Genomic DNA, 230,686 nt, shown 5'->3' on the forward strand with positions numbered 1-230,686 from the left:
GCCGTCGGCGAGCAGGGCGGCGGCGTCGTCGGTCGCGACTCCGTCCGGCACCTCGATCACGTGCCGGGCGTCGACGGCCACCCGCTCGGCATAGCCGCCGGCGCCGCCGGTGCCGGTCACCACCCGCCGGCCGACCAGGTGCCGTTCGGCGCTGGATCCGGCGGCGACCACCGTGCCGGCCACGCCGTTGCCCGGGATCATCGGGGGTTTCGGGAACGGCCCGAAGCCGGTGGCCCGGAACATCGTCTCGATCCAGGTGATCCCGGCGAAGTCCACCGCCACCAGCACCTGGCCCGGCTCGGCCACCGGATCGGGGGTGTCCTCGATCCGCAGCGTGTCCGGTGCTCCGAAATCTCTCAACCACACTGCACGCACGAGACTCTCCTTCATTGGATAGAGCTGACTCTGACGAAAACTAGCAGCTATGATCAACTGATGACACCTCGAGGACGACGAGCGGAATACGCGCAGCTCACCCGGCAGGCGATCCTGGACGCCGCCCGCGACCTGTTCGTGCGCAACGGATACTTCGAGACCCGCGTCGAGGAGATCGCCGCCGCCGCCCGGGTCGCGCCCGCCACCGTCTACGCCGTCGGGGGTGGCAAGAACGGGCTGCTCCGGACCCTGATCGAGGACGGCGCCACCGCCGCCGACGTCACGGCGATCGTCAGCCGGATCCAGGCCGTCACCGATCCGGGCGAGCTGGTCCGGTTCATCGTCCACGCCACCCGGATCACCTTCGAGCAGTGGTCCGGGCTGATGCGGCAGGTCGCCGCCGCAGCCCCCCGCGAGGCCGGCGTGCGGGAGAGCCAGGTCATCGCCCACGACAGCATGCGCGGCGGCTTCGCGCTGGTGGCCGCACGACTGGCCGCGATGGGCGCGCTGGGCGACGGGGTGGACGAGAAGCGGGCGACCGACATCCTGTGGCTGTACCTTTGCAACGCGGCGTACTTCATCCGCACCGACGATCTCGGCTGGCCCCTCGACGACTCGGAGAGCTGGCTCACCGGCACGCTGACCGCGGCCCTTCTCGCCCCTGGCGCCACCCGATGACCACGTTCGCTGAGCACGTCCAGACGGTCCGGGCGGAGAGTTTCGCCGGGCGGGCGGCCGAGATGCGGCTGTTCCGGACCGTGCTGACCCGCGATCCGGCCCTTCCGGCGGTCCTTCACGTGCATGGCCCCGGCGGCATCGGCAAGACCGCCCTTCTGCACCGGTACGCCTCCGTCGCCCGCGCCGCCGGGCGGCCGGTGACACTCCTCGATAATCCGGAGGACGTTCCCGCCGCCGTCGCCGCCGCGTCGGACGCCACCGGTCCGGTTTTGCTGGTCGATGCGGTCGACGCGACCGACCGAGGGGACAGCGTGTGGCTCCGGCTGCGGGACACCCACCTTCCCCGGCTCCCGGCCGGCGCCGTCGTGGTCGTGGCGGGCCGTCGTCCGCCGGATGCCGACTGGCTCTCCGATCCCGGCTGGTCCCGGATCTTCCACGCCGTCGCCCTCGCCCCCCTGGCCCCGGCCGAGGTCGAGTCCCTGCTGGACATGCACGGGCTGACCGGCGAGCGGCGTACGGCGGTGGCGGATCTCGGCTGTGGCAACCCGTTCGCCCTCAACCTGGCCGCCCGGATGCCGGCCGGCCGTGATCTGACCCGGGCCGTCCTGGCCCGCGTCGTCGGTGACATCCCCTCGGCCGCGCACCGCCGCGCCCTCGACGTCTGCGCCCACGCCTACGACACCACGGAGGAACTGCTGCGCGCGGCGATCCCGGACGCCGACGCGACGGCGCTGTTCGACTGGCTCTGCGACCGGCCGTTCATCCACAGCGGCGACGACGGCCTGTACCCCGCCGAGGTGGTCCGGCGGGCGCTCGGCGACGAGCTGCGCTGGCGCGACCCCGACACGTACCGGGCCACCCACGCGGCGGTGAAGGCCCACCTGCTGCACCGTGCCCGGACCGCGTCCGACGACCGTCTTCTCGCCGCGATCCGGGACGTGACCTTCACCCAGCGTCTGCTGATGTCCCGGTCCTTCGTCTTCGACCGCGGTCACGACCTGCGCGAACACCCTTATCGCGCGTCGGACCGGGAGGCGGTGCTGGCCATCGCCCGCGCGACGGAGGGTTCCGGGTCCGCCGCCGTCGCCGCCTTCTGGCTGGACCACCGGCCCGACGCGGTCACGGTCTACCGGGCGGCCGGGGACGAGTCGCCCACGGCCTTCCTCATCAGGCCGCGGCTGACCACACCGACCGCGGCGGAACTGTCCGCGGACCCGGCCGTCGCGGCGGCCTGGCGCCATGTCCAGCACACCACGCCGCTGCGGCCCGGCGAGCACTTCGCCGTGATGCGGTTCGCCGTCGACGCCCGGCAGCCCTGGCGCCCCTCGGCGTCGATGGACCTCATGCAGATCCGGTGCGCGGCCGAGATGATCCGGGCACGCAACCTCGCCTGGCACTTCATCGTGGCGCCCACGTCCGGTTTCTGGGCCGAGGCGTTCACCGCGCACGGCTCGGGCACCGAGATCGCCGCGCTGACCATCGGCGGCCGGGACCTGACCGTGTACGCGGCCGACTGGCGGGTCCGGACATCCGACGACTGGCACTCCTGGACCGACGACCGGATGCTGTCGCGCCGTACGGTCGACGACGCCGGCCGGGAACAGCTCGTGGCACGCCCGACGCGGCTGGAGTTCGACACCGCACTCCGCGACGTGCTGCGGCACTGGCGCCGGCCCGACCTGCTCGCCGACAGCCCGCTGCTCCGGGGCCGGCCGGTGGCGGTGATCAAGGAGAACGTCGAGGGAGCGCTGGGTGTCCTCGCCGGCGACCCGCGTCACCACAAGTTCTCCCGCGCGGTCCGGGCGACGTACCTCATCGGCGTACCCACGCAGGAGGCCGCCGCCGAACGTCTGGGCCTGCCGTTCAGCACCTATCGCCGGCATCTGGGCCGTGGCCTCTCCGCGCTCGCCGACATCCTCTGGAAGCAGGAGATGTACGGCGTCGACCCCGCCGGGGCGTCGTGACCCGGACGATCGTCACCGCCGTCACCGACCCGGCCGGCAGTCCGTCCCGGGGTGCGATCAGGAACCGGCGCCAGCCCAGGAATTCGCCGCTGCCCGTGTCGACGGCGATCTCCACCCGGTCGCCCCGGGCGTCCAGGGTGACCGCTGTGCCGTTGCGGCCGTCGCGCAGCACGACCGGCTGTGGGTCCATGCTCAGCCCCGGCAGGGTGGCGAGGGCCCGGTAGATGTCGGCGCGGCTGCGGGCGGCGATCCCGCTCTCCAGGGCGGCGGCCGCGTACAGCAGCGACTCCTGCTCGAGGCCGGCCGCGTCGAGCTCGGCGCCGTCGGCGACCACGTCCGCGTGCAGCCGGGCGACGAGCGCCGCGGGTTCCTCCGGCAGCCCGGCGAGGAAGACCGGCGTGGGGTCCTGCCACAGGCCGGGCCGGGTGCAGGGGTCCTGACCCGGCGTCGGGAAGTAGTCGCCGCAGACACCCTGCCAGTCGTTGATCACCACACCGGTGTCCGCGCCCCGGTCCGGTGCCCATCCCTCGTCCGGGGCGAGTTCGCGGGTGCGCCGGTGCCACGGTTCCTCCGGGTCCGCGGGGATCCGCTCCCGCACCAGGAAGTCGTGGCGGTCCACACCGGTTCCGCCGTCCTCGCTGGGGAAGACGTCGAGCTCGAACTGCCGGATCGTGACGAGCCGTGCCTCGCCGTGGTCCGGCGCGGACCGTTCCGCGGCCTCGGCGGCGGCGCGCAGGGCGGCGGCCGCGTCCGGCGGCGTCGCACCGCGACCGGCCACCTTGGTGGCGGTCATCAAGCTGAGGATCAGCGCGCCGGCTGCCGCTGCCGCCACGATCCGCCCTCGCCGCCGGGATGGCGGGGGTGGGGGCGGGGTCGTGGTGTCGAGGTCGATGGCGCCGTCAGGATGCGTGGACATGATGGCGAAGACGACCACGCGGCGGTGCTCATTCGGAATGCCATCGGATGCTCAGGTCAGACCTGGTACCGGGCGGCCATGGTGTGCACGGCCTCGTCCACGGCCCGGTCGATCGCGGCCCGGTCCGGCGCCCAGTGCGGGAGCAGCAGGCCGGGCCAGAAGACGAAATTGGAGATCATGCCGAGGAACTGGGTGGCGGCCAGTTCGGTGTCCTCGACCTTCGCGGCACCGGCGGCGTGCACGGCGGCCAGGTACCGGCTGACGGTCTCGAAGTAGGGCATCTTGCCCCGGCTGAACTGGGCCTCGCCCAGTTCGGGGAAGCGGGGCAGCTCGGCGATGACGATGCGGAACAGCGCGGTCATGCCGGGGCGGGTGAGCAGCTCGACGTAGCGGTGACCGATCGCGGTCAGTCCGGCGGTCAGGTCGCCGGGCGGCGGTTCCGGGCTGTCGTCCTCCTCGACCTGCCAGGACTCGGTGACGATCGCGTCGAAGAGGGCCGCCTTCGTCGGGAACTGCTTGAAGAGCGTGGCCTTGGACACCCCGGCCCCCTCCGCGATCTTCGCCAGGGAGGTGCCGTCGTAGCCGGAGGCGAGAAAGAGGCTGGTCGCGGCTTCGAGGATGACGGCGCGTTTCTGCTGCGCCACCCGCTGGTGGTACGCCGAGGGTTCGGTGCTCATGGCCCCAGTATGCCGGAAGGCGAGGTGAGTCACTTGACTCGCCACCGTGTGCGGCGGTAGCTTCAAATGGCGAGGTGAGCCGGTTAGCTCACCATTCGGATTTCATCGGAAGGCCGCCATGACACGCTTCACCTCACACACCGTCCTGATCACCGGTGGCACCGGCGGCCTCGGCGAGAGTCACGTCCGCGCCTACCACGCCGAAGGCGCGAACGTCGTGATCGGCAGTTCCGCCCGCGGACTGAGCCGGGCCACCGCACTCGCCGCGGAACTCGGCGACCGGGCCCTCGCGGTCCGCCTCGACGTCACCGCCGAGCAGGACTGGACCGCAGCGGTCAGCGCCGCCGAGCAGACGTTCGGAAAGCTGACGATCCTGGTCAACAACGCCGGTGTGCAGAACGCGGCCACACCCGTCGAGGCGACCGACCCGGCGGTCTGGGAACGGACGTTCGCGGTCAACGTGACCGGCCAGTTCCTCGGCATCCGGGCCGTCACCCCGGCACTGCGCCGGGCCGGCGGCGGCTCCATCGTCACCATCGGCTCGACGATGGCGTACGGCGGCACCGCCCTCTACGCGTCCTACGTCGCGAGCAAATGGGCGCTCCGCGGCCTGACCCGCAGCGCCGCCCTCGAACTGGGCCGCGACGGCATCCGGGTCAACGCCATCCACCCCGGCGTCATCTCGACCAAGCTGATCCACGAACCGGCCGAGCCCGGCGGACAGCCGATCGCGGACTTCTACGACCCGGCGCCGTTCGCGATCCCCCGCCTGGGACAACCGGCCGACGTGACCGCGGCCCTGCTCTACCTCACCTCCGCCGAGGCGTCCTTCGCCACCGGCACCGAACTCGTCCTGGACGGCGGCCTGCTGCTCGGCCCCGCCCTGCCGGCCGCCTGACCCGAGGCACCCATGCCGACGGACCAGGCCATCCGCGCGGCGCTGGCGCTGACCCCCGCGTCACCCACCCGCGCCCGCATCATCGACATCACCACCACCGGACGCCGCACCGGCCGCCCGCGACGGATCGAGATCTTCTTCTACCGCGTACACGGCCGTTACTACCTCAACAGCGGGCTCCTGTCCCCGCCGAGCTGGTACGCCAACCTGCGGGCCCACCCCGAGTTCGTCTTCCACCTCAAGAACGGTGTGCGGGCCGACCTGCGCGCCCACGCCCGCCCGGTCACCGACCCGCAGGAACGGCTGACGGTCTTCACCGCGGTGGTCGACGACCTCAACCAGCCGAGCAACCCGGGCACCATCGCCCAGCCCACGAACCTCGCCGACTGGCTCCGCACGAGCCGCCTCGTCGAAGTGACCTTCCCCGGCGGGCCGGCATGAGCCGCCCGGCCCGCCCCACGGCATCAGCGTGAAAGGAACCACCATGCAACGCTTCCTCGGAAAGACCATCCTGATCACCGGCGGCGCCGGCGGCATGGGCGCCTCGCATCTGCGCGGCTACCTCGCCGAGGGTGCGAACGTCGTGATCGGCGACATCCGTGACGACCGCGGCCGCGCGCTCGTCGCCGAGGCCGGCGACCGGGCCCACTACGTCCACCTGGACGTCACCTCCGCCGCCGACTGGCAGAACGCCGTCACCGAGACCGAGAACCGGTTCGGGCCGATCTCGGTGCTGGTCAACAACGCCGGCATCCTCAGCCGGTCCGCGCCGATCGAGCAGAGCGATCCGGAGAACTTCCGCCACGTCGTGGACGTCAACCTCACCGGACCGTACCTGGGTATCCGGGCGGCCGTCCCGTCCCTGCGCCGGGCCGGCGGCGGCGTGATCATCAATATCGCCTCGACCTCGGCGAACGTCGGCACGGCACTCATCGCCGCCTACGTCTCCAGCAAGTGGGCGCTCCGCGGGCTGACCCGCTCGGCCGCCATGGAACTCGGCCGCGACGACATCCGGGTCAACTCCATCCACCCCGGCGTCGTGAACACCCCGCTGATCACCGAACCCCTGCACCCCGGCGCGCAGCCGGTCAGCGACTACTACTCGCCCGACGCCTTCGCCATCAAGCGGCTCGCCGAACCGCAGGACATCACCCGTCTGCTCCTGTTCCTCAGCTCCGACGAGGCGTCCTTCGTCACCGGCTCGGAGTTCGTCGCGGACGGCGGCATGCTGCTCGGCCCGGCCCTGGCCGCCGGACAGACCCAGAACCAGAGCTGACCCTCCGCTGCGAAAGGCCCCGGGCCGTCGTCCGGGGCCTTTCCCGTCCCGTCAGGAAGAGAAATGCCGTTTCACCTGCACCCCCGGATCAGCACCCTCATCGCCGCGGGCGCCGGACCGTCCGGATCACCGGGATTCGCCGGCCTCCGGCGCGGAGACCCCGCCGGACTGCGTGCCGTCCTCGACCACGGCCTGGCCCAGATGAGCGCACTGCCGCCCACCCCCGGCGTCACCGCCCGGACCTACCGGATCACCGCCGAGGACGGGACCCCGCTCCGGCTGCGCTGGTACACCCGCGACGGAGCCACACCCGGTTCCGCGGTCGTCCACCTGCACGGCGGCGGCATGATCGCCGGCAGCGCCGATCTGTACGAGCCACTCGTGCGCACGTATGTCGCGTGGACCGGGGTCCCGTTCCTCGCGGTCGACTACCGCCTCGCCCCGGGCGCGGCCGTCGGCGTCCCGGCCGGCGACGCCTTCGCCGGGCTGCGCTGGGCGCGGGCGAACGCCGGTGACCTCGGCATCGACCCGGCCCGGATCGCGGTGATGGGTGACAGCGCCGGCGGAGGCGTCGCCGCGGCCACCGCGATCCTCGCCCGCAACGCCGGCATACCGATCGCCCGGCAGATCCTGATCTATCCGATGCTCGACGACCGCAACCTGATCCCGAACCGGCACCTCACCGCCGAGCCGACGATCTTCTCGTACGACTTCAACTTCACCGCCTGGCGCGCGGTCCTCGGCGACATCCACGGCACCGACGCCGTACCCGCGATCGCCGCCCCGGCCCGCAACACCGACTTCGCCGATCTCGCACCCGCCTACATCGAAGTCGGTGAACTGGACATCTTCCGCGACGAGGACGTCGACTACGCCCGCCGGTTGTGGGCCGCCGGCGTCTCCACCGAACTGCACGTCCACCCCGGGCTGCCGCACGCCTTCGACGTTCTGCTCATCGGCGACGAGGCCGGCGAACGCCACAAGACCGAACGCGTCCGGGTGCTGCACGACCTCTGAGCAGGGTCACGGTGTGTCGCGGCCGGCGAGCAGGGCGGCGTCCAGCGCGGCCAGGTGACCGGCGACCGGTCCCAGGCTCAGCAGGCCGCTGGCCGCCCCGGCCCACTCGGCGGCCGCCGGGGCCAGGGCCCGCCGGGCGCGCGACATCGCCGGCCGGTCACCGGCGGTGATCGCGGCCCGGCCGAGCAGCGCCCACATCGCCTCGGCCAGCAGATCCGCGGGCGGGCCGGGCACCTCGGCGAGCACGGCCCCACCCGGGTCGAGCAGGGGACGGACCCACGGCTCGAACGGACCCCACTGCGATCCGGCCGGCGGCAGGTCCCGCCGCATCCGGAGGCCGAGCAGGGCCAGCGGCAGGAGACCGTCGTGCATGCCGGGCATTCCCGCGGTCGCCAGGCGGGCCGCCGCCGCACGGTAGAGCTCCTCCGCCCGCTCCACCGGCACCTGCTCGGCGACGTCGGCCCGCAGCGCCCGGTACCACTGGGTGAAGACGCGGGCGAGGGGACGGTCGTGCCGGTCGGCGAGGGTGTCGGCGGCGTGCGCGTGCTGGTCGGCGGCGTCGAAGTCGACGACCGCGCAGCTCGCCTGCAACCGGATCAGATGCCCGAGCAGTTCCAGGCCGGCCATGCCGTGCCGGGTGGCCAGACCGACCAGCTCGGCGCCGATCGCGTCACGCCCGGCCGACCCGCCGGTGCGATGGCAGCTCTGCATGAAGACGGCGTTGAGGGCGAACCCGAGCAGCGCCGGGTCGTCCAGTTCCCGGGCGATGGCCTCGGCCTGCCGGGCACAGTCACGGGGCCGGGCGTCGTGAGAGCCCCGGGACTCGACGCCGATGGTGGCGAGCAGCCGGGCCCGGGCCGGCAGGTGACCGGTGCCGGGCAGGGCGGCGAGAGCCCGCTCCGCGGCGGCGACGATACCCGCGGCCTGGGCGGGATCGTCGGAACGGGTCCAGATCGCGGGCACGTCGTAGGCGCCGATCACCCGGGCGGTCAGCTCCGGGTCGCCGAGCTCCTCGGCCGCGGCGACCGCCGCCGCCCGCTGCTCCCGGGCCACCTCGAGGCCGTCCGGGCCGGTGACGGCGAGGTTGCGCAGCAGCCCGACCGCCGACTCCAGCCGCACCCGGGAACCCCCGGCCTCCAGCGCCGCCGACGCCCGGCTCCACACCGCCGCCGCCGGATCCTCCAGCCGCGCTTCCTGGCGCAGGATGTCGGTCTCCAGCCGGCGCAGCGCCGGTCCCGGTTCCACCCCGAGCTGACCGTCGAGCAACTCCCGCGCCCGTCGCAGCACGGCCAGCGCGTCACCCTGCCGCCCCGAGCGGTACAGGGCCAGCGCCAGTAGCCGCCACCCCGACTCCCGCCACGGATGCGCGGTGACATGCTCGTCCAGGTCCGGCACCGCCTCGGCGGCCCGGCCCACCCCGAGACACGCCTCCGCGCGACGTTCGACCGCCTGCGACCTGAGCTCGGCGAGACGGGACCGGTCCGCGACCGGCCAGGCCGTTTCCAGGAAGTCGGCGTACGCGGGACCGCGCCACCAGGAGAGCGCCTCGTCGAGCACCGCCAGCGCGGTGACGTCCGGTGCCGTGGCGGCCCGTCCCACGGCGTGCTCGAACCGCCAGGCGTCCACCGAGTCGGGGGCGGCTCTCAGCGCGTACCCCGAAGCCTGGGTGACCAGCAACGTGGCCGGCGCCCTGGCGGGTCTTCCGGGTTCGAGCGCGCGGCGCAGCGCCGCGACGAAGGTGCGGACCGCGGCCACCGCCCCGTCCGGCGGCGACACCCACAGGTCGTCGACGAGAACGGTCACCGGCACGATCCGGCCGCGGGCCACGATCAGGCGGCCCAGCACCGCGCGGTGCATCGGCCCCTTCACGTCGAGCGGCCCGTGCGCGTCCTCGGCGGTGACCGGCCCGAGAACGCCGAACCGAATCTCCCCACCCACGCCGTCACGCTACCCGCGGTGCTAGTTGCCCGCGCCGAGGGAACCCATCATCGCGGTGGGGTAGCGGTCACCCCGGGCCGCGCCCGCGGGAACGGCCTTCTCGATCTCGGCCAGGTCGTCGGCGGTCAGCGTCAGGTCCAGGGCCGGCAGCGCCTCGGACAGCCGCTCGCGGGTGCGGGCACCCACCAGCGGGACGACGTCGGCGCCCTGGGCGGCCACCCACGCGATGGCCAGCTGGGCCACCGTGGCGCCCTTGGCGTCGGCGACCCGGCGCAGGGCCTCGACCAGGGACAGGTTGTGGTCGACGTTCTCGGCCGAGAACCGCGGGGTCATCCCGCGGAAGTCGCCCTCCCGGCCGCTCCCGGCCGCGTTCCAGTGGCCGGAGATCAAACCACGGCTGAGGACACCGTACGCGGTCAGCCCGATCCCCAGTTCGCGCAGCGTGGGCAGGATGTCCTGCTCGACTGCGCGGGAGATCAGCGAGTACTCGATCTGCAGGTCGGACACCGGGTGCACGGCGTTGGCCCGGCGGATGGTCGCCGCGTCGACCTCGGAGAGCCCGACGTGCCGGACGAAACCGGCGTCGATCATCTCCTTGATCGCGCCGACCGTGTCCTCGATCGGGACCGACGGGTCGAGGCGCGCGGGACGGTAGATGTCGATGTAGTCGGTGCCGAGCCGGTTCAGCGAGTACGCCAGGAAGTTCCTGACCGCCGCGGGACGCCCGTCGTTGCCGCCCCACGAGTCGTCGGGGCCGCGCAGCGCGCCGAACTTCACGCTCAGCACGTAGCTGTCCCGGGGCCGGCCGCGCAGCGCCTCGGCGAGCAGCAGTTCGTTGTGGCCCATGCCGTAGAAGTCGCCGGTGTCGATCAGTGTGACGCCGGCGTCCAGCGCCGCGTGCACCGTGGCGATGCTCTCCTCGCGTTCGGAGGCGCCGTAGACGCCGTGCGACATGCCCATCGCGCCCAGGCCGAGCGCTGAGACGACAGGACCGGTGGTGCCCAGGTTTCGTTTCCGCATGGATCCCACCCTGTGCCGGTCGCCGGGGATGCGGGAGAGGAGCGCTTATCGTAGGAGTGCCGCTCCCTGGAAAGCCGTCCGGCCGGAAGGCACAGTGGGATGCATGCAGAGTGACGAGCTGGCCGACTTTCTGCGCCGCCGCCGGGAGGCGATCAGGCCGGCCGAGGTGGGCCTGGCCGAAGGGCCCCGCCGGCGTACGGCCGGGCTGCGCCGTGAAGAGGTGGCGATGCTCGCCGGCATGTCGTCCGACTATGTGGTACGCCTCGAGCAGGGCCGCAGCAGCCAGCCGTCCACGCAGATGCTGGCGGCGCTGAGCCGTGCGCTGCGGCTCTCCGACGACGAACGTGACCACCTGTTCCACCTGGCCGGTCACCAGCCGGTGCCCGCCGACGGCACTGCCCGGCTGGCCCGCGCCGGCCTGCTGCGCATGCTCGACCTGCTCGTCGGCACGCCCGCGCTGGTGGTGTCCGACCTGGGGGAGACCCTGGCGCAGAACCGGGCGGCGCTGCTGCTGGTGGGGGAGCAGACGGCGTACACGGGTGACCGGCGCTTCCACGTGTACCGCTGGTTCACCGACCCGCGGGTGCCCGAGAATCACCCGCCCGAGGAGCGCGCGCACCTGGCCCGCGCGATCGTGTCGGACCTGCGGGCGGTCGCCGGGCGGCGGCACGACGACCCCACTCTGGTACGCCTGATCGCGGCGCTGACCGCCGAGAGCGAGGGGTTTCGCACGTTGTGGGCCGAGCACGAGGTCGGCGTCCGCCGGGCCGACCGTAAGACGTTCGTCCACCCGCGGGTGGGGCCGGTGCAGATGAACTGCGAAACCCTGGTCACGCCGGATCAGCGGCAGCTGCTGCTGGTGCTCACCCCGGCCGACGCCGCCGCCCGCGAACGCCTCGACCTGCTGAACGTGATCGGCCTCCAGGCGTTCCCGGCCGGCGTGTAGGGCATCGAAGATCTCCCCTACATGTTGCGGAAAACAAAGTCTGCAATCGCGGAAGTAAACCCTGCAGATGCGGAAAACTGATGGCCTCTCCGGCATGGATGGGGCTCTTTCCGGCATCGCTCAACGGCAGCTCACAGGGGTTTTGAGCAGGAGGTTGGCGGAGGAGCCCGCGATCGTTCTCAACGGTCCTCGGACGGTGGGCAAGAGCACCCTGCTTCACGAGCTGGCAGACCGGTCGCAGCAGCCGGTCATCGACTGTGACGATCCGGCGACGAGAGCGGCGGTCCGGGCCGATCCCGGGCGCTTCGCCAGTGGCCCGGGCCCGGTTCTGATCGATGAATACCAGCATGTCCCCGAGCTTCTGGACGTCATCAAGGCAGGGCTCAATCGCGACCTCAGCCCGGGACGGTTCGTCCTGGCCGGTTCGACGCGATATGAGACGGTTCCGCAGGCGGGCCAGGACGGCACCACGGTCGTGCCGCTCGACGCCCTCTGGACGAACCGCTCCTGATCTCAGGAGTCGCGCTGGCGGCGGCGCATGACGAGCCAGGTGATCCAGCCGGCGCCGATGATGAAACCGAAACTGATGATGCGGTAGAGCACGACGGCGGCGATCGCGGTCGCCATGCTGGTGCCGCCGGCCACCAGGCCCAGGATCAGGGCGTTGTCGATGATGCCGAGGCCGCCGGGGACCAGGGTGACGGTGCCGGCCGCCATGCCGGCGCAGAAGGCGAGCAACACCTGCGTGGCGCTGACCGGCTGGTCGGTGACGGCGTGCAGGCACATCCACAGGCACGCGGCGTCCAGGCCCCAGTTCAGCACCGCGAAGACGGCGGCCATGGCGCCGCGCCCGGCGGTCAGGCGGGCCGAGCCGAGCTGGCCGACGAAGGCGCGGACGTGGTCGAGGCCCTGCCCGGCGGGCCGGCCGCGCAGCCGGTTGACCCGGGCCAGCACCGCCCCGGCGGGGGCGTCGACGATCTCGGGGCGACGGGTGACCTGCCGGATGCCGATCACTATCAGCGCGATGACGGCGACCAGGCCGGCGATGCTGAACCACTGTGGGTCGCCGTCGGAGGCCACCGCCCCGGCCGCGGTGACGACGGCGAGGGCGGTGGTGGACAGGATGCCGGACAGCGCGATGCACCAGGAGGCGACCGCCGGTGTGGCCCCGAACCGGCGCAGCTGCTGGTAGTTGAACTTGGCGGAGAACGCGGGACCGCCGGGCAGCGTCTCGTTGAGGGAGTGCGCGGCGTACGCGAGAGCGAGGTTGCGGTGCACCGGAACCCGCAGGCCGGCGGAGAGCAGCAGGGACTGCTGCATGCGGGCGTAGGCGCCCATGGCGATCAGTTCGGCGGCGAGCGCCGCGGCGAGCCAGCCGGCGTGCGGGGCGCGGAGCTGCGACATCGCGGAGACCAGCGACGGCCAGCCGAGCACGAGCTCGACGGCGAACAGGACGACGATCGCGGTGACCATGGTGTGCCGCAGCCACGGACGGGTCCGGCGCGGTGCGGCGGTGTCCGGGCCGTCGTCGTCGAGGTTCCGTTCGATGATCACGGTTGGTACTGCCCGGCCGGGGACGAAGTCACGCATGGGAGCGGTGCTCAGCCGATGTCGCGGGTCCGAGGCCCGGGAGACCGCGGACGCGCTCGGCATCCCGGAGGGCACGGTCAAGTCCCGGGCCCACTACGCGCTGCGGACGCTGCGCCGCCACGCCGAGCCGCCCCGGCGTCCACACAGCTCACCCACTCTTTGCCCACAGGGGTCTTCCTAGCCTGAGCCCGGTCGGCCGCCGCCGCGACGCGACGGCGGCCGCGTACAGAGGGAAGGAACCCACAGTGCCCACACCCGTCATCTTCATCCACGGCCTATGGCTGCATGCCAGCTCCTGGCAGCCCTGGGCCGACCTGTTCACCGAACGCGGCTACCAGACGATCGCACCCGGCTGGCCCGGTGACGCCGAGACCGTCGCGCAGACCCGGTCCCACCCGGAGGCGCTGGCCGGGCACGGCATCGACGACGTCGTCGAGCACTACGCCCAGATCATCGGCGGGCTCGCCGAGAAGCCGATCCTGATCGGCCACTCGTTCGGCGGCATGATCGCCCAGAAACTGCTCGGACTGGACCTCGGCGTCGCCGCGGTGGGCATCGACGCCGCGCAGATCAAGGGCGTACTGCCGCTGCCGCTGTCCGCCCTGCGCTCGGGCCTGCCGGTGCTGGGCAACCCGGCGAACAAGAACCGCAGCGTGTCGCTGACCGCCGAACAGTTCCGGTACGCCTTCGGCAACGCGATCAGCGAGCAGGAGTCCCAGGAGCTGTACGACCGGTGGTCGATCCCGGCCCCCGGCAAGCCGCTCTTCGAGGCAGCGGCCGCCAACTTCAACCCGCACTCGCCGGCCAAGGTCGACACCGCGAACGAGTCGCGGGGTCCGCTGCTGCTGATCGCCGGCGGCAAGGACCACACCGTCCCGGAGACGGTCGTGCGGGCCACCCTCAAGCAGTACCGGCACTCGCACGCGGTCACCGACATCGTCGATTTCCCGGACCGGGCCCACTCGCTGACCATCGACGCCGGCTGGCGTGAGGTCGCCGAGCGGACCCTCGCCTGGCTGAAGGAGCAGGGCCTGTGAATCTCACCGCCAGGGGGCTGGCCGCGCTGCTCGTCGCCGCCGTCGCCCTCGCGATCGGTTCGAGCGGCAGCGCCGCGCAGAGCCGGGACGTCGCCGCCGACCGGGTGCCGGCCGGTTTCACCGAGCAGAAGGTCCGGGTCGGCGACGTCGGCATCAACTACGTGCGCGGCGGCCGGGGCCCGGTGCTGGTGCTGCTGCACGGCTACCCGGAGACCTGGTACGAGTGGCACGACATCCTGCCGGCGCTGTCCCGCCACTACACCGTCATCGCCCCCGACCTGCGCGGCGCCGGCAAGAGTGACGCCCCGGCCGGCGGTTACGACAAGAAGACGATGGCCGCCGATATCCACGGCCTGCTCACCCGGCTCGGCCTCAACCGGGACGTCCGGTTGGTCGGCCACGACATCGGCACGATGGTCGCCTACGCGTACGCCGCGGCGCACCCGACCGAGGTGAAGAAGCTGGTGCTCAGCGAGGCACCGATCCCGGACGAGAGCCTCTACTCGTTCCCGGCCCTGACCGCCGACGGCCCCGGCCCGTGGCAGTTCGGGTTCTTCCTGCTCACCAACGGCCTGCCCGAGCAGACCGTGAACGGGCGCGAGGAGCAGTGGGTGCAGGGCTTCACCGACCACCTCGAGGTGGTCGAGGACGGCGTGGACGCCACCGACGTGCGGGTCTTCGCCGGTTACCTCAAGGACGACGCGCACCTGCGGGCCAGTTTCGAGTGGTTCCGGGCCTTCCCCCGGGACATCGCCGACAACAAGATCAACCAGAAGCGCAAGCTGCGGATGCCGGTCCTGGCGATCGGTGCCGACCACAGCCTCAAGGACGTGGTCGGCAAGCAGGCGGCGGAGTACGCCACCGACGTCACCCCGGCGCTGATCACCGGATCCGGTCACTGGATCTACGAGGAGCACCCGGAGGAGATGACCGAGCGCCTCCTCGACTTTCTGCGCTGAGACCGGACCGATCAGAAGGAGTCGTCGTGGATCCGCTTCTCTCCGGTAAGACCGCCCTGGTCACCGGCGCCAGCCGCGGTATCGGGCTGGCCATCGTCCGGGCCCTGGCCGGCGAGGGGGTGACGGTGGCGGCGGTGTCCCGTTCGGCCTCCGCCGAGCTCACCGCCCTCGCCGGGTCCGGGTCCGTCCACCCGGTCACCGCCGATCTCGGCACCGCCGAGGGTGCGGTCACCGCCGTCGAGCAGGGCGCCGCTCTGCTCGGCGGCCGGCTGGACATCCTGGTCAACAACGTCGGCGGGGTGCGTCCCCGGGTCGGCGGGTTCCTGTCGGTCACCGACGAGGACTGGCTCGGCGCGTTGACCATCAACTTCCTTTCCGCGGTACGGGTGACGCGCGCGGCCCTGCCGTTGCTGTTGCAGCAGGGTGGCGCGATCGTCACGATCGGCTCGGTGAACGCGGCGCTGCCCGACCCTCTGGTGATCGACTACAGCGCCGCGAAGGCGGCCCTGGCCAACTTCTCCAAGGCGCTGTCGAAGGAGGTCGGGCCGCGCGGGGTACGGGTCAACACGATCAGCCCCGGGCCGGTCGAGACGGACCTGTGGCTGGGATCCGGTGGCATGGCCGAGACGGTCGGCGGCGCCCGGGACGCCTCGCCGGAGGAGATCGTCAAGGGTGCGGTCAGCGGCACCGTCTCCGGTCGTTTCACCCGGCCGGACGAGGTCGCCGACCTGGTCCTGCTGCTGGCCGGTGGCCGCGCCATGAACGTCACCGGCACCGACGTCGTCATCGACGGCGGCCTGATCACCACTCTGTGAGGGCGCGGATTAAGTCGCCGGTGGACACCCGCGTGTCCGTGACGTAGTCACCGTACGGATGCCCCTCGCGATCGCACGCCGCAGAGTCGACGGTGATCGTGAGGGGTGGATCCATGAAGACAGAACGACCGGTGTGGTTCAGCGTGCTGGGACCGGTGCAGGCGTGGCGGGACGGCCGGGAGATCGACCTGGGCGCGCCCCAGCAGCGGGCCCTGCTGGCGCTGCTGCTGGTGAACGCGGGACGGCCGGTGAGCCTGGCGGACATCGTCGACGCGATGTGGGGCGAGTGCCCACCGGACAGCGCCGTCAACTCCGTGCACCGCAACATCGGCACGCTGCGCCGGATCCTGGAACCCGGTCTGGCGGTCCGTGATGTCGGCCGGTGGCTGGTGCGCTCGGCCGGCGGATACCGGATGGACGTGGACGCCGGCACGCTCGACCTGCTGCGGTTCCGCGTGCTCGCCGACCGGGCCCGGCAGGAGGAGCCCTGGGCTGCGGCCCGCCTGTTGGCCGAGGCTCTGCTGCTGTGGCGCGGCGGGATGGACGCGGAGTGGTCCCGGCACGCGGTCAGCGTGGCCCTGGACCGGGAATACCTCGCCACCGCCCGGTGTGCCGCCGACGCCGCGCTCGCCGGGGACGCCGCCGACGAGGTGCTGCCGGCACTGGAGCAGGCCGCCCGGCGCGGACTGCTCGACGAGGCGTTGCAGGCCCGGCTGGTGCTGCTGCTGGCCGCCGCCGGCCGGCAGGCGGACGCGCTGGAGGCGTTCGGCCGGGTCCGGGAAAGGCTCTCCGAGGATCTGGGCATCAGCCCGGGGCCGGAGCTGGTCGCGGCCCGCGACGCGGTGCTGCGCCGGCAGGGTGCCCCGGAACGGTCGCCGGCCGCCGGTTCCGTTCTGCGGCCGGCCCATCCGCAGTGCTGCTGTTCCTGCCGCGGTGCCGGGCACACCCGGTGGGCGACGGCCCGGCCCGTCTCCTCCGGGACGCCGGCCTGGTCCGTCCCCGCCTGGCCGGCGCCCGCGGCCCGGTGAGTACCGGACCGCCGCCGCTGATCGGGTGCTGACGACGGCCCGGCGTCACGCCTGCCGGGCCGTCACACGGCGCGCCGGGCCGGGCCGTCACACAGCGGGCAGGGCCGGGCTGTCACACGGCGCGCAGGGCCGGGCGCCGCGCGGGCACCTGGTGCCGGTCGCCGAGCCGGGCCACCACCGCGTCGCGGTACTCGGGGGTGTGCGCGGCGATGGCCTTACGCCGGGCGAACCAGCGCACGATGCTCAGGTAGCGGTAGTGCTGATAGCCGGCCGGCTCGATCAGGTGCGCGTCGACGAGCACCTCCAGCATGCGTTCCGCCTCGGTCGCCGGCAGGTCCAGCAGCCGGGCCGCCCCGTCGACGGTGGCCTCGTCGCCGTCCGGGAGAGCGACCAGGCCGAACGCCACCGCGCTGAGCGGGTCGACGGCGCGCAACGCCGCCAGGTCCCGCTCGAACGGCGCCTCCACCCGGATGCAGTCCTCGTGCACTGCCACCGGCTGGCGCATCTCCACCCGCAGCCGCTCACCGATCGCCGCGATCGGCCAGTCCGGCCGGTCCGCCAGCCGTTCGGCGCCGAGCCGGACCGCCAGCGGCAGGTGCGAGCAGGCCTCCGCGAACCGCAGCGCCGCCGCGGTCTCCGCGTCCACCCGGTCCCGGCCGGTCACCTGGCGGAACAGCTCCAGCGACTCCTCCGGGCCGAACACCGGCATCCGGAACCAGCGGGTCACCGGCAGGTCCGGGATGCGACGGCTGCCGGTCAGGATGACGGCGCTGCCCCGGTCGGCGGGCAGCAACGGCCGGACCTGCTCGGCACTCTGCACGTGGTCGAGCAGCACCAGCACCCGGCGCCCGCACGAGACGCTGCGCCACAGGGCGGCCCGCTCGGCGACCTGGCGGGGGATCGCCGCGTCCGCGACCCCGAACGCGCGCAGGAACCGGGCCAGCACCGTGCCGACCTCCACCGGGTTGCCGGCTGTGCCGCGCAGGTCGGCGTACACCTGCCCGTCCGGGAACGCCGGCCGGATCTGGCGGGCCACGTGGACGGCCAGGGTGCTGCTGCCCATCCCGCCGAGGCCGGTCAGGCCTGCCACCGGCGTGCTGGTCCCGTCGGCGAGCAGCAGCGCGGTCAGCCGGTCGACGAGGTCCGCCCGGCCGACGAAGTCCCGGATCCCGATCGGGAGTTGCTCGGGCGCCGTCGCGACGGGCGGCACCGGGGCCGGGGCGGCGGGCGGGGCGGGCACCGGCGGGGTGGCCGGCTCGCCGTCCAGGATCCGCTTGTAGACCTGGCGCAGCCCGGAACCCGGATCGAGCCCCAGCTCGTCGGCGAGCAGCGTGGCGATCCGCTGGTACTGCTCGATCGCGGCCGCCTGCCGGCCGGTCCGGTACAACCCGAGCATCAGCAGTCCGCGCAGACCCTCGTCGAGCGGGTGCTGATCGACCAGCTCACTCAGTTCGGTCACCGCCGCGCCGACCAGCGGCGAGTCGACGTCGAGCCGCAGCCGGTCCTCCCGGGCGGCCTGGCGCTCCCGCTCCAGCCGGGTCCGCTGGGCGTCGGCGTACGCGCCCGGGATGTCGGCCAGCGCCGGTCCCTGCCACAGTGCGTCCGCCTCGCGCAGCGACCGTGCCGCGGTGGTGTGCTCGCCGGCCGCGGTCGCCGCGCGGGCCCGTGCCAGCGCGGCGCCGAAGTCCGCCAGGTCGAGCGTTGCGGACTCCAGGCGCAGCAGGTAGCCGCCGCCCCCGGTGACGATGACGCCGTCGCCGAGGGCCTGCCGTAACCGGGAGATGTAGGTCCGGACGGTGACCGCACTGGTCCGCGGCGGGTCGTCGCCCCAGACCGCGTCGATCAGGGCGTCCCGGGTGGCGTGCCGGCCCTCCCGCAGCACCAGGGTGGTCAGCACCGCGCGCTGCTGCGGGGTGCCCAGGTCGAGTTCGGCACCGCCCCGCCAGGCACGCACCGGCCCGAGTACCGAGATCCGAAGTTCGTGCCCGGTCATCACGTCAACCCTCTTTCGCTGCTCACCGAACCGTCGAGCGCGTGATCTGCGCGTCTACGTTTCACCAACTCTTCGTCCACCGCGCCACCGGCCCAATGGTGAGGCCGGTGCACCACCGGCGTCACCACTGTCGAGAAGGGCCGTTCCTCGTGAGCGCAACAGCCTCCCCCGAAATTCCGTCCACGGCGGCCGTCGCCGCCCTGCGGGACGCCGTCACCGGCCCCGTCCTCGTCGCCGGGGACGCGGACCACCCGGCGGAACTCGCCACCTACAACCTCACGGTCGTGCACACCCCGGCGGTCGTGGTCGGTGCCGCCACCGTGGCCGACGTCCAGGCGGCCGTCCGGTTCGCCACCACCCACGGTCTGCCGGTCGCCGTGCTCGGCGCCGGGCACGGCAGCTCGGTCTCCTCGGCCGGCGCGGTGCTGATCACCACCCGGCGTCTGGCCGGTCTCACCGTCGACGAGGAGACCCGGACCGCCCGTGTCGAAGCCGGCGTGCGCTGGGCCGAGTTCATCGAACAGGCCCAGAAGGCCGGCCTGGCCGCCCTGAACGGCTCGTCGCCGACGGTGACCGTGGTCGGCTACACGCTCGGCGGCGGCCTCGGGCCGTTCGGCCGCAAGCACGGGTACGCCGCCGACCACGTGACCGCGCTGGACGTGGTGACCGCCGACGGGGAGCTGCGGCACGTGACCGCGGACAGCGAACCGGACCTGTTCTGGGCGCTGCGCGGCGGCAAGGGCAACTTCGGTGTCGTCGTCGCGATCGAGTTCACGCTCTTCCCGATGCAGGCGTTCTACGGCGGCGGCATCTTCTTCCCCGGCGAACTGGCCGGCGACGTGCTGCACCTGTTCCGCGAGTGGACCAGGGACGTCCCCGAGGAGATGTCCGCCTCGGTGGGCCTGCTGCACCTCCCGGCGGCGCCGTTCGTGCCCGAGCCGCTGCGGGACCGGCTCGTGGCGCACCTGCGCATCGCCTACCTGGGCAGCCCGTCCGAGGGGGCGTTGATGGTCGCGCCGTTCCGGGAGCTGGGCACGCCGATCCTCGACACGGTCGGGCCGATGCCCTACGCGGCGGTCGCCTCGGTGCACAACGACCCGGTCGATCCCCTTCCGCTGTACGAGCACGGGGCGCTGCTGCGGGAGCTTCCGGCGGAGGCGGTCGACACGATCCTGCGGTTCGCCGGCCCGGGGGCGCCGTCGCCGCTGGTCCTGGCCGAGATCCGGCACATGGGCGGCGCGCTCAGCCGCCCGCCGGCGGTCCCGAACGCGGTCGGCAACCGGGACGAGACGCTCTACAACGTCTTCCTGGTCGCGGCGGGCGGGCCGCCGGACGCCGCCGCGCTGCACGCGTACGAGCAGGAGCTGATCGACGCGCTGGCGCCGTGGTCGACCGGCCGCCGCTACCTGAACTTCATGTTCGGTGGCGAGACCGATCCGCAGACGGTCGCCCTGGCGTACGCGCCGGAGTCCTTCGAGCGCCTCACGAAGATCAAGCAGCGGTTCGACCCGGCCAACGTGTTCCGGATCAACCACAACATCCCGCCCGCGGCCTGACCGTGGGCGGCGGGTCCCGCACGATGCCGCGGGACCCGCCGGGCGCAGGGCACGAGCCGGCATCAGAATCAGTCCTTCGCGTCGGCGATCGTCCGGAGCGCCGCCACGAACGCGGCCCGCCCGGACGGATCCAGCGGCTGCAGCAGATCGCACTCCGCCCGCCGGATCTCGTGATCAAGACCGGTCACGACGTCGAGACCGCGCGCCGTCAGCACCGGTTTGCGGGCCCGCCGGTCACCCGGCCGGGTCTCCCGGCGCAGCAGGCCGGACTTCTCCAGCGCGTCGATGCGGTGGGTCAGCACGGCGGGGTGCACGTCGATGCGGCGGCCCAGATCGGCGAGGGTGCGGTGGTCGTCGCCGGCCATCGCCCGCAGGATCTCGTAACCGTGCCGGCCGCCGGGCAGCGACCCGAACAGCTCCCGGACATCGGCGAGGTACCGCTGCAGCACCATGCGCAGCGCCACCCCGAGGTCCTCGACGGGTCCGGGGTGCGGCGACGTCCGGGACGGGTACGGCACGCTGGCGCCTTTCTGCACGGGGACGGTGCGCTCATCCTCCTCGCCCGGGTGTGGACGAACTGTTGGCGATCCGTTGACGGCCGCCGCTGCCGGATCCGCGGACGTCACCAGCCCAGAGTGGCCGCGGCATGTGGACGATTCGTCAACGCGGTGTTCCGCCGGGGTTGCCCGTCGCCGTGACGTGGCGTTCTATCGGGGATGAACGCCGGCGTCCTGCCGGTCGAGGGCCGCCTGGAGACCGGCCCGGGACACCACGCCCAGCTTCGGGAAGATCCGGTGCAGGTGGGTGCTCACGGTGCGGTGCGAGACGTACAACCGCTGACCGATCTCCCGGTTCGTCAGCCCGACCGCGGCCAACTGGGCGATCTGCAGTTCCTGCGGGGTCAGCCGGTCCAGCGCGGCAGGCGACCGGACTCCACTGGACTCGCCGGCGGCCCGCAGCTCCTGGCGGGCCCGCTCACCCCACGGGACCGTCCCCAGCGCGTCGAAGGTGTCCCGGGCGGTCCGCAACATCAGCCGGGACTCGGCCCGCCGCCGGGTGCGGCGCAGGCGTTCCCCGTACACCAACTGGGCCCGGGCCCGCACGAAAGGCCAGCCACCGAGATCGGTGGCGAGCAGCGCCCGCAGACGGTCCTCGACCTCGTCGTCGGCGGCCAGCAGCGCCCGGGCGTAACCGAGACCGACCCGCAGCGCGGCGGTCGGCACCCGCTCGGACACGGCCTCCATCCGGTCCATCGCGTCGCGGACCCGGTCCTGTTCGGCGCCGCGGAAGGCGGCCTCGGCGAGATCACCGACGGCGTCCCAGCAGCGCAGCATGTTGCCGGCCGGATCGGCGTCCGCGAAGATCCGCAGCAGATGCCCGACGGCGTCGGTGTACCGGCCGGTGGCCAGCGCGGCGAGCCCCCGGGCATGCTGCACGGTGGCCAGCGCGGCCGCCGCTCGCAACGGCGTGGCCAGCAGTTCGGCCTGCGCCGCGCTCTCCTCGAACTCGTCGAACCGGCCCCGCAACGCGGCGATCTGCGCGTGCTCGGCCCAGCCGAGCGCCTCCACCGGCGGCACCGAGATCTCCCGGGCCAGCCGGATCGTCTCCTCGGCGGCCGGCACCGCGACACCGAGGTCGGCCAGGTTCGCCGCGGACCGGCCCTGCACCGCGAGCGCCCTGGTCAGCAGCCCGAGCCGGCCCTGATCCCGCAGCCGGGTCAGCGCGGGGGCGATGAACGACAGGCACAGCCGGTGCTCGCCGACGGCGTTCGCGGCGGTGGCCAGCGTCCACGCCGCCGTTGCGTCGCCTGCTCCGGAGGTGGTCCGGGTGGCCGGCGTGGCCGCTGCTGCGTCGCCTTCTGCGGACATGGCCCGGGTGGTCAGTGCGGCCGCCACTTCGGCCGCGCACTCCACCGGGTCGAGGTACGCCAGCACCAGCAGCAGCCGGGGATCGCCGGCGTCGACCGGGACCCGGCGGGCGGTCTCCACCGCCGAGCGCCGCAGCCCGGGGCCCGGTTCCGACCACGCGCACACCAGACCGACGGCGTGCAGCAGGTCGAGGGTCAGGTCGGGTTCACCCTGGCCGAGGGCCTGGCGGGCGTACGAGACCAGCCCCCAGGCGCCGTCGACGCTCCCGGCCAGGTGGTTGTCGAAGCGGCCGCGTACCCACGCGGTCCGGGCCTGCTGGACGGTGCTGATCTCGGCCGGGCCGATCAGGTCGAGCAGCCGGTCCACCTCGGTACGCCGACCGATCTCGGTGGCCAGGACGGCGGCCGACAGCAGTCGCTCGACGCGCCGGGCCGGGTCGGTGCTGAGCCGGGCCGCCATCTCCAGGGTGTGCACGGCGCCCGCGACGGCGCCCCGCTGCCGGGCACGTGCGGCGGCGGCCTGCAGGTCGAGGGCGATCCGCTCGTCGGGGCCGGCGCTGCCGCGGGCACGGTGCCACAGCCGTCGTTCCGGCTGGTCGGCGAGGACCGTGGCGAGGGCGTTGTGGACGGCCAGGCGTTGTACGCCGCTGATCCGGTGGTGGATCGCGGACCGGATCAGCGGGTGCCGGAACCGGATCCGGGTCCCGTCGACGGTCACCAGGCGGGCCTGAATCGCGGGCTGCAGGGCGTCCGGGTCGACCGGGTGGTTCCCCAGGCGGTCGGTCGGACGGTCCGCCGGGCGGCGTTCCAGCAGGCCGGCCGCGGCCAGCGTCTCGGCCAGCACGTCGCCGTCGTTGAGGGCGGCGACCCTCAGCACGCTCACCGCCGTCGGCGGCAGATCGTCGAGCCGGGCCGAGAAGGCCTGCTCCAGCCGGGCCGTCAGGGGCAGCCAGGGGCCGGCCGGGTCGAGCGCGCCGGCCACCGCGGGTAGTTCGACCAGGGCGAGCGGGTTGCCCTGCGCGGCCGCCAGGATCGCGGCGCGGGCCGGCGCCGGCAGACCGGGCGCCCGGGCGTGCAGCAGGGCCTGCGCGGCCCACGGTTCGAGGGCCGTCAGGCGCAACTCGGGGACGTCCGGGGCGACCGGGACGTCGCCCGCGTCACGGGCCGCCAGGAGCACCGCGATCGGCTCGGCGGCCACCCGGCGGGCCAGGAACGTGAGCGCCGCCGCGCTGGCCGGGTCGAGCCAGTGCGCGTCGTCGACCACGACCAGTACCGGCTGCCGGGCGGCGGCCTCGGCGAGCAGGCCCAGTGAGGCCAGGGCGATCAGGAACAGGTCCGGCGGGGCGGCCGCGGCCAGACCGAAAGCGGTCAGGATCGCGGTGCGTAACGGTCCGGCCAGCTCCTCGACGAGGTCCAGGACCGGGGACAGCAGCTGGTGCAGGCCGGCGAAGTCGAGGTGGCTCTCCGCCTCGACGCCGGTGGTGCTCAGCACCCGGACACCGGACTTCCCGGCCACCTCGGTCGCCCGGGACAGCAGGGCCGACTTCCCGATCCCGGCGTCGCCGCGCAGGATCAGGGCGGCGCCCCGCTCGGGCAGGTCGGCGAGGAGACCGGTGACCCGGCGCAGTTCGTCCGCGCGTCCGAGCAGGCCGGCCTCGTCCGCCATCGGGCCGGTCACCTCGGTCTCTGAGTAGTAGCCGAGATGATGATATGACAGCGGACTATTCGATGGCCGACCGTCGATCTCCGGTCGGCGTTGCGATCACCGCACCGCATGCCCGCAGTTCGAGGTGGGCACGGTTGACCCAGGCCGTCGCGCCCGCCTCGGCGAACGTCGTCGCGGCGGCGGTCAGCTCGGCACGTGCCCGTTCCGGGCGGCCGGTGCGGCGCAGGTGGACGCCGTACATCAGGCGGGCCCGGGCGATCTGCAGGGGGTACCGGTCGGCGCCGGCCGTCCCCACCACGAGCAGATGGCCCGCGTCGCCGTCCGGGCCGAGCAACGCCTGACTGCGACGGATCACGAGGGTGGTCAGCAGCGAACCGGCCGGCCCGACCCGCCGCTGGACCGCCGCGAGCGCGGACCGCGCGTGCTCCTCGGCCTCCGCGTCGCCGTGAGCGGCCTCGGCCAGGTCGGCGATCGCCAGCACGGCCACGTCCGGATGGACCGCCGTGGCGCGCAGCAGCGCGAACGCCTGTGCCGTCCGGCCCCGGGCCAGTGCCGCCACCCCGGCGGCCCAGTCCTGCAGGGAACCGACGTCCGCCCGTATCGGTTCACCGCCGGCGGCCGGCGTCCCCGGGACGTCGTCCTGCCAGGCCCGGACGGATGCGGTCACCGCCGACGCGAAGGCGATCGCCAGCGGCAACCCGGCGTCGTGCGCGTCGCGCAGCACCGCACCGGATTCCGCGGCGGCCTCCGCCAGCCGCCCCTCGGCCAGCAGCGCGAACCCCAGCCGGCTGCGAACCGCGGAGTGGTCGGTCATCGCACCGGCCACCCGGTAACGGTCCGCGGCGACCTGCCACAGGAGGGCCGCCGACGACCACTCCTGCAGGGCTTCAGCGGCGACGGCCAGGCCGGTGGCGAGTGCGGCCGGCAGCGCCGCCGTGTCCCGGGCGAACGCGCGGACCACCGGCCCGGTCGTCTGCGCGTACCGGGCCGGGGCCAGCACCGAGCGGGCGATGACCGATCGCAGGTCGGCGTCGGGTACCGCAAGCCCGGCGAGTTCCCGGTCGATGCGTTCGCGGGGTTCCGCCGGCATGCTGATCATGTGGCCGAGCACGGCGGCGCAGGAGATCAGGTCGATCGCCGGGTCGAGGTGGCCGGCCCGGGCGGCGCGCAGGGCCTGGTCGAGCAGGCCGTCCGGGGTGCAGGTGCGGGTGCCGGTGCTGACGTCGAGGGCCATCGCGGTCATCGCGACCGCGCTGTGTACCCGGACGTCACCGGTGCCGGCGGTGGCCTGCGCCGACAGCCGGCGGGTGGCGTCCGGCAGCCCGGCCAGGCGGGCGGCCTCCGCGGCCTGGGCCAGCCGCCGTCCCCGGTCGTCGGCGGCCGGGGACAGTTGCGCGGCCCGCTGCAACGACCGCATGGCCGCGCCGGGGACGCCCCGCGCGAGTTCCCGGCCGGCCGCCTCCTCCAGGTCGTGGGCGACCGGCTCGTCCGCGCCGATCGTCGCCGCGGCCCGGTGCCAGGCCGCCCGGGACGGGTCGTCGGTGGTCAGGACGTGGGCGAGCGCCTGATGGACCTGGATCCGGCGGTGCAGGCCGGCCGTGCGGCGTACCACGGACCGGATCAGCGGGTGGCGGAACCGGACCCGGGTGCCGCTGGTGGTGATCAGCCCACTGCCGATGCTCTCCTCGACGGCGTCGGCGCCGAGGTCCAGCCGCCGGGCCGCGGCCAGCAGTTCGGGCAGGGCGGGCTCGTCGTTCGTGGCGGCGAGCAGCAGCACGTCCTGGGCCTGTGGCGAGAGCGCGGCCACCTGCCCGGCATAACCCCTCTCCAGACGGGTACGCGGTGAGGTCCGCACCGCCGGGGCGGCGGGGGAGCGCCGTCCCCGGTCCGCCGCGTCGCGGGACAGTTCGACCAGTGCCAGCGGGTTGCCCTCGGCCTCGTCGACGACCCGTTCGACGAGGTGGTCGTCCAGGCCCGGCCGGCGTTGGCGTACCAGGGTGCGGGCGTCGGCGTCGGTCAGCCGGTCCAGCCGGATCTCGTCGAGTCCGAGGGCCGGCAGGGCTTCCGGTTCGCCGGGCCGGCGGGTCACCAGCATCACGATCGGGACGCCGGTCACCCGGTTGGCGAGGTAGCCGATCAGGTTGATCGTCGGGTGGTCCATCCAGTGTGCGTCGTCGAGCACCACCAGCAGCGGCTGCCGGGCCGCCAGGTCGGCGAGCAGGGTGAACACGGCGGTGGACAGCAGCAGCCGGTCGGGTGCGGTCCGCGGGCCGAGGCCGAACACGCTCAGCAGGGTGTCCCGGTACGGCGCGGGCAGGTCGTCGGCCCGGTCGACCACCGGGTGCAGGAGTTCGTGGAGTCCGGCGAATCCGACCTGGGTCTCACTCTCCACCCCGGTGCAGGTGAGCACGGCCCAGCCGGCCGCGGTGGCGATACCGGCGGCGGCCTCGACCAGGGTGGTCTTGCCGGCGCCCGCCTCGCCGGTGAGCAGGATCGCGGCACCGCCCTCGTCCACCGTGCCGATCGACGATGCGATCCGGGACAGCGGCTGTCCCCGGCCGACGATGCCGGGTGGTACGGACGACAGGTGACTCACCTAGGAAAAGTAGGTCCGGTCCGGGCCGCCGCGCATACGTCACGTGACGGACTCCCGTACCCGCAAATGTGGCTGAAAGGGGTTTATAGCCGCTATTCACTTTCGGTTGACACTGCTCTTTTCCGCCCGGATCGGCTGAGGTTAGGGTCTCGCCATGCATGGGCGGGCACGGGAACAGGCACGGCTGCTGGCACTGCTCGAGGACATCGACGCCCGCGGCAGTGCGCTCGTCATCCGGGGCGCCGCGGGCATCGGCAAATCGACACTCGTCGACCACGCGCGGTCCGCCGCGATCGACCGCGGCTTCCGGGTGCTGACCTGCGCCGGCGCCCAGCGCGACAGCAACGCCGGGATGGCCGGCCTGCAACAGCTGCTGCACGTGGTGGTCGACCGCGCCGACCAGTTGCCGGAGCGGCAGCAGGCCGCCCTGCGCAGCCTGTTCGGGCTGGGCCCGAGCATCTCGCCCGACCAGCTGGTCCTGTCGGTGGCGGTCCTCGGGCTGCTGGAGAACCTCGCCCAGCAGCAACCCCTGCTGCTGATCGTCGAGGACCTGCAGTGGATGGACCAGCCGACCGCGAACATGATCGGTTTCGTCGGCCGCCGGCTGCGGGAGACGGCGATCATCATGCTGATCACCTGCCGCGCCGACGGCCCGGACCCGGCCGCCGACCTCGGCCTGCCCGAACTGCCCCTGGGCCGTCTCACCGACGACGAGGGCGCCGGCCTGCTCGCCGAACTGAGCCCGTCGATGCGCCGCGAGATGCGCGACCGGGTGCTGGCCGAGGCGGAGGGCAACCCGCTGGCGCTCGTCGAACTCTCCCGCGGCCTGCTCGACCGCGGCCTGCACGACGCGTCCCGCCTGCCGCTCCGGCTCCCGCTCGGCGCCCGCCTGGAGAACGCCTTCGCCGACCAGGTGGCCCGGCTGAGCGTGCCGGCGCAGGACTATCTGCTGCTCGCCGCCGGCCACACCGGCATCACCCCCGCCGAACTCGACCGGGCGGCCCGCCGGCTCGGCGTCGACGCGCCCGAGGACTGCCTGCGCGAGGCCGAGGATGCCGGGCTGGTGCGCTCGACCGGGGGCGTACCGGGGTTCCGGCACCCGCTGATCCAGTCGGCGATCTACGGCGCGGCGACGTTCCCCCGGCGGATCGCCGCCCACCGTGCGCTCGCCGAGGTGTACGCCGCCGAACCGGAACGCGCCGCCTGGCACCGCTCGGCCGCCACCGTCGGCCGGGACGAACTGGTCGCCCGCGACCTCGAGACGGCCGCCGGGCTGGCCGGCGGACGCGGCGACCTGGGTGGCGCGATGCGGTACCTGGAACGGGCCGCGGACCTGTCCCCGGCACCGGACGAGATGGCCCGCCGGCTGGCCCGGGCCGCCGAGGCCGCCCGGCGCAGCGGCCTGTCCACCGCCGTCATCCGGCTGGTCACGGCGGCCACCGCCGTCACCAGCGACCCGGTGGTCCTCGCCGACCTGGCGCTCACCGAGTCCCGCCTCGGCCTGACCACCGACGCCGCCGGCCCGGACACCGACCAGCTGATCACCCTCGCCCGCCGTGCCGTCGCCGCGGACCGTGAGGTCGCCGCCAACCTGTACACCTTCGTCGCCCTGCGCTGCGCGCTCTACACGCCCGGGGCGGCCGTCGGTGACCTGGTCCTCGACGAGATGCAGCGGCTGCTGCCGGACGAGGACCCCCGGCTGCTGATGGCCGAGGCGACCCTCGCGCCGGTGCGGTACGTGGACCGGATCAGCGGCGCGGTCCGGGCCGCGACCCGCGACTCCGCGTCGCTGACCCCGCTCTGGGCCGGTGGCCTGGCCACCGCGGCCGAGTCGCTGCACGACTGGGTGCTCGCCGGCCACTGCTGGGCGGTGGCCGTCGCCGGGTACCGCCGGTCCGGGGAGGTGAGCGACCTGGTCAACACCCAGCTGCGGCAGTCACGCAACATGCTGATCCGCGGTGACCTGTCGGACGCCGCGCTGATCGGCGGCGAGGCCCACCGGCTCGGCACCGACCTGGGCCTGCCGGCGCTGGTCGCGCACGGTGCCCTGATGACCGCGCACGTGGCGGCCTGGCGGGGTGACGACGCCGTCGTCGCCGCGTCGCTGGCCGCCGTCGCCGAACTCGTGGCGGTGCCGCGTGCCGAGCTGATCATGTTGACCACCTGGGCCCGCGGCATCTGGGCCCTGGGCGCCGGGCGCTACGACGAGGCGTACGACGAGCTGTCCGCGGTCGTCGGGCACCCCGACTTCGGTCCCCTGGTGGTGGCCGACCTGGCCGAGGCGGCCTACCGGCGCGGCACCCTGGACCAGGCGGCGGAGGTGGTGGCCGCGGTCGGGGAACGGGTCCGGCCGCTCGGGTCGCCGTTGCTGCGCATGCTGATCGATCGCGGTCAAGGGGTGCTGGCGGCCGACGACGAACAGGCCGAGCGGTACTTCCGCCGGGCACGCGACGAGCCGGGCGCCGCCGACTATCCGCTGCAGGTCGCCCGGACCCGGCTCGCCTATGGCGGATGGTTGCGCCGGCGGCGGCGTACCGCGGCGGCCCGTGACGAACTGGCGGCCGCCCAGGCCGTCTTCGACCAGGCCGGCGCCCACCCGTGGGCGGCCCGCGCGAAGGCGGAGCTGCGCGCGGCGGGTGTCGCCGTGCAGGGGCCGGCCGAACCACGCGACGTCGTGCTGACCGCGCAGGAACTGCAGATCGCCCGGTTCGCCGCCGAGGGCCGGACCAACAAGGAGATCGCCGACCTGCTGTTCCTGTCGCACCGGACGGTCGGTGCCCACCTGTACCGGATCTTCCCGAAACTCGGCATCACCAGCCGGGCGGCCCTGCGCGACGCCATCGCCGATCTCACCTGAGACGGCCGTCAGGCCATCAGCGACGCCATCGCCGATCTCACGTGAGACGGCCGTCAGGCCATCGAGCGACGCCATCGCCGATCTGGCCCGAGACGGGCGACGGGCCATTGAGTACGGTCAAGCCGTGATCGGCCGTGAACGGGAACTCGCAGAACTGCTCCGCCTGCTGTCCACGGCCCGCGACGGGACCGCGACCACCGTCGTGCTGCGCGGCGAGGCCGGGATCGGCAAGTCCACGCTGATCACGGCCCTGCGACGGGAGGCCGCCCGGACCGGGTTCCAGACGCTGACCGGCACCGGGGTGCAGAGCGAGACCTCGATCGGGATGGCCGGCCTGCACCAGCTGCTGCACGCCGCCGTCGACCGGGTCGGCGGGCTCCCGCCGCAACAGCGGGACGCGCTGCGCAGCGCGTTCGGGATCGGCCCCGACGTCACACCGGACCGGCTGCTGCTCTCGGTCGCGGTGCTGAGCCTGCTGGAGGACATCGCCGCCGCCGCGCCACTGCTGCTGGTCCTGGAGGACGTCCACTGGATGGACGAACCCACCCTGGGCATGCTCAGCTTCGCCGCCCGGCGCCTCGGCCCGGCCCCGATCCTGCTGGTGGCCAGCTGCCGCAGCGACCTGCCGAACCCGTTCGAGCCGCTGCGGATGCCGGAACTGACCCTCGGCCGGCTGCCGGACGACGTCGCGACGCGGCTGCTCGCCGAGGTGAACCCGGCGCTCGGGCCCGAGCTGCGCGCCCGTGTCCTCGACGAGGCGGAGGGCAACCCCCTCGCCGTGGTCGAGCTGGGCCGGGGCCTCGCCGAACGGGGGCCGTCCGAACCGGCCGGCCTGGTGTCGCGGCTGCCGCTGCCGGAACGGCTCGAGACGTCCTTCGCCGCCCAGGTCGCCCGGCTGCCCGAGCCGACCCGCGACCTGCTCCTGCTGGCGGCCGCGAACACCGAGCCGGCACTCGGTGAGCTGGCGGCCGCGGCCGGTCGGCGGGGCCTGGGACTCGACGCCCTGGCCCCGGCCGAGCAGGCCGGCCTGATCAGCGCGGTCGGTGACGAGATCCGGTTCCGGCACCCGCTGATCCGTTCCGCGGTCTACGCGGCGGCCGGCCCGGCCCTGCGGACCGCCGCCCACCGGACCCTCGCCGACAGCCTCGCCGACCAGCCGCGCGCCGCCTGGCACCGGTCGGCCGCCACCACCGGCGTCGACGAGCGGATCGCCGCGGACCTGGACCGCGCGGCGACCACCCTGATGGCCCGGGGCGACGTCGGCTCGGCGATGCGGTCCTGGCGCCGGGCCGCCGAGCTGTCCGGGGACGGCGAACACCGGGCATCCCGGCTGGCACGCGCCGCCGAGGCCGCCCGGCAGGCCGGCTTCAACGCCACCGCCCAGGACCTGGCGGCGTCGGCGGCCCAGAGCTCCGCGGACCCGGTCGTGCTGGCCCGGACCGGCCTGACCCAGAACGTCCTCGCCCTCACCACCGGGGTGATCATCCGGGACCCGTTGGACCTCGGCTCGATCGCGCGGGCGGCGGCCGCCGCGGGCCCGTCGCCGGCCGAGACCGGCGTGCCGCTCGCCCTGCTGATGAACACCGCGATCCTCTGCTCGGCCCACGCCGCGAGCGATGGCGTACGCCGTCGGGTGCTGGCCGACCTGGACGCGGTCGCGCCGGACGCCGACCTGCCGCACACCGCCGCGATCCGGGCGCTGCTCGACCCGGCCCGGCACGGCCAGGCCGCCCTGGCCCGGCTGCGGGACACGCCGCCACCGGCGCATCCGCTGGAGGCGCTCAGCCTCGGACTCGGCGCCGAACCGGCCCACGACTGGGTCACCGCCGCCGGGTTCCACCGGTCCGCGGTCGACCGGGCCCGTGCCGACGGCCAGGTCGGTGACCTCGCCACCGCCGCGGTCACCCTGGGCCGCGCCCTCGCCGCCCAGGGCCGGCTGAGCGAGGCGCTGGCCGTCGCCGAGGAGGGCCGCCGGCTCGCCGAGGACCTCGACGAGCGGCTGCTCATCGCGCTCGCCGACGCGGTCGTCGCGCACCTGCACGCCTGGCGCGGCGACTCCGCGGGACTCGCCGCAGCCCTCGACCGCAGCCGGTCCCTCGGCTCGTCGGCCCGGATCGACATCACCCTGTGGCAGCGCTGGAGCGCGGGCCTGGCCGACCTGGGCGCGGGCCGGCACTTCAACGCGTACGTCCATCTCGGCGCGGTCAGCGACGTGGCGGGCCTGGGTCTCTTCGCGATCGCGGACCTGGCCGAGGCGGCGTGCCGCGGTGGGTACGCCGAGCAGTTCGGCGAGCGGCTGGCCGCCGCCCGCCGGTTCGCCGGGTCGTTCGACAGCCCGCTGGTCCGGATGCTCCTGCTGCGCGCCGAGGCGCTGCTGACCGAGGACGAGGGGCTGTTCACCGCGGCCCTCGAGGTGCCGGGCGCGGGCGACTATCCGCTGCAGGTCGCCCGGACCCGTCTGGTGTACGGCGAGTGGCTGCGCCGGCAGCGCCGGATCGGCGCGGCGCGGACCGCCCTGAACGGGGCGTCCGCGGCGTTCCGTGCGGCGGGCGCGCAGCCCTGGGCCGACCGGGCGGAGAGCGAGCTGGCCGCCGCCGGTGTCGCGGCGACGGCACCGGCGGAGCTGCCGACGGCGGTGCTGACCACACAGGAACTGCAGATCGCCCGGCTCGCGGCGCGCGGCCTGACGAACAAGGAGATCGCCGACCAGCTGTTCCTGTCGCACCGGACGGTCGGCACCCACCTGTACCGGATCTATCCCAAGCTCGGCATCACCGGCCGGACCGCCCTGCGCGAGGCCATCGCCGACCAGGCGTAGGCCCCGGCCGGGACGGTTCAGTGGCCGGGGCCTCTCACTGGTCAGTGCCTTTCATCGGCCAGGGCCTTCAGCGGGCGAGGCCTTTCAGCGGGCGGGACTGATGCCGTAGATCAGGCGCAGGATCGCGTCGGTGAGGGTGTCGAGGAGTTCGTCCTCGTCGTGGGCGTCCGGGTCGGCATAAGCGTCGGCGAACATCGCGCTGCGCAGGTGGACGACCATCTTGGCGAGCAGGTCGGGCGGCCCGCCGACGGTCAGGCCGGCCCGTGCGTCGACCTCGATGCGCTTGCTGAACTGAGAGCAGCCCTTGTCGAGGAGCTGGTCGCGGACCTGGGTCACGTCGGGGCCGGGGTCCGGGGCGACGAACGCCTCGCGCAGCCAGCGGCCGTCGATCTTCCACCGGGCCAGTCCGGAGGCGAGGGCCCGGCGCAGTGCGCCGCGGTCGGCCCCCTCCGACTCGAGCCACTCGGCCATCTCCAGGTCGGCCTCGGCTATCCGCTGGCTGACCAGCGCGGCCAGCAGCGCCTGTTTGGACTCGAAGTAGAAGTAGAACCCGGACCGGGTGATCCCGGCGGCGCCGGCCAGCTCGTCGATGGTGACCTGGCTGATCGGTCTGTCGCGGAAGACGGTGCGGGCGGCGTCGACCAGGGCCTGTTCCCGCTGGTCGCCCTTCGTGGGGGCCCGACGGCTCTTGATGGCTGACACGCCGTCGACTCTACAGACCATCAAATGGAATTGACGTCACGCCTCTGATTTTTGACTCCGTGTTGAAAATGCTTGGCGGCGCGTCTACGTTGAGGGTCATGCCCCTGAAAACCCGTGCCGCGTTACCCATCGCCTGTTACGCGGTGCTGCTCGTCTCCGCGCTGCAGACGCTGGTCGTCCCGGTCGTCGCCGACATCCGGGCCGACCTGGACGTCTCCACCAGCGCGGCGAGCTGGGTGGTCACCGCCAACCTGCTCGCCGCCGCCGTGCTCACCCCGATGCTCGGGCGCCTCGGCGATCTGCACGGCCGCCGCCCCGTGATGCTCGGCGTGCTGACCGTGGTGCTGCTCGGCTCGGTGCTCGCCGCCACCACCTCCAGCCTGCCGCTGCTCCTGCTCGCCCGGGTCGCCCAGGCCGCCAGTTTCGGACTGTTCCCGCTGGCCATCGGCGTGCTCCGCGACGAACTCCCGCCGCACCGTCTGACCGGCGCGATGGCCCTGGTCAGCGGCATGCTCTCGGTCGGCGCCGGCTTCGGCCTGGCGGTCACCGGCCTGCTGATGCGCGACGGCGGCGACTACCACCGCCTGTTCTGGCTGGCCACCGCGCTGACCGTGATCGGACTGGCCGGTGTCTGGATGCTGCCGCGCCGGGCCGGCGCCGCCACCGGTGGCCTGGACTGGGCCGGCGCCGGACTGCTCGGTCTCGGCCTCGTCCTGCTGCTCCTGCCACTGGCCCAGGGCAACGGCTGGGGCTGGGGCTCGGCCCGGGTGCTCGGCCTGCTGGCCGCCGCGGTCGTCGTGCTGACCGCGTTCGTGCTGTTCGAGCGCCGGACCGCGCACCCGCTGGTCAGCACCCGGATGCTCACCCACCGGCCGATCGTGGTGGCGAACGCCGCCGGACTGTTCCTCGGCTTCTCGATGTTCGCCGTCTTCCTCGCCGTCTCCACCCTGGTGCAGACCCCGCCCGAGGTGGCCGGTTACGGCTTCGGCGCCTCGGTGCTCACCGCCAGCCTGGTCTACCTGCTGCCCGGCACCGCCAGTGGCGTGGTCACCGCCCCGCTCGGCGGCCGGCTGGTGGTCCGCTTCGGCGCCAAGGTCACCCTGGTGGTCGCCGCGGTGATGGCCGGCGCCGGCTTCACCATGCTCGCCGTGCTGCACGACGCCACCTGGGAGGTCATCGTCGGCGCGCTGGTGGTCAACACCGCGGTCACCATCGGGTACGCCGCCCTGCCCGCCCTGATCATCGCGCACGTCGAACCCGCCGAGACCGGCATCGCCAACAGCGTCAACTCGATCGCCCGTTCGGTCGGGATGTCCCTGGGCACCGCGTTCGTGGTCACGATGATGACCCGCAACCCGATCCCGGGACCGCTGCCGCTGCCGCACGAGGCGCAGTTCGTGACCGTGTTCGTGGCCGGTGCCGTCCTGGCCGCGGTCGCCGCGGTCACCGTCGGGTGGGCACTGCCCCGGGCCCGGCGGGTCGACCTCACCCTGGCCGAGGTGGAGGCCGACGAGGTGCTCGGCGCGGCCGGTCTGGACCTGCCCGCCCCGCACCTCACCGCGCCGCGCAACAGCTGACGGCGGAGACGGCGGCCGGCCGGGTGGTGCGACCACCCGGCCGGCGGCCGGGGGCTGTCAGCCGCGACGCCACTTCTGGTTCAGGGTTCCGGCGCACTCCCACAGCACCAGCACGGCGCCGTCGTCGCCGTTCCAGGCGTCGATGTCGATGCACTTGTTGGCCTGCGGGTTCACCAGGTCACCGGCGGCGCTGAGCACCCACTGCTGGGCCGGGTTGCCGCTGCACGTGGCGATCTGGATGGCGGCGCCGTTCGCCGTCGAGCCCCACGCCACGTCCAGGCACATGTTGTTGCCGGTCCGCAGGGTGCCGCCGGTCGCCTCCCAGCGCTGCGCGCCGGTGCCGTTGCAGTTCCACATCTGCACCCGCACGCCGTCGGAGAAGTTGCTGTTCGGCACGTCGACGCACTTGTTGTTCCAGTTGCTGACGATCGCGGTGCCGGCGTTGCCGGTGGTGGTCAGCGACAGTCCGTAAACCGAGAGGATCTCGTTGACCGGCTGGAACCACATCGTGCCGCCCGAGGTGCAGTCGCCGGTGCCGCCCGAGGTGACGCCCTGCGCCTGGTTGCCGGAGATCCACGATCCGCCGGAGTCGCCGGGCTGGGCACACGCGTTGCTGCGGCTCAGGCCGGAGACCGAGCCCTGCGCGTAGTTGATCGTCTCGTTCTTGCCGAGCAGGGTGCCGCAGCGCCAGCCGGTGGTGCGCCCGGACCGGCAGATCGAGCTGCCGATCGCCGCCTCGGTCGAGCCCGCGACGGTCACGTTGCCGCCGCTGTAGTTGTTCACCCACGGCTGGGACGTCCAGTTGCCGTTGGTCCGCACCCAGGCGTAGTCGTTGCCGGGGAAGCTGGAGCCGGCGAACGTCCCCTGCGCCACGTTGTTGTAGCCGAGGGTCGGGCTGCCCGCGCCGCCGCAGTGGCCGGCGGTGACGAACCCGCCCGCGACCGAGAACCCGACGGAGCACAGGGTGTTGCCGTTGATCACGTACTGGTCGCCGCCGCGGGTGTCGTACATCGGCACCGGCTGGGCCGCGGCGGTGCGGACCGTGACGGCCGCGGCGCCACTGGCGGCGGCGAACCGGCGGGCCGCGGCCTCGGTGCCGGGTTTCGTGGTGACGACGACGCTGTTCGTGGCGGGGTCGACGGACCAACCGCGGACGGCGTCCGGTGCCGCGTCGCCGTTGCGGTCGAGTCTCGCCAGGTCAGCGTCGAGGGCGTCGCCGCCACGCTGGACGATCGCGGGGACGGCGCCTTCGGCGCGTACCCTCGCTGCCTGGTTCTTGTCGGTGATCGCGACGGTGAGGCGCGTCGCGCCGGCCGGGATCCACGCGCCGGCGAACCGGTCGCCCAGCGCCGCGCGCAGCCGCTGTTCGACGACGGGCGCTGCGGCTTCGACGGCGAGCCGCTGGGCGATCTGCCGGTCGTCGAGCCCGAGGTCGCGGCGCAGGGCGGCCACCATCCCGGGGTCCAGGCCGAGCCCGGCGGGCGCCGCGGCCGGTGCGGGGGCCGGTTGTGGACCGGCGTGACCGGCGACGGGGGTCAGGGCGACGGTGGTGAGTGCCGCCGCGCCGACGGCGAGGGCTCGGACGAGTGCACCTGGCATCGAGAGGTCCTTTCACGCACGCGCGGTCACGTCCGGCCGGGGCCCGGGCGTGCGGAACCGCGCGGTGCTGGGGATGGGCGAAAGAGAGCGCTCTCGAAGGGAATTCTCGTCCGTCGATGCCTAATCGTCAACAAACTTCACTGAATGCGGTGGAGGCGGTCCCGCAGGTACGGGGCGAGCGCCCGGGCGAGCTGCCGGCAGGACACCCGGTCACCCTGCCGGACGGCGACGCTCAGGGCCGCGAGCAGGTTCGGGCACTCGGCGTCGAACCAGGCGAGCGCCTCGGCCACGGCGATCGGTGGCGGAAGCGGGCCGCCCCGGGGGACCAGCACCGCGGACGCCACCAGCGCCGAGTCCCGGTAGTGGTCGACCGCGCGCCGGACGACCAGCTCCCGGACGGCCGGGGCGTCGTGGCGGTCGGCGAGCTCGGTCGCGTACGCGCGCAGCAGGTCGTGGAACCGGAACCGGCCCGGCCGGTGCTCGCGGATCAGGTGCGCGGCGACGAGCTGGTGCAGCGAGCGCCGGACGATGTCCGGAGCGGTGGCGGACAAGCCGGCCGCGGCGGCCACCGTGACGTCCGGTCCGGGGTGCAGGGCGAGGTGGCGGAACAGCGTGGCCGTGGCGTCCGGCAGATGCCGGTAGGACCAGGAGAGGACGGTACGCGGATCGCGGCTGACACCGGCCGCCGCGAACGCGTCGAGGCGGCCCGCGCCGGTCAGCTCCCGGGCGATGGCGGCCAGCGGGAACGAGGGGTTGGCGGCGATCCGGGCGGCGACCACGGCCAGGGCCAGCGGCAGACCGTCGCAGGCGGCGACGATCGCCCGCGTCGCGCCGGGATCGGCGGCGGCCCGCGTCCCGCCGATCCGCCGGGTCAGCTGGTCGTGGGCATCCACGGCGGCCAGCGGAGCCAGGCCGACCGGGTACGCGTGATGCGTGGTCACCAGGTCGGTGAGCAGGACCCGGCTGGTGATCAGCACCGCGCAGCCGGCACCCCCGGGGATCAGGTCCCGGACCTGGGCGGCGTCGCGGGCGTTGTCCAGGACGATCAGCACTCGTTGCCCGGTCAGCAGGCTGCGCAGCAGTGCGGCCCGGTCGGGGATGCCGGACGGCAACGCGCCGGCCGGGGTGCCGAGAGCGGTGAGCATGCTGCGGAGCGCGTCCGCGGCCGGCACCGGTTCGGCGGCCGGATCGAATCCGCGCAGGTCGAGATGGAGCTGCCCGTCCGGGAAGTCGTCCCGGTGCTCGTGGGCCCAGTGGACCGCGAGCGCCGTCTTGCCCACACCGCCCATTCCGGTGATCACCGCGACCGGCACCGTGCCGGCCGACGCCCGGACCAGGGCGGTCAGTTCGTCCTGTTCCCGCTGCCGTCCGGTGAAGACGGCCGGCCGGGACGGCAGCTGCGCCGGCCGCGTCCGGTGCCCGCCGGTCCCGGCCCGCAGCACCTCCCGGCGCTGGCTCAGGATCGCCTGTTCCAACGTGGTCAGGACCGGAGCCGGGTCGAGGCCGAGCTCGTCGCCGATCAGGTGGCGGTGCCGGCGCAGCACGTCGAGCGCGTCGGGTTCCCGCCCGGCGGCCCACAGCGCGAGCGCGGCCAGGCGGCAGCCCTCGGTGCGCAGCGGCTCGTCGTGGACCAGCTGCCGCGCCTCCAGCAGCGCCTCGGTGTGCTCGCCGATCCGCAGCGCGGCCCGGATCGCGTGTTCGCGGGCGAGCAGGTGCAACTCGTCGAGCCGGGTCGCCTCCGGGGCGGCCCAGGGTTCGTCGCGGGCCTCGCCGAAGACCGGCCCACGCCACCAGCGCAGGATGCCGGTCAGCTCCGGGCGGGCCTGCTCGGCCGGCAGTGCGCGGGCCCGGGTCAGCGACTGTTCGAAGCGCCAGGCGTCCACCGCCTCCTCCGGCAGGCGTACCGCGTAACCGGTGGCCCGGCGCACCAGGACGGACGCCGGTCCGCGCCGGGGCCGGCGGGGTTCCAGCACCCGCCGCAGGTTGGACACGTAGGTCTGCAGCGACACGACCGGCCGGGCCGGCGGGCGGCCCCGCCACAGGTCCTCGACCAGCCGGTCGGTCGACACCGCCGTGCCCCGGGCGGCGAGCAGGATCCCCAGGAAGGCCCGCTGCTGGCGCCGCCCGAGGTCCACCGGCCGGCCGCCGACCTCGGCCTCGATCGGCCCCAGCATGCGGACGCCGACCGCCGGGTGCGGTGGTCCGGGCCAAGTTTCCGTCAAGTGCCCGCTCACATCATGGGGTCTCCCGTCCGGGGAGAGCTGATGTCGATGCCGCTGCCGCGGGCAGGGTGGGCGCCTGTCGTGGCCGGTGCCGGCACCGGCCGGCCCGGCATCCGGTCCCGCGGTCGCGGGACGAGAGGCGATAGGCGAATTCATGAGTTCAGTGCTCCTGCCGGTGGTCGCCGTCCAGGCGATGTGGAAGCGCCACCGCACGGTGGCGATCCCGGTGGCTGACGGCCCGGCGTCGGGCGTCGTCCCGGGCCGGGACGACCTGCGCCCGCTCCGGGTGGTCGTGCTGGGTGACTCGGTGGCCGCCGGGTACGGCGTGGCCACCCACGACGAGGGTTTCGGCGGCTCGCTGGCCCGTGACCTCGCCGAGCGCACCGGCCGGCCGGTGGCCTGGAGCGCGGTCGGCCGGTACGGCGCCACGTCGCGCCGCATCCGGCACCGGATCCTGCCGCTGATCGTCGAACGGGCCGACGTCGCGGTGCTCCTCGCCGGCCCCAACGACGTGCTCGGCGACCGGCCGCCCCAGGAGTGGGCCGAGCACCTGGGCGTCATCGTCGACGACCTGGCCCGCCGTGCCGAGCAGGTGATGGTGGCCGGGATCCCGCCCTTCGATCACCTGCCGTGCATGCCCCGGATCCTCGGCCGGCACCTGGCGCGGCGGGCGGTCGTCCTGGACCGGGCCGCGCGGCAGGTCTGTGCCGAACGCCCGTCGGTGACCTGGGTGGACGGCGAACTGCTGCTGCCGTTCGTCCCCGAGTACTTCGCGGCCGACGGGTTCCACCCCTCGGCGCCCGGTTACCGCCGATGGGCGGCCGCGGTGGCGGGAGCGATCCCGGCGACCGCGGGCCTGCACCGGAGCGACCGGTCAGGGTGAGAAACCCGCCGGGAATGTCCGTCTTCATCACGGCGGAAGCTTAGGGAGGCGACCCCGGCGAGCGGCATACGTCGCGTGACGTATCTACCGGTCCGGGGGCACCAGATCCCGCAACTGGGCACGGGACGTGACACCCAGTTTCGGATACGCCTTGTACAGGTGGGTCGACACCGTGCGGGCGGACAGGAACAGGGAGGCGCCGATCTCCCGGTTCGTCATCCCGGTGGCGGCCAGCCGGACGACCTCGCGTTCCTGGCCGGTCAGGCTCGACCAGGCCGACGGCACCACCCCGGGCGCGGTGACCCCCGCCGCCCGCAGCTCGGTGGCGGCGAAATCAGCCCACGGGAGTGCTCCCATGCGTACGAAAGCGGCGGAGGCCGATGACAACGCGGCGCGAGCGTCCCGCGACCGTTGGCGGCGGCGCAGCCAGGCGCCGTACTCCAGCTGGGCGCAGGCGAGTTCGAACGGCCACTCGGCGGCGGCCGGATCGGTGGTCGCGGCCAGGTGCAGCGGCTCGGCGTCGTCCCCGGCGAGCTGCGCCCGCGCCCGGGCCAGCTGCAGGCGCAGCCGGGGACCGGCACCGGCCAGCCGTTCTCCGGCGAGCGCGACGACCGGCCGCAGCTGGTCGCCGACCCCGGCCCGTACCCCGGTGACGACGTAGAAACCCAGCTCCCGGTACGACATGTGCGGGTGAAACGGCTCGCCGTCCGGGCCGAAGAGCGGGCGCAGCGCCTCCCACGCCCGCTGCGCGTCCCGCTCGGCGAACGCGAGATAGGCGCTGGTGACCAGGTCGGTCACCGTCGGCACCCGGAACTCGGTGGTCTCGGCGGTGAGCTGCGCCTTCTTCTCCATCGTACGAGCGAGAGCGATCTGCCCGCGGACGGCGGCGACCCGCGCACCCACCCCGTGACCGTGCTCGCCGGCGAACGCGTGCCGCACGGTGCCGGCCAGATCGACCATCACCCGGCCGGTCTGCTCGGCCGCGTCGAAGTCCCCGACGTCGAGCTGCACCTGGGCCAGCGCCATCAGCACGTTGGTCATGTTGGCCGGCCCGCCCTGGCGCATCAACGCGATCGCCCGGCCCAGCCGGGTCAGGGCGGTCCGGGAGTCGTCGAGCAGCCAGGCCGCGGCGCCCAGCATCATCTCGACACTGGCCACCCAGGTCGGTGCCCCGTCCGGCGTCGGCGCGGTGCGGACCAGGTCGAGGACGTCGAGCGGCCGGCTCAGCGGGTCGGCGCCCACCCGGATCCAGGCCCGGGCGGCGGCGACGGCCTCGGTGTGCCGCTCGGTGATCGCGTCGTAGCGTTCCATCCACTGCCGGACGACGGACTCGTCGGCACCGCGGCGGTAGGCCAGCACCGCCAGCGTGGTGAGCGAGTTCCAGCCCCAGCCGGGGTCCTCGTCGAGCAGCACCCGCAGCGCGTCGAGCACCGCCCGCCAGGCGTCGCGCTGCCGGTTGGTCTGCGAGATCGCGTACGCGACCAGATGCGCGGCCACCGCACGGGTCGTCGCGGTCCGGGCGGTGTGGCTCAGCGGCCCGGCCAACTGGATGATCCACTCGAAGGCGCCGCCACCGGCCGCCATCCAGCTCGCCCGCAGGACCCGCCGCTCCCGGTCGTCACGGTCCGGGCTGAGCTCGGCCGACCGGATCAGCAGCCGGACGGCCTCGGCGTACGCCCCCCGCCGCTCCGCCCGGTCGGCGACCTCCGCCAGCGCGGCCGCGACCGTCTCGTCCGTGACGACGGTGGCCTCGGCCAGATGCCACACCCGGCGGTCCGGGTCGTCCCGGTAGGCGTCGGCGAGCTGCCGGTGCGCGCGGACCCGGTCCTGGGCGGTGCCCAGCTGGTAGGCGGCGGACCGGGCCAGCGGGTGCTGGAACCGCACCGTCCGGCCGGCGATCACGACCAGGCCGGCCGCTTCGGCCGGAGCGAGCCGTTCCAGCAGAACCTCCGGCGCGAGCACCCGCCCGACCGTCCGCAGATCGCCGTCCCCGGCCGCTGCCAGCAGCAGGGCCTGCCGGGTGCCGTCCGGCAGCACCCGGAGACGGTCGGCGAAGGCCAGCTCGACGCTGGTCGGCTCGGCGTCGGCGGCCGCTGCCCGGCCCAGCTCCAGCAGGGCCAGCGGGTTGCCGGCGGCCCGGTCCAGGAGCCGGGGCAGGGCGGTGCCCGGCAGCCGCACCCCGGCCTGCTCCAGCAGACGGGCCGCGTCCTGCTCGTCCAGTGGGGCGAGCGCGACGGTGGGCAGGCCGGCCAGAGCGGGCGGGACCTCGCCGTCCCGGCAGGCGGCGAGGAACGACACCCCCGTGCCGGACAGCCGCCGGGCCAGGAACCCCAGGACGGACAGCGAGGTGTCGTCGGCCCACTGGGCGTCGTCAAGGACGATCACCAGCGGACCGGCCTCGGCCTCGGCCTCCAGCCACGACAGCACGTCGAGCCGCAGGCGCAACGGATGCGGCGGATCGTCCACGATGTCGGCCAGCAGGCGTTCGTCGGTGACGAGACCGGCGAGCACCGCGTACGGAAGACGACTGTCGCTCACCACGCCGGTGGTGTGCAGGGCCCGGCCGCGCGCCGCCCGGACCGCGTCGAGGACAGCGGTCTTGCCGGCGCCGGGGAGGCCGGTCAGCACGGCTGCGGCGCCCGTACCGTCGAGCAGGTCCGACAGGCTGCGCAGCGTCTGCCGGCGGCCGATGAGCATCCGGGCATCCTACGGCGGCCCCCTCGGCATCCGGTAAACGTGCCGCGACCCTGCCCTTGCTCCGGCGGGCCTCCCCTCAACGATCCCACCGGGCAGCTCCGTTGCGGGTGGCGGCGGGTCAGCGGGTGATCTGCAGGAGGCGGGCCGCGGTCGCCGCCACCCGGCTGCGTTCCCCGTCGTCCGGCAGGTCGTCCGGCGGGACGACGGCGGCGAGCAGTTCCGCCTCCGCGGCCACCGCGCCGGCGCACCGCCGCAGCGCGGCCGCCAGGACGGGGGAGGTCAGCATCGCCTCCGCCGCGGGCAGCAGACCGTCCGCGTAGTCCGGGTTGCCGTACCCCCAGTAGTCCCGGGCCCAGGGGAGGAGACCGCCCGCGAAGCTGTCGAGGATGTAGCGGTCCGCCGTCATCGTGCTCAGGGAACCGGTCTCCCGCACCAGGTCGTGTTCCGTGGTGAGCAGGTACGTCCGCAGCATCGGGGCCGCCTCCCAGAGCACCGACCGGGCCGCCCGGACCTCGTCGGGCGCCAGCCCCGAGTCGGGGAGCACCAGCGTGTCGACCAGCTCGCCCGGCTCCAGCCACGAGGGGTCCCGGGTCATCCCGGCCATGTCCCGCCGGACCAGCGGGCCGGCGAAGCGGCGCAGCATGCCGATCAGGGCGGGCGTGCCGGTGAGCCGGTGCAGGACCCGGATCGTCAGCGGGTCCTGCAGGAGATCGTCGCCGCGCGCCAGCATGTCCTCCATGACCGCGATCCCGCGGCGTACCACCGGAACGTCACCGCGTTCGGAGGCCGCCTCCATCACCGGGTGCATGTAGGCGCCGGAGAGGTACGAGTAGGCGCTGATACCGCCGTCGTCGCCGCTGTCGTAGTCCAGCCATTCGTTCTGCGTCTGCAGCAGGTGCTCCCGGCACTCCGGGAGCACCGCCCACAGGTAATCACGGATGCCGAAGTAGGTGGGAACGATCATGGGCACACCCTGCCATCCGGGAGCCCGAGACTCGACCGGATGACGGTGCTCCGGTGGTGTCCCACCGGAGCACCGTCGGTCATCGACCGGTCTTGGGCAGATCGAACTGGTCGGCGGCGCGACAGTCCTTGTGATTGCCGATAGCGGCCGGACCCAGCTCCTTGATGACGTCGCGGGCCTGTTCCCGGCCGAGGTTCCACGCGTACCAGGGGTCGGGTTCCAACAGATCCTCGGCGATCCAGCTGAGCGTGCACCGGCGTACCGGATCGGGCAGCTCCGCCAGAGCCGGGGTCGCGTCGGCGGAGAGCGCCCGCAGATACCAGGCGTCGATCTTGCCGGAGCCCTCGTAACGGGCCGCGTTACGGCTGGCCACGTAGCCCTCCGGGTCGAGGACGGCGAGACCGAGCAGCATCAGCACGGCGAGCCCGACGGTGGTGCTCGGGATCCACTTGCCGCGCCACGTGATCCCGGCGAGCGCGATCAGCACGAAGACCACACCGAGCAGCATCTCGGAGGCCATCACGAAGATCCGCTCACCGGTGAAGCTGTAGACCCGCTGGTACTCCCACATCCGGGACAGGGCGGAAGCCACGATCACGACACTCAGACCACAGAGCAGACCGAGGAGTACGCGCAGAAGGACCCGTTCACCCTGCTGGTCCCGCTTCGCCCAGCGAGCCAGTCCCGCGATCAGCGCCAGCGACAACAGCGTGACCGCGACCAGCTGCCAGAACCCGCTCCGGGCGTACTGCGAGTAGCTGAGCCCGGCGGTCTCCAGCACGTGCCGGCTCCCGCCGAACAGCACGGTGAACTGGACCGCGACGAAACCGCCGAAGAGCAGTACCAGCGCGGCGCCGGCCGGCGCCCACTCGAGCAGACCGAACCGGCCCTTACCCTCGGTGTCCAGACTCGACGTCGTGGGCGGGGCGCTCAGCGTGTAGATGCCGGAGACGGCGAGCAGGGCACCCGCCACCGCCAGGATGATCCACTGGAAGATCGAGCCGATGTCGAAGTCCGGGACGGCGTCGTCGAGCAGCGCGGAGAACGCGACGTCGGCGGAGGAGAGCAGCGCGCCGAAGACGAACAGCACCACGACGGTGAGCGCGACCGAGAAGAGGATCCGCCCGGTGATCCCCGGGTTGCGGCCCTCCCGGAAGTGCCGGCGGACCCACGGGATGCCGGCGAACGCCGCCCACGGCGCGGCGAACAGGCTGAACAGGATCGACCGGACCTGCCGGCCGCCGACGATCGCCAGCGCGGTGCAGCCGATCGCGCCGAGCACGCTGAACGTGACCAGCCACCACGCGTTGCGGAACGCCGGGACGAGCAGCAGGGCGAGCGCGGCCGCGGCCCAGCCGGACCGGATCAGCCGCTCGGTGCGCGGCAGGTCCTTCGCGGTGCGGACCGCGAACCCGACGCCGAGGGTGAGCACCAGCCAGCCGAGGAACCAGCCGATACCGACCCGGTCCAGCGGCAGGAAGATCAGGAAGCCGAGGGCACCGGCGAGCACCCCGGCCGGGACGGCCCAGCCCTGGGCGTCCTTCGGGCCGGGCCAGTTCTTCTTGCGGAACGTCTGCCAGGTGGACGGCGGCTGCTCGTACATGCCGAACGGGCGGACCGGGCGTTGGGCGGCCGGCGGGTGCGGCCGTTGGTGCGGTGCCGGTTGCGGGCGCGACACCGGAGCCGCCGCTTTCGGCGCAGGCGCGGACTCCGGCTCGGGGGCCGGCGTCGGTGCCGTTGCCGGAGTCGCTGTCACCGCCGGGGCGGTGACAGTCGGCCTGGCTGCGGGCTTCGCAGGCTGCTCCGCGGGTTCCTTGACGGCCGGCGTCGCGGCCGGCTTCTCGGGCGGCTGTGCGGGCAGCTTCGCGGCCGGCTTCTCGGGCGGCTGTGCGGGCTGCTTCGCGGGTGGCTGTGCGGGCTGCTTCGCGGGTGGGGAAGCAACCGCCGACTGGACCGGAACCATCGGCACGAACAGGGCATAGCCCCGCGTCCCGGAGGGGATCTGGACCGGGATCGCCCACGCCGTCTCGCCCTCCGCCCCCGGCCAGACCATCGACGGGATCGCGTCGGTAGGGGGCATGACCAGCAGCTGGGGCGCCGGTGCCGGGGTGGCGGGAACGTCGTGGTCCGCATCCGGGGGAGTGGTCTCCGCCGGATCGGGCTGCGCTGGTGGCAGGTCCGCCACTGCACCCTCCTAGGTAGCTCGGTTCGCACACTGTAGGCCGTGCGTACGGCAATTTCTACGCTGGGACGGGTCCGTATCGCCGCGACGTTCGGACGGAATGGCACGGATGCGGGAGGTCCGGCGCCGCGGCCGTGGGGTGGGACACCACCGGAGGCGGCTGGGCGACGGCGATACGGTGTGCCGGTGAGGCCGGCGGAGGTGGTCGCCAAGTCGACGACGATCCTGCCGGCGTCGGCCGACGCCGCACGCCCGGTCACACTGCGCCGGCTGCTGGCGACCCTCGGGCCGTTCGCGCTGCGCCTGGTCGCGGGCGGCGACGACCTGCTGGACCGGCCGGTCGGGGAACCCCTGGTGTACGGGCCGGGCGAACCCCTGCAGGACGCCGGTGACGCCGTCGTGCTGCTCACCGGCAGCAACCTCGGCGAGTCCGGGCTCCGCTCGTGCCTGCACCGGCTGGCCGACGAGGGCGGCCGGGTGATCGTCCTCAAGTCCTGGGGGCAGGATCTCGGCACCGCCGCCGAGGTGGCCCGCGATCGTGGGCTGACCCTGCTGTGCACCCCGGACGAGATGGCCTGGCGGCACCTCGACGCACTGCTCACCGCCGCCCGGCTGGCCGGCGCCACGGTCGGCGAGACGGCCGCCGGCGCGACCCGCGGTGACCTGTTCAGCCTGGCCAACGCGATCGCCGCCTCCCTCGGCGGACCGGTGACGATCGAGGAGACGTCCGGGCGGATCATGGCGTACTCGAACCTGCCGGGTCAGGAGATCGACGAGATCCGCCGGCTGGCCATCCTCGGCCGGCAGACCCCGGACCGGCCCGGCAACGCGGTGGAGTACCAGGCGATCCTGCACGCGCCGGGGCCGGTGCTGTTCGAGAGTTCGCATCCCGCGTACGCGTCGCGGATGGCGATTGCGGTCCGCGCCGGGCACCAGGTGCTCGGCGTCATCTTCGTGCTGTGCGACCGGCCGCAGCTGGTCGACGACGCCGACCGGGTGCTGCTGGACGCGGCCCGCACCACGGCGCTGCACCTGCTGAGTCTGCGCGGCTCACCGGATCCGGGGCGGGCCCGGCGCGGGGAGGCGCTGCGCGGGCTGCTCGCCGGGACCCTCGACGCCGGTGCGGCGTCGGCGGCGATGGCCCTGCCGGTCGACGGGGCGGTGGTACTCGCCGTCGTCCGGCCCGCGCCCGGGACGCAGTTGCGGGCCGTCGCGGCGGCCCGGGTCGCCGACCTGGTGGCGCTGCACGGCGAGTACTGGCATGCCGGGGCGGTCTCCGTACTCGACGGCGGTGACCTGCTGCTTCTGCTGCCGACGTCCGGTCGCCCCGAGGGCCGGCCGGCCCACGAGCGGCTGGCGGCGCGGCTGCGCAAGCTCGGCGCCGACCTGTCCACCGCCGCCCGCCGCGCGGCCGACGTCGAACTGCTGATCGGATTCGGTCCGGTGGTGCGGGGACTGGACGGGGCACGGCGGTCCCGGGAACTCGCCGACCGGGTGCTGGCGGTGTCCGGAACCGGGGTGGCGACGATCGAGGACACCCGGACCGCGGTCGTGCTGGCGTTGCGCGGCGCCGGCCCGGCCGACGACGAGGACCTGCGGCTGTGGCCGGTGCGGGCGGTGCTGGAGCACGACGCGGCGCACGGCACCGACTACGCGACGACCCTGCTGACGTACCTCGGGGCGTTCGGGAACATCGTGGCCACCGCGCAGGCCCTCATGATCCACGAAAACACCGCCCGCTACCGGGTACGCCGCCTGACCGACGTGTTCGGTGTGGACTTCGGCGCCGGCGACGAGACGCTGGTGATGTGGCTGCAACTGCGGGACGCCGTGACGGCCCTGTCGCCGGCGACAAGCCCGGCCCCGGAGATCGGGATCTGACGACAACCGGCGGGACCGGTCCGGCGCCTAGCCTGGTCGCATGCTCACCCATGCGGAATACGCCTGGACCGGCGGCGACGCCGGCCTGGCACGTCTCGTCGAGGACCATCCCTGGGTGACGATGGCCAGCGCGACCTCCGCCGGTCTCGTCGTCTCCCACCTGCCCGTGCTCGTCGAAGCCGCCGGCCCGGGCGTCACCGTGCTGGGCCATCTGCCGGTCACCGACGCCGAACGGCACGAACTCGGCACCGCCGAGACGGTGCTGATCGTGCAGGGGCCGCACGGGTACATCAGCGCGAGCTGGTACGCCGGCGGCCCGTACGTGTCGACGTGGAACTTCGTGGTGGCGCACCTGCACGGCCGTCCCGTGCGTCTCGGGCCGGACGACACCTTCGAGGTGCTGCGCCGCACCCAGGACCACTTCGAGTCGGCCCGCCCGGAGCCGTACCTGCTGGAGCGGGTCCCCGCGTACGCCCGGCGGCTGGCCCCGCACGTGGTGGGTTTCCGCCTGGTCCCGGACCGGGTCGAGGCGAAGGTGAAGTTGAGCCAGGACAAGCCGGCCGTCGACGTCGACGGCGTGCTGCGCGGCCTGGAGGATCCCGCGGACGTGCACGCCGACCCGGCGCTGGCGGCCGCGATGCGTCTGGTGAGGGAGAACCGATGAGTGGCACCGAGTCCGTGATCCTGCGCGGCGGACGGTACGGCCTGGGCGGCCCGGTCCGCGACATCCTGGTCGAGGGCGGCGTGGTGGCGGCCGTCGCACCGGCCGGTGAGCTGTCCGGCGCCGCGGTGCTGTCGCTCGACGACGCGACCGTGCTGCCCGGCCTGGTCGACACCCACGTCCACGTCGAACAGTGGGTGATCCACGAACGCAGCGTCGACCTGGCCGCGGCCACCGGTCCCGGGCACGCCGCCCGGCTGCTGCGCGAGCACGCCGCCGGGAACGGACTCCTCTTCGGGCGGGATCTCGTACCGGCGCTGTGGGACGAGCCGCCGCACAAGAGCCACCTGGACGCGGCGCTCGGCGACGTCCCGGTCGTGGTCCGCAGCATCGACCTGCACACCACCTGGTTCAGCAGCGCGGCGCTGGCCCTGATCGGCGAGGCCGGCCATCCCACCGGGGTGCTGCGCGAGACCGAGTCGATCGAGGCCAATGCCCGGGTCGGTGAGCTGCTGCCGGCCGCCGAGGTGGACGGGTGGGTGGCCGCCGCCCTCGCCCGGCTACCCGCCCGGGGACTGACCGGTCTGGTCGACCTGGAGTACGGCGACAACCTGGCCGCCTGGCGCCGGCGGGCGCTGTCCCCGGTCCGGGTGCACGCCGGGATCTGGACGCCGTGGCTGGACGCGGCCATCGCCGAGGGGCGCCGCACCGGTGACGTCCTGGAAGACACCGGCGGGCGGGTGCACGTCGGCCCGTACAAGATCGTCAGTGACGGTTCGCTGAACACCCGGACCGCCTGGTGCGCCGACCCCTACCCGGACCACTCGCACGGACTGTGCCTGGTCGGCGGGGACGAGCTGCGTGCGCTGATGCGCAAGGCGTCGGCGGCCGGACTGTCGCCGGCCGTGCACGCCATCGGCGACCGGGCCAACACCGAGGTGCTCGACGCGTTCGAGGAGATCGGCTGCGGTGGGCGGATCGAACACGCGCAGCTGGTCGGCGTCGAGGACATGCCGCGGTTCGCCCGGATCGGGGTGATCGCCTCGGTACAGCCGCAGCACGCGGTCACCGACCGGGACGTCGCCGACCGGCACTGGGCCGGGCGCACCGGCCGGGCTTTCGCCTACCGGTCGCTGCACGACGCGGGGGCCCGCCTCGAACTCGGCTCGGACGCGCCGGTCAGCCCCCTCGAACCGTGGCACGCCATCGCCGACGCGGTGTACCGCCGCGACGACGAGCGCGCGCCGTGGCACCCGGAGCAGGCCCTGCCGGTCGACGTCGCGATCACCGCGGCCTGTGGTGGCCGGTCCGTGCCCGCCGTCGGCGCGGTGGCCGACCTGACCGTGGTCGCCGGCGATCCGCTGGTGGCCACGGAGACCGGGCTGCGGCGTACCCCCGTCATCGCGACCCTGGTAGCCGGTGCCTTCACCCACCGGAGTTCATGATCGCTGACCGTGCCCAGGACAGGCGGCGCCGGGCCAGCGTGGCGAGCAGCGCGGCGTGCTCGTCCAGGCGGGAGTCGTCGAAGACGGCACGATCCGAGTGCATCGGACCGGACGTGCCGTCTTCCGGCTGGACACCGAGGAAGATCAGGGTGCCGGGGACCTCGTCCAGCACGTACGCGAAATCCTCCGAAGCCATGCCCGGGAAGGGCAACCGGACCACCCGGTCGCCGTAACGCTCGTCGAGCAGCGCGAGAACCCGCGCGGTCTCGGCCGGGTCGTTGACGGTGACCGGGTACGACTCGACGAACTCGGTGGCGACCGTGCAGCCGTGCGCCGCCCCGATCGCGGTCACCAGCTTCGGCAGTTCGGTACGGATCAGTGCCAGGGTCTGCCGGGACAGGGCCCGGACGTTCGCCTCCAGACTCACCGTGGTGGCCAGTACGTTGCTCGCCGGCGAGTCGGAGGAGAGCCGGGTCACCGAGATCACCGCGGGGTCCGAGACCGGGATCCGGCGTGCGGTGAACGACTGGATCGCCAGGATGATCTCGGCGGCCACCGGCACCGGGTCGACGGAGTCCTGGGGGAGCGCCGCGTGTCCGCCGGTGCCGGTCACCCGGACCCGCAGCGCGTTGGCGCTCGACATGATCGGCCCCGGCCGGGTGACCACGTGGCCGGCCGGCGTCACGCAGTCCACGTGCACGGCGTAGGCGGCGACCGGGCGTTCGCCGGCCGCGTCGAGCACGCCTTCCTCGATCATCAGCTTGCCGCCGGCGAAGCCCTCCTCGCCCGGCTGGAACATGAACACCACCGTGCCGGGCAGGCCGGCCAGGATCCGGGCCGCCCCGACCAGGCCGGCCATGTGCAGGTCGTGGCCGCAGGCGTGCATCGCGCCGTTGACCGACGCGTACGGCAGGCCGGTCGCCTCGGTGACCGGCAGGCCGTCCATGTCGGAGCGCAGCAGCACGACCGGTCCGGGCCGCCCGCCGCGCAGCACCGCGGTCACCGAGGACAGGCCGCGGCCGGTCGTGATCTCCAGGCCGAGACCGTCGAGGGCGTCCAGGATCGCCCGTTGGGTGCGGGGCAGGTCCAGCCCGACCTCGGGATGGCCGTGCAGCGCGCGGCGCAGGCCGGCGAGGCCGGTCATGCGACCCGGGCCCGGGTGCGCTCGCCCAGCCGGGCCAGCGGTCCGGCGGCCTTGACCGACACCTTGATGGTGGGGGTCTCGGTGTATGTCACCGGCGTCTCCAGGATGTCGACCACGGTGACCTGCAGCGGGTCGGCACCGGCCTGGATCGCCTTCGCGACGGCGGCCTCGGATGCCTGCGCGATCGCCGCCTCGCGGTCGTCGAGCCGGCTGATCTGGTCGGCGCGGCCGCCGGCGAGCGAGATGGCGGCGCCCACCGCGTTGGCGACGTCGCCGTGGGCGGGCCGCACCACCGGGCCGGCGCCGGGCAGGTCGTCGGGGACCAGGAACCCGCCGCCGCCGACCACGACCAGGGGTATGTCGGCGCGGCCCAGCGAGAGCCGTTCGACCGCGTCCGCCAGCCGAACCCGGGCCTGGGCCAGGGCGGTCCGCAGCGCCGTCCGGAGGTGCGGCGGCAAGTCGCCGAGGGTGCGGCCGTCGATCGATGCCCCGGCGAGGGCGGCCGCGTCGGTGAGGGTCGGTGTGTCACCGCCGAACAGCAGGGCCTCGGTGGCGATGCGGTACCCGACCGAGCCCGGTCCGGCGGTGCCGGTCGCCGGGTCCACGGTGGTGCCGCCGCCGATTCCCAGGCTCAGTACGTCCGGCATCCGGAAGTTCGTCCGCACCCCGCCGATCTCCCGGGGCAGGGTGGACTCGCGGGGGAAGCCGTTGACGACGACACCCAGGTCCGAGGTGGTGCCGCCGACGTCGATGATGATCGCGTTGTCGGCGCCGGAGAGCGCCGCCGCACCCCGGATCGAGTTGGCCGGCCCGGAGCCGATGGTGAGCACCGGGTACTGGGCGGCGTAGTCGAGCGACATCAGCGTGCCGTCGTTCTGCGCGAAGAAGGTGACCGCGTCCAGGCCCTCCTCGGCGACCACGGTGACCAGCGCCTCGGTCACCGACCGGGCCACGCTGTAGAGCGCCGCGTTGAGGATCGTCGCGTTCTCCCGTTCGAGCAGCCCGGTCGGCCCGATGTCCTGGCTGAGGAACACCCGGGCGTCCGGGCCGAGGTGCTCGCGGATCAGGTCGGCGACCGCGAGTTCCTGCTCCGGCGACGACGGGCTGAAGATGCCGGTGACGGCGACCGCGTCGAACGCGCCGAGGCCGTCCAGGAACCGCCGGATGCCGTCGCGGTCCAGCGGCGCGATCGGGGTGCCGTCGACCATGTGGCCGCCGCCGACCATGGCGGAGCCCGCGAGCACCAGCTCGGCCAGCCCGCGGGGCCAGCCGAGCAGCGGCGGGTACTCGGTCGCGGCCGGCGCGCCCAGCCTGATCGCCGCGACCCGGTCGAGCTGCCGGCGGGCGACGATCGCGTTCGTCGCGTGCGTGGTGCCGAGCATGACCCGGGAGACCCGGGACCGGTCCTCGCCCAGGGCGGCGAGAACCGCCACGATGCCGGCTCGGATGCCGCCGGTCACGTCGTCGGTGGTCGCCTGCTTGGTGGCGGCGAGCACCCGGCCCGTGCCGTCGATGACGACGGCGTCGGTGTTCGTGCCGCCGACGTCGACGCCGAGGGAGAGATCGCGCATGGCGCTCATCGAGTGGGTCCTCCGAACGGGATGTAGGGCAGGTCGTAGCCGAAGGCCCGGGGGCCGGCGAGTTCCAGGCCGCGCGGCGTGCGCCAGATCGGGTCGCAGGCCCAGGCGAGGACCGAGACGCGCTGGCCGTACCGGAGCATCTCGGTGGTGATCGCGTGGCCGGTCTCGGCGTCGATGATCGTCACGTTGTCGGGGACGCTGACGAGCACCTCGCCGTCCTCGAGCACTACCAGGTTCTCGTTCTGCAGTTCCAGGCGCTGCAGCCGGCCGGCGTCGGTGCCGGTCCCGGCGACGGTCACCGAGCCGCGGGCGAAACCGCCCTCGGTCCGCCGGTCCAGGTCGACGACCTTGCCGGTGAGCAGGATGGATCCGCCGAGTTCGGCGGCGACCGCGGCGACCGGGTCGGACGAGGAGAGCAGCGCGTGACCGACCCGGACGGCGGCGCTCACCGTGCCCTCGACGACCGCGCCCCGCGCGGTGTCCGCGGTCAGCGGGTAGTGGACGCCGAGGCAGATGGAGCCGCTCGCGACGGTGAGGGCGCGGGCGTGTCGTTCCAGCCAGTGCAGGTCGACTGTCTTGATCACCGACACGTTGCCGACCACGTCGCTGAGGACGGAGAAGTCGCAGGGGACACCGGCGACGTTCATCGACACCATCGCGGCGTTGGGGAAGGCCCGTCCCATCGCGTCGGCGTCGAGGAGTTTCAGGCCGAGGCGGGCGGCCCAGCCGACCGGGGCGACGCCGTTGCTCCCGCCGATCTCGGCGGCCATCAGTGTGGTGATGGGCCGGCCGGCGACCGCCTCGGCCTCCCGGACCAGCAGGTCGATCTGGTGGCGGGAGGAGAGCATCTCGATGCCGACGGTCGGGGCGCCGATGCCCGACATCAGGATGACCAGATCGTCCGGGCCCAGGTCGTCGACGGTCACCAGCGGGACCGGCCCGTGGGCCAGCAGTGCTTCCTCGGCAAGGACCTGGGAGGTGTAGACCGCGCCACCGCCCCCGGTGCCGAAGATCGCGGTGCCGGCGGCGAGGGCCGCCACGTCCGGGGCCGAGACAGCGGAGAGCCGATCTGTGTGAGCCATGGCCTTACGCTACGACCGGTCGCACCCCTCACATATGGTTCGATGATCCAGAGAATCGCGTCATACTGTGCCGATGGCACAAACGACGATCGTCAATCTCGCCGAGCAGGGTGAGCGTCTCCGCATCGGTCACCGCGCCGGTCCGGTCGACGACCGTGTGGTCGCCCGGGTCACCGTGGTGCCCCTCGACCTGATGAACACGGTGGCGGGCGGCACCCTGGTGATCGTCCCCGGTGCCGAGCCGCCGGCGCCGTACCGGCTGGACGTGGCGTTGCGGCAGGCCGGCGCGCGGGAGGTGGCCGGCATCGTCTTCACCACCGAGGTCACCCTGCCCGCGACGGCACTGCTGCTCGCCGACCGCGGCGGGGTCCCGGTCTTCGCGGCGCCCGGCGCGGACCCGGCCGGGCTGGCGCTCTCCGTCGACCGGCTGCTCTCCGGCGGCGCCTCCGAGGCGATCATGCGGGCCACCCACGCGATCGAGAAGGCGGTGGAGGCGGCGGCCGGCCCCGACAGCACACCGGAGGTGATCCTGGCGGCGGCCAACCGGGCGCTCGGCACCGAACTCGTCCTGGTCGAGGACCCCTCGGTGGCCTGGTCGGCGGCGGATGCGGTCTGCGTGGGTGAGGTGCCGATCGGGCGGCTCGCCGGGTCCGAGTCCGATCCGGCGGTGCCGGTGGCCCGGCCGGTGATCGCCTCGCTGCTGTCGCGGGCCGCCCAGCGCCGGAACAGCGACCGGTTCGCGCCCACCCGGTCCCGGGCCGACCTGATCGTCGAGCTGGTCCTCGCCGAGTCCGCCCGGGTCGAGGGGTTCGCCGGCCGGGCGGCGCGGCTCGGCCTGCCCCTGCAGCTCTCGCACGCCGCGGGCTGGCTGATCCCCACCAACCTGGTCGTCCCGGACACCCGGGCGCCGCGCAGCGTGCAGCCCGCCATCGAGCTTTTCGCGCTGCAGCTGGTCGAGGATCGGGAGGAGATGTGGCACGTCGCCTTCGTCCAGGACGACCTGATCCTGGTCGGCACCGAGGAGCACGGCGCCGGCGACCACCAGCGCCGGCTGCGCGAGGTGGCGGAGCGCATCCAGGAGTACGCGCGCACCCTGGCCGGGCCGGAGTGGGCGTACACCCTGGGTCTGGGCACGCCGCAGCTCGGGGCGAACGGCCTGCGGTCCTCCGCGGCGGAGGCACGACTCGCCGCCGAGTCGGCGATCGCGGCCGGGCGGCGCGGCGGGGTGGAGCTCACCGACGTGACCGGCCTGCGCCGGGTGCTGCTGGACGTCTACGCCTCACCGGTGAGCCGCGGCCTGCTGGCCGACATCCTGCTCCCGCTCGACGCGCTCGGTCCGGAGCGCGCGCACACGTCGATCCTGACCCTGCGGGCCTATCTCGCGCACCGCAACTCGCTGGCGCACGCGGGCCGGGAGCTCAACCTGCACCCGAACGCCGTCGGGTACCGCCTCAAACGGGTCCGTGAGGTCCTCCAGCTCGACCTGGACGACCCCGACACGCGGTTCGCCCTGGAACTCGCGTGCCGGGTACGGCTGTTAGGCGCCGGCCGGCGCCAGTAGAGCCCGGTCCGCGACCCGGGCCAGGACCCGGACGAAGTCCGGCCACAGCTCGCGGGGCACGTCGTGGCCCATCTCCTCGTAGATGTGCACCTCGGAGCCGGGCAGCAGCTCACCGGCGGCCACCGCGGCCCGCCAGTGCAGCAACTGATCGTGCCGGCCGTGGATGATCGCGGCCGGCACGGTGACCGCGCCCAGCCGGTCGCGGCGCTCCAACGGGCCGCGCAGCATCGCGTTCCACTGCCGGATCAGCCCGTCCGGCCGGTAGATCCGGTCGTAGTACCGGGCGGCCAGCACCGCCGACTCGTCCGCGTCGAACGGAAATCCGGGCGACTGGAGTCGCCGCTGACCGCCGACGAACATCGTGATGTAGGCGTCCCGGTCGAGCAGTTCGGGCGCCGTGGTCACCGGCTGCCCGTCGCCGTGCTCGCCGACCAGGAACTCCGGCGCGCTCGACGGCGACGTCGCGATCAGCCCGAGACTCGCGACCCGCTCCGGGTGTTCGAGCGCGACCTGCTGCACGATGTAGCCGCCCAGCGACATGCCGGTCAGATGCGCCCGGGCGACCCCGAGGTGGTCCAGCAGCGCGACGACGTCACCCGCCATGTCGTCGATGTCGTACGTGGCCGCGAGGTCACCGGGCCCGCCGGTCTGCTGGGACAGCCCGACGTCGCGGTTGTCCGGGCGTACCACGAGGAATCCGGCGTCGACGAGCAGCGCGACGAAGTCGTCGTGCCAGCCGATCAGCTGGGCGCCGCCGCCGTGCACCAGCACGAGCGGCCGGCCGGATGCCGGGCCGTCGGTCTCGTAGTGCACCGCGATGCCGTCGGGCGTGGTGAAGCGGGGCATCAGTGATCCTTCCCGGCCAGGTCGAGTGGTTGTCCCATGACGGGAACCGCGTGCAGCAGTTCCCGGGTGTACGGGTCGGACGGAGCGGCCAGCACGGTGTCCGCCGGGCCCTGCTCGACGACGCGGCCGGCCCGCATGACGGCGACGTCGTCGCTCACGTACCGGACGACCGCCAGGTTGTGCGAGATGAACAGCATGGTCAGGTCGAGGGCGGACCGCAGTTCGCGCAGCAGGTTGAGGACCACCCCCTGGACGCTCACGTCGAGCGCCGAGGTGATCTCGTCGGCGATGAGCACCGCCGGTTCCGCGGCCAGCGCCCGGGCGATGGTGATCCGCTGCCGCTGACCGCCGGAGAACCGGGCCGGGCGTTCGCCGGCCCGGCCCGGATCGATGTGCACCAGGCCGAGGAGTTCCCGGACCCGGGCCTCCTTCTCGGCGCGGCTGAACCGGCGGCCGGTGGCGAGGAGACCCTCGGCGACCGAGGTGCCGACCGGCATCCGCGGGTCGAGCGCGGCGAGCGGATCCTGGAACACCAGCTGGACGCGGCGCCGGGCGAGCCGGGCCGCCCGGGACCGGCTGGTCAGGTCGACGCCGTCGAGCCGGACGGCGCCCAGCCCGGCGTGTTCCAGGCCGACCGCGACGCGGGCCATCGTCGACTTGCCGGAACCGGATTCGCCGACGAGCCCCAGCGTGGTGCCGGAGCGCACGGTCAGCGAGGCGTCGTCGACGGCGGTGTGCGCCGCCCGCCCGCGCCCGAACCGGACCGTCACGTGGTCGAACTCGAGGGTGCTCACACCGGGACCTCCTCGTCGGCTGCCACCCCGATGACCGGCAGGGGCCGGTCCCGGTCGGTTGTCATGTCCGGCACGCAGGCGATCAGACCCCGGGTGTACGGGTGCCGCGCCTCGTCCAGCCGGTCCGCGTCGAGGCGCTCCACCACGACGCCGTCGCGCATCACCACGACCCGGTCGCAGAAGCCGCTGACCAGGGCGATGTCGTGGGAGATCAGCAGGATGGCGGCGCCGGTCCGGAGCCGGGCGTCGTGCAGCGCGTGCAGCACCTGGCGCTGCACGGTCACGTCCAGGGCGGTGGTCGGCTCGTCGGCGACGATCAGGCGCGGCGACCCCATCAGCCCCATCGCGATCATGGCCCGTTGCCGCATGCCGCCGGAGAACTCGTGCGGCAGCTGCCGGATGCGCCGCAGCGGCTCCGGGATGCGGACCAGAGCCAGCGCCTCCAGCGCCCGCCGGGTGGCGGCGCCGCGGCCCAACCCGCCGTGCACCTCGCTGACCTCGGTGAGCTGACGTCCGACGGTGAGCGACGGATTGAGCGAGGAGAGCGGATCCTGGAAGATCATCGCCTGTTCCAGGCCCAGCCGACGGCGTTGCGCCGCCGAGAACCGGCCGCGCATGTCGATGCCGTCGAAGCTGAGCTGCCCGGCCGCGACCTGTGCCTCCGGGCCGAGCAGCCCGGCGATCGCCATCGCGGTCACCGACTTGCCCGACCCGGACTCGCCGACGACACCCACCACCTCGCCGGGCCGGATCGTCAGGTCGACGCCGTGCACCCGCTCGACCAGGGAGCCGTCGCCGGCGGGGAAGGAGACCCGCAGATCCGTCACGGTGACCAGGGCGTCCCCGTCCGGTGCGGCGGCGTCCCCGGCGCGGATCACCGCGCGGGACGGGACGGTCCGCGGACGGTCCTCGCTGAGCAGTTCGCCGAGCAGCGCGAACAGCACACCGGTCAGTACGATCGCGATGCCCGGACCGATCGCCGCCATCGGTTCCAGGTAGATGCTCCGGGCGCCCTCGTTGAGCAGCCGCCCCCAGTCGTACTCCGGTGCCTGCACGCCGAGGCCGAGGAAGGACAGCGCGGCGAACGAGAGCAGGGTGACCGAGGCGTGCGCGGCGGTGTTCACCACCAGCGGCGGCAGGATGTTCGGCAGCACGTGCAGCATGGCGGTCCGCACCGGCGAACTGCCGAGCAGCCGGGCCGCGCGGACGTAGTCGGTGTTCGCCACCGAGGACGCGAGCGTCGCGACGAGCCGGGCGAAGACCGGGATGCCCGCGAACCCGATGGCGAGCATCGCACCGGTGGCCGTCGTCCCCCAGATCACCGAGAAGAAGAGCGCGAGCAGCAGCCACGGGAACGACAGCAGGATGTCGATGAACGCCGTGACCAGCCGGCGGAGCGGCCGGGGCAGCACCGCCGCGGTCACACCGAGCGTCACCCCGCCCGCCACCGAGATGCCGACCGCGCCCAGGGTGAGCAGCACCGACAGCCGGGTCGCCACGATCACCCGGGCGAACAGGTCACGGCCGAGGTTGTCGGTGCCGAACAGGTGGGCGAGGCTCGCCGGCAGCTGCCGGTCGGGGATGTTCCGGGTGGACGCGGCATCACCGAACACGGCCGGCCCGAGGACCGTGGCGGCCACCACGACGGTCAGGCCCAGCAGCACGGCGAGGCCCTGCGGGGTACGGAGAAGACGTCGAGTCATGATCAGGCCTCCGCGATCGTCGAGCGGGGATCGAGGATCACCAGGGCGAGATCGATGAGCAGGTTCGTGCCGAGGACGAGCAGCGCGTACACGATGACCACGCCCTGGATGAGCGGATAGTCGCGCGCCGTGATCGACGAGACGATCGTCGACCCGATGCCGGGGACCGTGAACACCGTCTCGATCAGCACCGTCCCGGCGACCAGCCCGACCAGCACCACCCCGCCCGCGGTCAGTGTGGCCGCGACGATGTTCGGCAGCGCGTGCCGCAGATGGATCAGCCGGCCGGGGAGCCGCTTGCTGCGGGCGGTCGTCAGGTACGGCGCGTCGAGGACCCGCAGCATCTCGATGTGCACGATGCGGGCCAGATAGGCCAGCGGGCCGATCGCCAGGGCCAGGACCGGGAGCACCGCCTGGCTCGGCGTGCCCCAGCCGGCCGGCGGGAAGGCGCCCAGGCCGATGCTGAGCGTCGCGATGAACAGCACCGCGAGCAGGAAGTTCGGGATGGCGATCAGGACACCCAGCAGTCCGGAGACCGCGAGGTCGAGACCCCGGTGCCGGGCGCCCCGCGCGGAGACCGCCGTCGCGACCCCCAGCGGGAACGCCCCGACCACGGCCACCAGCAGGGCGGCGACCGCGATGGTCAGGGTCGTCGGCAGACGCTCGGCGAGCATCTCGGCGACCGGCCGCTGCGAGGTGATCGACATGCCGAGATCACCGTGCAGCAGCCCGCCGGCGTACGCGGTGAACCGGTCCACCAGCGGCTGGTCCAGACCCAGTTGCGCGCGCAGCGCCGCCACGGTGGCGACCGGGGCCGTCGGGCCGAGCGCGGCCCGCACCGGGTCACCCGGCACGAGCTGCACCATGAGGAAGGCCGCCACGAACACGATGACGAACGAGACCGCCGCGCGGGCCAGCCTGTGCAACACGAAGATGGACCGTCCGGCGGCCTTCTCGAGGAGGGGAGCGGAGGTGAGCACGCTCGGCGGCGTCGTCACGTCAGCCCAGCATCCGGATGCTGGTCGGCTGGATCGAGCCGACGACCTCGGCGGTCGCCCCGGCGAAGAAGATCGGCGACTCGGTCTGCCCCAGCGGGTACGCGTCGACCCGGTCGATCAGCTCCTTCTCGGCGCTCTGCCACAGGTCGCAGGCCGCCGCCGAGTCGGTGGCGGTGAACGCCTGCTGGGCCAGCGTGTTGTAGGCCTCGTTGCGCACGGCCATGAAGTTGTAGCCGCCGTCCTCGCTGGTCTTGCCGAGGAAGAAGAGGCTGAGCACGACCGGCGTTCCGGGGGCCAGCTGGATGAAACCGGTGTCCCAGTCGTACGACTGGTAGAGGTCCGCGGACCAACCGGCCGGGTCCTCGGCGACCAGTTCGGTGGCGACGCCGATCTCCTTCCACTCGGCCTGGATCTCCTCGGCGCCGGCCGCGTGGCTGGGGGTCCCCGCGTCGTACAGGAACCGGATGGTCAGCGGCTTGCCGTCCTTCGCCCGCATGCCGTCCGGGCCGGCGAGGTAGCCGGCCTCGTCGAGCAGCGCGGCCGCCTTCGCCCGGTCGGTGGCCGGCAGCGTCCACTTCGGGCCGCCCGCGACGCACAGCAGCGGGGTCTGCACCACCAGCGACGTCATCGCGAGGTAGTTGCCGTCGGTCACGACCTCACCGACCGCCTGCCGGTCGAGCGCCAGCGTGAGCGCCTGACGGACCCGCACGTCGGCGGTGGGCCGGTCGGCCCGCTCGTTGAAGAGCATCTCGCCGATCGGGTTCGGCACCCCCGCCGAGGTGAGGCCGGAGGCGGTCAGGCGGGTCCGGTCGGCGCCGGCGATCCCGGCCGCGTTCAGGCCACCGGAGAGGAGCAGGTTCGCGGCGGTGGACTCGTCGGTCACCACCTTGCCGATCACCTTGTCGGGCAGGCCCTCGGTGCTGCTGGTGACGCCGGGCGGGCCCCACGTGTGGTCGGTGCGTTTGGTGTACTCGTACTCGGTGCCGGCCTTCACCGAGGTCAGCTTGAACAGCGCGGTGCCGTCGGTGCTGTCCTTGAGCGAGTCGGGATCGTCGAGTCCGGCCTGGCAGACCATCTCGACCGAGCCGGTGGACGCGAGCAGGAACGGGTTGTTCGTCTTACTGGTGATCGTCAGCTTGTTGCCGTCGGCGGTGGCCGACATGTCCGCGGTGATGTTGGAACCGTGCCAGAACGTGCCGTTCTTCGCGTCGGCCTGGTAGGTGATGTTCGCGGCCGCCGTCGTGGCACTGAACGGGCTGCCGTCCGAGCAGGTAACCCCGTCCTTCAGGGTGTAGGTGATCGTGGTCGGCGTCTCGGTCCAGCTCGCGGCGAGCCACGGCTGGAACTCGCCGGCGGGGGTGGTGTGGACCAGCGACTCGTACGCGTACGGGACGAGCGCACGTTGCACGAGCGACACGCCGGTCAGGGGGGAGAGGCTGCCCGGGTCGTCGTTGAGCGCCACGGAGAACGTGCCGCCCGAGACGAAGCCGGCGGACTCGGGTGGTGCGGTCGCCCCGCCGCAGGCGGCGACGGTCACCGCCGTTATCGCTGCCGAGGCGGCCACTGCGGACGCCCGGGTGTGCTTCATGGCCATATCTGTCGTCCTTCGTTCGATGCGATGAGGAGCGGGCAGAGGGGAGCCGTTTCGCTGAGGACGTGGGTCGGCGCCGATGCCTCGGAGCCATGATTCGAGGCTATGAAGCACGGATGCGCCCGACAATGTTTCGACAATGCAAAGAAATAGCCGGTCCTGTGCTGGGAGCACAGAACGCGGCTGGGCGGTTGGGACGGTGCGGGTGGGTCAGGCGGGTGGCCAGTTGCGGACGGCGGCGTCGGCGAGCTGCTGCAACTCCTCGCGGGTCGCGCCGGCTGAGGCCTGCACGGCGAGACCATCCGCGGTGGCCATCAGGTAACGGGCGAGCAGGTCGGTGTCGGTGCCCTCGGGCAGGTCGCCGGCGTCCGGCCGACCATGAACGGGCCGGCCGGGGGAGCAGGCTACCGTGCTGGTCGGGTCGCCGTGACCCGGAACCGTGCTGGTCGGGTCGCCGCGATCCGGAACCGTGCTGAGGAGCAAGATGTGCGCCGCCGAATCGTCACCCCTGCCGACACCAGCACCGGTGCGACGGTTCGCCGCACTCCGGGTCGCTGACAGCCGGACGTACCTCGTCGGCGCCGGCCTGGCGATGATGGCGGACAACATCGAACACGTCATCACGTACTGGGTGCTGTGGGAGAAATTCCACTCCCCGGCCCTCGCCGGCTTCCAGGTGATCAGCCACTGGCTGCCGTTCCTGCTCTTCTCGCTGCTCTCCGGCGCCCTGGCCGACCGCTACGACTGCCGTCGCGTCATCCAGGCCGGACAGGCACTGTTCATGCTGGTCTCGGCCGCCTGGGGAGTGCTGTTCCTGACCGGGGAACTGGAGATCTGGCACGCCTGTGTGCTGCTGGTCCTGCACGGCTGCGCCGGGGTGCTGTGGGGGCCCGCCGAGCAGATGATGCTGCACGACTTCGTCGGCCGGGAGGCGCTGCCCAGCGCGGTCCGGCTCAACGCCACGTTCAAGAGCCTCGGCGTGCTCTGCGGCCCGGCGGTCGGCTCGCTCCTGCTGCTGGGCCTCGGCCCGACCGGCGGGATCTTCGCGAACATCGCCATCTACCTGCCCTTGACGATCTTCCTGTTCCGTACGCGCTACACGGGTCACGTCCGCGACGCGGGCACCCGGCAGTCCCGCCCCGGATTCCGGGACACGTTCCGGGTGCTGCGCGACGTCCGCGACGACAGCCTCCTGGTCGGCATGATCGTCCTGGCGGGCCTGGGCGCGTTCTTCGTCGGCGCATCGTTGCAGTCGACGATGCCGGTGTTCGCCAACGACCTCGGCGCGGGGAACGCCGGCACGGCGTACGGCGTCCTGCTCTTCGCCGCGGGAGTCGGCGGCGTGGTGGGCGGCGTGGTCCTGGAGGCCACCGGCTGGATCCGCCCGAGCGTGCCGGTCGCGGTCGTCGCCACCGTGGTGTACGGCGCGACCACCCTCGTCTTCGCGGTGACCGGAAGCTATCCGCTGGCCCTCGGCATGCTGGTGCTCAGCGGCATCGCGAACCTGGTGGCCACGTCGACCGCCCAGACCGTGGTCCAGATGCGCGCCCCGGCCGCCGAACGGGGCCGGATCCTCGGCCTCTACGGCATGTCGTCGAGCGGCCTGCGCCTGGGCAGCGGCTTCACGGTCGGCGCGGCGGGCACGGTCGTCGGCGTCCACACGTCCCTGGCCGCGAGCGCCGGAACGATGTGCGTCGCCGCGCTGGCCGTCGGCGCCTACAGTGCGCGGGGCCGCACCCGCCCGGCCCGAACCTAGGAAGCCGACATGGAATACGTGGATCTCTCGCCGCCCCGGCCATGATCGTTCACTACATGGAGGTCCACGGGTACCGGCCGCCCGAGCAGTTCCGGGACGGCCTGCACGCCACCGCCGAGCCGGCCTGGGACGATCGTGCCGATCGGCTCCGCGGACTGCTGCTCGACACCGCCGAAGATCTGGAGTTCCGATGCAAGGCGATCACCGAGCTGCCGCACTGGCGTCATCCGGCGGCCTTCGAGGCGCTGCTGCAGGTCGCCCAGGACGATGAGCTGGTCGACATCGCCGGTGATCAGATAGGCATGGCGCTGGCCGCTTACGAGGGCGCCCCCTTCGCGACGGACCTCGCGAATCGCGACCTCCCGAGTTTCGTGAGGCTCGGCATGGGGGCGGCTCAGTAGCCCAGCCGTCGTTGAGGGTTGTGCTTCGCCTTCTGGACAGCCGTGGTCGACGGCTCAGCCCGTCGAGCCGTCGACCACGGCTGTTTCCGGTCCTCCCGTCGACCACTGTCGACGGCTGCGGTGACCGAGCCGTCGGCCAGGGTTGTCCGAAGGCCGAAACACAGCCCTCGGCGACGGCTCAGCCCGTCGAGCCGTCGACCACGGCTTACCCCGGCACGCGGATCTACCACTGGCGACGGCTGGTGGGGCGCCGGCCGTCGTTCACGGTCGTTTTCGGCTCGCGGACGAACCACTGGCGACGGCTGGGGTGACCGGGCCGTCGGCCACGGCTGTCCAGAAGGCGAAACACAACCCTCTACGACGGCTGGGGGTACTTTCGCCACCCCCACAAACGCAGCCTGGAACCGTGGCTGAGCAGCGGCTTTGCTGGTCCCATGCGAGCCACTTTTCTCTACGGCGCCGGCGATGTCCGCGTCGAGACCGTTCCCGACCCCGTCCTCAAACGTCCGACCGACGCCCTCGTACGGGTGACGGCCGCCTGCATCTGCGGGTCGGATCTGTGGCCTTACGCGGGAATGCCCGCCGGTAGCCCGCCCGCCCGGATGGGCCACGAGTTCGTCGGGGTAGTCGAGGACGTCGGCGCCGAGGTGACCACCGTCCGCAAGGGTGACCTGGTCATCGCCCCGTGGAGCATCTCCGACGGCACGTGTGAGTACTGCCTCGAAGGTCAGCAGAACGCCTGTGCGCACTTCAGCATGTGGGACCTGGAACCCGACGAGGGCGGCCAGTCCGAGGCGGTGCGCGTCCCGTTCGCCGACGGCACCCTGGTCAAGGTCCCCGCGGGCGTCGACGAGGCGCTGCTCCCGTCCCTGCTGACCCTCTCCGACGTGTTCGGAACCGGTCATCACGCCGCGGTGTCCGGCGGCGTCACCCGGGGCGGCACCGTCACCGTCGTCGGCGACGGGGCGGTCGGCCTGCTCGCGGTATTGTCCGCCAAGAGGCTGGGCGCCGAGCGGATCATCCTGATGGGACGGCACCCGGCCCGGACCGGACTGGGCCGCGACTTCGGCGCCACCGACGTCGTCGCCGAGCGCGGCGAGGCGGGCATCGAGGCGGTGCGAGCGATCACCGGCGGTCACGGCACGCCGGTCGTCATCGAGGCGGTCGGTACCCGCCACGCCTACGACCAGGCCGTCGGCGTGGTCCGGGCGGGCGGCACGATCAGTAGGGTCGGCGTCCCGCAGTACGAGGAGGCGCCGATCGGACTCGGCAGTCTCTTCCTGCGCAACGTGCGCCTCGCCGGCGGCGCCTCGCCCGCCCGCGCCTACATCGCCGAGCTGCTGCCCGGCGTCCTCGACGGCAGCCTCGACCCGGGCCGCGTCTTCGACGTCACGACCGGCCTCGGCGGCGTCCCGGACGGTTATCGCGACATGGCCGCCCGCAAGGCCCTGAAAGTGCTGATCAAACCCTAAATCAAGATCAAACGCATGATGTCCCAGCCGGGTGGGTGGTGCTGACCGTCGCTCCCGCGGAGGCCGGGCGCGAGGATCTGGCCGCCGGCGCGTCCAGGGCGATCCTCGCGCCCTTCATTCTGCGTGCGTGGTCACCCGATGAGCGGCGTGAAGGGGGCAGAATCGGTACCCGTCTTCGCGCCCGCTCCGCTCGTACCCTGGGAATGTGACCGTGAACGACAACCGTGCGGACGTCCGCGACTTCCTGGCCAGCCGCCGTGCCCGGATCACCCCCGAGCAGGCGGGTCTCCCGTCCGGGCCACGGCGCCGCGTGCCCGGTCTGCGCCGTGAGGAGGTCGCGGTGCTGGCCGGGGTGAGCCCCGAGTGGTACCGCCGCCTGGAGAAGGGCCACATCGCCGGAGTCTCCGACGAGGTGCTCGACGCCGTCGCCCGGGCGTTGCGTCTCGGCGAGGAGGAACGCACCTACCTGTTCGACCTGTCCCGGGCCGCCCGCCCGGTCCAGCGCGACCGCCGCTGCCGGGGGGTGGAGCCGCTCCCGCCGCAGGTGCAGTGGATGCTCGACGCGATGACGATGAGCGCCGCCTTCGTCAGCAACGGCCGCTGGGACGTGCTGGCGACCAACGCCCTCGGCCGAGCCCTGTACGCCCCGATGCTCACCAGCGGTGAGGCCCGCGGAAACCTGGCGAGGTACCACTTCCTGGATCCCCGGGCGGCCCGCTTCTACGACGACTGGACGGGCGCCGCGGACACGATCGCCGCCCTGCTGCGCGCCGAGGCCGGCCGTTTCCCCTGCGACGAGGCCCTGCGTTCCTTGATCGCCGAACTGTCCGCGGCCACTCCCGAGTTCGCCGACCGCTGGGCGTCCCACGACATCCTCCTGCGCAGCAGGGGCACCAAACGCTTCCGCCACCCGGCCGTCGGCATGGTGGAGCTGGCCTACCACTCGATGGCGCTGCCCACCGCCGCCGACGCCTCTCACCTGCTGACCACGTACACGGCAGAGCCCGGTTCCGCCACCGAGGAACAGTTACGCCTGCTGGCCAGCTGGTCCCTCCCCGCATCGCCGCAGCCCGCCGACCATCCCTGAGTGCATCCCGCCACCGGCGTAGGGGATCACTGCCAGCGGATGGTCGTCAGCTGGTCCTGCGCGGCTTTGCGGAGGATCTCCTCGCCCATCGTGGCGGGAGCGCTGAGCCGACCTGATGTGGCGACGGCATCGCCGGGTTGACCTCGTGCACATCGTGCAGGAACGCTGTCAGGCCCTCACCCGGCAGCACGAGATGGCGGGCGAAGGCCGTGGCCCGGCTCCCCGGTGCTCGGCGGAGGCGGGGCGTTCGCCGGGAGCGAACGGTGGAAGATCGTGGATGGCGGCGCGGTTGAGTCGGGCGTACTCAACTTTCCGGAGGTAACCGTGTCCAGCAAGAGACTTCCCGTGCTGTTCCTCGACGACGTGGTCCTCCTCCCGGGCATGGTCGTCCCGATCGAGTTGGACGAGGCGGCGCGGGCTGCCGTCGACGCCGCCCGCACCGCGGCCGGCTCCGAGCTGCTGATCGCCCCGCGGCTGGAGGACCGGTACGCGTCCTACGGCGTGGTGGCGACCGTCGAACGTGTCGGCAAGTCCCGGGGCGGGTCGCCGGCCGCCGTGTTGCGCACCGGCGTGCGGGCCCGCATCGGCAGCGGCGTGACCGGGCCGGGCGCCGCCCTCTGGGTCGAGGCGGAACCGGTCGTCGCCGGTCCGGCCGGTGAGCATGTCAAGGAGCTCGCCGCCGAGTACAAGCAGCTGGTCGTGTCGGTGCTGCAGAGCCGCGAGGCGTGGCAGGTCATCGACTCGGTCAGCGCCATCGAGGACCCGGGTGACCTGGCCGACACCGCCGGCTGGGCGCCGTACCTGTCCAACGACCGCAAACGTGAGCTGCTGGAGAACCCGGACGTCGAGGCCCGGCTGCGGCTGCTGATCGAGTGGACCCGGGACTTCCTGGCCGAGTCCGAGGTCAGCGACAAGATCGATCACGATGTCCGCGAGTCGGTGGAGAAGCGTAACCGCGAGTACCTGCTGCGTGAGCAGTTGAAGGCGATCCGCAAGGAGCTCGGTGAGGGCGAGGCGGACGGCACCGACGACTACCGGAGCCGGGTCGAGACGGCCGAACTGCCCGACGCGGTCCGGGAGGCCGCCCTGCGCGAGGTCGACAAGCTGGAGCGCGGCGGCGACCAGAACCCGGAGGCGGGCTGGATCCGCACCTGGCTGGACACCGTGCTCGACCTGCCGTGGACGGTGCGCACCACCGACAACACCGACCTGGACGCGGCCCGGGCCGTCCTCGACGCCGACCACCACGGCCTGGACGAGGTCAAGGACCGGATCGTCGAATATCTGGGGGTACGCGCCCGCCGGGAGTCCCGCGGGCAGACCGTCGTCGGCGGGCGCGGTTCCGGTGCGGTGATCCTGCTGGCCGGTCCGCCCGGGGTCGGCAAGACCTCGCTGGGGGAGTCGGTCGCGCGTACCCTCGGCCGGAAGTTCGTCCGGGTCGCTCTCGGTGGTGTCCGTGACGAGGCGGAGATCCGCGGACACCGGCGCACCTATGTGGGTGCCCTGCCCGGCCGGATCGTGCGGGCGATCCGCGAGTCCGGTTCGATGAACCCGGTGGTGCTGCTCGACGAGGTCGACAAGGTCGGCAGCGACTACCGCGGTGACCCGGCGGCAGCGCTGCTGGAGGTGCTGGACCCGGCGCAGAACCACACGTTCCGCGACCACTACCTGGACCTGGACCTCGACCTGTCGGACGTGCTGTTCATCGCCACCGCCAACGTCCTCGACTCGATTCCGCAGGCGCTGTTCGACCGGATGGAACTCATCACGATCGACGGCTACACCGAGAACGACAAGGTCGCCATCGCCCGGGACTTCCTGGTGCCGCGGCAGCGGGAGCGGGCCGCTCTCGCCGACGACGAGGTGACGATCACCGAGGAGGCGCTGCGGGAGATCGCCGCGCTGTACACCCGGGAAGCGGGGGTACGTTCGTTCGAGCGTCTCCTGGCGAAGGCGTTCCGGAAGGCCGCCCTGGGCACCCTTCCCGCCACCGTCGACGCCGCCGACCTGAAGGACCTGATCGGGCGGCCGCGGTTCACCCCGGAGTCGTCCGAACGGACCGCGGTGCCCGGTGTGTCGACCGGTCTGGCGGTGACCGGGATGGGCGGTGACGTGCTCTACATCGAGGCGTCGCTGCTGCCCGGCGACAAGGGCGGCCTGTCGGTGACCGGTCAGCTCGGCGACGTGATGAAGGAGTCGGCGCAGATCGCCCTCTCCTACGTGCGGGCACACGCGGCCGAGCTGGGGATCTCCCCGGAGCAGCTGGACCACCCGATCCACCTGCACGTCCCGGCGGGCGCGGTGCCCAAGGACGGACCGTCGGCGGGCGTGACCATGACGACCGCGCTGGTGTCGCTGCTGCTGGGCCGCAACGTCCGGGCCGACGTGGGGATGACCGGCGAGGTGTCGCTGACCGGCCGGGTCCTGCCGATCGGCGGGGTGAAGCAGAAACTGCTCGCCGCGCAGCGGGCCGGCCTGACCGAGGTGTTCCTGCCGCAGCGCAACGCCCCGGACCTGGACGAGGTGCCGGCCGACGTGCTCGAGGCGCTGACCGTGCACACCGTCGCCGACGTCCGCGACATCCTCGCCGCGGCGCTGGAGCCGGTGACGGCCGAGCCGGTCACGGCCGAGGTGACGACGGCTGCCTGACGTCAGGGACCTGGGCACAGCCGGACGGTCTCCGGCGTGTCCAGGTACCGGCGCCACTCGACGGCCCCGGACGACGCCGCATCGGTCATCGTGCAGGCGGACTCCGGGGCCTCGGCGCGCAGCCGGACGAGCCGCGACATGTCCCAGCTCTGCACCCCCAGGTCGTCGGCGGGGCCCGGGACCGGCGTCGTGACCGACACACGGCGGCTGTCGCGGGTGACGGTGATGGTCGAGGCCTCGCCCTCGTACGCCAGGGGCAGCGGTGTGCCCAGCGGACGCGGATCGCGGGGATCCTCGACGTTCCACAGGACCAGGGTCTGCCGGCTCACGCCCGCCAGCGTCCGGCCGTCCGGGGTGAAGGCGACCGGGTCCGCCGTCTTCGGTAACGACTTCGCCAGGCGTACCGGCGCTGAGAGGTCGGAAAGGTCGTAGAGGCGGGTGTCGGAGCTGTCGGCGACTGCGAGAATCGCACTGTCCGGCGACAGGGCGAGGGACTGCACCAGCGTCTCCCGGGTGCCGTCGATCCGGGACAGCTGCCGGGGCCGGCCCGGATCGGTGAGGTCGTAGACGGTGACGGTCGAGGTGAGGACCCCGTTGCCGTCGTCCTCGTCGACGCCGTCGATGACCAGCAGCCGCCCGTCCGCCGAGAACGCGGCCGGCGGCACCACCCCGGTCATGGCGGGACCGAGCGGGGCCGGCCGCGACGGGTCGGTGACGTCCCAGAGCTGGGCCCGTTCCGCCCCGGCGGTGATCAGCAGATGGGAACCGGGGTCGAAGGCGGCCCAGGTCACGGCGGAGAGCCGGTCCGCGGGGACGGGCAGCTGCCGGGACCGCCCGTCCGGTCCGGTCTGCCACAGGACGGCCTGGCCGTCGAGGTCGGTCGTGACGATCAGCCGCCCGTCCGGTGAGGGCAGTGCGCGTACGCGATAAGAAGTCACCGTCCCCGGAGCGCCCAGGACGTCGCGGAGCATCTTGCCCTCCGCGCTGGCCCACCACGGGTCCGCGGGCGTGCCCCGCGGCCGCAGCGTGACCGTCCCGGCGGCGTCCGGCGCGGTCCGGCCGTGCGCATCCCAGACGATGCCGGTGGTGTCGGCGGAACCGGTCACCAGGATCCCACCGTCGCCGGCGAAGACCACCGTCCGGACGTCGTCCTGATGGGCCTCACCCGGGGTGTCGACGGCGATGGGATCGTCGCGGTCGTGCACGTCCCACAGGCGCAGGCTGCGCCCGCCGGCCTCGGCGAGGAGCCGCCCGTCGGGGGAGAGGGCGACGCCCGCGACCGGATCCGGCCGGCTGCCGAACGCCGTGTCCATGCGTCGGACCCGCTTACGGTCGGTGATGTCGAACAGGGTGATGCTCCCGGCGCCCGTGCGGTCCTGCCCGCCGGCGGCGACCGTATGCCCGTCGCCGCTGACCGCCACCGAAGCCACCGGCCCGAGTTGCGCGGCGGCGATGCGGCGTGGCGTGCCGGCGTCGTCCACCGCCCACAGGGTCACCGAGCCCGCGATGGTGGTCCCGTCCCCCTGGGACGACCCCATGACCAGGTGACGCCCGTCGCCGGTCGCGGCCAGAGCCATCGGATCGCCGTCCGCCGAGACGGCCGGTGCCCCCGACGGCCGGGCCTGCGCCACGGACGGTGTCCCCCAGAGGTGCAGGCTCGGCTTCGCCGGGTAGGGCTCGACCAGGGTGCCGGCCAGCATCGGCCGGCCGGGGAGGAAGGTCAGGGCCGTCAGCCGCCCGGTCAGCGCCGGAAGCACGCGGTGCCCGACCGCGAAGGGCTGCGCGACGTCCCAGAGCGCCACCCGGCTCACCGCCCGCGACTGGGCCGGATCGGTCACCCCGCCGACCGCCAGCACCGTTCCGCCGGACTCGAACGCGAGAGCGGACACCACGCCGATGCCGAGGTCGGCCGGACCGTGCCGCAGCCGGGGCCGGGCCGGGTCGGCGAGATCCCAGACGCTCACCGCGCCGTCGTCGTCGCCGAGGGCCAGCAGACGCTGCGCGGACGCGAACGCCGTCGCGGTGACCGGCTTACGATGCGCGCTCAGCGTGCTCACGTACGGCGTGCTTGCCAGGGTCCGGTACACCCCACGATCCGATTCGTCACCGGGGTCGATGCGGTGCGCGGCCAGGCTCAGCCCGAGCGCCGTCCGCGGGTCGGTCGGCAGCGAGACGTCGGCGAGCGCCTGGAGTTGCCGGGCGGTCGCGACCGCCGCCTGCCGTTCGGCCTCCCGTGCCTGGTTGCGGGCGATCACCGCGCCACCGACAGCCGTCACCGCCAGAAGGATCAACACCACGACTGCGGCGATGAGGGTACGCGTCGCGCCCCGTCGCCGCCGCAGATGTTCACCGACCAGGGTGTCCTTGTCGACGCCGAGGATCGGGGCGGCCAGGTCGGCCACGATGTCCCCGAGCAACGGCCGGCCCGTCGTCCCGGCGTACGGCCGGAGATCGATCCAGTGGGGTTCCTCGGCGAACGCGGCGGCCAGCGACGGCGAGAGCGCGTCGGTGCCGCCGTCCCAGCGGAGTGTCCCGCCGGTGACCGCGATCAGGATCCGGTCCGTCGACCGGTTCGCCAGCCACCAGTCCACCTCGTGGCCGACCCACCGGGACCGCGCGGACTCCGGGGAGGCCAGCAGGATGAACCACTCCGACCGGGCCAGTGACCGTTCCAGGGACTCCCGGAGCCCCGCCGACGCCGGGAGGCTGGCGAGGTCGTGGAAGACGCGCAGTCGCCGGGACCGCCACCAGCTCCCGGCGAACCGTTCGAGTTCGGCGTGCAGGGCGGCGGCCAGGGCGCCGTCCCGGCTGCGGGCGTACGAGAGGAAGGCGTCGTACCGCGGCGCCGGTCGGAGCGTCGGCTCACCCATGCGCCATGGTATCGACAACCGTAGACGTGTGCGGAAGCGTCAGGCGGCCAGGCTGTGCGGATTCGCGGCCGTCAGGCGGCCAGGCTGTGCAGATTCGCGGCCGTCGGGCTGCCGGGCTCGGCGGTGAAGAGCAGGATCTGATGGTCGTGGTCGGGGATGTCCAGGACGTCGTAGTTGAGGGTGAGCGTGCCCGCCGACGGATGAAGCACGGTCTTGACCCCGGTGCGGCCACCCGGGTGTGCGGGACGCGCCCACAGTCTCCGGAACGCCTCGCTGCCCTCGTGCAGTTCGGCCACGAGCCGCCGGGTCCGGTCGTCACGCGGGAACCGGTCGGCGGTGCGGCGCAGCGCGGCGACGGCCTGCTGGGCGAACGCGCTCTCGTCCCGGCTGGACAGGTAGCGGACCGTGGGGTCGGGGTGCAGGAAGTAGCGGCGCAGCAGGTTGTGCTCCTGGGGAAAGGACCCGAAGAAGCCCGCCAGCACGACCCGGGCCAGCGGATTCCAGGCCAGCACATCCGAGCGGCTGTCGCGGACCAGCGCCGCGGTCAGCGGCATCCGGGCGATGAGCTCACGGACGTGCCCGGGGACGTCGGCCGCCGGACTGCCGGGCAGCCGCTCCCACCCGTCGGCCAGGGCGAACAGATGCTCCCGCTCGGTGTCGTCGAGGCGCAGGGCCCGGGCCACCGACCGCAGCACGTGCCGCGACGGCGCCGACCCGCGCGCCTGCTCCAGACGGGTGTAGTGGTCGGTCGACACGTGCGCCAGGCCGGCCACCTCCTCGCGCCGCAGTCCGGGGGTGCGCCGCCGCCCGGACGCGGGAAGGCCGGCTTCGGCGGGGGTCAAAGCCTCGCGGCGTTGCCGCAGGAAACGGCCCATGGCTTGGCGGTTCACGCGCCAAGGTTAGCCACCGCTTAGCCGGTCCGGCCGCCGCCAGGCAGGGACAACTCGTCCCTGCCTGGCCGCCCGCCCGAGCCGGATGGTGGAGGCGTGACCAACTCATTGCCTGCCGGTTCATTGCCTGCCGGTTCATTGCTTGCCGGGAAGAAGATTCTTATCGTCGGCGCCAGCCGCGGTATCGGCGCGGCGGCGGCCCGGCTGTTCGCCCGCGAAGGTGCGGCTGTCGCCCTCACGGCCCGCGACGCCGGGGCGCTTGCCGTCGTCGCCGACGAGATCGGCGCGGCCGGTGGCACCGCCTGCACGTTCGCCGCTGACCTGGCCGACCCGCGCTCGGTGCAGGACGCCGTCGCCGGTGCCGCCGAGCGTCTCGGTGGCATGGACGGCGCTTTCAACAACGGCGGGATCTTCGAACGCACCACCGACCTCGCCGACCGTACCGAGGACGAATTCGACGAGATCATGCGCGTCAACCTCAAGGGGGTCTGGGTCGCGATGGCAGCCCAGGCGCGGGTCATGCGCGCTGCCGGTGGCGGGGCGATCGTCGGAACCAGCAGCATCGCGAGCCTGCGCCAGTACCACCTGACCCCGGTGTACAGCGCCGCCAAGCGCGCCCTGAACAGCCTCACCGAGAGCGCGGCCGTCAGCTTCGGCCCCGACGGGATCCGCGTCAACGCCATCGCCGTGGGATTCACCGCCACCGACATGACAGCCGGCTGGGAGGGGCAGCAGCCCGGAATCACCGCCGCGGTCACCGGGCAGATCCCGCTGCGCCGGGCCGCCCGCCCGGAGGAGATCGCCGAGGCGGCCGCGTGGCTGCTCAGCGACCGTGCCTCCTTCATCACCGGCGCCGTCCTGCCCGTCACCGGCGGCGCGAACGTCTGAGCCCTTCACTTCGAGGAGAACACCACCATGTCCCAGCAGCAGCGTGAAGCCGTCGACAGGATGCTTCGCAGTCTTCCGCCCACCCCCGACGACCTGCCGATGGCGGAGCGGCGTGCCGGGTACGACACTTTCATGGCCCGTGACGTGCCGGACGATGTGAAAATCGAGCCTACGGTCCTCGGCGGGCGGCCCGCCCTGTCGATCGTTCCCGGCGACGTGACGGACGAGCAGGCGACGATCCTGTACCTGCACGGCGGCGCTTTCGTCATGGGGTCCCCGGACGGGTACGCCGGTTTCACAGCGCAGTTGACGCGCCGTGCCGGAGCAGCGATGGTCTCGCTGGACTACCGGCTCGCACCCGAACACCCCTACCCCGCAGCCGTCGACGACTGCCTCGCCGCGTACCGGGAACTGCTCGAGCAGGGAGTTCCGGCCGAGCGGATCGTCATCGCGGGTGACTCGGCGGGCGGCAACCTCGCCCTGGTCACGCTTCTCGGCGCCCGCGAGGCGGGCCTGCCGATGCCCGCGGCGGCGGCCGTCTTCTCCCCGCTGACCGACTTCACCGGCAGCGGCGCATCGGTACAGACGAAGGACGGCGCCGACCCGGTCTTCGGCTCCGGCTTCCTGGAACCGGTCCGGGCCGCCTACCTCGGCGATCAGGATCCGCGGTCACCGTTGGTCAGCCCGCACTTCGCACAACTGCAGGCCCTGCCGCCGCTGCTGATCCAGGTCGGCTCGAACGAGGTGATGCTCGACGACGCGGTCGGCTTCGCGGGCCGGGCGGGCGCGGCCGAGGTCGACGTGACCCTGGAGATCGTCGGCCAGGTCCCACACGTCTTCCCGATGCACTACGAGGCCATGGAGGAAGCCGACGCGGCCCTGACCCGGGCGGCACAGTTCCTGAGCCGGCACCTCACCCGGAGCTGAACCCGCCGCGGTCGAGGAGGCGGTCTCGGTCACCAGATCCACCGGCTGTCCTCCCCACCTTGATGCGGGGAAGGCAGCCGATATCGGTCAGGCGATCGCCTTCACGTCGCCCAGCTCGCCGTAGTGATCGCGGCCTTCGCGCAACGTCATGTCGGGCGTGCTATGCAGCTCCACGTCGGCGATGTTGACGATCTCCGAGTTCGCCCGAACGGCGTTCTCGCCCATCTTCGCCGCAGTCCGGAAGGTCGCGTCGGCGTACCCGGACAGTAGCCAGAACGCGGTGCCGGTCCGGACCACCAGATCGGGCAGCTTGTCGCCGGTGACGGCGCCGACGCCGATGAGCGGCTGCGCTGTGCGGTGATGACGGCGTCGCACCGCGGTGGGCGGGCCGGCGACCGTACAGTGCCCGTTGTGGTTTGACCAGTCGTGAGAACGCCAGAGAACCTTGAGTGAGGTAGGCGTGCCCGTGCGGTGCGAGGCGCTCGGTGGTGGCGAGCGTCAGAGTTGGGAGCTGGTTCCGTTCCGTTCGGTGGGGCCGTTGCGGTTCGGGGCGAGCCGACTCGACGTGGAGGACGCCTTACGTGGTCTTGCTCTGGCGGCCAGTTCGTCCGAGGATTTCCACGCGTTTGTTCCGGCAGGCAGGCGTTTGACGTTGGCCGGCTATTTCCTGTCCTGTTACTACGACGAGGGCGGTGGATTGGCCTGCGTTGCTGTGGATGCTCGTGAGGGTCCGCAGGTCAGCCTGGCCGGTATCGCCTTGGTCGGCCGGGTTCCGTCCGAGGTCGAGGAGGAGTTCGCTGATCATCTCGAGGCGGCCGGGCAGGTGGTCGTGTTCTCGCAGAGGTCGGATCCCTCCTCCGCGGACCTGGGTTTGGTGATCCGTGCTCAGCGGGTCGGCGACGTGGTGCTGAGCCGCCCGGTCTTCGTCTGCCGGGAGTGGGCAGACCGCTGCGGGGACATCGGCGCGAGCCGCATCCCGGCGGCGGAGTGGCGGACGTGGTGAGGTTGCCCATGAGTCTGGTCACTGCCGTTCCAGGAACTGCAGAAGCACGACGGTTCGGCAAAATCGGATGAGAATGGTAAGGGCGTAGATGTTGTGAGCTTCGACTTGGCTGTCTGGTACCAGCCGGATCCGCTGGAAAGTGACGCGGCCTACTCTGTTTACGATCGGTTGACGGACGGAGATGAGGGGGTCGTCGTCCGCGGTCCCGCCATTTCAGCTTTTCTGGAGGCGCTTCTGCTCCTCTATCCTGAGAATGGCAATGGCGCCTCGCCCCCTTGGGCTTCTGGTGTCTATTCCAACGCCGAATGCGTCCTGCTGTCGATATCCTGGTCCCGCAGCGATGAGGTTGCGAGGGTTGTCGAGCGCGTGGCAGGTGAAAACGGCCTGTCGGTGTTCGACCCTCAATCTCGAGTCATGAAGAACCCGGCGTAGTCACACGGCGACGTGAGCGCGAGGCTGGAGCTGCCGGGAGCCGGTCCTGGCCCGCATCCGGCACGAGTTCGCCAGCGCCGGCCTGGATGTGCAGATCGACGGGCTGCCTGTCGTCGACGTGCTGATCGCCCCGCGTGGCGGCGTGCCGGGCAACGCGCTGTCGCACGCCCTGAACAGCTTGGCCGGGCCGCACACCGCGCACCGGGAGCCGACCACGGCCCGCTACCGGTGCGCGCTGGTGCCGCACGGGCGCTCCGGGCGTACCCCAGAAGCAGCGGAACCATCCACGGCCCGGCACCTGACGTTGTCTCCCCGTGAGGCGGAGGTGATGGACTTGATCAGTCGGGGCTGACCAACGCCGACGTCGTCGAACGGCATCTGGCAGCAGCGCGACGGGGCCCGGAGCCGCTGACGCGGCTCAGTCCGGGGCGGCTACCCGACACCCTTTCAATTGACAGATATCTATGAATGGGGGTTCACTGGGAACGCTCCCATATGATCCTTTCGCCCCCACCGAAGGATGGATCCGTGCGATCACGACGCATCGTCCTCAGCATGGCGGCCCTGGTGGCCGCACCCGTCGCCGTTCTCGGCGTCACGGCCGCACCGTCCGCGGCCGCCATCACCCTGACCGTCGCCTCCGACGGGACGGCCACTTATCGCACCGTCCAGGCCGCCGTCAACGCGGTCCCGTCCGGCAACTCCAGCCGGGCCACGATCACCATCAAGGCGGGCACCTACCGGGAGAGCGTGGTCATCCCGGCCGACAAACCGTGGATCACGCTGGAGGGTCTCGGCTCCACCGCCGCGGCCACCGTGATCGTCAACAACAAGCCCGCGTCGACGGCCGGCACCACCGGGTCGGCCACCGTCTACGTGCAGTCGAAGGAGTTCTACGCCAAGAACCTGACGTTCAGCAACGACTACGACGAGGCCGCCAACGGGTCGTCACAGGCCCTCGCGCTGGCCCTCTACGGCGACCGGGCCCGGCTCGGCAACGTCCGGGTGATCGCCGACCAGGACACCCTGCTGATCTACAACAAGGCGCGGGCGTACATCTGGAGTTCTTACATCGAAGGAACCGTGGACTTCATCTACGGCAACGGCGCGGCGGTCTTCTACGCCTGCACGATCCACGAGAAGCGCAGCACCGGCGGCTACATCACCGCGGCGAACACCGAGGCGAGCTCCCCCTACGGCTTCCTGATCTACAAGTCGACGATCACCGGAGTCCCCGCCGACCTCACCTACCTGGGCCGGCCGTGGGGTGCGTCCGCGCAGGTCACCTACCGCGAGTCGAACCTGAGCTCGACGATCAGGGTGGCCCAGCCCTGGACCGACATGTCCGGCAACTCGTGGAAGAACGCCCGCTTCTACGAGTACAAGAACACCGGCGCCGGCGCCACCACCAACAGCAACCGGCGCCAGTTGACCGATGCGGAGGCGGCGAACTACACCCCGCAGAAGTACCTGGCCGGCTCGGACGGCTGGAACCCGGCCGGCTGACCGTGCTTTCTCCTGCGCCGCCGGGCCCGGCCCGGCGGCGTACGGGTGCTCGTTTCGTCCTGGAGGCCCCGGCTTCCTCGGGGCCGCCCTGCCGCAGCGAACAATCTATGAAGTTTATTAACTAAAACCTTGACGGCGCCGTGAGGCATCTAGTTGAGTCGATGTACCGCTCGTCCCCCTCACACCGATACGTCCCTCGGCGTACGGAAGGTGCCTCATGCCCGTGAAAAGAATGCTGGCCGTGGTGAGCGTGGCGCTCGCCGCCCTCGCCGCCGTCGTCCTGCCCACCACCGCCTCCAGCGCTGCCGAGGCGTGCGTGACCGCCTACAGCAGCGCGACCGTCTACACCGCGAACAACCGGGCCTCCTACAACGGGCACAACTGGACCGCCAAGTGGTGGACCCAGGGCGAGGCGCCCAGCACCGGCGGCTCCGGCGTGTGGGCCGACAACGGCGCCTGCGGCGGCGGCAGCACCCCGACCACGCCCACGCCCACCTGCAACCACCCGAACTGGGTGGCCGGCCAGTACTACGCGGCCGGCGCGATCGTCCGCTACACCAACGGGCTCTACTACCAGGCCAGCCACGAGAACCCGGGCTACGATCCGGTCATCAGCACCTGGTACTGGTCGCCCTACACCTGCACCGGAGGTGGCACCACGACCCCGCCGCCCAGTGGCACCGGTTTCCCGGTCAGTGAAGCCCAGTTCAACCAGATGTTCCCGAACCGGATCGCCTTCTACTCCTACGCGGGGCTGCTCGACGCGATCACCAAATTCCCGGCGTTCACCACCACCGGCAGCGACACGATCCGCAAGCAGGAGGCCGCGGCCTTCCTCGCCAACGTCAACCACGAGTCCGGCGGCCTGGTCTACGTCGAGGAACTCAACCAGGCGAACTGGCCGCTGTACTGCGACCGCAACCAGTCCTACGGCTGCCCGGCCGGGCAGAGCGCGTACCACGGTCGCGGGCCGATCCAGCTGAGCTGGAACTTCAACTACAAGGCGGCCGGTGACGCGCTCGGCATCGACCTGCTCAACAACCCGGACCGGGTCAAGAACGAAACGTCGGTCGCCTACCAGACCGCGGTCTGGTACTGGATGACCCAGCGTGGACCGGGCACCATGACCCCGCACGAGGCCATGGTCAACAGCCGCGGCTTCGGCGAGACGATCCGCAGCATCAACGGCTCGCTCGAGTGCAACGGCGGCAACCCGGCCCAGGTGCAGAGCCGGATCGACGCGTACAACCGGTTCGCCGGCATCCTGGGCGTCAGCCCCGGAGCCAACCTGTCCTGCTGAGTCAGCGTTTGCGCAGGCGGGCACCGCCCGCCATCATCTGCCGGTCGTAGACCCGGCGGGCCAGGCGCTTCGTCCAGAACGCCTTGCGCGCCGGGCCGTCCGGCAGGATCAGCGGCTTGCGGCTGTCGATGCCGGCCAGCACCCGCACGGCCATCTCGTCGGCGCTCAGCGGCGCCCGCGCGATGATCGCCCCGGCGATGCGTTCCATCGCGACGTCGCCGCCGCCCAGCGACGCGGCGAGGTCGCTGCGGAAGAACGACGGGCAGACCACGCTGACGTCGATGTGCCACGGCCCGAGCTCGTGGCGCAGGCTCTCGGCGAGGGCGACGACCGCCGCCTTGCTCACGTTGTAGGAGCTCATCGCCGCCGGATGGGCCAGCCCGGCCAGCGAGGCGATGGTGACGATGTGCCCGCTCTCCTGCTTCTTCAGCAGCGGGGTGAAGGTGCGGCAGCCGGTGACCGCGCCGAGCACGTTGATGTCCAGCACCCGCCGCCAGTGCGCCTCGTTCAGCTTCTCGATACGCCCCGCGGCGGCCACCCCGGCATTGTTGACCAGCAGGTCCAGCCCGCCGAACTCCTCGGTGACCCGCTTGCGCGCCGCGTCCCAGTCGTCGCCGGACGTCACGTCCAGCCGCTGGTAGACCGCGCCGTCCGGCACCTCGTGCTCCTCGGCCAGGTCGGTGACCAGCACCCGGTCGCCGCGGGCGGTGAGCAGCCGGGTCAGGGCGGCGCCCAGGCCGGACGCGCCACCAGTGATCAGAACCCGGCTCATGTGCACACCTCTCGCGACGAAAGCGAGGATGCTACATGTCCCGCCGGTCCCGGTGAGCGTTCCGATCACGCTCTTTCCGGGGTACGCGCCGCAGCGCCCGATGTCGTGAGCAAGCCGCCCCGGTATCCTGGGCGAGTATTCGGTGCTGTCTCAGGAGGTGTGTATGACTGCCGAGATGGTCGCGCCGGCCTGGATGCATCAGCAGGTCACCGCCGAGCAGTACGACGCCTGGACCGACGAGCAGAGTGCGGGCATCGAGATCGTTGACGGGATGGTCCTTGTGAGTCCGAGCGCGTCCAAGCGGCACAACCGCCTGGCCCGGCTGCTGGCGAACGCCCTGGACGCCGCCGCGGGACCGGACTGGAACGCGGACACCGACTTCGACGTCCGGCTGTACGACGTGCCGTTGAACAATCGCCGCCCCGACGTGACGGTGTACCGGGCGGACAGCATCGACGTCACCCCGACGCGGCCTGAGCACGTGCTGCTGGTGGTGGAGGTGGTCTCGCCCGGGTCGGAGACGACCGACCGGGTCGTCAAGACCGATCAGTATGCGAAGGCCGGCATCCCGTTCTACTGGCGCGTCGAGCAGGCCGTCACCGGTGCGCCGCTCGTCTACACCTCCGTTCTCGACCCGGCGGCCGGACGCTACCGTGACGGCGAATTCTTCGCCGGCGTCGTGAAGACCGCGATGCCGTTCCCGGTCGAGGTCGATCTCAGCGCGATCTGACGGCGTCGCTCACGCGTCTTCGCGGGTACGGGCCGCGGCGGTGTCCCGTCCGGTGCCGGCCTTGAAGCGGAACGTCTTGTGAGTGCCGTCACAGAACGGCTTGACGGCGGACTTTCCGCATCGGCACAGGGCCACCGTGTCGCGTCCCGGGTCGATCGTCGCGCCGTCCGGCGTACACAGAAGGAAGTCGCCGCGGACGATCAGCGGGCCGTCCTCGTACGGTGTGATGGTCGAAGTCATGGTCTTGAGGTTTCCGTTTCGCAGCTTTACAAACGGGCATCCGCCCGGCATGAAACTGCCGCCACCTCGAGGTTCCCTGTCCAGTGCCCTGATCGAGACCCTCGGCGGCGGCGCGTCGTACCTCGCCCACCTCGTGCCGGACGGGCGCCTCGTGCCGGATGACGACGAGGATCTGCAGCTGTCGCTGTTCGTCTGCTACGAACTGGCCTATCGGGGCTGGGACGGCGTCGACGACGGCTGGGAGTGGGATCCCGGCCTGCTGGAACTGCGTGCCGACCTGGAGCGGCGCTACGCGGACCGGCTGCACGACCTGGTCGGCGAGGTGCGCCCGGCCGACCCGGCGACGGTCCCTCAGGAACTGACGGCGATCGTGGCCGCCGACGACGGTCCGGCGCTCTCCGGATATCTGCGCGGCCGGGCGACCCGCGAGCAGTTCCGCGAGTTCGTCATGCACCGCTCGGTCTATCACCTGCGCGAGGCGGACCCGCACAGCTGGGCGATCCCCCGGCTGGGTGGGCGCGTCAAGGCCGCGCTGCTGGAGATCCAGATCGACGAGTACGGCGGAGCCGTCACCGACCGCATGCACCAGGAACTGTTCAAGCGGACGATGGCCTGGTTCGACCTGGACCTGACATACGGCGCCCACGTCGACCGGGTTCCGGCGGCCACCCTGGCCGTCAACAACCTGATGTCCTACTTCGGGCTGCACCGGTCCCGGCGCGGGGCGATCCTGGGGCACCTCGCCGCGTACGAGATGACGTCCTCGCTGCCGAACCGCGCCTACGCCAACGGCCTGCGCCGGCTCGGCGGCGACACGTCGGCGACCGCGTTCTACGACGAGCACGTCGAGGCGGACGCGGTCCACGAACAGATCGCCGCCCACGACCTGTGCGGTGCGTTCGCGGCCGACGAGCCGGAACTCGCCGGCCAGGTGCTGTGGGGTGCCCGGTGCGCCCTCGCCGTCGACAACGCGTGGGCGCGGACGGTGCTGGACGCCTGGGCCCGGGGCGGATCCTCGCTGCGGGCATAGATCGTGTACCTGACCTGCGATTTTCGAGTCGAACGGCCGCCCCGGCGATTAGCGTCGAAGCCATGAACGACACGACGAACCATCTCGTGTTCACCGGGGAACACATGGGCTGGCGCCGGGGCGACGGCGACGAGTGGATCGGCTTCTACCCGCGGAACGGGACAGAGGTGATCCACGCGTACCGGTCGGGGGACGTGACCGCGCTCTCCGTCGGTGTGGGTGACGGCCGGGAACCGGAGGTGCTGGTCGGCGTGCCCTGGGAGGTCGACATGCAGGTCGAGCTCGCCGACCACGTCGAGGAGGCGATCACCAGGCTGACCGGTGACGGTCATCCCAGCAGCGAACCGCTGGAACTGCTGCTCGATCAGATCGCCGAATGGCGCGGCTCGTCGGCCGCCCCGGAGCCGGCCGCGCGGATCGGCAGTTCCTGATGCCGGTAACCCGGAGGCGGGTCTCTAGGCTGGGGTGATGAAGGTTCTGTCCATCCAGTCGGTCGTCGCCCACGGCCACGTCGGCAACTCGGCGGCCGTGTTCCCGTTGCAGCGCATCGGTGTCGAGGTCGTCCCGATCCCCACGGTGAACTTCTCCAACCACACGGGCTACGGCGCCTGGCGCGGGCCGCTGATCGCGCCGCCCGACGTGGCGGAGATCCTCCTCGGTGTCGAGGAGCGCGGCGTGTTTCCGCAGGTCGACGCGGTGCTGTCCGGCTATCAGGGCGGTGCGGGCATCGCCGACGTCATCGTCGACGCGGTCCGCCGGGTCAAGGCCGCCAACCCCAGCGCGGTGTACGCCTGCGACCCGGTCATGGGCAACGCCAAATCCGGCTGTTTCGTGGCGCCGGAGATCCCGGTGCTCCTGCGTGACAAGGTGGTGCCGGTCGCCGACATCATCACCCCCAACCAGTTCGAGCTGGGTTTCCTGACCGGCACCGAACCGGCGAGCATCGAGTCCACCCTCGTCTCGGCCGACCTGGCCCGCGACATGGGCCCGTCGACGGTGCTGGTCACCAGCGTCGAACGCCCGGACCGCGAGGAGGGCGTGATCGAGATGCTGGTGGTGGACGGCACCGGCGCCTGGCTGGTGAGCACCCCGCACCTGCCGTTCAAGGCGAACGGCTCCGGCGACGTGACGGCCGCCCTGTTCACCGCCCACTACGTGGAGACCGGCAGCGCGGCGGTGGCCCTCGAACGCACCGCCTCCAGCGTCTTCGACCTGATCGAGTTGACGTTCCGCTCCGGCGAACGCGAACTCCAGCTGGTCGCGGCCCAGGAGTTCTACGCCGCGCCGCGCATGCAGTTCAGCGCCAAACAGGTCCGCTGACCCTCGCCGCACGTCCGGGCGCCGCCACGCCCGGACGGCCGCGGGCGCGCCGAGTCACAGAACGATGGTTCTGAGGCCGCGGTCTGAACCCGAGCGGGCATCAGCCGCCGAATTCGGTGCTGGAGATGACGCGGTCGAAGCGGGGCTCGGCCAGGTCGGCTCGGCGGATCATGAAGCGGGCGTTGGTGAACTCGTCGTCCTCGCCGGGCAGGCCGAACTGGGCCAGCGGGATCCAGTCCCGCATGACCTGGTCGTGCAGCCTGCTGAACTCCTCCCAGTTCTCGTGCCGCCGCACCTCGCCCCGCTCGGCCAGGACGTCGACGACCGTCGTCTCGGGACTGTTGTGGGCGACGTCGCCGTGCCCGCCGATGCGCAGGCGGTCGGGGCCGGGCTGACCGGCTGCGGGCCAGAATTCCAACGCCAGGCGGGTCAGCGGGTGCGAGTCGTCGCCGTCGGTGCGGAAATCGTTGTCGCCGCAGGTCAGGCGTACCGTGACGAAGAGATCGACCCGGTCGTGGCTCTGCTCGCCGCGGTGTTCGCTGCCGCCGGACGGGACGTGCAGGACACGGAAGTAGTCCTGTTCGGTGAAGCCCTCACCGCCGTCGAAGTAGTACTCGTCGTAGTTCATGAAGAAGAGCAGGCGCCCGTCGGCGGGCAGCAGATTTCCGGCGTCGGTGTCGCGCGGCAATGCGGCGCAGTCGATCGCGGCCAGCAGCGGCAGATCCTCGCCGGTGGGGCCCTTCGGCCACGGCTGGTCGTCGGGCATGATCGGGTGGCCGCCGATCTGACCGGCGACCGGGCCGGTGCCCGCGGTGGTGAGTTCGAGGCAGATCCGGGTCGTGGCCAGCCAAGTGTCGATCTCGGCCGGGGTGGCGCCCTGCTCGGCGGCGGCCGCCCGGAATGCTGCGATCTGATTCATGGCGGCCATTGAATCAGATCAGGGCATATCGTCCGTGGGCCTCTGCGCCGGTGCCGCGCTGACGACCACGTCCGGGCTGGTCAGCGCGAGCATCTTCGACGGTACGAGGTGAGCCCGCGCCAGGTCAGGCCGAGGTGGGGCGGGGCGCGGCGGCGGCGGAGTCCCGGGTGAACGGGTGCCAGGCCTCCCAGCCGCGGCACAGGATGTAGGCGACCGCGGTGGAGACGACCAGCCAGCCGTCGATGGCGGCGGTCTCGGTCGCGCCGAAGGCGGTGTCGCTGACCACGATGGCCAGCACGGTGATCGCGGTCTTGTGGAACAGGATCAGCTCCCAGACGCCGGGGACGCGCCGCGGCCAGAGGGCGATGAGGGCCCACAGCCCGACGAAGACGACGAATCCGAACGTGCGCCAGCTCTCCACGATGATCGTGTCGTCGCCGGCGCCGGCCATCAGCGAGATGCCGTTCACGACGGCGACCACGGTGAACACCGCGTCTAGGCCCATCAGTCCGCGCCCGATCCGGTCCTTGATCCCAGTCACGACTACTCCTCTTCACTTGAGTTATGAGCCGTAACTTTAACTACGAATCGGTGTTTGAGCAATGCGATACTGTTCGGACATGGTGAAGACCCCTGACGGCGAAGGGCCACGGCGCGAACGTCTGCGGGCCCGCACTCTCGAGGAGATCAAGGAGTGCGGCTTCGCCCTCGTCGACGACGGCGGCGTGAGCGCGGTGACCATCGCGGCACTCGGCAAGGCGATGGGAATGACACCACCGTCGCTGTACCGGTACCACGCGTCACGGGACGCGGTGGTCGACGCGCTGGTCGCCGCGGCGTACACCGATCTGGGTCTGGTCGTGGAGAAGGCCGCCGTCGGTGGCAGCCCGGAGAAAAGACTGGACCGGCTCGTGCGGGAATACCGGCGCTGGGCGCTCGAACACCCGCGCCGCTACGCGATGCTCTTCGGCGACCGGGCCCCGGGCACACCCGATCCGGCCGACGGAGTGGTCGCCTTCAACCGGGGAATGCAGGCACTGCTCGCGGTTCTGAGCGAGATGACGGACTCCGTCGGGGGCAACGATCCGCTCGACAGCGAACTACAGCGCTGGAGCGAGGCCATCGACGTGCCGGCGGGAGTGACACCGCGGGCGCTGAGGCTCGGCGTGCAATTGTGGTACCGGATGCACGGGCTGGTCTCGCTGGAGATCGCCGGTGCCTTCGCGAACATGGGTCTCGACGCGGAACACCTGCTGACGTCCGAGATCCGTGAGACCGTGGCGGCCGCGGACGCCGATTAATCGTTTCAACGGTCGCGCGCGCCAGACTGGATGCCTGGTGCCGGGGAATGACGATTCAGCTCTCGGTGTCGGGCGAACCGCGACGGGCGCTGATCCAGGCCTCCACCTCCTCGTTGAGCCACACCTTGCCCTGCGCGAGGTCCGCGATCGGCGCCGGGAAATCCTGCCTGCTCGTCAATTGATAAACCCGTTGCCGGCTGATTCCACCGAGCCGGATCCGAATCTCATGGGCGCCCAGCAGGCTAAATCCGTTTTGCTTCATACGCCCGACTGTAGGAGCGGGCCACCGGGATGCCACGTGTCATCGTCTGCGGCCCTGACGAGTGAACGGCCGCCACTTCCAGTGCCCGCCCGGCGGCCCCGCCGCGCAGGACATCGAGAATCTTTTGCCTTCTGGCGGTGCCGATCCGCCGTCCGGCCATTGTCGACACATGGTTGCCGTATGGATCACCAGACATATGACTAGTCTCGATGCCGAGAAGTTCCTAATTCACTGCGGAGAGCGATGTACGGGGCATTTGCGTCATCCTCTGGATGGCTAGGCTGATGCCTCGTTGACAGATGTAACCCCCCGATCGTGGTCCGCACCGACGACGAACGCCGGCGACGAGGCGGTTCAACAGAAACAGCCCGAGCCGTTGGCGTCGGTGGGGTCGGAGCCGGAGCCGTCAGGGCCGGTGGGGTCGGAGCCGGAGCCGGAGCCGTCGGGGTCGGGGTCGGTGGGGTCGAAGCCGAGCCGTCGGGGTCGGGGTCGGGTCGGGGTCGGTGGGGTCGGAGCCGAAGGCGGCGCGGCGGTCGCCCTCGAAGAAGCCGCCCTACGGCACGGCAGCCGGCAACGCGGGATGGCGAACCTGGCCGACGAGGTGCACGAGGCGTTGCGCCGGCCGCCGGCTGACCGCCACCAACGCCACTCGCGCCCGCGCTCTCGTCCGCGCCCGGCTCTCGTCCGTGCCCGGCTCTCGTCCGTGCCCGGCTCTTGCCCGCGCTCTCGCTCTTGCCCGGCTCTCGTCCGCGCCCGTGCCCGCCTCGACGTCTGGATCTCCCGTATCAGCCCAAATTGATCACGACTTTGGCCTGGGGATTTGTGCCGGCTGCCAATCGCGCTCGCCAAGCGGGACCTCTGGTCGCTTCGTGCGCTGGTGTAGCTCGGTAGTCCGCGGCCTTCTCGGACCCGCCGTCATGATCACCGTGAGTTGAGTGGCATGACGGCCAACCCGGCCGTCGCTCACGGTCCGCCCGCGAGTCGAAAGGGACCCTGGGCGACGGCCGGGTGCACTCGGGCCGTCGTTGGTGGCTGAGTTTCGCCTTCCGGGTAGCCGTGGTCAACGGCTCAGGCGACGCGGCCGTCGCTCACGGTCCGCCCGGGAGCTGAAAACGACCGCGGGCGACGGCTGGGTGCCCCTGAGCCGTCGCTCACGGCTGAAGCCGGTGCCAGGCGCTGTGCACCCGAAGTTCGCCACGCTCGTGATGAGGTGTGGTGATTACGGCCGTGCTCAGCGCCCGAAGTCATCACACCTGTCGTGGGGCGTGGTGATTACGGCCGTGCTGGGCGCCCCAAGTCACCACACGGGCGCTGACCACGAAACGTGTCCAGCCGTTGAGACGGCGACGGCCGAGCAGCACTCGGGGCTGCGAGCCCGGGGCACGGCCGGATTCCGGGCACGGCCGGATTCCGGGCACGGCCGGATTCCGGGCACGGCCGGATTCCGGGCACGGCAGGATCCGGGCACGGCCGGATTCCGGGCACGGCAGGATCCGGGCACGGCCGGCCGGCCCGCCTCGATGCTTGACGAAACTCTGGGGAGACCCCGCTGCCGCCGACGTCGTTCGCGCCCCCCCGCGCAGCATGGGGAGCGGGCCGGCTCCGGTGTTCGGCCGGATCCGGTGTTCGCCGTGTGTCTGCGGGACTGGCCTGGTCAGCGGATGCGGGTTCGGGTGGGGGTCGGTGACGCGTTTCCGGTGGGGAACTCCGACGCGGTGGTGCGGCCGTTGCTCACCTCGATGGTGACGACGCCGTTCTTGACCGTGCGGCCGTCCGGTTCGGTGCCCGCCGCGGTTCCGGCCGGGCAGGACGAGTCGACCGTGCGGCCGATGCTCACGCTGAAGCCTTCGCGTTCCAGGGTTCGGGTGGCGCTGTTCAGGGGGTCGCATTCGACGTTCGGGATCGAGCGCCTTTCCCCGTACGCGATCTTGCGATTCTCCGGTCTTTTGAAGTTGACTTTCTCCTTGCCTTTCATCATGTCGGCGAGGGTGTGGTAGACGGCCGGGTTCACCTGGTCGTGCTGGAGGCGGTCCTTGTGGTTCTGGTAGTCCGGGTTCACCAGATATCCGGCTACGACCATCGAGGTGGTGCCGGCGACCAGGGACGCCGTCTTGTCGCGGTCGGTGGTGCCGGTCTTGCCGAAGACCGGGTGGCCGACCACGCCGCGGGTGTCGCGGGCTGTGGCGCCGGCGCAGCTGCCCAGCTGGGCGGAGTCGCCGACCGGGCAGCGGGCCGCGTCGACGGCGGCGCGGGCCACGTCGGCCGAGGTCGCCCGGGTGCAGTGGGAGCGGCCGACGTCCAGGTCGTCGCCGGAGAGCGTGACGATCCGTTCGATCGGGGTGGGTGTGCAGTATTTTCCGTCGGCGGCCAGGGTGGCGTAGGCGTTCGCCATGTCCAGCGGGGTGGTGCCGGAGACGCCCAGGGTGAAGGCGCCCCACTGGTGGGCGTTTCCGGGGGAGGCTAGTTTCGCGTCATCGGTGGCTCGGAACTGGATGCCGAAACGTTTCGCCACGTCGACGGCGTTCTCCGCGCCGACGCGTTCCTCGAGGGGGACGAAATAGGTGTTGATAGAGCTTCCGAAACCGGTCCACATGTTGTAGACGCCTTCGCCGCCACCGCCGGAGTTGGTCGGGCACCAGAAATGGGTGCCCGAGCAGGCCGCGTCGTTGCCCCGGTCGATGATGTATTTCGACTTGTAGACCTTCTCCGCTTTTATCGTGTACGCGAGCGGCAGTTTCTGCTCGAGCGCCGCGATCAGGGTGAAGATCTTCATGACCGAGCCGGCCTGGTAGCCGGTGATGTCGCCGCCGCCGGAGAGCAGCGGGTTCGTGGTGTTCGGGTACGACCCGCGGATCTTCTTGCGCGCTTTCGCCGGATCGGAGGAGATCCGGTTCTGCGGGTCGTCCGGGTCGTCGAGTTTGAATTTGCGGTTCGCGGCGAGCACCCGCACCTTGCCGGTGCCGGGCTGGACGGCGGCGAGCAGCAGCGCGTTCTGGTTCTTCTCGGAGATCCGGTCGGCGATCCGCTCCCGTGCCTTGCCCTGGGCTTTCACGTCGAGTGTGGTGGTGATCCGGTAGCCGCCGCTCTTGAGCTGCCGTTCCCGGTCGTACGGTGTCGCGCCGAACTCCTCCCGGCCCATCCACCACCGGTAGAAGTAGTCGCAGAAGAAACCCCAGTTGTTCTTGGAGACCGACACGCAGCCGTTGCTGACCGGCCGCACCTTGCGGGGGATCGGCTCCTTGATCGCGGCGTCGGCCTGCGCCTGGGTGATCACGCCCATCTCCAGCATGCCGGGGATGACGTAGGCGTTGCGGCGCTGCCGGATCTGCTCGTAGCCGTCGGGGGTGGTCGGGTCGTACCCGGTGGGGGCCCGGACGATGCCGGCGAGCATGGCCGCCTCCCCGAGGGTGAGGTCCTTCGGCAGCTTGTTGAAGTAGACCTTGCTGGCCGCGTAGATCCCGTAGGTCTGCTTGCCGAACGGGACGATGTTCAGATAGTGCTCGAGGATCTGGTCCTTGCCGATCTGTTTCTCCACCTCGAGGGCGTACTTCATCTCGGTGAACTTGCGCCGCGGGGTGTCCTGGGTGGCGGCGACCACCTCGTTCGGGCTGGTCGCGGAGTACGACAGCGACATCCGCACCCACTGCATGGTGATCGTCGACGCGCCCTGCTTCTGGCCGCCCTGGTTGTTGTTGACCAGGGCCCGCGCCACACCCTTGAGGTCGACGCCGGCGTGATGGTAGAACTCGCGGTCCTCGGCGGCGACCATCGCGGCCGGCATGAACGCGGACATGCTCTTCAGCGGGATGTCGCTGCGGAACTCGTCGTAGAACTGGGTGAGCGGGGTCTTGCCGTCGGCGGCGTAGACCCGGGTGATCTGGGGTGCCTGGAACGATCTGAGCTGGCTGGGCAGCGCGGCGAAGGTCTTCTCGCCGGCGCGCAGGGCGAGGCCGGACACGGCCGCGAAGGGGAAGACCGCGCTCGCCAGCACGACGCCGGTGACCAGGCCGCAGATCATCAGGACGAACCCGTTGACGAAGATGTTGTGATCTCGTCGGCGTATCCAGGAACTCACCGCACCCCACTCTCCGAGGCGAAACGACCCGCATCTATCCAACCGCACCGTGTCAAGGGGGAGCGCGGGTGTGACGTGGGCCGCTGTCTCAGGATTCTGTTAGGTCACCCGGATAACTTCGCCGCCATGACGATTACCGACGTGCCGTCCGAGAAGCGCCCGGCCCGGCGCAGTGTCGTCCTGTCCGGGTTCCTCTGGCTGCTGCTGGCGCCGGGGGCGTTCTGGCTGGTGGGCCGGGTCTTCGGGCTCGAACGTGGCCTGCTGATCGCGTTGTTCGCGGCCACCCCGTTCGTGGCGGCCTGGACCTTGGTGCCGTTGCTGGCCGCGCTGGTCGCCCGGCGGTGGGCGGCGGCGATCGTGGCCGGTGTGGTGGCGTTCGGGATGGCCGCCTGTGTGCTGCCGCGGGCGCTGCCCGACCTCGACCGGGGACCGTCCGAGGGGGTCGCGCTGCGCGTGCTGACCATCAACATGCTCTACGGCCAGGCAGATCCGGACGAGATCCTTGCTCTGGTACGCGACAACGACGTCGCCGTCCTCGCCGTGCAGGAGTTCGCCCCGCGGGGGGAATCGGCCCTGAAGGCGGCCGGCATCGACGCGTTGCTGCCGTACCAGCAGCTCACCGCGGAACCCGAGGCGAGCGGGTCCGGCCTCTACTCGCGGTACCCGATGCTGACACAGGACTCGCGCCGCAACGGCGGGGGTTTCCAGCAGGCGTACGCGACGATCCAGGCGCCGGGTGCGGTGGCGGTGCACGTCGAGTCGGTGCACCCGCTGGCGCCCGCCGGCCCGCACATGTACCCGGGGTGGAGTGCCGACATCAGCGCTCAGCCGTCCGCGGACGAGAGTGCCGAGCCGCGGATCCTGCTCGGCGACTTCAACGCGACGCTCGACCACGCGGTGCTGCGGGACCTGATCGACACCGGGTACCGGGACGCGGCCGACGCGGTGGGGGAGGGACTGGTCACCAGCTGGCCGTCCCGCGGCGGGTTCGACGGGCTGGTGACCATCGACCACGTGCTGGTGGACGAGCGGATCGGCGTCGACGAGGTGCAGGTCCACGACGTGACGGACTCCGATCACCGGGCGGTCCTGGCCTCGCTGACGCTCCCGGTGAGCTAGACACCTTCCACGGTCAAGGTCGGGTGTGGTGACTTTGGGCGCGTTGGCCGCCCGAATTCACCACACGGTTTGGGGTGTGGTGACTTTGGGCGCGTTGGCCGCCCGAAGTCACCACGCAGGCAGAGCCTCTGGCGCGGGACGGGGCCGGACGGCGCGGGACCGGTGCCGCACCGTACCGAGGGAGGCCTAACATGGCGGTGGGCACCGGTGGCGGCGGGTTTCGGGGGGTGCCGGGTCAGCGGGTGTCGGTTCAGCGGGTGAGGTGCGGGCAGTGGACAGCGGTACGGTGTTGCGATTCGATGCGGTGCGGGGCTACGGGTTCATCGCGCCGGACAGTGGCGGCGAGGACATCTTCGTGCACGCCAACGACATCGGCGAGTTGAAGAACCGGCTGCGGTCGGGCACCCGGGTGGAGTACGAGACCGAGGTCGGCGAGCGGGGCCTGAAGACGTCGGTCCTGCGGATCGTCACGCCGTCGGTGGCCCGGTCGCCGGGTGCCGGGGACGACGACGATGACATGTGCGACGTGCTGCTGGCGCAGGACTTCACCGCCAAGGTCACCGAGAAACTGCTGCACGACGCGCCGACGTTGACCGGCGCGCAGATCGTGCAGGTCCGCCGGGCGATGATCGAGCTGGCGACCCGGCACGGCTGGGTCGAGTCCTGACCCGGTCCACGGACGGGGGCACGGACGGGTGAACGGGCGAGGAGCCTGAGGCGCCGCGGGCTGCGGGACGGGTGCTCACGGCGTACCCCATCGTGTTCTTGATCGTGGTTTGCCGCGTCGGTGTCCAGGGCGCGGTCTGGTGGACGGCCGGGTGCGTCGGCATCCTCGGGGTGCGTCATCTCCGGGAACCCGACCGTCGGAAGGTCCGTCATGCGGCTGCAGGTCGACGAGAACAGGTGCATCTCCGCCGGTCAGTGCGTTCTGGCGGCGCCCGATGTGTTCGATCAGCGGGAGAGTGACGGCGTGGTCGAACTGTTGGAGGCGCATCCGCCGCGGCAGTCGTGGGAGTCGTCGCGTACGGCTGCGGCGCTCTGCCCGGCCTCCGCCATCGCGGTGCGCGAGAGCTGACACCGCTCGCCCATATCGTCGGCGTATCGATTTATCGATACAGCGGCGCAACATCAGGGTGCCTTGACTGGGGCGTGCTCGGCTCTTCTTCCGTCCGGAAAGGAACCACCGTGACCACCCCCACTTCGACCCAGCACCATCCGGGCGTCGCGATGACCGACGAACAGCGTGCCGATTTCGAGCGGGACGGGTTCCTCGTCGTGCCCGGCGTGCTCTCCCCGGACGAGGTCGCGCACTACGAGGCCGCCGTCGACCGGGTGTATGCCGAGTGGCAGGCCACCGGCGGGCTCGCCGCCGACCGGTCGCTGCACCAGCTCAACGCGGTGGAGAGCTGCCCCGACCTGGCGCCGCTGCTCGATCACCCGAAGGTGTTCGGCCTGGTCTGGTCGATGCTCGGCTGGAACGTGCACGTGTATCACTCACACCTGGACGTGCATCCGCCGCTGACCGAGAAGAAGCCGTTCCGGTTCGAGTGGCACCAGGACGGTGGCCGGCAGAACCGGGAGATCGAGACCGACCCGCGGCCGCGACTCTCCGTGAAGGTCGCCTACTGGCTCTCCGACGTGTCGCGGACCGGCCGCGGCAACTTCCAGGTCGTGCCGGGCAGTCACCGGACCAACTGGATCGCCGGACCGCCGCGCCGCGACATGGAATGGCCCAACCCGGAGGGCACGATCGAGGTCACCGCCGACCCGGGCGATGCGGTCTTCTTCGACCGGCGGATCTGGCACGCCCGGTCGAACAACTACTCCGCCATCACCCGCAAGGGCGTGTTCTTCGCCTACACCTACCGATGGGTGCGCAGCCGTGAGACCCTCGCGGCTGATCCGGCCACGCTCACCCCGGTGCAGCGCCAGCTCGTCGGCCTCGCGGACGGGGACGGCGACCACGCCTGGGGTCACACACCGAGCGAGGTACCGCTGCACCAGCTGCTCAAGGAGCACGGTCAGCTCGACCCGGCGAAACCGCCGCTCCGGCCGTAACGCGTCAGACGCCGTGGCCCGTGGTGTACGCCGTAGCGCGCGGTAAACATATCGTCGGTGTATCGAAAATCTCATACGTGCTCGCAACACCGGAATGCCTTCACTGGAGGAGTGCGCCCAGCACAGGCCGGTCACGTATCGTCCGCGTATCAAAAACCGCATACGTGCTGGCAACAACAGGTTCCCTTGACTGTGCGCATGGGTTACAGCGAACCAACACGAACCGCGGCCTCGGGTGCCCGGTCGCTGACGTCATCGTCCTCCCCGTCCGCGTCGACGACGGGAATCACGATCTACGGATGCGCCCAGGACGAGGCCGCGCTGTTCCGGGAGCTGGCGCCTCGCTTCGGCGTTCTGCCGACCATCACGGAGGCGGCGGTAACCGAGGACAATGTCGAACTAGCACTCGGCAACCGGTGCGTCAGCGTCGGCCACAAGACCAGGATCAGCAACGGGACGCTTCTCGCGCTCAGCCGCGTCGGGGTGGAGTACATCTCGACCCGCAGCATCGGTTACAACCACATCGACGTCGCATATGCGCAGAGCGTCGGCATCGCCGTCGGCAACTGCCCCTATTCGCCGGACAGCGTCGCCGACTTCACCCTGATGCTGATGCTCATGGTGCTGCGCTCCGCGAAGTCCATGGTCCAGCGCACCGACGCCCACGATTACCGGCTCGGCGAGACCCGCGGCCGGGAACTGCGCGACCTGACCGTCGGGGTGATCGGCACCGGCCGGATCGGCTCGGCGGTCATCGACCGTCTGGTCGGATTCGGCTGCCGCATCCTCGCCTACGATAACCGCCACGCCACCTCGGCACATTACGTTCCCCTCGACGAACTGGTGCGCGACAGTGACATCGTCTCGCTGCACGCCCCGCTCACCACGGACACCCACCACATCCTCAATCGTGAACGCATCGAGCAGATGAAGAACGGCGCGTACGTCATCAACACGGGGCGCGGTCCACTGATCGACACCGAGGCCCTAGTCTCTGCGTTGGAAAGCGGCAGATTGAGTGGCGCGGCGCTGGATGTCCTCGAGGGAGAGGAAGGGATCTTCTACCAGGATCGCCGGAACGAGCCCATCGAGAACAAGGCGCTGGTTCGGTTGCAGGAGATGCCGAACGTGCTCATCAGTCCGCACATGGCCTATTTTACCGACCATGCGCTCAGCGACACCGTGGAGAACGGTCTCGTGAACTGCATGAAGTTTGAGAGGGGAAAGCAGCATGGCTAGGTTGAAGCTCGGCATCATCTTCGGGGGCGTCGGCGAGGAGCACCCCGTCTCGGTGAAGTCGGCGCGCGAGGTCGCCAAGAGCCTCAACGTCGAGAAGTACGAGCCGTTCTGGATCGGTGTCACCCGGGACGGTTCCTGGCTGCTCTGCGACGGCCCGGCCGATGACTGGGAGACCGCCAACGTCCGCCCGGCCGTGCTTTCCCCGGACCGCAAGGTCCACGGCCTGCTCGTCCTGGACGACGGCAAGTACGAAGAGGTCCGCCTCGACGTCGTGCTGCCCGTCCTGCACGGCAAGCTGGGCGAGGACGGCGCCATGCAGGGCCTCTTCGAGCTCTCCGGCATCCCCTACGTCGGCTGTGACGTGCAGAGCTCGGCTGTCTGCATGGACAAGTCCCTGACGTACGCGGTGGTCAGCAGCGCCGGCATCGCCGCGCCGCAGTTCTGGGTCCTCACCCCGGGCAAGGAGTTCGACGCCGACCAGCTGACCTACCCGGTCTTCGTGAAGCCGGCCCGCTCCGGCTCGTCGTTCGGCGTCACCAAGGTCACCAGCAAGGACGAGTTCCAGGACGCGGTGGACACCGCCCGGGAGTTCGACACCAAGGTGCTGGTCGAGGCGGCCGTCATCGGCAGCGAGATCGGCTGTGCCGTCCTGGGCGCCGGCGACGACCTGTTCACCGGTGAGGTCGACCGGGTCGCGCTCTCCAGCGGCTTCTTCCGGATCCACCAGGAGGACGCCCCGGAGCAGGGTTCCGAGAACTCCTCCTTCATCGTGCCCGCCGACATCTCGGCGGAGTCGCGGGAGCTCGTCCAGAAGACCGCGAAGGAGATCTACCACGCGCTCGGCTGCCGCGGCCTGGCCCGGGTCGACATGTTCCTCAAGGAGGACGGCACCGTCGTCCTCAACGAGGTCAACACGCTGCCCGGCCTGACCTCGTACAGCCGCTACCCGCGCATGATGGCCGCCGCCGGCCTGCCGCTCGGCGTGGTGATCGACCGGATCGTCTCCCTGGCCCTGCCGGAGGCGAAGTAACGATGCACGACGACTTCGCGTTCGTCGACGAACTCGTGCCGGGGATCCGCTGGGACGCCAAGTACGCGACCTGGGACAGCTTCGTCGGCAAGCCCGTCGACGGTTATGTGGTGAACCGGATCGTCGGCACGCGGGCGTTGTGCGCCGCCCTGGCGCTCGCGCAGGAGAAGGCCGGGGCCCTGGGCTTCGGCCTGCTCCTCTGGGACGGTTACCGTCCGCAGCGCGCGGTGGATCACTTCATGCGCTGGGCGGAGGAGCCGGAGGACGGCCGCAAGAAGGCGCGCCACTACCCGAACATCGAGCGTGCCGACATGTTCGCGCAGGGGTACGTGGCGACCAAGTCCGGGCACAGCCGGGGCAGCACCGTCGACCTGACGATCTACGACCTGGCCAGCGGCGAGATCGTCGCGATGGGCGGCGACCACGACGTGATGGACCCGATCTCCCACCACGGGGCGGAGGGCGTCACGGCGGACGAGGCGAAGAACCGCGAGCACCTCTGCACCATCATGGAGGAGTCGGGGTTCAAGCGGTACGACTACGAGTGGTGGCACTACACGCTGCGCGACGAGCCGTACCCGGACGAGTACTTCGATTTCCCCATCGCGAATCCGAGCTAGTTCTTGGAGTCGCGCCCGGTGTCGATGCGGTATCCGACACCGGGGACCGTGGCGATGATCCAGGGTTCGCCGAGCCGTTTACGCAGCGCCGACACCGTGATCCGGACGGCGTTGGTGAACGGGTCGGCGTTCCGGTCCCAGGCCCGCCCGAGGAGCTCCTCGGCGCTGATCACCCCGCCCTCGCCGGCGACCAGCACCTCGAGCACGGCGAACTGTTTGCGGGTCAGTGCCACGTAGCGTCCGTCGCGGTAGACCTCGCGGCGGAACGAGTCCACGCGCAGCCCGGCGATCTCGCGGACCGGCGGCCGGCTGTGGGCGCGGCGACGATTGAGCGCCCTCAGCCGGAGCACGAGTTCGCGCAGGTCGAACGGCTTGGTGAGATAGTCGTCGGCGCCCACCTCGAACCCGGTCGCCTTGTCGTCGATCCGGTCGGCGGCGGTGAGCATCAGGATCGGCATCCCGCTGCCGGAGGCGATGATCCGCTCGGCGATCTCGTCGCCGGTCGGGCCCGGAATGTCCCGGTCCAGCACCGCGATGTCGTAGGGGTTCACGCTGAGTAATTCCAGTGCGGTATCCCCGTCGGCGGCGATGTCGGCGGCGATCGCTTGACGGCGCAGACCGTCGCGGATGGCTTCCGCCATGTAGAGCTCATCCTCCACGACCAGCACACGCATGATTTCCATGGTACGAGGCACGGCAAATCCCGGGCGTATCCTGATGTGACGCAAGGGTCAGGTGACTCTGCGTTATGTTTCCGATACGTATGCGTTTTTGGATAGGCCGACGATACGGGTCGGTCCGTAGCATTCGGGGCGTGCGCGTGCTGATCGTCGAGGACGAGCTCTACATGGCGGAAGCCATCCGTGACGGGCTGCGGCTGGAGGCGATCGCCGCCGACATCGCGGGCGACGGGGACACCGCACTCGAGCTGCTGAGTATCAACACGTATGACATCGCGGTCCTCGACCGGGACATCCCCGGCCCGCCCGGCGACGAGGTGGCCGAGCGGATCGTCTCCTCCGGCAGCGGGATGCCGATCCTGATGCTCACCGCCGCGGACCGGATCGCCGACAAGGCGACCGGCTTCGAGCTGGGTGCCGACGACTACCTCACCAAGCCGTTCGACCTGCGCGAACTGGTGCTCCGGCTGCGCGCCCTGGACCGCCGGCGGGCGCACAGCCGGCCGCCGGTCCGCGAGATCGCCGGGCTGCGGCTGGATCCGTTCCGCCGCGAGGTCTACCGTGACGGCCGGTACGTGGCGCTCACCCGCAAGCAGTTCGCCGTGCTCGAGGTCCTCGTCGGCGCCGAGGGCGGGGTGGTGAGCGCGGAGGAACTCCTGGAACGAGCGTGGGATGAGAATGCCGATCCGTTCACCAACGCCGTCCGGATCACGGTGTCGGCGCTGCGTAAGCGGCTCGGCGAGCCCTGGCTCATCGGCACCGTCGCCGGCGTCGGATACCACATCAGTCCGCAACCCGACCGTGGATAGGCCGGCCGGCCGCAGCGTCCGCCTCAAGCTCGCCCTCAGCTACGCGGGCTTCCTGATGGTCGCGGGGGTGCTGTTGCTCGGCGTGGTGTGGGTGTTCCTGCTGCGGTACGTGCCGGATCCGCCGGCGCCGTCGAGCCTGCCGGACATGAAGCAGGTTCCCGGTCTGGGCGTTCCCGACCTGAAGAGCCCGAGCCGCGGCGCCCTGCTGGAGGCGTTCGCACCGCGGGCCGCCGAGGTGCTGGTGTTCCTGCTGGCGTTCGGCCTCCTGGGTGGGTGGCTGCTGGCCGGCCGGATGCTCGCCCCGCTGCGGCGGATCACCGAGGCGACCCGGCTGGTCGCGCACGGATCGCTCTCCCACCGGATCCGGCTGCCCGGTCGCAGCGACGAGTTCCACGAGCTCGCCGACGCCTTCGACGTCATGTTCGACCGGCTCGAGGCGCACGTCTCCGAGCAGCGCCGGTTCGCCGCCAACGCGTCGCACGAGTTGCGGACCCCGCTGGCGATCACGCAGGCCCTGCTCGACGTGGCGCGTCGTGATCCGGAGCGGGTCACCGGCGAGGTGATCGACCGTCTGCACGTCGTCAACGCCCGGGCGATCGCCCTCACCGAGGCGTTGCTGCTGTTCAGCCGGGCCGAGCAGCGCGCCTTCGCCCCGGAGCCGGTCGACCTCTCGCTGATCGCCGAGGAGGCGGCCGAGACGCTCCTGCCCTTCGCGGAGAAGCGCGGCGTCACCGTCGAGGTCACCGGCGACGTGGCCGAAACCCTGGGCTCGCCGGTCCTGTTGTTGCAGATGACCACGAATCTGGTCCAGAACGCGGTCGTCCACAACCTGCCGGCCGGTGGGTCGGTCGAGGTCGTCACCGGCGTCCGGCCCGGCGGCGTGACCCTGACCGTGGAGAACACCGGCGCGGAGCTCACCCCGCAGGCCGTGTCCACCCTCACCGAGCCGTTCCAGCGCGGCACCGAGCGCATCCGTGGCGACCATGCCGGGGTCGGCCTCGGTCTGGCCATCGTCCAGGCCATCGTGCACGCGCACGACGGGACCTTGACCCTCACCCCGCGTACCGGTGGGGGATTGCGGGTCGTGGTGCGGCTGCCGGTCGCCCCGCCTGCCGATCAGTGACGTCCAAGCGTCCGGAACGGACGCTTGGACCGTCTCGTGGACACCCGCGCTGTTCCGCATGATGGCGATGCCGCCGACGCCGAGCGGCGCCGAGTGGGAGGACGCGACGATGACCAATCCTTTCGACGACGAGAACGGGTCCTTCCTCGTACTCGTCAACGACGAGGGTCAGCATTCGCTGTGGCCGGCGTTCGCCGAGACGCCGGCCGGCTGGACCCGGGTGCACGGTGCGGCGACCCGTCCGGAGTGCCTGGCGTACGTCGAGGAGAACTGGACCGACCTGCGACCGAAGAGCCTGATCGCGGAGCTGGCCGGCTGACCCGTCCCGCTGCTTCTCCAAGCCCCTTCCGGGAATCCGGAAGGGGCTATTCATATCGTTGGACATCAATGCATATCGGTAGCCTGAGTCGATGAGTAGTCGAATCGTGCGTTTCGGGGTCGTCGCGGCCATGGTGCTGTCGGTGACCTCGCCGGTGTCGGCCGCCGGAAAACGGCCCGACTGTGACTGGACCCAGTGGGGGCAGAACGCCGCGCACACCGGGCAGTCGTGTGCCCCCGGCCAGCGCGATCTGCAGCTGCTCGCGCGCCTGGTGGTCGACCCCTTCGCGGAACAGGAGGCCGGCGAGTCCCAGTTCGGGGGCTACATCCCGGTGCACCTGCCCACACCGCTGGCCGACGGCGACGGCAACGTCTTCGTGCTCCGCAAAGGCGGTGCCTACGTCAGCTGCGACTCGCCCGGCTCGGGCACGCCGGCGCCCTGCGGGCAGGACCCCGGCAACCTGGAACGCCAGACCTGGTCGGTGCAGGCGCTGCGCTGGAAGCAGGGCGAGCTGGTGCCCACCTGGTCGTACACCTCGGACTGGAAGCCCAGCCGGATCGTCGGCAAGGAGAGCCTGTTCCAGTCCGCGATGAGCGAGGACCACCTCTACGTGCCCGGCGCCGGCGGGACCGTCCTGCAACTCGCCAAGGACAGCGGCCGGCTGGTCCAGCGGATCAACCCGTTCGGCCGGACCGTCGACCCCGCGGCGTTCACCGCCGGTGGGCTCACCCTCGACGACCGCGGCACCCTGTACTACAACGTCCTGCGGAGCGAGCCGGCCGGCGGCCTGGACGACGTGCACAGCTGGCTGGTGCGGGTCACCCCGGACCGGACCGTCGGCACTGTCGACTACCGCACGCTCATCCCCGGCGCGCCCCGGGCCACCGATCTCTGCTACGAGGAGTTCGACGGCGACGACCTGCCGTTCCCGCCGGCGCCGCAACCCGACGGCACGCCGACCCTGCCCCGCCAGTCGCCCTGCCTCTCCCAGCGGGCCGCGATCAGCGTCTCCCCGGCTGTCGGCCCGGACGGCACCATCTACACGATCACCCGGGCGCACAACCGCTCCGGCGGACGGAACTACGGGTACGTGGTCGCGCTCCGGAACGACCTCACCCTGAAGTGGGCCACCTCGCTGCGGGGCATCCTCAACGACGGCTGCGGCGTGCTCGTCCCGTACGGCACCGAACCGTTCGACTGCCGGCCCGGCTCGGCGCTCGGCGTCGACCCGTACACGAATCTGCAGCCGGCCGGTGGGGTGGACGACGGCAGTACGGCCTCCCCGGTGGTCCTGCCGGACGGCGGCGTCGTCTACGGCACCCGGAACTTCTACAACGGCTCCCGCGGCCACCTGCTCAAGTTCGACCGGGCCGGCCGCCCGGTGGCCGACTTCGACTACGGCTGGGACATCACCCCGGCGGTGTACCGCCACGACGGCACGTACTCGATGTACGTCAAGGACCTCAACTACGGCGAGGGCCCGCACAACATCACCCGGCTCGACGCGAACCTCGACAAGGAGTGGTCGCACACCAGCACCGAGACCCGCAACTGCGAGCGGCTCCCGGACGACACGGTGAGCTGCGTCGATGAGGGACGGCACCCGAACGGCTTCGAATGGTGCATCAGCGCGCCGGCCGTCGACAGGGACGGCACCGTCTACGGGCTCTCCTCGGACGGCCACTTCTACGTCGTCGACAAGCGGGGCCGCCAGCTGGAGAAGGTGTTCCTGTCCAAGACGATCGCCTCGGCGTACACCCCGGTGACGCTGGACCCCCGCGGCCGGATCTACGCCCAGAACAACGGTGAGCTCTACGTCCTCGGCAAGCAATGACCGTCGATCGTCGTACCGTCCTGATCGGCGTCGCCGGGCTCGCCGGGTGCAGCACCGTCGAGCCGGCCGGGACGTCCGAACCCGTCGCCGTGCGGCGGCAACCGGGCGTCGTCACCGCGCCGCACCCCGAGACCGAGTACGTGGCGTTCGACGTGACCGCCCCGGACCGGGCCGGCCTCGCCGCGGCGCTGGAGGCGCTGAGCTCACCGGCCACCGGCACGACGGTGACCGTCGCCGCGGGTGCGTCCCTGTTCGACGGCCGGTACGGGATCGAACGCCCCCGCCGGCTGACCCCGATGCCGTCGTTCCGCGGCGACGCCCCCGACCCCCGCTGGTGTCACGGCGACCTGCTGGTGCAGATCGGCGCGGACACCCGGGACCGGATCAGCGCCGCGCTGGCCGTACCCCGTCCCGGTCTGAAGCCGCGCTGGCGGCTGGCCGGAACCCACCGGGAGCGCAACCCGTTCGGCTTCACCGAGGGCGCCGGGAACCCGGACACCACCGACCCCGCGGTGATGGACCGGTGCGTCTGGGTCCAGCCCGGCGACGACGAACCGGCCTGGTGCGTGGGCGGCACCTACCAGGTGGTCCGGCTGATCCGGCTGGACCGGGCGGCCTGGGACGCGCAGCCGGCCCGGAGCCAGGAACGGGTGATCGGACGGCACAAGGACTCCGGCGTCCCCCTGGGCCGGGACGCGGTGGACGACGTGGTGGAGTTCGCGGCCGACCCGGACGGCGCGATCATCCCGCTCGACGCGCACATCCGCCGCGCCTACCCGCACACCGGCAGGGAACGCCCGATCCTGCGCCGGGGCCACGCGTACCGGCTGGCCGGGACGGACGCCGGCCAGATCTTCGTGTGTTTCCAGCGGGACGTGGAACTCGGCTTCACCACCGTGCAGCGCCGGCTGGCCGGCGAGGCGCTGGAACGGTTCCTCCGGCCGTTCGGCGGCGGCTACTACTTCGTGCTGCCCGCCGGCGGTGACTTCCCGGGCCAGACCATGCTGGCCGGCTGACCGTGCACCGGACGCAGGTGAAGGGGAACGATGGACTCCGCAACACAGACCGCTCCGACGACGCCCGATCTGATCGCCCGGCAGGCGGCCCGGACACCCGGCGCGGTGGCGGTGACCGACGGCGGCCGGACGCTGACCTACCGGCGACTGGACGAGCGCGCCGGACGCCTGGCCGGGCACCTGGCGGCTCGGGGCGTCCGGCGCGGCGACCGTGTCGCGGTGCTGATGGACCGCTCGGCCGACCTGGTGGTGGCACTGCTCGGGATCTGGAAGGCGGGGGCGGCGTACGTGCCGGTGGACGCCGCCCAGCCGGCCCGGCGGGTGGGGTTCATGACCGCCGATGCGGGCGCACGCTGGCTGGTCTGCTCGGCCGCCGGACGGGACCGGACGCCGGACGGGATCACCCCGGTGGTGATCGGCGAGGAGGGCGACGGCGTCGCGCCGGCGACCACGGCCGGTCCGGGCGACACGGCGTACGTCATGTACACCTCCGGCTCGACCGGGACCCCGAAGGGCGTGGCGGTCCCGCACCGCAGCGTGGCGGAGCTGGTCGGGAACCCCGGCTGGGCGGTGGAACCCGGTGACGCGGTGCTCCTGCACGCCCCGTACGCCTTCGACGCCTCACTCTGGGAGCTCTGGGTGCCGCTGGTCTCCGGCGCCCGGGTGGTGATCGCCGCCCCGGGGCCGGTGGACGCCCAGCGGCTGCGCGAGTCCGGCGTGACCCGGGCGCACCTGACCGCGGGCAGCTTCCGCGCGGTGGCCGAGGAGTCGCCGGAGTCGTTCGCCGGGCTCCGGGAGGTGCTGACCGGTGGCGACGTGGTGCCGGTCCACGCCGTGGCGAAGGTCCGTGCGGCCTGTCCCGCGGTGCGCATCCGGCACCTGTACGGGCCGACCGAGACCACCCTGTGCGCCACCTGGCACCTGATCGCACCGGGCGACGACCTGGGGCCGGTGCTGCCGATCGGCCGTCCGTTGCCGGGGCGCCGGGCGTACGTGCTCGACGCGGCGCTGCGGCCGGTGGCGCCGGGCGTGATCGGCGACCTGTACCTGTCCGGCGCCGGCCTGGCGGACGGCTACCTGGGCCGGCCGGACCTGACAGCGGAACGGTTCGTGGCCGATCCGTCCGCGCCCGGGCAGCGGATGTACCGCACCGGCGACCTCGCCCAGTGGTCCGCCGCCGGGGAGTTGCTGTTCGCCGGGCGGGCCGACGACCAGGTGAAGATCCGTGGCTTCCGGATCGAGCCGGGTGAGGTCGAGGCGGCGCTGATCGCGCAGCCGGAGGTGACCGAGGCCGTGGTGGTGGCGCGCGAGGGCAGCCTGATCGGGTACGTGGTGACCGGCGCGGATCCGGCCCTGATCCGGGAGCGTCTGGGCGTGGTGCTGCCGGAGTACATGGTCCCGGCCGTGCTGGTCGCCCTGGACGCGCTGCCGTTGACCGGCAACGGCAAGGTGGACCGGGCGGCGCTGCCGGCCCCCGCCGCGGCGGACGACGGTGGCCGGGCGCCCGAGAACGCGGCCGAGCGCCTGTGGTGCGACCTGTTCGCCGACGTCCTCGGCCTGGACCGGGTCGGCGCCGACGCGAACTTCTTCGCCCTGGGCGGCGACTCGATCACCGCGATGCGGCTGGCCGCCCGGGCCGCCCGGGCCGGCCTGTCGATGACCTATGCCGAGATCTTCACGGCGAGCACCCCGGCGCTGCTGGCGGCGGCAGCCCGCGCCGTGCCGGACGGTGACGACGACCGTCCGCTGATCACCCTGACCGCGGCGGACGAGGCCGAACTGGCGATCGTCGCGCCGGACGCCGAGCACGTCTGGCCGCTGGCGCCGCTGCAGGCCGGACTGCTCTTCCAGACCACCCTGCACGACGAGGGCCTCGACATCTACCAGGGGCAGTGGATCCTGGAGCTGAACGGGCCGCTCGACCCGGCCCGGCTGCGGGCCTCCTGGGACGCGGTCGTCGCCCGGCATCCCGAACTGCGGATGGGGTTCCACCGGCTGGCGTCGGGGACCGCGGTGCAGGCCGCCGCCCGGCACGCCGCCGTGCCCTGGCGGGAGGTGACGGCGGCCGGCGCCGCCGACGTCGACACCGCGGTCCGGGACCTGGCCCGGCAGGAGCAGGAACGGCGCTTCGACCTGGCGTCGCCGCCGCTGTTGCGGCTGGTGCTGATCCGGTACGGCGACGGACGGCACCGCATGCTGGTCGTCCACCACCACATCCTGAGCGACGGCTGGTCGGTGTCGATCGTCCTCAACGAGGTGGCCGCGGCGTACGACAACGGCGGATCGCTCCCGGAGCCGGCCGGCACGGTCGCCTCGTACCGGGACTATCTGGCCTGGCTGGCCCGGCGGGACCGGGAGGCGGCGCGGGCGGCCTGGCGGGCCGAACTGGCCGGTCTGGACGAGCCGGCGACGATCACCCGGTCGGAGACCGGGACCGGGTACGGCTTCCGCGTCGCGTACCTGGACGAGGAACTCTCCGCCCGGCTGGCGGCGACGGCCCGCGCCTACGGCCTGACGCTGAACACGGTGGCGCAGGGCGCGTGGGCGACGGTGCTGGCCCGGCTGGTCCGGCGTACCGACGTGGTCTTCGGCACCACGGTGGCCAGCCGCCCGGCGGAGCTGCCGGGTGTGGAGTCGATGCCCGGCCTGATGATGAACACGGTGCCGGTCCGGGTCACGCTGGACGCCGGTCGCCCGTTCGCCGAACTGCTCGCCGGCCTGCAGCGGCGGCAGGTCGCCCTGATGCCGCATCAGCACCTCGGGCTGCCGGAGATCCAGAAGGCGGCCGGGGCGGGCGCGACGTTCGCGACGCTGCTGGTGTTCGAGAACTACTCGCGGGACTTCGATGGCCGGTTCACCTACCTGGGCACGGTCGAGGGCACCCACTACCCGCTGACGCTCGGCATCATCCCGGGCGGCCGGATCCGGATGCAGCTCGCCTACTGGCAGGGGCGGATCGACGAGACGGTCGCCGAGTCGGTGCTGGAGTCGTTCGTCCGGGTGCTGACCACGGTGGCCGGGGACCCGTCCCGGCCGGTCGGCCGGATCGGCACGGGGGCACCCCTGACGGCCGAGCCGCCGGTGGCCGGCCCGGCGGAGACGTTGCCCGCGCTGGTGGAACGGGTGGTGCGGGCCCGCCCGGACGCGGTGGCCGTGGCGGACGGCGACGGTGAGTGGACCTATGCGCAGCTGTGGGCGCGGTCGGTGGGCCTGGCCGGCCGGCTGACCGCCCGGGGCGTCCGGCCGGGCGACCGGGTCGGCCTGCTGGTCGGGCGGTCGTCCTGGTGGGTGGCCGGGATGCTCGGGGCCGCGCTGGCCGGCGCCGCCTTCGTGCCGGTGGATCCGGCGTACCCGGCCGAGCGGATCGGTCTGATCCTGGCCGACGCGGACCCCGCGCTGGTGCTGTGCGCGGCGGCGACCCGGGCCGTGGCGCCGGCCGGGTTCGCGGACCGGCTGCTGGCCGTCGACGAAACCGGCCCGGCGGAGCAGGATCGGTTGCCGGCCGTCGAGGGGACCGGCCCGGCGGGGGAGGGCCGGTTGCCGGCCGTCGACGGGACCGGCCCGGCGGGGGAGACCCGGCTGCCACGGGTGCTCCCGGACGACGCGGCCTACGTGATCTACACGTCCGGGTCGACCGGCACGCCGAAGGGCGTCGTCGTCGCGCACGCCGGTCTGGGGAACCTGGCCGCCGCGCAGATCGACCGGTTCGCCGTCACGCCGGACGCCCGGGTCCTGCAGTTCGCGGCGCTGGGCTTCGACGCGATGGTGTCCGAGGTGCTGATGGCGCTGCTGTCCGGGGCGCGGCTGGTGCTGGCGCCGGAGGAGGACCTGCCGCCACGGGTGTCGCTGGCCGAGGCGCTGGACCGGTGGGCGATCACCCACGTGACGGTGCCGCCGTCGGTGCTGGCCACCGCCGGCACCCTGCCGGCGTCGCTGCGGACCGTGGTGGTGGCCGGCGAGGCGTGTCCGCCCGGTCTGGCCGAGCGGTGGGCGCGGCGGTTCCGGCTGATCAACGCGTACGGGCCGACCGAGGCGACGGTGTGTGCGGCGATGAGCGCGCCGCTCACCCCGGGCCGGACGGTGGTGCCGATCGGGACGCCGATCACCCGGGGCCGGTGCCACGTGCTGGACGCGTTCCTGCGGCCGGTGCCGCCGGGGATCACCGGTGAGCTGTACGTGTCCGGGATCGGGCTGGCCCGCGGCTACCTCGGGCGGGCGGCGCTGACCGCGGTCCGGTTCGTGGCCGACCCGGACGTCCCGGGCGGGCGGATGTACCGGACCGGCGATCTGGCGTACCGGACCGGCGAGGGTGAGCTGGTGTTCGCCGGGCGGGCCGACGACCAGGTGAAGGTCCGCGGGTTCCGGGTGGAGCCCGGTGAGGTGGAGGCGGCGCTGGCGGCTCATCCGGGTGTCGCGCAGGCCGTGGTGACGGTACGGGCCGATCGGCTGCTGGCGTACGTCACTCCGGCCGGCGTCGACGCGGACGGCGTACACCAGGAAATGATCTTGAAGTTGCCCGGGCATCTGGTGCCGGCCGCGGTGATCGCGCTGGACGCGCTGCCCGTGACGCCGAACGGGAAGATCGACCGGGGCGCGCTGCCGGATCCCGGATTCGTCGCCGGGGCGACCGGCCGGGAACCGCGCACCGCCGGTGAGCGGGTGCTGTGCGACCTGTTCGCCGAGGTCCTGGGCCTGGAGCGGGCCGGCGCCGACGACGACTTCTTCGCGGTGGGCGGCGACTCGATCACCTCGATGCTCCTGGTGTCGCGGGCCCGGGGCGCCGGCCTGACCTTCGCCACCCGAGACGTCTTCGCGGAGCGGACGCCGGAACGGCTGGCCCGGGTGGCGTCGCGCGCGCAGCGGCCGGACCCGGACGGCGCCGCGCCGGAAGACGGCGTCGGCGAGGTGCCCCGGACCCCGGTGATGCGGCTGCTCGGCGACGGGGTGCTGTCGGCCGGCTTCACCCAGTGGGTGGTGGTGGAGGTGCCCGCCGGGATGGATGAGCAGACCCTGACCCGGGGGCTGACCGCACTGGTGGAGACCCACGCGATGCTGCGGGCCCGGGTGGAGTCCGGGCGGCTGACCGTCGGCGCGAGCGGATCGGTCCCGCTTCGCCGCGTCGCGGCGGACGGGGACGTGGACGAGGTGGCCCACCGGTGCGCGGCGGAGGAGTCCGCACGGCTGGATCCGTCCACCGGACCGGTGCTGCGGGCGGTGCTGGTGGACCCCGGCCCGGACCGGCCCGGACGGCTGGCCCTGGTGGCCCACCACCTGGTGGTGGACGGGGTCTCCTGGCGGATCCTCGCGGCCGACCTGCGGGCCGCCTGGGCGGGGACGGCCCTGGACCCGGTGCCGGTGTCGTTCCGCCGCTGGGCGGAGCTGTCCCGTCAGCAGGCGCTCTCCCCGGCACGGGCCGGCGAGCTCGAGGCCTGGCGCGTGCTGGTCGGGCCGGGGGACGACCGTGCGATCGGCGACCTCACGGCCCCGCCGGGCGGCGTGCGCACCCGCTCCTGGGAACTCTCCGGCGACGCGGCCCGGGCGCTGGTCACCCGGGTCCCGGCGGCGTACTTCTGCGGGGTGCACGAGGTGCTGCTGGCCGGGCTGGCCGGTGCGGTGACCGGCGGGCGGGGCGGTGCCGTGCTGATCGACGTGGAGCGGCACGGCCGGGAACCGGTCGACGGTCTGGACCTGTCCCGCACGGTCGGCTGGTTCACCAGTGTGCACCCGGTACGCCTGGACCCGACCGGTGTCACGACACCCGGGCAGCTGCTCAAACGGGTCAAGGAACAGTCCCGCGCGGTGCCCGGCGACGGCCTCGGCTACGGGCTGCTGCGCCACCTCAACCCGGAGACCGGGCCGGTGCTGGCCGCGCTGCCGTCGCCGCGGATCGGCTTCAACTACATGGGCCGGATCGCGCCGGGCGGGTCGGTGGGCGGCGCGATGGGACCGGACCTGGGCCTGCCGCACGTGCTGGACGCCGACGCGGTGGTCGAGGACGGGCCCGGCGGGCCCCGGCTGCGACTGACGCTGAGCTGGGCGGACGGGCGACTGACCAGCGCCGATGCCGAGCGGGTGGGCGGCGGTTGGTTGGACACGTTGTCCGCTCTGGCCGGTCAGGCAGATGATCCGACCGCGGGGGGACATACCGCGTCCGATTTCGATCTCCTCGACCTGGACCAGGACGAGATCGAGGGCTTCGAGGCGATCGCCGCTCGACTCAGTGGAGGCCATCAGTGACCACTTCGACGACGTCACCGGCGTCGGCGCTCGCCGAGGTCTGGCCGCTGTCCCCGATGCAGGAGGGGATGCTCTACCAGGCCTCGGCCGACGACCAGGCGCCGGACCTCTACCTCATCCAGCAGACGCAGCTCATCGACGGGCCGCTGGACGTCGCGCTGTTCCGGCGGTCCTGGCAGGCGCTCCTCGACCGGCACACGGCGCTGCGGGCGTGCTTCCACCGGCGCCGGTCCGGCGAGACCGTCCAGCTCATCCCGCGGTCGGTGGAGCTCTCCTGGACCGTGTGCGACGTCGCCGGCCCGGACGAGGTGACGGCGCTCGCCGCGAGGGACCGTTCCCGGCGGTTCGACCTGGCCCGGCCCCCGCTGCTGCGGCTGACGCTGGCCCGGCTCGGCCCGGAGCGGCACTACCTGGTGACCACCAGCCACCACCTGCTGATGGACGGCTGGTCGCGGGCCATCCTGGAGGCCGAGCTCCTGGCGATCTACCGGGCCGGCGGCAGTGTCGCGGGGCTGGCGCCGGCCGGCTCGTACCGTGACTACCTGGCCTGGCTGGGCCGGCAGGACCGGGACGCGGCCCGGGTGGCCTGGCGGGCCGAGCTGGCCGGCGTCGAGGGCGTGACCCTCGGCCCCACCGAGCGCCCGGGACTGCCGTCGTCGCTGGTGACCCGGCACGCGCCGGAGTTCACCGCGGCGCTCACCGGGTTCGCCCGGCGGCACGGGCTGACGCTGAACACCCTGGTGCAGGGCGCCTGGGCGCTGGTGCTGGCCCGGCTGACCCGGCGGACCGACGTGCTCTTCGGCGCGACGGTCTCCGGCCGCCCGGCCGAGCTACCCGGCGTGGAGCGGCTCACCGGCCTGCTGATCAACACGGTGCCGGTCCGGGTCCGCCTGGACGGCGCCACCACCGTCCTGGCGATGCTGACCGATCTCCAGGAGCGGCAGTCCGCCCTGCTGCCCCACCAGCACCTCGGACTGCCGGAGATCCGCAGACTCGGCGACGCCGGCTTCGACACGATCGTGGTGTTCGAGAACTACGTCGACCAGCCCGCCACCCCGGGCGACCTGCGCCTGAGCCTGCGGGAGGTGCGGCAGGCGTCGCCGTACGCGCTCACCCTGGGCGTGATGCCGGGCGAGAGCCTGCAGACCGAGGTCCAGTACCACCCGGAATCCCTCGACGCGCGGATCGCCGAGACGGCCCTGCACGGCCTGACCCGGGCCCTGGAGCTGATCATCGCCGCGCCGGGCACCCCGGTGGGCCGCCTGGACGTGGCCGGGGCCGCACCGTTCGAGCCCGGCGCCCCGGCCGTCGGCGCGCCCTCGGCGATCGGCCTGGTCCGCCACTGGGCCGCCGCGACGCCGGCCGCGCCGGCGATCACGGCCGGGGACCGGACCTGGACGTACGCCGACCTCGACGACTGGTCCGGCCGGCTGGCCCGGGCACTGACCGACCGGGGCGTCCGCCGCGGCGACCGGGTCGCGGTGATGCTGGAGCGGTCCCCCGAGGTGATCGCCGCCTGGCTCGGCGTGTGGCGGGCCGGTGCGGTGTTCGTGCCGGTCGACCCGGGATACCCGGCGGACCGGATGGCGTTCATGCTGACCGACGCGGGTGCCGTCGCGGTGCTGACCCGGCCCGGTGTCGCCGCAGGCTCAGGGCTCCCCCTGATCGACGTGGCCGAGGCCGCCGCCGGTCCCGGCCAGGACGCGCCGGTCGAGGTCGGTGCGGACGACCTGGCGTACGTGATGTACACCTCCGGGTCGACGGGGACCCCGAAGGGCGCCGCCATACCGCACGGGGGCGTGGCCGCGCTGGCCGGCGACCCGGTCTGGGAGGTGGGCCCCGGGGACACGGTGCTGATGCACGCCCCGCACACCTTCGACGCGTCGCTGTACGACATCTGGGTGCCGCTCGTGTCCGGCGCCCGTGTGCTGATCGCCGAGCCGGGGGTGGTCGACGCGGCCCGTCTCGCCGCGCACGTGTCCGCCGGCCTCACCGCCGTCAACTTCACCGCCGGGCAGTTCCGGGCGCTGGCCCAGGAGGCGCCGGAGTCCTTCGCCGGTCTGCGCGACGTGTCGGCCGGCGGTGACGTGGTGCCGCCCGCCGCGGTCGAGCGGGTCCGCCGGGCCTGTCCGGACCTGCGGGTCTGGCACACGTACGGGCCGACCGAGACCACCCTGTGCGCGACGTGGAAGACGTTCGGGCCCGGCGACCGGGTGGACGCGGTGCTGCCGATCGGCCGTCCGCTGCCCGGCCGCCGCCTGTACGTGCTGGACGTCTTCCTGCGCCCGCTGCCTCCGGGCGTCCCCGGTGACCTCTACATCGCCGGGGCCGGGCTGGCCCGCGGCTACCTGGGCAACCCCGGCCTGACCAGCGAGCGGTTCGTCGCCGATCCGTTCGTGCCGGGCGCCCGGATGTACCGGACCGGCGACGTGGCGTACCGGACCGGCGAGGGCGAGCTGGTGTTCGCCGGGCGCGCCGACGACCAGGTCAAGATCCGTGGCTACCGGGTGGAGCCGGGCGAGATCGCGCGGGTGCTCGCCGATCAGCCCGGCGTCGGCGAGGCGGTGGTGCTGGCCCGCGACGGCCGCCTGATCGGGTACGTGGTGGCGGCCGACCCGGCCTCCGCGGACCGGCTGCGCGAGCAGGTCGCCGCGGTGCTGCCGGACTACATGGTGCCGGCCGCGGTGGTGGTGCTGGACGCCCTGCCGGTGACCGCGAACGGCAAGGTGGACCGGGCCGCCCTGCCCAGCCCCGACTTCGGCGGGCGGACGTCCGGCCGGGCGCCGCGGACCGACCGGGAACGGGTGCTCTGCGACCTGTTCGCCGAGGTGCTCGGCCTGGACCGGGTCGGCGCCGACGACAGCTTCTTCACGCTCGGAGGCGACTCGATCACCTCGATGCGCCTCGCCGCGCGGGCCCGCCGGGACGGGATCGACATCGGCGCCCGTGAGGTGTTCCAGCATCCGACACCGGCCGGGCTCGCCGCGATCGCCGCGGCCCCGGAACCGCCGGCCGCACCGCACCGCACCGCCGCCTTCGCGCTCGTCGCCCTGGACGCCGGCGAGATCGCCGAACTCGGCGACGACCTGTGACCTTCTTTGATGGGGAGAAATCCGTGACCCAGTCGCGCATCGAGGACATCTGGCCACTGTCGCCGCTGCAGGAGGGCCTGCTCTTCCACACCGTCTACGACGACGAGGGCCCGGACGTCTACGTGGGCCACTGGATCCTGGAGTTCTCCGGGCCGATGGACCCGGACCGGATGCGCGCCGCCTGGTCGGCGCTGCTGACCCGGCACGCCGCGCTGCGCGCCTGCTTCCGCCGGCGGCGGACCGGCGAGGCGGTGCAGGTCGTCGCCGCCGACGTGGAGCTGCCGTGGCGCGAGGCCGACCTGAGTCACAGCGACGACCCGGCCGCGGCGGTCCGGGAACTGGCCGAGGAGGACCGGCTGGCCCGGTTCGACGTGACCCGGGCGCCGTTGCTGCGGTTGACCCTGATCCGCCTCGCCGAGGACGACCACCGCCTGGTGCTGACCTGCCACCACGCGATCCTGGACGGCTGGTCGCTGCCGCTGGTGCTGGACGAGGTGTCCGCGCTGTACGCGGGCGACACCGTGCTGCCCGAGGTGACGCCCTACCGGGAGTACCTCGCCTGGCTGGGCCGGCAGGACCGGGACCGGGCGCTGGCCGCCTGGACGGCCGAGCTGTCCGGCGCCGGCGAGCCGACGCTGGTCGCGCCGGCCGATCCGGGGCGCGCCCCCGGTGTGCCGGAGAGCGTCACCGCCGAGCTGCCGCCGGACCTCACCCGGGCCCTGGACGAGCGGGCCCGTGCCCGCGGGCTGACGCTGAACACGGTGCTGCAGGGCGCCTGGGCGCTGGTGCTGTCCCGGCTGGCCGGGCGGACCGACGTGGTGTTCGGCGCGACCGTGTCGGCCCGCCCGGCCGATCTGCCCGGCGTGGAGGGCATGGTCGGCCTCTTCCTCACCACCGTGCCGGTCCGGGTCCGCCTGGACGGCGCCACCCCGGTCCACGAGCTGCTGACCGGGCTGCAGAGCCGGCAGTCGGCGCTGATCCCGGAGCAGTTCGCCGGCCTGGCCGCGATCCAGAAGGCGGCCGGCCCGGGCGCGGTCTTCGACACCCTGCTGGTCTACGAGAACACGCCCCGGGTCGCCGCCGGGTCCGGCATCCGGGTGCACCAGGGCCGGGAGGCCGCCCACTATCCGCTCACCCTGGTCGCGGTGCCCGGCGAGTCGATGCTGCTCAAGCTCGATCACCTGCCCGGGCTCGTCGACGCGGACCGGGCGCGCGCGATCCTCGGACAGCTCACCCTGGTCCTGCGGCAGATGGCGGACTCCGCGGAGATCACCGTCGGCAAGATCAAGATCTGGGAGGACCTTTCCGGGGGTACGCCTGCCGTCGCGGCGCCGTCCGTCCCGGCTCTGGAGCTCTTCGCCCGTCAGGTGGCCGCCCACCCGGACGCCGAGGCGGTGGCCGGGGCCGGCGGCGTCCGGACCTACGCCCGGCTCGACGCGGACGCGAACCGGCTGGCCGGCCACCTGAGCCGGCACGGGGTCCGGTGCGGTGACCGGGTGGCGGTGCTGATGGACCGCTCACCCGACCTGATCACCACCCTGCTCGCCGTCTGGCGGGCCGGCGCGGCGTTCGTCCCGGTGGACCCGGCCTACCCGGCCGAGCGGGTGGCGCTGATGCTGGCCGACGCCGCGCCGGTCGCCACGGTGTGCACGAGCGCGTACCGGGACGCCGCGCCCGGCGCCATCGTGCTGGACGATCCGGCGACCCGGGAGGCGGTGGCCGGCGGCGACCCGCTGACCGTCCCGGCCGGCGCCGGCGATCTCGCCTACGTGATGTACACGTCCGGCTCGACGGGCGTGCCCAAGGGCGTCGCGGTGACACACGGCGACGTCGCGGCGCTGGCCGGCGAGCCCGGCTGGGGGATCGGACCGGGCGACACCGTGCTGATGCACGCCTCGTACGCCTTCGACATCGCGCTCTTCGAGATCTGGGTGCCGCTGCTCTCCGGTGCCCGGGTGTGGATCGCCGGCCCGGGCGTGGTGGACGGCGAGGCCCTGGCCGGGTACGTGGCCGCGGGCGTGACCGCCGCGCACCTGACCGCCGGCGCCTTCCGGGTGCTGGCCGAGGAGTCACCGGAATCGGTCGCCGGCCTGCGCGAGGTGCTGACCGGCGGCGATGCGGTGCCGCTCGCCGCGGTACGGCGGGTCCGCCGGGCCGCCCCGGAGGTCCGGATCCGGCACCTGTACGGGCCGACCGAGGCCACTCTCTGCGCCACCTGGCACCTGATCGAGCCCGGGGCGGCGGCCGGTGACGTGCTGCCGATCGGCACACCGCTGGCCGGGCGGCGGGCGTACGTGCTCGATGCGTTCCTGCAGCCGGTGCCGCCCGGGACCACCGGGGAGCTGTACCTGGCCGGGGCCGGGATCGCCCGCGGCTATCTGGGCCGGCCCGATCTGACAGCTGAGCGGTTCGTGGCCGACCCGTCCGCGTCCGGGCAGCGGATGTACCGGACCGGCGACCTCGCGTACCGGACCGCCGAGGGCGCGCTGGTGTTCGCCGGGCGGGCCGACGGCCAGGTGAAGATCCGTGGCTACCGGGTGGAGCCGGGTGAGGTCGAGGCGGCGCTGACCGCGCAGCCGGAGGTGGACGAGGCCGTGGTGGTGGCCCGTGACGGCCGCCTGATCGGGTACGTGGTGACCGGCGCCGACCCCACCCTGATCCGGGACCGGCTGGCGGCGACGCTGCCCGAGTTCATGGTCCCGGCGGTGATCCGGCCACTGGAGTCCCTGCCGCTCACCGTCAACGGCAAGGTGGACCGGGCCGCCCTGCCCGATCCGGACTTCACCCCGGCAGGACCGGGCCGTGCCCCGGCCACCCCGGCCGAGCAGCTCCTCTGCACGGTGTTCGCCGAGGTGCTGGGCCTGGAGCGGGTCGGCGTCGAGGACGGCTTCTTCGCGCTCGGCGGCGACTCGATCACGTCGATGCAGGTGGCCGCCCGGGCCCGCCGGGCCGGCCTCCCGCTGACGCCCCGGCAGGTGTTCGAGCACCGTACGCCGGAACGCCTGGCCGCCCTGGCACCGGACACGCTCACCACGGACCGGCCGGCCCGCGACGGCCGGGGGGAGGTCCCGTGGACGCCGGTGATGCTGGCCCTCGGCGACGCCGCGGCACGTCCCGGCTTCGCCCAGGCGCGGGTCGTCGTCACCCCGGCCGGCTTCGACACCGGCCTGCTGACCGGCGCCCTGCGAGCGGTGCTCGACACCCACGACGTACTGCGCGCCCGGGTGGCCTCCACCGGCACGCTGACCGTGCCCGGCCCGGGCACGGTGGACGCCGCCGGCCTGATCACCCGGGTGCCGGCCGGGACCGGGGACCTCGACGACGCCGCCCACCAGCAGGCCGCGGCGGCGACCGGCACGCTCGACCCGGCGGCCGGGACGATGCTGCGCGCGGTGTGGATCGACGCCGGCGACGGCGTGCCCGGCCGGCTGGCCCTGGTGGCGCACCATCTGGTGGTCGACGCGGTCTCCTGGAGCATCCTGCTGCCGGACCTGCGGGCGGCGTACGACGCGCTGGCCTCCGGCCGGGCCCCGGAGCTGGAGCCGGTGGCGACCTCGTTCCGCGGGTGGGCCCGGCAGCTCGTCGACCAGGCGCACGACAGCAGCACCGTGGCCGAGATCGATCACTGGATCGCGGTGCTGGACGGTGCCGCCGCCGAACCGCTCGGCGAGCATGCCGGACAGGCACACACCTGGTCCGCGACCCTGTCCGGGCCGGCGGCCCGCGACCTGCTCGCCCGGGCGCCGGCCGCCTTCCACTGCGGCATCCCGGAGGTGCTGCTGGCCGGCCTGGCCGCGGCGGTGACCCACTGGCGCGGCGACGACACGGCCGTGCTGGTCGACGTCGAGGGCCACGGGCGGCACGCCGCCGGTGGCGAGGATCTGCTGCGTACCGTCGGATGGTTCACCAGCGTCCACCCGGTCCGCCTGGACGTCGCCGGCATCGACCCGGCTGCCGACCCCGGCGAGCTGCTCAGGACGGTGAAGGAGCAGGTCCGGGCCACGCCCGGCGACGGGCTCGGCTACGGGCTGCTGCGCCATCTCAACCCGGAGACCGGCGCCCGGCTGGCCGCGCTGCCGGTCCCGCGGATCGGGTTCAACTACCTCGGCCGGTCCGCCGTCCCGGACGACGTCACCGAGTGGCAGGTCCGTGAGGGCGCGCCCGGTGCCGGGCCGGACCCGGACCCGGCCCACCCCCTGGAGGCCGGGGCCGACGTCCAGGACACCCCGGACGGCCCCCGGCTGCGTCTCACGCTGAACGGCCGGGACCTCGCCCCGGTCACCGTGGAACTGCTCGGACAGGCCTGGCTGGAGATGCTGACCGGCCTGGCCGGGCACGCCGCCACGCCGGGCGCGGGCGGGCACACCCCGTCCGACTTCCCGCTGGCCACGGTGAGCCGGCGCGACGTGGCCGAGCTGACCGCCGCCGCTCCCGGACTGACCGACATCTGGCCGTTGTCCCCGCTGCAGGCCGGCATGCTCTTCGAACGCTCCCTCGACGAGGACGGCGCCGACGTCTACCAGAGCCAGCGGATCCTCGACCTGGACGGGCCGCTCGACGCGGACCGGCTGCGCGCCGCGTGGACCGTGCTGCTCGCCCGGCACGAGTCGCTGCGGGCCGCGTTCCACCGGCGGGAGACCGGCGAGACCGTCCAGGTGATCGTGGCCGGGGTGGAGGTCCCCTGGCGGATGGTGGACGCCGCGGCGGCCGGCGAGGCGGAGGTGGAACGCCTCCTCGCCGAGGACCGGGCGACCCGGTTCGACGTCACCACCGCGCCGCTGATCCGGCTGCTCCTGATCCGTCTCGCCGACGACCGGCACCGGCTCGTGGTCACCTCGCACCACGTCGTCCTGGACGGCTGGTCGACGCCGGTCCTGCTGGGCGAGATGTCGGCCGCGTACGCGGGTGACCCGCTCCGGTCCGCGGCCCCCTCCTACCGCGACTACCTGGCCTGGCTGAGCCGTCAGGACCGGGAGGCGACCCGGGCGGCCTGGCGCGCCGAACTGGCCGGCGCCGACGAGCCGACCCTGGTGGACGCGGGCGCCGCCGCCACACCGGGCCTGCCGCAGGAGTACGCCGCCCGGCTCACCGAGGAGGAGACCGGCGACCTCACCGGATTCGCCCGGGCACACGGGCTGACGCTGAGCACCGTCGTGCAGGGCGCCTGGGCGCTGGTGCTGGCCCGGCTGGCCGCCCGGACCGACGTGGTGTTCGGCACGGTGGTGTCCGGCCGCCCGGCCGAGGTGCCGGACGTCGAGCGGACCGTCGGCATGTTCATCAACACCGTCCCGGTCCGGGTCCGCCTGGACGGCGGCCGGACGGTGCTGGACCTGCTCACCGACCTGCAGAGCCGTCAGTCCGCGCTGATCGGGCACCAGCACCTGGGCCTGCCGGAGATCCAGCGGGCGGCCGGCCCGGGCGCGACCTTCGACACCATCGTGATGGTCGAGAACTACCCGATGGAGGCGACCGGGCTCGGCGCCGAGGGCGGCGTCGTGATCAGCGGGGTCAGTACCCGGACCGGCACCGGCTACCCGCTGACGATGAGCGTCAGCCCCGGCCGGCGGCTGGGGATCCGGGTCTCCTACCGGCCGGACCGGATCGCCGCGGAGACGGCCGCCGAGGTCGCCCGGCAGGTGCTGCGGGTGCTGACCCGCGTGGTGGCGGAACCGTCGCTGCCGGTCGGCCGGCTGGCGGTGACCGGCGCGACCGCGCTTGCCCTGACCGGCCCGGCTGCGCCGGCCGGTGACCCCTCGGTGGTGACCGCCGTCCGGCAACGGGCGCGGACCGCCCCGGACGCGGTCGCTGTCGCCGACGGAGACCGCACCCTGACCTACGCCGACCTGGACCGGGAATCGGACCGCCTGGCCGGGCGGCTGGCCGGCGCGGGCGTCCGGCGCGGCGACCACGTCGGCGTGGTGATGCGCCGCGGCGCGGACCTGATCGTCGCGTTCCTCGCGGCCTGGAAGGCGAACGCGGCCTACGTGCCGGTCAACCTGGACCACCCCGCCGACCGGATCACGGCGACGCTGACCGGCGCCGGCGTCACGGTGGCGCTCTGCTCGGCGGCGACAGCCGACGCGGTGCCGGCCGGGATCACACCTGTCACCACTGACCGGAGCACGCTGGTCCCCGCCGACCGGATCACGCCGGTTCCCGCGGACCGGATCACGCCGGTTCCCGCGGACCGGATCACGCCGGTTCCCGCCGACGAACCGGCGTCCTTCCCGGTGCCGGAGTTCACCGCCGGAGCGCACGACACCGCGTACGTGATGTTCACGTCCGGGTCCACCGGCACGCCGAAGGGCATCGCGGTGCCGCACCGCAGCGTGGCGGCGCTGGCCGGCGACCCGGGCTGGGCGCTCGCCCCCGACGACGTGGTGCTGATGCACGCCGCGCACGCCTTCGACGCGTCCCTCTTCGAGATCTGGGCGCCGCTGGTGGCCGGCGCCCGGGTGCGGATCGCCGCGCCGGGCGCCGTCGACGCCGAACGGCTGCGCGACGCGATCGGGAACGGCGTGACCACCGCTCACCTGACCGCCGGGGCCTTCCGGGCGCTCGCGGCGGCCGCGCCGGAGGTGTTCCGCGGCCTGCGCGAGGTGCTGACCGGTGGGGACGAGGTGCCGGCGGCCGCCGTCGCCCAGGTCCGCGCGGCCTGCCCCGAGGTGCGGATCCGGCACCTGTACGGGCCGACCGAGGCCACTCTCTGCGCCACCTGGCACCTGGTCGAGCCCGGGGCGGCGACCGGTGACGTGCTGCCGATCGGCACGCCGCTGGCCGGGCGGCGGGCGTACCTGCTCGATGCGTTCCTGCAGCCGGTGGCCCCGGGCGTGACCGGTGAGCTGTACCTCGCCGGAGCCGGCCTGGCGCACGGCTACACCGGTGCTCCCGGCGCGACGGCCGAGCGGTTCGTCGCCGACCCGTCCGTGCCCGGGCAGCGGATGTACCGGACCGGCGACCTGGCCCGCCGGTCCGCCGCCGGGGAGTTGCTGTTCGCCGGGCGGGCCGACGGCCAGGTGAAGATCCGTGGCTACCGGGTGGAGCCGGGTGAGGTCGAGGCGGCGCTGACCGCGCAGCCGGAGGTGACCGAGGCCGTGGTGGTGGCCCGTGACGGCCGCCTGATCGGGTACGTGGTGACCGGTGCGGACCCGGCCCTGATCCGGGAGCGACTGGGCATGGTGCTGCCGGAGTACATGGTCCCGGCCGTGCTGGTCACCCTGGACGCGCTGCCACTGACGGTGAACGGCAAGGTCGACCGGGCCGCCCTGCCCGCCCCGGAGGCCACCGCGACCACGGCCGGCCGTGCCCCGCGGACCGACGGCGAACGGGTTCTCTGCGACCTGTTCGCCGAGGTGCTCGGCCTGGAGCGGGTCGGCGCCGAGGACAGCTTCCTGGAGCTGGGCGGCGACTCCATCCTGTCGATGCAGCTGGCCGCCCGGGCCCGCCGGGAGGGTGTGGTCTTCGGCACGAAGGACGTCTTCGAACAGCGCACCCCGGCCGGTCTCGCGGCCGTCGCCGAGCGGAGCGGCCCGGTACGGTCCGGACCGGACGACGGGACCGGCGAGGTCCCGTGGACGCCGGTGACCCGGGCGCTGCTCGACGGCGGACCCGGCGCGGTGACCAGGCCCGGCCCGGCCCAGTGGATGACGGTGGCCGCGCCGGCGGGCCTCGCCCCGGAGACGCTGGCGGCGGCGCTGGGCGCGGTGATCGACACCCACGACATGCTGCGCGCCCGGGTCGACCTGGACGGCGACGAGCCCCGGCTGGTGGTGCCCGGGCGGGGCGTCCGGCCCGCCGGCCTGCTCGACCGGGTCGAGGCGCCCGCGGACGAGGCGGACCGCTGGGCGGCGGAGGCCGCCGGGAAGCTGGATCCGGCGGCCGGCGTGATGATCCGGATGGTGTGGCTGGACGCCGGCCCGGGACGGGACGGCCGGCTGGTGATCGTCGCCCATCACCTGGTGGTCGACGCGGTGTCCTGGCGGATCCTGCTGCCCGACCTGCGGACGGCGTACGAGGCGCTGGCCGCCGGCCGGGACCCGGAGCTCGATCCGCCGGACGTCTCCTTCCGGCGCTGGGCCCGGACCCTCGCGGTGCAGGCCGCGGCCCGTACCGCCGAACTGGGCGAGTGGACCGCGGTCCTGGACCGGGACGCCCCGCGCTGGGGTGCGCTGGACCCGGCCCGGGACACCATCGCCACCGCAGGGCGCCGTTCCTGGACCGTGCCGCCGGAGCAGGCGGCCGTCCTGGTGGAGAAGGCCACCACGGCCTTCCACTGCGGCGTGCACGAGGTGCTGCTGGCGGGCCTGGCCGGCGCGCTCGGCGGCCCGGCGGTCGTGGTCGACGTCGAGGGCCACGGCCGGCAGACCCTGGACGGGCTGGACCCGTCCCGGACCATCGGCTGGTTCACCGACGTACGCCCGGCCCGCCTGGACGGCGACGGCTCACCCGGCCGGCTGCTGACGGCGGCCAAGGAGAGCCTGCGGGCGGCGCCGGACGGCGGCCTCGGCTACGGGATGCTGCGGCACCTCGACGCCGGGACCGGGCCGGTGCTGGCGGCGCTCCCCGCCCCGGAGATCGGCTTCAACTACCTGGGCCGGTTCAGCGCCCGGCCGGCCGCTGACGTGACGCCCTGGCAGGCGATCGGGAGCATCGGCGGCGCCGCGGACCCGGACACCCCGCTGCGGCACGTGGTGGAGATCGACGCGGTCGTCCTGGACACCGCCGACGGCCCCCGGCTCGACCTGACCGTCACCTGGGCCGGACGGATCCTCACCACGGCGCGGGCGGAGGCGCTCGGGACGGCCTGGCTGACCGCGCTGGCCCGGCTGGCCACACACGCCGGCGCCCCGGGCGCGGGCGGGCACACGCCGTCCGACTTCCCGTCGATCGCGCTGACCCAGCCGGAGATCGAGCAGATCGAGGCCGCGGTGCCCGGCCTGGCCGACGTCTGGCCGCTCTCGCCGCTGCAGGAGGGCCTGCTGTTCCACGCCGCCGACGAGCGTGGACCGGACGTGTACGCGGGCATGCGCACCATCGCCCTGGACGGACCACTGGACGTGGCCCGCCTGCGCGCCTCCTGGCAGACCGTCGTCGACCGGCATCCGGCGCTGCGGGCGAGCTTCCACCAGCTGGAGTCGGGCACCGCCGTGCAGGCGATCGCCGGCCGGGTGGCACTGCCCTGGCAGGAGACCGACCTGTCGCACCTGCCCGAGGAGCAGGCGCTGGCCGCGTTCGACAGGCTCGCGGCGGAGCTGCACGACGAACGGTTCGACCTGACCCGGGGCCCGCTGGTCCGCCTGCACCTGGCCCGGATCGGCGACCGCAGCCACCGGCTGGCCTTCGCCTCGCACCACATCTCCTGCGACGGGTGGTCGCTGCCGGTGGTGACCGCCGAGGTGCTGGCGGCCTACCACGCCGGCGGCCACGGCCGGGACCTGCCGGCGCCGGCCTCCTACCGGGACTACCTCACCTGGCTCGCCCGCCAGGACAAGGAGGGCGCACACCGGGCGTGGGCGGCCGCGCTGGCCGGGCTCGACGAGGCGACCCACGTGGTGCCGCCGGACGCGATCACCACACCGCTCGCGCCGGACCGGCTGCGGTTCGCCCTGGACGAGGACCTCAGCCGGCGTCTGGCCGCGTTCACCCGCGGGCACGGCGTCACGATGAACACCCTGTTCCAGGGGATCTGGGCGCTGCTGCTGGCCCGGCTGACCGGCCGCCACGACGTGGTGTTCGGCACCGCGGTGGCCGGCCGCCCGCCGGAGATCCCCGGCGTCGGCTCGGTGGTCGGCCTGTTCATGAACACCCTGCCGGTCCGGGTCACGCTGGACGGCGGCGAACCGTTCCTGGACATGCTGGCCGGTCTGCAACGCCGCCAGGTCACGATGATGGCCCACCAGCACCTCGGGTTGAGCGAGATCACCCAGGTGGCCGGTCCCGGCGCGGCGTTCGACACCATCGTGGTGTTCGAGAACTACCCCCGCCCGCCGGAGTCGCCGCAGGGCCCGGACACGCTGGTGATGCGGCCGGCGGGCATCCCGGACGACAGCGGGCACTACCCGGTGTCGCTGCGGGCGTCCGAGGACGGCGGCGTCCACGGCGAACTGATCTTCCGGCCGGACGTCTTCGACAGCGGACGCGTGGCGGCGATGCACGCGGCGATCGTCGCCGCCCTGGAACAGGTGGTGGCCGACCCGGCGATCCCGGTCGGGCGGATCGGCATGATCGGCACGGCGGACCGGGAACGGGTGGTCCACACCTGGAACCGGACCGGCACGGCGTACACCCCGGAGCCGTTGCCGGTGCTGTTCCGCCGGCAGGTGGACCGAACCCCGGACGCCCCGGCGGTCACCGACGACGCCCGGAGCCTGACCTTCGGCGAGCTACGCGACGAGGCGGAGGCCCTGGCCCGGCGGCTGGTGAGCGCCGGCGTCCGGCGGGAGAACCGGGTGGCCGTGCTGGTGGAACGGTCGGCGGAGCTGGTGGTGGCCCTGCTCGGGGTGTCGCTGGCGGGCGGGGTCTTCGTCCCGATCGACCCGGACTACCCCGGCGAGCGGATCGCCCTGATGCTGGCCGACGCCGGACCGCAGGCTCTGGTGTGCACGGCGCGGACCCGGGTGGACTTCGCCGGCCCGGTGCTGACCCCGCCCGCCCGCCCCGGTGTGTTGAGTTCGGGCGCTGAGGGCGCCGCTATTCAACACGCTTCTTCGGGTGTGTTGAGTTCGGGCGCTGAGGGCGCCGCTATTCAACACACCTCCTCGGGTGTGTTGAGTTCGGGCGCTGAGGGCGCCGCTATTCAACACGCTTCTTCGGGTGTGTTGAGTTCGGGCGCTCAGAGCGCCGCAAGTCAACACACCCCGGATGTGGGGCTGCCCCGGGTGGCGGCCGGCGACGGCGCGTACGTGATCTACACGTCCGGGTCGACCGGCGTCCCCAAGGGTGTCCTGGTCACCCACGCGGGTCTGGGCAACCTGGCGAGCGCCCAGATCGAGCGTTTCCAGGTGACACCGGGTTCGCGGGTGCTGCAGTTCGCCGCGCTCGGGTTCGACGCCGCGATCTCCGAGGTGTGCATGGCGCTGCTCTCCGGCAGCACGATCGTGCTGGCCGGCCCGGCGACCATGCCGCCCCGGGTGTCGCTGGGCGACGCGTTGCGCCGGTGGGACATCACCCACGTGACCGTGCCGCCCAGCGTGCTGGCCGTCGAGGACGAACTGCCGGACCACCTGAGGACGCTGATCGTGGCCGGTGAGGCGTGCCCGCCCGCGCTGGCGGACCGCTGGGCCGGGACCCGCCACATGATCAACGGGTACGGCCCGACCGAGACGACGGTCTGCGCGACGATGAGCGCGCCCCTGGCCCCGGGACGCGACGCCGTGCCGATCGGCGGCCCGATCCGCAACATGCGGGCGTACGTGCTGGACGACTTCCTCCAGCCGGTCCCGCCGGGCACCGCCGGCGAGCTGTACGTCGCCGGCGCCGGCCTGGCCCGCGGCTATCTCGGCCGGCCCGGCCTGACCACCGAGCGGTTCGTCGCCGACCCGTACACCGCGGGAGGCCGGATGTACCGTACCGGGGACCGGGCCCGCTGGACCCCGGACGGCGAGCTGATCTTCGTCGGCCGGGCCGACGCCCAGGTCAAGGTCCGCGGCTACCGGATCGAGCCGGCCGAGATCGAGGCGGTGCTGGCCGGCCACCCGGGCGTCGCGCAGGCGGTGGTCGTCGCCCGCCGGGACGGGCCGGGCGAGAAGCAGCTGGTGGCCTACGTCGTCCCGGCGGCCGGCGCCGGCGATCCCGCCGCGCTGATCGCGGACCTGCGCGAGCGGGCGGCCGCGCACCTGCCCGAGCACCTGCGGCCGGCGGCGTTCGTGCCGCTGGAGACGATGCCGCTGACCCCGAACGGCAAGGTCGACCACCGGCGGCTGCAGGCCCCCGACCACGCCGGGGCGTCGTCCGGCCGGGACCCGCGGACCGCCCTGGAGGCCCGGCTGTGCGCGCTGTTCGCCGAGGTGCTCGGCCTGGAGCAGGTGTCCGCCGAGGACAGCTTCTTCGAACTCGGCGGCGACTCGATCACCTCGATGCAGCTGTCCACCCGGGCACGCCGGGACGGACTGGAACTGACCCCGTGGCAGGTCTTCGACGAGAAGACGCCGGAACGGCTGGCGGCGCTGGTCAAGGAGCTCCCGGCCGGCGGTGCCGACCCGGTGCCGGCATCCCCGGCCGGCCCGCTCGTGGCGCTCTCGCCCGAACAGATGGACCGACTCGAGACCGGAGCAGATCGTGACCGTTGACGACAGCCGTACCAGACCCCGCTCCAGCGTGGAGGACGTCTGGCCCCTCTCGCCGCTGCAGGAGGGCATGCTCTACCACACGGCCCTGGACACCGAGGGCCCGGACACGTACACGGTGCAGTCCGTCTACGGCATCGACGGTCCGCTGGACACCGCACGGCTGCGGGCCTCCTGGCAGGCGCTGGTGGACCGGCACGCCGCGCTGCGGGCCTGCTTCCGGTACGTCAGCGGCGCCCAGATGGTGCAGGTCATCCAGCGTGACGTGACGCTGCCGTGGCGGGAGACCGACCTGTCCGGGCTGCCCGCTGACATCGCCGACGGCGAGGTGGCCCGGCTGGCCGGCGAGGAGACGGCCGAACGCCTGCGGCTGGAGTCGGCGCCGCTGATGAGACTGCACCTGATCCGGCTCGGCCCGGAGACCCACCGGCTCGTGCACACCCTGCACCACGTGCTGCTGGACGGCTGGTCCATGCCGATCCTGCACCGCGAGCTGGCCGCGATCTACGCGGCCGGCGGGGACGCGTCCGGGCTGCCGGCCCCGGTGTCGTACCGGGACTACCTGGCCTGGCTGGGCCGGCAGGACAAGGACGCCGCCCGGGCGGCCTGGCGGGACGCGCTCGCCGGGCTGGACGGCCCGACCACCGTGGCCCCGGCCGACCCGGCCCGGGTGCCGGAGATCGAGACCGCGCTGACTGAGCTGTCCCCGGAGCTGACCGAGGGACTGCACCGGCTGGCCCGCAGCCGGGACCTGACGATGAACACCGTGGTGCAGGGCGCCTGGGCGGTGGTGCTGGCGCAGCTGTCCGGGCGTACCGACGTGGTGTTCGGATCCACCTCCTCGGGCCGGCCGGCCGAGCTGGCCCGGGTGGAGGCCATGGTCGGCATGCTGCTCACCACCCTGCCGGTCCGGGTCCGGCTGGACGGCGGCCGGCGGTTCGCCGACCTGCTCGCCGACCTGCAGCGCCGGCAGTCGGCGCTCGGCGCCCACCAGCACCTCGGACTGCAGCAGGTGCAGGCCGCGGCCGGCGCCGGGGCGGTCTTCGACACCCTGGTCATCTATGAGAACTTCCCGCGGACCGGCATCGACGGATCGGCTGACGACGGCCTGGTCCTGCGCCCGGTGCAGAAGGGGCGCGACTCCTCGCACTACCCGTTCACCCTGGTCAGCGGGCCGGGGGAGCGGATGCCGCTGATCCTCTACTACGACCGGGACCTGTTCGCCGGGACGGTCGCCCGGTCGGTGCTGGAGGCGCTGACCCGCATCCTGGAGACCCTGGTCGCCGACCCGGGCGTGCCGGTCGGCCGGCTGACGCTGCTGACCGCCGCCGACCGGGCCACCGTGGTCGAGCAGTGGAACGCGACCGCCGCCCCGGTGCCGGGGGAGTCCGTGCCGGCGATGTTCCGCGAGCAGGTGGCCGCGACGCCGGACGCGGTCGCGGTCACCGACGCGAACGGCGCCGATCTCACGTACGCCCAGCTCGACCGGGCCTCGGACCGGACGGCCGGATACCTCGCGAGCCGGGGCGTCCGCCGCGGTGACCGGGTCGGGGTGGCCGTGGAACGGTCCGCCGACCTGCTGACCCTGTTCCTCGGGATCTGGAAGGCGGGCGCGGCGTACGTCCCGGTGGACGTCGCCTATCCGCCGGAACGGATCGCCTTCATCCTCGCCGATGCCGCGGTCACGACCGTCGTCTGCACCCGGGACACGGCGGAAGGGCTGCCGGAGGTTGCCTCCGTCGTCTTCCTGGACGAGGTCGAGGACCGCGGTCCGGCCCCGGAGCTCCGGCTGACCGCCGGCGACCTGGCGTACGTCATGTACACCTCGGGTTCCACCGGTGTCCCCAAGGGGGTGGCCGTCCCGCACGGTGCGGTGGCCGGACTGGCCGGCGACCCCGGCTGGCGGCTCGGCCCGGACGACGGGGTGCTGATGCATGCGACCCACGTCTTCGACCCTTCGCTGTACGAGATGTGGGTGCCGCTCGTCACCGGCGGCCGGATCCTGGTCGCCGAGCCCGGAGTGGTGGACGCCGCCGGGATCCGGCAGGCGGCGGCACGGGGCGCTACCGCCGTACACCTGACCGCCGGGACCTTCCGCGCCCTGGCCGAGGCGTCCCCGGACTGTTTCGCGGGTATCCGCGAGGTCGGGACCGGCGGTGACGTGGTCGCCGCACACACCGTGGCGAACCTGCGGGCGGCCCAGCCCGCCCTGCGGGTGCGCAACACCTACGGGCCGACCGAGACCACCCTCTGCGCGACCTGGAAGCCGATCGAACCCGGCGAGACGCTCGGGACCGAGCTGCCGATCGGCCGTCCGATGGCCAACCGGATGATCTACATCCTGGACGCGTTCCTGCGGCCGGTCGCGCCGGGTGTCGCCGGTGAGCTGTACATCGCCGGCACCGGCCTGGCCCGTGGCTACCAGTCCCGGCCGGACCAGACCGCCGAACGGTTCGTGGCCTGCCCGTTCCGTGACGGCGAACGGATGTACCGCACCGGCGACCTGGCGCGCTGGACCGCGGGCGGCGAGGTGGTGTTCCTCGGGCGCGCCGACGACCAGGTGAAGATCCGCGGCTACCGGGTGGAACTCGCCGAGGTGGAGGCGGTCCTGGCCGCCCAGCCCGGCGTCCGCGAGGCGGTCGTGGTGGCCCGTGAGCACCGTCGGGGGGAGCGGCGCCTGGTCGGCTACGTCGTCGGCGAGTCCGGCGAGGTGGACACCGAGGAGATCCGGCGGAGGATGGGCCTGGTCCTGCCCGTCTACATGGTCCCGGTGGCGATCATCGGGATGGTCAGCTTCCCACTCACCACGAACAGCAAGGTGGACCGCCGGGCGCTGCCCGACCCGGACCTCGTCGGCCGGCCGGCCGGGAAGGCGCCGGAGAGCGCCACCGAGAAGGTGCTCTGCGACCTGTACGGCGAGATCCTCGGCGTCGAGCGGGTGGGTGTCGACGACGCCTTCCACGACCTGGGCGGCAGTTCCGCGCTGGCGATGCGGCTGATCGCCCGGATCCGGGAGGAGCTCGGCGCGGACCTGCCGATCCGCCAGCTGTTCTCCTCGCCCACCCCGGCCGGTGTGGCCCGGGCACTGGCCGCCAAGTCGCGTCCCGCCCTGGAGGCGGTCACCCGGCCCGAGCGGGTGCCGCTCTCCGCCCGCCAGCTGCGTGCCTGGCTGCTGGCCCGGCCCGGGGAGGAGACCGCCGGCCGGCATCTCACGGTGGTGCTGCGCCTGCGCGGCCGGCTGGACGTTCCCGCGCTGGAGGCCGCGCTGGGTGACGTCGCGGCCCGCCACGAGATCCTGCGGACCACGTTCCCCGGTGACGCGCAGAGCGTCCACCAGCGCGTCCACGCCACCGGGACGGTCCGGTTGACCCCCGTCCCGGCCGGCGAGGAGGACCTTCCGGGGCTGCTCGCCGAACACCGGGAGCGGCTCTTCGACCTCACCCGGGATCTGCCCTGGCGCTGCGCGCTGTTCGCGACGGCCGAGCGGGAACACGTGCTGGCGGTGACGGTGCACCGGATCGCCGCCGACGACGACTCGATGGACGTGTACTTCCGGGACCTCGCGGCGGCGTACGGTGCCCGGCGCTCCGGCCGGGCCCCGGAGCGCGCCCCGCTGGCCCTGCAGTTCGCCGACTACGCGATCTGGGAGCAGCGTCTGCTCGACGGCGCCCGCGACGAGGGCAGCCTGATCAGCGACGAGTCGAGCTTCTGGCGCAACCACCTGGCCGGCATCGCCGAACAGACGGTGCTGCCGTTCGACCGTCCCCGCCCGGCCGTCCCGTCCCGCCGGGCCGGTGCGGTCGCGTTGCGCCTGGACGCCGCGGCACACGCCCGGCTGGCCGCGGCGGTGGCCGGCGCCGGCGCGGACACCGCCCAGACCCTGCAGGCCGCGCTCGCCGTGCTGCTGTCGCGGTACGGCGCCGGCGACGACCTGGTGATCGGCACGACGCTGCCCCGCGACGAGGACCTGATCGAGCTGGAACCGATGGTCGGCCCGTTCGCCCGGCCGTTCGCGGTCCGGACCGACCTGTCGGCGGACCCGACCTTCCTGGAGGTCGTGGCCCGGGTCCAGGAGGGGGTCCGGGAGGCACGCCAGCACCTGGACGTGCCGTTCGAGCGGATCCCGGAGCTGCTGGACCTGCCGGCCTCGCTCGCCCGGCACCCGGTGTTCCAGGTCGGGCTGGAGGTGGACGAACAGGACAGCGCCGCGTGGGACGCGGCGGAGCTGCCGGCGCTGCGTACCGTCACCGAGCCCGCAGCCGTCACGGCGATCGAGCTGGATCTCGCGTTCCGGCTGGTGGAATGCCGGGACGAGGACGACGAGCTGAACGGCATCGAGGGCGCGCTGCACTACGCCACCGACCTGTTCGACGAGGACACCGCCGCGGCGCTGGCCCGGCGCCTGGTCCGCGTCCTGGAACAGGTGGCGGAGGACCCCCGGCGGCGGATCGGCGACCTGGACCTGTTCCTGGACGAGACCGAACGCGGGCGCCCGGCCGTCGCGCCGGCCCGCTGGTCCTCCGGGGCGGCCCCCGCGGCCGTCACCGCACTGGCCGGGGACGGCCCGCTCGGCGCGATCCTGCTCGACGGCCGGCGGCAGCCGGTCGCCCCGGGCGTCGTCGGCGACCTCTGGATCACCGGACCGGCGGTGGAGACGGCCGAAGGCGCGACGCCCTGCCCGTTCGGGGCACCGGGACACCGGATGCTGCGGACCGGCCTGCTCGCCCGCAAGACCGCCGCCAAGTCGCTGGTCGTGGTGGGGGAGCGGCGGGACGTCGGCGCCACGGTGAAGACCGGCGACTACGAGGTGCTGCTGCCGCTGCGCACCGGCGGGGACCGTCCGCCGCTGTTCTGCGTGCACGCCAGCGGCGGACTGAGCTGGAACTACGGGCCGCTGCTCCGGCACCTGCCGGCCGACCAGCCGGTGTACGGCGTGCAGGCCCGTGGACTGGCCCGGACCGAGACCCTGGCCGCGAGCGTGGAGGAGATGGCCGCGGACTACGTCGCGCAGATCCGCGCGGTGCAGCCGTCCGGGCCGTACCACCTGCTCGGCTGGTCCCTCGGCGGCCGGATCGCCCAGGCGATGACGGTGCTGCTGGAGGCACAGGCTGAGGAGATCGGGCTGCTGGCGCTGCTCGACGCGTACCCGGTCTACATGGGCCGTAACGCGGTCGGCACGGTGACCGAGGAGGCGGCCCGGGATGAGCAGGCCCTGGAGAAGCGCAAGCAGCAGGAGCTGGAGCTGGCCGGCCAGATGGTCCAGGGCGCCGGGGCCCGGGCCCGCCTGGAGGCGGTGATGCGCAACCTCTGGAAGGTCGGCCCGGAGCACACCGCTGCCCCGTTCACCAGCGACGTGCTGCTCTTCGTGGCCACCGAGGACCGCCCGGCGCACCTGCCGGTCCCGGTGGCCATCGACACCTGGGCCGACGTCACCAGCGGCGCTGTCGAGCCGCACGAGATCCCGGCCAACCACTACGAGATGGTGCAACCCGCGGCGCTGGCCCGGATCGGGGCGGTCGTCGCCGAGAAGCTCCGGCCCCGGCCGGAGCGTCAGGAGCGATGAGGTGAAGGCTCTGATACCCGCGGGCGGCGCGGGAACCCGGCTGCGGCCGATCACGCACACGTCCGCCAAGCAGCTGATCCCGATAGCCAACAAACCGGTGATCTTCTACGTGCTGGAGTCGATCGCCGCGGCCGGGATCACCGAGGTCGGCATCGTGGTGGGCGACACCGCCGAGGAGATCGAGCGCGCGATCGGCGACGGGTCGGACTGGGGCCTCAAGGTCACCTACCTGCCCCAGGAGGCCCCGCTCGGCCTGGCGCACACCGTGCTCATCGCCCGGGAGTTCCTGGGCGACGACGACTTCGTCATGTACCTGGGGGACAACTTCCTGATCGGCGGGATCACCGACCTGGTGGAGCAGTTCCGCGCGGAGCGCCCGGCCGCCCAGATCATGCTGACCAAGGTCGCCGACCCGCGGGCGTTCGGGGTGGCCGAGCTGGACGTCGAGGGCCGGCTGATCGGCCTGGAGGAGAAGCCGGAGCACCCGAAGAGCGACCTGGCGCTGGTCGGCGTCTTCCTCTTCACCGCTGCGGTGCACCCGATCGTGGCCGGGCTCGCGCCCTCGGCCCGGGGCGAGCTGGAGATCAGCCACGCCATCGCCGGGCTGATGAACACCGGTCAGCCGGTGGTCACCACGATCACCGAGGGCTATTGGAAGGACACCGGCAACGTCGCCGACATCCTGGAGGTCAACCGGCTGGTCCTGGAGGGCCTCGAACCCGAGGTGGCCGGGACGGTCCACGACTCCGAGCTGATCGGCCGGGTGACGGTCGCGCCGGGCGCGGTGGTCCGGGGCTCCCGGATCGTCGGTCCGGTCATCATCGGGGCCGGCTCGGTGGTCGAGGACTCCTACCTGGGCCCGTTCACCTCGGTCGCCGAGGACTGCCGGATCGTCGACAGCGAGCTGGAGTACTCGGTGGTGCTCGGCGGCTCGGTGATCCGCGGGGTGGGCCGGATCGAGGCCTCGCTGATCGGCCGCGAGGTGGAGGTCACCCCGGCGCCGCGGCTGCCCCGGGCGCACCGGCTGCTGCTCGGCGACCACAGCCGGACCCAGATCTGCGCGTACTCGTGACCGGCGGCGAGGCGTGTCCAAGCGTCCGGATCGGTCACTCGGACACGCCTCGTGGACATCGACTCTCTTCAGCATGATGGGGCTCGCGCCCGACGGAATGGGGTAGGCGAATGCGTGTGTTGTTGTGGTCCTGCGGATCACGCGGGGACGTCGAGCCGCTGGTGGCGCTGGCGGTGCGGTTGCGGGCACAGGGCGCGGAGGTACGGCTGTGCGCCCCGCCGGACAGCGCCGAGCGGCTGGCCGAGACCGACGTTCCGCTGATCCCGATCAGCCGGCCGGAACGTCCCGGGCCGGAGGAGGCGGCCGCCGGGATCGCCGATCAGTTCGACCGGATCCCGGCGCTGGCCGAGGGCTGCGACGCGGTGGTGGCCACCGGCCTGCTCTCCGGCGCCGCCGCGGTCCGGTCGGTGACCGAGAAGCTCGGCATCCCCTACTACTACGTCGCCCTGTGCCCGATCCACCTGCCGTCCGCGCTCGACCCGGAGCAACGGGCCGCGTACAACCGGGGCGCCGACACGCTGTTCGGCGGGGTCCTCAACCGCCGGCGGGCGGAGCTCGGCCTGCCGCCGGTGACGAACCTGGTCGACTGGACCAGCACCGACCGGCCCTGGCTGGCCGCCGACCCGGTGCTGGCCCCGCTGCGGCCCGGCCTGGCAGCGGTGCAGACCGGCGCGTGGATCCTGCCCGACGCGCGGCCGCTGCCACCCGTGGTGACGGACTTCCTGGCCGCCGGGACGCCGCCGGTGTACGTCGGATTCGGCAGCTCGCCCGGCACCGCCGAGGCCGCCGAGGTGGCCGTCGCGGCGGTCCGCGCCCAGGGCCGCCGGGTGATCCTGTCCCGGGGCTGGGACGGCCTGGCCCTGCCGGACGACCGCGACGACTGCCTCGCCGTCGGCGAGGTGAACCTGCAGGCGCTGTTCCGCCGGGTCGCCGCCACGGTGCACCACGACGGCACCGGCACGACCCACGTGGCCACCCGGGCCGGCGTCCCGCAGGTCGTGGTGCGCCAGATCGTGGGCCAGGTGTACTACTGCGACCGGGTGGCCGAGCTGGGCATCGGCGCGGCCGTCGACGGTCCGGCCCCGGATCTCGACGCCTTCACGGCTGCCCTGGTCACGGCGCTGGCGCCGGAGACCCGTGCCCGGGCGGCGGCCGTGGCCGGCACTGTCGACGCGGACGGGACGGTGGTGGCCGCCCGGATCCTGGCCGACGTGGCCCGCCTCTCCGTGTGACCGTTAGCGAAGGGATTCGTCATGCGAGTGTTGTTGTCGACCTCGGGAAGCCGGGGCGACGTCGAATCGGTGGTGGCGCTGGCGACCCGGCTGCGGACGCTCGACGCGGAGGTCCGGGTGTGCGCGCCGCCCTCGTCGGCGGACCGGCTGGCCGAGGTCGGGGTGCCGTTGGTCCCGGTCGGCGGCGCGATGCGGATGATGCTCACCGACGGCATGCCGCCGCCGACCGCGGAGGACCAGCGCCGGATGACCGCCGACCAGGTCGGGGTGCAGTTCGATCAGGTCCCGGGGGCCGCCGAGGGCTGTGACGCGGTGGTGGCCACCGCCGAACTGTCCGCCGCGGCGGCCGTCCGGTCGGTGGCCGAGAAGCTCGGCGTCCCGTACTTCTACGCCGCCTACAGCCCGGCGTACCTGCCCTCGCCGCACCACCGGCCGCCGCTGGACGAGCCGACCGATCCGGACGTGACCGATCACCAGACGCTGTGGGATCAGCGGCGCGAGCGGTTCAACGAGCGGTTCGCCGCTGCGGTCAACGACCGCCGGGCGGCACTCGGCCTGCCGCCGGTCGCCGACGTCTTCGGGTACGCCCACACCGAGCAGCCCTGGCTGGCCTCGGATCCGACACTGGCCCCGCTGCCGCCCGGAAACCGCGGTGTGCAGACCGGCGCCTGGTTCCTGCGGGACGACCGGCCGCTGCCCGCCGCGCTGGAGGCGTTCCTGGACGCCGGTTCGCCGCCGGTGTACGTCGGGTTCGGCAGCACCTCGGAGACCGGTGACACGGCCCGGACGGCGATCGCGGCGGTCCGCGGACGGGGCCGCCGGGTGGTGCTCTCCCAGGGCTGGGCCGACCTGGTCTCGCCGGACGACCGGGACGACTGCTTCGCGGTCGGGGAGACCAACTTCCGGCTGCTGTTCGGCCGGGTGGCGGCGGTGATCCACCACGGCGGCGCGGGCACGGTGACCGCCGCCGCGCAGGCCGGCTGCCCCCAGATCGTGATCGCGCAGTACACCGACCAGCCGTACTTCGCCGAGCGGGTGGCCCGGCTGGGCGCCGGGGTGGCGCACGACGGCCCGGTACCGACGGTGGACTCGCTGTCGGCCGGGCTCGCCACGGCGCTGGCCCCGGAGACCCGGGCCCGGGCCGCCGCGCTGGCCCGCACGATCCGTACCGACGGGACCGCGGTGGCCGCCCGACTGCTGTTCGACGCGGTCAACCGGCAGCGGCCGCCGGTCGCGGTGTGACGAGTGACCGCCCTCCGACGATCGGGAGCCAGCCAGTGACGACGCGTGTATGGGATTACCTGACGGAGTACGCCAAGGAGAAGGACGACATCCTCGACGCCGTCCAGAGGGTCTTCGGTTCGGGGCAGCTGGTGCTCGGCGAGAGCGTCCGGGGGTTCGAGGCGGAGTTCGCCGCATACCACGGGCTGGCCCACGGCACCGGTGTGGACAACGGGACCGACGCGCTCACCATCGGCCTGCAGGCGCTGGGCATCGGCCCCGGCGACGAGGTCGTCACGGTCTCCAACACCGCGGCGCCGACGGTGGTGGCCATCGCCGCCACCGGGGCGACGCCGGTCTTCGTCGACGTCCGCGCCGACGACTTCCTGATCGACGTCGACCAGGTGGCCGGCGTGATCACCGAGCGGACCCGGGCGATCCTCCCGGTGCACCTGTACGGCCAGTGCGCCGACATGGCGCCGCTGACCGCCCTGGCCGGACGGCACGGCCTGAAGATCCTGGAGGACTGCGCCCAGGCGCACGGGGCCCGGCACCACGGACGGATCGCCGGGACGATGGGTGACGCGGCCGCGTTCTCCTTCTATCCCACCAAGGTGCTCGGCGCGTACGGCGACGGCGGCGCGGTGCTGACCGACGACGCGGAGGTCGACCGCAACCTCAAGCAGCTGCGCTACTACGGCATGGACAAGGTCTACTACGTGGTCCGCTCGCCGGGGCAGAACAGCCGGCTCGACGAGGTCCAGGCCGAGATCCTGCGCCGCAAGCTGACCCGCCTGGACGACTACATCGCCGGGCGCAACGCCGTGGCGCGGCGTTACGAACAGCGGCTCGGCGACCTGACCGGCCCGGGCGGCCTCCAGTTGCCGGCCACCAACCCCGGCAACACCCACGTCTTCTACGTGTACGTGGTCCGCCATCCCCAGCGCGACCGGATCATCGAGGCGCTCCGCGAGTACGACATCGCGCTGAACATCAGCTACCCGTGGCCGGTGCACACGATGAGCGGTTTCGCCCATCTCGGGTACGCCCGCGGCTCGCTCCCGGTCACCGAGGCGCTCGCCGGGGAGATCTTCTCGCTGCCGATGTACCCGTCGCTGACCGAGTCCGATCAGGACCGGGTCATCGACGCGCTGCGCTCGGTCCTGGAGACGCTGTGACCGCCACCGTCGAGCCGACCGCGATCGACGGCGCCTTCCTCTTCACCCCGGCGGTGTACGCGGACACCCGGGGACTGTTCACCTCGCCGTACCAGGATCCGGCGTTCGCCGAGGCGCTGGACCGCCCGCTCTTCCCGGTCCGGGACGTGAGCCACAACCGCTCGGCCCGCGGCGTGCTGCGCGGCATCCACTACACGGCCACCCCGCCCGGCCGGGCCAAGTACGTCTACTGCCCGTACGGCGAGGTGCTGGACTTCCTGGTCGACCTGCGGGTCGGCTCGCCCACCTTCGGCCGCTGGTCGGCGACCGAGCTCACCGGCGACAACTCCCGGGCGCTGTACATCCCGGTCGGCGTGGGGCACGCGTTCCTCTCGCTGCGCGACGACTCGGTGGTCGTGTACCTGATGTCTGAGGGGTACGTGCCGGCCAACGAACTGGCGGTCTCCCCGCTCGACCCGGCGATCGGCCTGCCGGTCCCGGACGGCATCGAGATCCGGCAGTCCGAACGGGACGCGGTGGCGCCGACGCTGGCCCAGGCCCGCGACCGTGGTCTGCTGAACGACTACACGCTGTGCCGGAACGTGGAGGCGAAGCTGTGGCGGTGAAACCACCCCTGGTCGCGCTGCTCGGCGCGAGCGGTTTCGTCGGCTCCGCGGTGCTGCGGGAGCTGGCCGCCCGCCCGATCCGGGTCCGCGCGGTGTCCCGCCGCCCCGCCCCGGTGCCGCCGGACGCGGTGGCCGAGGTCGAGGTGCTGGCCGCCGACCTCAGCGAGCCGGGCCGGATGGCCGCGGCGGTGGCCGGCGCGGACATCGTGATCCATGCCGTGGCGTACATCGCCGGATCGACGACCTGGCGGGTCGCCGACGGCGACGCCGCGGCCGAGCGGATCACCGTCGGCCTGGTCCGGGATCTGATCGACGCGGTACGCCGTCCCGGCCCGCCGGTGCGGGTGGTGTTCACCGGTGCGGCCTCGCAGGTCGGTCCCTCCGATCGTGCGGTGCTGGACGGCAGCGAGCCGGACCGCCCGGCGGGGGAGTACGACAGGCAGAAGCTGGCCGCCGAGCGGATCCTGCTGGCCGCGCACGCCGAGGGTGTGGTCCGGGCGGTCCCGGTCCGGTTGCCGACGGTCTTCGGCGCCGGGCCCCGGTCCACCGCCCGGGACAAGGGCGTGGTGTCGCTGATGGTGCGCCGCGCGGTGGCCGGCCAGGACATCACCATGTGGCACGACGGCACGGTCCGCCGCGACCTGGTCTACATCGACGACGTGGCCCGCGCCGTCGTGGCGGCGGCCGACCACGCGGAGAACCTGGCCGGCCGACCCTGGCTGATCGGTTCCGGTCACGGATCGCCGCTGGGCGAGGTGTTCACCACGGTGGCGAAGCTGGTCGCCGCGGAGACCGGCGAGCCACCGGTCCGGGTGGTGTCGGTGCCGCCGCCCGCGCACGCCGAGGCCGGCGACTTCCACAGCGTCACCATCGACGCGTCGGCGTTCCGGGCGGTCACCGGCTGGCGGCCGCGGGTGCCGCTGGACGAGGCGCTTGCGCGTACCGTCGCCTGCTGTGTCGCCGAGGCGGCGGCGCCGTGACCGCGGCCGTCGCGCTGCGTCCCCGGGTCGACGGGACCCTGCCGGAGCGGCTGCGGCGCTCGGCGGCGCAGACCGCCGCGGGGCACACGATGCGGACCGCTGACTTCCCGGACTGGCTGGCCGGCCGGGCCCGGGCGCACCGGTTCCGGGTCGACCGGATCGCGTTGGACGACCTCGACGGCTGGTCGTTCGCGCCGGGTACCGGCAATCTGGTGCACCGCACCGGCCGGTTCTTCAGCGTCGAAGGGCTCTCCGTCCGCCTCGGCGAGGACACCGGCGGATGGCAGCAGCCGATCATCCGGCAGCCGGAGGTCGGCATCCTGGGCATCCTGGCGAAGGAGTTCGACGGGGTCCTGCACTTCCTGCTGCAGGCCAAGATGGAGCCGGGCAACCGCAACCTGCTGCAGCTGTCGCCGACCGTGCAGGCCACCTTCAGCAACTACACCGGGGTCCACCGCGGGGCCGGTGTCCGTTACCTCGAGCACTTCGCCGGCCCGGACCGCGGCCGGGTGCTCACCGACGTGCTGCAGTCCGAGCACGGCGCCTGGTTCTACCGCAAGTTCAACCGCAACATGCTCGTCGAGGCGACCGGCGAGGTGGCGCCGCACGAGGACTTCTGCTGGCTCACCCTGGGCCAGATCGGTGAGCTGCTGCGGGCCGACAACGTGGTGAACATGGACTCCCGGACGGTGATCGCCTGCCTGCCGGTGGCCGGGCCGGAGCCGGGCGCGCTGAACAGCGACGCGGAGCTGCAGTCCTGGTTCACCGTCGAACGGTCCCGGTGGTCGCCGGTGATCGAGCGCCGGCCGCTGTCCGGCCTGGCCGGCTGGGACCGGGACCGGGACTCCATCCGCCGGGCCGACGACCGCTTCTTCCGGGTGGTCGCGGTCGCCGTCGAGGCGAGCAGCCGGGAGGTGGCCGGCTGGACGCAGCCGCTGATCGAGCCGACCGGCACCGGCGTCACCGCCTTCCTGGTCCGCGAGATCGGTGGGGTGCCGCACCTGCTGGTCCAGGCGAAGGCCGAGGCCGGGTTCCTGGACACCGTCGAGCTGGCCCCGACCGTGCAGTGCGATCCGGCCAACTGGGCGCACCTGCCGGCCGGGCAGCGGCCGGCCTTCCTGGACCTGGTGCTGGCCGCCCCACCGGAGCGGATCCGGTACCAGACCCTGCATTCCGAGGAGGGCGGCCGGTTCCTGCACGCGGAGAGCCGCTACCTCTTCGTCGACGTCGCCGACGAGGTCCCGATGCGGCCGCCGGCCGGTTTCCAGTGGGCCACCCCGGGCCAGCTCGGCGCCCTGGCCGGGCATGGGCACTACCTCAACGTCCAGGCCCGGACGCTGCTGTCGATCCTCAACGCGGGCGCCGCCCGGCTGGGCTGAGCCCGGTATTCCCGCCGCACATGGACATCGTCGAACGTAACTATGGTGAGGTCATGCCCCCATCTCCTCCTGAATTGCAGGACAGTCGGCGGACAGCGGAATGGTTCGGTCTGGAAGCCGAACGGTACGACCGCGCCCGCCCCCGTTATCCGGAATCGCTGATCGACCGGATCGTGGCCATCAGCCCGGGTACGACCATCGTGGACGCCGGCTGTGGCACCGGCATCTCCTCCCGCGCTTTCCAGGCGGCCGGATGCACGGTTCTCGGCGTCGAGCCGGACCCCCGGATGGCCGCCTTCGCCCGCGGTCGCGGCCTCGACGTCGAGGTGGCGAGGTTCGAGGACTGGGATCCGGCGGGCCGTACCTTCGACGCGGTCGTCTCGGGCACCGCCTGGCACTGGGTGGACCCGTTCGAGGGAGCACGGAAAGCCGCCGGCCTGTTGTCGCCGACCGGGGTTCTCGCCCTTTTCGAGAACGATTTCACCCTGCCGCCGGAAATCATGGCGGCGCAGGGGAACGCCTATCGCCGCGCGGTTCCGGACGCGCCCGGCGAGACCCCGCGCGGAGACGGCGACAAGAAGCCGTTCGCGAAAGCCGCCGAGGGCATTCGCCGCACCGCCGCGTTCGGTGAGCCGGAGCCGTTGCGATTCGCCTGGGAACGCACCTACACCCGCGACGAATGGCTCGACATCCTGCCCACCCAGGGCGGCCTGAACCACCTCGCCGAGGACGTCCGCGCCCGGTTCCTGGCGTACCTGGGCGCGGCGATCGACGAGCAGGGTGGCGCGTTCGTCCTGCGGTACACCACGGTCGGCATCACCGCGATCCGGCGCTGAGGTGAGCCGGATGCGGGTGTTGCTGTGGACGCACGGGCCACGCGGTGACGTGGAGCCGCTGATCGCCCTGGCCGTACGCCTGCGCGAGCAGGGCGTGGAGACGAGGATGTGCGCGCCGTCCGACTTCGCCGCGCGGCTTGCCGAGACCGGCGTGCCGCTGGCGCTGGCCGGGGAGCCGGTGCTGGCCGGTGCCCGCGGACTGGGTGGACCGCCGGAGCCCGAGCTGGTGGCGGCCCGGATCGCCGAGCAGTTCGCCACGCTGCCGGCGGTGGCCGGGGGCTGTGACGCGGTGGTGGCGAGCGGGTTGTTCTCCGGTGCGGTCGCGGTCCGGTCGGTGGCCGAGAAGCTGGGCATCCGGTACGTCTACGCGGTCTCCTCCCCGCCTCTGCTGCCGTCGCCGGCGATGCGGGCCCGCTACAACGAGGGCGCCGACCGGATGTTCGGCGGCCCGCTCAACGAACGGCGTTCCGCGATCGGCCTGCCGCCGGTGACCGGCCTCTTCGACTACGGCTGCACCGATCGGCCCTGGCTGGCCGCGGATCCGGTGCTGGCGCCCCGGCCGCCGCACCTCGACGCGGTGCAGACCGGCGCGTGGATCACCCCCGACGACCGGCCGCTGCCGCAGGCGGTGGCGGCGTTCCTGGCGGCCGGCGAGCCGCCGGTGTACGTGGGCTTCGGCAGCGGACCGGCGCCCGCCGGAGTGGCGAAGCTGGTCGTCGAGGCCTGCCGGGCCCGCGGGCGCCGGGTGATCCTGGCCCGGGGCTGGGCCGACCTGGCGCTGCCCGACGACCGGGACGACTGCCTCGCGATCGGCGAGGTGAACCAGCAGGAGCTGTTCGCCCGGGTGGCGGTGGCCGTCCACCACGGCGGCACCGGCACCACGCACGTCGCTGCCCGGGCCGGCGTGCCGCAGATCGTGGTGCCGCAGATCGCCGACCAGCCGCACTACGCCGCCCGGGTGGCCGCGCTGGGCATCGGGGTGGCACACGAGGGCCCGTCCCCGACCGCCGGCTCGATCGCCGCCGCGCTCGGCGCCGCCCTGGCGCCGCGGGTCCGCGCCCGGGCAACCGCGGTGGCCGGCACGATCCGCGCCGACGGCACGACGACGGCCGCCCGTCTGCTGTGCGCCGCGGGCTGACCGCCCGCCCCTATCGACGCCATTTCCCGCCTGGAGGTACCGGGGTGTCCGAAACACTGACCGATCTACCGTCGCCGTCACGGAATCCGGCGCCCGAGAACCGTCCCCCGCGCTGGGCGGTGTGGCGTTCGCCGGCCGATCAGCCCCGGTGGGCCCGGCCCGCGCTGCTGGGCATCGCTCTGGTCGCGCTGGTGCTGTACGCCTGGAACCTGCGGCTGGTCGACTACGCGCCGCTCTACGCCGACGTGGTGAAGAGCATGTCCGGGAGCTGGCGGGCGTTCCTGTACGGCGCCGCCGATCCAGAGGCCACGTACACCCTGGACAAACTCGCCGGATCGTTCGTGCCGCAGGTCGTCTCGGCCAAGATCTTCGGGTACTCCGCCTGGTCGCTGGCGTTGCCGCAGGTGATCGAGGGCGTGATCACGGTGCTGGTGATGTACCGGGTGGTCCGCCGCTGGGCCGGGGCACCGGCCGGACTGCTCGCCGCCGGGATCTTCACGCTCACCCCGGTCACCGCGTCCCTGTTCGGCCACAGCATGCCGGACGGCGCACTGGTCATGTGCCTGGTGCTGGCGGTCGACGCGTACCAGCGCGCGGTTCTGGAGGCCCGGCTCGCGTCGCTGGTCTGGTCCGGTGTCTGGGTCGGTCTCGCCTTCCAGACCAAGAGCCTGCAGGCGTGGCTGATCCTGCCGGCCCTGGCCGTCGGCTACCTGCTGACCGCTCCGGCCGGCCTCGGTAGGCGGCTGCGGCACCTGGGCGTCGCCGGTGTGGTGACGCTGGCGGTGTCGCTGTCGTGGGTCGCGCTCTACGAACTGACCCCGGCCGACGACCGGCCCTGGATCAGCGGCACCACCGACAACAGTGCCGTCGCCCAGGTGTTCGGCTACAACGGCCTCAGCCGCCTGGGCATCCAGATCCCCGGCGCCGCGGCGACCAACCTGCGGGGCGGCCCGCCGGTGCTGGGCGAGAGCGGCACCGAGGGGCAGGACACCCAGGGCAACGTCGGCTCCAAGGCCCACGACCTGGAGCAGGGCAACGTCGGCACGAAGGGCCAGGACATGGCCGGGCTGCCGGACACGCGGGCCGGGGAGATGCCGGCCGGGCCGGTCGGGCCGCCCGGCGGGGACGAGTCCAAGCGGGAGAGCCGGCCGGACCCGATGGGCTGGACCAAGCTGTTCGACGGTCACCTCGGCGTGGCGATCGCCTGGCTGTTCCCGCTCTCGCTGCTGGCTCTGCTGTACGGCCTGTGGCGCCGGCGGGGGACGGACCGGACCGATCCGGTGCGCGGCGGCCTGGTGATGTGGGGTCTCTGGCTGCTGACCTTCGGGCTGGTGTTCACCCTGGGCGCGGTCGACCACACCGCGTTCGTGGCCGATCTCGCCCCCGCGGTGGCCGCCCTGTCCGCGCTCGGCATCGTGATGTTCTGGCGGGCGTACCGGGACGGCGGCGGGCCGGGCTGGGTCCTGCCGGCCGCGGTCGCCGCCGAGGTGGCCTGGGCCGCCTGGCTGTGGTCGCACTATCCGAACTTCCTGACGGTGGCGAAGTGGGGCGCGGTGGCGCTCGGCGTGGCCGCCCTGATCGTGCTGGTCCTCGGGCGGGTGCTCCGGGGCGCCTCTCCGGCCCTGATCAGGACCGGACTGGTGCTCGGCGTCGCGGCCATGCTCGCCGCGCCGGCCACGTATGCCGTCTCGGTTCTGGACCCCGACTATTCCGGCAATTCCTTCGATGCCAACGCCGGCCCGGCGTCGGGCGGCGCGTGATCCGGACACGCCGGCGTCACCTGGAGGGAAAGACGCCGGTGAACCCTTCTCGTCCGTCGATCAGGATCGCCTTCTGGCGGTCACCGGAGGGCCAGCCGGACTGGGCGCGGCCGGCGCTGCTGACGCTGGCCGCGATCACCGCGGTGCTCTACGGCTGGCGCATCGAGGACAGCGGCTTCGCGTCCTACTACGCGCTCGCGGTGAAGAGCATGTCGGTGAACGGCTGGGCGCTGCTCTACGGCGCGCTGGACCCCGGCGCGACGATCACCCTGGACAAGCTGGCCGGGGCCTTCGTCCCGCAGGCGATCTCGGCCCGGCTCTTCGGGTTCCACGAGTGGTCGCTGGCCCTGCCCCAGGTCGTCGAGGGGGTCGTCGCCGTCCTGGTGATGTACCGGATCGGGCGGCGGCTCGCCGGGCCGGCGGCCGGGCTGCTCGCCGCCGGCCTGTTCGGGCTGACGCCGGTGGTCGCCTCGATGTTCGGGCACGCGATGGAGGACGGCCTGCTCACCCTCTGCCTGGTCCTCGCCGCCGACGCCTTCCTGGCGGCGCTGACGTCCGGCCGGCTCGGGCCGCTGCTGTTGGCCGGTGTCTGGGTCGGGCTGGGCTTCCAGGCCAAGATGATGCAGGCCTGGCTGATCCTGCCGGCCATGGCGGTGACCTTCCTGGTGGCCGCGCCCGGCGGGTGGCGGCGCCGGCTGGGCCGGCTCACCGCGGCGGGGGCTGTCACCCTTGCCGTCTCGCTGTCCTGGATCGCGCTGTACGAGGCGACGCCCGCCGGCAGCCGGCCCTATGTGGACGGCAGCACGAACGACAGCGCGATCGCGATGGTGTTCGGCTACAACGGGTTCGACCGCTTCGGCTGGCACGTCCCGGGCGCGGTCCGGGTCACCGACGCCGGTGCCGGCGACGGTGGCGGCGTTCATGAGGAGAGCCCGCACGGGAGCCAGGGCGGTCAGGGCGGCGGCTTCGAACAGCAGGAGACCCCGGACCAGGGTGGCCCGGCGAAACTGGCCGGCGCCCGGTACGCCTCGCAGATCGGCTGGCTCTACCCACTGGCGCTGTTCGGTCTGCTCTTCGGGTTGATCGCCCGGGGCCGGGCGCCCCGGACCGACCCGTTCCGGGCCGGGCTCCTCTTCGGAGGGTTGTGGCTGCTCGTGGTGGCCGCGGTGCTCGGTGGCATGACGATCGCGCACCAGGCGTACCTGGCTTCGCTCGCCCCGCCGCTGGCGGTCCTGTCCGCGCTGGCCGTGGTCCGGGCCTGGACCGGGCTGCGGGACGGCGACGCGCCGTGGCAACTGCCCGTCCTGGTGGTGGCCGAGCTGCTCTGGACGATCCACCTGAGCCGCCGGTTCCCGGACTTCCTGCCCTGGCTGTGGTGGGTGGTGGCGGCCGCCGGCGCGATCGCGCTGCTGGTGCTGGCCGTGGCCCGGACGCTCCGGCGGGTCCGCGTCGCGGCGATGGCGCTCGCGGTGGCGGCGATGGTGGCGACTCCGGTGTTCTGGGCCGCGTCGGTGCTGGATCCGCGGTACGGCGGGGACGCCTTCGAGGCCTCGGCCGGCCCACGACCCGGCGGCCGGGCCGGTACGGCCGGGGGCAACGACCTGAGCCCGACCGGTGTGCTCACCGCCGAGCAGAGCCGGCTCCACGCGTACCTGACCGCGCACCGGGACGGCGCCCGATTCCTGGCCGCGACCACGTTCTGGCACATGGCGTCGCCCTACATCGCCGCCACCGGGCAGGCCTATCTGCCGATGGGCGGCAACCACGGCAGCGTGCCGCAGCCGACCCCGGCCGGGGTCGAGGCGCTGGTCGGGACCGGCGAGCTGCGCTACTTCCTGCTGCCCGCGGCCGGGGATCCCGGCCGGCGTGACGGCGACACCGGCACGATCGGCGCCATCGCCGCGTGGGTCACCGCGACCTGCCGGGTGGTGACCGACGTGGCGCCGCCCCGCGATCAGGTCCTGTACCGCTGCCGATAGCGCGACCACTCGTGGACATCGGCTTCGGTCACCACGATGAGATCGATGACTCCGCGAGTCGCATCAGAAGGGTTTTGTTGTGGATGTAGTGATGAATTTCGGGGGCATGACGAGAAACGACGACGAGCCCGATCCCTGGGAGACCCACGTCCGCCCGGGGACGTTGCGCCGTGTGCTGACCTACTTCCGTCCGCACACCGGCAAGGTGTGGCTCTTCCTCCTGATCGCCACCCTGGACTCGCTCGTCGTCATCTCCATTCCGCTGCTGCTGATGAATCTGGTCAACGACGGCATCCTGAAGAACGATCTCCGCCTGGTGGTGGTGATGGCCGGCCTGGCGGCCGGGCTCGCGGTGGTCAGCGGCCTGCTGCAGCTGGTGTCGGCGTACATCTCCGGCAAGATCGGCCAGGGGGTCACCTACGACCTGCGGGTCCAGGCGTTACGACATGTTCAGCGGCTGCCGATCGCGTTCTTCACGCGTACCCAGACGGGGGTGCTGGTCAACCGGCTGCACACCGAACTGATCATGGCGCAGCAGCACTTCGGCTTCCTGCTGATGGCGGTCACCAGCGGGATCACCGTCCTGTTGGTGCTGGCCGAGCTGTTCTACCTGTCGTGGCTGGTCGCCGTGGTCACGCTGTTGGTGATCCCGCTGTTCATCGTTCCCTGGATCTACGTGGGGCGGGTGATCCAGCGGCGTACCGAGCGGCTGATGGAGGCCAACGCCGGCCTCGGCGGACTGCTCCAGGAACGGTTCAACGTCCAGGGCGCGATGCTCTCCAAGCTCTTCGGCCGCCCGGCCGAGGAGATGGCCGAGTACGCGGGCCACGCCGGCCGGATCCGCAGGATCGGTGTGAGTCTCGCGGTGTACGGCCAGATGGCCTTCGTGATGATGGGCCTGATGGCGTCGCTGGCCACCGCGCTCGTCTACGGCGTCGGCGGCGGCCTGGTCCTCGACGGCGCGTTCCAGCTGGGCACGCTGGTCGCCATCGCCACCCTGCTGGGCCGGCTGTTCGGCCCGATCGTCCAGTTGTCCGGTCTGCAGGAGACCGCGCAGATGATCGTGGTGAGCTTCTCCCGTACCTTCGAACTGCTCGATCTGAAGCCCCTGATCCGGGAGCGTCCCGGCGCGGCCGCGCTGCCGGCCGGCGCCGCGCCGGACATCGAATTCGCCGACGTGGACTTCCGGTACCCCACCGCCGATGAGGTCTCGCTGCCGTCGCTGGAGTACGTCCGGACCGAACGCCGTCGCGGCGAGCCGTCGCCGGAAGTGCTGCGCGGGGTGAGCCTGCTGGTGCCGGGCGGCACCATGACCGCGCTGGTCGGCCCGTCCGGGGCCGGCAAGAGCACCATCACCCACCTGGTCTCCCGGCTGTACGACCCGACCGCCGGGACGATCCGCGTCGGCGGGCACGACCTGCGGGACCTGACCTTCGACTCGTTGCGGGAGACGGTCGGGGTGGTCAGCCAGGACGCCTACCTGTTCCACGACACGATCCGGGAGAACCTGCTCTACGCCCGGCCCACCTCCACCGAGGACGACCTGGTCGAGGCGTGCCGGGGCGCGCAGATCTGGGGGCTGGTCGAGTCCCTGCCGGACGGCCTCGACACCGTCGTCGGCGACCGCGGCTACCGCATGTCGGGTGGCGAGAAGCAGCGGCTGGCGATCGCCCGGCTGCTGCTGAAGGCTCCCTCGATCGTGGTGCTCGACGAGGCCACCGCCCACCTGGACTCCGAGTCCGAGGCCGCGGTCCAGCGGGCGTTGCGGACCGCGCTGCGCAGCCGGACGTCGCTGGTGATCGCCCACCGGCTGTCCACGATCCGCGAGGCCGATCAGATCCTGGTGATCGACGACGGCGGGGTCCGGGAACGCGGGACGCACGAGGAGCTGCTGGCCGCCGGCGGCCTCTACGCGGAGCTCTACTACACGCAGTTCGCGACCGGGGGGACCACCGCCGGGCCGGTCGAGGAGCCCGAGATCGTGATCGAGGAGCCCGAGCCCGAGCCGGTCCGCCACGTGGTCCGTGGCGGTTGACCCCACCCCCTTCCCGGAAGATGGAGAGGACAGCACGATGACCGATCCGGTCGCCGAGGCGCCGATTCTCGACCAGACGATCCACACCTACGATCAAGACCGTTTCCCTTTCGTACGCCGCGTGCGTGACCTGGTCGGCGGCACCGATCTGGCCCGGCTCGACAGGGACTGTGCCGTCCACCCGGCGCCGGGCGCGAGTGACCAGGCGACCGAGGCGCACACCCGGTTCTACGCCGGGTTCGACGGCATCCGCGGGCTCTACCACGACTTCCTCCGGGCCCACGTGCTGCCGCTCTTCTCCGGCGAGGTGTGCGTGCAGGCCGTGCCCACCTTCCGGGTGGCCCCGCCCGGCGGGACCGCGGTCAGCACCTTCCACCGGGACGCCGACTTCCGGCACCAGCCCGGCACCGTCAACTTCTGGCTGCCGCTGACGCCCGCCTTCGGCACCAACACGATCTGGGTGGAGAGCGCCCCGGACCGGGCCGACTACCGCCCGGTGACAGTGGTTCCCGGCGAGTTCCTGCAGTTCGACGCGATCAACCTGCGGCACGGGAACAGGGCGAACGACACCGGCGCGTGCCGGGTCAGCTTCGACTTCCGGGTCATCCCGCGGGACCGCTTCCGGGACACCGGGCTGGCCACCGTCACGAGCGGGACGCCGATGCGGATCGGCGCCTACTACACGGTCATGGCGAACTGAGACGTCCAGTACACGGTCATGGCGAACTGAGACGTCCAGCCGCGCAATGCGGACGGTTGGACTGTGCCGCTCGGATTGAAGGGATCGGTGGCATGTTCGAGGAGATCAACGTCGTCCAGGCGCTGGAGCTGCACCGCAGGAACCGGTTCGATCCGGGACCGGAGCTGTGCCGCCTGATGGCCCAGGGCCCGATGACCGCGCTGGGCAGCGAGGAGGGCCCCGGCGGGCGGACCGCGTGGCTGGCCACCGGTTTCGACGCGGTCCGGGCGGTCCTCAGCTCGGAGAAGTTCAGTGCCCGGCTGCTCTACGGCGGGACCGCTGCCGGGTTCGCCTGGCCCGGCTTCCTCACCCAGTACGACCCGCCGGAGCACACCCGCCTGCGCCGGATGGTGGCGCCGGCCTTCGCGGTCCGCCGGATGCAGAAGTTCGGCGAGCAGGCCGAACGGGTCGTCCGGGACACCCTGGACACCATCGAGGCGATCGGCGGACCGCTGGACTTCGTCCCGCACTTCGGCTGGACGGTGGCGACCACGGCGACCTGCGACTTCCTCGGCATCCCCCGGGACGACCAGGCGGAGCTGTCCCGGTGTCTGCACGCCAGCCGTACCGAACGGTCCGGCCGGAAACGGACCGCGGCCGGCAACAAGTTCATGACCTACATGAACAAGGTCGCCGCCCGGACCCGCCGTGAACCCGGCGACGACATGTTCGGCGTCGTCGTCCGCGAGTTCGGCGACGAGATCACCGATGCCGAGCTGACCGGGGTGGCCGCGTTCGTGATGGGCGCCGGCGGCGACCAGGTGGCCCGGTTCCTGGCCGGCGGCGCCTGGCTGATGGTCGAGGACCCGGACCAGTTCGCCCTGCTCCGGGAGAAGCCGGAGACCGTGCCGGACTGGCTGGAGGAGATGATCCGGTACCTCACCACGGACGAGAAGACCCATCCGCGTATCGCCCTCGAGGACGTCCGCGTCGGTGGGCGGCTCGTCAAGGCCGGCGACACGGTGACCTGCTCCCTGCTGGCCGCCAACCGCCGGCGCTTCCCCGATCCGCAGGACCGGTTCGACATCACCCGGCCCCGGGCCGAGCACGTGGCGTTCGGGCACGGCATCCACCACTGCCTCGGGCGGACCCTGGCCGAGCTGATGTTCCGGGCGGCGATCCCCGCCCTGGCCCACCGCTTCCCGACGCTGCGCCTGGCCGACCCGCACCGGGCGATCCGGCTGGGACCACCCCCGTTCGATGTGGAGTCCCTCGTCCTCGACTGGTAGACGAGCACTGGAGGAACGATGGCACTTCCCCTTCAACACCAGCGGCGGCGGCTGGATCCGGCGCCGGAGTTCCAGGATCTGCAGGAACACGGCCCGCTGCACGAGTACGACGCCGAACCCGGCATGGACGGCCGTAGGCAGTGGCTGGTCACCGGTTTCGACGAGGTACGGGAGATCCTCGGCGACCATGAGCGGTTCAGCTCGATGCGGCCGGTCGAGGACGAGGCAGACCGGGCGAAACTGCCGGGGATCCTGCAGGCCTACGACCCGCCGGAGCACACCCGGCTGCGGCGGACCGTCGCCCCGGCGTACTCGGCCCGGCGGATGGCGCGGTTGCTGCCCCGGATCGAGGAGATCGTCGAGGAGGGTCTGGACGACTTCGCGAGCCGGGGCGCCCCGGCCGACTTCGTCCGGCACGCCGCCTGGCCGATCCCGGCCGTCATCGCCTGCGAGTTCCTCGGCGTCCCGCGCGACGACCAGGCCGAGCTGTCCCGGATGATCCGGGACACCCGGGAGAGCCGGCTGCCCCGGCAGCGGGTCGCGTCCGGGATGGCGGTGGTCGACTACACCCATCGGCTGGTGGCCGGCAAACGTCGTGAACCGGGCGACGGCATGCTCAGCGCCCTGGTCCAAGAGCACGGCGACCGGGTCGGCGACGACGAGCTGGCCGGGCTGGCCGAGGCGAGCCTGACGATGGCGACCGAGCAGATGGCCGCCCAGTTGTCGACCGCGATGCTGCTGTTGATGACCCACCCCGGGCAGATGGCGCTGCTCGGTGAGCGTCCCGAACTGATCGACGGCGCGATCGAGGAGGTGCTGCGCTTCGCGTCGGTCGTCGAGGCGCCCTCACCGCGGGTGGCGCTCACCGACGTGACCGTCGCCGGCCGGCTGATCCGGGCCGGTGAGGTGGTGACGTGTTCGATGCTGGCGATCAACCGGGTCCGGGGGGACCGGTTCGACATCACCCGGGAGAAGACCACCCATCTGGCCTTCGGGCACGGCATCCACCACTGCATCGGGGCGCCGCTGGTCCGGCTCGAGATGCGGGTGATCCTGCCGGCCGTGGTCCGCCGGTTCCCGTCCCTGCGCCTGGCGGTCCCCGAGGAGGAGCTGCGGTTCAAGCCGGGACGGCCGGCGCCGTTCGCGATCGAGGAGCTTCCCGTTGAGTGGTGACGACGACACCCGGCCGGTCCACGTCCGGCGGCACGACCTCGACCCGGCGGACGAGCTGCGCGCCGCCGGCCCGCTGTCCCGGATCGTGGTCGGGACCGGGGCGGACGCCGAACACACCTGGATGGCCGCCGGGCACGCCGAGGTACGCCAGGTGCTCGGCGATCACCAGCGGTTCAGCACCCGGCGCCGTTTCGACCGGCGTGACGAGGCCGGCGGGACCGGCGTCTTCCGGCCCCGGGAGCTGGTCGGCAACCTGATGGACTACGACCCGCCGGAGCACACCCGGCTGCGGCACCTGCTGACCCCCGGGTTCACCCAGCGCCGGATCCGCGCGCTGGCGCCGCGGATCGAGGAGATCGTGGCGGACCGTCTCGACGAGATGGAACGGTCCGGGTCGCCCGCCGACCTGGTCGCGACGGTCGCCGACCGGGTGCCCGGCGCCGTGCTGTGCGAGCTGATCGGGGTGCCCCGCGACGACCACGACATGTTCCTGCAGTTGTGCCACCGGCACCTCGACGCCTCGCTGAGCGCCCGGAAGCGGGCGGCCGCCGGCGAGACGTTCGCCCGCTACCTGGTGGCGATGATGGCCCGGGAACGCAAGGACCCGGGCGACGGGCTCTTCGGGGCGGTCGTCGCCGAGCACGGCGACACGATCACCGACGAGGAGCTGCGCGGCGTCTGCGTCCAACTGATGCTGGCCGGCGACGACAACGTCTCCGGCATGCTCGGGCTGGGCGTGCTGGCACTGCTGCGCCACCCCGGGCAGATCACCGCGCTCCGCGCCGGCGACCAGGCCGCGGACCGGGCGGTCGACGAACTGATCCGCTACCTGACCGTCCCGTACGCGCCCACCCCGCGGACCGCGCGGGAGGACGTCACGATCGGCGGGCAGGTGATCCGGGCGGGGGAGACGGTCCTCTGCTCGTTGCCGGCGGCCAACCGGGATCCCGCGCTGGCGCCCGACCCGGACCGCCTGGACGTCACGCGTACCCCCGTTCCGCACGTCGCCTTCGGACACGGCGTCCACCACTGTCTGGGCGCGGCGCTGACCCGGCTGCAACTACGGATCGCGTACACCGCCCTGTGGGACCGTTTTCCTGATCTGCGCCTGGCGGATCCGGACGCGGAAATCATGTTCCGGACGACCACGCCGGCATACGGATTGACCACTCTGATGGTCGCTTGGACGCCTTGAGGCATTCTCGTCGATGCCCGACGATACGAGTCGCAGCGCCTTTTCCGGAAATGGCGTTCCCCGATTTCGACCTACTGATCGATAGGTGGTACGAAATGCCGTTGGAAGAGTTCGACGTGGTGGTGGCCGGCGGTGGCCCGTCCGGTTCGACCGTGGCTGCCCTGGTGGCGATGCAGGGCCATCGGGTGCTGCTGCTGGAGAAGGAGGTCTTCCCCCGCTACCAGATCGGCGAGTCGCTGCTGCCGGCGACGGTCCACGGCGTGTGCAAGCTGCTCGGGATCTCGGAGGAGCTGGCCGGGGCGGGTTTCCCGGTCAAGCGGGGCGGCACGTTCCGCTGGGGCGCCCGGCCGGAGCCGTGGACGTTCTCGTTCGCGGTGTCGTCCAAGCTCACCGGCCCGACCTCGTTCGCGTACCAGGTCGAGCGGGCCCGGTTCGACGAGATCCTGCTGACCAATGCCAAGCGTAGGGGCGTCGAGGTCCGCGAGGGCTGTTCGGTCGCCGCGGTGACCGAGTCCGACGACCGGGTCGACGGGTTGCGCTACACCGATGCGGACGGAAACGAGCACGAGGTGCGCGCCCGTTTCGTGATCGACGCGTCCGGCAACAAGAGCCGGCTCCATTCCAGCGTCGGCGGCACCCGGAACTATTCGGAGTTCTTCCGCAGCCTGGCGCTGTTCGGCTATTTCGAGAACGGCAAGCGGCTGCCCGCGCCGAATTCCGGCAACATCCTGAGCGTCGCGTTCGACAGCGGCTGGTTCTGGTACATCCCGCTGAGCGACACGATGACCAGCGTCGGTGCGGTGGTCCGCCGGGAGATGGCCGAGAAGGTCCAGGGCGACCGGGAGAAGGCCCTGGCCGCGCTGATCGCCGAGTGCCCGCTGATCGCCGAGTACCTCGCCGACGCCACCCGGATCACCACCGGCCGCTACGGCGAACTGCGCATCCGCAAGGACTACTCGTACCACGAGACGTCGTTCTGGCGGCCCGGGATGATCCTGGTCGGCGACGCCGCCTGTTTCGTGGACCCGGTGTTCTCCTCCGGGGTGCACCTGGCGACGTACAGCGCGCTGCTCGCCGCCCGGTCGATCAACAGCATCCTCGCCGACGACCTGGACGAGAAGACGGCGCTGACCGAGTTCGAGGCCCGCTACCGCCGCGAGTACGGGGTCTTCTACGAGTTCCTGGTGTCGTTCTACGAGATGAACGTCAACGAGGAGTCGTACTTCTGGAAGGCCAAGAAGGTCACCAACAACGAGCACGGCGGCCTGGAGTCCTTCGTGGAGCTGGTCGGCGGGGTGTCGTCCGGCGAGGCGGCGCTCACCCCGGCGGCCCGGGTCGCCGGGCACAGCGCCGAGTTCGCCGCGGCGGTGGACCGGATGGCCGACAGCGAGGACGGCAACATGGTCCCGCTCTTCAAATCGCAGGTCGTCAAGCAGGTGATGCAGGAGGGCGGCCAGGTGCAGATGTCGGCGGTCCTCGGCGACGACGCCGAACCCGAGCTGCCGCTGTTCCCCGGTGGGCTGGTCGCCTCGCCCGACGGGATGAAGTGGCTGCCCTACCGGCCCGCGTGATGGCGCCGGAACCCGGTGTCGCCGAAGCGCCGCTGGTGATCCCGACGGCGAACTACATGCTGCGGTCCGGCTGCGATCCGCACCCGGACATGGCCCGGCTCCGGGCGCACGGCCCGCTGATCCGGATCGGCGGCGACGCGGCCGTGCAGATGGGCCGGGAGTACCTCTGGCAGGCCCTGGGGTACGACGTGGTCCGGAAGGTCCTCGGCGACCACGAGAACTTCACCACCCGGCTGCGGCTGACCGAGAACGAGCCGGTCAGCGGCGAGGGGGTGCCGATCCCACCGGAGCTGGTCGGGCAGATCTCGACGTACGACCCGCCCGAGCACACCCGGCTGCGGCGGATGCTGACGCCGGAGTTCACCGTCCGCCGCATCCGCCGGCTGGAGCCCGCGTTCCAGGCGCTCATCGACGACCACCTCGACGAGCTGGAGGCCGAGGGGCCGCCCGCCGATCTGCAGGGGCTGTTCGCCGATCCGGTCGGCGGGGGCGCCCTCTGCGAACTGCTCGGCATTCCCCGGGACGACCGGCGGGAGTTCATCCGGCGGGTCCGGCGCAACGTCGACCTCAGCCGGGGGTTCAAGGCCCGGGCCGCCGACAGCGCGGCGTTCAACAGGTACCTGAGCAGCCTGATCGCCCGGCAGCGCCGGGATCCCGACGAGGGATTCATCGGCATGCTCATCCGGGACCACGGCCCGGACTTCACCGACGAGGAGCTGAAGGGCGTGTGCATCGCGCTCGTCCTCGGCGGTGTGGAGACCGTCGCCGGGATGATCGGCTTCGGGGTGCTCGCCCTGCTGGAACACCCCGATCAAGCACGCCTGCTCGGTGCCGGCCGGGAGGAGAACGACCGGCTGGTCAACGAACTGTTGCGCTACCTGTCGCCGGTGCAGCAGCCGACACCCCGGATGGCGTTGCGGGACGTGGTCGTCGACGGGCACCTGATCCGGGCCGGCGAGGTGGTCCTCTGCTCGGTCCTGATGGCCAACCGGGACCCGGCGCTGACCCCGGATCCGCACGTCCTGGACGGGACCCGGGAGTCCGCGCCGCACATCGGATTCGGGCACGGCATCCATCACTGCATCGGCGCGGCGGTGGCCCGGACGCTGCTGCGGATGACCTATCAGAGCCTGTGGCTGCGCCTGCCCGGGCTGCGGCTGGCGGTGCCGGCCGGCGAGGTACGGCTGCGGAGCGCGTTCATCGACGGCCCCGATCAGTTACCGGTCGCCTGGTGACCGGCGGGGACGGGAGACGGGAGAGCCCGGTGGAGGAGTTCGACGTGGTGGTCGCCGGTGGCGGCCCGGCCGGTGTGACGGTGGCGACGCTGGTCGCCATGCGGGGGCACCGGGTGCTGCTGCTGGACCGGGAGGTCTTCCCCCGGTACCGGATCGGCGAGGCGCTGGCGCCGTCGACGGTGCACGAGGTGGGCCGGCTGCTCGGCGTCACCGATCAGCTGGCGAAGGCGGAGTTCCGGGTCCGCCGGGGCGGGGCCTTCCACTGGGGTGCCGGCGCGGAGCCGTGGACGTACGCGTTCGCCGACTCGCCCCGGCTGGCCGGCCCGGAGTCGTACGGCTATCAGGTCGAGCGGGCCCGGTTCGACGAGATTCTGCTGACCAACGCCAAGGACAGGGGCGTCGAGGTACGCGAGGGCTGCCCGGCCACCGGCGTCGTCACGAGCGGGCCACGGGTGACCGGCCTGCGCTACGCCGACGCCGACGGCGGTGAGCACGAGGTCCGGGCCCGGTACGTGGTCGACGCCTCCGGCGGGGACAGCACCCTGCACGCCGCCGTCGGTGAGACCCGGGTCCCCGCGGAGGCGGTCCGGACCGTGTCGCTCTCCGGCTACTTCGGACTGTGCCGGCAGCCGGCGCCGTACGACGGGAACACCCTGGTCGTCGCGTTCGACAGCGGCTGGTTCTGGTACACCCCGCTGACCGGCGGGCTGAGCAGCGTCGGCGCGGTGGTCCGGGCCGAGCTGGCGGCGAAGGTCGAGGGCGATCGGGAGCAGGCCTTCGCGGCGCTGATCGCCGAGTGCCCGTTGATCGCCGAGCTGCTCACCGACGCGGCCCGGGTGACGGCCGGTCAGAAGTACGGCAGGCTGCGCGTCACCGAGAACCGGACCTACCACCGGACGGCGTTCTGGCGGCCCGGGATGGTCCTGGTCGGTGACGCCGCGTGCGCGGTCGACCCGGTGTTCGCCTCCGGGGTGCACCTGGCGACGTACAGCGGGCTGCTCGCGGCCCGCGCGCTCACCGGCATCCTCGCGGGCGACCGGGACGAGACGACAGCGCTGACCGCGTTCGCGACCGCGTACCACCACGAGTACCGGATCTACGCCGATTTCCTCGCGGCGTTCCACGCGACGCGCGGCGACGGGGAGGCGTGCCGGCGGCTCGCCGCCACGGCGGCAGGCGGTGGGCGTACCCCCGAAGAGGCCTTCGCGGACCTGGCCGGCGGCCTGCCTTCGCGCCCGGCCTGACAGCGCCGAGAACAGGAGAGATGCGATGCGGGTGTTGTTGTCGACGTCCGGTTCCCGCGGCGATGTCGAGCCGCTGGTGGCGCTGGCGCTGCGGCTGCGGGCGGCCGGTGCCGAGGTGCGGATGTGTGCGTCGCCGGATTCGGCGGACCGGCTGGCCGAGGTCGGTGTGCCGCTGACGCCGGTGGGCCGGTCGGCGCGGGCCGTGATGGACGGTCCGCGGCCGGGGCCCGGTGACGGTCCGCGGCTGGCCGCCGAGGCGATGGCCGTGCAGTTCGAGCAGGTCCCGGCGGCGGCCGAGGGCTGTGATGCGGTGCTGGCGACCGGTGTGCTGTCCGCCGCGGTGGCCGTCCGGTCGGTGGCCGAGAGACTCGGCATCCCGTACTTCTACGGCTTCTACTGCCCGATCTACGTGCCGTCGCCGTATTACCCGCCACCGCCGCCGCTGGGTGAGCCGCCCGCGCCGGCGACGAGTGACAACCGGGCCCTGTGGGACCGCAACAACCAGGGCGCCTTCCGGCGCTTCGGCGCGGCGCTCAACGACCGGCGGGCCGCCATCGGTCTGCCGCCGGTCCAGGACATCTACGGGTACGGGTACACCGCCGATCCGTGGCTCGCGGCGGACCCGGTGCTGGCCCCGGCCGGGCCGGCCGACCGGGACGTCCTGCAGACCGGCGCCTGGATCACCCCGGACGACCGGCCGCTCCCGCCGGCGGTGGAGGCGTTCCTGGCGGCCGGCGAGCCGCCGGTGTACGTCGGTTTCGGCAGCATGCCGGCCCCGGCCGGAACCGCGAAGGTGGCCGTCGAGGCGGTCCGCGCCCAGGGCCGACGGGTGATCCTCTCCCGGGGCTGGGCCGATCTGGCGCTCCCCGACGACGAGGACGACTGTCTCGCCGTCGGCGAGGTGAACCACCAGGAGTTGTTCGCCCGGGTGGCCGCGGTCGTGCACCACGGCGGAGTCGGCACCACCACGGCGGCCGCCCGGGCCGGCGCCCCGCAGGTGGTGGCGCCGCAGATCGTGGACGACCAGAAGTATTTCGCCGGCCGGGTGGCCGCACTGGGCATCGGTGCCGCACACGACGGCCCGGCGCTGACGGCGGACTCCCTGTCGGCGGCCCTCGCCGTCGCCCTGGCCCCGGAGACCAAGGCCCGGGCCGCTGTGGTGGCCGGCACGGTCCGCCCGGACGGCGCGGAGGTGGCCGCGGAACGCCTGTTCGCGCTGGCCGGCATCCGTCCCCAGCCCTCTGATCCCAAGGAGCGACAATGAGCGACGAGCGCGTCTTCCTGCGCCCCAACACCATCATCGAACCCCTGGTCGACCGGTTCTACGCCTCGATGTACGCGGTGTCCCCGGTCACCGCCACCATGAGCCTCGCCTTCCGCTGGATTCCGATGCTGGAGTCGTATCTGCAGGCGCCGGACTGGCACTACCAGGCGAGCCGTGACCCCCGCTTCCGCGGCGGTTTCTTCGTCGGCGTCGACGAGAAACGCAAGGACGAGGTCGAGGCGTTGCTGGCCGGCATCCGGCGCGACCGGGCGGACATGATCCGGTTCGCCGAGGCGATCGGCGAGGCCGAGAAGATCGTCAGGGACGAGGCGATCGGGTACGACCTGCGCCCGATCTACCCGAAGTTGCCCGCCGAACTCGCCGGCCTGGTGGAACTCGCCTACGACACCAACAACGCGGCGTCGCTGCACTTCCAGGAGCCGCTGGTCTACCGGAGCAAGGCGTACACCGAGGACCGCCAGTCGGTGCAGCTGTCGGTGGAGACCGGCATCGAGCGCCCGTTCGTGATGAGCACGCCCCGGCTGACGTCGCCGGACGTGCTCGAACTGGACATCCCGTTCCGGCACCCCGGGCTGGAGGCGCTCTTCCGGTCGCGGGTGCACCCGACCACCCCGGCGGCGCTGCGCGAGGCGCTGGAACTCGACGACGCGCAGGCGTCCCGGCTGTCCGGCCTGCTGGTCCCGGAGTCCGCGCTGCACGCCGACCGGCACATCGAGCAGGGCGCCCGGATCCGCTACTGGGGACACGCCTGCCTGCTGATGCAGACGCCTGACGTGGCCATCATGACGGACCCGTTCATCAGCGCGGACACCGACGCGACCGGGCGGTACACGTACAACGATCTGCCCGACCACATCGACTACGTGATCATCACGCATGGGCACTCCGACCACCTGGTGCCGGAGACCCTGCTGCAGCTGCGCGGCCGGGTGGGCACGTTCGTGGTGCCGCGGACCTCGCGGGGCAACCTGTGCGACCCGTCGCTGGCGCTCTACCTGAGGAGCCTCGGGTTCGACGCGGTCGAGGTCGACGACTTCGACGAGATCACCTTCCCGGGCGGCCGGATCGTCGCGACGCCGTTCTTCGGCGAGCACGCCGACCTCGACATCCGGGCCAAGGCGACCTGGTTCGTCGAGCTCGGCGGCAAGTCGGTCTACGTCGGCGCGGACTCGTCCGGTCTCGACCCGGTCCTCTACCGGTACGTGCGCGGGCACCTGGGCCGCGTCGACATCGCGTTCCTCGGCATGGAGTGCGACGGCGCCCCGCTGAACTGGCAGTACCAGGCGTTCCTGACCAAGGCGATCCCGAACAAGATGAGCGACAGCCGCAAGATGTCCGGCTCGAACGCGGAGCAGGCGGCGGCGATCGTCACCGAGCTGGGCGCCGAGGAGGTGTACGTCTACGCGATGGGCGAGGAGAGCTGGCTCGGTCACGTGATGGCCACCAGTTACAACGAGGACTCCTTCCAGCTCAAGCAGATCACCGAGTTCGAGACGTGGTGCTCGAACAACGGGGTGAAGTCCGGCCACCTGCTCGACCGCGACGAATGGACCTGGTCGCGCTCCTGACACGGAATACCGAGGGGGAGATCATGGTCGTTGTCATGGCGCCGGGGGCCACTCCGGCGGATGTGGAAGTCGTCGTGCAGCGGGTGACCGCGGTCGGCGGGCAGGCGTTCGTCAGCCGCGGGCTGTCGCGGACCATCGTCGGCCTGGTCGGTGACGTGGCCGACTTCGAGGCCCTGAACCTGGGGAGCCTGTCCGGGGTGCTCCAGGTGATCCGGGTGTCGGCGCCGTACAAGCTGGTCAGCCGGGAGCATCACCGGGACCGTTCGGTGATCCGGGTCGGCGGGGTGCCGATCGGACCGGGCACGCTGACCGTGATCGCCGGGCCGTGCGCGGTCGAGTCGCCGGAGCAGACGCTGGCGGCGGCCCGGATGGCCCGGTCGGCCGGCGCCTCGATGCTGCGGGGTGGCGCGTTCAAGCCGCGGACGTCGCCGTACTCCTATCAGGGGCTGGGCGAGGCGGGCCTGCGCATCCTGGCCGATGTGCGGGCCGAGACGGGGCTGGCCGTGGTCACCGAGGTGATCGACCCGGGCAGTGTGGACATGGTCGCCTCGTACGCGGACATGCTCCAGATCGGCGCCCGCAACATGCAGAACTTCGCCCTGCTGCAGGCGGTCGGGTCGGCGGGCCGTCCGGTGCTGCTCAAACGGGGTTTCAGCGCGACGATCGAGGAGTGGCTGAGCGCCGCCGAGTACATCGCGCAGCGCGGGAACCTGGACATCGTGCTGTGCGAGCGGGGTATCCGGACGTTCGAGACCGCGACCCGGAACACCCTGGACATCAGTGCGGTGCCGGTGGCGCAGCGGCTCTCGCACCTGCCGGTGATCGTGGACCCGTCGCACTCCGGCGGCCGCCGTGACCTGGTGGCGCCGCTGAGCCGGGCGGCCATCGCGGCCGGGGCGGACGGTCTGCTCATCGACGTGCACCCGCAGCCGAAGACGGCGCTCTGCGACGGTGATCAGGCGCTGCACGACGCCGACATCGCGGAGCTGGCCGGCATCGTCGCCGGGATGTCGCCGGTGATGGGACGCACGCTCGCGCTGTCCTCCGGCGAGCGGGGACAGGTCCCCGCCACGGTGTGAGCGCGGATCCACCGACCGCACCCGGCCGACTCGGCCGGGTGCGGTTTTCTGTCCGGATCGCCGGGCCTAGCCCGTTGTCAACTCCTACGGACAACAGCGCATCAAGACGGTGAAGCTGGCATTCCGGGCTAGGGGTTAGGGGCACGAGGGTTCGGTGTCCCTGAGTGATGCAGGGGTTACAGATAGCTGCGGGCCGATGTTAATTTCGTGCCGGACGACAAAGATCCCGCCGCACTGTCCTGCGGGACTGTTTCGGCACGCCTTCACAGCGAGCGCCTTGATCACGGGCATTCCCACCGATCGAGCATTGTCGAACGCGGAAGAATGCCTCGAAGTTGATCTTCAAAGTGCTCCACGAACTGAGGAGCGGCATTGACACCCGACGAAGAGGATCTCAACCGGCAGCCGATCATCGAGCTGAAGATCAGCTCACTCAGCCTCAGCGGATCACCCCGGCTGGCCGGCGGTGATGCGGAACACCTGGAAGCCATGGTCGCGGCACAGGGAGAACTGCCGCCGATCGTGGTGCACCGCCCGACGATGCGTGTCATCGACGGCGCCCACCGGATCCGCGCGGCCGTCCGGCGCGGCGCGACGACGATCACCGGACGGCTCTTCGACGGCACCGACGACGAGGCGTTCGTGCTCTCCGTCTGGCTGAACGTCTCGCACGGCCTGCCCCTCGCGCTGGCCGACCGCAAACGCGCGGCGGAACGCATCGCCGTCTCGCACCCGCAGTGGTCGGACCGCCGCGTCGCCGCGGTCACCGGCATCTCACCGGGCACGGTCGCCGACATCCGCCGCCGGGTGAACGGCACGTCCGCCCCGGAGAGCAGCCGGATCGGACAGGACGGCCGGGTACGCCCCCTGGACTGCAGCGCCGGCCGTCTGCTCGCCGGCCGTCTGATGAGCGAGAACCCGAACCTGTCGCTCCGGCAGGTCGCCCGCGCCGCGGCGATCTCCCCGGAGACCGCCCGCGACGTCCGCAACCGGCTGCACAGCGGCACCGAACTGGTGCCGACCCGGCGGCCCCGGGACACCACCCCGGCGGCGACCGGCACCGGCCGGGACCAGCACCTGAACCTGGTCCGCTCCGGCATGCGCCCGGAACCGGTGCTCGACCACGCCGTCGTCGTCAGCCGGCTGATGGGTGACCCGGCGCTGCGCTACACCGACACCGGCCGCAACCTGCTGCGCCTGCTGACGCTGCACACCCGCTGGGCGAAGGAGTGGGAGACCATCGTCGACAACGTCCCGCCGCACTGCGCGGACGTGGTCGCCGACCTGGCCCGGCAGTTCTCCGGCCTGTGGGCCGACTTCGCCACCCGGGTCGGCCCGGAGGAGCGCGTCGCCAGCTGAGCACCACCGGTGTCCAACCGCGCGCAACAGGCGGTCGGACACCGCGTCGTCAGACGGGCACCGACACAGGAGGACAAGTGCTGCGCAGATCGGAACTGCACGCGAGCGTTTCCGACCCGGTTCTGGACACGATGAACTTCCTCAACGAGGTGACCCTGCGCTACCCCGGGGCGATCTCGTTCGCGCCGGGACGGCCGTACGACGGCTTCTTCGAGACCGAGGAGGTGCTGGCGCACCTGCGCCGCTACCTCGACCATCTCGCCGACCACGGCGCCTCACCGGACCAGGTCCGCACGGCGGTCTACCAGTACGGTCCGACCGCCGGCCAGATCCGCGAGATCATCGCCGACTCGTTGCGCGCCGACGAGGGGATCGACGTGCCGGCCGCCGCGATCGTGGTCACCGTCGGTGCCCAGGAGGCGATGATGCTGGCGGTCCGGGCGCTGATCCGGGACCCGGACGACGTGCTGCTGGTCTCCAGCCCCTGCTACGTGGGGATCACCGGGGTGGCCCGGCTGCTCGACGTGACGCTCTGCCCGGTGCCCGAGTCGGCGGACGGGTTCTCGCTGGACAACCTGGCGGCCGCGATCGCATCCGCCCGCGCGGCCGGCCGTCGGCCGCGGGCGTTCTACCTGGTGCCGGACCACGCCAACCCGTCCGGATCCACGCTGGCGCCGGCCGACCGGGTGGCGCTGCTGGACCTGGCCGCCCGTGAGGACCTGCTGATCCTGGAGGACACGCCGTACCGGCTGGTCAGCCCGGGGGAGCCGGCGCCCACCCTGAAGGCGCTGGACCGCCGGCACTCGGTGATCCATCTGGGCTCGTACTCGAAAACGATCTTCCCGGGCGCCCGGGTGGGTTTCGCGGTGGCCGACCAGACGGTGACCGGCGACGACGGACGGGCCGGACTGCTCGCCGACGAGCTCTCGAAGATCAAGAGCATGATCACGGTGAACACCTCGTCGCTGAGCCAGGCGGTGGTGGCCGGCGCCCTGCTGGCCGCCGGCGGCCGGGTCTCCGAGCTGAACGCCAAGGCCACCGGCCACTACGGCGAATCCATGCGGCGGGTCGTCGACCGGCTCGCCGACCGGCTCCCGGAACCGCGCCGCACCGAACTCGGGGTGCGCTGGAACGAGCCCAGCGGCGGCTTCTTCCTCGGCCTGACCGTCGGATTCGAGGCCGACGACGCGGCACTGACCCGGTCCGCCGAGGAGTTCGGCGTGATCTGGACACCGATGCGCTACTTCCACCCGGACGACGGCGGACGGCGGGCCATCCGCCTGTCGGTCAGCTACCTGTCGCCGGCGGAGATCGACGACGGCATCACCCGGCTCGTCGCGTTCATCGAGGCGGAAAGCCGGTGATCCGGTCCCTCCTGGTGATCGGAACCGGTCTGATCGGCACCTCGGTGGCCCTGGCCGCCCGGCGCCGCGGCGTCGAGGTCTTCCTCGCCGACCGGGACGTCGCGGCGGCCCGGATCGCCGAGGCGCTCGGTGCCGGCCGGGCCGAACCGCCCGGCGGGCCGGTGGACCTCGCCCTGGTCGCGGTCCCGCCGGCCCAGGTGGCGACGGTGCTGCGGGACACCCAGACACGCCGGTCGGCGCTCAGCTACACCGACGTCGCGGGGGTCAAGGGCGCGCTGGAGAGCGACGTCCTGCGGCTGGCGCCCGATCCCGTCGCGTACGCCGGCGGGCACCCGATGGCAGGGCGGGAACGGTCCGGTCCGCTGGCCGCCTCCGCCGACCTGTTCCACGGCCGGACCTGGGTGCTCACCCCGCACGACCGGACCGGCGACGCGGCGCTGGACCGGGTCACCGCGCTCGCCGGGATCTGCGGGGCGACGCCGGTCCGGCTCGACGGCCGTACCCACGACATCGTCGTGGCGCTGACCTCGCACGTGCCGCACCTGATGGCCAGCCTCACCGCGGCACGCCTGCGGGAGGGCCCGGCCGCCACCGAGGCGCTCGCCGGACAGGGCGTCCGGGACGTCACCCGGATCGCGGCCGGCGACCCCGCACTGTGGACCGACATCGTCCGCGCGAACGCGCCGGCGATCGCCGCCGTGCTGCGCGACGTCCGCGACGACCTGACCCGTCTGCTCGCCGCGACCGAGGCCCTCGCCGCCCGGGACGCGCCGGGCCACACCGCGCCGGGCCACGCCGAGACGGGCCACACCGCGCCGGGCCACACCGCGCCGGGCCACACCGCGCCAGACCGCGCCGGGACGGACCAGGACGCGGCGCGGGACGCCGTCACCGAACTGCTGCGGCGGGGTGTCACCGGCGCGGCCCGGACCCGTCCGCCGACCGGTCCGGCCGGTGGGCGTACCCGGATCCGGGTGGTCCTCGACCGGCGTCCCGGCCGGTTGGGCGAGCTGCTGGACGCGGTGGCCGCCCGCGGCGGCGACGTCACCCGGGCCGATGCGGACCTGACCCCGGACGGCCTCCTCACGGTCGATCTGGAGATCGGAACTCACCCGGGCAGCGGCTCCGGCTCCTTCCCGGGTACGCCTACCAGCACCACTCCCGCCGTTTGACCAGATGTTCGGCGGTGATGCCCCGGTCGTGGCACCAGCCGAGGAACGCGTCGACCCGCTGGTGCGCGCCGGTGGCGTACAGGTAGGCCTCGTCCGCGCCCAGTTCGGTGACCAGCGCCGAAGCCTCCCGCGCGGACAGCCGGTCCATCCCGAAGAACGCCAGGTCGACCTCGCCCAGGTGCCGGCGCACGTACCGGTACACCACCGGATCGGCACCCGAGGTGTCCGAACCGGCGAAGAACCGCGCCCCGGCCATCCGGATCAGGTACGTCGACCCGGCCCGGGACCGGCCCTGCTCGTCGAGGAACGGCGTGGCCACCACCGTGCCCCCGGGGAACGCCGTCTCGTCGAAGTCGTCCACCTCGATCACCGGGAGACCCAGCGCCCGCAGGCACAGCGCGATCGACGGTTCGTGCCGGTCACCGCGCGGGGAGCGGGGCACCACCACGGCGCCGATCCGGGACCGCAACTGCAGCAGCGTCTCCAGCACCAGGTGCTCCGGGTGGTCCTGGGTGAGCAGCACCAGGTCGATGCGGTCCGGCAGGTCGTCCAGGGTGTACCGGTCGCCGGCGCCGATGACCGGATCGGTCACCACCGCGCTCTCCGGGGTCTGGAACACCAGGCAGGCGTGGCCGAACCAGCGGACCCGGCCGCCCGTGCCGAGGTGCCGGTCCGGTGCGGCGGCGGGTTCGGCGGTGAGCAACGGCCGCAGCCGGGCGGTCTGCTCGTCGTCGAGGCCCAGGGCCTCCCGCAGCCGGGCCACCGTGGTGGGCCGGATCCGGGCGGTGAACAGCTCGTCCCAGCCGGGGTGCCGGAACGGGACGGCCAGGTCGAGCACGCCGGGGTGCGGGAGCCGGGGTGTGCCGGGCCCGGCGGCCCGGGCGGCGGCGTCGTCCGGGGCGAGCCGCACCGACTGGCGGCTCTCGTCGTAGAACCGGCTGGTGTACGCCGACGCCTCGAGGAACCGCAGGCCGGCCCGGTGACGTGCATCGTGCACCACCTCGGCCAGGCCGTGCAGGTCGGACGGCAGCCGCGGGTGGAGTGTCCGCGGATCGCTGCCCGGACCGGCGCGTTCCAGGAGGTCCTCGGCCTCGGCCACCGCGGCGGCGAACCCGAGCACGTCGGCCCGGTCACGCCGGATGCCGTCCAGCAGCGCGGCGACGTCGGTGGTACGGCCCGCCGCCAGTCCGGCGACGGGTTCGCCCCGCAGGTACGACTCCAGCATCGGCACGTGCCGGCCGGCCAGTGCGGTGGCCGCCGGCACCGGCGACACGAGATGCACCCGCGCGGGGAACCGGTCGACCAGTGGTTCGACGCGCGCGGTGGAACGCAGATGAACCGCCTCGTCGCTGACGCCCATGTGACCATCCTCAGGTTGTCGGCCGATCGGCTCGCGTACCGCCGCGGAAATGGTGACGACAACAAAGCCGAATCGATCGGAGATTAGCAGTGAGATTGACGTCCGGTACGTTCTGAGCGGTTGGACGGACGTTGTCGGACAACGGTGCCCGTGCCACCCTTGCCGACAGTGTGAGACCGTGCCGAATTGTCATTTCCCCGACGGTGGTCCGATCAGGAGACAAAGTGCGCCGGGCCGGGGGATTCTCGTGGAGGAGTGCACTGATGACCGGCCATTTTCAGGATCTGACCGTCGATCACGTACGCATCTACTGTGCCGATCCCGACCCGTTGATCGCGCAATTCGGCAATTACGGGCTGGACACGCGAGCGGAGGGCGCCGGACCGGGCGCGGAACACTCGGTCGTCCTCGGTCACGACGACATCCGCCTGGTGCTGACCCGCCCCGGAACCGGCGACCACCCCGGCGAGATGTACGCGACCCAGCACGGCTACGGCGTCTCGGACATCGCGCTCGGCACCGCCGACGCGGCCGGCGCCTTCCACGAGGCGGTCCGCCGCGGGGCCCGCCCGATCGCCGCCCCGCAGCGCGACGGTGCCGTGGTCACCGCGTCGGTCGGCGGGTTCGGCGACGTCATCCACACCTTCGTGCAGCGCGACCCCGGCGGGGAGTGGTCGCTGCCCGGCCTGACCCCGGTGCACCGTTCCGGCACGCCCGGCATCGGCCTGCGGCTGGTCGACCACTTCGCGGTCTGCGTCGAGGCGGGCCGGCTGGACGAGGTGGTCGAGCACTACGAGCGGGTGTTCGACTTCGCGATGGTCTTCACCGAGCGGATCGTGGTCGGTGAGCAGGCGATGGACTCCCAGGTGGTGCAGAGCGCCGGAGGGGCGGTGACGCTCACCCTGATCGCGCCGGACACCACCCGGCGGCCGGGACAGATCGACACCTTCCTCAAGGAGCACGGCGGCGCGGGCGTGCAGCACATCGCGTTCGAGACCGGTGACATCATCCGCTCGGTCGGCGCGATGTCCGACGCCGGCGTCGAGTTCCTCAGCACGCCGGACGCGTACTACGGGCGGATGGGCGACCGGCTGACGCTGACCCGGCACACGGTCGCCGAGCTGAGAGGGCTGAACGTGCTCGCCGACGAGGACCACGACGGCCAGCTCTACCAGATCTTCACCAAGTCCACGCACCCCCGCGGCACGCTGTTCTTCGAGATCATCGAGCGGGTCGGGGCCCGGACCTTCGGATCCGGCAACATCAAGGCGTTGTACGAGGCGGTCGAGCTGGACCAGGCCGAGCCGGACGGCCGATGACCACCACTCTGCCCCGGCTGGACACGGTCGGCGACTTCCGGGACCGGGCCGAGGCGGCGATGAGCGCCCCGGTCCGGGACTTCGTGGCCGGTGGCAGCGAGGCCGAGACCACCCTGGCGGCCAACCGGGCGGCGTTCGACCGGGTGACGGTGGTCCCGCGGGTGCTGACCGGCGGTCCCGCCCCGGATCCGGGCGCCACCCTGGCCGGGACCCGCAGCGCCCTGCCGCTGGCGGTGGCGCCGATGGCGTACCAGCGGCTGCTGCACCCGGAGGGGGAGCTGGCGACGGCGCGTGCCGCGGCGGCCGCCGGCGTCCCGTTCGTGATCAGCACGCTGAGCAGCGTCACCGTCGAGGAGCTGAGCGCGGCCGGGGGCGAGCAGTGGTTCCAGCTGTACTGGCTGCGTGACGACCTGGCCACCGTCGAGCTGGTCCGGCGGGCGGAGGACGCCGGCTGCCGGGCCCTGATGGTCACCGTGGACGTGCCGGTCATGGGCCGGCGTCTGCGGGACGTCCGCAACGGGTTCGTGCTGCCCCCGGAGATCCGGGCGGCGAACGTCGCCGCCGGGGCGACGAGTGCCGCGCACACCCCGGCGGACTCCGGTTCGGCCCTGATCGCCCATACCAACGGCGCGTTCCATCCGGCGCTGACCTGGGCGCACCTGGAGACGCTGCGGTCGCGGACGGCGTTGCCGATCGTGGTGAAGGGTGTCCTGGACCCGGCGGACGCCCGCCGGGCCGCCGGGATCGGTGCGAGTGCCGTGGTGGTCTCCAATCACGGGGGCCGGCAGTTCGACGGTGCGCCGGCCGCCGTCACGATGCTCCCGGCGGCCGTGGAGGCGGTCCGGGGCACCTGCGAGGTGTTCGTGGACAGCGGGGTCCGCAGCGGCACCGACGTGTTGCGGGCGCTGGCGCTCGGGGCGGACGGGGTGCTGATCGGCCGGCCGGTGCTGTGGGGCCTGGCGGCCGGTGGGGAGGCCGGGGTCGCCGGGGTGTTGTCCGTTCTGGACGGCGAACTGCGGGCGGCGATGCGGCTCGCGGGGTGCGCCGACGTGGCGGCGGCCCGGAAGTTGACCGCCATCATGGGACGTCCCTGACCGTGCGCCGCGGTGGCCGGAGTCGTGCGGTCCCGCCGACGGTTCGGATGTCCGACTGTGCATTCGACATCGGTCACGGTAAGGCTAGGCTCACCTTGACCGATAACGGTGCTAGGAGAGCAGATGATCGGCATCTCGACGCCTATCCGGCCGGTGGTCCGGCTCGCATTCATCCGGCAGACGGGATTAGCGCCGAGAATGACCAGAATGGTGGTCGGCGGCCCGGAGCTCAACCGATTCGAGCCGAGTCCTTTCACGGATGCCTTCGTCCGGCTCGTCTTTCCGCCGGGCCGGTCGTCCAACCCCGGGACGCATCACGCGGGCGCGGCCGGCCGGTTCCGGATGCGGACCTACACGGTGCGCTCGTTCGATCCGGTGGCCGGCGAGCTCGCGATCGACGTCTTCGACCACGGCCGCCCGGGGCTGACCCGGTCCCGGCTCGCCGGGCTGCGTCCCGGTGATCCGGTCCTGGTGCGCGATCTGCGGGGGTTGTACCGGCCCGGCCCCGAGGCGGACTGGCACCTGCTGGCCGGTGACGCCGCCGCGCTGCCCGCGATCGCCGTCACGCTCGAGCGGATGGCGCCGGGCACCCGGGCGAAAGTGCTGGTGGAGGTGGATGGCGACGAGGAGCGGCAGGTGCTGCCCACGGCCGCCGATGCGGATGTCCGGTGGCTGGTGCGGTCCCGCGGCGAGGGTCTGGTCGACGCCGTCCGGTCGCTCACCTTCGAGCCCGGCGTGGTGCAGGGGTTCGTGCACGGCGAGGGTGGTGCGATCCGGCACCTGCGCCGGCACCTGGTGCACGAGCGCGGTGTGGCGAGGGAGCTGCTGTCCATCTCGGGGTACTGGCGTCGTGGCCTCAACGACGAGCAGTGGCGCGAGCGGAAGGCCGCCGCGGTGGGCGGGTGACCCGCGGATATCGCCTGACGCATTGATGATCGTCATGAGCCGAAGGATCTCTGTTTTCAGGAAACTCTGAGCTTCTGAAATCTCCTGTAAATAGGCTCCGACCTGCGGCTCGGTGGCCTCCGGGCGTGGTCGAGGATGAGTTCCCTCATGCGCGTCACCCCGATAGGGTTCTATCTTGACACGGAGGTAATGGGCCCGCCGGGGGGGACCTGTGACAGTGAGCAAGCATGATTCATCATTGATCATATTCGATCATTTATTCGCGGCCGCAGCCCGTGGAACCGGATCGGCCCTGCTCGTCAGCGGTGCCGGTGGCAGCGGGAAGACCGCGTTGCTGCAGACGATGGCGGCGCAGGCCGGCAGCCGCGGCGGCTGGTGTTTCCTGGCCACCGCGTCGGCCAGTGAGCGCGGTCATCCGTTCGGGGTCTTCGACCGGTTGATCCGTTCGCTGCACGCCGCGGGCATGACGCATCCGTGTCCGGGCGGCCTCGACGAGGGTGAGGGTTTCTTCGCCGCGATGGACCGGGTGTGCGCCGTGATCCGGGACTTCGCCACCAAGCGGCCGATCGTGATCGGCGTCGACGACATCCACTTCGCGGACGAGCCGTCGCTGCGCTGCCTGACCTACCTGATCCGGCGGATCGAGTCGTGCGGTGTGGTGATGGTGCTCGACGAGAGCTCGTCGTACGAGCGGGACACCGCGAGCCTGCGGGTCGAGATGCTGCACCTGCCGTTCTGTCACCGGCTGCGCCTGCCGCCGCTGTCCCCGGCCTCCGTCGTCGCGCAGATCCGGTCCCGGTTCGGCGGGGTGCCGGACAGTGCGTTCGCCCGGTACTGCCTGGAGGTCAGCGGCGGCGTCCCGTTGCTGCTGCACGCGCTGATCGACGACCGCGCCGCCCTGCCCGGCCCGCTCGGCGGTGAGCCCGGCGCCAGTTTCCGGCAGGCCGTCCTGCGCAGCCTGCACCGCTGCGCGCCCGCCACGACGGCGGTCGCCCAGGCGCTCGCGGTCCTCGGTGACCACGCCGACCCGGCGCTCGCGGCCGAACTCAGCGGCCGGGACGCCGCCCTCGTCCTGGAGGGCATGCGCGATCTGGGGGAGATGGGGCTGCTCGACGGCCGGCAGTTCCGACATCCGGAGACCCGGGCGGCGGTCCTCGCCAGCATCCCGCCGCCGGAGCTGCCCGCGATGCACGCCCGGGCCGCGGGTCTTCTGCACGAGAACGGCGCCCCGGCGAACGCGGTGGCCGGGCACCTGATCGCGGCTCAGGACGGCGGCCGGGCGGCGTGGCGGGTCACCATCCTCGGTGAGGCGGCCCGGGAGGCGATGGCGGCCGGTGACGTCGAGGACGCGGTGAACAACCTGCGGCACGCCGTCGCGGCGTGTTCCGGCGAGGCCGAGCGGGCGCAGACCGCCCTGCTGGTCGCCGAGGCACAGTGGCTCTCCGACCCGGGCCGGGCGGCACGCCGTCTCGACGGGCTGACCACCGACGCCCGGTCCGGCCTGCTCCCGGTCGCCGACATCCTGGTGGTGGCCAACCATCTGCTGTGGTGGGGCGAGTTCGGCGAGGCCGACGAGATGCTCCGGCTGGCCGGTGCCGCCACGGGGGAGGATTCGGCGGCGGCGCAGCTCTGGGCGTTCTTCTGCCGCAGCGATCCCCGCTCCGGCATCTGTGCGGAACCGGGCCGGCCCGCCGACTCGCCGCTGGCGCACTCCGGGGTGATGGCCGCGGTCACCGCCGTCACCTCGGCGGCGAGCCTGCCGCACGACGGCCCGGCGGTCGGTACGGCGTTGCAGATGCTGCTCGGCCTGCGCGGCGGTGCGGAGTTCACCCCCGCCCTGCACGACCTGGTGGTGCTGGTGCAGACCGGGCGGCTCGAGGAGGCGCTGGTCTGGTGCGACCGGCTGCTCGCCGAGGACTGGATCGACCGGGTGCCGATGCGCCGGGCGATGATCGCGACGATCAAGGCGGTGGCGGCGTGCCGGGACGGCGACCCGGCCACCGCCCTGGCCTGCGTGCGGGAGGTCCTCGGGGTGATCCCGCCGCACGCCTGGGGGATCGTGGCGGGCCTGCCGCTGTCGATCGCGGTCTGTGCCGCCACCGATCTCGGCGACGTCGAACTGGCCCGTTCCCTGCTCGCCGTGCCGGTTCCGCCGGCCATGTTCGACACCCCGTTCGCGCTGCCCTACCTGCAGGCACTCGGGCGGTACCACCTCGCGATGGGACGACCGGAGAGCGCTCTCGTGCATGCCCGGTCGGGCACGGAACTCCTGGAGAAGTGGGGCGTCGCCGCGGCGGGCATCGCCGCCGCGGCCCGGTGGTACGACCAGGCCGACGCCCTCTGCTGGTTCAGCGCCGCCCGTCCGGACCGGCCGGGGCGCCACCGCCACGGCCACCGCCCCGAGCCGATGGCCCTTCCCGCGGCGGACGCCGAGGACGACGCCCGGCTCACCGACGCCGAGCAGCGCGTCGCCACCCTCGCCGCGGTCGGCAACACCAACCGGCAGATCGCGGCGAGCCTCTTCATCACGGTCAGCACCGTCGAGCAGCATCTGACGAAGATCTATCGCAAGCTCAAGGTCCGCAACCGCTCCGGATTACGGAGGCGGGATTACCGAACCGTTCTGTGAATCCTGGATCATGAACGGTTGGACAGCTGTTTGACGATATTCCGGAAACCCGCCTACGGTCGCCTGGGTCATATTCCCAGAATTGAGCCGGAGGAGTCGGGATGACTGCGGAATCCGTCACGGAGCTGGTCCGGAGCAAAAAACGTACGTGGGGGTGGATGTACCGATGACCATCGCCCTCGAAAAACCCGCCGAATCGCGTTCGCCGGCGTCGGCACCGGCGATTTCACGAATGGTCGGGGTGGGCACCGCGGCGACCGGCACACCGGTGTCGCAGAGCGAGCTGCTCGAGCTGCTCGACATCGACGACCCGCGGGTCCGGTCCGTCTATCTGAACAGCGCCATCGACCGGCGCCACCTCACCCTGCCCGAACCGGACGCCGCCGGGCGCCGCCTCCCCGAGCCGCAGGGCCGGCTGCTGGACAAGCACAAACGCCTCGCCGTCGAGATGGGCGCCCAGGCACTGCAGGCCTGCCTCAAACGCGCCGGCGCGGACCTGTCCGACCTCCGGCACCTGTGCTGCGTCACCTCCACCGGGTTCCTCACCCCCGGGCTGAGCGCGCTGGTCATCCGGGAACTCGGCATCGACCCGCACTGCAGCCGCTCGGACATCGTGGGCATGGGCTGCAACGCCGGGCTCAACGCGCTCAACGTGGTGGCCGGCTGGACCGCCGCGCACCCCGGCGAACTGGCCGTGGTGCTGTGCACCGAGGCCTGCTCGGCGGCGTACGCCCTGGACGGCACCATGCGCACCGCCGTGGTGAACAGCCTCTTCGGCGACGGCGCGGCGGCCCTGGCCCTGGTCGGCGACGGTCCCGGCGAGTCCCGCCCGGGACCGCGGATCCTCCGCTTCGCCAGCTACCTGATCACCGGCGCGATCGACGCGATGCGCTACGACTGGGACGGCGACCTCGGCCGGTTCAGCTTCTTCCTGGACCCGCAGATCCCGTACGTCGTCGGCGCCAACGCCGAGACGGTGGTCGACCGGCTGCTCGCCGGCACCGGCCTGCGCCGTAGCGACATCGACCACTGGCTGGTGCACTCCGGCGGCAAGAAGGTGATCGACGCCGTGGTGGTGAACCTCGGACTGAGCCGGCACGACGTGCGGCACACCACCGGCGTGCTGCGCGACCACGGCAACGTGTCCAGCGGATCCTTCCTGTTCTCCTACGAACGCCTGCTCGAGGAGGGCGTCGCCCGCCCCGGCGAGCACGGCGTCCTGATGACCATGGGGCCGGGTTCCACGATCGAGACGGCGCTGATCCAGTGGTGACCGCGGCGGGCGCCGACGACCTGGTGATCCGGATCGACGGCCGGGAACCGGTGACGGCCGCCGGGGTGGAGCAGCTGCTCCGGCTCTGCGACCGGGCGGAGGACGGCTTCGGGGCGGGCGTGCTCGTCGCGTACACCGAAGGGGCTCCTGGTCCGGGATGGACCGGCGCGCTCAGCGTGGGGCTGACGAGCAAGTGGGAACGGGCGGTCCGCCGTGTCGAGCGCCTCGGCCTGACCACCGTCGCGGTCGCCGCGGGTGACGTCGGCGGCGCGGCCCTCGACGTGCTGCTCGCCGCCGACGTGCGGATCGCCGCGACCGGGTCCCGTCTGATCCTGGCCTCCGACGGCGAGGCCACCTGGCCCGGCATGGCGCTGTTCCGGCTGGCCCGGCAGGCGGGTGCCGCCGGTCTGCGCCGGGCGGCCCTGCTCGGCGCCCCGATCGGGGCCGCGACGGCGATGGCGGCCGGCCTGGTCGACGTCGTCACCGACCGGCCCGCCGACGCCCTGGCCGACGTGGTCACGGAGGCGGCCGGGTTCGCCGGCACCGAACTGGCGATCCGGCGGCAGCTGCTGCTCGACGCCGGCCGGATCAGCTTCGAGGAGGCCCTCGGCGCCCACCTCGCCGCCTGCGACCGGGCCCTGCGCCGGGGCACGGTGTCATGACCGCGGTGATCGGGCCGCCGGGCCTGGACACCGGCCGGGACCGGCTGGCCGAGGTGGCGGCCGGAACCGAACGCCGCCTTGCCGCGCTGCCACCGCCCGCCCGGCGGACACCGGCGCAGCGGGCCGAGGCGGCCGCCGCCCACGACGAGGCCCGCACCCTGCGGGCCGTCCTGGTCGAGGAGCACGCCGGGGAGATCTACGGCCGGCTCACCGCGGACCGCACCCGCTACCTGCGGGTGGACGAACTGTGCGAGGCCGCCGCCGCGGAGTTCCCCGGCCTCGCGCCCACCCCGGAGCAGCTCGCCGTGGAACGCGCGCTCCCGCAGTCCGGCAAGGAGGGCCGGGAGATCGACCAGGGCATCCTGCTGCGCGGCGTGCTCGCCGACGAACGGTCCGGCCGGCATCTGCTGGCCGCGATGCGCAGGCCCACCCCGCGGGCGCTGCGGCTGCTCCCGGAGTTCCGGCGCACCGGGGTGCTGACGACCGAGGCGGTCCACCTCGAACGGCGCGACGGCGTCGCCCGGCTGACCATGTGCCGGGACGACTGCCTGAACGCCGAGGACGAGCAGCAGGTCGACGACATGGAGACCGCCGTCGACCTGGCACTGCTCGACCCGGAGATCCGGGTGGGCCTGATCCGGGGCGCCCCGATGAGCCACCCGCGGTACCGCGGCCGGCGGGTGTTCAGCGCCGGCATCAACCTCAAACGGCTCAGCGCCGGTGGGATCACCCTGACCGGGTTCCTGCTCCGGCGCGAACTCGGGTACCTGCACAAGATCCTGCGTGGCCTGCACGACGACCGGCCCGGCCGGTGGCAGCCGCCGGCCGAGAAACCGTGGCTGGGCGCGGTCGACACGTTCGCGATCGGCGGGGGCTTCCAGCTGCTGCTGGTCCTCGACCACGTGCTGATCGCCGCGGACGCCCACCTGAGCCTGCCGGCCGCCCGGGAGGGGATCGTCCCGGGCGTGGCCAACCTGCGCCTGGGCCGGGTCGCCGGTCCCCGGCTGGCCCGGCAGGTGATCCTCGGCGGCCGCCGGATCAGGGCCACCGACCCGGAGGCGGCGCTGCTGGTGGACGAGGTGGTGGCGCCGGCGGAGATGGACGACGCGGTCGAACGGGCACTGGCCGGACTGGACGGCGGCGCGATCGTCGCCAACCGCCGGATGCTCACCCTGGCCGAGGAGCCGGTCGACGACCTGCGGCGGTACGCGGCCGGATTCGCCCTGGAACAGGCGTTGCGGGTGCACGCCACCGACGTCATCGACAGGGTCGGACGTTTCGCCGGGCGGACCGGGTGAGCGTGCCGACCCGGGTGCTCGTCGAACGGTCCGGCCACGTCGCCCGGGTCACCCTGAACCGGCCCGAGGTCCTCAACGCCATGGACCTGCGCATGCACGAGGAGCTGGCGGACGTCTGGGACGACGTGGAGGCCGACGACCGGATCCGGGCGGTGGTGCTGACCGGCGCCGGGAACCGGGCCTTCTCGGTCGGCCAGGACCTGAAGGAACGGGCCCGCCGGGACGCGGCGGGCACCCCCGCGTCGTCGTTCGGCAGCCGCGGGCAGCCCGGCTGGCCCCGGCTCACCGAACGGTTCGGCCTGAGTAAACCGGTGCTGGCACGGGTCGACGGGTACGCCCTCGGCGGCGGCCTCGAACTCGTCCTCGCCTGCGACCTGGTGATCGCCTCGGACCGTGCGGTGTTCGGCCTGCCCGAGGCCCGGCTCGGCCTGGTCCCCGGCGCGGGCGGGGTGTTCCGCCTGATCCGGCAGCTCCCGCAGAAGGCCGCACTGGGTTACCTGCTGACCGGCCGCCGGTTCGACGCCGCGGCCGCGTACCGGCACGGGTTGATCAATGAGGTGGTGCCGCCCGGCGAACTGGACGCCTGCGTCGACGGGTGGGTGACCGACCTGGTGACCAGCGCGCCGCTGTCGGTCCGGGCGATCAAGGAGGCCGCCCTGCGCTCGGTCGACATGCCGTTGCCGGAGGCCTTCACCGCGGTCTACCGTTGGGAGGAACGCCGGCGGCGCAGTGCCGACGCGGTCGAGGGGCCGCGGGCGTTCGCCGAGAAACGCGACCCCCGCTGGACCGGGCGATAGCGCAGACCTTCCTTTCCGGGTACGCCGTGAGCCACTCCCGTCATCACCCGTCCATCGACGATCATTCGACCCGGAGCCTTGTGGCCGTGGTGCCCGGGCCGGGAGGATGGCGTCGGAACAGGGGTCGGCAACAGGGGTGTCGTTCCCGCATGTTGTGGGTCGGTGTGGCGGAGAGGCTGGTCATGACGACGTCGGCGGGTTTCGGCCCGGTCAGTGCCGAGAAGTGGCGGGCTCTGGCCCTCGCGGCGCTGCGCAAGTCCGGGGCCGTGCCGGAGGGCACCACGCCGGAGCAGGTCGACGAGCTGCTCGCGACGGCCACCCACGGCGGTCCGCGGATCGCCGCCCTGCACACCGCGGAGACCACCGGGCAGGTGTCCGCCGGATGGCCCGGTCAGCAGCCGTTCGTCCGTGGCGGCCGGGCAGCCGGGAGCCTGCTCGGCGGCTGGGACGTGCGGCAGCGCCACGCCGGTGCCGAACCCAAGGCGGTCCGGGAGGCGATCCTCGGTGACCTGGAGAACGGGGCGACCTCGCTGTGGCTGGTGCTCGGCGATGGTGGTCTTCCGGTCGGTGCGCTGGCGGAGGCCCTCGACGGGGTGCACCTGGACCTGGCCGGGGTGACCCTCGACGCCGGGGCCGATGTCGCGGCCGCGGCCGCGGCGTGGTTCACCCTGACCGCCGGTCTCGAGCGCACCACCGGTGGTCTCGGCGCCGATCCGCTGGGCCTGCAGGCCCGCACCGGTGAACCCGGTGACCTGCGTCAGGCCGCCGTGCTGGCCGGGCGGTGCGTGGCCGAGGCGCCGGGGACGCGGGCGGTCACCGTCGACGCCACCGTCTATCACGAGGCCGGCGGCTCCGAGGTCGAGGAGTTGGCGTGCGCGACCGCGGCCGGGGTGGCGTACCTGCGGGCGCTCACCGGCGCCGGCCTGTCCGTCACCCAGGCACTCGGCCAGCTGGAGTTCCGGTTCGCCGCGACCACCGACCAGTTCGCCACCATCGCCAAGCTGCGGGCGGCCCGCCGGCTGTGGGCCCGGGTCGGCGAGCTGTGCGGCGCCCCGGAGGCGGCCGGGCAGCGGCAGCACGCGGTCACCTCGGTGGCGATGCTGACCGTGCGGGACCCGTGGGTCAACCTGCTGCGTTCCACGATCGCCGCGTTCGCGGCCGGCACCGGCGGGGCCGACGCGGTCACGGTGCTGCCCTTCGACCATCGGCTCGGGGCGCCCGACGAGTTCTCGCAGCGGCTGGCGCGTACCACTCAGACTCTGTTGATCGAGGAAGCGCACGTGGCCCGGGTGATCGACCCGGCAGGCGGCTCCTGGTACGTCGAACGCCGCACCGAACAACTCGCCCAGGCCGCCTGGCAGTGGTTCACCACGATCGAGAAGGCCGGCGGTCTGCCGGCCGCCCTGGACAGCGGACTGGTCGGCGACCGGATCGCCGCGACGTGGGCGCAGCGGGCCGACGCCCTGGCCCACCGGCGCGATCCGATCACCGGTGTCAGCGAGTTCCCGAACCTGGCCGAGGAACCGCCCCGCCGTCGGCCCGTCCCGGCCCCGGTCGTGACGGGTGGGCTGCCCCGGCGGCGGTATGCGGAGGCCTTCGAACGGCTGCGGGACCGCAGTGACGCGCACCTGGCGGCCACCGGCGAACGCCCCGCGGTCCGGCTGGTCACCCTCGGCGCGGCGGCCGCCCACGGGCAGCGCCTCACGTTCACCACCAACCTGTTCGCCGCCGGTGGGATCGCCGTGACGACCGGCGACAGCGACGTGGTCTGCCTGTGCGGCCCCGACCGCGACTACACGCCGACCATGGTCACCGACCTCGGCCTGGACGGCGTCTCCCGGGTCCTGCTCGCCGGTGAGGGCGACGTCCCGGGCGTCGACGGATATCTGCACGTGGGCTGCGACGCGGTCGCGGTCCTGACGACCACGCTTGACGACCTGGGAGTGGCACCGTGATCCCGGACTTCTCGACCGCCGAGCTGACCCCGCCCGCTGGGGGGCCGGACACCGACCGGGCCTGGCGGGAGGCGGTCGAGGCGGAGACGGGGCGGACGCCCGCGGATCTGACCTGGCACACCCCGGAAGGCATCGCGGTGCCGCCGCTGTACACCGCCGCCGACCTGGACGGACTCGACTTCCTCGGCACGTACCCGGGGATCGCGCCCTACCTGCGCGGGCCCTACCCGACGATGTACGTCAACCAGCCGTGGACCATCCGCCAGTACGCCGGGTTCTCCACCGCCGAGGAGTCCAACGCGTTCTACCGGCGCAACCTGGCCGCCGGGCAGAAGGGCCTGTCGGTGGCGTTCGACCTGCCCACCCACCGCGGGTACGACTCGGACCACCCCCGGGTCACCGGTGACGTCGGGATGGCCGGGGTGGCGATCGACTCGATCTACGACATACGGCGGCTGTTCGAGGGCATCCCGCTGGACCGGATGAGCGTGTCGATGACCATGAACGGCGCGGTGCTGCCGGTGCTCGCGCTCTACATCGTCGCGGCCGAGGAGCAGGGCGTCGCACCGGAGCAGCTGTCCGGCACGATCCAGAACGACATCCTCAAGGAGTTCATGGTCCGCAACACCTACATCTATCCGCCGGTGCCGTCGATGCGGATCATCTCGGACGTGTTCGCGTACACGTCGCAGCGGATGCCCCGCTTCAACTCGATCTCCATCTCCGGGTACCACATCCAGGAGGCCGGGGCGACCGCCGACCTGGAACTCGCGTACACCCTGGCCGACGGGGTCGAATACCTGCGCGCCGGACGGGCCGCCGGACTGGACATCGACGCGTTCGCGCCGCGCCTGTCGTTCTTCTGGGCCGTCGGCATGAACTTCTTCATGGAGGTCGCCAAACTGCGCGCCGGCCGGCTGCTCTGGGCACGGCTGGTCCGCGAGTTCGCGCCGAAGGACCCGCGGTCGCTGAGCCTGCGGGCACACTGCCAGACCTCCGGCTGGTCGCTGACCGCCCAGGACGTGTTCAACAACGTGATGCGGACCTGCGTCGAGGCGATGGCCGCCACCCAGGGACACACCCAGTCGCTGCACACGAACGCGCTGGACGAGGCGCTCGCCCTGCCGACCGACTTCTCCGCCCGGATCGCCCGCAACACCCAGCTGCTGCTGCAGCAGGAGTCCGGCACCACCCGGGTGATCGACCCGTGGGGCGGCAGCGCATACGTCGAACGCCTCACCCACGACCTGGCCGCCCGCGCGTGGGAACACCTCACCGAGATCGAGGCGGCCGGGGGCATGGCCCGCGCGATCGGCGAGGGCATCCCGAAGATGCGGGTGGAGGAGGCGGCCGCCCGCACCCAGGCCCGGATCGACTCCGGCCGGCAACCGGTCATCGGCGTCAACAAGTACCGTCCCGCCACCGACCAGCCGGTCGAACTCCTCAAGGTCGACAACGCGGCGGTACGGGCCAACCAGATCGAGAAGCTGCGCCGGCTGCGCGCCGAACGCGACGAGGCCGCCTGCCAGGACGCACTGGACGCCCTCACCCGGGCCGCCGACGGCACCGACGGGAACCTGCTGGCCCTGGCGGTCGGCGCAGCCCGCGCGAAGGCTACCGTCGGCGAGATCTCGGCCGCGCTGGAGAAGGTGTACGGGCGGCACACCGCCCGCATCCAGACGGTCGCCGGCGTCTACCGCAAGGAGGCGGGCCAGGTGGCGAACATCGACGGCGCCCGTGCGGCGGCCGCCGCGTTCGCCGAGGCGGAAGGCCGTCAGCCGCGCATCCTGGTGGCCAAGATGGGCCAGGACGGTCACGACCGCGGGCAGAAGGTGGTGGCCACCGCGTTCGCCGACCTCGGCTTCGACGTGGACGTCGGCCCGCTGTTCGCCACGCCCGCCGAGGTGGCCCGCCAGGCCGTCGAGGCGGACGTGCACATCGTCGGCGTGAACTCGCTGGCCGCCGGTCACCTGACCCTGGTCCCGGCGCTGCGCGACGAACTCGCCGCCCAGGGCCGCCCGGATATCATGATCATTGCGGGTGGGGTGATCCCGCCGCAGGACCACGAGGTGCTGCGCGAGGCCGGCGCCGCCGCGATCTTCGGCCCGGGCACGGTCCTGGCCGACGCGGCCCTGGAACTGCTCACGCAACTCGCCGACCGTCTCGGCCACCCCACGTCCCCGTGAGCGTGAAACGGCCGGCGTTCGACCTCGCGGCGATGGCGGCGGGAGTGTGCGACGGCGTCCCGGCCTGGGTGGCCCGCGCGATCACCCTGGTCGAGTCGACCCGCCGGGACCACCAGGAGAACGCGCAGAAGCTGTTGGCCGCGCTCACCCCGTACGCCGGGCGCTCGCACCGGGTCGGCGTCAGCGGCGTGCCCGGCGCCGGCAAGTCGACCTTCATCGACGCGCTGGGCAGCACACTGACCGCGGCCGGCCACCGGGTGGCGGTCCTCGCGGTCGACCCGTCGTCCACGCGCAGCCGGGGCAGCATCCTCGGCGACAAGACCCGGATGGCGCGGCTCGCCGCCGACCCGGCCGCGTTCGTGCGGCCGTCGCCCACCGCGGGCACGCTGGGCGGGGTCGCCAAGGCCACCCGCGAGGCGATCGTCGTGGTCGAGGCCGCGGGCTACGACGTGGTCGTGGTCGAGACCGTCGGCGTGGGCCAGTCGGAGACCGCGGTGGCCGACATGGTCGACTCGTTCCTGCTGCTGGCCCTGGCCCGGACCGGCGACCAACTGCAGGGGATCAAGAAAGGCATCCTGGAGATCGCCGACGTGGTGGCGATCAACAAGGCCGACGGCGACCACGTCGTCGACGCGAGGCGCGCCGCCCGCGAACTGTCCGGCGCGCTGCGCCTGCTGGGCGACGCCGACGAGTCCGCCTGGGTGCCCCCGGTGCTGACCTGCAGTGCGCTGGAGGGCACCGGCATCGACGAGGTCTGGTCCCAGCTGACCGCCCACCGGGAGAAGGGCGACGTCGAGGAACGCCGCCGCCGTCAACAGGTCGAGTGGATGTGGGCGATGGCCCGCGACGCCGTCCTGGACCGCTTCACGACCGACCCGGCCGTACGCTCCGCCGCCGACGAGGTGCGCCACCGACTCCTGGACTCGGCGATCACTCCCGCCCAGGCAGCCGAGCGCCTGCTGGCCGTCTACGACAAACGATAGGGATCAACCGCGAATGAGCCCGGACCGTACGGTCATGCCGGGACAGGTCTGGGGCCTGGCCACCCACGACCCGGCCGGCCCCGTACAAGCACAAGGCGATCTCCGGACCCGGGTCCTTCCTCGTCGACCGCCACGGCACCGTCAGCGGCCCCGAGTCGGAGAACATCCTGCCGTCGCGGTCCCGTTTCCGCGTCCTCAACGCCGACGGTTCCCTGCGTGACGGCCCACCGTTGAGCGGTTACCACACCACTCATCCGGCGCTGGACGCCGACGGCACTGCCGTGTTCTGGCGCGACGGCCGGCTCCTGGCCGTCGACGCCGATCTCCAAGCCCGGACGTTGTACGCACAGAACGACGACCGGAGCGTGATGAGCAGAATCCTGCTGCTCGACCAGGGCCGCGTCGTCTTCACCCTGCACGACGAACTGTTCCTCTTCCACGGCACGGGCCTCGGGCCACTCGACGACGGCCCCTGGCCCTGCGGCGACGGCAACCTGCACGGCAACCCCGTCCGCGCCTGAACGAGACCGCGACCTCGATCCGAGGTGGGGGCTCATCCTGCCTCGACTCGCGCACTGTCGGGCTCGGTGATGGCTCGAGCCACCCGTTCGCGGATTTCCTGCAGCGCGGAAGAGGAGCGATGCCAGTCGGTCTGTCCAGGATGCCGGGAGAAGACCACCAGCAGGTCGGACCGGCCTTCAGGTTCGAACTCCCGGTGGGGCGCACCTGTGGTGTTCGGATAGCTCTTGACCTCGACCGCCACCCAGGCCCGGTCGGCATCATCGACAGCTTGTCCCTGCAGGAGCTGGTCGACGCGCTGGTAGGAGAGGCCCAGAAGTTTCGCGGCCTCACGAAGCGACAGACCCTGCGCGGTCAGCGCCCGCGCCGCCGCCGCGGAGCGTCCCTGCCACAACGACTGAGCCGCCTCCAGCCATCGGCGGGCACCGGCGGCGTCCCGCAGCAATGCCTCGGCGTCCTCCGGCAGGTCGTACTCCATGCAGACGTCGAAAGTGTCGTCCTCGGCATCGAGGATGGTGGCGATCAGGTCGTGCGCCATCTCTTCGATCTTGGCGAGGGACTTCGCCTGGGTGATCGCGTTCAGAGGGGTCTCGTCGGCTCCCTCACTGGCCGCGACCACCCGCGCCAGCCACCAACTGTCGTCTTTCCAGGCTTTCACCTGATAGGTCGGCTTCATCGATCCAGCCATCCCTTCCCGAAGCACGGCTCGAACGCCGCCTCGATCGATCGCGTCACTGCGGGAGACAGGTCGCCCGGGTGCTGAGGAATCGTGGTCCAGGCGAGCTGATTCCCCTCATCGTCGTATGACCCCACCATCCTGTGTGAGCCCTTGCCTCGGCACCGTCCGCCGCGCCCCGGCAATGCGGAGATCACCCACCCCTGAGCGGCGCGTCGTGCCGCCTTGCGGAGGAGGTGTTCCACCTGGCTTGCTGTTCTCGTCCCGTGAACCACCGCGCGTGTCTATCGCAGTAGACATGGAGCGTCTACTGCACTAGACATGTTTCCCTCGAAAGGGTCCGGACCGAGACGGCGACGCTGCGGAGCTCCAGCCAGCGGCGGGCCGCATGGCTGATGGGTAGGCTCCGGTCCGAAAACCATCATCCCGTCGTGGTCCCGGTACCGTCTCGGCCAGCGAGGCGAAGCCAGAACGCAGCCACATCGCGAACGGGGGAGTGACAACCTCGAGGTCGTCACCGAGACCACCCGGATCGGCCCAGAGAACCGGACCGCTGCCAACGTCGCACCGGAGGAACAATCCCCTGATCGTTGGCCTGGCCGATAATCGGTGCTGAGTGGTCAGGGTATGAGGACGATCCGGCCGCTGACGCCGCCCTTCTCCAGCAGTTCGTGTGCCTCGCGTGCACGAGCGAGCGGGAACGTGTGTGCAACACGGAGGGTGAGCGTGCCGTCGTCCACCAGTTTCGTCAGTTCGGCCAGGCGCGCTCCGTCGGCGAAGACCTCCTGGACGACGACGCGCGTGCCGCGAATCGGCGGTGGGGCGAACGGCGCGACGAGTGCGACGAAGGTGCCGGAGCTGTGCAGCGCCTGGTGGGCCACGATGCCGAGGACCGCGGCGTCGATCACGGCGTCCACGCCGCCGGGAACGAGGCGGCGTACGGCATGCCCGAGGTCGTCAGCGGACGTCACGACGTGCGCGGCGACCGCACTCAGACGGTCGGCGTCGCGGGGGCGGCCCAGGGCTACGGTGCGGATCCCTCGTAGCCGGGCCAGTTCGAGGGTGAAGCCGCCGACACCGCCGGACGCGCCGGTGACCAGCAGGGTCCGGCCGCTCTCCAGGCCGGTCAGGTCGATGGCCTGATCGGCGGTCAGCGCGTTCAGGGGAAGCGTGGCGGCGTCGGTGAGCGGCACCGACGTCGGTGCGGGAGCGAGTGCCGATTCGTCCAGCACCACGTAGTCCGCGTGCGCGCCGCCGGCGAACAGCAGGTCCCGGAGCCCGATCACCGGGTCGCCGGCGCGAAAGCGGGTGGCCCCGGGCCCGAGGGCGTCGACGTGCCCGGCGACGTCCCAGCCGAGGCCGTACCGGCTCATCGGGGGCTGGAGCCCGGCGGCGGTCAGGCGGCCGGCCCGGGCGGACAGATCGATGGGGTTGAGCGACGACGCTACGATCTGGACCCGTACCTGCTGGGCACCGGGTTCGGGGGTCGGCGTCTCGGCCAGCTCGAGGACGTCGGTGCCGCCGCCGGCATGGACGATGATTGACTTCATGACGGCGACGCTAGGCCGTCGACGGCGAGGGAATCAGAGGGCACTTCGCAGTGCCTGGGGCACCGGGAGGAACCCACGATGGCAACGATGAGCGCCGGCCGGAAGCGTGAGATCAGCCGGCGGGAGTACAACGCGAACCTCGCCGGATGCCCCGGTCACGAGGTGCTTGTGGCGTTGAGTGACAAGTGGCTGACTCTCATCGTCAGTGCGCTGGCGGACGGGGCCCTGCGGCACAGCGAACTCGCTCGGGTCGTCGCCGGCGCCAGCCAGAAGATGCTCACTCAGACACTGCGGAAGCTGGAACGCGACGGCCTGGTCGTGCGCACGGTGACCGCTGCGGTCCCGCCCCGGGTGGACTACGAACTCACCGCGCTCGGCCACAGCCTCCTGCCGGTCCAGCGCGCCATCAAGACGTGGGCCGAGACCCACATCGACGCAGTCCACCAGGCCCGGACGCGGTATGACGCCGACCGGTCGTCGGTGCCGCAAGGCGGCTGAACCGTCAGGTGTCGTCGCGGAGGCTGTAGAGCATCAGCCAATGGTCGCGTTCGGGATCGTGCAGCATCTCGATGTCGAAGGTCGTCCAGCCGCGGGTGGGGTGGTGCATCCGCTTCACCGCGGACCGGGTGGCCCCCACCTCGCCGCGGTCGAACTGGTTGCGGAAGGTGGCGCTGGTCCTTGCGAGTTCTGTGCGCAGCGCACGCAGGTAAGGGTCGCCGGGATAGCGGCTGAGCGCGCCTCTCAGCTCCGCCGCCGCGATACGTGTCAGCTGTTCCGCGCCCGCTTCGCCCACCAGCTCGGGCAGGGCCTCGGCCGTGAAGATCTGGTAGACGATGTTGCGCTCGTACCGGCCGGTGGCCGTCAGCGGCTTGAGCAGTTTGGCGGCCGAGGCGTTGCCGGCCAACAGGTCCAACCGGCCGTCGTGGACGGTCACCGGCATCGTGTCGTCCAGGCCGCGCAGCAGCCGAGCCATGCCGGGGCGGATGACGGCATGCGGCGATGCGAGTTCCGGCGGTGCCTCGCCCGCGAGACGGAACAGGTGGTCGCGTTCGACGGCGGACAGTCTGAACGCTGCCGCCAGTGCGGTGAGGACCTCGCGGGACGGGCTCGGCGCCCGGCCCTGTTCCAGGCGGATGTAGTACTCCACCGAGATGCCGGCGACCTCGGCCAGTTCCTGCCGCCGCAGGCCCGGGACGCGGCGCCGTGACATCCGGGCGCCCGGGACCGCCGGTGGCGTCATCGCTGCTCGCCGGTGTCGCAGGTAGTCCGCGAACTCGCTCGCCATGCCCGCCATTGTGCCGCCCGCCCCCGACAACCCCGAGGGTGGTCACGCCGGTACCAGCCTCGGCTCGGTCTTCCTCCCCGGCACCCGTACACCTCACATTGCATCTCATGTCTGACACACCACTCGACGTGGCTCGCGCGTTCATCCGGTCCGTCGAGGCGAAGGATCTCGACGGGGTCGGCCGGACGCTGGCCGCCGATGCGCGGCAACTCTTCATGCATTCGCGGAGGACCACCACCCCGGAGGGGGTGGCCGACATCGTTGCCGGCCGCAGCAGGGGATGGCGTATCGCCGACGTCGCCGGAAGACTTGAGATCGTCGCGTACACCGAGGGTCTGTTCGCGAAGTTCGATCCGCTCGTCTGGCGGGACCACGAGTGGACCGTGGCGCCCGACGGAAAGGGGGTCTACTTCCACGGCAGGGGTGACATGGTCGTCGCCCGCTCGGGAAGGACCTACCGCAACACCTGTCTGACCCGGTTCACCGTCGAGGACGGCAGGATCACCAGCATGACGGAGTACGCGGACGCCTTCCTCTATGCGGGCCTGCGGGTGCGACCGAACCGGGCCGAGTTCCGCGCCCTTCTCAGAGCCTGGCGATAGCCGAAAGAGCAGTTCAGAGGTGGATGTTGCCGTGGGCGCCCCGGCGGTCCAGCGCCTGCGCCAGGAGCCACCAGGCCTTCGGCCGGTCGCAGGCGGGTCCTCGAGGCGCAGGCCGCAGCGGTGCTCGCGTACACCGGCGGGGCCGTTGGTACTGGTCGGGGCACTCGTCCGGCGGCATGCTCGCGCACGGCGTCGCCGCCGTTCTGGAACGCCGGGGTGTCCTGGTTGACGCATTGGTCCTGATCGACATTTACTCACATGGCGTCGAGGCACTCGCCGGTATTCAGCCGGTATTCAGCGCCGGCATGATCGAACGGGAGGACGGCTACGTGCCGATGGACGACATCAGGCTGACCGGGATGGGCGGTCACGTCCGGCTCGTCCACGGCCGGCAACCGGACCGATCGCGGTGCCGGCCCTGCTCGTCCGGGTCTCCGAAATGATGTCCGGGTGGCCCCGTGACGGCGACTGGCGTCTCTCGTGGACACTGCCGCACGACACCCCTCGACACCCCGGCAACCACTTCTCCGTCATGGAGGAGCACGCCGCGGCCATTGCCCGGACCGTCGACACCTGGCTGTCCGGCCTCCCCTGACCCCCTCCGAGTAAGGCAGCGCGCGATGACCAGTCCCGCAGAGAACCCCTGGATCCGCCGGTTCCACCACGAGTCGAACAGCCGCGTCACCCTCGTCTGCTTCCCGCACGCCGGCGGTTCGGCCAGCTTCTTCCATCCGCTGTCCGACGCGATGCAGTCGATCATGCAGGTGGTCGTCATGCAGTACCCGGGACGGCAGGACCGCCGGATGGAGCAGCCGCTGACCAGCATCGGCGACCTGGCCGACGCGTCGTTCGCGGCGCTGCGCCCGCTGATGGACACCCCGCTCGCCTTCTTCGGGCACAGCATGGGGGCGACCGTCGCGTACGAGGTGGCGCAGCGGATGCACGACGAGCTCGGCACCGCGCCGGTCACGCTGTTCGCCTCCGGCCGCCGGGCGCCGTCGCGGCACCGCGCCGAAAGCGTGCACCAGCGCGACGACGACGGCCTCGTCGCCGAACTGAAGTCGCTCAGCGGCACCGACTCGCGGATCCTCGGCGACGACGAACTGCTCCGGATGATCCTGCCGGCGATCCGCGGCGACTACACGGCCGCCGAGACGTACCGCTGGCAGCCCGTACCGCCGCTGGACTGCCCGATCGTCGCGCTCACCGGCGACGACGACCCGAAGGTGTCCCTCGAGGAGGCCGCCGCCTGGTCCGAGCACACCAGCGGCTCGTTCGAGCTGCGGACCTTCCCCGGCGGCCACTTCTTCCTCGGGCAGCACCGCCGGGCAGTGGTCGACCTGATCAGCGACCAGCTGCTCCCCGTCGCACCCTGAGGAGGGCCCCGTGGCTCCGACTTTCGTGATCAGTACCGGCCGGGGCGGATCCACCCTGCTTTCCCGGATGCCGCAGGTGCCGCTGTGAGCGGTCTGCTGTCCCTCGTGCTGCCGGCGCCGGTGGTCACCGTGGAGGCCTACGACGATCCGCCCGGCGTGCTGCTGTTCCCGGCCGAGGAGGCGGTGATCGCCCGAGCGGTGGACAAACGCCGCCGCGAGTTCACCACCGTCCGGCACTGCGCCCGTGCCGCTCTGGCCCAGCTCGGCGTGGCGGCCGCCCCGATCGTGCCCGGCGAGCGCGGCGCCCCCGGCTGGCCGGCCGGGATCGTCGGCAGCATGACCCACTGCGCCGGGTTCCGGGGCAGCGCGGTGGCCTGGTCCAGCGAGGTCACCGCTATCGGCCTGGACGCCGAACCGGCCGGCCCGCTGCCGGACGGCGTGCTGGAGGCCGTCGCCCGGCCCGAGGAGATCCTGGCCCTGGACCGCGCCGCACGGGGCGTGCCCTGGGACCGGCTGCTGTTCAGCGCCAAGGAGTCGGTGTACAAGGCGTGGTTCCCGATCGCCCACCGGTTCCTCGACTTCAGCGAGGCCCGACTGGACCTCGGCGCCGACGGCACGTTCACCGCCGTGGTGCTGACCGCCGGCCCGGGCGAACCCACCGGGTTCACCGGACGCTGGATCTGTAAGGACGGTCTCGTCATCACCGCGATCGCGGTGTAGGGGTGGTGGGGGGTGTGATCCCGGGATTCGCGAGCCCCAGGGTCACACCCGGCACCCGCGGTGGTCTCCGGTGCTGGCTTCTTCGACTATCCCTGATCGGTTCCGGTCAGTTGCCCGTTATCGACCAGTGCCAGGCCTCGACCGGATAGTTGACGAAGCCGTAGCGGGCGGCGTTCGCGGACAGCCACCGGAACCCCGGGCTGCCCGCGGTCAGCGTCCGCCCACCGGACGTCATGTCGATCGCCAGCCCCAACTCGTGCAGAGACCGTCCGGGAATCGCGGTCGGCACCCGGCACGACGACGACGGCGCGGTGTACACATCCGGACAACCGTTGATCTTCCGGAGCGCGATCTGCTGCTCCTTGGTCCGGAAACCACCACCCGACATCGGCACCCCGGCCGCCTTCGCGTCGTCGATCATGGTTTTGAAGGCGAACGCGATGCTCTTGTGCACCGTGACGCCGTACACCAGGGTGGTGTCGCTGATCAGGAACCGGGCCCGCACCTGCGTGACGACGTCCTTGGCGAGGGCCGCCGCCCGGTCCCGATAGACGGAACGCCGGTCCAGGGCGGGCAGCGCGGCGGTGTTCGACCGGACGTCGGCGCTGGTCTTCTCCCAGGTGGTGACCGCGGTGTCGTAACCGGTGGTGGTGCTCGACGCGGCCGCCTGCGCGGTCTTGAGGGCGGCGTCGGCCTTCGCCGCGGCCTGCTTGCTCACCTCGGCGTTCCCCTGCGCCGCGTCGACGGCGGCCTTCGCCGCGGCAACCCCGGCGGCATTCTTGGGACGTTGTTGCGCTGCCCGGACCGACTTGTTCTTGGCGCTGGTCAGGGCTTCCCGAGCGATGGCGTACGCGGTGCGAGCACTCGCGTCGGCCTCGATCGCCGACCCGAGCGTGACCTGGGCGGTGGCCTGAGCGGTCCGGCCGGAGGCGACCTGCACGGCCTGGAGCTGGAGGGCGGCGCGCTGCTCGGTGAGCGTCTTGCTCAACTTCAGGTAGGCGGCACTGGGCACGAGACTCTGCCGCACCAGAGCCGTGTACTGCTGGATGACCGGCGCAGGCTTCACCGGGGTCGGCGGCGGGGGCGCCCCACCTGCGGCCCGTGTGCTCTCCGCCGGCCGGTCACCCTCCGCCGGCCAGTCGCCGTACCCGGCCCGCTCCGCGGCCTCTATGGCCGCGTCGGCGCCGACGGCCGTGACGGCTCCCGTGGCCGTGACGGCCAGGGCGGGCCGGGGCAGTCCCGTGACCATCAGGGCCGCGGCGATGACGGCCAGGGGAGCGGCGACCAGCGGCCGGCCGGCGCGGTGCCACTGGGGCGGACGGGTTTCCTGTCGAGTCGTCATCGCCGACGACTCTGGCGCCCTTCGGGTGCGACACCGCCCACTCCCGGGAGCAAATCGGTTGCAGAACGGGTCTCAGCCCCGCCGGCACCCCGCCCGGTCCACCCCGCCCGGAGTCAGTAGCGGAACGTCGGCGGCCGCACCACCATCCACCCGTAGGGGCTGTACAGGTCCACCCCGCCGCCGCTGTGCAGCGTGACGAACCCGAAGCTGGGATGACCGATCACCAGAGGTTCGACGCCGGGCCGCTGGGGCCGTGACTGCTGCCACCCACCACCGGTGCTGCCTTTATTGCCTTTCTTGTCCTTGTCGTTCTTCGTCTTGGCGTCTTTGTTCTTGTCGTGCTTGTTCTTGTGGTGCTTGACGGGTACGTGTCCGGCCCCGGCCTGCGGCTTCTCGGGGGCGGTCGTCGCGGGGTGCTCGTGGTGCGGTTTTGCGGTGACGGTCGTCGCGGGGTGCTCGTGGTGCGGTTTTGCGGTAGCGGTCGTCGCGGGGTGACCGTGGTGCCCGTTGGTCTCCGGCGGTTCGGCCGTCGGCGGCGCGGTGCTGGGTTCGGCGGTCTGAGGCCGACTGGGCTCCCCGGTGGCCGGCGCGTCCGGCGCATCCGGCGTGTCGACCGCCGGCCGACCGGGATCCGAGGTCACCGGCAGGTCGACGCGGGGATCGTCAGTGGCATTAGGCCCGCCACCGTGACTCCCGCTCGCACTGGAAGTGGACCCGCCAGAAGGCGTTGCGCTCGAGGGCGTTGCGCTGGAGGAGGTTCCGTGCGGGGCAGTGGCGGTTGCGCTCGGTGGGGCGCCGGCGCCGGCCGACACGGTGGCGCTTCCACTCGGCATGGCGCTGACGCTGCTGGTCGGCGTTGCGCCGGGCCCACTGGTCGGCGTTCCGCTCGTCCCGCTCGTCCCGGTCGGCGTTGCGCTCGTCCCGGTCGACGGGGTGGCGCTCACTGCGGGAGTCGGCGTGGCGCTCACCCCAGCGGCCGGGGACGGGCTGCCGGCGGCACTCGGGGTGGCAGCGCTCGGGGTGGGCTTCGCGCTGCTACTGCTACTGCTACCGCTACTGCTGCTCGGTGAGGGACCGTAGATTCGGAGCACCACCACGTCGGCTCCGGCATCGTTGCCGGGCCCCGTGGCGGTGGCAGCGGTCGTCTCGGCGGCCTGCACCGACGGTGGCGACAGCGACGTGACGGCGGTGACCCCAGCGACGGTGACCCCGGCGACGGCGAACAACCTGCGCATCCGGTGACCTCCTAGAACGGACCAATAAGCCTTCCCGAGGCTAACCGCAATTACGGACAAAAGCCGCTTTTGGTTCAATAGTCACCCACTGAGCGCTGCGCCGCGTGTCGTCCTGCCCTCCCCTCGGGCCGGAACGGATTCGAGGTAGCGCAGGACGGCGAGCACCCGGCGGTGGTGGTCCTGCTCGTCGTGGGACAGGTCGAGCTTCACGAAGATGTTCCGGATGTGCTTCTCGATCGAGCGCGGCGTCACGAACAATCTCTCGGCGATGGCGTTGTTGCTCAGGCCCTCCGCCATGTGGCTGAGAACCTCGTACTCCCGCGGGGACAGGCGGTCGGCCACCGTGTCCGTGCGGTCCCGGCTGCGTGCCATCAACTGCCGGACCACCTCCGGATCGAGGGCGCTGCCGCCGGTGCGGATCCGATGCAGAGCCTCCACGAAGCCGTCGATGTCCGGAACCCGGTCCTTCAGCAGGTAACCGATGCTGTGCGCGCTCCAGCTGAGCAACGTGGTGGCGGACTGCTCGTCGACGTACTGCGAGAGCACCAGCACTCCAGTCTCCGGGTGTTCCCGCCGGATCCGTAGTGCCGCGTGTATCCCCTCGTCGGTGAAGGTCGGCGGCATCCGGACGTCGACCACCGCCAGGTCCGGCCGGTGCTCGTCGACGGCCGCGAGCAGTGTGTCGACATCACCGACCTCGGCAACCACCTCGAATCCCTCGTCCTCGAGCAGCCGCGCGATCCCGCTTCGCAACAGCACGGAATCGTCGGCGATCACCAGCCGGGGCCGCTCCCCGGTCGTCGCCGTTACCCCTGCGCTTGCCGCTTGTCCGGTGTCTGCCGTTCGGTCGGTGCTCGTGGTCGGTCCGGTACTGGTGTTCTGTCCTGTACTGGGCATGGTCCCTACGCTTGCCACGGGATGATCGCTTTCACCTCGGTCGGGCCGCCCGGCGGGCTGTGCAGGTGGAAGGAGCCGTCCACCGCGTGCACCCGCCCAGCCAGGCCGGTGAGCCCACCACCGGGCGTGATTTCTGCTCCACCGCTTCCGGCGTCGACGATCCGGATCTGGAGCCGGTCGCCGCTCGCGTCGGCCGTCCGGCAGAGCCGAACGGTCACCGGGGCGGCATCGGCGTGCTTGGCCGCGTTCGCCAGCGCCTCGGAGACGACATAGTAGCCAAGTGCTTCGATGCGCCGCGATGGTCGTTCGTCCAACTGGACATCGAGCTGAACCGGGGTGGGATGACGTCCTGCTGCCTCGGTGACCGCAGCGACCAGGCCGCGCTCGGTCAGGATCGGCGGGTGTGCGCCCCGGGCGATGTCCCGCAGATCCTGGACCGCGGCGAGAGCTTCCGTCTGGGCGGTGTCGAGCAGCGTGCGGGTCTTCTCCGGGTCCTTGTCGCCGATCCGTTTGGCCCGGCTGATCGCCAGTGCCACGGCGAGGAGGCGCTGCTGGGCGCCGTCGTGGAGGTTGCGCTCGATCCGGGCGCGTTCCTCGGCCGCCGCGTCGACCATGCCGGTCCGGGTGGCCTCCAGAGCGGCGATGCGGCGCCGCATCCGCAGAACGCCGCCTTCGCCCTGTGTCACGTACGCGAGTGCGATTTCGCCCCGGATCGCCCACTCCGCCAGATGCAGGCTGCCGGAGGCGAGCAGCAGGCCGGCCGGTACGCCGAGTGCCGAGGCGCCGTAGCTGATCGGGAAGCCGCCGATGTTGGCGCGGTCGATCGGGATCATCGTGGCGATCCACGGCAGATTGACCAGCACGAAAGCGGTCAGGAGCAGGACGGTCACCAGGCCGCCCGCGCCGAGCGACCACAGAACGAGCGCCGCGCTGTGCATGAGCGTGCGCCAGGCACACCGATCGAACACGCCACGCCAGCCGGGGGAATACGCCGGTGCGGGGATCTCGGCCCCGGCGATGCGCAGCACCTGCCGTTCGACCCGGACCACCCCTCGGGCGGCGACGGTCGCCAGAGGAATGAGCAGGAGGCCGGACAGGAACACGGCGACCCCCGCGATGCCGACGAGGAAGAGAAGCGTGGGGACCAGGTAGAGCGGTGTCAGCAGCACCGACACGGTGAGCGCGAGACTCGCCCGCCAACCTGAGCCGCGCAGCAGATTCGTCATGGCCCGCCTCCCCTCGTGTGAGTGCCGATGACGTTATCGGCGCAGGCCGCGGCGCCGCAGTACGCCCAGCACCACTTCGGAGGTAGTGCTGGCCACACCCCCGGACTCGTGCTGACCCACCAGCGATCAGAACCTCCGGACCCCTAGCGTTCCGTCTCGTCGTCCAGCCCGACCACGCTTCGAGGGGGACCAGTGAGCGTCCGACAGATCGACCGTCCACAGGCGGCAGGGCCGGGCAGGAGCATGCCGGAGCGGCTCGCCGTGTGGAGCGCCCGCAGACGGGTCCTCGTGCTCGTCCTCTGGCTGCTCCTGACCCTGTTGACCTACGCCTCGTCCTACCTGGTTCCGGCCCACGAGATCGCCGACGCCGACTTTCTCAGCGGCGAGTCCGCGGTCGCCGAGCGTGCCGTGGACGACACGGAGTTCGACGAGGGACTGTGGGAGACCGTTCTGGTCCAGACGCGGGAGGGCGGCCTCGACCGGGAGACGGGCACCTCGATCGGCGACGAACTGCGGGACCGCTACACCGCCCTCGGTGGTGTCCTCGACGTCCGGGGCCCGGAGTTCTCCGGCGACGGCCGCTCGATGATGCTGTCCGTCGAGCTCGATCGTGGCCGGGGCGCCGAGCGCCGTGACCCGGTCGAGGTCGTGCAGCCCATGCTCGACGCGACCGCGGCGACCCAGTCGGCGCATCCCGGCCTGCGGATCGAACAGGTCGGCGCCGGTTCGATCCGCAAGGACTTCGCCGTTCAGGATGCCGAGGATCTGCGGCGCGCCGAACTGATCAGTCTCCCGATCACCCTGGTGATCCTGTTGGCGGCGTTCGGTGCGTTCGCCGCCGCAGGGGTGCCGTTGCTGCTCGGGCTCACCGCCGTCGGCGCGGCTCTGGGGATCAGCGGTCTGGTGTCGTGGCTGGTGCCGATCAGCGCGTTCCAGATGAGCCTGGTCCTGCTGATCGGGTTGGCAGTCGCCGTCGACTACTCCCTCTTCTTCGTCCGGCGGCAACGTGAGGAACTGGCCGCCGGACACGGAGTGCTGGATGCTCTGCGAAGGACCGCCGCGACATCCGGCCGTGCAGTGGTGGTCTCCGGCATCGCGGTGGTGGTCGCGGTGGCCGGGATGTTCCTCACCGGGAGCGCCCTGTTCGACTCGCTCGCGGTGGGCACGATCGTGGTCGTGGTGATCGCGGTCCTCGGATCGCTGACCGTGATTCCGGCGGCGCTGGCGCTGCTCGGCGATCGGGTGGCCTCGCGCCGCCGGTGGAGATCGCCGGGGGAGAGCCGGCTGTGGAACGCTGTTCTGCGACCAGCGCTCCGGGCACCCGCCCTGACCGTGGTGTGCGGGCTCGCACTCGTCGGCGCGATGATCGCCCCGATTGCGGGACTGCGGCTGGAGATGCCGACCGATGACCACCTGCCGTCGAGCTACACGGTGGTGCAGACCCGGATCCGGCTGGTGGAAGCGTTTCCGGGCGAGGGCTCCAGCCACACTGTCGTGGTCCAGGCGGACCCGGCGGACAGCGGGGCGGTCCGGGAGGCGCTGGCCACCCTGATGCGCCGGGCCACCGCGTCCGGTGAGTTCTCGGCGGTGGACGAGCCGCGGATCACCACGTCGGTCGACGGCCGGACCACCCGGATGTACGTTCCGTTCCCGCACCGGGTGGACAGCCCCGAGGCGGAGCGGAACCTGCATCTGCTGCGGACCGATCTGGCGCAGGCCGCACTGTCCGTCATTCCGGGGGCGACCTGGGCGGTCGGTGGTGCCACCGCGTTCAGCGGCGACGTCTCGCGGCTGGTGGAACAACGCCTACCGGTGGTGATCGGGTTCGTCCTGCTCCTGAGCCTGGTCGTGATGCTGCTGGCGTTCCGCTCGATCGTCCTCGCCGCGGTGACCACGGTGCTCAACCTGCTGTCGGTGCTGGCCTCGTTCGGGGTGCTGGCGTTCACCTTCCAGAACGAGTGGGCCGAGGACCTGCTCGGGTTCGAGTCCAGCGGATTCGTGGTCGCGTGGGTGCCGGTGATCCTGTTCGTCGTGCTGATCGGCCTGTCGATGGACTACAACGTGTTCATCCTCAGCCGCATCCGTGAACCGCTGCACCGGGGCGAACCGCTGAGGGACGCGATCCGGCACGGCATCACGTCCTCCGCAGGCGTGGTGACCAGCGCGGCGGTGGTGATGGTCGCCGTCTTCGCCGTGTTCGCGACGCTGTCCACCCTGGAGATGAAACAGCTCGGAGTGGGCCTCGCCGTCGCCATCCTGGTCGACGTCACGGTAGTTCGCGCGCTACTCCTGCCCGGCCTTCTGGCGCTGCTCGGCAGAACGCCCTGGCGGGAACACCGGGTGCTACGCCGATTCCCGGCAGCGGCCCATGACTGATCGCGCCGGATCGACGAAACGCCGTCTCGCGTCGACGACCGTTCGCGACGGGCCGACGACGGACTGGGCCGGGCGGTTGCCGACGGTGGTCTTCGACGCGGCCGGATCGTGCAGGACGGTGTGAAGGCGCCCTCCCGATAGACCGACAGGGTCGCCGCCGGAGCGGGGACGGTGTTGTCCGGCCTGTCGGTGGTGCGGGTGATCCCGGCGATCTGAGGGCGGCACTCACCGTGAGCGCGCGGCCAGCGCCTCGCGGAGGCGGGCCAGCCCCCGCGACGTCTGGCTCTTGGCGGTGGTCAATGAGCGAAAACAGCTAAGAAACTCCTGCAAGCACTGCGTCGCCGTCGGTTTGTGGCTGTTGCAGCGTGCCAGCGTCACCGATGCGGCCGACACCGGTGGATCGTCCTCCGGATCGGAATCGGAATCGGAAGCGGTGGACGTTCACGCGTTCCTGGGCACCCTCGACCACAGCGAACTGGTCGAGTTGGTGTGGGCGCAGGTCAGCCACGATCCAGCTCTACCAGCGGATGCTACTGCGGGCGATCGCCGGGGCACAGACGGTCGACCGGTCGCTGCTGGCCCGGCAGGTGGAGAACCTGGCGGTGGACTGGCTGCAGTACGGCGAGGAGAAGGCGTACGCCGACAGGGCGGATGCTGTCATCGCGGCCCTGGCCGAGTTGCTGCCCGAGCACGCCGAGCAGGTCCGACCGCTGCTCCGGCGTGTGCTGGAATTGCTGGGCCAGGCCGCCGGGCGCAGCGAGGACCACAGTGGGGCCGCCCTGGCCTCGGCAGCCGAGGCATGGGATGTGTTCCTGACCGCCTGCGACGAGGCTCCACCGGATCCGGTGGAGCTGGGAATCTGGTTCGCCGACTTCCGGCTGACCGGAGTGGACATCCTGGACATGAGTATCACCGACGTGGCCGACCTCCTGGGCACGGACGGCCTGGACGCCTACTGGAACGCTCTGGACGCCGCACGCGGCGCGGACCCTGGTGACTGGACCGTGCGTTCGCTGCGTGAGGAGATGATCCAGGCAACCGGGATGTCGACATGCTGGTGGCCTTCTACGCCGAGGACCTGTCCACCCCGGACCGATACGTGCTCATCGCCCGGCTGCTACGCGAGAACGAGCGTGTGGAGGAGGCCGTCGAGTGGCTGGAGCGCGGTCGTGCCGCGGCCGGCGAACCGGTAGGGACCACGGTGCTGAGGTCGCTCGCCGGCCGTCACGGAGTAACCGCCCAGTCACCCGACAGTCTCTCAGAGCTTCGGCTTAACGGGCGCGGGGTGAGTACGGCAGCTGCGGGATGCATTCCGGATGAGTCTGCCGTGCTGCAGGGCTCCAGCGTGATCGTGCCTGATCCACCTGGTCTTGTGGGCTCCGGAAACGTCTCCTCAGGGCTATGGTGTCCGGTGATGTCCGGTTCGTAGAACCGGGGTCACTGCTCATCGGAATCGTTAGGGGTGGCCGATGCCGCGACGGACTGTTGTTGCCCATCCTGCCTTCGGCCGCAGGCTCAAGGAACTGCGTGAGCAGCAGGGATTGTCGCTGCGTCGGCTCGGCGGGATGATCCATTGTTCGCACGGCCATCTGTGGGATCTCGAATCGGGGATCAAACGGCCGAGTCTGTCCGTCGCGGTTCTGCTGGATCAGGCACTCGAAGCGGGCGGGCAGTTGTCCGCCATGGTGTCCGAGGTGTCAGCCGACACCGATGCACGGCCCGTCGCGGTCGAACAAGCGGTGATGGCCATTCCGTCCGGGCTAGAGTTCGCGCCGGACTGGCGACACGGCATAGATGTCGCTGTTGATCTTTGGCGAGGCGATATGCAGCGGCGGAACCTTCTTCGGCAGGTCAGCTTCAGCGCGACGGCCTTCCTGCCTGCGGCGATGCGATGGCTGATGTCGTCGCTCGACGAGCGCCCGGCCGGCAACGGTGAGCGGCTGATCGGTGCCGCCGACGTTGAGACCGTGCGCCGGATGACCGTGACGTACCGGACGCTGGACAACCAGTTCGGCGGCGGCCATATCCGCGACAGCCTGGTGCGCTTTCTCAACGCCGATGTCACCGAGCTGATCAACGGCCGCTACGACGCGGAGACCGGCCGCCAGTTGCTGTCCGCGGTCGCGGAGACGACCCAGCTCGCGGGTTGGGCTTCGTACGACGCCGGGATGCACGGGCTGGCCCAGCGATACCTGATCCAGGCTCTGCGCCTCGCGGCGGGTGCCGGTGACCGGGCGCTGGGAGCAGAGATCTTGGCGGCGATGAGCCATCAGGCCGCGTTCCTGCGCGCGTCCGGCGAGGCGGTGGATCTGGCCAAGGCGGCCAGCCGCGCAGCAGCCGAGGCGGGCATCGCCGCGATCCAGGCGGAGTCGGCAGTTCTCGAAGCCCAAGGCTATGCCGTCGGCGGCGACGAGAAGGCATGCGCGACGGCCCTGAATAGGGCTGAGGCGATCTTCGACAAGGCTGACCGAACCAGTGAACCGCAGTGGATCGGCTACTTCGACGAGTCGTACCTGGCGGCGAAGTTCGGTCACTGCTTCACCGCACTCGGCCGAGGCGATATCGCTACACGGTTCGCCACCCGGTCGCTGGACATGGACGGCCGACAGTATGCGCGGGGACGGCAGTTCAACCTCGTCCTGCTCGCCGTGGCGCACGCACAGAACGGCGAACCGGAAGAAGCCGCACGGGTCGGTGTCGACGCAGTCGAAGCCGCGGAAGGGCTGTATTCGTCACGCGCCCGCGACTACCTGACCGATCTCGCCGACCGTCTCTCCAAGCATATCGGGCTACCCGCGGTGCAGGACTTCGCCGAGCGGGCCCGGCCGGTCCTGGCCAGCGCCTAGAGTCTGCCGGTCGCCTTGCGCAGCAGCAGGGCGAGCAGGCCGGAGACCGAGCCGGCGCCGACGATGGTGCCGTCGTCGATGTGCTGCTGGATCTCGTCGAGCGGGATCCAGCCGAGGCGTTCGGCTTCGTTGATGTCCGGGGCCGCGCCGGTGAAGTCGGCACCGCGGGCGAGGTAGACGATGTTCTCCTGGTCGATCGTGCCCACCATCGGCTGAAAGCTGATCAGCTTCTCGATGCGGCGTGGCCGCCAGCCAGTTTCTTCCTCCACTTCGCGGGCAGCGCAGGTCAGGGAGTCCTCGGCTGGGTCGAGGTAGCCGCCGGGCAGCTCCCAGACCCAGCGGTCGACGATGAACCGGTGCCGCCACATCATCAGTACACGTTCGTCGTCGTCGAGCACGATGACCATCGCGGCAGCCGGGATCCGCAGCACATACTGCTCGAAGCGGACGCCGTCGGGTAGCTCCACATCCGCGATGCTCAGCACCGCCCGGCGGGTGTCGTCGACGACGCGCTCGCCGTGGATGGTCCAAACACTTGCTCGCTTCGGCTCAACGCTCATCAGCGCACAGTAGCCGTACGCCATCCGGGTTGGACTCCGACACCTGCCGCGTCGGCTGACAGCGGCTGACGCCTGTCGCCTTCATTTCTGGGTCACCGGACCGCCACGCTGTGACCGAAACACGTGGTGAACAGCAGCGAAGCCCACGGCGACCACCGCACCATGCCGGCCGCCACCCCCTGAATCGAGACTGGGCACGCGGTCGCCGCCGCACCGCGACAAACGTGCGGTCCGGCGGGGCCACCGTGACAGTACGTCGCAGGTCGGCGTGCCCTCGACATTACGGAAGGCAGGACATGGCGACGACCACGAACCACCGCGTTCACGGAGGTGAATCCCAGTGGTGGCGATAGCGGCGACGAGCGCGCTCCTGGTGGGGTTCCTGGCGGGCCTGATCAGTTTCAAGGTCAAGAGTCGGTGGTGCCCGCAGTGCGGCGCGATGACAACCGCCGACCTGCCCGCAGCGACCGCCCCGCCGGGCACGCCGAGCGTTCCGAGTTGGTCGGCGCTGCCGACGCAGTCCTACAACCAGGTCGGGCGAGCGGGAGCACTCACCCCGGCTCAACGGCGCCGCGCGAACGGTGGCCATTGATGCTGGTCCCGAGGACGCCGCACCAGCCTGATCGGCCGACGTGGGACTGCCTGGCCTGCGGTGAACCGTGGCCGTGCGCACCCGGCAAGGTCGAGCTGGCCGAACAGGGCGTAGTGCATCGCCGATCGCTGCGGCTCTACCTGGAGTCCTGCGCGATCGACATGATCGACGACCGCGCTGACGGGCATCGCACCAGCGGCCGTGACGAGGCGATCTTCGACCGCATCCTCGGTTGGTTCGACGCTCACGAGTCTGCATCGACCGGGCGGGCGGCCTGACGGTGATCATGAGGCACTGCCCACCTGCAGCGCTCGTCTACTTGCCTGAGTGCGTGGAGGGGCCGCGCTTCCGGCGGTCATGGCGTCGGTGCTGGAAACCGGCTTCTACAGCCATCGCTTCCGCTTCTGCTTCGCCGAGGCAGGCTACGACCTCGCCGAGGCAGGCTACGACCTCGCCGTTGTCACGGCCGCGCATGTCACCGTGGAACGGCTCGACTACCGGCCACATCGCTACGTCCCCAGCGACGATCAGCCAGCCGACGCCCTGCACGCCCGTTGCCGCGTCTGTTACGGCACCCACGGCGGGGACAAGCCGGCGCATCCCGTAGTCGGAAGCGAAAGCGCCTCTTCATGAACGCCGAGCGATCGACTTCTCAGCCTTCCAGACGCCCGGTCCGGTCGCCTTCCCTGCGAAAGACGACGACCAGACCGGGGCGAATGCACCACCCGCGAGGACGGACCTCGTGGCGCACACGCAAAGGAGAACATGCCATGGACACCGACGACCTGTACTCGGTCGAGGTCCCGGAAACGGCGTTCCGTACGCCGTGCGGCGGCAACATCGGCGGCAGCCTGGAGTCCTGCGTCTCGTTCGCGGACATCCCCGGCGAGCCCGGCGCCTACGCCATCCGTGACACCAAGCTCGGCGCGGCCAGCCCGACGCTGCGCTTCAGCGCGGCGGAGATGACCGACTTCGTCGCCGCTATCACCGGGCCGGGCGACAACGCCTGATCCGCAAGCCCAGTTCACACCGGGTGGGCTGCCGGACGGTGGCCCACCGCACCTGACGACAGATTGAGGAGCGGGATGACCCTCGGGCACTGGCACGGCTATCTCTGGACCGGATCAGGCCCTGGCAGTAGCGCAGGACCAGGGCGGCCCGCCGCCGGGGTGCCACGAACCGGCGGAACTCCTCCTCGTCCTCGGCTCTCACGATCAGCTGACCTCCTTCGACGGAGGTGGAACGGTGACCGCGGGCTCTAAGGTTGCACGCTCCGCCGGGGCGATTCTCGGCGCTGCCGCCGGGCCCACCGCGTCGCCGGGGTGGTGAGCAGGCCGGCGGCGGCGATCAGCGTGCCCAGGATCAGCCAGCCGACGGTGCCGCCTTCGAGGATCAGGCCGGTCAGGGCCGCCGGGCCGAGGATGCGCGCCAGTGGCACGCCGCTCTGGTAGAGGCCCTGGTACGCGCCGTGCTGCCCGTCCGGGGCGAGACCGAAACTGATCTCCCAGCTGCCGGCCGACTGGAGCATCTCGGCGAACACCTGCAGGAGCGCGGCCAGCACCAGGACCGCGCAGACCAGCCACCGTGCGCCGAGGTGGGCGGTGCCGGCGAACAGCGCGCAGGCGGCCGGCATCACCAGCCCGGCGGCGCGGACGGCCCGGGCAGCCGACGGGACGTCGCCCACCCGGCGAGCCACACGGACCTGGAAGAGCATCACGCTGATCGTGTTGACGGCCAGGATCGTGGCGGCCATCCAGCGGGGCGCGCCGGTCGCCTGGGCGATCCACAACGGGAGGACCAGGGTCAGCAGCGGCATGTGCAGCAGCATCACCGCGTTCAACAGGGCCAGGACGGCGTACGGGCGATCGCGCAGTACCGCCGGCACCAGGCCGGTTGCGGGGACGGGCTGCTCAGCCGTCTTCTCCGGGAGGCGGCTCAGCAGCAGAGCGGCCACCCCGAACGCGGTCGCGTCGAGACCGAGCGCTGCCGCGTACGCCGGTGGGGTGTCGATCGCCAGAGCGAGCGCGCCGATCAGCGCGCCCACCGCCAGCCCGCCGTTGATCCGGGCCTGCAGCCGGGCGCGCACCCGGGTCCGGTCCTCGGCGGCGACCAGGCGGACCAGCAGCGCCTGGCGGGCGACGGTCAACCCGGACTGGCAGATGCCGTAGGCGCCGATGACGACCAGGAACGCCCACCGGTCGTGGGCGAGGGGGAGCAGCGCCACCGACGTCGCCGTGCCCGCGGCCAGCAGGATCGCGACCCGGCGCGGGCCGATCCGGTCGGCGAGGTGGCCCAGCGGCATGCCGGCGAGGAACCCGGCGGCCCAGGCCAGTGACATGCCGAGTCCGAAACTGGTCGCCGGCATGCCGGCGATGCGGGTGAAGTAGAGGGCCACGGTCACGAGGAAGGCGCCGTCCCCGACCGCACTGATCAGGTGGACGCGGGTCAGCGTGTGCATCGGCTTCCACCGTGGGGTGGGCGGCGGCCGGTGACCAGGGCCAATGCGCGCCGATTCGATCAGGCCAAACAGCGGGCCAGGCGGTGCAGCGCCGCCGGCAGGTGCTCTGCGGTGATCGAGCTGTAGCCGATCACCAGGCCGTTCCGGGCCGGCCGGGACTGCGCGAAGTCCGTCAGGGTCTGCACCGCCACCCCGGCTCGCGCGGCGCGGGCGGCCACATCCGGCACGTCGTGTCGCAGGTGGGCGCTCAGGTGCAGGCCGGCCGCCGACGGCACCGGTTCCAGCAGGCCGGCCAGCTCGCCGTGCAGCGCGTCGATCAGTAAGGTCCGGCGTTGCGCGTACACCCGGGTGACGGTCTTCAGATGCCGTGCGAACAGTCCTTCGTCGAGGAACGCGGCCATCGCCGCCTCGGTGCTCGGATCGCCGTGCTGGACGGTGATCTGCCGGGCCTGCACCAGCGCCGCCCACAGGCCCGCCGGCGCGATCAGGAACCCGAGGCGCAGGGCCGGCAGCATGGTCTTGGAGAACGATCCGACATAGACGACCCGCCCACCGGTGTCCAGGCTGCGCAGCGGTTCCAGGGGCCGGTTGGCGAAGCGGAACTCGCTGTCGTAGTCGTCCTCGACGATCGCGGCGTCGTGCCGACCGGCCCAGGCGAGCAGGGCGCGGCGGCGGGTCAGGGACATCGTCACCCCGGTGGGGAACTGGTGCGACGGCGTGACGGCGACGAGCCGTGCCTGCGACGGGATCGCGTCGACGACCAGGCCTTCGGCGTCCACCGGCACGCCCGTCACCCGGGCGCCCATCGACTGGAACAGGGCACGCGCGGGCGGATAGCCGGGTTCCTCGACCGCGACCACGTCGCCCGGTGCGAGAAGTACCCGGCCGATCAGGTCGAGGGCCTGCTGGGTGCCGTGGGTGACGACCACCTCGTCGGCTGTGGTGCGGATCGACCGGGAGATCCCCAGCCAGCGGGCGATCGCGGCCCGCAGCGCCACGATCCCGGCGGCGTCGCCACGGTGCATGCGGCCGGTGCGGAGTTCCCGGCCGATCAGCCGCCGCCAGGTGGGCATCGGGAACAACGCGGGATCGGGGGTTCCGGCCCGTAGGTCGTAGTCGAGAACGACGTCCGGCGACGTGCCGGAACCATGGTCACGGGTACGCGGCCGCAGGGCGGAAGCCGTGGGCGCCGGACCGGTCGAGTCGGCGACGAAGGTTCCTGAGCCCACCCGGGCGTTGACGAACCCCTCCGCCAGCAACCGCTCATAGGCCGTGGAGACCGTGGTCCGGGAGACCGCCGTGGTGCGGGCCAGTTCCCGGCTGGCGGGCAGGCGTTCCCCGGGGCGCAGCCGCCCGTCCAGGATCGCTTCCCGCACTTGCCGGTAGACCTGCGCGGCGAGGTCGCCGGTGCCGTCCAGGTGCACCTGAAAACTCATGATTGGTATTTTGATTCAGTCGGAAATTGGACCTGGGCCGGGGCCATTGCGCCGCTTAGCGTGACTGTCATGACCCGTGTGGACTTCTACTTCGACGCCGCCTGCCCGTTCGCCTGGATCACCTCGCGCTGGATCCTCGAGGTGCGGCAGCTGCGTGACCTGGACCTGCGGTTCCGGCCGATGAGCCTGTTCGTCCTCAACGAGGGCCGCGACCTGCCCGACTGGTACCGCGACCTGGTGAACCGCTCGCTCGGCCCGGCCCGGGTGGTCACCGCCGCAGCCCGGCAGCACGGCGAGGAGGTTCTCGGCGACCTCTACACCGCCCTGGGCACCCGGATCCACCCGCAGGGCGACAAGGACTTCGACGCCGTGACCGTCGAGGCGCTGGCCGAGGTGGGACTGCCCGCCTCGCTGGCCGCGGCGGCCCGCAGCACCGACCACGACGAGGAGCTGCGCCGGATCCACCACGAGGGGATGGACCCGGTCGGCGAGGACGTCGGCACGCCCACCATCCACATCGACGGGGTGGCGTTCTTCGGGCCGGTGCTGAACAGCATCCCGCGCGGCGAACAGGCGGCGAAGATCTTCGACGGGGCGGTGGCGCTCGCCGCCTTCCCGGACTTCTTCGAACTCAAGCGCACCCGCACCGGCAAGCTGAACTTCGCATGACCGGCCCGGTGGAGCGTTTCCGTGCCCTGCACCGCCCCGGCGACCCGCTGATCCTGCCGAACGTCTGGGACGTCCTCAGCGCCCGACTGGTCGCGAGCCTCGGCGCTGCGGCGATCGCCACCACCAGCGCCGGTGTCGCGTGGAGCCGGGGTTTCCGGGACGGCGGTCACCTGCCCCTCGAGTTGCTGGCCGAGTCCACCGGGCGGATCGCCGAGGCCGTCACGGTGCCGCTGACCATCGACATCGAGGGCGGGTACGGGCGGGTCGCCGAGACGGTCCGGGCCGTCGAGGACTCCGGTGCGGTCGGCGTGAACATCGAGGACGGTGGCGACCTCGGGGCGGGGGTGCGCCGCATCGCCGAGGCCCGGCGGGTGTCGTCGATGTTCCTCAACGCCCGTATCGACGGAGAAGGCAGAGATCACGACATGGTGGCCCGGGCGAAGGCCTACCTGGACGCCGGCGCCGACGGCGTCTTCCCGATCGGCGCCGGCCCCGACGCCGTGGCGGAACTCCTGGCCGCGGTCGGCGCCCCGGTCAACGTCCTGGCCGGGCCGGCCGACTGGACCGCCCTGGGCGTGTCGAGGATCAGTGCCGGTCCCGGGCTCGCCCGCGCCGCCTACACGACGGCACACGACGTGGCCCGGGACCTGCTGGCCACCGGCCGGATCACGGCGGATCCGGCCCTGACCTACGGCTACCTCAACGCTTCAGCCGGGTGAACACCGGCATGGTGTCCAGCGTCGTCGTCACCTGGGCGGTCGTGCCACCGGCGTACTTCCTGCCGGTGAAGTAGTCGACCCAGGTGCTGCCCGGCGGGAACCAGACACTGGTGGTGGCGGTCTCGCCGCCGGTGGTCACCGGGGCCACCAGCATGTCCGGCCCGTACAGGTACTGGCTGCCGGCCGTCGCGTACGCCTCCTGCTCACCCGGGTACGCCAGGTACATCGCCCGGACGATCGGGGTGCCGGTGCGGGTCGCCTCGGCCGCCGCGGCGTACGTGTAGGACTGCAGCTTCCTGCGCAGTTGCAGGAACTTGGTCGCCGACTTCTGCGCGGCCGGACCGTACTGCCACGGCAACCGGTCGCTGTGGTTGGAGTGCAACCGGTCGATCGGCTGGAAGGTTCCCATCTGCACCCACCGGGCGTACAGGTCGTCGGGCAGTTTGGTGCTTCCCGGCTCGGCGCCCGGTTCCTGCAGGCCGCCGGTGTGCCCGCCGATGTCGTGGCTGATCGAGGCCAGCCCGGTCGCCGCCGACTCGGCCGGCGTGTACCCGACGGTGAACCGCAGCGTCTCCCAGTTGGAGATGGTGTCACCGGTGAAGTGCAGGGTGGTGCGCTTGTCCGCCCACGGCCCGGCCGCGATCGGCCCCGGGTTGCCGTACCCGCCGGTCTGCAACGACCCGTAGGCGCGGGAGAAGGCGAAACCGGTGCGGTCCGCGTACTCCTGATTGATCTTGGAATCGGAGCCGCGGGAGGCGTCGCAGCACCAGTCCAGCCACCAGAAGTCCACGTCCGCGTCCATCTGGTCGTGCAGCCAGAAGTAGGCCTTCAGCTGGTCCGGGTCGTCCCAGTCGAAGACGTAGCAGTCCGCGCCGCTGTTGCAGCCGGACCGCTGCAGCCTGCCCTTGGCGATCTCCTGCGCCCGCGGGAACAGCGGATCCGTGCCGAGGATGCTCGGGTGGATGTTCAGCCCGGTGCGCACCCCCTCGGCGTGCAGGCCGGCGGCGAAGGCGTTCCAGTCGGGGAACCGTGTCGGATCGATCGACCAGCCGTTCCACCGGTCCGGCGCCTTGAAGTCGGTGTCCACCACGAGCACGTCCAACGGCACCTTCTCCGCCTTGAACCGGTCCACGATCGCGTCGAACTCGTCGGCCGTCCGGTCGTAGTACTCCGAGTACCACACGCCGTAGGCCCACTTCGGCAGCAGCTTGGTGGGACCGGTCAGCACGGAGAGTTCCCGCAGCGCCCGCCGGTAGTCCTGCCCGTAGGCGAAGACGTACCCGTCCTGATGGCCCGCGGAATCGTCGAGCAGCGACCATCCGTCCTGGTAGAGCAGGCCCGCCTCGGTGCGGGCGCCACCGTTGACACCGTCCAGGCCGCGGCGGTAACCGCCGAGCGGCGCGTGCGGGGCGAGCAGCGGTGCGTTACGCGCCGTGACCGCAATGGTGTCCACGTTGACGTGGCAGCTCTGCGCGGTGGGACATCCCAGGCTGAGCGTGTTGGTTCCGGCCTTCAACCGCAAGGACAGGTTCTGGGTACGCCAGAAGTCCCATCCACTGGTCGGCGGCAGGTCGGCCGTCACCGCCGTGCCACCGTTCGCCGCCACGGCGACCGTCCGCGTCTGCGTCGGCTGGCTGCCGGCCTGCGCGTTGGCGTACCGCAGCTGCACCTGGTAGTCACCGGCGGACGGCACCCCGGTCACCGTGAACGAGGTCCCCGCGGCCGTCGTCTCCAGCCCGGCCAGGAAACCGTCCCCCGAGTAGCCGTTGTGGTCGTCGGCGCTCTTCGCCCCGCCGACCGGTGCACCGGTCTCCGCCTCGCACACCGTCCCGTACGCGCACGGCTGCGGCGCCGGCGGCACCGGCCCCGGATATCCCGCGCCCGGCGCGAGCACCGCCAGACTGTCCACGTTCACGTTGCCGGAGTCGGCCGCACCCCGGACCAGCCGGATCTCGTGCCGTCCGGCGCCCAGCCCCACCGGCACCGACGCCAGCGCCCAGGTGTCCCAGTTCCCGGTCGGCGGCAGGCTCAGCGTCCCGGCCGCGACCCCGTCGACCGTGACGGTCAGCGAGCGCGTGGTGTTCTGCCCGTCCCCGCCGGTGCTGTTCGCGTAGCGGACGGTCACCTGCCGCGTCCCGGCCGCGTCCGCCTCCACCGCGAAGGCGAGCGAATCGCCGACACCCTGGAAACCGGCCGCGAACCCCTGACCGGTGTAGTCCCGGTGGTCGGAGGCCGGCCCGATCCCGTCCAGCGCCGCATCCTCGGCCTCACACAGCGTCCCGGCCACGCAGTCCGGCACACCCCGGCCCGCCCACGGCTGCCCGGTCACCGTCTGCGGGCCGGTCTTCAGCCGTACGCTGAGATTGTCGTCAGTGAACGGCCCGGACCCGACCCGGTAGCGCAGGGTCGTCTGACCGGTGTCGATGGTGAGCCACCCCCGCTCGACCTTCTCGGTGAACCGCACCGCGGCGAACCCGTCGCGGCCCACGACGTTGCCGGTGTCGCCGTCGGTGAACTTCCCCTCCGGCGAATACTCGGTCCTGATCAGCGTCGGCGACAGCACCTGAAACCGTGCGTCCCCCGACACCACCGTCCGCGACTGCTTGCCCCCGGCCTGCGCCGCCGGGGCGGGCATCACCACCAGCACCAGCCCCGCCGCCGCGGCCACCCTCCGCCGAACCCGATCCCGCACCTGTGACCCACCTTCGCCAGCGAAACAAGTCGATGACAAAGCTGTCACTCAATAGTAAAGAAAGTCAATGGATCAAGTGCTTCCGCGCGGGAGACCACCTGTCACGCGCGCCGCCACGGTCTCGGCGGTCGGATCGACTGTCATGGGGGCACGCCCTCTGGTGTGATCACCGGTCGAGGTCGTCGAGTCTCCGTGACGTCCGCCTGCTCGGGCGCGCCGATGGTGACCACCTCCACGGGCGGTGTACCCCGCATCATCGCGATCCCACGGCCGTCGGAGAAGGACGAGGAGCGCCGGCGTCAGCGGCTCACCACGCGGTTGCGGCCGGCCTGCTTCGCCTCGTACAGCGCCTCGTCGGCGAGTTTCGTCAACTGCTCCGGGGAGGCCAGCGACTGCGGGCTGCCGGTGGTCACGCCGACGCTGATCGTCACGATGCCGGCGTCGGTGGCGGCGTGCGGCTCGTGCAGGGCGGCCACCGCCTCGCACGCCCGGGTGGCCACCAGCAGCGCGTTCGCCGGCCCCGCCCCCGGCATCACGAGGCAGAACTCCTCGCCGCCGTACCGGGCGGCCAGGTCCGTCACCCGTACGCTCGCCCGGAGCGTCTCCGCGACCAGGCGCAGGCAGTCGTCGCCGCCCTGGTGCCCGTAATGGTCGTTGTACTTCTTGAAGTTGTCGATGTCGATCATCGCCACGCCGATCGGGGCACCGGAGCGTTGCGCCCGCAGCCATTCCTCGGCGAGGAACGTGGTCAGTCTGCGACGGTTCGGCAGGCCGGTCAGCGGGTCCGTCACGGTCATCAGTTCGAGCCGGTGGTTCGCCTCGTTGAGGGCCTCGGTCCGTTCCGCCACCTTCTGTTCCAGCGAGGCGTAGAGGCGGGCGTTCTCCAGGGACACCGTCAGCTGACCCGCGATCAGCCGGACCGCGTCCAGTCTGCCCGTGGAGAAGGCGCGGCGGCTCAGCCGGTTCTCCAGCAGCAGCATCGCCCGGGGCTCGCCGTGGTTGAGCACCGGCACCGCCAGCAGCGAGCAGTGTTCCAGGCCTTTCAGGTACGGGTCGCGGCCGACCCGGTCGTCCAGGGCCACGTCGTCGACGAGCAGCGGCTCCCGGGTGCGTTCGGCGTAGCGGATCGCGGTCAGCGGCAGCAGCCCCTGGTGGGCGGCCTCGGCCACCGGCAGCTCCGGGCGGGTGCCGTCCGGCGGCAGGGTCCAGCCCTGGGTGTCCCACAGGATCAGGTGCACCGCGGTCGCCCCGGTCAGCCGGCTGAGCACCTGCTGGACGCTGACCCGCAGCGAGTCCAGCGAGGTCGCCGAGCTCAGTGCCCGGGCCGCCTCCACCACCCCGATCAGGTCGATGTCCGCACTGGACAGGCTGACGCTGTGCCCGGTGCCCAGCGACGTGGTCGCCGTGGTCGCCGGCAGCCGGGACAGCGACGGGTGGGCCCGGCGCAGCGCCCGGACCTTGGCGGTCGCACCCCAGGTGGTGTACGCGCGCAGCGCCTCACCGAGCAGGTGCGCGCCGACCTGGTCCAGCCCGTGGCCGAGGTAGAACAGTGCGGCGCGTTCCACGATCAGCGGGCGGTGCCAGGACGGCCCGGCGGTCTCGGCGTCGGCCATCGCCTCGTCGTACGCCGCCGCGGCCTGTCCGAAGTCGCCGAGCATCGCGGCCCGGGTGGCCTCGGCGAACCGTTGCAGGTGACGGAAGTTGGCCGGCTGGTCGGCGGCGCGGGCGGCCAGGAAGTCCCGGCTCCGGTCCAGATCGGTCACCGAGCCGCGGACCTGGGCGCCGAGGATCGCCACCACGTGGGCGATCGCGGTGACGTAGCTGCCGGGGATCGCCGGGAGCAGCCGGACCGCGCGGGCGCTGTGCCGGTCCAGGGTCGCGTCGTCGCCGAGGACCGCGGCGGTCAGCGACCGCAGGGTCAGGTAGATCGCGGCGGCCATGTCGGCGCCGGCCATCCCGGCCAGGTACGCGTCCTCGTCCAGGTCGTCGAAGCCGCCGGTGCCGAGCATCGCCCGGATCATCCGGTTGACGTCGGCGAACGTGCTGGTCTCGTGGCCGGCACCGATCCGGTCGGCGAACGCGGCGGCCGCGTTCATCTCCTGGCCGAGGGTGTCCAGGTCGGCGCAGCCGAGCAACTGCAACACCGAGGCGTAGTAGGTGTAGAGCGCGTTGCGCAGGTCCCCGGCGCGCAGCAGCCCGTCGCGGGCCTCGTGCGCCACCCGGACCGACCGGGTCAGCGGTTCGCACCAGGGCGCGGTGACCACGGCGTGCATGTACTTGACCCGGGCGGCGCCGGCCTCCCACCCGTAGGTGTCGGCGACGGCGAGCAGGTGCCGGACGGCGGTGCCCGCGCTGCGGTAGTCGCCCTTCGTGATCATGACCGAGCTGAGGTGACTGACCGGGCCGGCGAGGGCCTCGTCGATGCCGGCGGACGCCCAGACCTGCGCCATCCGCGCGATCATCCAGGCGTGCACGTCCTTGTCGGTGAGGTAGCCGACGGTGGCGAGCAGATCGGTCAGGCGGGCGGCGGCGAGCAGCCGCGGGTCGGTCAGGGCGGGCAGCGTGGCCGGGTCGCCGGCGGTGGCCAGCCAGCGGAAGAACACGGTCAGCCCGGCCGCGGTGGCGCGTTCCCGGTCCTGCGGGGCCGGCACCTCCACGCCGAGCCGGCGGAGCACGTCCAGGCCCAGGCCGAGGGCCTCACCGAGCATCCGCCGGTGGGTGAGGGCACCGACCTGCTCGGCGGCCGGCCCGGCCAGCCACACCGGGTCCGGATCACCGGCCAGCATCGCCGCGAACAGGCGGTCCGCGTCGTCGAACCGGCCGAGCGCGCAGAGCGCCGCGTGCCATTCGGCGTGCGCGTCCGCGTACCCCGCATCGGTTTGCGCCAGAAGCCGGGCCGCGGCCGCGAGATGAGCCTCGGCCCCCGCATGGTTCGCGACCCGCCGGGCCGCCGCCGCGGCCCGGCGCAGAAGATCCGCCGCCGCCTGCTTCTCGCCGGTCCGTGCCTTTCCGGGTACGAGCAGAGCACCCACCCCGGCCAGGTAGTGTGGCGCGGCCGCCGCCTCGCATCCCGGCACCGCCGCGAGCCGGCGTGCGAGGGTGAGACTCAACGCGGCCCGGGTCGCCGTGGAGATCCGCTCGAAGGCCGCCTGCTGCACCCGGTCGTGCCGGAACCGGGCGGTGTCCTCGTGCACCGCGACCAGGCCGTCGTCCACGGCCGGGCGCAGCACCGTGTCGATCTCCGCCCGGGTCAGTGCGCTCGCCGTGCCCAGCAGGTCCACGCCGGTCTCCGGCCCGAGGCAGGCCATCAGCTCGACCAGGTCCCGGGTGGCCGGCGGCAGCGCCTCGATCCGCGCACCGAGCAGGTCGACCACGTCGCCGTGCCCGACGAACTGCCGGACCGCGTCGTCGGACCACGCCCAGCCGGCGCCGTCCGGCACCAGCACCCCTTCGCGGCGCAGCGCGTTGAGCAGTTCCGCGGTGTCGAACGGGTTCCCGCCGGTCCGTTCCGCCAGCAGCCCGGCCAGCAGGGCCGCCCGGTCGGCCGGCAGCCGCAGCATCTCCGCCACCAGCGTGGTCAGCTGGTCCGCGCCCAGGTTGTCCAGCAGGATCTCGCGCTGCCCCTCGCGGCGCAGCCGGTCGCGGATCGCGCTCAGCGGGTGGGTCTCGTCGACGCCGTCCGGCCGGTACGCGCCCAGCAGCAGCACCCCGGGCAGGTCGTCGCGGCCGAGCACGTCGTCGAGGAACCGGTACGTGCCCGGCGGCGCCCACTGCAGGTCGTCGATGAACAGCACCAGCGGGCTGGCCGGCCCCGCCACGGTCCGGAGCAGTCCCAGCGCCGCCCGCCGGGCCTTCGCGAAGTCGGCCTCGGGGGAGTTCTTCACCACCTCGTCGTACCGCTCGCCGAAGAAAGCCTGGAAAGCGGGCATGGCGCGGCACAACACCCGATGGTCCGGCACCTCCCGCAGCCGCTCCCGCAGACCGGCCACCACGTCGTCCGGCTCGGCCAGCAGCAGCGTGCCCAGCCGGTCGAACGCCTCCCGCAGCGCGTCACCGCCGCGCCCCTGCTGGAACTGGTCGAACTTGCCGGAGACGAACCGCCCGCCGGCCGCCGTCACCGCCGGCCGCAGACGCTCCACCAGCGCGGTCTTGCCGACCCCGGGCGGACCGGTGATCAGGGTGAGCAGGCTGTGCCCGGACACCGCCTGTTCCAGCAGCTCGTGCAGGGTGGCCAGTGGCGCCTCCCGGCCGATCAGCCGCGACGGCGGCGCGATCCGGATCGGGAAGTCCCGGGCGCCGAGCCGGAAACCGTCCGGCCGGCCGGCGTCCCGGCGTTCGCCGAGGACACGCAGGTCGTACGCGAGACCTTCGGCGCTCTGATACCGCCGGTCCGGTTCCTTGTGCAGCAGCCGCATCACGATCTCCGACAACCCGACCGGCAGACCGGGCGTCACGTCGGCCGGCGCGTCCGGCATCCGGGCCAGATGATCGTGGATCAGGCTGAGCGTGTCCCGGTCCCGCCCGAACGGTGGGGCGCCGGTGGCCAGCTCGTACAGGATCGCCCCGAGCGAGTACAGGTCGGCCCGGTGGTCGACCGGCCGCCCGGTCCGCCCGGTCTGCTCCGGCGCCAGATAGGGCAGCGTGCCGGCCAGCCCCTCGTCGGTGTCGAGCGCCTCCCGTTCCTGCGACGGCAGCACCGCCAGCTCGAAGTCGATCAGCGTGGGCCGCCGGTCCGGGCCGACCAGGATGTTCGCCGGGCTGACGTCGCGGTGCACCACCCCGAGCCGGTGCACCCCGGCGAGCACCTCGGCCAGCGCCTGCCCGAACCCGATCAGCTCCCCGGTGTCCCACGGCAGCGGCAGCCCGGCGAGCGGGGAGGCGGGGAAGTCCCGCAACGTCAGCGTCTCGGTCTGCTCCCCGGCCGCGAGCTGCGGCGTGCCGGGCACACCGTGCAGCCGGCGCAGCACGGCCACCTCGTTGCGCAGCCGGTCAGCCGCGCGCGGGCCGAGCGGTCGTTTGCACACCACCCAGGAGCCGTCCGGTTGTTGCAGCCGGACGACGTGGGTGCGGTCGCTGTCGTACAGCACCTCCACACCCGCACCATCGGCAGCCTTTCCGGTCGCGGTAGCTTCCCGTCCCCGGCGATCCGGGCTTGACCCTGTCACCGTGGCAAGGTCTTCACTGAGGCGATGCGTACCGACACCGACCGCGCGCTCGCCGCCCTGAACGCCCCCGACTCCTCGCTCCGGCTGAAGGCCGCCCTGCACCTGGGCAGCAACCCCGACCCGGCCCTCGCCGGGGCGCTGATCGACCGGAGCGCCACCGAACCCGACTTCTTCGTCCGCGACATGCTCACCTGGGCGCTGACCCGCCTGCCGCCGGCCGGCACCGTCCCGGCGCTGCTGGCCGAACTCACGTCCGCCACCCCGCAGGCCCGCAGCCAGGCCCTGCACACCCTCTCCAAGATCGGCGACCGGGGTGTCTGGCCGGCGATCACGCCCGCGTTGCTGCACGACCCGGACGACGAGGTGGCACGGGCGGCGTGGCGTACCGCCGTTCTCCTCACTCCCGAAGAGGCCCGGGCGGCCCTGGCCGAAGAGCTGATCCGGGAGCTGGCCCGCGGCGACCGTGATCTGCGCCTGAGCTTGAGCCGCGCCCTCACCGCCCTGGGTGACATGATCGAGCCCGCTCTGCGGAGCGCCGTGTCCGGCCCCGACGAGGAGGTGCGCGCCCATGCGACGGCCACGCTGCACCTGCTGCGCGACCCGGAGGCGGGCTTCGACCTGGCGGTCACCGCGGCGACCCGCACGGTCGCGTTCGGTCCGGGAAGCCCCGCGTGCTGATCGGTGAGGTGTCGCGCCGGTCCGGGGTGAGCGCCCGCATGCTGCGGCACTACGACACCCTGGGCCTGGTCCGCCCGACCGGCCGGACCGTCGGCAACTACCGCGAGTACACCCCGGACGACGTGCGCCGGATCTTCCACGTGGAGGGCCTGCGCTCGCTGGGCCTGTCGCTGCGCCAGATCGTCCGGGCGCTGGAGGATCCCGGTTTCACCCCGGACGCCCTGGTCCAGGACCTGATCCGGAAGAGCGAGGAGCGCCTGCGCGAACAGCGGGAACTCGTGGACCGCCTGCGCACCGTGGACGCCGCCGGCCCCGCCGACTGGCAGGCTGTGGCCCGGGTGGTGGCCCTCCTGCACCACCTGAACTCCCCGGACGCCGCCCGTCGGCAGCAGTCCGTCCTGGCCCCGCCGGAGAACACCCGGCTGCCCGCGGACACCCTCGCCGAAGCCGCCCTGACCGAATCCGATCCGAACGTGGCCGGTGCCCTGCGCTGGGCGCTGGCCCGTTCGGCCACCGGTGGCACGGCCGGTCTCACCGCCGGCCTGACCGCGGCCGACCCCGAGATCCGCCGGCGCGCGGTGCTGGCCCTGGCCGAACTGGACCTGCCGAACACCGATCTGCTCACCGGCGCCCTCCACGACACCGATCCGGCGGTGCGCCACCAGGCCGCTCTGGCGTTGGGCGCGCGCGGGGCGCCGCACGCCGTTCCCGCCCTGATCGGCATCGTGAAATCCGGCCCCAACGACGTGGAGGCCGCCGAATTCCTCGGCGAGATGGCCGTCGACCCCGCCATGGCCGACCACATCATGGCGGCCATCACCGCGGCATTGTCCGCCGCCGATGCCCCGGCCCGTCTGCGCCTGACCCAGGCACTGGCCGAGATGCCGCCCGCGAAGGCCCTTCCGCTGCTGCGGGAACTGACGCGGGACCCCGACCGCGCGACCTCCCTGCTGGCCAGGTCCCTGACCACAGGCAAAGACTGACACCAGAAGATCGATGTCGTAGCGGGGTGGTGGGTACGGACCGTCGCTCCCGCCGAGGGCCCCGGCAGCCTTCACTGGCCGCTGGCGCGTCCAGAACGTGAAGCCCACCGGGGCGACCCGCGTGCATGGTGGCGCCCACCGGCGAGTCCCGCTATTTCAGGCTGACCTCGACGCCGCCGGAGAAAAGGGAGTCGTGCAGTTCCAGGCGGGTCAGTTTCGTCGCCTTCGGCACGTCGAAGACGAGCGTCCCGGTCACCGCGTTCCCCGGGTTGATCTCGTTGAGGAACGTCTCCGCCTCACTGTTGGCGTAGATCTCCGCTCCCGAGTCGTTGGAGAACTCGGTCCCCTCGGCGTCGTACGCCTTCTGGTTGGAACCGGCGAACATCTGGCTCTCGTCACCGATGTTCTTCACATTCACGCTGATCAGGCAGAACTGCCCCTGCGCCTTCTGGTTCAGCACCGACGAACCGACCGACTTCTTGCCGCAGGTCACCTTCTTGACGGTGAACTGGAACTTGCCGTCCTTGACCGCGTCCCCGATCCCCGGCAGGGCGGCCGCCTTCTTGGTGGCCTCGGCCTTCACCGCCTTCGTCGGCTCGGTCGTGGCCTTCGCCGGTGCGGAGGCCGACGCCGGCGTGTCCGATCCGGTGGCGACGCTGTCGGTGGTGTCGCCGGTGGTGAGCGCCCCGGTGCAGCACGCGATCAGGGCGAGGGCGCCGGCGCCACCGGCGATCCACGGCCACTTCTTCTTCGTCCGGGGCGGGGTGGGCGGGAACTGATATCCCGGCGGAAGCTGATATCCGGCGACGGGGGCGCCCGGAACGCCCGGCTGTCCGGTCGGGAACCCGGGCTGTCCGGTCGGGAACCCGGGCTGTCCGGTCGGGAACCCGGGCTGTCCGGGAGCGGATCCGGGCTGTCCGGCGGGCGGGGTGAGGGGCTGGTCGGTCAAGGAAGATATCTCCACGGACGGGGAAGGACCTGGTTGTGGCCGGTCCCCGATCCAGACACCCGACCACCCCCTCACCCAATCCGATGAACCCGCCGCCTGCCGTCCACGGATCAGCCCGCAATCGACACCGTGTGAGTAACCGATCACCGTCACACGGTCATCGCGGTATCGACACGGCCTATCACGGCGGACTTATATGTTGATCTCCATGATGGAAAGTGCCGGCACCGTGATCCGAAAAGACGAGCCCCTGGCCGTCATCAATGCACGAGCCGGGTCAAATTGGTCAGACTGGTGATCAGCGCCCCGGCGTAGGTGGCGATCCGCCCCGCCCACGTGGCGACCGCCGCCGCGACCTGCGACGCGACGATCGGCAGCGTCACCACGAGGAGCGACTCCGCCGCCCAGACCACCACCCGGGCGACCAGGTCGGCGATCAGGTCCCGCACGATGTCCCGGGTGAACCGCACCAGGTTCCCCGCCGCCTCCGTGATCGCCCCGATCGCCGTCGCGGTGTACCCGAGCGCGTCGATCGCCACGATGTTGTGCCGCATCAGGCCCGCGTACGCCGTCGCGCCGTCCCCCTCCCAATCCGGCAGGTCCCCGTTCAGATACGACCGCAACTCCACCGCCGCGTCGTTCATCTCCCGGCCGATCTCGTCCCATCGGCTCACCTGGGCCACGACCGACTCCGGCGACCCGGTCAGGTCGTCGAGCATGGTCCGCAGCGGCGCGAAGTACTCCATGGCCCACCCGAGGCCGCCCGCGAACAGCGCACTGAACGGATCCAGCACCACCGACAGCCCCGACAACCCGAGCGACCCGCCCGCGAGCAGCCCGTCCACCCAGTCACCACTCCGGATGGCCGCGATCAGACCGTCGTAGTCCCCGATCGCCGTGGCGTCCGCCGCGGCATCCAGCACCGGCCGCTCATCGGTCACGGCTGCGCCCCGGCAGCGCGGAGGTCGCTGCCCTCGTCCCGGTCGGCCCGCTCGTACGCGGCGGCAGCCGCACTCACCGACTGCGCGCAGAGGGAGAGGTTCCGGACCAGCCGTCCGACGATCTCCTCCTGCCGGACGAGTCGCGTCTCCAGGACCGCCGGAAGCCAGCTGCACAACGTCCCGTAGGCGCCGTCGTCCCGGCCCACACCCACGGTCGCCGCCCGGATCGCGACAAGCCGCTCCCGGACGATCGCCAGATTGGTCACGTGCTGCCGCAACTGCTCCGGATCGACCCGTACGACGTCCGCCATCACCACTCACCCGACCTCTCGTCGCGGAGCCGCCCATCATGGTCCGACGGCCACCCCGAGGCGCCCTGCGGTGAACGCGCGAGCCGGTCCACGATGGCCGCCCCCACCGCCGAGTCGTCCCCGATCGTCTCCCCGACGATCCGCCGAGCCCGCCGGACGATCTCCCGCCGCGCGTCCGCAACCGTCTCCATGACGACCCGGCCCACCGTCTCCGGCGGATATCCGTGCAGGCTGGACCCGAACCGGATGTCCACCAGGGCCCCCTGCGCATCAACCGTCACCTCGACGATCCGCCGGTGATCGGTAGCACTGACCGTCAGCTCCCCGACCCGCTCACTCATCACCTTGGTGCGAGCCGCCAGATCGTCGATCCCCGCTTTCCACGCCGCCACCCGATCCCACGACTCCTCCGGGTCCAGCAGCGTCTCCGCGTCACTCATACCCGCCTCCACAGTCACCCGGGAATGATGCTGTTCGCCGTTTCGTGGAAGTCCCACCAATCGGCACGGTGATATTTGACGAGTGTGCCCGAGGTTCGGGTGAGTAGCAGCCAGTTTCCGTTGACGGCAAACGCAGCGTCCTCGGACCCGCTGGTCAGTACGTTCTGCACGATCCACAGCGCATTGTTGAGTGCCCGATCGGGGTCCCCGGTCTTCTCCATGCGGAAGGTGGTGTTGACGTACTCCGCGGGCTCCCACTCCCACCACGTGTCATTGTCCATTTCGGCGTCGTAGTAGCCGTTCCGGCCGGCGCGGATCGTGAGGAAGAAGCCGTATCGGTCATAAAGATCCGCGGAGAACAGGGGTGGTCCGTCGGTCGGCCGCTCGCTGGGATCGGGGAGGGCCCGTGCGGTGACCTGCTCGGCGGTGGTCGTTCCGGCAAGGGTCAGGCGGTACTCGATCGCCATGCGTCACGCTCACTTCGGGCCGTCGAAGGGGATGATCTGCATTATGTCGCCGTTCTGGGTGAGTACTTTGACCTCTTTCAGGTCATCGATCGGCCAGTCGGAAAACTGTCGCTGTAGATCGGACATGTCCCCCTGCCAGTCGGTGGTGTTCACCACGACCCTCTGAGTCTGGCCGTCGGACACCTTCTCGGCGACCTCGGTCCAGATGCCTCGAACGGGTTTCGTCGGTGACGGTGAATAGCAGTCGAAGACCCGACCGTCGAGGAGAAAGTCCGGTTCTGACTTCGGCTTGCCGGTGTCGCCGGTAGCCTCCCGGGCCTGAGCGATCTGGGCTGTCGAAGGATTCTGGTGGAGATTGTGTCCCTTCCCGGCGAGCTGGACCGCTGCCGAGTTCTCGAGTTCCAGGGCGCGCTTGACCTGTGGGTCCTCCCGCTTGCCGATGCGAGTGGGGTGCCCGGTCGGGATGCCGCCCGGCTGGCCGGTCGGGTGGGTCACCGGAGAAGCCGTGCCGAAGGGTTCGCCGTGGGTGCTGGAGTGTGAGGCGTCGGCCTGTCCCGTGTCGACGCTGTGTGTTCCGCCGTGGGTGCGCCGGGGGCGTGGTGTCCCCGCGTCGCGGTGAGGTTCCCTGGGTCGTGGCATGGCCGCCCCGCTCGCTGGAAGTCCTCGCATGGTAACGATTGCCGTCGATTTCGACTGTCGGCTGGCATCCACCGAGCGCTATTGACGGGATTGATGAGCGTATGTAACGTGACGGTTGCCACCTTGTTAAAACGTTTCATAAAGCCTGCTCACCAGGGCTTTCCGGCGCCCTCGCGTGCTGCCGAATCGGCAGCACGCGGTTCATGAGTGCTGCATTGAAACGATTTCTCCCAGGAGCCGCCGTGCGCACCCTGCGCCCGCGGGCGGCCGTCACCGCGACCTGGAGGCGACCCGATGAGACGCCGCACGATCCTCGGCCTCGGCGCGGCCGCCGCGCTGCCCTGGCCCGCCGTCCCCGCCGTGGCCGGGACGAAGGCCGGCGCCGGCATCACCGCCGGCGCCAAGTTCCGATGGTGGTGGCCGCACGGCCTGGTCGACCCGGCCGAGATCGCCCGGGAGATCGACCAGATCGCCGACGCCGGTTTCGCCGGCGCCGAGATCCAGGACGTGCACCACAGCGTGCGGGTGGACCTGGACGCCGTCGGCCACGGCTGGGGCACCGCCCCCTGGCGGGAGGCGGTCGAGGCGGCGTTGCGCCAGGCCGAGCGGCGCGGCATCACCGTCGACCTGGCCGTCGGCCCGAGCTGGCCGGCCGCCGTCCCCGGCATCACCCCGGACGACCCGGCCGCCGCCAAGGAACTGGTGCACACCGTCACCCCGTTCACCGGGGGCATCACCGCGGCGGTCGCGCCCGGAGTCTTCGCCGTGCAGATCGCCCGGCTGGTCTCGGCCGGCGTGCTCGACCCCACCTCGGTGCGCACCCTCATCCCGGTGGACGGGCAGGTCGAGGTGACCGTCGCCGACGGCGAGTGGCTGCTGTTCACCTACCGGATCCAGGGGTCCGGGCAGGAGCCGGAGGGCGGGCCGCACACCGACCCGGACGCGCTCGTCGTCGACCACTTCAGCGCGGCCGGCACCGCCGCGATCGTCGACGCCTGGAACCGCCTGATCCTGACCGGGCCGATCCGCCGGCTGCTGCGGCAGGCGGGCGGTGACCTGTTCGAGGACTCCCTGGAGCTGGAGTCGGACCATACGATCTGGACGCCGGACCTGGTCGCCGCGTTCGGCCGGCGGACCGGCACCGACCTGCTGCCGCTGCTGCCGGTCGTGATCGCGCCGAAGGGCAAGTACCTCTACGCCTTCGACAGCGACACCACGAACCACGCGCGGGACGCGGTCAGCCAGGTGCTGTCCGATCTGTACCACGAACACCACCTGCTGCCACTGCGCGACTTCGCGCACTCGCTCGGGCTCCGGCTGCGTGCCCAGCCGTACGGGCTGACGACCGACGCGATCCGCAGCGCGACACTGCTCGACGTGGCCGAGGGGGAGTCGCTCGGGTTCAAGAACCTGGACGACTTCCGGGTGCTCGCCTCGGCCCGCGACATGGCCGGCACGACGGTCCTGTCCTGCGAGGCGGCCGCCTACGCGAACGGCGCGTACAGCACCACGTGGAACAAGGTGCTCCAGACGATGGGCAGCGTGTTCGCCGGCGGCGTCAACCAGGCTGTCCTGCACGGGTTCGCCTACCGGGATGCGCCGGGCGCGGAGTGGCCCGGGTTCGCGGCGTTCTCGCCCTACAACGGGACCGGCATCGGCTATGCGGAGGCGTGGGGTCCCCGGCAGCCCACCTGGCGGCACATACGCGGGATCGCGGACTGGTTCGCGCGTACCCAAGGATTGCTCCAGACCGGAACCGCCCGCGCCGACCTGGCGTTCTTCCGGCAGAAGGGCTGGACCGCGACCGGGATCGGCGCACCCTGGGCGACCAACGACGGCATCCCGGTCGGCTGGACGCACGGCTTCGTCGACGAGGCCTCGCTGGCGCTGCCCGCGGCGACAGTCCGGGGTGGCAGGCTGGGGCCGCCGCGATACCGGGCGCTGATCCTGGACGGCGACGTCTTCCGATCAAAAGATCACACCTTGGGGGTACGCGCAGCGCGCCGTCTCGTGGAGTTCGCCCGCTCCGGGCTGCCGACGATCGTGGTCGGTGACTGGTCCGACGCGCATCCGGTCGACCTGAAACCACTGGTGGCGGAGCTTCTGGCACAGCCGGCGGTCCGCGTGGTGGCCGATCAGGGCGGTATCCCGGCGGCCCTGGAGGCGCTCGGCGTCCACCGTGCCGTGGAGTACGAACGCTCGTCCCTGATGACCGTGCACCGCGTCGACGGCGACACCGACCTCTACTACCTGGCCAACGCCCGGCACGCGGAGAACCGGGTGATCACCGCGATCGACCAGGACGTGTGGCTGGCCACCACTTCCCGGACGACCGTGCCGGTCCTGCTGGATGCGTGGACCGGGGAGCGGCGCGGAATCCCGTTCACCCGCGACGGCGACCGGGTCCGCATCCGGGTGGCCCTGCAACCCGGCCAGTCCCGGTTGATCGTGTTCCAGCGGGCCCGGATCCCGGTGCGGATCCGGACCTTCACCGATCCGCCGATGGAGCTGACCGATTGGGATCTGTCGGTGGAGGACTGGCGGCCGGACGGCGCGACGGCGCACCACCTCACCCTCACCGGCCTCGTGCCCTGGTCGGCGCTGCCCGAACTGGCCGACGTGTCTGGTGTCGGCACCTACCGCACCACGATCGACACGGCCACCGGCGGGCGGGCACTGCTGTCACTGGGCAAGGTCGTCGACACCTGCCGGGTACGCCTCAACGGCCGTCTGCTGCCCCCGGTCGACGTCCTGGAACCGGTCGCCGACCTGGCCCTTCACCCCGGCCGGAACACCGTCGAGGTCGAGGTCGCCACCACCCTGCTCAACCGGTTGCGCATCACCGGCCCGTCCGTCTTCGGCATCGCGGCCCGCCAGGGCTACGGCCTGCTCGGCCCCGTCACGCTGAGGTGGTACCGATGAAACGGCGCACCGCCCTGTCGGCCGGGGCGGCGCTGGACACACGTGGAGATCCGGGTCGCCGGCAGAACCACCGACTGGACGGGGTCCGGTCAGGGACGGCCGACGATCAGCCGTAGGGCGCCCCTGAATTCCGGCTGCTCGCGCAGGTGGCCGAACCGGTCGTCCCACGCACCCGACTCCAGGTCGGCACGCAGCCGGCCCAGCCCGCCGGCGGCGGCCGCGGGGTCGACGAAGTTCCAGGCGGACTGCGCGGCGCGTACCCGCGGATCCAGGAACTGCTCCGGCCGGGCGTAGTAGGCCTCGGTGAACCCGTCCACGCAGTCGATCGGCACCGGCACCTCGAGCACCTCGGCCCGGACGCCCACCGCACCGGCGATCATCGCCACCGCCGGGTAGCGGCGACGTTCCGCGGCCATCAGCTCCGGCACATAATCGGCCAGCCACAGCCGGTCCACTGCGTCCCCGTCGAAGGTCAGCACCGCCACCGGCCCGCGGGCCACCCGGCGCATCTCGGCCAGCCCGCGGGCGGCGTCACTCCACTGGTGCACGGTCACCGTCGCCATCGCCGCGTCGAAACCGCCGTCGTCGAACGGCAGCGCCTCCGCGGTCGCGTGCAGCGCCGGGGCCGCGCCGGCCGGCCGCTGCGCCCGCATCCGGGCCGACGGTTCGACCGCCAGCACGTAACGGTCGGCCGGCTCGTACGACCCGGCCCCGGCACCCACGTTCAGCACCGTCCGGGCGTCCCCCAGCGCCGCATGGATCATCGCGGTGATCCGCGGGTCCGGCCGGCGCCGCACCGCGTAACCCGCCCCGGTGCTCTCGTAGTCGACGTCCCCGCCGTGCACAGTGGTCATGCGGCGACGCTAAACCCGTACCCCAGGGTTCAGGTCAAGAACGGGCGCGGTCTTTCCGCGTACTCGATGCGGTTCGGCCACGGCCACGGCCACCGGATCGTCCGGCGAGATCAGCCGCCGTCGGCGCGGCCGGATGCCCGAGGCTGCTGGCAGCATGGGGGCGTGACGATACGCCGGGTCGTGCAGCTGCTGGTGTCGTGTGTGGTGCTCGGGGTGGGCGTCGCGCTGCTGCTGTCGGCGGCGCTCGGCTCGGACGGCTACTCCACGATGATCAACGGGATCACCATCGCGTCCGGGCTGCCGTTCGTGGCGGTCAACTGTGCGGTGGGCCTGGTCCTGGTCGTGATGGCGTGGCTGCGCGGCACCCGCCCCGGGCTCGGCACGATCGCCCAGCCGGTCGTCGTGGGGCTCACCATCTCGGCGTTGCTCGGTGTGGTCGGAGCGCCGGACGGGATGGCCGCCCGGCTGCTGCTGACGGTCGTGGCGCTGCCGGTGCTGGCGCTGGGGGTGGCCGGATACCTGGGCAGCGGCACCGGTGCCGGGCCGACCGAGGCGGCCGCCCTGGCGTGGGATCCGCCGGTGCCGTTCCGCTGGAGCTACAGCCTGGTGCAGGGTGGCGGCGCTCTGCTCGGCTGGTTCCTGGGCGCGGCGGTCGGCCCGGGCACGTTCGTCGTCATCTTCCTGCTCGGCCCGGCCGTCGACCTGCTCCTGCGCCGGCTGCCCGCCCTGGAACTCCGCGCCCGCCGGAGCTGATCCGGCCCTCCGCCCGTACCCGAGCTGATCGTGTCTTTCCCGCCGGGCAAAGCTGATCTTGTCGGGACCGCGGCGGGTGCCTAGCGTGGGGTTGTGAGCCGAATCGTGGTTGTCGGAGCGGGCGTTGTCGGGCTGAGCGTGGCGCATGAGCTGGCGGTCGCCGGGCATCAGGTGCGGATCGTCGCGGAACGGGCGGCGTCGGAGAGCGTGTCCGCGGTGGCCGCCGCCATCTGGTTCCCGCACGCGGTGGCCATCGACGGCGGGGTGCTGGAGTCGGGGCGGGTCACCTACCAGCGGCTGGAGGAACTCGCCGCGGACCCGGCCACCGCGGTCTTCATGCGCGACGGGCTGGTCCGGGTCCGGCGCGACGGGGCCGACCTGAGCTGGACCGCCGCGGTGCCCGGGTATCAGCGGACCGCCGACGGGGTGCGCTGCACGGTGCCGGTCGTCGAGACCGGCCGGTACCTCGTCTGGCTCCAGGACCGGGTGGCGGCGCTCGGCGTGACCACCACGGTGGCCCGGATCCGTGCCACCGGACCCGAGGAACTGGTGAGCGAGGTGGGGGACCCGGACGCGGTGGTGGTGGCGGCCGGGATCCGGTCGGGGGACCTGCTCGGCGGCGACGACGAGATCTACCCGATCCGGGGACAGGTGGTACGCCTCGCCAACCCCGGCCTGACCGAGTGGTTCACCGACGACGACCACCCGGACGGGCTGACGTACGTGGTGCCGCGCACCCATGACGTGGTGTGCGGCGGGACGGGCCAGGTCGGCAGCTGGGACGAGGAGGTCGACGCGGCCACCGAGGAGGCGATCCTGCGCCGGGTCCGCGCGCTGGTGCCCGCACTGGCCGGGCAGCCGGTCCTGTCCCGGGCGGTCGGGCTGCGGCCGGCCCGGTCGGCGCGCCGGCTGGAACGGGCCGGACGGGTGGTCACGTGTTACGGGCACGGCGGTTCCGGGTTCACCCTGTCCTGGGGAGACGCGGCCCGGGTGGCGGAACTGATCGGGCCGGCGTAGCCGGGGACGGTGCTTCACGCGTACCCCTGACAGGAAGGCCGGCGCGCAACGGGGCGGCCTCGTGTTCCCGGGACCCTCGGTGCGGACCCCGATGCTCCGGCCGGGCCGGAGACCGTCACGTCTGCTGGGTAGCCTCGTTGCCGTGACGGACAAGGTGCTGACAGACAGGGTGTTGACGGACGCTGAGGCGGCGGTCTGCGACGTCGTCGGCGCCCGGGCCTTCCAGGCGGCGCGGGCCGCGGTCGCGGCCGGCGAGATCCTCGACGCCCGCTGGATCGTGGCCGGCCGGCGTGCCTCCGGCCGGATCCGCAACACCGTGCGCGGTGGCGCGCGGGCCAACGTCATGATCGGCCCGGACGGCGCGGTCACCGCTGTCGACGGTCACTGCCCGTGTTTCCGGGCGCCGCTCTGCGACCACCCGCTGGCCCTGGTGCTGGCCGCCGGCCTCGACGCCGTCGTCAAGCGGGCCGCCCGCCCCTGGGAGCCGGCCCTGGCCGCGCTGTTCGGCGACGAGGACCCCACCACGGACACACTCGGGGTGGCGGAGGCCCCGGCCGGGGCGGAGATCGGCCTGCAGTTCGAGGTCGACGCCGACCCCGCCCGGATCCTGCTGCGGCCGGTGGTCCCGGGCCGCACCGGCTGGATCCGCACCGGTGTGACCTGGCAGAACCTCGCGTATCCGTTCCACGGCGGCGCCCCGGAGACCCGCCGGCACGTGGCGCTGCTGCAGGAGTTGCGCATCCTGGCCCGCGGCAATGACCCCTACTACTACGCCGAGCCGCGGGTGATCGGCCTTGACGACTTCGCCAGCCGCCGGGTGTGGGACCTCCTGCTGGAGGCGCAGGAGGCCGGGCTGCCGCTGGTCGCTGCCGGCCGCGGCGCCGAGCCGGTGGTGGTGCGCCCGGAGCCGGTGCGGTTCTCGGTGCGCGCCGACCGCGACGGCGACGATCTGCGGCTGCGCCCGGTGCTGACCGACGGCTCATCGGTGATCGATCCCGGTCGTCTGCTGCTGGTGGGCGACCCGGCGCACGGGGTCGCCTGGTGGGACCGCAGCCCGCGGGGCCTGCCGCAGGCGCTGCGGCTGGCACCGCTGGCCCGGCCGGTGCGCCCGGAGGCCGCGTCCGCCCTGCTCGCCCCGCCGATCGTGGTGCCGGTCGCCGAGGAGCAGCGGTTCCTCCGGCAGTACTACCCCGGTCTCACCCGGCGGGCCGAGGTCGTCGCGATGCACGACTCGGTGCGGCTGCCCGATCTGGACCGGGCGACGCTCACGCTGACCGGCCGCCCACTCCCGGGCCGGCGCCTGGCGCTGTCCTGGGAGTGGGTGACCGAGATCGGCGGCGAGGACCACCGGGAGCCGCTGGGTGCCGGCCCGGAGCAGGGGTGGCGGGCCGGCACGTTGCGCGCGGCCGCCGCGATCCTCCCGCCGGACGGTCCCACGGTGGTCGACGGCGACGTGATGATCCGGCTGCTCCGCGACCTCGTCCCGCAGCTGGCGGCGCTGCCCGGCGTCGCCGTCGACATGCCCGGCGACCTGGTCGAGGAGCCCGCGGCGCCGGTCGTCGCGTTCACCAGCGTGGAGAGCGGTGAGCGCGACTGGTTCGACCTCGCCGTCCAGGTCTCGATCAACACCGAGCAGGTCGACTTCCGGGGCCTGTTCGTGGCGCTCGCCGCCGAGCAGGAGTTCCTGATCCTGCCCAGCGGGCGTTACGTGACACTGGACCGTCCCGAGTTCCGGCGCCTGCGCGACCTGATCACCGAGTCCCGGGAGCTGCACGACGCCCCGGCCGACACCGTCCGGGTCGGGCGCCACCAGGCCGGGGTCTGGCAGGACCTCGGCGAGTTGGGTGAGGTCACCGGTCCGGCCGCGGACTGGCACAGCGCCGTCCGTTCGCTCTACGCCGAGGGCGACACCCCGCGCCCGCCGGTCCCGGCGACGCTGAAAGCCACTCTGCGCGGCTACCAGGAGGAGGGTTTCCACTGGCTGGCCGCCCTCCACCGGCACGGTCTGGGCGGGGTGCTCGCCGATGACATGGGCCTCGGCAAGACGGTGCAGACCCTGGCGCTGATCTGTCACGTCCTGCAGGAGGGCGGCACACCGGATCCGTTCCTGGTGGTCGCCCCGGCGAGCGTGGTCGGCAACTGGGCCGCCGAGGCCGCCCGGTTCGCCCCGGGCCTCGACGTCCGGGTGGTGCAGCAGACCCGGGCCCGCCGCCCCGGTGGCCTGGCGGCCGCGATCGACGGCGCCGATCTGGTGATCACGTCGTACACGTTGTTCCGTCTGGAGTTCGACGACTATGCGGCCCAGCCGTGGGCCGGCCTGATCCTGGACGAGGCGCAGTTCGTCAAGAACGCCGGTTCCCAGGGCTACCAGTGCGCCCGCCGGCTGCCGGCCGCGTTCAAGCTGGCCATCACCGGCACCCCGATGGAGAACAACCTCTCCGAGCTGTGGGCGCTGCTGTCGATCACCGCGCCCGGCCTGCTGCCCCGGCACGACCGGTTCGCCGACTACTACCGCCGTCCGATCGAACGCGGTCAGGACCAGGAACGCCTCGCCCAGCTGCGCCGCCGGATCCGGCCGTTGATGCTGCGCCGCCGCAAGACCGAGGTGGCCGCCGACCTGCCCGCCAAGCAGGAGCAGACGATCGAGCTGGAGCTCAATCCGCGGCACCGCCGGATCTACCAGACCTACCTGCAGCGGGAGCGGCAGAAGGTGCTCGGCCTGCTCGGCGACATGCAGAAGAACCGGTTCGAGATCTTCCGGTCGCTGACCCTGCTGCGGCAGGCGAGCCTGGACGCCGGCCTGGTCGACCCGGAGCACCGGGGTGTCGCCTCCACCAAGCTGGACGCCCTGGTCGAGCGGGTCACCGACATCGTCGCCGAAGGGCACCGGATCCTGGTGTTCAGCCAGTTCACCCGGTTCCTCGGCGCGGCCCGGGACCGGCTGGCCGACGCCGGGATCGACTGTTCCTACCTGGACGGCAAGACCCGGGACCGGTCCGAGGTGATCGCCGGTTTCAAGGCCGGGGACGCCCCGGTGTTCCTGGTGAGTCTCAAGTCGGGCGGGTTCGGGCTGAACCTGACCGAGGCGGATTACTGCATCATGCTCGACCCGTGGTGGAACCCGGCGACCGAGGCGCAGGCGATCGACCGGATCCACCGGATCGGCCAGACCCGCAACGTGATGGTGTACCGCCTGGTCGCCAAGGACACCATCGAGGAGAAGGTGATGGCCCTGCAGGCCCGCAAGGCGGCCCTGTCCGGCAGCGTGCTCGACGGCGGCGACTTCGGTTCGGCCGAACTGACCGCCGCCGACATTCAGGGCCTGCTGGAATGAGCCGGGTTTTACCGATCGGGTGATTTAACCGAAGCTTATGGTGCTGTTCACCCGATGCCGGGCCAGTCCCAGACGACGGGTCCGGCGTGACCCGCCACGCCGATGCGGTTGCACACGTCGAACACGCCCGGCACCGACCACGCCCGCTGCGAGGCCATGCCGCTGTCCCGGGCGGTGGCCACATGCCCGGTCAGGATGACCACGCGGTTCTGCACACTGAGTTTCAGCTGGTGGCGGCCTATCTCAGGATCGAGGCGCAGGGCCTGCGCCACCCGCTGGGCCAGGTCCTCGTCGTCGAGGCTGTCGCCGTGCTGCTCGCCTAGTGGTGACATGCATGGGCCTCGCTCACAGGGGTGCACAGGTCTGGTTGAGCGAGCCTAGTCCGCCGTGTCCATCCGGGCCCACCCGGCATCGAAGCCACAGAATCGGGCACCGCGCCGTCGTCATACGACCGTCATGAATTCGCGGAATGGTCGACATCTCCGCCTCGGAGGGTTGATTCCCGAACACCATCAGCGACGAGGGGGCCACCCATGACCGCCGTTTCCGACGCATCCGGCGTCGAGTTGATCTGCGATGGTTGTGGGGAGGTGGCGTCCGCCGGCGCCTACGGGCTGCACGACACCGAATCGGTCCACGCCGCCGTGACCGGAAGCGGCTGGACGGGTTCGTCGTTCGCCCGCGGACCGCACCGGTGCCCGTCCTGTGTGGCGCCGCCGCGCTCGCTCGCCGTCGACATCCCGGACCTGTCGGAGATCGCGGTGGAGATGTTCCCGGCGGCCGCGGTCATCCGGGTGACCGGCGACGTCAGCATCGACGCCATCGGGCCCCTGCGGCAGGCCCTGGACGAGTCCCTGGCCACCCGTCCGTCCGTGATCGTCGACCTGAGCGGCGCGGGCACCGTCGACCCGCCGGTCCTGAGCACCCTGGTCCGGGCCCGCAACCTGGCCCGCCGCCACCGCAGTGAGGTCCTGCTGGCCGGCCCGTCCCGTTTCGTCCGGATGACCATGCGGACCCGCCTGCGCGCCACGTTCCGCACCTTCACCACCGTCGACCAGGCCCTGATCGCGACGGCTCCGGCTCGGTGACGGGTCCGGGCCTGCGGAACGCCGCCCGGTAACCGGCCGGGCTCGTCCCCACCACCCGCTTGAAGCGTTCCCGGAACGCGACCGGCGACCCGAACCCGGCCAGCGCGGCCACCTGCTCCACCGGCTGATCGCCCGCCTCGAGCAGGTGCTGCGCCCGCCGGATCCGGGCCCGCAGCAGCCACTGCAGGGGCGTCGTCCCGGTCTGCTCCCGGAAACGCCGGTTCAGGGTCCGCACACTCACCCCGGCCCGCCGCGCGATGGCGTCGAGCGTCAGGTCGGCCTCGCTGTTCTCCTGCATCCACAGCAGCAGCGGCTCCAGCGTGCTGCCCCGCGGTGTCGGCGGCTGTTCCGCGACGATGAACTGCGCCTGCCCGCCCTCGCGTTCCAGCGGCATCACCGACAGCCGTGCCGCGTCCGCCGCCACCGCCGACCCGAAGTCCCGCCTGATCAGGTGCAGGCACAGATCCAGCCCGGCCGCCGCACCCGCCGATGTCAGGATCATGCCGTTGTCCACGTAGAGCACGTTCGGATCCACGGTGATCCGCGGGTATGACGCCGCCAACTGTTCCGCCGCGACCCAGTGGGTGGTCGCCCGCAGCCCGTCCAGCAGACCGGTGGCCGCCAGCGTGAACGCCCCGGCGCAGATCGAGGCGATGCGCGCGCCCGCTGCCGCGCTCTTGCGCAGCGCGTCGAGAACCTCGGTGGGTACGCCCTCCGTCAGCACCGCACATCCCGGCACGACGATGGTGTCCGCCTCGAGCAGGGTGTCCAGCCCGTAGGGCACCGTGATGGTGAAGGCGCCCGCGTCGACGGTCGGGGTGAGCCCGCAGACCCGTACCTCGTAGGGTGCCCGTCCGTCCGCGAGCCGGGTCCGGTCGAACACCTCGATCGGTGTCGACAGGTCGAACGGGATCACCCGGTCCAGAGCGAGTACGGCGACGACATGCACGCCCGCCACCCTAACCGCCGTCCCGTGTCACGGGTGGCCAGAATTCGTCGGTGCACGGCAATCCAGCCAGTTCCGGCGTCGGTCACCCGGACATAGCGTCGCCCGGTGACGAAGTTCCTGCTCTCCCTGCACGTCCTGGCGGCCATCATCGCGATCGGCCCGGTGACCGTGGCCGCCGGCATGTTCCCCGCCGCGGCCCGCCGCGATCACTCCGCCCTGCCGCTGCTGCACCGGATCTGCCGCGTCTACGCCGTGTTCGGCATCGCCGTCCCGGTCTTCGGCCTGGCCACCGCGAGCAGCCTCGGCGTTCTCACCGATACCTGGCTGGTCGTCTCGATCGTGCTGACCCTGGCCGCCGCCCTGATCCTGGGCCTGCTGATCCTGCCGTACCAGCAGCGCATCCTGTCCGGCACGCCGGCCGTCCGGCCCGCCCGGCTGGCCATGCTCACCGGCGTCTTCAACCTGCTCTGGGCCACGGTGACGATCCTGATGATCGTCCGCCCCGGTTCGACGACGGGAGCCTGACCGTGAGCGTGCCCCGCGCCCTGCCGCTCGCCGCCACGGTGGAGCTGGTGTCCCTGCTGGTCCTGCTCGTCAACCTGGTGACCGTCCACTGGAGACCGGTCACGTCCCTGACCGGCCCGGTCCACGGCTGCGCCTACCTGTTCGTCATCGTCCTCACCCTCACCCACCGCGACGCCACCCTCCGCGCGCGTCTGCTCGTCCTGATCCCCGGCATCGGCGGCCTCCTGGCCCTGCGCCTGCTCCCCGCCGGTCCCGATCGGGCCTGAAAACCGCGCTCCGCACCGCCCGCGCTGTCAAGTCATGGACAGATCCTCGGGATGTCGATCGATCCACTGGATACTCCTGCGACAGGCGGCGCGGATACGGAGGTCCCTGCGTGGCGGTCAACGAAACCCCCGGTGGCACCTCGAGCCGGCTGTGGGCCGGCACCCGGTGGCTGTTCGTCGTTCTCGGCGCCGGGGCACTGGTGCTCGGCTTCCTCGGACTGCAGGAGTTCCTCGGCGCCGAGCAGTACGCGCACTACGGCCGGCGCCCGCTCGACGTCCTCTACTACGACCTGCAGCTCTTCGTGCTCGACTCGGCGCCGCTGGGCGACGGCGGCGTGCTGCCGTTGCGGCTGGAGGTGGCGCGTTTCCTGGCGCCCGCGGTCACCCTGTTCGCCCTCGCCGAGACCGTGCGGGTGCTGCTCTCCGGCGAGTGGTCACGCTGGCGCAGCCGCACCGCCGGCGGCCATGTCGTCGTGGTCGGCGAGACGCCGCTGGCCGACGCCCTCGCCGCGAGCGCCCTCGCCGACGGCCGGCGGGTGGAACGGATCGCGGCCGGTGACGAACTGTCGCTCCGGTCCGTGGGCGCGGCCGGTGCCGACGTGATCCACGCCTGCGTCGATCACCAGCAGGGCGGTGGCGCGCCGAACATCGCCGCGGTGGCGACGGCCGTCGCCGTCGTCGAGCCCGGCCTGGTCCGGTCCGGGCCGTTGCGCGCCTACGCCTGGATCGACGACCAGGTGCTGGGCCGGGCGCTGGCGGCCCGCTGGCTCAGCCACGCCACCCCCGACGGTGTCCGCCTGGACTTCCTGGTCGCCGACGAACTCGCCGCGCGGGAACTGGTCCGCAGCGAACCGCTCGGCGCACCCCTGATGATCATCGGTTTGGGTGCGTTCGGTCAGTCCCTGCTGATCGAGTACGCCCGCCGCTGGCGTCTCCTCACCGGCGCCGGCCGCCTGCCGGTGACGCTTGTCGACGACGCCGCGTCCACGTTGGTCCCCGCCCTGCTGGACACCTGGGACGTGGTCCGCGACCACTGCGACGTGACGGTCGTCGACGGTCCGGCGCCGGTGCCGGCCGCGAACCGTCATCGCGTCTACGTCTGTTACGACGACGAGCAGCGCGCGCTGTCGACCGCCCTGACCATGATCCACCTCTGGCCCGGCGACCCGGGTTCCCTGGTGGTCCGCCTCGACCGGCTGAAGCATCACAGCGTGGTCTTCGGGAGCACCGCCGGCCATCTGCTGGACGACCTGCGCGGTCGTATTCGCATGATCGACACGACGGTACTAGCCTGTAGGCCCATGGTGCTGGACGAGGATCTCACGGAACGACTGGCCCGGGCCGTCCACGCGCACTACCTGACGTCCCAGGTGGCGAAAGGGACGCCGATGGGTGCCAACGCCTCCATGGTCGAGTGGGACGACCTCGCCGAGGACGCGAGACAGGCCAACCGCGGTCAGGCCGCCGGCATCGGCGCGAAGATCCAGGCGATCGGCGCGACGGTCGCCCCGCGGGTCGGCCCGGCCGAGCCGTTCGCCTTCACCCCGGCCGAGCTCGACCAGCTGGCCGAGCTGGAACACGAACGCTGGTGCGAGGAACGCACCGCCGCGGGCTGGACCTACGCCGAGACCCGCGACAACGACGCCAAGCAGCATCCGTCCCTGGTCGAGTGGGCGGTCCTCTCCCCGTCCGAACGGGCCAAGGACCGCGAGGCCGTCCAGAACCTGCCGGCGATCCTCGCCGAGATGGCCCTGCAGATCGTCCGTCTCTGACACCGAGGGCACGGGACGAGCTCCGACGCCGAGGGCCCGGGACGAGCTCCGACGCCCGGGACGAGCGCTGAAGCCGCCAGCCCGGGTTCCGCCACACACCCACCTGGCCGTGGTGATTTCGGCCGTCCACGGCGCCCGAAATCACCACAGCGCGGTGGGCGGTGGTGAGTCGGGGCAGCGGGCGCGCCCCGATTCACCACGCGAGGTCGGTTGCGGGTGACGGCGACCGCCGGCCCGGGTCAGCCCAGACGACGGCGGGTGCGGGTGGCGGCCACCGGGTCGATGCCGCCGGTGCTCCACCCGCCGGCCAGCTCGATGCTCTCCGCGCGCCCCGACCGCACGTGGTCGAAGGCCAGCCGTTCCGCCGCGGTGACGTCCCCGTCGGCGAAGGCCGTGTACATCTCCTCGTGTTCCTCGCACTGCCGCACCGGGTCGCGCCGGCGGGTCAGGTGGAACAGCCACTGCACACGCGCCGCCAGCGGCCGCATCATGTCGCTGAGCAGCGGATTGGCGGCTATCGCGACGACCTCGTGGTGGAAGGCGGCGTTGGCGGAGGCGGTCGCGGCCTCGTCGTGCCGGTGCGCCGCGTCGCGCGCCGCGTCCATGTGCTCCCGCAGCCGCGCCAGCCCCGCGGGTGTCGCCCGTTCCGCTGCCAGCCGGGCGGCCAGGACTTCGAGGCTTTCGCGTACGTCGAAGAGATCGCGCACGTCGTCGGCGGTGAAGGGCGCGACGATCGCCCCCTGACGCGGAACGATCACCACGAGCCCGTCCTGTTGCAGCAGTTGCAGCGCCTCGCGCAGCGGGATGCGGGAGACGTCGAGTTCGGTGGCGAGGTCGCGCTCGATGAGGCGGGAGCCGGGCGGGTGGTGCAGGCCGACGATGCGGTCCCGCAGGGCGGTGTAGACGGTGTCACGCAGGGTGCGGTCGGTGGCCACCGCGTAACGGTATACCGAGAGGTTCTGGAAGCAGAGAGCTAACGGCGGCGCAACGAGCCGACAACAAAGTCTCCCGATCCTCTAGTGGTATACCACTAGAGCGCCACCCCCGAGGAGAACGCCATGAAGGTCCTTGCCCGCAGTGCCGCCCTCGCGGTGTCGTCGCTGCTACCGCTCGCCCTGATCGCCGGATGCGGCGACGACCGGGCCGAGGCCGGCAACGGTGACGGCAAGCTCAAAGTCGGGGTGTTCCTGCCCGGCTCGATCAGTGACACCGGCTTCATGCAGTCCGCCTACCTGGGATATCAGCGTCTGCAGGCGGCCCTCGGCGACGAGGTCGACCTCAGCTACGTCGAGCGGGTCGAGGCCGCCGACTACGAGCAGGCCCTGGTCCGGTTCGCCTCCGCCAGCGACCTGGTCGTCTCGGTCGGCGGCCAGACCGACGCCGACGTGCGCAAGGTCGCCCCGCAGTTCCCGGAGGTGACGTTCGTCGAGATCGGCGGGCCTGCCGACGCCGTACCGCTGGCCAACCTCGCCTACTACGACCCGCAGCAGGCCGAGGCCGAGTTCCTCAGCGGGGTGGTGTCCGCCGCCTCGTCGCAGAAGGGTGCCGTGGGGTTCGTCGGCGGCGTGGAACTGCCGGCCATCGTCAACGCCGCGAAGGCGTACGCCAACGGGGTGGCCTTCGCCGGAACCGGCGCCGAGGTCCTCGCGCCGCAGTACGTCGGGGACTTCAACGACCCGGCGAAAGCCAAGCAGGCCGCCGCGGCCGACTTCGGGGCGGGCGCCGACGTGCTCGGACAGATCGTCAACCTCGGCAAACAGGGCATCGAACAGGCCGCGAAGGAGTCCGGCGCCCGCATGGTCGGCGGTCCGATCCCGGGCGACTGCACGGACAGCGCCTACGTCGGCTACGTGAAGACCGACATCGGGGCCGAACTCGAGTACGCGGTGCACGCCGTCCTCGACGGCACGTGGAAGGCCGAGCAGGTCCGGTTCGGGCTGACCTCGGACAACGGCGGCACCGACTTCGTCCTCTGTACGAAGGACGACGCGGTCGCGGCACTGCTCGCCAAGGCCAAGAGCGAGCTGGCCTCCGGCGCGGTCACGGCGTACTGATCATGGGGCTGCTGGTGCTCGAGGATCTGGGACGGTCGTTCGGACCGGTCCGCGCGCTGCACGGGGTCTCGCTGACGGTGGCCCCGGGAACGGTGCACTGCGTTCTCGGCGAGAACGGCGCCGGGAAGTCCACCCTGTGCAACCTGGTGTACGGCGGGTTCGCGCCGACCACCGGAACGATGACGTTGCGGGGCCGGCGGTACCGGCCGGGTTCACCGGCGCAGGCGCTGGCCCACGGGGTGGCGATGGTGCACCAGCATTTCTCGCTGGTCCCGACCATGACCGTGGAGCAGAACCTGCTGCTCGGCGGCCGCGGACTGCGGCTCCGCAAGGCGGACCTGGGCCGTCGCCTGGAGCGGATCGCGGGGGAGTTCGGCCTCACCGTCCCCCGGGACGCGCTCGTCGGTGACCTGCCGATCGGGGCCCGGCAACGCGTGGAGATCGTCAAGGCGCTGCTGCCCGGCCCGGACCTGGTGCTGCTCGACGAGCCGACCGCGGTCCTCGACGGACCGGAGATCGAGGCGCTGATCGCCACCTGCCGGGCCGTCGCCGCGTCCGGCAGGTCGGTGGTGCTGGTGACCCACAAGCTGGGCGAGGTGGCCGCGGCCGCCGACGAGGCCACCGTCCTGCGATCCGGCACCGTCGCCGGTGGTGGTCCGCTGGCCGGGGACGCCTCGGTTCCCCGGCTGCTGGCGCTGATGCTGGGACGGGACCCGGACGACCTCGATCCCGCCGTCACCGCCGGCCTGGGCGTTCGCGTCGACGTGGCCACCGGCGACGCCACCGACGTCGACGCGGCTACCGGCGACGCCACCGTCGGCGACGCTGCCGCGGAGCGGGCCGGCGGATCGGCCGGCCGGGAGCCGGTGCTCCGGGTGGAGGGGATCACCCTGGGACGGGCCGGCCGGACCCGGATCCTGGCGGACGTCTCGCTCACCCTCGCGCCGGGGGAGATCGTCGGGATCGCCGGGGTGGAGGGCAACGGGCAGAGCGACCTCGTGCACGTGCTCTCCGGCGCCACGCGTGCCGACGCCGGCACCGTGCACCTCGGCGGCGTGGACATCACCCGGGCCACGCCGGCCCGGCGGACCGCGCTCGGGCTCGGTGTCGTCCCCGAGGACCGGCACCACGAGGCGATGGTCGGGGCGATGTCGGTGGCCGAGAACCTGTACCTGGCCCGGCTCGGTGACTTCCGCAGGTTCGGTCTCCTGGACCGGCGGCGCCTCGACACGGCCGCGGCGGACGTCATCGCCTCCTTCGACATCCGGACGTCGTCACCGCGTACCCCGATGGGATCCCTGTCCGGTGGAAACCAGCAGAAGGTGGTGCTGGCCCGGGAGGTCGCCATCCCCGGCCTGAAGGTGCTCATCGCCGCTCAACCCACCCGGGGCCTGGACGTCGGGGCCGTCGACCACGTTCTGGCCCGGTTGCGGGCGGTGGCCGCCGGCGGCGTCGCCGTCCTGGTCGTCTCCAGTGAACTCCCCGAACTGCTCGCCCTGTGCGACCGGATCCACGTCGCCTACTCCGGCCGGCTTCTCGGACCGGTGCCGGCCGGCGGCGAGCGGGCCGCCGACGAGATCGGCGCCCTGATGACCGGAGCCGGCCGGTCCGCGGCAGCACCGGCGAACGAAGAGACCGGAGCCGTCGCATGAGGAGCATGAGAAGCACGAGGAGAGCACTCGTCGCGGGTGGCGCGGTCCTGGTCGCCCTGCTCGCCGGGCTGGCACTGGCCGCCCTCGCCGGCGCCGGGCCGGCCACCACGATCGGCGCGCTGGCCGAGGGGATGGCCGGCACACCCTACGCGATCGGCAAGTCGCTCAACACCGCCGCCGTGCTCATGCTGGTCGGCGCCGGGTTCTCCCTCGCGCACCGGGCCGGCCTGGTCAACGTCGGCGGCGAGGGGCAGCTCTGCGCCGGTGGCATCGCCGCGACCGCGGTCGGCACCACCCTGCCGGCGGCGACCCCCGCACTGGTCGGGGTGCCGCTGACGCTGCTCGCCGCGTTCACCGCCGGTGGCCTGTGGGCGGCGATCGCCGCGGTCCTGCTGGTCCGGCGCGGCACCAGCGAGATCATCACCACGCTGCTGCTGAACTTCGTCGGCCTCGCCCTGGTCACCCTGATGGTCCACGAGCCGACCCTGCTGCGGCAGCCGGTGACCTCGTCGGAGACGCTTCCGCAGTCCGCGCCCCTGGTCGACGGCGCCCACCTGCCGCTGCTCGGTGTCGAACGGTCTCCGGCGACGGTGGCGATCCTGCTCGCCCTGATCGCCACCGCGGTGATCGGCGTGGTCAGCCGGCACACCCCGGCCGGGTTGCGGCTGCGGGCCCTCGGGCAGTCACCGGCCGCCGCCGCCCGCCTCGGCGTCCGGGCCGGGCCCACCCGGGTGGTGGCCCTCTCCACGGCCGGGGCGTTCGCCGGTCTCGGCGGCGGCCTGCTGGTGTCCACCGCCCCCGCCCTGCTCGCCGAGGGGTTCACCTCCGGTTTCGGCTTCGCCGGACTGGTCGTCGGGCTGCTCGCCGGCGGCTCGATGCTCGCGCTGACCGCCGCCGCCCTGCTGCTCGCGTTCCTCACCTCGGGCGGCATCAACCTGCAACTGGTCGCCGGGGTCCCGTCCACCACCGTGGCGATCATCCAGAGTTTGATCATCCTGCTGATCGCGGCCACCGCGACGTGGGCGGCAGGGAAGAAGGCGACCCGATGATGCTCACCCAGATCCTGGTCAGCGGCCTCGGCCTGGCGCTACCGCTGCTGATCGCCGCCGTCGGGGAACTCGTCAGCGAACGTGCCGGTGTCCTCAACCTCAGCCTCGAGGCGATGATGCTGACCGGCGCGTTCACCGCCGTCACCGGCACCGTCCTGACCGGATCCGCCTGGCTGGGTGCCGCGTGCGGTCTCTGCGGCGGCCTCCTGGTCGGTCTCGCACAGACCCTTCTCTCGGTACGCCTCCGTGCCGACCAGATCGTCGTCGGTGTCGCCGCGAACGCGCTGGCCCTCGCCGCCACCACCTTCGGCGCGCGGCTGCTGCTCGACGGCGATCGGGGGGTCACCGGGTTCGAGCGCTTGCCGATCCCGGTTCTGGCCGACGTCCCGGTGATCGGGCCGGTCCTGTTCGCGCAGACGGCACTGGGTTACCTCTGCGCCGGCGTGGTGCTGGTGACCGGTCTGCTGCTCGGTCCCCGTACCGGCTGGGGGCTGCGGATCGACGCCACCGGGGAGGACGCCGGTGCCGCCGACTGGACCGGTCTGCCGGTCCGCCGGATC

The 230,686-nt window shown here is 72.5% G+C and carries 180 protein-coding genes and 1 pseudogene (2 of these 181 only partly in view); 123 read left to right on the forward strand and 58 right to left on the reverse strand.

Annotated elements, in window-relative coordinates; translation table 11 throughout:
* Positions 1 to 375: the start of a zinc-binding dehydrogenase gene (locus WH85_RS01545; protein ID WP_045739953.1), read on the reverse strand. The gene continues 582 nt to the left of window position 1, outside the view; only the first 375 of its 957 coding nucleotides appear in the window; its start codon is at positions 373 to 375; its stop codon lies off the left edge, out of view.
* Positions 376 to 435: 60 nt separating this feature from the next.
* Here WH85_RS01545 and WH85_RS01550 point away from each other — a divergent pair, with 60 nt between their 5' ends.
* On the forward strand, positions 436 to 1,053 hold the full coding sequence (locus WH85_RS01550; RefSeq protein ID WP_045739806.1) for a TetR/AcrR family transcriptional regulator: 618 nt from the start codon (positions 436 to 438) through the stop codon (positions 1,051 to 1,053).
* Positions 1,050 to 3,017, forward strand: a complete 1,968-nt coding sequence (locus tag WH85_RS01555) for a hypothetical protein (protein WP_045739807.1) — start codon at positions 1,050 to 1,052, stop codon at positions 3,015 to 3,017. Before WH85_RS01550 ends, WH85_RS01555 begins: the two co-directional genes overlap by 4 nt.
* Here the strand turns inward: WH85_RS01555 and WH85_RS01560 are convergent.
* On the reverse strand, positions 2,917 to 3,933 hold the full coding sequence (locus WH85_RS01560) for a hypothetical protein (protein WP_157410683.1): 1,017 nt from the start codon (positions 3,931 to 3,933) through the stop codon (positions 2,917 to 2,919). The two genes, WH85_RS01555 and WH85_RS01560, sit on opposite strands and share 101 nt — an antisense overlap.
* 56 nt (positions 3,934 to 3,989) lie before the next feature.
* Complete coding sequence (locus WH85_RS01565; protein ID WP_045739809.1) at positions 3,990 to 4,610, reverse strand: TetR/AcrR family transcriptional regulator; 621 nt, start codon at positions 4,608 to 4,610, stop codon at positions 3,990 to 3,992.
* Positions 4,611 to 4,728: 118 nt separating this feature from the next.
* Here WH85_RS01565 and WH85_RS01570 point away from each other — a divergent pair, with 118 nt between their 5' ends.
* From WH85_RS01570 to WH85_RS01585, 4 genes are all read left to right on the forward strand, one after another.
* Positions 4,729 to 5,508 carry an SDR family NAD(P)-dependent oxidoreductase gene (locus WH85_RS01570; protein WP_045739810.1) on the forward strand — a complete coding sequence of 260 codons (780 nt, stop codon included), beginning with the start codon at positions 4,729 to 4,731 and terminating at the stop codon, positions 5,506 to 5,508.
* 12 nt (positions 5,509 to 5,520) lie between these two features.
* A complete protein-coding gene (locus tag WH85_RS01575; RefSeq protein WP_045739811.1) occupies positions 5,521 to 5,949 on the forward strand; it encodes a nitroreductase/quinone reductase family protein in 429 nt (142 codons plus the stop codon).
* Between the two features lie 43 nt (positions 5,950 to 5,992).
* Positions 5,993 to 6,784 carry a glucose 1-dehydrogenase gene (locus tag WH85_RS01580; RefSeq protein ID WP_045739812.1) on the forward strand — a complete coding sequence of 264 codons (792 nt, stop codon included), beginning with the start codon at positions 5,993 to 5,995 and terminating at the stop codon, positions 6,782 to 6,784.
* Positions 6,785 to 6,847: 63 nt separating this feature from the next.
* Positions 6,848 to 7,801 (forward strand): alpha/beta hydrolase, encoded by a 954-nt coding sequence (locus WH85_RS01585; protein WP_045739813.1) that lies wholly within the window; start codon positions 6,848 to 6,850, stop codon positions 7,799 to 7,801.
* Positions 7,802 to 7,807: 6 nt separating this feature from the next.
* On the opposite strand, the gene WH85_RS01590 is transcribed toward WH85_RS01585, so the two are convergent.
* Positions 7,808 to 9,739, reverse strand: coding sequence for an AfsR/SARP family transcriptional regulator (locus tag WH85_RS01590; protein ID WP_045739814.1), 1,932 nt, complete (start codon positions 9,737 to 9,739; stop codon positions 7,808 to 7,810).
* A 21-nt stretch (positions 9,740 to 9,760) separates the two neighbouring features.
* Positions 9,761 to 10,759: an aldo/keto reductase gene (locus WH85_RS01595; protein WP_045739815.1), complete on the reverse strand. Its 999-nt coding sequence runs from the start codon at positions 10,757 to 10,759 to the stop codon at positions 9,761 to 9,763.
* Positions 10,760 to 10,862: 103 nt separating this feature from the next.
* Here WH85_RS01595 and WH85_RS01600 point away from each other — a divergent pair, with 103 nt between their 5' ends.
* Together WH85_RS01600 and WH85_RS01605 are read left to right on the forward strand one after the other, a co-directional pair.
* A complete protein-coding gene (locus tag WH85_RS01600) occupies positions 10,863 to 11,705 on the forward strand; it encodes a helix-turn-helix transcriptional regulator (RefSeq protein WP_045739816.1) in 843 nt (280 codons plus the stop codon).
* Positions 11,706 to 11,901: 196 nt separating this feature from the next.
* Positions 11,902 to 12,216, forward strand: a complete 315-nt coding sequence (locus WH85_RS01605; protein WP_045739817.1) for an AAA family ATPase — start codon at positions 11,902 to 11,904, stop codon at positions 12,214 to 12,216.
* A 2-nt stretch (positions 12,217 to 12,218) separates the two neighbouring features.
* Here WH85_RS01605 and WH85_RS01610 read toward each other — a convergent pair whose 3' ends face one another.
* Positions 12,219 to 13,295 carry a lysylphosphatidylglycerol synthase transmembrane domain-containing protein gene (locus WH85_RS01610; RefSeq protein WP_083448713.1) on the reverse strand — a complete coding sequence of 359 codons (1,077 nt, stop codon included), beginning with the start codon at positions 13,293 to 13,295 and terminating at the stop codon, positions 12,219 to 12,221.
* Between the two features lie 7 nt (positions 13,296 to 13,302).
* Here WH85_RS01610 and WH85_RS48365 point away from each other — a divergent pair.
* From WH85_RS48365 to WH85_RS01630, 5 genes and pseudogenes are all read left to right on the forward strand, one after another.
* Positions 13,303 to 13,476, forward strand: a pseudogene (locus tag WH85_RS48365) (sigma factor-like helix-turn-helix DNA-binding protein); the annotation flags it as partial.
* Positions 13,477 to 13,540: 64 nt separating this feature from the next.
* Complete coding sequence (locus WH85_RS01615; protein ID WP_045739818.1) at positions 13,541 to 14,332, forward strand: alpha/beta hydrolase; 792 nt, start codon at positions 13,541 to 13,543, stop codon at positions 14,330 to 14,332.
* A complete protein-coding gene (locus tag WH85_RS01620; protein ID WP_052720076.1) occupies positions 14,329 to 15,291 on the forward strand; it encodes an alpha/beta fold hydrolase in 963 nt (320 codons plus the stop codon). The genes WH85_RS01615 and WH85_RS01620 overlap by 4 nt, the downstream gene beginning before the upstream one ends.
* A gap of 26 nt (positions 15,292 to 15,317) precedes the next feature.
* On the forward strand, positions 15,318 to 16,106 hold the full coding sequence (locus WH85_RS01625) for an SDR family NAD(P)-dependent oxidoreductase (protein ID WP_045739819.1): 789 nt from the start codon (positions 15,318 to 15,320) through the stop codon (positions 16,104 to 16,106).
* A 113-nt stretch (positions 16,107 to 16,219) separates the two neighbouring features.
* Entirely contained in the window at positions 16,220 to 17,134 is a 915-nt protein-coding gene (locus WH85_RS01630; protein WP_083448715.1) for an AfsR/SARP family transcriptional regulator, read from the forward strand.
* 112 nt (positions 17,135 to 17,246) lie between these two features.
* Here WH85_RS01630 and WH85_RS01635 read toward each other — a convergent pair whose 3' ends face one another.
* On the reverse strand, positions 17,247 to 19,127 hold the full coding sequence (locus tag WH85_RS01635) for an AfsR/SARP family transcriptional regulator (protein ID WP_052720078.1): 1,881 nt from the start codon (positions 19,125 to 19,127) through the stop codon (positions 17,247 to 17,249).
* Positions 19,128 to 19,276: 149 nt separating this feature from the next.
* Between WH85_RS01635 and WH85_RS01640 the strand changes: the two genes are divergently transcribed.
* On the forward strand, positions 19,277 to 20,683 hold the full coding sequence (locus tag WH85_RS01640; RefSeq protein WP_211275251.1) for an FAD-binding oxidoreductase: 1,407 nt from the start codon (positions 19,277 to 19,279) through the stop codon (positions 20,681 to 20,683).
* 68 nt (positions 20,684 to 20,751) lie between these two features.
* Here WH85_RS01640 and WH85_RS01645 read toward each other — a convergent pair whose 3' ends face one another.
* From WH85_RS01645 to WH85_RS01655, 3 genes are all read right to left on the reverse strand, one after another.
* Positions 20,752 to 21,201 carry a MarR family winged helix-turn-helix transcriptional regulator gene (locus WH85_RS01645; RefSeq protein WP_157410684.1) on the reverse strand — a complete coding sequence of 150 codons (450 nt, stop codon included), beginning with the start codon at positions 21,199 to 21,201 and terminating at the stop codon, positions 20,752 to 20,754.
* A gap of 189 nt (positions 21,202 to 21,390) precedes the next feature.
* A complete protein-coding gene (locus WH85_RS53620) occupies positions 21,391 to 24,216 on the reverse strand; it encodes an ATP-binding protein (protein WP_045739959.1) in 2,826 nt (941 codons plus the stop codon).
* A gap of 55 nt (positions 24,217 to 24,271) precedes the next feature.
* Positions 24,272 to 26,812, reverse strand: coding sequence for an ATP-binding protein (locus WH85_RS01655; RefSeq protein ID WP_045739821.1), 2,541 nt, complete (start codon positions 26,810 to 26,812; stop codon positions 24,272 to 24,274).
* Between the two features lie 154 nt (positions 26,813 to 26,966).
* Here WH85_RS01655 and WH85_RS01660 point away from each other — a divergent pair, with 154 nt between their 5' ends.
* Complete coding sequence (locus tag WH85_RS01660; RefSeq protein ID WP_045739822.1) at positions 26,967 to 29,669, forward strand: ATP-binding protein; 2,703 nt, start codon at positions 26,967 to 26,969, stop codon at positions 29,667 to 29,669.
* Between the two features lie 124 nt (positions 29,670 to 29,793).
* Positions 29,794 to 32,487 (forward strand): helix-turn-helix transcriptional regulator, encoded by a 2,694-nt coding sequence (locus WH85_RS01665; protein ID WP_052720079.1) that lies wholly within the window; start codon positions 29,794 to 29,796, stop codon positions 32,485 to 32,487.
* Positions 32,488 to 32,571: 84 nt separating this feature from the next.
* On the opposite strand, the gene WH85_RS01670 is transcribed toward WH85_RS01665, so the two are convergent.
* The gene (locus WH85_RS01670; protein ID WP_045739823.1) at positions 32,572 to 33,189 is read right to left on the reverse strand and encodes a TetR/AcrR family transcriptional regulator; all 618 of its coding nucleotides are present in this window, start codon (positions 33,187 to 33,189) and stop codon (positions 32,572 to 32,574) included.
* Positions 33,190 to 33,287: 98 nt separating this feature from the next.
* On the opposite strand from WH85_RS01670, the gene WH85_RS01675 reads away from it, so the two are divergent.
* Positions 33,288 to 34,766: an MFS transporter gene (locus WH85_RS01675; protein ID WP_052720080.1), complete on the forward strand. Its 1,479-nt coding sequence runs from the start codon at positions 33,288 to 33,290 to the stop codon at positions 34,764 to 34,766.
* Between the two features lie 57 nt (positions 34,767 to 34,823).
* Here WH85_RS01675 and WH85_RS01680 read toward each other — a convergent pair whose 3' ends face one another.
* Entirely contained in the window at positions 34,824 to 36,365 is a 1,542-nt protein-coding gene (locus WH85_RS01680; RefSeq protein ID WP_045739825.1) for a ricin-type beta-trefoil lectin domain protein, read from the reverse strand.
* Positions 36,366 to 36,502: 137 nt separating this feature from the next.
* On the reverse strand, positions 36,503 to 38,539 hold the full coding sequence (locus WH85_RS01685) for an AfsR/SARP family transcriptional regulator (protein ID WP_052720081.1): 2,037 nt from the start codon (positions 38,537 to 38,539) through the stop codon (positions 36,503 to 36,505).
* 202 nt (positions 38,540 to 38,741) lie between these two features.
* Here WH85_RS01685 and WH85_RS01690 point away from each other — a divergent pair, with 202 nt between their 5' ends.
* A complete protein-coding gene (locus WH85_RS01690) occupies positions 38,742 to 39,470 on the forward strand; it encodes an SGNH/GDSL hydrolase family protein (protein WP_045739826.1) in 729 nt (242 codons plus the stop codon).
* Positions 39,471 to 39,554: 84 nt separating this feature from the next.
* Here WH85_RS01690 and WH85_RS01695 read toward each other — a convergent pair whose 3' ends face one another.
* The 3 genes from WH85_RS01695 to WH85_RS01705 all read right to left on the reverse strand — a co-directional run bounded on the left by WH85_RS01695 (position 39,555) and on the right by WH85_RS01705 (position 45,316).
* Positions 39,555 to 42,167 carry a helix-turn-helix transcriptional regulator gene (locus WH85_RS01695; protein WP_045739827.1) on the reverse strand — a complete coding sequence of 871 codons (2,613 nt, stop codon included), beginning with the start codon at positions 42,165 to 42,167 and terminating at the stop codon, positions 39,555 to 39,557.
* Positions 42,168 to 42,285: 118 nt separating this feature from the next.
* Complete coding sequence (locus WH85_RS01700; protein WP_045739828.1) at positions 42,286 to 43,131, reverse strand: hypothetical protein; 846 nt, start codon at positions 43,129 to 43,131, stop codon at positions 42,286 to 42,288.
* A gap of 79 nt (positions 43,132 to 43,210) precedes the next feature.
* Complete coding sequence (locus WH85_RS01705; protein WP_045739829.1) at positions 43,211 to 45,316, reverse strand: DUF4153 domain-containing protein; 2,106 nt, start codon at positions 45,314 to 45,316, stop codon at positions 43,211 to 43,213.
* Between the two features lie 183 nt (positions 45,317 to 45,499).
* On the opposite strand from WH85_RS01705, the gene WH85_RS01710 reads away from it, so the two are divergent.
* Genes WH85_RS01710 through WH85_RS01720 form a run of 3 tightly spaced genes read left to right on the forward strand, consistent with a single transcriptional unit; the run spans position 45,500 to position 49,300 of the window.
* A complete protein-coding gene (locus WH85_RS01710) occupies positions 45,500 to 47,194 on the forward strand; it encodes a PucR family transcriptional regulator (RefSeq protein ID WP_157410685.1) in 1,695 nt (564 codons plus the stop codon).
* 40 nt (positions 47,195 to 47,234) lie between these two features.
* A complete protein-coding gene (locus WH85_RS01715; RefSeq protein ID WP_045739831.1) occupies positions 47,235 to 47,858 on the forward strand; it encodes an FMN-binding negative transcriptional regulator in 624 nt (207 codons plus the stop codon).
* Positions 47,855 to 49,300 carry an amidohydrolase gene (locus WH85_RS01720; RefSeq protein ID WP_045739832.1) on the forward strand — a complete coding sequence of 482 codons (1,446 nt, stop codon included), beginning with the start codon at positions 47,855 to 47,857 and terminating at the stop codon, positions 49,298 to 49,300. Before WH85_RS01715 ends, WH85_RS01720 begins: the two co-directional genes overlap by 4 nt.
* Here the strand turns inward: WH85_RS01720 and WH85_RS01725 are convergent.
* The 3 genes from WH85_RS01725 to WH85_RS01735 are packed head-to-tail and all read right to left on the reverse strand — an operon-like array spanning position 49,281 to position 53,106.
* The gene (locus WH85_RS01725; protein ID WP_045739833.1) at positions 49,281 to 50,444 is read right to left on the reverse strand and encodes a M20 metallopeptidase family protein; all 1,164 of its coding nucleotides are present in this window, start codon (positions 50,442 to 50,444) and stop codon (positions 49,281 to 49,283) included. The two genes, WH85_RS01720 and WH85_RS01725, sit on opposite strands and share 20 nt — an antisense overlap.
* On the reverse strand, positions 50,441 to 52,024 hold the full coding sequence (locus WH85_RS01730) for a hydantoinase/oxoprolinase N-terminal domain-containing protein (protein ID WP_052720082.1): 1,584 nt from the start codon (positions 52,022 to 52,024) through the stop codon (positions 50,441 to 50,443). Before WH85_RS01730 ends, WH85_RS01725 begins: the two co-directional genes overlap by 4 nt.
* The gene (locus WH85_RS01735; protein ID WP_045739834.1) at positions 52,021 to 53,106 is read right to left on the reverse strand and encodes an S-methyl thiohydantoin desulfurase family protein; all 1,086 of its coding nucleotides are present in this window, start codon (positions 53,104 to 53,106) and stop codon (positions 52,021 to 52,023) included. Before WH85_RS01735 ends, WH85_RS01730 begins: the two co-directional genes overlap by 4 nt.
* Positions 53,107 to 53,179: 73 nt before the next feature.
* On the opposite strand from WH85_RS01735, the gene WH85_RS01740 reads away from it, so the two are divergent.
* Positions 53,180 to 54,667 carry a helix-turn-helix domain-containing protein gene (locus WH85_RS01740; RefSeq protein WP_045739835.1) on the forward strand — a complete coding sequence of 496 codons (1,488 nt, stop codon included), beginning with the start codon at positions 53,180 to 53,182 and terminating at the stop codon, positions 54,665 to 54,667.
* On the opposite strand, the gene WH85_RS01745 is transcribed toward WH85_RS01740, so the two are convergent.
* From WH85_RS01745 to WH85_RS52145, 6 genes are all read right to left on the reverse strand, one after another.
* A complete protein-coding gene (locus tag WH85_RS01745; RefSeq protein WP_045739836.1) occupies positions 54,644 to 55,513 on the reverse strand; it encodes an alpha/beta fold hydrolase in 870 nt (289 codons plus the stop codon). The genes WH85_RS01740 and WH85_RS01745 overlap by 24 nt on opposite strands.
* Positions 55,513 to 56,307: an ABC transporter ATP-binding protein gene (locus WH85_RS51460; RefSeq protein WP_045739837.1), complete on the reverse strand. Its 795-nt coding sequence runs from the start codon at positions 56,305 to 56,307 to the stop codon at positions 55,513 to 55,515. The genes WH85_RS01745 and WH85_RS51460 overlap by 1 nt, the downstream gene beginning before the upstream one ends.
* Positions 56,304 to 58,010: a dipeptide/oligopeptide/nickel ABC transporter permease/ATP-binding protein gene (locus WH85_RS51465; RefSeq protein WP_052720083.1), complete on the reverse strand. Its 1,707-nt coding sequence runs from the start codon at positions 58,008 to 58,010 to the stop codon at positions 56,304 to 56,306. Before WH85_RS51465 ends, WH85_RS51460 begins: the two co-directional genes overlap by 4 nt.
* A 2-nt stretch (positions 58,011 to 58,012) precedes the next feature.
* Positions 58,013 to 59,008, reverse strand: coding sequence for an ABC transporter permease (locus WH85_RS01760; RefSeq protein ID WP_245673777.1), 996 nt, complete (start codon positions 59,006 to 59,008; stop codon positions 58,013 to 58,015).
* Position 59,009: 1 nt separating this feature from the next.
* A complete protein-coding gene (locus tag WH85_RS01765; protein WP_245673778.1) occupies positions 59,010 to 60,602 on the reverse strand; it encodes an ABC transporter substrate-binding protein in 1,593 nt (530 codons plus the stop codon).
* A 207-nt stretch (positions 60,603 to 60,809) separates the two neighbouring features.
* Positions 60,810 to 61,082, reverse strand: a complete 273-nt coding sequence (locus WH85_RS52145) for a hypothetical protein (protein ID WP_045739838.1) — start codon at positions 61,080 to 61,082, stop codon at positions 60,810 to 60,812.
* Position 61,083: 1 nt separating this feature from the next.
* On the opposite strand from WH85_RS52145, the gene WH85_RS01775 reads away from it, so the two are divergent.
* From WH85_RS01775 to lon, 5 genes are all read left to right on the forward strand, one after another.
* Complete coding sequence (locus WH85_RS01775) at positions 61,084 to 62,355, forward strand: MFS transporter (protein WP_045739839.1); 1,272 nt, start codon at positions 61,084 to 61,086, stop codon at positions 62,353 to 62,355.
* Positions 62,289 to 62,756 (forward strand): DUF7919 family protein, encoded by a 468-nt coding sequence (locus tag WH85_RS01780; RefSeq protein WP_483756999.1) that lies wholly within the window; start codon positions 62,289 to 62,291, stop codon positions 62,754 to 62,756. The genes WH85_RS01775 and WH85_RS01780 overlap by 67 nt, the downstream gene beginning before the upstream one ends.
* Before the next feature lie 434 nt (positions 62,757 to 63,190).
* Positions 63,191 to 64,228, forward strand: a complete 1,038-nt coding sequence (locus tag WH85_RS01785) for an alcohol dehydrogenase catalytic domain-containing protein (RefSeq protein ID WP_045739841.1) — start codon at positions 63,191 to 63,193, stop codon at positions 64,226 to 64,228.
* 205 nt (positions 64,229 to 64,433) lie between these two features.
* Positions 64,434 to 65,315 carry a helix-turn-helix transcriptional regulator gene (locus WH85_RS01790; protein WP_045739842.1) on the forward strand — a complete coding sequence of 294 codons (882 nt, stop codon included), beginning with the start codon at positions 64,434 to 64,436 and terminating at the stop codon, positions 65,313 to 65,315.
* Between the two features lie 324 nt (positions 65,316 to 65,639).
* A complete protein-coding gene (lon, locus tag WH85_RS01795) occupies positions 65,640 to 67,964 on the forward strand; it encodes an endopeptidase La (protein WP_281179029.1) in 2,325 nt (774 codons plus the stop codon).
* A gap of 2 nt (positions 67,965 to 67,966) precedes the next feature.
* On the opposite strand, the gene WH85_RS01800 is transcribed toward lon, so the two are convergent.
* Positions 67,967 to 70,834: a toll/interleukin-1 receptor domain-containing protein gene (locus tag WH85_RS01800; protein WP_045739843.1), complete on the reverse strand. Its 2,868-nt coding sequence runs from the start codon at positions 70,832 to 70,834 to the stop codon at positions 67,967 to 67,969.
* Positions 70,835 to 70,905: 71 nt separating this feature from the next.
* Positions 70,906 to 71,724: a helix-turn-helix transcriptional regulator gene (locus WH85_RS01805; RefSeq protein WP_045739844.1), complete on the reverse strand. Its 819-nt coding sequence runs from the start codon at positions 71,722 to 71,724 to the stop codon at positions 70,906 to 70,908.
* A gap of 96 nt (positions 71,725 to 71,820) precedes the next feature.
* Between WH85_RS01805 and WH85_RS01810 the strand changes: the two genes are divergently transcribed.
* Together WH85_RS01810 and WH85_RS01815 are read left to right on the forward strand one after the other, a co-directional pair.
* Positions 71,821 to 72,612: an SDR family NAD(P)-dependent oxidoreductase gene (locus tag WH85_RS01810; protein WP_045739845.1), complete on the forward strand. Its 792-nt coding sequence runs from the start codon at positions 71,821 to 71,823 to the stop codon at positions 72,610 to 72,612.
* Between the two features lie 27 nt (positions 72,613 to 72,639).
* A complete protein-coding gene (locus WH85_RS01815) occupies positions 72,640 to 73,539 on the forward strand; it encodes an alpha/beta hydrolase (RefSeq protein WP_045739846.1) in 900 nt (299 codons plus the stop codon).
* 87 nt (positions 73,540 to 73,626) lie between these two features.
* On the opposite strand, the gene WH85_RS01820 is transcribed toward WH85_RS01815, so the two are convergent.
* A complete protein-coding gene (locus WH85_RS01820) occupies positions 73,627 to 73,914 on the reverse strand; it encodes a hypothetical protein (RefSeq protein WP_045739847.1) in 288 nt (95 codons plus the stop codon).
* An 85-nt stretch (positions 73,915 to 73,999) separates the two neighbouring features.
* Between WH85_RS01820 and WH85_RS52150 the strand changes: the two genes are divergently transcribed.
* The 5 genes from WH85_RS52150 to WH85_RS01840 all read left to right on the forward strand — a co-directional run bounded on the left by WH85_RS52150 (position 74,000) and on the right by WH85_RS01840 (position 77,780).
* Entirely contained in the window at positions 74,000 to 74,542 is a 543-nt protein-coding gene (locus WH85_RS52150; protein ID WP_211275252.1) for a hypothetical protein, read from the forward strand.
* A 93-nt stretch (positions 74,543 to 74,635) separates the two neighbouring features.
* A complete protein-coding gene (locus tag WH85_RS49845; RefSeq protein WP_157410687.1) occupies positions 74,636 to 74,974 on the forward strand; it encodes a hypothetical protein in 339 nt (112 codons plus the stop codon).
* A gap of 88 nt (positions 74,975 to 75,062) precedes the next feature.
* A complete protein-coding gene (locus WH85_RS01830) occupies positions 75,063 to 75,326 on the forward strand; it encodes a hypothetical protein (RefSeq protein WP_045739848.1) in 264 nt (87 codons plus the stop codon).
* 176 nt (positions 75,327 to 75,502) lie between these two features.
* On the forward strand, positions 75,503 to 76,480 hold the full coding sequence (locus WH85_RS01835) for a pectinesterase family protein (protein ID WP_245673779.1): 978 nt from the start codon (positions 75,503 to 75,505) through the stop codon (positions 76,478 to 76,480).
* A 217-nt stretch (positions 76,481 to 76,697) separates the two neighbouring features.
* Positions 76,698 to 77,780: a glycoside hydrolase family 19 protein gene (locus WH85_RS01840; RefSeq protein ID WP_211275253.1), complete on the forward strand. Its 1,083-nt coding sequence runs from the start codon at positions 76,698 to 76,700 to the stop codon at positions 77,778 to 77,780.
* Position 77,781: 1 nt separating this feature from the next.
* Here WH85_RS01840 and WH85_RS01845 read toward each other — a convergent pair whose 3' ends face one another.
* Complete coding sequence (locus tag WH85_RS01845) at positions 77,782 to 78,552, reverse strand: SDR family NAD(P)-dependent oxidoreductase (protein ID WP_045739850.1); 771 nt, start codon at positions 78,550 to 78,552, stop codon at positions 77,782 to 77,784.
* 163 nt (positions 78,553 to 78,715) lie between these two features.
* Here WH85_RS01845 and WH85_RS01850 point away from each other — a divergent pair, with 163 nt between their 5' ends.
* Complete coding sequence (locus WH85_RS01850) at positions 78,716 to 79,282, forward strand: Uma2 family endonuclease (protein WP_045739851.1); 567 nt, start codon at positions 78,716 to 78,718, stop codon at positions 79,280 to 79,282.
* Between the two features lie 9 nt (positions 79,283 to 79,291).
* Here WH85_RS01850 and WH85_RS01855 read toward each other — a convergent pair whose 3' ends face one another.
* Entirely contained in the window at positions 79,292 to 79,522 is a 231-nt protein-coding gene (locus WH85_RS01855; RefSeq protein WP_045739852.1) for a CDGSH iron-sulfur domain-containing protein, read from the reverse strand.
* Positions 79,523 to 79,571: 49 nt separating this feature from the next.
* Here WH85_RS01855 and WH85_RS01860 point away from each other — a divergent pair, with 49 nt between their 5' ends.
* The 3 genes from WH85_RS01860 to pdxY all read left to right on the forward strand — a co-directional run bounded on the left by WH85_RS01860 (position 79,572) and on the right by pdxY (position 81,872).
* Positions 79,572 to 80,552: an iron-containing redox enzyme family protein gene (locus WH85_RS01860; RefSeq protein ID WP_045739853.1), complete on the forward strand. Its 981-nt coding sequence runs from the start codon at positions 79,572 to 79,574 to the stop codon at positions 80,550 to 80,552.
* Positions 80,553 to 80,614: 62 nt separating this feature from the next.
* Entirely contained in the window at positions 80,615 to 80,983 is a 369-nt protein-coding gene (locus WH85_RS01865) for a hypothetical protein (protein WP_045739854.1), read from the forward strand.
* 37 nt (positions 80,984 to 81,020) lie between these two features.
* Entirely contained in the window at positions 81,021 to 81,872 is an 852-nt protein-coding gene (gene pdxY / locus WH85_RS01870) for a pyridoxal kinase PdxY (protein WP_045739969.1), read from the forward strand.
* 100 nt (positions 81,873 to 81,972) lie between these two features.
* Here pdxY and WH85_RS01875 read toward each other — a convergent pair whose 3' ends face one another.
* Both WH85_RS01875 and WH85_RS01880 read right to left on the reverse strand, forming a co-directional pair.
* Positions 81,973 to 82,791 carry a DUF1963 domain-containing protein gene (locus tag WH85_RS01875; protein ID WP_045739855.1) on the reverse strand — a complete coding sequence of 273 codons (819 nt, stop codon included), beginning with the start codon at positions 82,789 to 82,791 and terminating at the stop codon, positions 81,973 to 81,975.
* Positions 82,792 to 82,915: 124 nt separating this feature from the next.
* A complete protein-coding gene (locus WH85_RS01880; protein ID WP_045739856.1) occupies positions 82,916 to 83,332 on the reverse strand; it encodes a hypothetical protein in 417 nt (138 codons plus the stop codon).
* Positions 83,333 to 83,411: 79 nt separating this feature from the next.
* Between WH85_RS01880 and WH85_RS01885 the strand changes: the two genes are divergently transcribed.
* On the forward strand, positions 83,412 to 84,092 hold the full coding sequence (locus WH85_RS01885) for a TetR/AcrR family transcriptional regulator (RefSeq protein WP_045739857.1): 681 nt from the start codon (positions 83,412 to 83,414) through the stop codon (positions 84,090 to 84,092).
* A gap of 55 nt (positions 84,093 to 84,147) precedes the next feature.
* On the opposite strand, the gene WH85_RS01890 is transcribed toward WH85_RS01885, so the two are convergent.
* Together WH85_RS01890 and WH85_RS01895 are read right to left on the reverse strand one after the other, a co-directional pair.
* Positions 84,148 to 84,354, reverse strand: a complete 207-nt coding sequence (locus tag WH85_RS01890) for a helix-turn-helix transcriptional regulator (protein WP_045739858.1) — start codon at positions 84,352 to 84,354, stop codon at positions 84,148 to 84,150.
* Positions 84,355 to 86,008: 1,654 nt separating this feature from the next.
* A complete protein-coding gene (locus WH85_RS01895; RefSeq protein ID WP_045739859.1) occupies positions 86,009 to 88,429 on the reverse strand; it encodes a penicillin-binding protein in 2,421 nt (806 codons plus the stop codon).
* 126 nt (positions 88,430 to 88,555) lie between these two features.
* On the opposite strand from WH85_RS01895, the gene WH85_RS01900 reads away from it, so the two are divergent.
* The 7 genes from WH85_RS01900 to vanX all read left to right on the forward strand — a co-directional run bounded on the left by WH85_RS01900 (position 88,556) and on the right by vanX (position 94,495).
* Positions 88,556 to 89,548 (forward strand): endonuclease/exonuclease/phosphatase family protein, encoded by a 993-nt coding sequence (locus tag WH85_RS01900; RefSeq protein ID WP_045739860.1) that lies wholly within the window; start codon positions 88,556 to 88,558, stop codon positions 89,546 to 89,548.
* 271 nt (positions 89,549 to 89,819) lie between these two features.
* The gene (locus WH85_RS01905) at positions 89,820 to 90,215 is read left to right on the forward strand and encodes a cold-shock protein (protein ID WP_045739861.1); all 396 of its coding nucleotides are present in this window, start codon (positions 89,820 to 89,822) and stop codon (positions 90,213 to 90,215) included.
* A gap of 210 nt (positions 90,216 to 90,425) precedes the next feature.
* Entirely contained in the window at positions 90,426 to 90,623 is a 198-nt protein-coding gene (locus WH85_RS01910) for a ferredoxin (RefSeq protein ID WP_045739862.1), read from the forward strand.
* A gap of 110 nt (positions 90,624 to 90,733) precedes the next feature.
* Positions 90,734 to 91,606, forward strand: a complete 873-nt coding sequence (locus tag WH85_RS01915) for a phytanoyl-CoA dioxygenase family protein (protein ID WP_245673780.1) — start codon at positions 90,734 to 90,736, stop codon at positions 91,604 to 91,606.
* Between the two features lie 198 nt (positions 91,607 to 91,804).
* Positions 91,805 to 92,845 (forward strand): D-isomer specific 2-hydroxyacid dehydrogenase family protein, encoded by a 1,041-nt coding sequence (locus WH85_RS01920; protein ID WP_045739864.1) that lies wholly within the window; start codon positions 91,805 to 91,807, stop codon positions 92,843 to 92,845.
* Complete coding sequence (gene vanA, locus WH85_RS01925; protein ID WP_045739865.1) at positions 92,838 to 93,875, forward strand: D-alanine--(R)-lactate ligase; 1,038 nt, start codon at positions 92,838 to 92,840, stop codon at positions 93,873 to 93,875. The genes WH85_RS01920 and vanA overlap by 8 nt, the downstream gene beginning before the upstream one ends.
* 2 nt (positions 93,876 to 93,877) lie before the next feature.
* Positions 93,878 to 94,495 (forward strand): D-Ala-D-Ala dipeptidase VanX, encoded by a 618-nt coding sequence (gene vanX, locus WH85_RS01930; protein WP_045739866.1) that lies wholly within the window; start codon positions 93,878 to 93,880, stop codon positions 94,493 to 94,495.
* Here the strand turns inward: vanX and WH85_RS01935 are convergent.
* Complete coding sequence (locus WH85_RS01935; RefSeq protein WP_045739970.1) at positions 94,492 to 95,169, reverse strand: response regulator transcription factor; 678 nt, start codon at positions 95,167 to 95,169, stop codon at positions 94,492 to 94,494. The genes vanX and WH85_RS01935 overlap by 4 nt on opposite strands.
* A 140-nt stretch (positions 95,170 to 95,309) precedes the next feature.
* Between WH85_RS01935 and WH85_RS01940 the strand changes: the two genes are divergently transcribed.
* The 34 genes from WH85_RS01940 (at position 95,310) to WH85_RS02105 (ending at position 159,080) form a co-directional block, all read left to right on the forward strand.
* Positions 95,310 to 95,984, forward strand: a complete 675-nt coding sequence (locus WH85_RS01940; protein WP_045739867.1) for a response regulator transcription factor — start codon at positions 95,310 to 95,312, stop codon at positions 95,982 to 95,984.
* Positions 95,977 to 97,107 (forward strand): sensor histidine kinase, encoded by a 1,131-nt coding sequence (locus WH85_RS01945; RefSeq protein WP_045739868.1) that lies wholly within the window; start codon positions 95,977 to 95,979, stop codon positions 97,105 to 97,107. The genes WH85_RS01940 and WH85_RS01945 overlap by 8 nt, the downstream gene beginning before the upstream one ends.
* A gap of 109 nt (positions 97,108 to 97,216) precedes the next feature.
* Complete coding sequence (locus WH85_RS01950) at positions 97,217 to 97,426, forward strand: MbtH family protein (protein WP_045739971.1); 210 nt, start codon at positions 97,217 to 97,219, stop codon at positions 97,424 to 97,426.
* Positions 97,427 to 97,517: 91 nt separating this feature from the next.
* Complete coding sequence (locus WH85_RS01955) at positions 97,518 to 99,260, forward strand: hypothetical protein (protein WP_157410688.1); 1,743 nt, start codon at positions 97,518 to 97,520, stop codon at positions 99,258 to 99,260.
* Entirely contained in the window at positions 99,257 to 100,276 is a 1,020-nt protein-coding gene (locus WH85_RS01960) for a Dyp-type peroxidase (protein WP_045739870.1), read from the forward strand. Before WH85_RS01955 ends, WH85_RS01960 begins: the two co-directional genes overlap by 4 nt.
* Positions 100,277 to 100,306: 30 nt before the next feature.
* Positions 100,307 to 106,513: a non-ribosomal peptide synthetase gene (locus WH85_RS46595; RefSeq protein WP_157410689.1), complete on the forward strand. Its 6,207-nt coding sequence runs from the start codon at positions 100,307 to 100,309 to the stop codon at positions 106,511 to 106,513.
* Positions 106,510 to 109,605: a non-ribosomal peptide synthetase gene (locus WH85_RS49850; protein ID WP_045739871.1), complete on the forward strand. Its 3,096-nt coding sequence runs from the start codon at positions 106,510 to 106,512 to the stop codon at positions 109,603 to 109,605. Before WH85_RS46595 ends, WH85_RS49850 begins: the two co-directional genes overlap by 4 nt.
* A 23-nt stretch (positions 109,606 to 109,628) precedes the next feature.
* Complete coding sequence (locus WH85_RS01975) at positions 109,629 to 121,892, forward strand: non-ribosomal peptide synthetase (protein WP_045739872.1); 12,264 nt, start codon at positions 109,629 to 109,631, stop codon at positions 121,890 to 121,892.
* Entirely contained in the window at positions 121,882 to 127,452 is a 5,571-nt protein-coding gene (locus WH85_RS01980) for a non-ribosomal peptide synthetase (RefSeq protein ID WP_045739873.1), read from the forward strand. Before WH85_RS01975 ends, WH85_RS01980 begins: the two co-directional genes overlap by 11 nt.
* 1 nt (position 127,453) lies before the next feature.
* On the forward strand, positions 127,454 to 128,524 hold the full coding sequence (locus tag WH85_RS01985; protein ID WP_045739874.1) for a glucose-1-phosphate thymidylyltransferase: 1,071 nt from the start codon (positions 127,454 to 127,456) through the stop codon (positions 128,522 to 128,524).
* A gap of 110 nt (positions 128,525 to 128,634) precedes the next feature.
* Positions 128,635 to 129,756: a glycosyltransferase gene (locus WH85_RS01990; protein ID WP_045739875.1), complete on the forward strand. Its 1,122-nt coding sequence runs from the start codon at positions 128,635 to 128,637 to the stop codon at positions 129,754 to 129,756.
* 21 nt (positions 129,757 to 129,777) lie between these two features.
* Positions 129,778 to 130,998, forward strand: a complete 1,221-nt coding sequence (locus WH85_RS01995) for a glycosyltransferase (RefSeq protein ID WP_045739876.1) — start codon at positions 129,778 to 129,780, stop codon at positions 130,996 to 130,998.
* 35 nt (positions 130,999 to 131,033) lie between these two features.
* Positions 131,034 to 132,155 (forward strand): DegT/DnrJ/EryC1/StrS family aminotransferase, encoded by a 1,122-nt coding sequence (locus tag WH85_RS02000; protein WP_045739877.1) that lies wholly within the window; start codon positions 131,034 to 131,036, stop codon positions 132,153 to 132,155.
* Positions 132,152 to 132,760, forward strand: a complete 609-nt coding sequence (locus WH85_RS02005; RefSeq protein ID WP_045739878.1) for a dTDP-4-dehydrorhamnose 3,5-epimerase family protein — start codon at positions 132,152 to 132,154, stop codon at positions 132,758 to 132,760. Before WH85_RS02000 ends, WH85_RS02005 begins: the two co-directional genes overlap by 4 nt.
* Positions 132,751 to 133,740, forward strand: a complete 990-nt coding sequence (locus tag WH85_RS02010) for an NAD-dependent epimerase/dehydratase family protein (protein ID WP_045739879.1) — start codon at positions 132,751 to 132,753, stop codon at positions 133,738 to 133,740. The genes WH85_RS02005 and WH85_RS02010 overlap by 10 nt, the downstream gene beginning before the upstream one ends.
* Positions 133,737 to 135,119 (forward strand): NDP-hexose 2,3-dehydratase family protein, encoded by a 1,383-nt coding sequence (locus tag WH85_RS02015; protein WP_045739880.1) that lies wholly within the window; start codon positions 133,737 to 133,739, stop codon positions 135,117 to 135,119. The genes WH85_RS02010 and WH85_RS02015 overlap by 4 nt, the downstream gene beginning before the upstream one ends.
* A 53-nt stretch (positions 135,120 to 135,172) precedes the next feature.
* On the forward strand, positions 135,173 to 135,955 hold the full coding sequence (locus tag WH85_RS02020; protein WP_045739973.1) for a class I SAM-dependent methyltransferase: 783 nt from the start codon (positions 135,173 to 135,175) through the stop codon (positions 135,953 to 135,955).
* A 10-nt stretch (positions 135,956 to 135,965) separates the two neighbouring features.
* Positions 135,966 to 137,093 (forward strand): glycosyltransferase, encoded by a 1,128-nt coding sequence (locus WH85_RS02025; protein WP_045739974.1) that lies wholly within the window; start codon positions 135,966 to 135,968, stop codon positions 137,091 to 137,093.
* A 44-nt stretch (positions 137,094 to 137,137) separates the two neighbouring features.
* A complete protein-coding gene (locus WH85_RS02030) occupies positions 137,138 to 138,853 on the forward strand; it encodes a glycosyltransferase family 39 protein (protein WP_052720084.1) in 1,716 nt (571 codons plus the stop codon).
* Between the two features lie 38 nt (positions 138,854 to 138,891).
* Positions 138,892 to 140,832 (forward strand): ArnT family glycosyltransferase, encoded by a 1,941-nt coding sequence (locus WH85_RS02035; protein WP_045739975.1) that lies wholly within the window; start codon positions 138,892 to 138,894, stop codon positions 140,830 to 140,832.
* Positions 140,833 to 140,923: 91 nt separating this feature from the next.
* Positions 140,924 to 142,867 (forward strand): ABC transporter ATP-binding protein, encoded by a 1,944-nt coding sequence (locus WH85_RS02040; protein ID WP_211275254.1) that lies wholly within the window; start codon positions 140,924 to 140,926, stop codon positions 142,865 to 142,867.
* A gap of 37 nt (positions 142,868 to 142,904) precedes the next feature.
* Positions 142,905 to 143,567 carry a phytanoyl-CoA dioxygenase family protein gene (locus tag WH85_RS02045; RefSeq protein WP_052720085.1) on the forward strand — a complete coding sequence of 221 codons (663 nt, stop codon included), beginning with the start codon at positions 142,905 to 142,907 and terminating at the stop codon, positions 143,565 to 143,567.
* Between the two features lie 92 nt (positions 143,568 to 143,659).
* Positions 143,660 to 144,835, forward strand: a complete 1,176-nt coding sequence (locus WH85_RS02050) for a cytochrome P450 (RefSeq protein WP_045739883.1) — start codon at positions 143,660 to 143,662, stop codon at positions 144,833 to 144,835.
* 18 nt (positions 144,836 to 144,853) lie between these two features.
* The gene (locus WH85_RS02055; RefSeq protein ID WP_045739884.1) at positions 144,854 to 146,008 is read left to right on the forward strand and encodes a cytochrome P450; all 1,155 of its coding nucleotides are present in this window, start codon (positions 144,854 to 144,856) and stop codon (positions 146,006 to 146,008) included.
* On the forward strand, positions 145,998 to 147,203 hold the full coding sequence (locus WH85_RS02060; protein WP_045739885.1) for a cytochrome P450: 1,206 nt from the start codon (positions 145,998 to 146,000) through the stop codon (positions 147,201 to 147,203). The genes WH85_RS02055 and WH85_RS02060 overlap by 11 nt, the downstream gene beginning before the upstream one ends.
* 95 nt (positions 147,204 to 147,298) lie before the next feature.
* Positions 147,299 to 148,774, forward strand: coding sequence for a tryptophan halogenase family protein (locus WH85_RS02065; RefSeq protein WP_045739886.1), 1,476 nt, complete (start codon positions 147,299 to 147,301; stop codon positions 148,772 to 148,774).
* Positions 148,774 to 150,009, forward strand: a complete 1,236-nt coding sequence (locus WH85_RS02070; protein WP_045739887.1) for a cytochrome P450 — start codon at positions 148,774 to 148,776, stop codon at positions 150,007 to 150,009. The genes WH85_RS02065 and WH85_RS02070 overlap by 1 nt, the downstream gene beginning before the upstream one ends.
* A gap of 29 nt (positions 150,010 to 150,038) precedes the next feature.
* Positions 150,039 to 151,253, forward strand: a complete 1,215-nt coding sequence (locus tag WH85_RS02075) for a tryptophan 7-halogenase (protein ID WP_083448737.1) — start codon at positions 150,039 to 150,041, stop codon at positions 151,251 to 151,253.
* Positions 151,254 to 151,278: 25 nt separating this feature from the next.
* Positions 151,279 to 152,517, forward strand: coding sequence for a glycosyltransferase (locus WH85_RS02080; RefSeq protein ID WP_045739888.1), 1,239 nt, complete (start codon positions 151,279 to 151,281; stop codon positions 152,515 to 152,517).
* Positions 152,514 to 154,106, forward strand: coding sequence for an MBL fold metallo-hydrolase (locus tag WH85_RS02085; RefSeq protein ID WP_045739889.1), 1,593 nt, complete (start codon positions 152,514 to 152,516; stop codon positions 154,104 to 154,106). The genes WH85_RS02080 and WH85_RS02085 overlap by 4 nt, the downstream gene beginning before the upstream one ends.
* A 23-nt stretch (positions 154,107 to 154,129) precedes the next feature.
* A complete protein-coding gene (gene aroF / locus WH85_RS02090; RefSeq protein WP_045739978.1) occupies positions 154,130 to 155,185 on the forward strand; it encodes a 3-deoxy-7-phosphoheptulonate synthase in 1,056 nt (351 codons plus the stop codon).
* A 372-nt stretch (positions 155,186 to 155,557) separates the two neighbouring features.
* Positions 155,558 to 156,544, forward strand: a complete 987-nt coding sequence (locus tag WH85_RS02095) for a ParB N-terminal domain-containing protein (protein WP_045739890.1) — start codon at positions 155,558 to 155,560, stop codon at positions 156,542 to 156,544.
* A 77-nt stretch (positions 156,545 to 156,621) separates the two neighbouring features.
* Positions 156,622 to 157,908, forward strand: a complete 1,287-nt coding sequence (locus WH85_RS49855) for an aminotransferase-like domain-containing protein (protein ID WP_245673782.1) — start codon at positions 156,622 to 156,624, stop codon at positions 157,906 to 157,908.
* Positions 157,905 to 159,080, forward strand: a complete 1,176-nt coding sequence (locus WH85_RS02105; protein WP_045739891.1) for a prephenate dehydrogenase — start codon at positions 157,905 to 157,907, stop codon at positions 159,078 to 159,080. The genes WH85_RS49855 and WH85_RS02105 overlap by 4 nt, the downstream gene beginning before the upstream one ends.
* On the opposite strand, the gene WH85_RS02110 is transcribed toward WH85_RS02105, so the two are convergent.
* Positions 159,055 to 160,440 (reverse strand): MBL fold metallo-hydrolase, encoded by a 1,386-nt coding sequence (locus WH85_RS02110; protein WP_045739892.1) that lies wholly within the window; start codon positions 160,438 to 160,440, stop codon positions 159,055 to 159,057. The genes WH85_RS02105 and WH85_RS02110 overlap by 26 nt on opposite strands.
* Before the next feature lie 263 nt (positions 160,441 to 160,703).
* Here WH85_RS02110 and hppD point away from each other — a divergent pair, with 263 nt between their 5' ends.
* The 12 genes from hppD (at position 160,704) to WH85_RS52700 (ending at position 176,063) form a co-directional block, all read left to right on the forward strand.
* Positions 160,704 to 161,759 carry a 4-hydroxyphenylpyruvate dioxygenase gene (gene hppD, locus WH85_RS02115; RefSeq protein ID WP_083448723.1) on the forward strand — a complete coding sequence of 352 codons (1,056 nt, stop codon included), beginning with the start codon at positions 160,704 to 160,706 and terminating at the stop codon, positions 161,757 to 161,759.
* Positions 161,756 to 162,853, forward strand: a complete 1,098-nt coding sequence (locus tag WH85_RS02120; protein ID WP_045739893.1) for an alpha-hydroxy acid oxidase — start codon at positions 161,756 to 161,758, stop codon at positions 162,851 to 162,853. The genes hppD and WH85_RS02120 overlap by 4 nt, the downstream gene beginning before the upstream one ends.
* A 123-nt stretch (positions 162,854 to 162,976) precedes the next feature.
* The gene (locus WH85_RS02125) at positions 162,977 to 163,759 is read left to right on the forward strand and encodes a siderophore-interacting protein (protein WP_045739894.1); all 783 of its coding nucleotides are present in this window, start codon (positions 162,977 to 162,979) and stop codon (positions 163,757 to 163,759) included.
* A 238-nt stretch (positions 163,760 to 163,997) separates the two neighbouring features.
* Positions 163,998 to 166,388 (forward strand): ATP-binding protein, encoded by a 2,391-nt coding sequence (locus WH85_RS02130; protein ID WP_045739895.1) that lies wholly within the window; start codon positions 163,998 to 164,000, stop codon positions 166,386 to 166,388.
* A 166-nt stretch (positions 166,389 to 166,554) separates the two neighbouring features.
* Positions 166,555 to 167,661 carry a 3,5-dihydroxyphenylacetyl-CoA synthase DpgA gene (gene dpgA / locus WH85_RS02135; RefSeq protein ID WP_045739896.1) on the forward strand — a complete coding sequence of 369 codons (1,107 nt, stop codon included), beginning with the start codon at positions 166,555 to 166,557 and terminating at the stop codon, positions 167,659 to 167,661.
* Positions 167,658 to 168,323 carry an enoyl-CoA-hydratase DpgB gene (gene dpgB, locus WH85_RS02140; protein ID WP_211275255.1) on the forward strand — a complete coding sequence of 222 codons (666 nt, stop codon included), beginning with the start codon at positions 167,658 to 167,660 and terminating at the stop codon, positions 168,321 to 168,323. The genes dpgA and dpgB overlap by 4 nt, the downstream gene beginning before the upstream one ends.
* Positions 168,320 to 169,621, forward strand: coding sequence for a (3,5-dihydroxyphenyl)acetyl-CoA 1,2-dioxygenase DpgC (gene dpgC, locus WH85_RS02145; protein WP_052720087.1), 1,302 nt, complete (start codon positions 168,320 to 168,322; stop codon positions 169,619 to 169,621). Before dpgB ends, dpgC begins: the two co-directional genes overlap by 4 nt.
* Positions 169,618 to 170,418 carry an enoyl-CoA-hydratase DpgD gene (dpgD, locus tag WH85_RS02150; RefSeq protein WP_045739898.1) on the forward strand — a complete coding sequence of 267 codons (801 nt, stop codon included), beginning with the start codon at positions 169,618 to 169,620 and terminating at the stop codon, positions 170,416 to 170,418. The genes dpgC and dpgD overlap by 4 nt, the downstream gene beginning before the upstream one ends.
* Before the next feature lie 182 nt (positions 170,419 to 170,600).
* Complete coding sequence (locus tag WH85_RS02155; RefSeq protein WP_045739982.1) at positions 170,601 to 172,373, forward strand: methylmalonyl-CoA mutase subunit beta; 1,773 nt, start codon at positions 170,601 to 170,603, stop codon at positions 172,371 to 172,373.
* Positions 172,370 to 174,559 (forward strand): methylmalonyl-CoA mutase, encoded by a 2,190-nt coding sequence (gene scpA, locus WH85_RS02160; protein ID WP_045739899.1) that lies wholly within the window; start codon positions 172,370 to 172,372, stop codon positions 174,557 to 174,559. Before WH85_RS02155 ends, scpA begins: the two co-directional genes overlap by 4 nt.
* Positions 174,556 to 175,542, forward strand: a complete 987-nt coding sequence (meaB, locus tag WH85_RS02165; RefSeq protein WP_245673784.1) for a methylmalonyl Co-A mutase-associated GTPase MeaB — start codon at positions 174,556 to 174,558, stop codon at positions 175,540 to 175,542. The genes scpA and meaB overlap by 4 nt, the downstream gene beginning before the upstream one ends.
* A 230-nt stretch (positions 175,543 to 175,772) precedes the next feature.
* Positions 175,773 to 176,063: a hypothetical protein gene (locus WH85_RS52700; protein WP_052720088.1), complete on the forward strand. Its 291-nt coding sequence runs from the start codon at positions 175,773 to 175,775 to the stop codon at positions 176,061 to 176,063.
* Between the two features lie 32 nt (positions 176,064 to 176,095).
* Here the strand turns inward: WH85_RS52700 and WH85_RS46605 are convergent, their stop codons facing one another.
* Entirely contained in the window at positions 176,096 to 176,737 is a 642-nt protein-coding gene (locus tag WH85_RS46605) for a hypothetical protein (protein WP_052720089.1), read from the reverse strand.
* A 620-nt stretch (positions 176,738 to 177,357) separates the two neighbouring features.
* Positions 177,358 to 178,287, reverse strand: coding sequence for an NADP-dependent oxidoreductase (locus WH85_RS02180; protein ID WP_045739900.1), 930 nt, complete (start codon positions 178,285 to 178,287; stop codon positions 177,358 to 177,360).
* 78 nt (positions 178,288 to 178,365) lie between these two features.
* Here WH85_RS02180 and WH85_RS02185 point away from each other — a divergent pair, with 78 nt between their 5' ends.
* Positions 178,366 to 178,785 (forward strand): winged helix-turn-helix transcriptional regulator, encoded by a 420-nt coding sequence (locus WH85_RS02185; RefSeq protein ID WP_045739901.1) that lies wholly within the window; start codon positions 178,366 to 178,368, stop codon positions 178,783 to 178,785.
* Between the two features lie 4 nt (positions 178,786 to 178,789).
* Here the strand turns inward: WH85_RS02185 and WH85_RS02190 are convergent, their stop codons facing one another.
* Entirely contained in the window at positions 178,790 to 179,572 is a 783-nt protein-coding gene (locus tag WH85_RS02190; protein WP_211275256.1) for a helix-turn-helix domain-containing protein, read from the reverse strand.
* A gap of 107 nt (positions 179,573 to 179,679) precedes the next feature.
* Here WH85_RS02190 and WH85_RS02195 point away from each other — a divergent pair, with 107 nt between their 5' ends.
* The 5 genes from WH85_RS02195 (at position 179,680) to WH85_RS02210 (ending at position 182,270) form a co-directional block, all read left to right on the forward strand.
* Positions 179,680 to 180,174, forward strand: coding sequence for a nuclear transport factor 2 family protein (locus tag WH85_RS02195; RefSeq protein WP_045739903.1), 495 nt, complete (start codon positions 179,680 to 179,682; stop codon positions 180,172 to 180,174).
* Positions 180,175 to 180,197: 23 nt separating this feature from the next.
* Positions 180,198 to 180,617, forward strand: a complete 420-nt coding sequence (locus WH85_RS53625; protein WP_157410690.1) for a thioesterase domain-containing protein — start codon at positions 180,198 to 180,200, stop codon at positions 180,615 to 180,617.
* A complete protein-coding gene (locus tag WH85_RS49865; protein WP_157410691.1) occupies positions 180,614 to 180,769 on the forward strand; it encodes an alpha/beta hydrolase family protein in 156 nt (51 codons plus the stop codon). The genes WH85_RS53625 and WH85_RS49865 overlap by 4 nt, the downstream gene beginning before the upstream one ends.
* A gap of 25 nt (positions 180,770 to 180,794) precedes the next feature.
* On the forward strand, positions 180,795 to 181,550 hold the full coding sequence (locus WH85_RS02205) for a thioesterase II family protein (RefSeq protein WP_045739905.1): 756 nt from the start codon (positions 180,795 to 180,797) through the stop codon (positions 181,548 to 181,550).
* Positions 181,551 to 181,634: 84 nt separating this feature from the next.
* Positions 181,635 to 182,270 carry a 4'-phosphopantetheinyl transferase family protein gene (locus WH85_RS02210; protein ID WP_281179030.1) on the forward strand — a complete coding sequence of 212 codons (636 nt, stop codon included), beginning with the start codon at positions 181,635 to 181,637 and terminating at the stop codon, positions 182,268 to 182,270.
* A gap of 106 nt (positions 182,271 to 182,376) precedes the next feature.
* On the opposite strand, the gene WH85_RS02215 is transcribed toward WH85_RS02210, so the two are convergent.
* On the reverse strand, positions 182,377 to 183,612 hold the full coding sequence (locus WH85_RS02215) for a M15 family metallopeptidase (RefSeq protein ID WP_052720090.1): 1,236 nt from the start codon (positions 183,610 to 183,612) through the stop codon (positions 182,377 to 182,379).
* Positions 183,613 to 183,725: 113 nt separating this feature from the next.
* Positions 183,726 to 184,253, reverse strand: coding sequence for a hypothetical protein (locus tag WH85_RS02220; protein WP_045739906.1), 528 nt, complete (start codon positions 184,251 to 184,253; stop codon positions 183,726 to 183,728).
* 130 nt (positions 184,254 to 184,383) lie between these two features.
* Between WH85_RS02220 and WH85_RS02225 the strand changes: the two genes are divergently transcribed.
* On the forward strand, positions 184,384 to 184,692 hold the full coding sequence (locus WH85_RS02225) for a hypothetical protein (protein ID WP_045739907.1): 309 nt from the start codon (positions 184,384 to 184,386) through the stop codon (positions 184,690 to 184,692).
* A gap of 236 nt (positions 184,693 to 184,928) precedes the next feature.
* On the opposite strand, the gene WH85_RS02230 is transcribed toward WH85_RS02225, so the two are convergent.
* Positions 184,929 to 185,624: a response regulator gene (locus tag WH85_RS02230; protein ID WP_245673785.1), complete on the reverse strand. Its 696-nt coding sequence runs from the start codon at positions 185,622 to 185,624 to the stop codon at positions 184,929 to 184,931.
* A gap of 125 nt (positions 185,625 to 185,749) precedes the next feature.
* Complete coding sequence (locus WH85_RS02235; RefSeq protein ID WP_052720091.1) at positions 185,750 to 186,970, reverse strand: sensor histidine kinase; 1,221 nt, start codon at positions 186,968 to 186,970, stop codon at positions 185,750 to 185,752.
* Positions 186,971 to 187,162: 192 nt separating this feature from the next.
* Between WH85_RS02235 and WH85_RS02240 the strand changes: the two genes are divergently transcribed.
* The 4 genes from WH85_RS02240 (at position 187,163) to WH85_RS02250 (ending at position 192,192) form a co-directional block, all read left to right on the forward strand.
* A complete protein-coding gene (locus WH85_RS02240; protein ID WP_157410692.1) occupies positions 187,163 to 189,346 on the forward strand; it encodes an MMPL family transporter in 2,184 nt (727 codons plus the stop codon).
* On the forward strand, positions 189,339 to 189,470 hold the full coding sequence (locus WH85_RS53630; RefSeq protein ID WP_281179031.1) for a hypothetical protein: 132 nt from the start codon (positions 189,339 to 189,341) through the stop codon (positions 189,468 to 189,470). The genes WH85_RS02240 and WH85_RS53630 overlap by 8 nt, the downstream gene beginning before the upstream one ends.
* A 403-nt stretch (positions 189,471 to 189,873) precedes the next feature.
* Positions 189,874 to 190,539, forward strand: a complete 666-nt coding sequence (locus WH85_RS02245) for a hypothetical protein (protein WP_045739909.1) — start codon at positions 189,874 to 189,876, stop codon at positions 190,537 to 190,539.
* A 276-nt stretch (positions 190,540 to 190,815) separates the two neighbouring features.
* On the forward strand, positions 190,816 to 192,192 hold the full coding sequence (locus WH85_RS02250; protein WP_083448727.1) for a helix-turn-helix domain-containing protein: 1,377 nt from the start codon (positions 190,816 to 190,818) through the stop codon (positions 192,190 to 192,192).
* Here WH85_RS02250 and WH85_RS02255 read toward each other — a convergent pair.
* Positions 192,189 to 192,755, reverse strand: coding sequence for an NUDIX hydrolase (locus tag WH85_RS02255; RefSeq protein WP_425394608.1), 567 nt, complete (start codon positions 192,753 to 192,755; stop codon positions 192,189 to 192,191). The genes WH85_RS02250 and WH85_RS02255 overlap by 4 nt on opposite strands.
* Before the next feature lie 337 nt (positions 192,756 to 193,092).
* Between WH85_RS02255 and WH85_RS49870 the strand changes: the two genes are divergently transcribed.
* The 4 genes from WH85_RS49870 to WH85_RS02270 all read left to right on the forward strand — a co-directional run bounded on the left by WH85_RS49870 (position 193,093) and on the right by WH85_RS02270 (position 194,354).
* A complete protein-coding gene (locus WH85_RS49870; RefSeq protein ID WP_157410693.1) occupies positions 193,093 to 193,344 on the forward strand; it encodes a hypothetical protein in 252 nt (83 codons plus the stop codon).
* Entirely contained in the window at positions 193,344 to 193,622 is a 279-nt protein-coding gene (locus WH85_RS02260; protein ID WP_045739911.1) for a hypothetical protein, read from the forward strand. Before WH85_RS49870 ends, WH85_RS02260 begins: the two co-directional genes overlap by 1 nt.
* A 79-nt stretch (positions 193,623 to 193,701) precedes the next feature.
* On the forward strand, positions 193,702 to 193,977 hold the full coding sequence (locus tag WH85_RS02265; protein WP_045739912.1) for a hypothetical protein: 276 nt from the start codon (positions 193,702 to 193,704) through the stop codon (positions 193,975 to 193,977).
* A gap of 137 nt (positions 193,978 to 194,114) precedes the next feature.
* Positions 194,115 to 194,354: a DUF397 domain-containing protein gene (locus WH85_RS02270; protein ID WP_045739913.1), complete on the forward strand. Its 240-nt coding sequence runs from the start codon at positions 194,115 to 194,117 to the stop codon at positions 194,352 to 194,354.
* A gap of 248 nt (positions 194,355 to 194,602) precedes the next feature.
* Here WH85_RS02270 and WH85_RS02275 read toward each other — a convergent pair whose 3' ends face one another.
* Positions 194,603 to 195,802, reverse strand: a complete 1,200-nt coding sequence (locus tag WH85_RS02275; RefSeq protein WP_045739914.1) for an MFS transporter — start codon at positions 195,800 to 195,802, stop codon at positions 194,603 to 194,605.
* 59 nt (positions 195,803 to 195,861) lie between these two features.
* Entirely contained in the window at positions 195,862 to 197,238 is a 1,377-nt protein-coding gene (gene pdxR / locus WH85_RS02280; RefSeq protein WP_045739915.1) for a MocR-like pyridoxine biosynthesis transcription factor PdxR, read from the reverse strand.
* A gap of 69 nt (positions 197,239 to 197,307) precedes the next feature.
* Here pdxR and WH85_RS02285 point away from each other — a divergent pair, with 69 nt between their 5' ends.
* Positions 197,308 to 197,907, forward strand: coding sequence for a mycothiol-dependent nitroreductase Rv2466c family protein (locus WH85_RS02285; protein ID WP_045739916.1), 600 nt, complete (start codon positions 197,308 to 197,310; stop codon positions 197,905 to 197,907).
* Entirely contained in the window at positions 197,904 to 198,626 is a 723-nt protein-coding gene (locus WH85_RS02290) for an isocitrate lyase/PEP mutase family protein (RefSeq protein ID WP_045739917.1), read from the forward strand. The genes WH85_RS02285 and WH85_RS02290 overlap by 4 nt, the downstream gene beginning before the upstream one ends.
* Here WH85_RS02290 and WH85_RS02295 read toward each other — a convergent pair.
* Together WH85_RS02295 and WH85_RS02300 are read right to left on the reverse strand one after the other, a co-directional pair.
* Complete coding sequence (locus WH85_RS02295; RefSeq protein ID WP_045739918.1) at positions 198,607 to 201,318, reverse strand: TIM-barrel domain-containing protein; 2,712 nt, start codon at positions 201,316 to 201,318, stop codon at positions 198,607 to 198,609. The two genes, WH85_RS02290 and WH85_RS02295, sit on opposite strands and share 20 nt — an antisense overlap.
* Positions 201,319 to 201,617: 299 nt before the next feature.
* Complete coding sequence (locus WH85_RS02300) at positions 201,618 to 206,411, reverse strand: diguanylate cyclase (protein ID WP_045739919.1); 4,794 nt, start codon at positions 206,409 to 206,411, stop codon at positions 201,618 to 201,620.
* A gap of 96 nt (positions 206,412 to 206,507) precedes the next feature.
* Between WH85_RS02300 and WH85_RS49875 the strand changes: the two genes are divergently transcribed.
* Both WH85_RS49875 and WH85_RS02310 read left to right on the forward strand, forming a co-directional pair.
* Positions 206,508 to 207,161: a HEAT repeat domain-containing protein gene (locus tag WH85_RS49875; protein WP_045739920.1), complete on the forward strand. Its 654-nt coding sequence runs from the start codon at positions 206,508 to 206,510 to the stop codon at positions 207,159 to 207,161.
* Positions 207,155 to 208,144: a HEAT repeat domain-containing protein gene (locus WH85_RS02310; RefSeq protein WP_045739921.1), complete on the forward strand. Its 990-nt coding sequence runs from the start codon at positions 207,155 to 207,157 to the stop codon at positions 208,142 to 208,144. Before WH85_RS49875 ends, WH85_RS02310 begins: the two co-directional genes overlap by 7 nt.
* 151 nt (positions 208,145 to 208,295) lie before the next feature.
* Here the strand turns inward: WH85_RS02310 and WH85_RS46610 are convergent, their stop codons facing one another.
* The 6 genes from WH85_RS46610 to WH85_RS02340 form a co-directional block, all read right to left on the reverse strand.
* On the reverse strand, positions 208,296 to 209,093 hold the full coding sequence (locus WH85_RS46610) for a DUF4352 domain-containing protein (RefSeq protein WP_245673786.1): 798 nt from the start codon (positions 209,091 to 209,093) through the stop codon (positions 208,296 to 208,298).
* 260 nt (positions 209,094 to 209,353) lie between these two features.
* Positions 209,354 to 210,034, reverse strand: a complete 681-nt coding sequence (locus WH85_RS02320) for a WXG100 family type VII secretion target (RefSeq protein WP_052720093.1) — start codon at positions 210,032 to 210,034, stop codon at positions 209,354 to 209,356.
* Positions 210,031 to 210,345: a type VII secretion target gene (locus tag WH85_RS02325; protein ID WP_045739993.1), complete on the reverse strand. Its 315-nt coding sequence runs from the start codon at positions 210,343 to 210,345 to the stop codon at positions 210,031 to 210,033. The genes WH85_RS02320 and WH85_RS02325 overlap by 4 nt, the downstream gene beginning before the upstream one ends.
* On the reverse strand, positions 210,345 to 210,785 hold the full coding sequence (locus WH85_RS02330; protein ID WP_157410695.1) for a YbaB/EbfC family nucleoid-associated protein: 441 nt from the start codon (positions 210,783 to 210,785) through the stop codon (positions 210,345 to 210,347). The genes WH85_RS02325 and WH85_RS02330 overlap by 1 nt, the downstream gene beginning before the upstream one ends.
* Positions 210,786 to 210,799: 14 nt before the next feature.
* A complete protein-coding gene (locus tag WH85_RS02335) occupies positions 210,800 to 211,252 on the reverse strand; it encodes a SitI3 family protein (protein WP_045739922.1) in 453 nt (150 codons plus the stop codon).
* 9 nt (positions 211,253 to 211,261) lie between these two features.
* On the reverse strand, positions 211,262 to 211,747 hold the full coding sequence (locus tag WH85_RS02340) for a CdiA C-terminal domain-containing protein (RefSeq protein ID WP_425394607.1): 486 nt from the start codon (positions 211,745 to 211,747) through the stop codon (positions 211,262 to 211,264).
* A 438-nt stretch (positions 211,748 to 212,185) separates the two neighbouring features.
* Here WH85_RS02340 and WH85_RS02345 point away from each other — a divergent pair, with 438 nt between their 5' ends.
* On the forward strand, positions 212,186 to 214,813 hold the full coding sequence (locus tag WH85_RS02345) for a glycosyl hydrolase (RefSeq protein ID WP_045739923.1): 2,628 nt from the start codon (positions 212,186 to 212,188) through the stop codon (positions 214,811 to 214,813).
* Between the two features lie 89 nt (positions 214,814 to 214,902).
* On the opposite strand, the gene WH85_RS02350 is transcribed toward WH85_RS02345, so the two are convergent.
* Positions 214,903 to 215,667 carry a class I SAM-dependent methyltransferase gene (locus WH85_RS02350; RefSeq protein ID WP_045739924.1) on the reverse strand — a complete coding sequence of 255 codons (765 nt, stop codon included), beginning with the start codon at positions 215,665 to 215,667 and terminating at the stop codon, positions 214,903 to 214,905.
* 162 nt (positions 215,668 to 215,829) lie between these two features.
* Here WH85_RS02350 and WH85_RS02355 point away from each other — a divergent pair, with 162 nt between their 5' ends.
* From WH85_RS02355 to WH85_RS02365, 3 genes are all read left to right on the forward strand, one after another.
* Positions 215,830 to 216,420: a YczE/YyaS/YitT family protein gene (locus WH85_RS02355; protein ID WP_045739925.1), complete on the forward strand. Its 591-nt coding sequence runs from the start codon at positions 215,830 to 215,832 to the stop codon at positions 216,418 to 216,420.
* Between the two features lie 93 nt (positions 216,421 to 216,513).
* Complete coding sequence (locus WH85_RS02360) at positions 216,514 to 217,437, forward strand: FAD-dependent oxidoreductase (protein WP_045739926.1); 924 nt, start codon at positions 216,514 to 216,516, stop codon at positions 217,435 to 217,437.
* Between the two features lie 142 nt (positions 217,438 to 217,579).
* On the forward strand, positions 217,580 to 220,771 hold the full coding sequence (locus tag WH85_RS02365) for a DEAD/DEAH box helicase (protein ID WP_052720096.1): 3,192 nt from the start codon (positions 217,580 to 217,582) through the stop codon (positions 220,769 to 220,771).
* Positions 220,772 to 220,818: 47 nt separating this feature from the next.
* Here the strand turns inward: WH85_RS02365 and WH85_RS02370 are convergent, their stop codons facing one another.
* A complete protein-coding gene (locus WH85_RS02370) occupies positions 220,819 to 221,103 on the reverse strand; it encodes a BON domain-containing protein (protein WP_045739927.1) in 285 nt (94 codons plus the stop codon).
* A 201-nt stretch (positions 221,104 to 221,304) separates the two neighbouring features.
* On the opposite strand from WH85_RS02370, the gene WH85_RS02375 reads away from it, so the two are divergent.
* Positions 221,305 to 221,859 carry an STAS domain-containing protein gene (locus WH85_RS02375; protein WP_083448729.1) on the forward strand — a complete coding sequence of 185 codons (555 nt, stop codon included), beginning with the start codon at positions 221,305 to 221,307 and terminating at the stop codon, positions 221,857 to 221,859.
* Here the strand turns inward: WH85_RS02375 and WH85_RS02380 are convergent.
* The gene (locus WH85_RS02380; RefSeq protein ID WP_045739998.1) at positions 221,813 to 222,808 is read right to left on the reverse strand and encodes a GlxA family transcriptional regulator; all 996 of its coding nucleotides are present in this window, start codon (positions 222,806 to 222,808) and stop codon (positions 221,813 to 221,815) included. The genes WH85_RS02375 and WH85_RS02380 overlap by 47 nt on opposite strands.
* A 105-nt stretch (positions 222,809 to 222,913) precedes the next feature.
* Here WH85_RS02380 and WH85_RS02385 point away from each other — a divergent pair, with 105 nt between their 5' ends.
* The 3 genes from WH85_RS02385 to WH85_RS02395 all read left to right on the forward strand — a co-directional run bounded on the left by WH85_RS02385 (position 222,914) and on the right by WH85_RS02395 (position 225,371).
* Entirely contained in the window at positions 222,914 to 223,333 is a 420-nt protein-coding gene (locus WH85_RS02385) for a hypothetical protein (protein ID WP_045739928.1), read from the forward strand.
* A gap of 2 nt (positions 223,334 to 223,335) precedes the next feature.
* Positions 223,336 to 223,599, forward strand: a complete 264-nt coding sequence (locus tag WH85_RS02390; protein ID WP_245673787.1) for a DUF3817 domain-containing protein — start codon at positions 223,336 to 223,338, stop codon at positions 223,597 to 223,599.
* A gap of 110 nt (positions 223,600 to 223,709) precedes the next feature.
* A complete protein-coding gene (locus WH85_RS02395) occupies positions 223,710 to 225,371 on the forward strand; it encodes a RyR domain-containing protein (RefSeq protein ID WP_045739929.1) in 1,662 nt (553 codons plus the stop codon).
* Between the two features lie 239 nt (positions 225,372 to 225,610).
* On the opposite strand, the gene WH85_RS02400 is transcribed toward WH85_RS02395, so the two are convergent.
* A complete protein-coding gene (locus tag WH85_RS02400) occupies positions 225,611 to 226,306 on the reverse strand; it encodes a GntR family transcriptional regulator (protein ID WP_045739930.1) in 696 nt (231 codons plus the stop codon).
* Between the two features lie 123 nt (positions 226,307 to 226,429).
* On the opposite strand from WH85_RS02400, the gene WH85_RS02405 reads away from it, so the two are divergent.
* The 4 genes in view from WH85_RS02405 to WH85_RS02420 are tightly spaced (at most 5 nt apart) and all read left to right on the forward strand, a layout consistent with a single transcriptional unit that may run on beyond the window.
* Complete coding sequence (locus WH85_RS02405) at positions 226,430 to 227,425, forward strand: BMP family ABC transporter substrate-binding protein (RefSeq protein WP_045739931.1); 996 nt, start codon at positions 226,430 to 226,432, stop codon at positions 227,423 to 227,425.
* A gap of 2 nt (positions 227,426 to 227,427) precedes the next feature.
* Positions 227,428 to 229,077 (forward strand): ABC transporter ATP-binding protein, encoded by a 1,650-nt coding sequence (locus WH85_RS02410; RefSeq protein ID WP_045739932.1) that lies wholly within the window; start codon positions 227,428 to 227,430, stop codon positions 229,075 to 229,077.
* A gap of 5 nt (positions 229,078 to 229,082) precedes the next feature.
* Positions 229,083 to 230,126 carry an ABC transporter permease gene (locus WH85_RS02415; protein ID WP_052720098.1) on the forward strand — a complete coding sequence of 348 codons (1,044 nt, stop codon included), beginning with the start codon at positions 229,083 to 229,085 and terminating at the stop codon, positions 230,124 to 230,126.
* A protein-coding gene (locus WH85_RS02420) for an ABC transporter permease (protein WP_045740000.1) crosses the window boundary here: on the forward strand, positions 230,123 to 230,686 show its 5' portion. 345 nt of this gene lie beyond the right edge of the window; 564 of the gene's 909 nt are visible here — the first part of the coding sequence; it begins with the start codon at positions 230,123 to 230,125; its stop codon lies beyond the right edge, outside the window. The genes WH85_RS02415 and WH85_RS02420 overlap by 4 nt, the downstream gene beginning before the upstream one ends.

This window comes from Actinoplanes rectilineatus (genome assembly GCF_000962825.1).
Lineage (GTDB): Bacteria > Actinomycetota > Actinomycetes > Mycobacteriales > Micromonosporaceae > Actinoplanes > Actinoplanes rectilineatus.

Excerpts from the sequence above, each read along its gene's own strand:
- WH85_RS01885 (WP_045739857.1), top strand. The coding sequence starts at position 83,412 with ATGGTGAAGACCCCTGACGGCGAAGGGCCACGGCGCGAACGTCTGCGG.
- WH85_RS01720 (WP_045739832.1), top strand. The coding sequence starts at position 47,855 with ATGAGTGGCACCGAGTCCGTGATCCTGCGCGGCGGACGGTACGGCCTG.
- WH85_RS02410 (WP_045739932.1), top strand. The coding sequence starts at position 227,428 with ATGGGGCTGCTGGTGCTCGAGGATCTGGGACGGTCGTTCGGACCGGTC.
- WH85_RS01715 (WP_045739831.1), top strand. The coding sequence starts at position 47,235 with ATGCTCACCCATGCGGAATACGCCTGGACCGGCGGCGACGCCGGCCTG.
- WH85_RS01865 (WP_045739854.1), top strand. The coding sequence starts at position 80,615 with ATGAACGACACGACGAACCATCTCGTGTTCACCGGGGAACACATGGGC.
- WH85_RS02260 (WP_045739911.1), top strand. The coding sequence starts at position 193,344 with ATGCTGGTCCCGAGGACGCCGCACCAGCCTGATCGGCCGACGTGGGAC.
- WH85_RS01855 (WP_045739852.1), bottom strand. The coding sequence starts at position 79,522 with ATGACTTCGACCATCACACCGTACGAGGACGGCCCGCTGATCGTCCGC.
- WH85_RS02405 (WP_045739931.1), top strand. The coding sequence starts at position 226,430 with ATGAAGGTCCTTGCCCGCAGTGCCGCCCTCGCGGTGTCGTCGCTGCTA.
- WH85_RS02215 (WP_052720090.1), bottom strand. The coding sequence starts at position 183,612 with ATGACGACTCGACAGGAAACCCGTCCGCCCCAGTGGCACCGCGCCGGC.
- WH85_RS01740 (WP_045739835.1), top strand. The coding sequence starts at position 53,180 with ATGGCACAAACGACGATCGTCAATCTCGCCGAGCAGGGTGAGCGTCTC.
- WH85_RS01890 (WP_045739858.1), bottom strand. The coding sequence starts at position 84,354 with ATGAAGCAAAACGGATTTAGCCTGCTGGGCGCCCATGAGATTCGGATC.
- WH85_RS01765 (WP_245673778.1), bottom strand. The coding sequence starts at position 60,602 with ATGGCCATGAAGCACACCCGGGCGTCCGCAGTGGCCGCCTCGGCAGCG.
- WH85_RS02080 (WP_045739888.1), top strand. The coding sequence starts at position 151,279 with ATGCGGGTGTTGTTGTCGACGTCCGGTTCCCGCGGCGATGTCGAGCCG.
- WH85_RS02055 (WP_045739884.1), top strand. The coding sequence starts at position 144,854 with ATGGCACTTCCCCTTCAACACCAGCGGCGGCGGCTGGATCCGGCGCCG.
- WH85_RS02275 (WP_045739914.1), bottom strand. The coding sequence starts at position 195,802 with ATGCACACGCTGACCCGCGTCCACCTGATCAGTGCGGTCGGGGACGGC.
- WH85_RS01815 (WP_045739846.1), top strand. The coding sequence starts at position 72,640 with ATGTCCCAGCAGCAGCGTGAAGCCGTCGACAGGATGCTTCGCAGTCTT.
- WH85_RS02070 (WP_045739887.1), top strand. The coding sequence starts at position 148,774 with ATGGCGCCGGAACCCGGTGTCGCCGAAGCGCCGCTGGTGATCCCGACG.
- WH85_RS02195 (WP_045739903.1), top strand. The coding sequence starts at position 179,680 with ATGTCTGACACACCACTCGACGTGGCTCGCGCGTTCATCCGGTCCGTC.
- WH85_RS01700 (WP_045739828.1), bottom strand. The coding sequence starts at position 43,131 with ATGATCGTTCCCACCTACTTCGGCATCCGTGATTACCTGTGGGCGGTG.
- pdxR (WP_045739915.1), bottom strand. The coding sequence starts at position 197,238 with ATGAGTTTTCAGGTGCACCTGGACGGCACCGGCGACCTCGCCGCGCAG.
- WH85_RS02110 (WP_045739892.1), bottom strand. The coding sequence starts at position 160,440 with ATGGGCGTCAGCGACGAGGCGGTTCATCTGCGTTCCACCGCGCGCGTC.
- WH85_RS02325 (WP_045739993.1), bottom strand. The coding sequence starts at position 210,345 with ATGGCGGACGTCGTACGGGTCGATCCGGAGCAGTTGCGGCAGCACGTG.
- WH85_RS01600 (WP_045739816.1), top strand. The coding sequence starts at position 10,863 with ATGCAGAGTGACGAGCTGGCCGACTTTCTGCGCCGCCGCCGGGAGGCG.
- WH85_RS01785 (WP_045739841.1), top strand. The coding sequence starts at position 63,191 with ATGCGAGCCACTTTTCTCTACGGCGCCGGCGATGTCCGCGTCGAGACC.
- WH85_RS01990 (WP_045739875.1), top strand. The coding sequence starts at position 128,635 with ATGCGTGTGTTGTTGTGGTCCTGCGGATCACGCGGGGACGTCGAGCCG.
- WH85_RS01730 (WP_052720082.1), bottom strand. The coding sequence starts at position 52,024 with ATGAGCGCCATGCGCGATCTCTCCCTCGGCGTCGACGTCGGCGGCACG.
- WH85_RS01570 (WP_045739810.1), top strand. The coding sequence starts at position 4,729 with ATGACACGCTTCACCTCACACACCGTCCTGATCACCGGTGGCACCGGC.
- WH85_RS02290 (WP_045739917.1), top strand. The coding sequence starts at position 197,904 with ATGACCGGCCCGGTGGAGCGTTTCCGTGCCCTGCACCGCCCCGGCGAC.
- WH85_RS02025 (WP_045739974.1), top strand. The coding sequence starts at position 135,966 with ATGCGGGTGTTGCTGTGGACGCACGGGCCACGCGGTGACGTGGAGCCG.
- WH85_RS46605 (WP_052720089.1), bottom strand. The coding sequence starts at position 176,737 with ATGAAGCCGACCTATCAGGTGAAAGCCTGGAAAGACGACAGTTGGTGG.
- WH85_RS01675 (WP_052720080.1), top strand. The coding sequence starts at position 33,288 with ATGCCCCTGAAAACCCGTGCCGCGTTACCCATCGCCTGTTACGCGGTG.
- WH85_RS01555 (WP_045739807.1), top strand. The coding sequence starts at position 1,050 with ATGACCACGTTCGCTGAGCACGTCCAGACGGTCCGGGCGGAGAGTTTC.
- WH85_RS02265 (WP_045739912.1), top strand. The coding sequence starts at position 193,702 with ATGGCGTCGGTGCTGGAAACCGGCTTCTACAGCCATCGCTTCCGCTTC.
- WH85_RS01565 (WP_045739809.1), bottom strand. The coding sequence starts at position 4,610 with ATGAGCACCGAACCCTCGGCGTACCACCAGCGGGTGGCGCAGCAGAAA.
- WH85_RS01850 (WP_045739851.1), top strand. The coding sequence starts at position 78,716 with ATGACTGCCGAGATGGTCGCGCCGGCCTGGATGCATCAGCAGGTCACC.
- WH85_RS01585 (WP_045739813.1), top strand. The coding sequence starts at position 6,848 with ATGCCGTTTCACCTGCACCCCCGGATCAGCACCCTCATCGCCGCGGGC.
- WH85_RS01745 (WP_045739836.1), bottom strand. The coding sequence starts at position 55,513 with ATGCCCCGCTTCACCACGCCCGACGGCATCGCGGTGCACTACGAGACC.
- vanX (WP_045739866.1), top strand. The coding sequence starts at position 93,878 with ATGCACGACGACTTCGCGTTCGTCGACGAACTCGTGCCGGGGATCCGC.
- WH85_RS02205 (WP_045739905.1), top strand. The coding sequence starts at position 180,795 with ATGACCAGTCCCGCAGAGAACCCCTGGATCCGCCGGTTCCACCACGAG.
- WH85_RS01860 (WP_045739853.1), top strand. The coding sequence starts at position 79,572 with ATGAAACTGCCGCCACCTCGAGGTTCCCTGTCCAGTGCCCTGATCGAG.
- WH85_RS01775 (WP_045739839.1), top strand. The coding sequence starts at position 61,084 with ATGTGCGCCGCCGAATCGTCACCCCTGCCGACACCAGCACCGGTGCGA.
- WH85_RS02125 (WP_045739894.1), top strand. The coding sequence starts at position 162,977 with ATGATCGGCATCTCGACGCCTATCCGGCCGGTGGTCCGGCTCGCATTC.
- WH85_RS53625 (WP_157410690.1), top strand. The coding sequence starts at position 180,198 with ATGTTGCCGTGGGCGCCCCGGCGGTCCAGCGCCTGCGCCAGGAGCCAC.
- WH85_RS02415 (WP_052720098.1), top strand. The coding sequence starts at position 229,083 with ATGAGAAGCACGAGGAGAGCACTCGTCGCGGGTGGCGCGGTCCTGGTC.
- WH85_RS02250 (WP_083448727.1), top strand. The coding sequence starts at position 190,816 with ATGCCGCGACGGACTGTTGTTGCCCATCCTGCCTTCGGCCGCAGGCTC.
- WH85_RS01935 (WP_045739970.1), bottom strand. The coding sequence starts at position 95,169 with ATGCGTGTGCTGGTCGTGGAGGATGAGCTCTACATGGCGGAAGCCATC.
- WH85_RS02085 (WP_045739889.1), top strand. The coding sequence starts at position 152,514 with ATGAGCGACGAGCGCGTCTTCCTGCGCCCCAACACCATCATCGAACCC.
- WH85_RS01680 (WP_045739825.1), bottom strand. The coding sequence starts at position 36,365 with ATGCCAGGTGCACTCGTCCGAGCCCTCGCCGTCGGCGCGGCGGCACTC.
- WH85_RS01900 (WP_045739860.1), top strand. The coding sequence starts at position 88,556 with ATGACGATTACCGACGTGCCGTCCGAGAAGCGCCCGGCCCGGCGCAGT.
- WH85_RS01960 (WP_045739870.1), top strand. The coding sequence starts at position 99,257 with ATGACCGTCGATCGTCGTACCGTCCTGATCGGCGTCGCCGGGCTCGCC.
- aroF (WP_045739978.1), top strand. The coding sequence starts at position 154,130 with ATGGTCGTTGTCATGGCGCCGGGGGCCACTCCGGCGGATGTGGAAGTC.
- WH85_RS02370 (WP_045739927.1), bottom strand. The coding sequence starts at position 221,103 with ATGTCACCACTAGGCGAGCAGCACGGCGACAGCCTCGACGACGAGGAC.
- WH85_RS01995 (WP_045739876.1), top strand. The coding sequence starts at position 129,778 with ATGCGAGTGTTGTTGTCGACCTCGGGAAGCCGGGGCGACGTCGAATCG.
- WH85_RS01950 (WP_045739971.1), top strand. The coding sequence starts at position 97,217 with ATGACCAATCCTTTCGACGACGAGAACGGGTCCTTCCTCGTACTCGTC.
- WH85_RS01840 (WP_211275253.1), top strand. The coding sequence starts at position 76,698 with ATGCCCGTGAAAAGAATGCTGGCCGTGGTGAGCGTGGCGCTCGCCGCC.
- WH85_RS02050 (WP_045739883.1), top strand. The coding sequence starts at position 143,660 with ATGTTCGAGGAGATCAACGTCGTCCAGGCGCTGGAGCTGCACCGCAGG.
- pdxY (WP_045739969.1), top strand. The coding sequence starts at position 81,021 with ATGAAGGTTCTGTCCATCCAGTCGGTCGTCGCCCACGGCCACGTCGGC.
- vanA (WP_045739865.1), top strand. The coding sequence starts at position 92,838 with ATGGCTAGGTTGAAGCTCGGCATCATCTTCGGGGGCGTCGGCGAGGAG.
- WH85_RS53620 (WP_045739959.1), bottom strand. The coding sequence starts at position 24,216 with ATGGCGGACGAGGCCGGCCTGCTCGGACGCGCGGACGAACTGCGCCGG.
- WH85_RS49875 (WP_045739920.1), top strand. The coding sequence starts at position 206,508 with ATGCGTACCGACACCGACCGCGCGCTCGCCGCCCTGAACGCCCCCGAC.
- WH85_RS02345 (WP_045739923.1), top strand. The coding sequence starts at position 212,186 with ATGAGACGCCGCACGATCCTCGGCCTCGGCGCGGCCGCCGCGCTGCCC.
- WH85_RS01920 (WP_045739864.1), top strand. The coding sequence starts at position 91,805 with ATGGGTTACAGCGAACCAACACGAACCGCGGCCTCGGGTGCCCGGTCG.
- WH85_RS46595 (WP_157410689.1), top strand. The coding sequence starts at position 100,307 with ATGGACTCCGCAACACAGACCGCTCCGACGACGCCCGATCTGATCGCC.
- WH85_RS49865 (WP_157410691.1), top strand. The coding sequence starts at position 180,614 with ATGATGTCCGGGTGGCCCCGTGACGGCGACTGGCGTCTCTCGTGGACA.
- WH85_RS01575 (WP_045739811.1), top strand. The coding sequence starts at position 5,521 with ATGCCGACGGACCAGGCCATCCGCGCGGCGCTGGCGCTGACCCCCGCG.
- hppD (WP_083448723.1), top strand. The coding sequence starts at position 160,704 with ATGACCGGCCATTTTCAGGATCTGACCGTCGATCACGTACGCATCTAC.
- WH85_RS02065 (WP_045739886.1), top strand. The coding sequence starts at position 147,299 with ATGCCGTTGGAAGAGTTCGACGTGGTGGTGGCCGGCGGTGGCCCGTCC.
- WH85_RS02180 (WP_045739900.1), bottom strand. The coding sequence starts at position 178,287 with ATGAAGTCAATCATCGTCCATGCCGGCGGCGGCACCGACGTCCTCGAG.
- WH85_RS02040 (WP_211275254.1), top strand. The coding sequence starts at position 140,924 with ATGAATTTCGGGGGCATGACGAGAAACGACGACGAGCCCGATCCCTGG.
- WH85_RS01725 (WP_045739833.1), bottom strand. The coding sequence starts at position 50,444 with ATGACCGGCCTCGCCGGCCTGCGCCGCGCGCTGCACGGCCATCCCGAG.
- WH85_RS02285 (WP_045739916.1), top strand. The coding sequence starts at position 197,308 with ATGACCCGTGTGGACTTCTACTTCGACGCCGCCTGCCCGTTCGCCTGG.
- WH85_RS01630 (WP_083448715.1), top strand. The coding sequence starts at position 16,220 with ATGAAGACAGAACGACCGGTGTGGTTCAGCGTGCTGGGACCGGTGCAG.
- WH85_RS01660 (WP_045739822.1), top strand. The coding sequence starts at position 26,967 with ATGCATGGGCGGGCACGGGAACAGGCACGGCTGCTGGCACTGCTCGAG.
- WH85_RS02270 (WP_045739913.1), top strand. The coding sequence starts at position 194,115 with ATGGACACCGACGACCTGTACTCGGTCGAGGTCCCGGAAACGGCGTTC.
- WH85_RS02350 (WP_045739924.1), bottom strand. The coding sequence starts at position 215,667 with ATGACCACTGTGCACGGCGGGGACGTCGACTACGAGAGCACCGGGGCG.
- WH85_RS02245 (WP_045739909.1), top strand. The coding sequence starts at position 189,874 with ATGCTACTGCGGGCGATCGCCGGGGCACAGACGGTCGACCGGTCGCTG.
- WH85_RS01955 (WP_157410688.1), top strand. The coding sequence starts at position 97,518 with ATGAGTAGTCGAATCGTGCGTTTCGGGGTCGTCGCGGCCATGGTGCTG.
- WH85_RS01695 (WP_045739827.1), bottom strand. The coding sequence starts at position 42,167 with ATGCTCATCGGCCGCCGGCAGACGCTGCGCAGCCTGTCGGACCTGCTC.
- WH85_RS02020 (WP_045739973.1), top strand. The coding sequence starts at position 135,173 with ATGCCCCCATCTCCTCCTGAATTGCAGGACAGTCGGCGGACAGCGGAA.
- WH85_RS01685 (WP_052720081.1), bottom strand. The coding sequence starts at position 38,539 with ATGCTGGGGCCGATCGAGGCCGAGGTCGGCGGCCGGCCGGTGGACCTC.
- WH85_RS02120 (WP_045739893.1), top strand. The coding sequence starts at position 161,756 with ATGACCACCACTCTGCCCCGGCTGGACACGGTCGGCGACTTCCGGGAC.
- WH85_RS02375 (WP_083448729.1), top strand. The coding sequence starts at position 221,305 with ATGACCGCCGTTTCCGACGCATCCGGCGTCGAGTTGATCTGCGATGGT.
- WH85_RS01690 (WP_045739826.1), top strand. The coding sequence starts at position 38,742 with ATGAGTTCAGTGCTCCTGCCGGTGGTCGCCGTCCAGGCGATGTGGAAG.
- WH85_RS51465 (WP_052720083.1), bottom strand. The coding sequence starts at position 58,010 with ATGACTCGACGTCTTCTCCGTACCCCGCAGGGCCTCGCCGTGCTGCTG.
- WH85_RS02190 (WP_211275256.1), bottom strand. The coding sequence starts at position 179,572 with ATGGCGAGCGAGTTCGCGGACTACCTGCGACACCGGCGAGCAGCGATG.
- WH85_RS02330 (WP_157410695.1), bottom strand. The coding sequence starts at position 210,785 with ATGAGTGACGCGGAGACGCTGCTGGACCCGGAGGAGTCGTGGGATCGG.
- WH85_RS01800 (WP_045739843.1), bottom strand. The coding sequence starts at position 70,834 with ATGGGTGAGCCGACGCTCCGACCGGCGCCGCGGTACGACGCCTTCCTC.
- WH85_RS02185 (WP_045739901.1), top strand. The coding sequence starts at position 178,366 with ATGGCAACGATGAGCGCCGGCCGGAAGCGTGAGATCAGCCGGCGGGAG.
- WH85_RS01610 (WP_083448713.1), bottom strand. The coding sequence starts at position 13,295 with ATGCGTGACTTCGTCCCCGGCCGGGCAGTACCAACCGTGATCATCGAA.
- WH85_RS01635 (WP_052720078.1), bottom strand. The coding sequence starts at position 19,127 with ATGACCGGGCACGAACTTCGGATCTCGGTACTCGGGCCGGTGCGTGCC.
- WH85_RS53630 (WP_281179031.1), top strand. The coding sequence starts at position 189,339 with ATGACTGATCGCGCCGGATCGACGAAACGCCGTCTCGCGTCGACGACC.
- WH85_RS02045 (WP_052720085.1), top strand. The coding sequence starts at position 142,905 with ATGACCGATCCGGTCGCCGAGGCGCCGATTCTCGACCAGACGATCCAC.
- WH85_RS01560 (WP_157410683.1), bottom strand. The coding sequence starts at position 3,933 with ATGTCCACGCATCCTGACGGCGCCATCGACCTCGACACCACGACCCCG.
- WH85_RS02335 (WP_045739922.1), bottom strand. The coding sequence starts at position 211,252 with ATGGCGATCGAGTACCGCCTGACCCTTGCCGGAACGACCACCGCCGAG.
- WH85_RS01735 (WP_045739834.1), bottom strand. The coding sequence starts at position 53,106 with ATGGCTCACACAGATCGGCTCTCCGCTGTCTCGGCCCCGGACGTGGCG.
- WH85_RS01875 (WP_045739855.1), bottom strand. The coding sequence starts at position 82,791 with ATGAATCAGATCGCAGCATTCCGGGCGGCCGCCGCCGAGCAGGGCGCC.
- dpgC (WP_052720087.1), top strand. The coding sequence starts at position 168,320 with ATGACCGCGGTGATCGGGCCGCCGGGCCTGGACACCGGCCGGGACCGG.
- WH85_RS02235 (WP_052720091.1), bottom strand. The coding sequence starts at position 186,970 with ATGACGAATCTGCTGCGCGGCTCAGGTTGGCGGGCGAGTCTCGCGCTC.
- WH85_RS01910 (WP_045739862.1), top strand. The coding sequence starts at position 90,426 with ATGCGGCTGCAGGTCGACGAGAACAGGTGCATCTCCGCCGGTCAGTGC.
- WH85_RS01595 (WP_045739815.1), bottom strand. The coding sequence starts at position 10,759 with ATGCGGAAACGAAACCTGGGCACCACCGGTCCTGTCGTCTCAGCGCTC.
- dpgA (WP_045739896.1), top strand. The coding sequence starts at position 166,555 with ATGACCATCGCCCTCGAAAAACCCGCCGAATCGCGTTCGCCGGCGTCG.
- WH85_RS01550 (WP_045739806.1), top strand. The coding sequence starts at position 436 with ATGACACCTCGAGGACGACGAGCGGAATACGCGCAGCTCACCCGGCAG.
- WH85_RS01845 (WP_045739850.1), bottom strand. The coding sequence starts at position 78,552 with ATGAGCCGGGTTCTGATCACTGGTGGCGCGTCCGGCCTGGGCGCCGCC.
- WH85_RS02155 (WP_045739982.1), top strand. The coding sequence starts at position 170,601 with ATGACGACGTCGGCGGGTTTCGGCCCGGTCAGTGCCGAGAAGTGGCGG.
- WH85_RS01580 (WP_045739812.1), top strand. The coding sequence starts at position 5,993 with ATGCAACGCTTCCTCGGAAAGACCATCCTGATCACCGGCGGCGCCGGC.